Genomic DNA, 221877 nt, shown 5'->3' with positions numbered 1-221877 from the left:
GGGTCCGTTATCGACCGCCGCTCAGTCCGCCGGTCAGATGCCATCGAAACACCAGAAGGCCTGCCGACATGACCACGTCACCGTCGGTTGTCCAGCACTGACACTCATAGCGTTTGCCTCTGTCGATCGGCCGGTCTCACGGACCCCCACACCCCTCGTTCAGAGTGAAACGCGTCTCGAGCGAGGAGGGGGTCGCAGCACACAGTAGAAAATCGATAGTTCACGAAAAGGAATCGAGATCGAGCTCCCGGTTCGTTGCCGATGGGCTGGTTTCGTGGAGTTGGTCGTACGTCGGGAGTTCCTCGAGCGAGGAATCGCGCCGAACGGCCTTGACGATGTGTTTCGGATCGGTAACGAGCCGATGCAGGAGATAACTTCCCTGTGATCGGCCGCCACCGGTCTTCTCGGACTCGATGACGCCGAGAAACGCCTGTTCTTTGAGTTGGCGATAGAGTCCGTTTTCGGTGATCGGATCGTTTGCGACCAGTTCACAGATCCCGACGTATCGCTCATAGATCTCCCGTGTCTTGTATGTCTCTCGCCCGCCCGTAATGATGCGGCTCGCGAGCGCGTAGAGGGCGAGTTTCGCGTGGACGGTTGCCCCGCTTGTGAGTTCCTCGATCCGGTTGATCTCGGCGACCTCCTGTGCTTGCTTGATGTGGGCTTCGGAGACGGTCTCACTGCCAGTCCGGCGTGCGAGTTCGCCGGCCTCTTTGAGGATCTCGATCGCCTTCCGGGCGTCGCCGTGTTTCTTGGCCGCGAGGGCTGCACAGAGTTCGATCGTCCCACCTTCCAAGACCTCCGGCTGGAACGCGTCCTCGCGATTGCGCATGATTTCACGGAGTTGCGAGGCGTCGTAGGGATGGAAGAACAGTTCGCGATGGCCGAAGCTACTATCGATCCGTTCGTCGAGGGTCTCCCGATACTGGACCTTGTTACTGATCCCGATAACGCCGATGTAGGTGTCGGTCTTCTGTGCCTCACGCGCACGCGATAGTTGCATTAATATATTGCTGTTGTCCAGTTTGTCGATCTCGTCCAAAATGACGATGACAGCGTCGAAACAATCCTCGAGAATCTCCCAGATGTGCTGGTAATACTCCATCGTCCCGACGCCCCGAAGCGGGATGTTCTGTTGATACCCAGTCTGTTCTTTCAAATTGAGCGCCAACTGTCGCGTGGCGCGGGTCTCGGTGTTCGCTTCCGAACAGTCGACGTAGAGCACGGCACAGTCGATCTCGTTGCTTCGGGCGGCGTCCTGGGCTCGAGTCGCAACGTGCCGGGAGATGAGACTCTTTCCAGTACCGGTTTTGCCGTAGATCATGACGTTGTTCGGCGGATCACCGCGTGTGATCGCCCCGACCTCGGCGGCAACGGATTGGATCTCGTCGTCACGCCCGACGATCCGGTCCTCGTCGGGGACGTGGCCGACATGGAGGAGTTCCTTCCGATTAAAGATGGGATCGTGAGATCGGAAAAGTGGGTCCCCACTGGTCTGCTCAGCCATAGTTTCGTTCTGGAAGACAGTACGTATAAATCTATGGAAGGTAGTTCAGACTGATAGAATAGACGTAGAGGAGCTATATCTGTTGTTTGGTGGCTTGTATGAGGAGTATCCAACAGACCGGATGCAGACTGAACACCGAAACGCACAATCGGCTCTTTTCCGATCGCCAACTCGAGTGGAGACGTAACCGCAGTACAGCCTCATGCTGACCCACCCTCCCCTCGTTCAGACTGAAACCGACAGAGATGTAATGGGCAAACCTCCGTGATGAGAACGTCAGTTGCAAACGATTTCATAACACAAACGATTGGTTTGCAAAGAAACCACAATATTGACATAATACTGTCATAACATATTGTGTTTAATAACCATTTATATTATATTATTTTATACTGTCTATACTAGTCTATCTAGATTTGTTCTTGAATGTTATGGTAGGGGCAATATCTAGCCACTCGATTACGAGCTCCGGCCGAAATCCGAGAAGTCCGATTTCACCACAGTAAAACGGGATTTAACCGATCGAATCGGACCGATCGCGATACCTCTCCACCCCTTTGATCCGTTTTCACTCTGAATAGGGGGTGTGGGTCCCATCACTTCCCGTGTCCGATCGCCCCCGTACAGACCAGACGGACACCCGATTCAGAGTGAACGTCTGCTGCCACAACAGGACGCCGTTTCACTCTGAATGAAGGGCGTGAACGACCAACACTCTACCATCGATCCTCCAGTCACGCCGAATTCGCCTCCGCTTGCCCGCTCGATCGACCTTTCACTCTGAAAGAGGGGTGTCTCTCATCGAACCGGACCGTCGTCACTGCGCTCGGCCACTCTCGAAGACATAGATAGTCAACTACCTTCTAAAACCGATGTAATCGAACTGTACCATCCGATAGCTATTCGGGACGACTGCTTACCTCATCAGTCACGCCCTTGCCGATATATAATTCTCTTTCAATCCCTTATATTGTCTTTTATGCACTATGAGGTGCATTCGCCACGTTTATTTTGATTACTTCGGAAGCTACTGTCAATGTCAGACGAAGCCAACCCATTCGAAAGTCTGCAAGCGCAGATCGACGAGGCTGCAGCGTACCTCGATGTCGGTGACGACGTGATCGAGCGGCTCAAACACCCCGAGCGCGTTCTCGAGACGAACCTGACGATCGAGCGTGACGACGGCGACCTCGAGCGCTTCACGGCGTTCCGCTCGCAGTTCAACGGCGACCGTGGCCCGTACAAGGGCGGTATCCGCTATCACCCGGGCGTCTCCCGCGACGAGGTCAAAGCGCTGTCCGGCTGGATGACCTACAAGACGGCGATCGTCGACATCCCGCTCGGCGGCGGCAAGGGTGGCATCATCATCGACCCCGACGAGTACTCCGAAGCGGAACTCGAGCGACTCACCCGTGCGTTCGCGAAGGAACTGACGCCGATGATCGGCGAGGACCGCGACGTTCCCGCGCCTGACGTGAACACGGGCCAGCGGGAGATGAACTGGATCAAAGACACCTACGAGACTATCGAGAACACGACCGAGCCCGGCGTCATCACGGGGAAGGCGCTCGACTCGGGCGGCAGCGAGGGTCGCGTCGAAGCAACCGGTCGCTCGACGGTCATCGCCGCACGCGAAGCCTTCGATTACCTCGACAAGGACCTTGAGGGCGCGACCGTGGCCGTCCAGGGCTACGGGAACGCAGGCTGGATCGCAGCCAAGCTGATCGACGAGATGGGCGCAACCGTCGTCGCCGCCAGCGACTCGAGCGGTGGCATCTACAACCCCGACGGCTTCGATCCTGTCGCCGCCAAGGATCACAAGAACGAGACCGGCAGCGTCGTCGGCTTCGCGGGGAGCGAAGAAGAGATCACCAACGAGGACGTGCTCACGCTCGATGTCGACCTGCTGATCCCTGCTGCACTCGAGAACGCAGTCGACGCCGACCTCGCCGAAGACGTGAAGGCAGACGTCATCTCGGAGGCCGCAAACGGGCCGCTCACGCCTGCTGCCGACGAAGTGCTCGAAGACAAGGACGTCTTCATCATCCCGGACATCCTCGCGAACGCGGGCGGTGTCACCGTCTCGTACTTCGAGTGGGTCCAGAACCGACAGCGCTTCTCCTGGTCCGAAGAGCGCGTCAACGAGGAACTCGAGGGCGTCATCGTCGACGCATTCGATGCACTGGTCGAGACTTACGAGGAACACGACCTCGACAACCCACGGACGGCCACCTACGTCGTCGCGATCCAGCGCGTCGCCGACGCCTTCGAGGAAGCCGGCACCTGGCCCTGAATTCGGGCTTGCTGGTCGCTACACGGGGTAAATTTTTTCGGCTTGACAGACAGTCGTTGTTCCAACAAACACTTAGCGACTGCCGAGGGAGTGGCAGAACGATGAACCGACGAAGCGTTCTCGCAGGACTCGGTGTCACTGGACTCGCTAGTCTCTCGGGCTGTCTGGGACTGGTCGGACTGGACGAACACGAGTCGTCGCCCGCCGGTGTTATGACCACCGCTCGCGAGGAGACAGGCTACGAACAGACCGCCATCGAACCGCTCACCGTCGAACGGGAGGTCGGGCCGACGAACGAGACCGTAACCGTCACCAACTACATGACCACCCACGAGAAGGCAGTGGACATGGGACCACTGGGCAGGCAACGCGGTGCCATCTTCAACGTTCTGACGACCCCGCAGGTCTCGATTCTCGGTCGTGAACTCAATCCCATCGAGGAGATGTCGACACAGGAACTCGTCACGCTCGTCAGACAGAACTACGACGGGATTGGGAACATCGAGCATCAAGACGATACCGACGTTACGGTTCTCGAGCAGTCAACGACGCAGTCGCGGTTTACCGCCGACGCTGAATTTAACGGCCAAGATGTCTCGGTCAACGTCCACATCACCGAAGCCGTCGAAGCCAACGAGGACCTGCTCGTGACCATCGGCGTCTACCCCGAGTACGTCCAGCGATTTGAAGAGTCGAACATTACGGCCCTCACGGAGGCAGTGACGACCGATGTCGACGAGAACCCCTCGAGCGCCGGCTCCGATTCTGCCGCGAGCGATACCGAAAGCATCACCGATTCCACGAGCGTTGACAAACTCGATAACGCGACGAGTGTTAATGAAACTGTCAACGTGAGTATTAAAACCGGGAGCGGCGACGACTTCCTCGGCTAATCCTGCCGAGTGGTGGCCGTTCCCCTATCGCCAGCGATCATCGTCGTCGTCTCCGTCGTCCCAGCCGTTCGAGTCTCCCCAGCCGGTATCGTCGTCCCGATCGCTCGAGTCAGTGTCGTCCCGGTCTTGGGACTCATCGCGTCCCCATGGATCGGACGTGTCGCCTTGTCCGTAATCGCCCCCGTCAGGACCATCGCTTTCCGTGTTCCAGCCACCGCCTGGCTCGTCGGTTCGGTTGGGTCCGCCGCCCCGAACCGCCGCTCGCTGGTCGGGGATCAGATCGAGGTCTGCATCCGTGTCACCAAGCACCAACAGTGCGTAGTAACGGAGGTAGGTGACGATCGGGACCTGAATCAGCAGGACACCCAGGAGAATCACCGGGAGACCGAGCAGAAGCACGATGATGTTGAGAAGCGGGATAAACAGGAGGATCAGGAACGGGATCAGCAAAATGACAAAGAGGATGCCAGTCACGAAGGTAAGCACCAGTTGCAGGACCCAGACGAGCAGGAGATAGACGACGTACTCGGTCCAGTGTCCTCGCAGCGTCGGCCAGAACCGCTTCCAGGCGGCGACGACGCCGAGATCGTGCTCGAGCATTGTCGGCGCGACGAAGACGGTCGTGAGCCGATCGACGACGGCGAAGGCGATACCGACCGGAATCGCAAGGAGGACCAGCAGTCCGATCAGCCCTAGCGAGACGGTTTCAGACGTCGAGAAGACGATCGCAAGCACGGGGACACCGAACAAAACGAGACCAACGAGTCCGAGGGCGACGCGAAAGCCGAAGAGTCGGGTGCCATGGCCGACGTTGCGTTTCGTGTATCGGCGGACGTGGACCTCGCCCGAACGCAGCGACTCGAGGAGCGTAAACTCGAACAGCGAGCCGACGAAGAGAAAGGTGAGTCCGACGACGAGGACGACGAACACGACTGCGATCACTACCGGTAATACCTCTCCAACGTCGACGCTCGCCCCTGGGTCCGCCCCTGGTCCCGGTGTCGGCTCGCCACCGAAGCCACCGCCGCCGCCGAACGACATCGGTGAGCCGAAGCCAGCACCGCCGACAAAGAACACGAGAAGTGCCAGCTTGAGCCACATCCAGAGCCGAACCGGCGTTAGGAACTCTCGGGTTACGTCGATCGCGTCACTCAGGTCGTCGATCGCGAACATAGTTGTCAACTATGGGTTGCTCGAGTGATAGTATTGTTGCTCTGTTATGACTATAGTCACAGACTATCACGACATACTAGATGCCAGACCAGCTGTGCAATCGAGTAGCGTCGGTACAGGAACGATTCTCACCGTGATCCGGTCTCGGTCAATGCTTTCGTGATGGCCGCTGTCTCGATCTCGAGTCTTGTCAGCATGTGATTCCAAGACAATGGACACGTTTTGTTGGTAACAGGTCGAGACGCATTTAACGCCGACGGCCGTGATGAGTGATATGGACATCCGCCGGCTCGCGCGAGGAACCGTCGAGTGGAGCCGCATCGAGCGCGTCGTTCAGACGCTGGCGGACCGCTACGACCGCGAGTGTGTTCGCGTCGAGTTCCTCGAGGCAGACAACTGGCTCTCGACGCCGTGTGTGATCGACGACGAATGGTTCGTCAAGATCGTCTCCCGGCAAAACGCGCTGGTGCATGCGGTGTTGACGACCGGCCGGAACGTCGGTGCGTTCTCTTCGGGCACTGAGGGGTTTTTCGATCGGTTCGACACCCCTCGTGAGATGGTCGAACACGAGTACGAGGCGACCGAGCGGATGCGCGAGATCGGCGTCAACGCGCCACGACCGATCGACGCCTTCGAGGTCAACGGGCTGGGCGTGCTCGTCCTCGAGTACCTTCCCGAGTTCGAATCGCTCGATGACGTCTCCGACGCCGTGATCGCCGACCGGGCAGCGGAACTGTTCGAGATGCTATCGAGTCTGCACGAACACGGACTCGCCCACGGCGACCTGCGAGCCGAAAACATCCTCCTTAGCGATGGTGAGTTCTACTTCATCGACGCGACCAGCGTTCACGACGATCGCGCCGACGAGACGACGGCGTACGATCTGGCCTGTGCGCTGGCCGTCCTCGAGCCACGGATCGGCCCGCGTAAGGCCGTCGACGCGGCGACAACGGCGTATCCCCCCTCGACACTGCTCTCGGCGCGGGCGTTTCTCGATTTCGTCCGGCTGCGTCCCGACCACGAGTTCGACTCGACGACGCTGCGGAGCGAACTCGAGAAGGCGGCGGATCTCAGCGGTGGATAAGCGTCGTTTAGCCGAATACGGCCGTCGCGCTCGTGGCCAACCGACTGCTGATTGCCAGCGACCAGTGGGAACAGTCGTATTCACCCGATCTGTCTACCGAATCGAGTGCATGACTGCACGAATTGCTGCATACGACACCATGAATTCGGCATATAGTTCGTTATATGTGAACAACCATCAGGACTTTCACCGCACGCGCCGTTCCCTCTGGTATGAGCCAGCAAGCCACAGAACAGGCACACGGACACTACATCGGCGGCGAGTGGACTACCGGGGACGAATCGACGTTCGAGAGCGAAAACCCCGCGACCGGCGAGACGCTGGCAACCTTCCAGCGCGGAACCGAAGCCGACGTCGATGCGGCGCTCGAGGCCGCCGAGTCGGCCTTCGAGGAGTGGCGCGACCTCTCGTATATCGATCGCGCGGAGTACCTCTGGGACATCTACCACGAGTTGCGCGATCGCCACGAGGAACTCGGGGAGATCGTTAGCAAGGAGTGTGGCAAGGAGATCTCGGAGGGGAAAGCCGACGTGACCGAGGCCTGGCATATGGTCGAGTGGGCGGCCGGCAACGCACGTCACCCCCATGGCGACGTGGTCCCCTCCGAAGTAGCGGGCAAGGACTCCTACATGCGGCGCAAACCGCGGGGCGTCGTCGGCTGTATCACGCCGTGGAACTTCCCGGTCGCGATTCCCTTCTGGCACATGGCCATCGCCTTGGTCGAAGGTAACACGGTCGTCTGGAAACCCGCTGAGCAGACGCCGTGGTGTGGCCAGATCGTCGCCGAGATGTTCGAAGACGCGGGGATTCCCGACGGCGTCTTCAATATGGTTCAGGGTTTCGGCGACGCTGGTGCGGCCATCACCGACGACGAGCGCGTGGATACGGTCCTCTTTACCGGCTCGGCCGAGGTCGGCCACGAAATCGCCGACAAAGTCGGCGGCGAACCCGGCAAGCTCGCAGCCTGCGAGATGGGCGGCAAGAACGGGATCGTCATCACCGAACACGCCGACATGGACACTGCGATTCATGCGGCAATCATGTCCTCGTTCAAGACCACCGGCCAGCGCTGTGTCTCGAGCGAGCGCCTGATCGTCCACGAAGACGTCTACGACGAGTTCAAAGCTCGATTCGTCGATATCGCCGAAGATGTCTCGGTCGGCGATCCGCTCGCGGAAGACACGTTCATGGGACCGGCGATCGAGGCCGACCACGTCGAGAAGATCCGGAGCTACAACGACCTCGCACGCGAAGAGGGTGCAACCGTCCTCGTCGACCGCTTCGAACTCGCGGACAGCGAGATCCCCGACGGTCACGAGGGTGGGGCGGCTACTGCCGCCGATGGTGAGCGTAGCGGCAGCTACGCGAACGGCCACTGGGTCGGCCCGTTCGTCTACGAGATCGACTACGAGCCCGACCTGCGCTGTCTGAACGAGGAGTGTTTCGGCCCGCACGTCGCCTTGCTCGAGTACTCGGGCGACGTCGAACGCGCGGTCGAGATCCACAACGCCACCCCCTACGGACTGGCGGGCGCGATCATCTCGGAGGACTACCGCCAACTCAACTACTTCCGGGACCACGCCGAGGTGGGCCTCGCCTATGCGAACCTGCCGTGTATCGGCGCGGAGGTCCAATTGCCCTTCGGCGGCATCAAGAAGTCGGGCAACGGCTACCCGAGCGCCCGCGAGGCCATCGAAGCCGTCACCGAGCGTACCGCCTGGACGATGAACAACGCCGAGGAAATCGAAATGGCACAGGGGCTGTCGGCCGATATCAAGACCTCCGAGGACTGACGAGAGAGACCCCCTCGAGGCGAGACCGGTGGAATGGGGCGGGGCCGCGAGATCTATCCGTCGCTGACTCGCTGTGCAGTAGCGAGTGGACAGTGGGATACGTCGCGTCGTTTCCCTGCTGAGTGCCACGGGTAGCAGCCCCCGTCCTATCAACGGACCGGCTTCCTCTCAGTTCCCACCGGCAAACGAACCGCTTATCCGACGATTCATGGAAGGGGCCAGTACATGAAGGCAGTCGTCCTCGCTGCAGGCCAGGGTACGCGCATGCGACCGCTCTCCGAATCGATTCCAAAACCCATGCTGCCGGTCGCCGACCGCCCGCTTGCGGCCCACACCGTCGATGCGGCGATCGACGCCGGCGCCACCGAAGTCGTGCTGGTAATCGGCTACGAGGCAGAGACAGTCCGGGAGTACTTCGGTCCCGAATACCGTGGCGTGCCGATCTCGTATGCGATCCAGGAAGAACAGGCCGGCACGGCCGACGCCGTCAACGCCGCCCGCGACCATCTCGAGGGTCCCTTCGCCGTCCTCAACGGTGACAACCTCTACGATCCGGCCGCGATCGACCGATTGTTCGACGCCTGTCCGGCCATCTGTGCGATCGAAGTCGCTGACCCAAGCAACTACGGCGTTCTCAGTACCGAACCTGGGCGGGACGGCTCCGTGACGGGGATCGTCGAGAAACCAGCCGAGCCGCCGACGAACCTCGCCAATGCGGGGGCCTACGCCTTCCCCGCGGAGGCTCGCGAGTGGCTCGAGGTCCCCGAAAGCGAGCGCGGCGAACACGAAATCACCGACGTCGTCGCACAGGTGATCGACGAGTACGACGTGACACCCGTTACGCTCGAGCGGTGGCTCGATGTCGGCCGCCCGTGGGAACTGCTCGAAGCCAATGAGTGGAAGCTCGCGGACCTCGAACGGCGCATCGACGGCGACGTCAGCGAGGACGCACGACTCGAGGGCGCAGTCGTCGTCGAGGAGGGTGCGACGGTCGAACCCGGCGTCGTGATCGAGGGACCGGCGCTGATCCGCGAGGGTGCAGAGGTCGGACCGAACGCCTACGTCCGGGGTGCGACGCTCATCGAAGCCGACGCCGAAGTCGGCCACGCCGTCGAAATCAAAAACAGCGTCATCTCTCGGGGGACGTCGGTCAGTCATCTCTCCTACGTCGGTGACAGCGTCCTCGGCCGGCACGTCAACTTCGGCGCGGGGACGAACGTCGCGAACCTGCGCCACGACGACGACGACATCCGGTTTACCGTCAAAGGCGAGCGCGTCTCGACCGACCGGCGGAAGTTCGGCGTCGTCGCCGGCGACGGGGTCAAAACTGGGATTAACACCAGCCTTACGCCTGGCCTGAAGCTCACGACCGGTGCGACGACCATGCCCGGCGAAACCGTCGAGCGGGACCGATAGCTCCAGCCACTCGAGATCGAGTCTGTCCGCCGAATCCGGCTCTCGGGAGAGTCGATCTCCGCGACGGCGACTTTCCGTTTTAGCTGCCGCGTGTGAGCGAACCGAAGCGGCGAAACGTGGGATGTGGAGGCGAAAGGTGGACGCGGAAGACGAGGAGACGGGAGTGCGCTCGGTCCCGGGATCCGAGCGCATGCGACGGGCCGGAGCGACGCGCAGTGCCGGTTTCGACGTGAAAAGCGTCTGTGCCGGCGTCCGTACCGAAGGCGTGCCCAACCAAAAAGTCAGCGGTCGAGTTGCTACTCATCGCCAGCGACACGTGGTGGTGCTGTCGGCCTACAGCCGGCGATCCCGAAGCGCCGGAAACGCCGTGCGGACGTCCGCGACCGTTTTCGGGTCCACGGTGGCCGTCACCAGCGCTGGCTCGTCGCCGCTCGAGGCCAGCGTGACTCCCCACGGGTCGTAGACAGTCGAACGACCCAGCAACGTGGCCTCCTCGAATTCGCCGGCTCCGTTGATCGTCGCGACGTAACACTGGTTTTCGATCGCACGCGCCCGCGAAAGCGTCTGCCAGTGTTCGATGCGGGGATAGGGCCACGCACTCGGGACGAGTATCAGTTCGGCACCGGCATCGACCAGCCGCCGGTAGAGTTCCGGGAATCGGAGATCGTAACAGGTCGTCACGCCGACGGTCAGGCCGCCGATCGTCGCCGTCTCGAGGCGCTCGCCGGGAACGAGCAGTTCCGACTCCGCGGACTCGTAGCCAAACAGGTGGTGTTTCCGGTAGACGAGCTGGCGAGTACCGTCGGCGTCGAACAGCACTGCGGTGTTCGCCAGTCCCTCCTCGGCGGGTGTCTCGACTGCATCGGTTGCCGCCAGATCCTCGACGATGGTTCCCGCGAGGACGGCGATATCGTGGTCGGCCGCCGCCTTCTGTAGCCGGGTTTCCGTTTCGCCGGTGATCGGTTCGGCATCACGCGCGTAGCAATCGAACGCGAAGTACCCGACGTTGAACAGTTCCGGCAGGGCGACCAGATCCACACCGCGAGCGGCGGCCCGTTCGACCGCCTCGAGTGCGCGATCGACGTTTGCATCGACGTGGCCGGCCTCGATCTCGAGCTGTGCGAGCGCGATCGTGAGACCCTCTGCAGACACCTCGCTTGCAGCGTTCGGGGGAGTCATTGTCACACCATCTCTGTGCAATTGCCGTTACTGTGTCGTCTGCAGGTCTCGCTCGAGTGCGCGCCGGAGGTTCTCGAGTTCCGAATCGAGGTTGCGCTTGAAGAACTTCTCGACGCCGGGGAGTTTGCCGTCGACGACGAAGTGATTCTCGAGCCGAGTACCGTCATCGGTGGCGACGATCTCGTGTTCGCCAGTGACGCGCATCACTTTCGACTTGCCGACGAATTTGACGTACTCCGGCGGTCGGCGCGTGACGTCTTCGGTGTCGACCCTGACGGTTCTGCGAACGAGGGGAATCGGCAGCGAGACCTGCCAGGTCACGCGCCGTCCCTCCTGGTCTTCGACCGTGTACGTCTCGACGACGCTGATGGCTCGCGCTCGGTTTGCCGGATCAGCAATAAACTCCCAGACGCGCTCCGGCGACGCCGCCACGTCGAACGACCGATTGACCCGTACAGTCATGCCCGTACGTGTGGCGTAGACGGATAAAAATCCGTGGACCGGTGGACGACCGCCCCATCGATGATGGCAGCCGACATCGGGGCTGGTCTGCAAGCAGTGGCGAGACGCTTAGCTAATGGTGACTCGCCAGGTCGTCGAGCGGGCGCGACCCCATTTCTCGATATCGACGTCGTCCGTTTTCTCCGCGAGATGTGGCAGCCGAGCGCCTACTTGCTTCGACGAGAGTCCGATCGCGTCCGCGATGTTTTTGGCTCGGAAGTATTGCTCGCCGCGGGCGGCGCTCTCGCGGAGGTACGAGATGATTCGCCGCTCTTCATCGGAGTAGTCGTTCATCGTCCGTACGAGGTACTAGGTGTTCGTCGGTCTTAACTCTTAACGGCCGGAACAGCACGGGTCCAACGCTGAGCACCGTTCGACCCGCCAGCGTGACCTCTCGAGTCTTTAGGAGGAGAGGTGGATGCCGACGACTGCCAGCGAGCTAAAGAGAACGGCCCCAGCGAATCCCCAGGCCGCCGTCACGTCCGGTGCACCAACGAGCATGACTAGAGCGCCGATCACTGCGAGTGCACCCAGTGCAAGCCCCAGTCCGATACCCTTGTCCGTCTCGGTTTGCGTAGCCATGCTCGGGCGTTGTGTGTGGGGTCTCTTAACTTCACTCATTGCTGAGCGGTTCCGGGACCGCGCTCGGCTGATCGTCGGACGTACACTTCCGATCAGCTCACTTGATCGTGGTGTGTTCGGACTCCTCGTTGAGCGCGAGGTTCGCCGCGATTTCTGCGTTTCGCATCGCGTACTGGGCGGTTTGCTGGAGGCTGACGAGCACTTCACGGACGCGAAGCAGATCCTCGTTTGGCATCTCCGGGAGTTCGGCCAGGATTTCCTGTTCTTGATTGGCGATATCGTGGAATAGCTTCCGGACCTCGTTGGATTTGTTGTAATCGCGTTCGACGGCTGCCTCGACGGCCAGCGACGTGATTTCGTCGACCATCTCGTTCAGTTCGCGAATCTCACGCATCACCGAGCTGTCGACGTTTAACGTGTGGCCTTCGGTCTCCATGACGATATCGCCGATGTCCTCGGCGTTGTCCGCCGTGAGCTCTAAGTTCTTCGCGATCGAGCGGTAGCCAATCAGCGGGAAACCGCTGTTCAGGCCGACCGCTCGCGCGAGATTCGGGTTCTGGTAGGCCGTAAAGATCAGGCGCAACAGAAGGACGAAGATCTTGTTCGCCTGTCGTTCCCGGTTTAAGGCGCGCTGGGCCAGATCGGGGTTGCCGTGGGCCAGTGCCTTGATCGACTCGCCGCGCATCGTCTGGCCCGTTCGCTCGAGGCGCTCGAGCAGATTGTCGAGCGTGAAGTCTTCGGGATCGACCGAACAGCGGATCGAGATGCTCTCGGGCGTCTCTTCGATGACGCCAAGCCCCATGAGCTGTGTTTCGGCCTGATAGACCGCGTTGATGTGATCCGACTCGAGCGCGCCGTCTTCGCGCTCGATGCGGATGATACGCCGCCCGAGCACGTACTGGGCGACGATCGCACGCTCGACAGCGCTTGCGTCTAAGTTGTCGGTGTGGATGATCGCTTCCGTCTCCTCCGTGCTTGCGGATTCGGGCATCACGGTCAGGGTACCCTTGCCGCTGGTCCGCAACGACACCTCATCGCCCTTCTCGACGTCGTGTTCGGATGCCCACTCCGCGGGAAGGGTCATCGCGAGTGTCGACGGGCCGAGTCGTTGCACTTTCCGCGTTTCCATATCATACCGTAGGCCTGACCCGACCTTAATCTTGACTATATGGTCATTATCTCGAGTGTGATCGTTATATGGTTGTGATTGATGGCCGTTATGAATCGTCCCTTAAATCGTTCACACAGGAACCCTGCAAAACAGCCAGTAAGCAGCGCGACGCGTCAGGACACGGGCATCATTCGCGTTGTGAACCGCCCGGTCCGCACCTGTTGCCAACCTCGGAGGTCGTCGTCGAGTTCCTCGTCGTCGGTGTCGACGTGAAGCGAATCGATCCCGTCTAGCTTCTCATCCGAGGCGACGACGGCGATCTCGTCGGCCTGACGGATCACCGGCGGTGAGATCTGGTGGTTCCCACGGCCGAAAAGAAAGCCCTGTCCGCCGATCGGCGAGACGACGATCGTCACCGGCTCCGCGAGGACCTCGAGAAGATCCGTTTCCGCAGCGTCGCGTGCGAGTACCGTCCCCTCGCGCCCATCGGAGTCGCGTTCGGAGTCAGTTTTGTCCGGTTCGGTATCGGCTGCGGCCCGCCAGACATCGACGCCCAACGGCGAGGCATCGATGCCCAGTGCCGCCTCGATCGCACCGACGGTGCTGCCGGGGCCGAAGACGTAGGTCCGACCGGGTTCGACCTCGCGGGCGAACCCCGTTGCCAGCGAGTCGACGCTCCCGCTCGAGACCTGCTTGCTCGATTGGAGATCCGGCGCGACGGGGACTGGCACGATCGCCCGGAGCGCCGTCCTGACCTCCCCCTCGCGGTAGGCGTCCTCGTCGATGTCGTTGACTTCGCGGGGTTCGACGCGGTCGAACTCGGCGGCGATCCGGCCGGCATCGGCCGGCGTCACGCCGAAGACCGACGAGTAAATCTTGACCCCGGCCGGGACGCCGAGCATCGGCGTCTCGGCGGCGTCTCGCGGTGTCGCTGCGACTTGCTCTGTCTCCGCGGTGGTCGTGTCTTCGAGCACGTCGGCGACGTCGACAGCGGTGCCGTCGCCACCGACGAACAGGAGCAACTCGACGTCGTGCTCGAGTAACGCACGGACGGCGCGCCGGGTATCGGCTGCCGTCGTCTCGGCGTTTGCAGGGTCGCCGGGCCGTGCCGGATCGGTCGCGTCGTCCTCACGGACTGTTGCTGGATCGTAGACGACCGTCGGCTCGTAGCCAGCGTCCCGAGCTGCCCGTTCGCCCATCACGCCGGCGGCGGTGTAGACGGTGAGCTCGGGTGCCCGCCGATGGAGCGAGCGCAACGCTTCGCGTGCCCGCTCCGGCGCTCGCGGCTCGGCACCGCGACGGCGCGCCTCCTCGAGTTTCCCGTCGGTCCCCTTCAGCCCGACCCGACCACCCATCCCGGCGATCGGGTTGACGACGACGCCGATGGATTCCATACTCGAGCGTCGCACGCCAGCCGGAAAGCGATATCGTGTCGCCGACCGGAGATATCACCGTCGTCGCGGATCAGCGAGCAGGCGGCGACGGAGCGATCGATGCGCACGATTTCTGAAGGATTAAGAGGGATGCGGTCCGAGCGCCAACCATGACCACACTGACCGATGCCGCTGTTCTTGCGACGGAAACGCAGCTCCCGATGAACATCGTCGGCTGGGGCGCACTCGCGCTGGGCCTGTTCGTCGTCATCGTCTGGACGCTCTATCTGTACCGCTGACGGCACCGAGTTACGGTGATTCGACCCGCTCACGCAGCCACGCGGCCGCGTCGGCAACGGTCGTTTCGTCAGTCCCTTTGAGCTCGATCCGGACCGAATCGCCCGGATAGCTCCCGACGGAGACGTCGAACCGGTCCCGCAGTTCGGCAATCCGATCGAGGAGTGCGCTTTCTGGTTCGTCGGCGACGATCGCCTCGCGGTAGGTCGCCGTCCCGGCGAACTCGTCCGCAATCGTCTCGAACATCGCCTTCATTTCGGCGGGGACACCGGGAAGCACATAGACACCCTCGAGTGCGGCACCGGGGGCGACGCCCGCGTCGTTATGAAGCGCCCGCGCCCCCGCCGGCAGTTCGGCGGTCCCGGCGACGAGATCGTCGCGGCTGTACCCGTCCGCCTCGAGCCAGGCGAGGGCCTCGTCGTGGTCCTCGAGGTCGCGCCCGAGGGCGGCAGCGACGCCCTCCATCGTGAGGTCGTCGTGGGTCGGCCCGAGTCCGCCCGTGACGATGACGGCGTCGTACTCGGCGCGGTACTCGTTGATGACGCGAGCGATGTCGCTGACTCGATCCGGAACCGTCGTGACGCGCTCGACGTCGACGCCACGATCGTCGAGTTGCTCGCAGAGCCACGTAGCGTTTGTATCCGTCGTTCGTCCAGCAAGCAGTTCGTCTCCGACCGTCACGACCGCGACATTCATACCGGGGCGTTTGCACCCGTGGTTCAAATGCATCTCGCCCACCTCTTGTTCCGAATATTGTCATATTGCTATGATTTTTGATAAAGTGGTAGTAACCACAAGATTCAATTCTGATAATTAGTAACGAAAGGAGTATGTCTCGGAGTCAAATAAAACAAACCGAGGGGGACTCGGCTGCAGTGCTCTCCGCATTGGGGAGCAAATATAGCGTAGAAATACTCTGTGCAGCAGGGACACCGAAATCCGCACAAGCGCTCAGCGAAGATATCGAAATTCCGATCGCAACCTGTTATCGTCGGATCGAAGAACTCGTTAATGCGGGACTATTGACATGTGAGGGGCGGCGACTATCCGATGAAGGAAGACGAACGAACATCTATCGCCGAACGTTAGACGAGATCGAGATCGATTTCTCGGACGAGACACCCGAATTCTCACGCAAACGTCGTACCGAGGCGAAAAACAGGCTTCAAGACCAACTCGAGAGCTGAGACGGCCTCGCCGGTCAGCGATCGCGCGAGCACAGTTTCTCCCGGCGACACACGACGACCACGTCCGGGAGTGGGTCGGCCCCAAGCGACCATCCTTAAGTATTCTCGAAAGAATACCGAAGTATGACCACTCCCGCTGAGACACCCGACGCCGGACCGGCCACAACGACGGATGACAGTGTCGTCGGACACCGTCGTGTCCTCCATGTCGGCCGTGATCGGCCGATCAGAATCAGCACCGGCCACCGGATTCGACATCATGACGGCAAGTGTTCGCGGCCGCATGGCCACAACTACGAAATATCTGTCACCGTCGCGGGCCAGCTGACCGAGGAGGGCTGGATCGCCGACAAAGGTGATATTACCGACGTCATCGACGAGTGGGATCACATGTTCCTGCTCGAGGCCGGCGATCCCCTTATCGAGGCCTTCGAGGCGGCCGGCGACGACGACGCGGTCATCGTCCTCGAACACCCGCCGACGGCCGAGGTGATGAGCGTCGTCTTAGAGCGGAAACTCGCGGCAGCCTTACCCGAGACAGTGACCGACGTCGCGGTCCAGGTCAACGAGACGAACGAACTCTGTGGGGGGAGCACGCTCTGAGATGCCGGTTTCCGATTCCGTCGGCCGTGAGTCCGACCGTGAGACCAACGGCGAGCGCGGTGGTGACGAGTCAGCCGACGGCTTGCCGATCAACGAACTGTTCTACTCGCTGCAGGGGGAGGGAACCCTCGCCGGCGTCCCGTCGGTGTTCGTCCGCACGAGCGGCTGTAACCTGCGGTGTTGGTTCTGTGACTCCTATCACACCTCCTGGGAGCCGACCCACGCCTGGATGGGCCTCGAGGAGATCGTCGCCGAGATCGACTCGTATGACGCAGACCACGTCGTCCTCACCGGCGGCGAACCACTGCTCCACGAGGACAGCGTCGCCTTGCTCGAGGCCCTCGACGACCGGGGCTATCACACTACCGTCGAGACCAACGGGACGATCTACCGGGACGCGCCGATCGACCTCGCCTCGATCAGCCCGAAACTCGCAAGCAGTACGCCGACGCCCGAGCGCGATCCACGGGGCGAAGGCGAGTGGGCCGAGCGCCACGAAGCCGATCGGATCGACCTCGAGGTACTTGCACGGCTGGTCGCCGAGTACGACGTCCAGCTCAAATTCGTCGTGACCGACGCCGACGACATGCCGGAGATTCTCGAGGTGCTCGCGGACCTGCGAGCGGCTGCTGATGTCCCGATCCGAGACGACGACGTGCTCCTGATGCCCGAGGGAGCGACCCGCGAGCGACTCGCCGACACGCGTAGTCGGGTTGCCGACCTGGCGATGGAGTATGGCTTCCGGTACACGCCGCGGCTCCACGTCGACCTCTGGAACGACGCGCCCGAAACGTAATTATTTGCTATTCGACCTCACGATGACTGACACTCCCAGCGACTCCGCGACCGACGAATCGACCACTGACCGCGCCGTCGTCCTCCTCTCCGGCGGGATGGACAGCGCCACCGCCGCCTACGAGGCTCGCGAGCAGGGTTACGACATCTACGCGCTGCATACCTCCTACGGCCAGCGCACCGAGGATCGCGAACTCGAGTGCGCTCGCCGACTCGCCGACGACCTCGACGCGGCCGACTTCCTGCGGATCGAGACCGGCCATCTCGCGGCGATCGGGGCCTCGAGTCTCACCGATGACGACCTCACCGTCGAAGACGCCGACTTGGAGAGCGACGAAATCCCATCGTCGTACGTCCCGTTCCGAAACGCGAACTTGCTCGCGATGGCAGTCTCGTATGCAGAGGCAAACGACTGTGACGCGGTGTTCATGGGTGCTCACAGCGAGGACTTCTCGGGGTACCCCGACTGCCGGCCTGCGTTCTTCGAGGCCTTCGAGCAGGTGGTCGACGTCGGCACGAAACCCGAGACCGAGATCGCGATCGAAGTGCCGTTCGTCGAGCACTCGAAGACCGACATCGCCGCACGCGGCGTCGAACTCGAGGTCCCCTACGAACATACCTGGAGTTGCTACCGCGAGAACGAACCCGCCTGTGGGACCTGCGACGCGTGTGCGTTCCGCCTCCAAGCGTTCCAGCGAATCGGTGTTCGCGATCCGATCGAGTACGCCGAGCGACCATCGTACGTCAACGACTAACGATCAGAAAATCGGTACCGCGTCCGGTACCGAGTGCCCCCAAACGGCCACGCGAAATGGTGCTCAGATCCTCGTTCGTGCTTTTCTCTCTTCGTTCCTCGAGGACGCGTGGCCCGTCTCATCGATACCTGACACGCGAGACAGCCGTCAGATCACCGGACTTGCTATCGCCCAGTGACAGGGTTGACTCCGCGCTGCGCTATCATAAGCGACCTGCTTGTGAATGTCACGCATTGATATCTCGGCTCGAGGGAACCATCCATTGGACTCGCGGCGAAAACCGGCCGACTGCTACCTGTCGCCTTCGTATTCCCGAAGCACCGTCGACACGGTATTCGACACGTTCTCGAGCGCGACGGCGTTGGTCTTGCGCAAGTCTTCTTGCTGGCGGGCTGCCTCTAAGTGGCGAAGCGCCGCACGAAGATGCTCGCCGGTGTCGGTGTCTGTCGTGTCGGTCATGGTGTCTCGAGGGAGCGGGCATAACGGATTCGAGCGGTTAAACTCGTCGGTGGTGTCGGTCACTCGAGCGCGTCGCGAACCGCTGCCTTGCGTTCGGCGAAGGTCGGGTCGTCGAGGACGGGTGTGGCCGCTTCAGGATCGATCGCGACGTCCTCGGCTAGGTCGATCCAGGCACGACAGCCCCGGTAGCTACCGCGTTCCTCGATCAGCCGCGGTGACGCGAGCGTTGAGACACGGAGCAACAGCACCCGCAACTCGTCGTCCGGCCCGTACTTGTCGCGCAGGCCATCCGGCGTGTAGACGTAGTGGCGAGCCAGTGCCTCGAGCTCGTCGCTCGAGACGGTATACTCCTCGCGGACGTCGGCGATCGCGCGGATCGGCACGCCGGCATCTGGTTTGGCGCTCGCCCGATAGTAGTAGCTCTCGAAGTCGGACTGATAACGGTCCGGGTTCTGGTGGCTGTACGCCGGGTAGAGGACGAACGGCTCGTCGATCTCGCCGGGATCGAGCGTCGGGTGGCGAACGAGGACGGTCTGTGCGCCGTCGATCAGGGCGTTGACGACGCCGGCGCGCTCTTTCAACGCAGACATCGAGTCACTCGTGGATTCGATGGAACTCATATTTCCGGCCAATGCAAACGACGTACAAGTATCCTGTCGGTTGGCAGTGGGTGTCGACGGATTCAAGTCGACTTGTACTAACGCAAGTACAATGATGCTAGTGGGATCTGCCGCGCTCGCGCGGACACGGACCGCAACTGCAGGGATGGCTGTCGTCCCGGTGTGGAGCCGATGAAGGGGTTCGTCCTCGGCGGCGTCAGCTCCGGCATCGGGAAGACGGTCGCAACGCTGTCGATTATCCAGGCGCTCGAGGACGCCGGCCACGCGGTCCAGCCGGCCAAAGCGGGCCCGGATTTCATCGACCCGAGCCACCACGAGGCGATCGCGGGCCGACCCTCCCGCACGCTCGATCTGTGGCTCGAGGGTGCAGACGGCCTCCGCCGGAACCTCCAGCGCGGCGAGGGCGACATCTGCGTCGTCGAGGGCGTCATGGGCCTGTATGACGGCGACGGCTCGAGCACGGCCATGGTCGCCGAAGCGCTCGATCTCCCCGTCGTCCTCGTGGTCGACGCCAAAGCGGGGATGGAAAGCGTCGCGGCGACCGCCCTTGGCTTTCGCGAATACGCCGACGCGATCGGTCGTGAGATCGAGGTCGCCGGCGTCGTCGCCCAGCGCGCCCACGGCGGCCGCCACGAACAGGGGATTCGCGACGCCTTGCCCGACTCTCTCGAGTACTTCGGCCGGATTCCGCCCTCGAGCGACCTCGAGATTCCCGACCGGCATCTCGGACTCGAGATGGGCGACGAGGCCGCGCTGCCGCGCGAGGCGCTCGCGGACGCCGCGGAGTCGCTCCGGGACGACCGACTGGCGGCCGTCGCGAGCGAGCCACGTGCGCCGGAGACGCCGATCGCGCCTGCCGAGTTAATCGACACGACGATCGCCGTCGCCAGCGATGCGGCCTTCTGTTTCCGGTATCCAGCCACGATCGAACGGTTCCGCGAGCGGGCCGACCTGGTCACGTTCTCGCCGGTCGCGGGCGATCCCGTCCCCGAGTGTGACGCGGTCTACCTGCCCGGCGGCTACCCCGAACTCCACGCCGCCGAACTCGAGGACGCGGGCACCCTCGCCGACCTAGGTGACCGAGCCGCCGAGGGGCTGCCAGTGCTCGGCGAGTGCGGCGGCCTGATGGCTATGACTCAATCGCTGACGACGGCCGAGGGCGAGACGAGCGAGATGGCCGGTATCCTGCCCGCGGACGTGACCATGTGCGACCGCTATCAGGCGCTCGATCACGTCGAACTCGAGGCCATCGAAGGAACGCTGACGGCAGCCGCCGGTGAGACGATTCGGGGCCATGAGTTCCACTACTCGAGTGCCGATGTCGACGCCGACGCCCGATTCGCGTTCGAGACGGTCCGTGGTGATGGCATCGACGGCGACCACGACGGTCTGACCGAGTACGACTCGCTTGGCACGTACGTCCACGTTCATCCCGAGAGCGGGGCGTTCGATCGGTTCCTCGAGCGCGTCGGTCGATGACGACGTAACACTCACGCAGCCATTCACGGATTTTGAAACGAGGTCGAATAGTTAACACGTGGGAGCGCGTATCATATGTCATGGCTGAAACAGTCCAGCGCCTCGAGCCTCTCGAGCGCAAGCCGCTGACCGACCGCACCTGTCTCGTCACCGGCTCCTCGCGCGGGATCGGCCGCGAAATCGCGTTCGAACTTGCCCGTTGCGGTGCCGACGTGGCGGTCAACTATCGCTCCTCGGACGAACTGGCCCGCGAAGTCACGGAGACGATCGAAGAAAACGGCGAGACGGCCGTTCCCGTTCAGGCGGACGTCTCCGATCCAGCAGCGGTCGAGCGGATGGCCGCGGAAGTCCGGGCAGAACTCGGCGAAATCGACGTGCTCGTCAACAACGCGGGGATCACCATCGACCGGACGTTCGAGGAGATGACCTACGAGGACTGGCAGACGGTCATCGACGTCAACTTAAACGGGACGTTCAACTGTACGAAGGCGTTCTACGAGGACATCAAAACGTCCGACAACGGCCGGCTAATCAACATCTCGAGCGTCGTCGGCCAACAGGGCAACTACGGGCAGGCCAACTACGCGACCTCGAAAGGCGGCCTCTTTGCATTTACACGGACACTGGCGCTGGAACTCGCGAGCCACGGCTCGACGGCTAACTGCGTCGCACCCGGCTTCACGGAGACGGATATGCTCGAGAAGGTCCCCGAACGGGTTCGGGAAAAGATCCGCGAGGACATCCCGCTGGATCGGTTCGCCGAACCCGAAGACATCGTCGGCATGGTTCGGTTCCTCGCCGGCGATCAGGCCCAGTACATGACCGGCCAGGTGCTTGGCATCAACGGCGGTATGGAGTGGTAGTCGCGCGGCAGTCGGGTTTGCTCGGGCCGCTGTAGGTGACTCGAGTCTCGTTTTAAATTTCGGCTCGAACTCGTGCCGGTGACCTCTCAGCCGACCGTTCTCGGTGGGCAGACTGTCCGATCACATTCGACAACGGGAGTTGTGCTACTCCAAGTAGATCTGGGCAACCGTAGTTGGTCTACTCCAAACAAAATTGTTTTAGGGTCGGGCTTACTTCCATCGGATGATGCCACCCATCGCGCTTCCACACGACGCGAAGGCCGGCCCGACCAAGCCGGAGGTCCGGGCCGTCGTCGGCTCGAAGCTCGCACTCGAGCCCGACGACCACTTCGCGGAAGTCGGCTCCTGTACCGGAGCCATCACGATCGAAGCCGCACAGCGAGCCGGGCGGGTGACCGCCATCGAGCGCAAACCCGAACGGCTCGAGACGACGGAGCAGAACATCGCCGCCAACGAGGATACGATTCGAGCGGATATCGACCTGCGCAACGCGGAAGCGCCCGAGGGGCTGCCCGACGACGCCGACGCGCTCTTTCTGGGCGGCAGCCGCAACTTCGAAGCGGTGCTCGATCACGCCGTCGACACGGAAATCGACCGCGTTGTCATGAACGTCTCGCGACTCGAGGTCGCCGGGAGAGCGACCGAGGCCTTCCGCGAACGCGACCTGCTCGAGGAGGTCGTCCAGTTCCAGGTGAGCCACGGCTACGAACTCGCCGGCGCGACGAGTTTCGACTCGGACAACCCGGTCTACATGCTGGTCGGGAGCGCAACTGACGAGACGGGCGACGAGGTGAGCCGATGACGCTGTACGGCATCGGACTCGGCCCCGGCGAGGCCGATCTCGTGACGGTTCGCGGGAAAGACGTCCTCGAGTCCGCCGACGTGGTCTACTCGCCGGGCCGACTCTCGCGGACGGTCGCCCTGAACCACGTCGACGAGTCGAAGATCGGGGATCTGGACTTCCCGATGACGAAAGACGAGGAGAAGTTGCGAACGGCGTGGAAAGAGGCTGCGGCGGAGATCGCCCCGAACGCCCGCGACGGCGACGTCGCCTTCGTGACGCTGGGCGATCCGAACGTCTACTCGACGTTTGGCCACCTGCGCCGGACGATCGACGCGTTCCACCCCGACGTGGACCTCGAGATCGTCCCCGGCGTCAGTGCCGTCACCGCGTTTGCGACCGCGATGGGAGTCGAAATCGAAGCCGGCGCGGGGCTCTCGTTGCGAGAGGCCGCCGCCGGCGTGAGCCCGACGGGCCCGGACCGGATGATCCTGTTCAAAGTCACCGACGCACCCGCGACCCACGAGGGGCTCGTCGAGGCCGGCTACGACGTGACCTACGGTCGCCGGCTGTTCATGGAGCAGGGCGAGACCATCATCACCGACGATCCCGAGACGATCGACGAACGCGACTACTACACGCTCGCATACGCCGAGAAAGAAGACCTCGAGGTCGAACAGGCGACGGCCGCCTTCGAGACCGAGGCAAGCGACGCTGGAAGCCGTTCTGCGACAGCCGCGGAGGAAACCGATGACTGACGAGACACCCAACGACCCGCAGGACGCGATCGACTCACAGAGCGACCGCCGCCGCGAGGAACTGGACGACCGGATCTTCGAGCACAGCGCCGGCGACGACCAGGAGGGCGTTCCCTTCGTCGGGGCCGGCCCCGGCAACCCGCGACTGCTGACCGTCGCGGGCAAGGAACTGCTCGAGGAAGCCGACCTCGTCGTCCACGCCGGGTCGCTGGTCAACAGCGAACTCTTAGACGAGTACTGCGCTCACGCCGAACTGGTGAACTCCGTGGGGAAAGACCTCGAGGAACTGATCCCGCTGATGCGGGACGCCTACGAGGACGGCGACAACGTCGTCAGGCTTCATAGCGGTGATCCCGCGATTTACGGGGCTGCACTCGAGCAGATGGACGCGTTAGAACACGAGGGCGTCCCAACCTACTTCGTGCCGGGCGTCACGTCGGCCTTCGCAGCCAGCGCGACGCTGCGAACCCAACTGACGCTCAACGAGGTCTCGAATCACGTTGCCTTCACTCGGCCGCAGGGCAAGACCCTGACTGAAGAGGAAGACCACATCTCCGAGTTCGTGGAGATGGGCGACGTGACGACCTGCATCTATCTGGGAACCCACGCGGTTCGCGATACGATGGATCGGTTGCTCGCAGACGACCACGATCCAGAGACGCCGGTCGCGGTGATCTACCACGCCTCTTGGCCGGACGAGGACGTGATTATCGGCGACATCGGAACGATCGCCGACAAGGTCGAGGAAGCGGGCTATCGGGCCTCGGCGCTGGTTGTCATCGGCGACGCCGTGACCGGCGCGGGCTACGAGCGATCCTTCCTCTACGGTGACTGGGCGAATCGGGGCGCTGACTCGAGCGACGCGACCGAATCGGAAACACAGGCAGGAGACGACTAACCTATGAGTACGGACAACGCTGACGACGCGACCGACGATGCTGGATCGGATTCCGGCGGCCACTGTTCGACGCCGGATTCGGACGGTGAAGTCGCCGAGGAGATCGCGATCATCTCTTTCGGGCGGAAGATGGACACCGCCGAGGAGATCAAAGCTGAGATCGGCGATCGCTACGAGACGATCGACATCATCGAATACCACGGCGACGTCTTCGAGGAACACTGGGGCGAGTACGACTGCTTTATCGGCCTGATGGCGTCAGGCATCGCGATGCGCAAGACGGCCCACCTCCTCGACGACAAGTGGGAGGACCCCGCGATCTGTGTCGTCGACGAAGAACTGACGTGGGCCATCCCCATCACAGGCGGCCACCACGGCGCGAATCAGGTCGCACAGGACCTCGCGACGATGGGTGCCGTCCCGGCCATGACCACTGCAAGCGAGGCCGCCGGCAAGCAGGGCGTCGAGTCGAAGGCGAAGGCGATGGACGCCCACGTCGTCAACGGCGACTCGACGGTCAAAACGAACCTCGCTGTCCTCGACGACAACCTCGGCCCCGTGGCCCGGCTCGAGGGCCCGAAGGCCGTCCTCGTCGGCGACGACGTGACCGTCCTCAAGCGGAACAAAGACGACGGCGTCGTCATCGGCACCGGCAGCGTCTCCGGCGCGAGCAAGGAGGCGTTCCTCGCCGCGTGGAAAGAGGCGCTCGCACAGACCGACTACGACGTCAACGACGTCGAGTTCGTCGCGACGGCGACCCGGAAGGAAGACGAGGAGGGGCTGCTCGAAGCCGCCCAGGAACTCGATCTTGGCGTGGTTGCCTTCGACAAGGAGACGCTGCTCGACCACGAGGGGCCGACCCCCTCGAAATCGAAGGAGCTGATCGGCTGGCCCGGCGTTTCGGAAGCGTCGGCGATCGCCGGCGGCGCTGAACAGGAACTCGTCCTCGAGAAGCTCGGCTACGAAAACGAGGTCACGGTGGCGATCGGCCGATGAGCATGGAAGACGCGACCGCCGACGCCGAGGGGACACCGGACGACCATGGCACCCTCTATGTCGTCGGCATCGGCCCCGGGCTGCCCGAGCACATGACCCTCCGGGCCAAGGAAGTCATCGAATCGGCAGACGTCGTCATCGCCTCGAGCCTCTATCAGGAGTTCCTGCGTGACGACGGGACGCTCCCGCCGGAGGACGCCGTCGACGATGATGGCGTCGCGACCCGCGAGGACGGCTTCGAGCAAGAGATCGTCCGGTCGACGATGGGCCGCCAGATCGAACTCGCTCGCGCGGCGTTCGACCACGTCCGGGAGGGAAAGGACGTGGCCCACGTCTCCGGCGGCGATCCGTCGGTCTACGGCAAGTCCGACCTCATCTTCAAGATGGCCGAGGAAGACGACGCGACGGACGTGCCGATCGAAATCGTTCCCGGCCTCACCGCAGCGCTTGGCGGCTCGGCGAACGTCGGCGCGCCGCTGTGCAACGACTTCTGTACGATCTCGCTGTCCGATAAGTGGCGCGGCTGGGACGAGATCGAGGAGAAACTGCGCGCGGCCGCAATCAGCGACTTCGTGATCGTCCTCTACAACTGCTGGCGCAACTACGAGGAGGCCGTCGAGATCGTCCGCGAGGAGCGGACCGACGACGCCTACGTGGCGATCGTCAACGATGCCGGCCGGGAAGACGCCGGCCGCAACGGCGAGAGTCACTTCATCACGACACTCGGCGAGGCCGCCGACCACGACGACAAGGTTTCCGGAATGGGCACCTCGCTGATCATCGGCAACCACGAAACCGAAACCTGGCGCAACGACGACCGAACGTACCTCGTCACCCCCCGCGGCGGGCGTGACGTCGACGATTTCTAATCATCCATGAGCACTGACACCAACGCAGACGCTGACGACGAATCGACCTCCAAATGTGGCGCATCGAGCAGCAGCGAGTCGAACACCGAAAGCTCGAGCTCGAAATGCGGTGGATCGAGCAGCACCGATGACTCGAGCAGTTCGAAATGCGGCGGCTCCTCGAGTTCTTCCTCGTCCTCGAGCAAGTGTGGGGCCTCGAGCTCCGACGACGACTCCAACGAGCAGGAAGTCGGCGCGACGGTCGACGACTTTGATGCCGAACCCGGCCAGCTGATCGCCGTTGGCCTCGGCCCCGGCCACCCGGAGGGGATGACCGAGCGCGCGAAAGACGCCTTACTCGAGGCCGAGCACATCGTCGGTTACACGACCTACATCGAGCTGATTCCCGACGAGATCACGGAACAGGCCGACGACATCTACGACACGCCGATGTGTGGCGAGGTTTCCCGGACCGAGGAGTCGATCGACCGCGCGCTCGCGGGCAACGACGTGGCGATCGTCGGCAGCGGCGACCCCAACGTCTATGCGCTCGCGGGCCTGGCACTCGAGATCTTAGAGTCGAAGGGCGCGACGGCCTCGATGGTCGACTTCGAGGTTGTGCCCGGCGTCCCGGCGGCCCAGTCCTGTGCCGCCCGGCTTGGCGCGCCGCTGGTCAACGACACCGTCTCGGTCTCGCTGTCGGACCACCTCGTCCCGATGCCCGAGATCGAGTCCCGACTGCACTCGGTCGCGAGCGAGAACTTCACGATCACGATCTACAACCCCTGGAGCCGCAAGCGCCGCGAGAACTTCGAGAAGGCCTGTGAGATCCTGCTGACCCACCGCGAACCCGACACGCCGGTCGGCATCGTTCACGGCGCGGGCCGCGAGGACGAACAGGTGATGATCACCGAACTCGGCGAACTCGAGGACCTGGGTGAAAGCGAGATCATCGACATGACGACGACGATCGTCGTCGGCACCGAGGACACCTACGTCTGGGACGACCGGATGGTCACGCCGCGTGGCTACGAGACGAAATACGACTACTGACATGCCGCGATACGAAGTCACCATCGAGAAGGACGCCTGCGACGGCATCTTCGCCTGCCTGACCCGTGACCCGCGGTTCGTCGAAGGCGACGACGGCCTCGCGACAGTCGATCCGGACGCCGATCCGGTCTACGACTGCGAGGGCGAAGTCACCGACACCACAGAACGGGTCGTCGCGACGTTCGACGACGACCGTATCGAGGAAGCCAAGCAGGCCGCCGCGGCCTGCCCGACGGACGCGATCATCGTCGAGGAGGTGGGCGAATGAGCGACGCCGACCCGACGGCTAACGGTGACGCCTTAGAGATTGCGGTCCCCTCGGACCCGCTCGCGGGACACGCCGCCACGGCGTACTTCTGGGGCCATGTTGCCGGCAGCGGTGACGTGACCGACGACCGTATCGAGGTCGTCACCAACGACGAGGAATCCGCTCAGGTGCTCGCCGCGATCGCAGGCGGCAATCTCGAGCACGAGACGACGACCCGCGAGTATGCCCACGACACCTCGATCACGCGCACGGAAGACGAGTATACGCTGTCGATCGGCGAGGACGATGCTGGGGGGCTGTTGGGTCGCACCAGCACGCTCTCGCTCCCCGTCGACGGCCGCGGAAACTACCGCTTCGGTGCGTTCTCGGAATACGATCGGGAGCTCCTTCGGGGCCTGCTCGAGGGCTGTGGCACGATCTGCTTTAAGTCCTCGAGTGGCACCGTTGGCATCTCCTTCGTCCACGACGACCGCGAACTGCTCGAGGCAACGCAGGAGCTGATCGCCGACTGTCCGATCGACGCCCCCACGGGCGACCTTTCGGCGACCTCGTCGGGTGGCTACTGGTTCGGCGTCGACGACGACGCTGTGCCCGCGTTCGGCACCTGGCTCTACGAGAACTGCGAGGAAACTGGACTGTTCGCGCCGAGTCGCCGCCGCAAACTTGAACGCAGTCTCGAGCAAGCGTCGGCGTACGACGGCGACGAGACGTAACACGATCGACGATCGATGAGCACACCTGACGACTCCACGCCCGCGACGGTGGCTGGCTTCGACGACGAAGCCGTCCTCCTGATCGGCCACGGCTCCAGACGCGAGAAATCGAACGAACAGGTCCGCGAACTGGCCGCCGGCCTCGAGTCACGGCTCGGGATTCCGGTCGACGCCGCGTTCCTCGAACTCGCGGAGCCGTCGATCGACGAGGCCTTCGCGGGACTTGCACCCGTCACCGATCAGGTGACGGTCGTCCACTGCTCGCTTTTTGCCGCGAGCCACGTCAAAAACGACGTGCCGCTGGCGATCGAGCAGGCCCGCGCTGAACATGAGATCGCGATCAACAACGGCGCACATCTGGGGGTCCATCCTGCAATCCTCGATTTGCTCGACGACCGCGCCGCTGCCGTTGAACGCGAACTGGGCATCGATCGCACCGAAGATGACGTCGCTGTTGTCGTCTGTGGGCGGGGCTCGAGCGATCCGGACGCCAACGGCGACGTGCATAAGCTGGCTCGCTTGCTGTTCGAGGGTCGGGACTTCGACCGCGTGGAGGCGACGTTCATCGGCGTCACGGAACCGACGCTCGAGGACACCTTGCATGGGCTCTCGAAACACCGCCCCGACGCGGTCGTCGTCCTGCCGTACATGCTTGGCGACGGCGTCCTCACCCAGCGGGTTCGCGACTGGACCGCGGAGTTCGACGAGGACTACCCCTACGTCGATGCGCTGGCCGGCGACCCGCTCGGCACGGACTCGCGGCTGCTGGATGTCTTCGCCGACCGCTGGCAGGAGGCCCGATCGGGCAGCGTCGAGATGTCCTGTGACACCTGCAAGTACAAGGTCGACCTCGAGGGCTACGAGGAAGACGTCGGCGGCGCACGCGCCATGTTGCGTGCGCTGGCCCACCAGGAGGCCCACGCCGACCGCGAGGATATCGACGACGAGCCCCACAGCCACGACGCGCCCGCAAAGCACGTCGCGGTCTGTACCAACCAGACCTGCGCGAAGATGGGCTCGCCGGCGGTGCTCGAACGGCTCCGTCAGGAGGTCCGGGACTCCGAACACGCCGACGCCCGAATCACGCGCTCGTCCTGTCTCGGCCGCTGTGGCGACGGGCCGATGGTCGCGGTCTACCCCGATGGAATCTGGTACGGCGACGTTGCGGACGACGACGCCGAGCGGATCGTCGCCGACCACCTCGATCGAGACCGCATCGTCAGCGACCTCGTCGATCAGACGCTGTAGCGGAGTTGTATCGACCACTGAGACGACACACGATTTACCACTACCATTCACCCATGAGCTGCCACGAAATCGAAGCACTACGACTCGGATTGATGAACGTCCTCGGCGTCGGGGACGACAGCGCCCGCGAGCATGCGGAGAAAGAACTCGAGGGCCACCTTGAGGGCCCGATTCAGGGCCTCGTGGAGGCCGACAGCCTCACCGAGTTGCAGCGCCACCTCGACGCGGCGCTGGTCGACTTAGAGGAGGAGGTCGCCACGATGGACAGCGACGACCCGGAATACGATTACACGCGAGGGCGACTGCTGGCGGTTCGTGACGCCGAGCGAGCGGTCGGACGGCTGGCCACGCAGGGCGAGAGCATCGTCGAGGGGCTCGGCGATGCCCACGACACCCTCCACGAGACGTTTCCGGTAGAGGAGTGATGATGGCTGAACCTGCACCCGAACACGACAGCGGGATCGATCTCCGACGGAGACCGCTCGGCGAGATCGAGCCGGCGCGGAGTCGCCACATGTGGACCCGATCCGCGGTGGGCGTTGCCGAGTCGGGCGACCTCGTCGTCACCGGCGAGTGGGACGGCACCGTTACTGCCCGTGATTCCGATTCGCTCGAGACCCGCTGGACGGTCGACCATCCGGACCACGCGGTCGGCATCACGTCGCTCGAGACCGACGAGACGATCGTCGTCGCTGGCCGTGGCGACACCGGCGCGATCGTCGCCTACGACACCGAGACGGGCGAGCAGCGCTGGCGCTACGACACCGCTGACGACGTCGGCGAGGCAGTCAAGGACACCGTCTTCTACCTGCCCTACGTCGTCGCACTCGAGACCGGCACGGACGCCGACGGAAACGAGCGGCTCTATGCTGCTGCGCGACGCTACGAACGCGACGGAGAGACGCGACAGTGGCACAGCACGGTCTACGCGTTCGACACCGACGGCGAGGTCTGCTGGACCTACGAGACCGACGCCTCGCCGATCGCACTCGACCTCGACGCCGACGGCGAGCGCCTCGCGGTGGGCTACAACCGCTGTATGGGCGATCACGATACTGGGCTCGTCGTCCTCGAGGCCGAGTCGGGCGAACTCGCGTGGACCTGGGACCCCGGCACCGACGGCGATCGCCGTGTCGGCGACGTTTCTTTCGACGGCGAAGCGATCGCCGTCTCGAGTCACGGTGACAAACGCGGCTATCTGCTCGGCCCCGGCGGTGCCGAGCGCTGGCACGTCGACCTCGCGGTCGAAACCGAGATTGAGGGCGAGACGCTGTATGCCTATCCGAACCACGCCTACGCGAACGACGGCCGGGTGGCGTTCGTAACCGGCAACACCTACGCCGCGGAGAGTCGCGAAACCGAGAGCCGGCATCCGAACGAACACCGGGTCGCTGCGTTCGACGCCGACGGCGAGTTGCTCTGGGACGACGCGGTTCGTGGCTTCGTCCACGGGCTGGCGACCGACGGCGATCGGCTCGTCGCGCCCTGTGCTCAGAACTTCCGGGTTCGCGATCCCGATACCCACGCCGTCCGTTGGTTCGATCTCGAGTCCGGCCCGAACGGCTGTGAGCGCATCGATGGAATCGCCACGGCGGCTGCCGTCGCCGACGACACCGTCGCTGCGATCGAGGAACCCGTCGCGTATCACGACGAGGGCGAGACGCGTGGCGCGTACGCGCTTCGGATCGGCTCGCTCGAGTAGCGCCGATCAGGTCAGTCGGCCAAGCGTGTACAGTTATTTTTCGTTAGCGGGTGACTGATAGCCGCATACGCAAGGCCAACCGCCACAACTGACCTTGCCTTCTGCTTTTTTGGACAATGACCAATGAGTTCGCAGATGACGGACTCGAGGAACGCTTGGATTTCAGGCGGGACGAGCGGTCCTCGAGCCGTCCTGACAGCGCCGTACATGCGGCAGGGCCGCCACGTCGAGTGGTGACCGATGGCGGACAGGCGGAGGTGGAAGAACCGGAAGCCGAAACGACCGACAGTGATGCCGAGGGAGAAGTCGAAGACGCACCCGAAAGCGAACAAATCGAGGGCGAAGACGAGGACGAGATAGAAGAGCCGGAAGTCGAGGAAGAAGCAGCGGAACCGGAAGCGGAAGTGGAGACAGCAGAAGAAGCGGAAGAAGACGAATACCACATCGAAGACGCCGACGACGTCTATCAGGACGAGGCGGTTGCAGGCGTCCTCCATCTCGACCTCGACGGCCTGTTCCTCGATTTACTCGGCCTCGAGGTGAACCTGAATCCGGTCACGCTCGACGTCTCAGCGCGACCGGGCGAGAACAACTTACTCGGGACCCTCCTTGCAGCGGTCTCGGGGCTCTTCGACGGGTCGAGTGGCATGCTCGAGACGGAAGGTGAAGACGCAGAACCGGGTGACGACTCCCCCGGCCGCCTCTCCAGTGCAGTCGGCTGGTTCAAAGAGAAGCTGGCCGCGCTGGTTCCCAGCTTCCCCACCGAGGAGGTCGTGGCAGCGATCGTCAGTGAAGTGATCGAACAGGTAGTCGAACGACTCGAGCCCGAGCGAACTGATACGTCCGGCGAACGGGCGGACCCGTCACAAGCGGAGGTACCGTCATGAGCGACAGCACACTGACCCAGCGGATCGATACCGAGAAGATTAGCGACAACGTCGACGTCGACGAACTAGTCGAAGGAACCCAGTGGGAGGACGAAATCGACGGGGACAAGCCGCTCGGCGAAGCGCTGGGCGGACAGATCGGTGCGATCCTCGGACGAGCGATCGGTGAATCCCTCGGGCGGACGATCGGGGACATGGTCGTCGACGAACTGCTCAGTTCCAGCGCTGGAGAGCACGCCCAAGCGGACGAAGAGCCAGCCGATACGGTCGATGAAGCCACAGACGACGAACCCACCGCGGAGGAAGCGGAAGCAGCCGGGGACGGCGAGGGAGAAGCCGAGCGTGACGGAGACGAATCTGAAGCTGGCGCTGACACGGAACCCGAGTCGGAGGGCGATGCCGAGACGGACACGGAAGCCGAAGCATCGGCCGGCGAAGAACCGGACCAGACGTCCGAAGCGGAGGAGTAACCCCATGCGACTCGAATATCATGCGCTCCATCGCCGCGGACTAACTCGGGGTGAGAGACGTGAGTGACGGACCGGGACTGAAAGGCATGGTTGCCGAGGAAGTCTCGAATCAGGTCGATGTCACCGAGGTACTCGGTGATGGGGGCCTCGAGGACAGCATCGATGGCGGCGACGTCGGCGCAGCGGTCGGCCGCCAGTTCGGCGAGCGGTTCGGCCGCGATGTCGGCGCGTCGGTCAGCCGGACTATCCACGAGACGATCGCCGCGGATGTCGAGGACGGGAAGGAACTCGGCGAGATCCGGGCTGACCTCTCGGCGGCGATCCGAGACGTCCTCCAGGAGTCGTTCTCGGAGCTCGAGGGCCGCGACTCGCTTGCGTCGATGGCCAAAGGCGTCACTGACGGGAGCAGCGTCGAGGGACTCCTGGACGGTATCGGTGGCGACGAGAGTGAGGGACAGACTGAACCACAGGACGAGAAACCGGCGGACGAAGCGGAAGAACAGGAAGACGAAGGCAAAGACCGCGACGAACCGGACGCCAAAGCGGCGGTCAAAGAAGCTGCCGGCAAAGCAGGAGCGACAGTCGAGGGAACTGCTGACAATGCAAAAGAGACAGCCGAAGATGTCACGAGCGAATCCAAGGAGACGGCCGAGGAAGCCGACTCGTCCGGCGATGGCAAAGACGAGTCGTCGATGGAGCACCTCGAGGACCGCCGGAAGGACACGCTCGAGGGCTTCCTCGGCGTGCTGTCCGACAGCGATCTGCAGTCGATCGCGAAAGACGTCGGCGTGAAAGCGAACCGTAGTCGCGAGGAGATGACCGACGAAATCATCGAGACGGTGATGGACGATGAGCCGAACTCGGACTCGAGCGAGGAGTTGGAACCGGCGGCGGAAGCCGAATGATCGAGTGAAACACACTGCCCCAGCGTCGAACGAGGGGATAAACGACACAACGAGCAGCGCAGCGAGCTCTGGAATCACGCATGACCGACTCGAAACTCCAGGATCGAGTGCAGAAGGTACTGACCGAGGCCGACGCATCGAGTGGCTCGCTCGTCGCCGGCGATGGCGACGACGGGGCAGCCGAGACAGCGTTGCTCGAGACCGCAACCGAGGCGAGTGACCTCCTCGAGTCGGCCGATCCCGACGAGTTGCTTACAGCAGTCGGCTTCGACACACTCGAGGATGGAACTGAACCGGATTCGATTCCGGAGGCGATCGCCTGGGGCGAACAAGAGCACGTCGCGGACCTCCAGCGGTTGCTCCGACTCGCAACCCTCGCCGATCGTGCCGACGAGGACTGCCTTGAGGTGGCAGTCAGCGATCTCCGGGAGACGATCAGCGAACGGACAGCATCGGCTGCCGGAGACGAAAAACAGGGTGTCGGCGGGGCTCGATCGGACGAGTTAACAGCCGACGAAAGCGCCGGTGCAACGGAGACGACCGCCGATCTCGAGGATCGCCTTCGATCGTCGATACGGACCTCGTTCGAGCAGTTCGACGACGACATCCGGCAGCTCAAAGCGCGACTCGAGACGGCGAGTGCCGGCACACTCAGTCGTGAAGGTGCCAACGCCGACGCTGTGGACGATGCTGCAACCGAAGCAGACGACGCCGACACTGCGGATGACGGCGATCTCGTGGAAACCGGACGCGGCGACGATCGAACCCGCGGGACAGCGCCGGGTGGTCAAACGCGCCACTCCACGATGGCACCGTCGCCGTCCGAACGAGCGGACATGCGGGGAACTGTACGACACTCGACGATGCCGGACAAACACGGGTAGCTGGTGTGGGGACTCGAGACGAACGCCGTCGTGGCGGTCGCCCAGTCCGAGTAGCGCTCCACCGGCGGCTTCCGGCCGTGTCGATCAGCGTGCCGTAACCAGAAGCCGTTACCTTTCTCCTCAAATCGAGCGCTCGAGCGAACGATGTAACCATTTGTGCCCCCAATGTTTATACAACTGCGATCCATCGTTGTTTCCGATATGGAATATCGGCGCCGAGCGTTCTTAGGGGCAGGTGCGACTGGGATCGCTGCGGCCGTTGCGGGCTGTCTGAATAGCAGCAACGACGCCAGCGAGGGGTCGATCGCTGGAGCGGAACTCGCGCTTGCGACGACCACGAGCACGTACGACACGGGACTGCTCGACGAGATCAACGCCAAGTTTCAGGATCGATTCGGGGTGCAAGTCGCGCCAAACGCACAAGGGACGGGGCAAGCGATCCAGTCGGCTCGAGACGGACATGCCGACGTGATCCTCGTCCACGCACGCTCACAAGAAGACGAGTTCATGCGGGACGGCTACGGTGTCAACCGGCGGGATCTGATGTTCAACGACTTCGTGGTCGTCGGCCCGAGCGACGATCCGGCGGGCGTGGACGACACCGGACAGGCGACGGCCGCGCTCGAGGCCATCGCCGACGCGCAGGCGACGTTCGTCTCCCGCGGCGACGACTCCGGAACCCACACCAAGGAGATGGGTATCTGGGCCGAAGCCAGCAGCGAACCTGGCGGCGAGTGGTATCAGGAGACCGGTGACGGCATGGGCGACACGCTGATGATCGCGGACGAGTCGAGCGCGTACACACTCGCTGACCGGGGAACCTTCCTCTCGATGCGGGACAACTTCGACCTCGAGATCCTCCTTCAGGGTCCGATCGAGGGTGGGCCGGAACTGCTCGCGAATCCCTACGGGATCATGGCGGTCAACCCCGAGATCCACGACAACGTCAACTACCAACTCGCGATGGCCTACATCGGCTTCTTTACCAGCCCCGAGGGACAGGCGCTCATCGCGAACTACACTGCGAACGGCCAGCAGTTGTTCTTCCCGGAGGCGGAAGATCCGGATTTCCAACAGTACGTCCCCGAGGGATGGCAGCCGGATTCGGGCGGCGAGTGATCGCCGCGTTCACAGACCAGCCACACGGACGGGGTACCAACTGATGCCATTCGAACTGATCACCGAACCGAACTATCTTCGGAGTGTCATTCGCGTCTCGCTGACGGTGAGTCTGACCGCCATCTTCGTGAGTACGCTGGTGAGCCTGCCGATCGCGTTCCTCATCGGCTTCGCCGACTTCCCTGGCAAGCGCCTCGTAACGGCGATCATCAATACGGGAATGGGCTTTCCAAGCGTTGCCGTCGGACTGTTCGTCCTGCTATTTATTTCGACCGACGGCCCGCTCGGATCGCTGGACCTCGTCTATACGCCGGAGGCGATGATCATCTCGCAGTGTATCCTCGCCGCGCCGGTGATCACGGGCGTCGCGCTTTCGGCAGTCGAGAGTGTCGACGACGCGGTTCGCGATACCGCCTACGGGGTGGGTGGGACCCGTACTGATGTGGCGCTTATCACGCTCAAAGAGGCGCGTTACGGCGTTATAACTGGAATCCTCGCCGGCTTCGGACGGGCGATCAGCGAAGTCGGATCTGTCCTCATCGTCGGCGGGAACATTGCCTACGCCGACGGTACGTCGAAAACCCGCACCATCACGACCGCAATCACGTTCGAGACGCGCCGGGGCGAGTTCGAGACGGCGCTGGCACTCGGTGCCGTCTTGATCGTCCTCGTCTTGCTCGTCAACGGAATCGTCATGCGACTCGGTGGTCGATAACTATGAGACGGACGAACGACCGCTCCTCGAGACGACTGCGACCGATCGACACAGAGGTGACCAGCCGATGAACCTCGCACTCGAGGACGTCTCCTACGGCGTCGACGGCACCGAAATCCTGACGGAGATCTCGCTTGCGCTCGAGTCAGGCGAAATCATGACGATTATCGGCCCCTCGGGGGCCGGCAAGACGACGCTGTTGCGGCTGGCTGCCCTGTTCGAGCAGCCGACCGGCGGCACGATTCGCTACGACGGGACCGACCCCTGGGCGCTGTCACGGGACGACCGACTCGTGATCCGTCGCCGGATCGGCATGGTCTTCCAGCAGGCAAGCCTGTTCGACGCGCCGGTTGCGCGTAACGTCGATATCGGACGACGGGTTCGGTGGCCGTGGCCGCGGCGGATTCGAGGATTCCTCGAACGACTCCTCCCTCGCCGGTTTACTGGCTCGCCGGCCGTCGATGAACGGACACTCGAGGCCCTCGAACTGGTCGGGCTCCGTGACGCGTGGGATCGCGATCCGGCGTCGCTGTCCGGCGGCGAAGCACAGCGGGTGTCGTTTGCCCGCGCGCTCGCAGTGGAGCCCGAAGTGCTGGTGCTTGACGAACCGACGTCGGATCTCGACCCGCGAAACACGGCCATCCTCGAGCGGGCGATCGAGCGCTCCCGCGAGCGCGATCACGGCGTCTTGCTCGCGACCCACGACATGCATCAGGCCGAGCGGATTTCGGATCGCGTCGCCGTCCTGCTCGAAGGGGAACTGGTCGAGGTCGGCCCGCCGGGCCAGGTCTTTGAGAAGCCGCGAGACGAGCGAACCGCGCGGTTCGTCCGCGGCGATCTGTTGTACGATGATAACGAACTTCCCGCCTGACCGCGAACACCTCCGTGAGCGGAGCGCCGCCGACTGAGATCATGGAAAAAGCGTTCGACCCCTACCTACGGATCGACGACGTGACCGTCGATCGAAGCGACGTCGAGATGTTGCGCGCGATCGACGATTGTGGCTCGCTGTCGGGTGCGGCAGACGCCCTCGAGCGATCCTATCCGCGCCTCCAGCAGCGGGTGGTGGCGCTCGAGCAGTCGATCGGCCCGCTGGTCGAGCGGACTCGCGGGGGTGCCGACGGTGGTGGGAGTTCCCTGACGGAGACGGCACGAGAGCTGCTGGTGCGGTTCGATCGGCTGGTCGCGGCCTACGAGGGCGTCGCGCGCGTCGATGAAACGGCCCTGTCGGGACCGGTCGTCGATCGTGACGGCGAACTCGCAACCGTCGAGACGTCCGTCGGTGCGGTACTGGCGGTCGCCCCGGCCGACGCCGCACGCGTGGCCGTGACGATCCGTTCCGATGCGGTCAGTCTGCATGCGCCTAGTGAGGTGCCACGGCCCGAGGGAACCAGCGTCCGCAACCGGTTTTCGGGTACCATCACGTGGCTCGATACCGGTGCTGCCGTCGTGCGGGTGGGAATCGAACTCGAGCGTGACACAAACAGCGATGGAGCCGAACCGCCAGAACTCGTGGCGCTTGTCACCCGCCAGAGCGTCGAGACCCTAGAACTCGAGCCCGGCCGATCGATCGTCGCCTCGGTGAAGGCAACGGCGGCGCGGGGGATCGCCCGGGACGAGTTAGACGCCGTTTCGACCGACGCAAACTGATCGGACTGTCGGGACCGTTGGTTCGATATCGCCTCGAGCAGTCGTTCGATACCTGGTCGGAGCCACAGCCCTTTCTCGCGGGGGCACCTATCACCACGTATGTACGATTCGATTCTGGTCGCAACTGACGGCAGCGAGACGGCGACGACTGCGGTCGACTACGCGCTCGCGCTCGCAGCGCAGTTCGACTCGCCACTGTACGGTATCGCCGTCGCTGACGACCGGACCGACTACGACACGGGGATCGTCGATCCCGACGAGGCCCTGCAACACCTTCGCAAGCGGGCCGGGGACTGGCTCGAGACGGTCGAATCGAAAGCGGCTGACGCCGACGTGGCCGTCGAGACGGCGGTTCGGACCGGCGTCCCCCACGAAGAGATTCTCGCGTACGCAAGCGAGAACGACATCGACGTGATCGTCGTCGGTGCCCGGGGCCGCTCGTCGCTCAAGGGGGCACTGCTTGGCAGCACCATCGATAGGGTCGTCAGGGTCGCCGATCGGACGGTACTGGTCGTCGGTGACGACGATGCCCGGGACCAGTGATACGGGCGACTGGACGTCAGTTCCGGCACACCCGCATGACGGGCTGTGGGTGTGCCGGGACACAGTGACAGCAGGCCGTATGAGTGTCAGACAGTACTCGAAATCGAGTCCCCGTTTGCTGGAGGGAGAACATTTACGTCCGCTGTCGTATGACATACCCCTATGTCATTGCTCGTTCCCTTCGACGGGTCGGAGTTGGCCATGAACGCACTCGAGCGCGCCTCCACGTTCGGTGATCTTCTCGACGAGGAAGTCGTCGTCCTGACGGTCATTCCGGACGACGAGGAGTACGCACGGGATCGCGGCTGGATCACGCAGGGCGAACCGTTCGACCCGGAGACGATCGCCGCGGGTATGCAGACCCGCGCCAACGAGGTCGCACCGGAAGCGACCGTCCGCTCCGAGCGAGTCAGTTCCGACGAGCCGACCGCGACATCGACGACGAACGTCGTCCGCGAGATCCGACGGGTCGCCGGCGACCTCGAGGCGTCGGTCGTCTTTATCGGTTCCGAAAACGCGGGCTCGGTCATCGCTCCCCAGTCGAGCGTCGGCAGTCCGGTCGCAAGCGACCAGCGGTACGACGTCTACGTCGTCCGCGAACCCGGCGACGAAGCCGATGCAGATGACCGCTCGGATATCGATTCCACTCTGGACGGATTCTGAGCCCAACGGCACTCGGTCGCCCTGCCGTGGGCCGGACACGATTCACCCGACCGTTTCAGTGATTGCAACGGCGCGTCTCACTGTGCGGTGGTCCAGAGGAACGTTTATTCCTCTGACCGACCACGTTTCGAACGATACATGGTCGAACGAAACGGGCGGAGCCACGAGACCTCGACACCGTCAGGCTCCACCCTCAGTCCTCCCGACTCGTTCGTCGAGCAGGCGAACGTCGCTGATCCGGCGATTCACGAGCGCTTCGAGACGAACTGGCCGGACTGCTGGACGCGTGCGGCCGACCTCCTCTCATGGGACGACCCCTACGACACCGTCCTCGAGGACGACGACGCTCCCTTCTACCGCTGGTTTGCCGATGGCCGACTGAACGCCGCTTACAACTGTCTGGACCGCCATCTCGAGTCGGGTCGGAAAAATCACGCCGCGATACGCTGGGAGGGCAAGCAAGGCGAGCGCCGGACCTACACCTATCAGGACCTCTACGTCGAAGTCAACGAGTTCGCAGCAGCGCTGCGCGAGCTGGGTGTCGAAGAGGACGATGTCGTGACGATCTATCTGCCGATGATCCCCGAACTGCCGATCGCGATGTTGGCGTGTGCCCGGATCGGTGCCCCTCACAGCGTCGTCTTCGCCGGCCTCTCTGCGGACGCGCTCGCGACGCGGATGGACGCCGCAAACAGCGAGTTCCTGATCACCTGCGACGGCTATTATCGGCGCGGCGACGCCTTCAACCAGAAGAGCAAGGCCGACAACGCTCGCATCGGCCTCGAGCAGGACGTTCGGACAGTCGTCGTCGACCGCCTCGGCGACGATATGCCACACGTTCTCGGCGACGACGAGTGGGACTACCACGAGCTGTGTGACGAGTTTGCCGGCGAGACGGTCGAGCCGGTGTCACGCAACGCCGAAGATATGCTGTTTCTGATGTATACCTCGGGGACGACTGGCCAGCCGAAAGGCGTCGTTCACTCCACGGGCGGCTATCTCGCCCACGTCGCGTGGACGAGCCATGCGGTCCTCGATATCAAACCCGAGGATACCTACTGGTGTGCGGCCGACATCGGCTGGATTACGGGCCACTCCTACATCGTCTACGGGCCGCTTGCGCTCGGGACGACGACGGTCATGTACGAAGGGACGCCCGACTATCCCGACCGTGATCGACTCTGGGAGATCGTCGATCGCAACGCCGTCGACGTCTTCTACACCGCGCCGACGGCGGTCCGCGCGTTCATGAAATGGGGCTCTGATTATCCTGGCCGACACGATCTCTCCTCGCTGCGGTTGCTCGGTACCGTTGGCGAGCCGATCAGTCCACGCCCCTGGAACTGGTACCGCGAGCATATCGGCGGCGGCGATTGTCCCGTCGTCGATACGTGGTGGCAGACCGAAACCGGCGCAGTAGCGATCTCGACGCTGCCGGGCGTCGACGAGATGAAACCCGGCTCGGCCGGCCCGCCGCTGCCGGGAATCGACGCTCGCGTGATCGACTCCCAAGGAGAGGCGGTTGAACCCGGCGAAACCGGCTATCTCACGATCGCTCGTCCGTGGCCGGGGATGGCCCGGACACTGTACGACGGCGACGAGCGGTTCGTCACCGAGTACTGGCAGCGCTTTTCCGATCCCGATGCCGACGAGTGGCGCTACTTCAGCGGCGACACGGCCCGGATCGACGAGGACGGCTACATCACTGTCCTCGGCCGCGTCGACGACGTCATCAACGTCTCCGGCCATCGGCTCGGCACGATGGAGATCGAGGGCGCGATCGCCGACGTCGATGGCGTCGCCGAGGCCGCCGTCGTCGGTCGCTCGAACGAGACCGGCAACACCGAGATCTACGCCTATGTCAGCACCGAACGCGAGCGCGAGCCGGATGCGAGCATCCGGTCTGCCATCCTCGAGAGCATCGAGGCAGCGATCGGCCCGATCGCCCGTCCCGCCGAGGTGATCTTCACGCCGGAACTGCCAAAGACCCGCTCGGGCAAGATCATGCGCCGCCTGCTCGAGGACGTCGCCAACGGCGAGGAGCTCGGGGACACGAGCGCACTCCGGAATCCCGAGATCGTCGGTGAGATTCAGGCCGAGGTCGGGGACGGCAGCCACTCCGGCCAGTAACGTTTCGCAAACTCAGATAGTCCGAAATCAATTCGGGTCGGAATCTCTGACCGATCTCGATTACTCCTCACGAACGCCGGGAAGAGGCGATACAATTATGTTCGCGAAACTAAAAGGACCGAACTATGAGCCTCGAGCAGGGGATGGGGGCGGTACTCAGGAGCCAGGAGTACGAGTCGCTTCTCGACGCTGCCGAGACCTACCGCGAGGCGCTGGTGATCCGCCTCTGTGCCGACGTCGGCCTCCGGCCGGCGGAACTCACGCGGCTCACGATCGATGACATCGAGCAGGTACGAATCGATCCACCGCGGTATCTCGTCCGGGTTCCGACCGAGGACGGTGGGCGGGATCGAACCGCGTATCTGCCGACGCGTGTCGAACGCGAACTCCGGCGATACGCACGGAGCAACGGGCTCTCGACCGATGACCGTATTTTCTCGGTGACACCCCGCCGGCTGCAGATGTTGGTCTCTGACGTCGCCGAGCGGGCAAGCGAGCTGTTTAATGACCCTGGCCTCGCCGACCTCTCGACGAGCGATCTCCGGCAGTACTTCGCCCACACTGCCTTGGTCGAACACGACGTCAATCCCCGCGTCGTCAAGACAGCGGGCGGCTGGCGCAGTTTCGAGGCCCTCGAGTCCTATTTACCAGAGCCGACCGACACCGAAATCGTCGACGCCTTCGACGCCGTCGAGCGGCCGTCGGGCCCCGGACACGACCGATCCGGCGGCCAGTCGGGGCCAGTGATCGGCGACGACAGCGTCATTCGCCTCTTACTGGCGGCGAGCGATCGGTACGCGTTGCTTCGGCTCGATGCAGACGGCTACGTCGAGCGCTGGAATCGCAGCGCGGCAGCCATGTTCGGCTATCGGGCCGGCGAGATCGTCGGTACGCACGTCTCGACGTTCTATCCCGACGCCGCTGTCGAAGACGGCGCGCCCGAACGAACGCTGTCGACGGCTATCGAAGAGTCCGGTACCGAGACCGAGGGGTGGCGCGTCCACAAGGACGGCTCACAGTTCCGTGCGACCGAAGTTATCTCGCCGCTGCGGGACGATCAGGGCCGTCACCGGGGGTTTGCCGTCTTCGTCCGCGACGTCACGGTCGCTCACGAGGAACTCGCGACCGCTCGCGAAAAGCGAGACGAACTCGACCGACTGTACGCGGTCGCGCGCCGTCATCGAGACGTTACGCACGCGTTACTGGATTCAACTGATCACGAAGAGATCGAAACGTCGACTTGTACCGCCCTCACCGACGGCACGGCCTACGAGTTCGCGTGGATCGACCGCGCAACGATGTCGGACCACCGTCGGGAGTGGCGTGCATCCAGCGGGCTCGAGCCTGACGCGGTCGAGCGCGTCCTCCCTGAGGAATGGGACAACGAGCCAGCCACCGGTCCCGACGGCGCGGATTCGGCGACGGCGGCCCAGGCCGGCGACCGGACGGTCCTCGTCGCAACCGACGTGACGGCATCGCTCGAGGACGACACGTTCGAGGGAGCCGTCGCACGCGTGCCGCTTGCCTACGGCGATACCGTCTACGGGCTGCTCTCGGTCGCGACCGAGCGTCCAGGGGCGTTCGACGACGACGAGCGGGCCTGGCTCTCGACGATCGGTCGGCACGTCGGCTACGCGATCGCCGCCATCCGCCGGCGAAACCTCCTGTTGTCCGACCGCGTGACGGAACTCGAGGTTGTCTGTCGCGACGAACGGTCGTTTTTCGTCGACACGTCACAACAGCTCGACTGTCGCTTCGAACTCGATTCGCTGGTCCCGATCGACGAGTCGACTCAGCTCTACTACGTCCGTCTGGAGGGGGCGTCACCGGCCGACGTCTTCGAACTCGCCGAGGACGATCCCGGTATCGACGACTGTCGGCTGGTCGAAACCGACGAGGACGGCTGGCGCGTCGAGTTCGTCATCGACGGCTCCTGTCCGATCGTCACACTGACGGAGTACGGCGTTACCGTCCGCGAGGCGGTCTTCGAGGACGGCACGGGGACGATTACCGGCGACTGTGCAGTCGACGCTGATATTCGGACGATCCTCGACGGCCTTCGATCCGTGTTTCCGGACTCCGAACTGGTCGGGAAACGCGAGACCGAACGCACCGTCCAGACTGCCCGCGAGTTCAGGGAAGGCCTCGAGGACCGCTTGACTGATCGCCAGGAGGCAGCGCTTCGCGCGGCGTATTTCGGCGGCTACTACGACTGGCCCAGAGAGAGCACGGCCGAGGAGGTCGCGGACGCGATGGGTGTCTCCTCACCCACGCTGCACAATCACCTGCGAAAGGGCCAACACGAGTTGCTTCGAACGTTCTTGGACGATCCGGACGGTTAGACCGTCCGTTCACGAGACACTGCCGGCAGTTCGGGATCGCGCGACTGTGGTGGGAGGCGTTGGCGCGTACTGGTCGATTTGAGACTAAGTCTCTAGATCCGTCGTTCGATTCGGTATCGCTGACGCTCGGTCTGGTACCGACTGGCACGCACGAGATGGCAGCTTGACATCGAGTGACTCGTCGCACCACCGATTTCACCCCGTTTTTCGCGTGTGAGAGCTGCCTCTTTCCCCCTCAGATAGCCACGATTCCCCCTGATACCCCGCGAGTAGCGGGTCGATTTTGCACAACTAGAGGCCGCCTTTACTATGGTAGTCGATAATTGACTGGGTGTACCATGTCACAGGACAATGCCGATCTCGAGGCACGACTCGCGGAGCAGGACACGTTCGAGCCGCCCGAGTCGTTCGTCGAGCAGGCAAACATCACTGACCCTGGGATCTACGAGGAGTTCGAGGAGAACTGGCCGGGCTGCTGGGAGCGTGCGGCCGATCTCCTCTCGTGGGATGAAGAGTACGACGCTGTCCTCGACGACAGCGACGCACCGTTCTACGAGTGGTTTACCAACGGCGAGATCAACGCCTCGTACAACTGTCTCGACCGGCACGTAGAGGACGGCGCCGGCGACAACGTCGCGATCGAGTGGGAAGGCGAACTCGGCGAGACGCGCACCTACACCTACGAGGAACTGCTGGACGAAGTCGAAGACACCGCCGCGATGCTGCGCGGCCTCGGCGTCGAAGAGGACGACATCGTCACGCTGTACATGCCGATGATTCCGGAGCTGCCGATTGCGATGCTGGCGTGTGCCCGCATCGGCGCTCCCCACAGCGTCGTCTTCGCCGGCTTCTCGGCGGACGCGCTTGCGACCCGGATGAACTCGGCCGACAGCGAGTACCTCATCACCTGCGACGGCTACTACCGCCGCGGGGACGCGCTCGATCACATCTCGAAGACCAACGAGGGCCTCGAGGGCGTCGAGCACGAGGTCTCCGACGTCGTGGTCGTCGACCGACTGGGCGACGATCTCGACCACGAGCTCGCGGACAACCAGCACGACTACGACGACCTCGTCGCCGAGTACGAGGGATCGACGGTCGAACCGGTCGCGCGCGATTCCGAGGACATGCTGTTCCTGATGTACACCTCGGGCACGACCGGCCAGCCGAAGGGTGTCAAACACACCACCGGCGGCTATCTCGCCTATAGCGCCTGGACGAGCCACGCCGTCCTCGACATCGAGGCCGACGACACCTACTGGTGTTCGGCCGACATCGGCTGGATCACGGGCCACTCCTACATCGTCTACGGGCCACTCGCGCTGGGCACCACCAGCGTCATGTACGAGGGCACGCCGGACTACCCCGACAAGGACCGTATGTGGGAGATCGTCGAGAAAAACGAGGTCGACATCTTCTACACCGCACCGACCGCGATCCGCGCGTTCATGAAATGGGGCGAGGAGTACCCCGCCCAACACGACCTCTCGAGCCTACGCCTGCTCGGGACCGTCGGCGAGCCGATCAACCCACGCGCGTGGAAGTGGTACTACAAACACATCGGCAACGAGGAGTGTCCGATCGTCGACACCTGGTGGCAGACCGAGACCGGGGGCATGATGATCACGACGCTGCCGGGCGTCTGCGAGATGAAACCCGGCTCCGCCGGGCCGCCGCTGCCAGGCATCGACGCACAGGTCGTCGACGCCAACGGCGAGGAAGTCGACGCCGGGCAGGCCGGCTACGTCACGGTCAACAACCCGTGGCCCGGCATGCTCCGGACGCTGTACGACAACGACGAACGCTTCATCAACGAGTACTGGAATGAGTACTCCGATGCGGAGGCCGACGAGTGGGTCTACTTCCCCGAAGACGGCGCGAAGATCGACGAGGACGACTACATCACCATCCTCGGCCGGGTCGACGACGTGATCAACGTCTCCGGTCACCGGCTGGGCACGATGGAGATCGAGTCGGCCGTCGTCGGCGTCGAAGGCGTCGCCGAAGCCGCCGTCGTCGGCGGCGACCACGAGGTCAAAGGCGAGGCCGTCTACGTCTACGCCATCCCCGAAGACGGCTACGAGGGTAGCGCGGAACTCGAGGAACGAGCCGCCGAGGCCATCCTCGACTCCATCGGCCCGATCGCCAAGCCAGAGGAGATCGTCTTTACGCACGAACTGCCCAAGACGCGCTCGGGCAAAATCATGCGCCGCCTGCTCGAGGACATCGCGAGCGGTAACGAGCTCGGGAACACCTCGACGCTGCGTAACCCGGATGTCGTCGACGACATCGCGGAGCAGGTCTCGACCGACTAACTAACCCCTATCTTTTTAAGATAACAAACAAGTCAACAACACGATTCGTCATAATATGCCAGATAATAACAGCCACGATTCGACTGACAAACAGATCGAAACGGACGGGGGGGTGGCCGGACAACCAGGCCAGTCCCACCGAAATACCGACTACCTCAGTGCGGAGATCAACCTGCTGAACCCGAGTACGCCGTTCATGCGCGATCACCTGCGTGTGATCTGGACCGGCTTTATCGCCTGGTTGGTCCTCGTGTTCGGCCCTGTGTTCGCAACGATCGTGGCACCGGGCGTGATGACCTCGCCGATTCCGGTCATCGAGTTCCCACTGCATTACTTCCTGGTGGCCTTCTGTGCCCCATCCGGTGCGCTGGTCCTCTCGGCGTGGTACGCCCGCAAGCGCGATCAGCTGGACGCGAAGTACGGCATCGACCACTCGGAGCCGACGGGAACGGCCGGCAGCGCCGAAGACGCCGCGGCCACTGACGGAGGTGTCGACCAATGACGGGCACTGGAACCCTCCTGCAGTCGGGCCTGCTCCCGCAGGGAATGGACGTCTCGTTCAAACTTGCACCGGCTGTCCTCGTTTTGGGGATGCTTGCGGTCTTCCTCCTGATCGGCTTCGTGTTCCGCGTGGCCGACACGGAGGACATGTGGGTCGCGGGCCGGTCGATCGGGAACATCGAGAACGGGATGGCGATCGGGGCCAACTGGATGTCGGCCGCATCCTACCTCGGGATGGCAGCGCTGATCGCCCTCTCGGGCTTTTACGGACTTGCCTTCGTCGTCGGCTGGACGACGGGATACTTTATCCTGCTCATCTTCATGGCCGCACAGATGCGCCGGTTCGGGAAGTACACCGCACCGGACTTCGTCGGCGACCGATTCAACTCTGACACTGCACGTGGCATCGCAGCAGTCACGGCGTTCCTGATCGCGTTCGTCTACGCGATCGGGCAGGCCCGCGGGATGGCCCTTGTCGGTCTGTACATCTTCGGCGACATCGGCTTCGCCGGGCTCAGCGGCTACCAGGCGATGGTCATCGTCATGATGACCATTACGGTCCTCTACCTCACCCTCTCGGGCATGATGGGGGCGACCAAGAACATGGCCGTCCAGTACGTCATCCTTATCGGTGCCTTCCTGGCCGGCATGTACGTGGTCGGCTGGACGCAGGGCTACTCGACGGTGCTCCCGCAGATCGAATACGGGATGCTGATCAGTGAACTCGGCACCGAGTTCAGCGAACCGTTCGCAACCGCCAGCCCGTACCTCTGGATCGCGACGTGTTTCTCGCTGGTCGTCGGGACCTGCGGGCTCCCCCACGTCCTGGTCCGCTTCTACACGGTTGAAAACGAACGAACTGCCCGCTGGTCGACCGTGACCGGGCTGTTCTTCATCCTCCTGCTGTACCTCGGTGCGCCGGCGTACACGGCGTTCGGTGTGCGGCTGTTCGACGTGAACCCCAACACTGCCACGACGTACGCCGCAGAAGGCGGCATGTCCGCAGCAACTGCCGACGTTCTCGTCGTGGTCGCCGCACAGTTCGCGAACCTCCCACAGTGGTTCGTCGGCTTCGTGGCCGCCGGCGGGATCGCCGCTGCGATCGCGACGACTGCCGGGCTGTTCATCACCGGCTCCTCGGCGGTCTCCCACGACATCTACGTGAACCTCATCAATGAGGACGCGACGCAGCGCCAGCAGATTCTCGTCGGTCGGCTGGGCATCGTTGCCCTGGGCGTCCTGACCACGCTGGCTGCACTCGACCCCGCGGCACCGATCGGTGCACTGGTGTCCTACGCGTTCTCGCTGGCCGGCACGGTGCTGTTCCCGATGTTCTTCCTCGGTCTCTGGTGGGAGAACACGAACCGTCAGGGCGCACTCGCCGGGATGCTCACTGGCCTGACCATTTGGTTCATCCCGATGATCAACGAGGTCTTGCCCACGTACATCGGCAACGGTGAGCCGTACGTGGCCGCACTCGCACAGTGGCTGCCGGCGATCGGCTCGGCACTCGTCGGCGTTCCGGTCGTCTTCGCCGTCACCATCATCGTCTCCGTGATGACTGACGAACCGTCGCTCGAGACCAAGAAGATGGTCCGACAGTGTCACAGCCCCGAACCGATGGGCCAGCAGCAGTCTGCAGAAGACGTCGTGACCGACGGCGGCGAACCCCTCGACGACTAAGACAATGTACGAGAAAATACTCGTTCCGACAGACGGCAGCGAAACGTCCGAAGCGGCGGTCGAGCACGCAGTCGACCTCGCCGAAAAGTATGGGGCCGACGTACACGCCCTGTACGTGGTCGATACCGACTCGATGAGTCTCAGTCTCGGGGCTGAGCAGCTCGATCGTATCGAACAGGGTCACTTCGGCGAGATGACCGAGATCAAAGACCGTGCCGACAGCGCCACCGGCTTCGTCGCCGACCGCGCCGGTGAACACGGCCTCGAGACCGTCGAGCACGTCTCGGCGGGCAGACCTCACTCACTGATCGAGGACTACGTCGAGGACAACGACATCGACCTCGTCGTCATGGGAACGCACGGCCGTTCCGGTATCAAGCGCGCACTGCTCGGCAGCGTTGCTGAACGAACGCTTCGTAGCGTGACGGCACCAGTGATGGTCGTCGATAGCCGCGACTCGGCATAGACGCAGCGTTTTTCACGGTTTTATTCGACTGCAATTCTTCCAGTGGCGACCAAAACAGTTCTTTGGCTGTCAATTCGGACCCGGCCGAACTGAGCGGAGTGGGAGTCCGGTCACTGCCGATGTGAAACCTGTTCTGTCCAGTCGACTGAACCGGATGCCCTCAGCAATCAGTGGAGACAGCTCTTGATAGCCGACCCAAAATCGTAGTCGGAGGGGACTCCGCTCTGACAAAACCCGTCTGGTATTGCTACCGACTGCAACCGGGGGCGGTCATTACTGCTTTTGTTTCGCAGCTTCGACACTCCAGATGAGGCCGAAGTACGCGATGATGCCCGCGGCCATGAACATATAGCGGGCCCAGTCCGGTCCATCGAGGAGACGAACGATGAGATCCACCCCTGTCACCCAGAGGATCGCAAACACTAGATCCGTCAGCATTCCCCACCGCTCTTCGCGGGCAGTCTGTAGCCACTCACGAACGCCTGTCATCGACCCATCACCCTGCTCGTAACGTCATCCATCATGAGGGTGTTTCGCAGGGCCTCCGAAAAAGCCTATCGACGTCTCACGAGCCTGTCGGCTACTGCTCGTAGAACTCGTCGACTTCGGCCGCCGGAAACGCCGGCGTTGCAGCGGAGACGTACTCGAGCGTTCGATCGCCGGTGTTCTCGAGACCGTGTTCGGTGTTCGCCGGGATATGCACGAGATCGCCGGCCGTGACGGGCCGTTCCTCATCACCGACGGTCATGATGCCGGTTCCCGAAAGGATGACGTAGACCTGTTCCGGGTCGTGTTCGTGGGTCACTTGGCATGCTCCCGGTTCGACATCGACCCAGGTAATCGTCAGCTCGGTCTCCGAAACCTCGTGTTGTGAGTGGAGGATGTGAGAGACTAGTCCGTCGTTGCGAGTGAGTGCCGGTGCATCAGATTTGTTCACTACCCTCATGAAAACACAAAGTCATATGTGGGATATAATTCTTTGGAGAACCGACATCATCGTCACGCGTCCCAGTAGTCGGTCTTGTCGTCGATGTGGTAGTAGCCCTCGAGCGTCCGTTCACCGCGGCCGCCCGGCGGCGAGCCGATGAAGACGCCGAACTTGTCCATCTCCGGATAGACGGTGACGTCCGGTTCGTTCATCGTTGAAATCGCGAGATATCGAAGTGGTCTCTCGCTGTCGTTGAGGACTCGGTTCCCACCACTTTCGTTCGCCGGGAGCGTGACGTAATCGCCGGCCGTCAGCTCTACGAGGCCGGATTCGGTTTTGAGTTTTTCCGTCACCCGATAGGACGTAGAGCGCCTCCTCGTTGGCCGTGTGGTAGTGATCGGGCCACGAGTGCATGGCTGGCGGGAGTTCATACAGGCTACAGCCGAGGTCGGCTGCATCGACGGCGCTCGAGAGTTCTTTCCGCCGGAACGTCGTCTCGTCGGGGTCGTACGTCTTCCAGTTGACGGTCGATTCGTTCGTCTTCTCCATTCCGCGACTAGTTGTCCCTTCGGTCACATATTACTGCAGGTCAGTTCCGTCGCTTACTCATACTGTCAGACAGCAGTCAGTGAGAAGTCGCTCACGAAAACCGGCTGTTGCCGGCGGTGACGGCCGAGTCTGAGCGAGCGATCTTCAAATAGTTCTGTCCGACAGTATCAGGGACAGCCGATCGACGACGCGATCTCGAGTAGCGGTGTGTCGTCGGTGAGACTCGAGATCTCGTAGCTCACGTCATCACAGGTCCAGAACACGCTCTGAATCCGTCCATCGCGACGGTAGGCCGTGTGGCCGTCGATCTCGATCTCCTCGAGAGCGTCGGGGCTGAACCGCTGGACTTCCCGGACGGCCACGTAGAGTTCGCGTGCGACCACGTTCGGATCGTTGTACCACAGCGTCGTCGTCGTCCCGAACCGGTCGGCCTTCTCGACGACAGTGACCCGATCGAGGAGATACGACTCTGGGACTGCTGGCTCCGGCAAGTTATACGGAGCGACGGCTTCGGCAGCCGCTCGCGACTCGAAGACGCCCAACGGCTTGCGCCCGTCGGTGACGACGGTCGCGTCGTTCGGTGGGTGGTACGTGAACGTCCCCGGCTCGAGCCCCTCATTGATGGCGAGGTCCTCGTACGTGACGGTGAGTTCGTGGCGAATCTCGCCGTCAATCTCGACTGTATTTCGCTCCTTGATTGGATATCGATACTCCTTGTCGATCCAGACGGTCCGGGAGACATCCATCGCATCGGGATCGCCGGTCATCCGGAGTGGGACGACGAAGGTCGTCTCGCCGACGACGAGATCGACTGTCGGCCCGATGTCGTCGACCGGCGGCTTCGTCTCGATAACGTGTGCCTCGCGGCCGTCGACAGTTTCGACCCCTTCGTAGCCGAGACGGGACTTCTCGAGGAGGCTCTCGAGAACGAGCCGTGTCCGATCGGTATCGACCTTGTTCGGATGATGCTGTTTGTCGACGATCGCCGTCGACGGATTGTACTCCCACGTCGTGGCTCGGTTGGTTACGGTCACAGCGCCGGCTGGGATATCTGGATCGGTCGACTCGAGGACCTCGATGCGCTGTTTGGCCGGCGGTTTGCGTGCGATACGTTCCGTTCGCTCGACGGTCTCGGCGGGCGTTTCGACCGTCATGGTCCGACGGGCCTGCAGGTTGGTCATGTGGCGGCGCGTCTCGATAGCGTCGCGAACGAGGGTTTCGCTTTCGGGGGGCTCAGTTCCGGGCGGCTCGTCGTCACCCGGATAGCTCACACAGCCGGCAAGTGCAGCCGTGGCCCCCACAGCGAGGAGCCGCCGACGATTCATACGCGGGAGATTACCATCTCTAATGATAAGTGTGTGGGTTCGATCGGTCGACGATGGCCGTGACCCCCGGTGTTTTGTGCGCGGCTCTCACACGTTCAGTCATGAACGTCGATGCCGATCTCGCTGCACTTCGGGAGTTTCTCGCAGCCAACGGGCTTGATGGCTACCTGATCGACGATGACGCCTCGGATTCGGACCAGCGGTACGTCTCGGGGTTTACCGCGCCGGACCCATACCAGACGCTCGTCACGGACGATGGGGTTCACCTGCTCGTCTCCGGACTCGAGTACGGCCGCGCAAGCGCCGAAGCGAACGCGGACTCGGTCACTCGACGGGCCGCCTACGACTACCAGCAACTGGTCGCCGAACACGGCCAGTACGAGGGTCGGATTCGGACGATCGCGGCCTTTCTCGCGGATCACGACGTCGACGCGATCGCCGTGCCACGGACGTTTCCGACGGGAACCGCCGACGGCCTCCGCGAACACGACTTCACGGTGACGGTCGAATCCGAGGGGATCGTGACTGACATCCGCGCGACGAAAACCGACTGGGAGCTCGAGCAGATCCGGGCGAGCCAGCGGGCCAACGAGGCTGCGATGGCCCGCGCAGAGGAACTGATCGCCACCGCCGACATCGAGGACGGAATCCTCGTCCACGACGGCGACCCGCTCACCAGCGAACGCGTCACAGAGGAGATCGAAATCACCCTGTTGCGCCACGGCTGTTCGTTGGACGATACGATCGTCGCTTGCGGGGCTGACGCCGCGGATCCCCACGACCGGGGCAGCGGGCCGCTCGCGGCCGACGAGCTGATCGTGATCGATATCTTCCCCCGGGACAAGGAGACGGGCTACCACGCCGACATGACCCGCACGTTCGCCCGCGGCGATCCCGGCGCGGCGGCCCGTCGGCGCTACGAGGTCACACGCGAGGCCTACGATGCCGCCCTCGAGGCCGTCGAGGCTGGCGTCACTGGCGCTGACGTCCACGGCGCGGCCTGCGATGTGATCGAGGACGCAGGCTACGCGACGCTGCGGAGTGATCCAACCACCGAGACCGGCTTTATCCACAGCACCGGCCACGGCGTTGGCCTCGATGTCCACGAACAGCCAAGCGTCTCACCGGCCGGCGGTGAACTGCAGCCGGGCCACGTGATCTCGATCGAACCCGGCCTCTACGATCCGAACGTCGGCGGCGTCCGTATCGAAGACCTGATCGTCGTCACCGCGGACGGCTACGAGAACCTGACCGAGTATCGCGTGAGGCTCGAGCCGATGGCTGGCGATCCACGGTAGACGGGAGCAGCGGACCATGACTCAGGAACGGTTCTATAGTAGCCACTGAAACGATTTGCACACTGATCGCAACGCAGCCGTGCGATCAGGTGTACATTGACTTTCAGTGGCTACTATAATCGTCTCCGATCCGACGGCGATCGTTCCAGAGCTACTATCCGGTATCAGTCATTACTTCTAGTACGATCGAATGACGCTGGCGAACATCGCCCGATACGACGAGCGACGAGCGCCATCTCTCGGCCAGCGGGCGGTCGTCGTCGGTGGGAGCGTGGCGGGGCTCTGTGCGGCACGGGTTCTCTGCGATTCGTTCGTCGAGATCGTGGTACTCGAACGCGACGCGTTCCCCAGCACGCCGGCGGCTCGCGAGGGGGCGCCACAGACGAGCCAGCCACACGCGCTGCTCGAAGCCGGGCGGACGACGCTCGAGGACTTCTTTCCGGGGTTCGGGAACGCGGTTCAGTCCGCCGGCGGGCTACAGCTCGATATGACCAAAGACTTCGTGTGGTACGACCAGGGAGGGGCCGTCACGGAAGCGGCTGCCGACCTGCCCGCCCTCTATGCGAGCCGACCCCTCTTCGAGCACGTCATCCGCGAGCGACTCCGGGAGTTCAGCGAGGTACAGTTACGCGGGGGGTGTCACGTTCTCGGCTACGAGCACGACGCCGAGACGGAGCGAATGACGGGGGTGCGGTTCCGCGACGAGGATGGACAAGAGACCACACTCGAGGCAACGCTCGTGGTCGACGCGACTGGCCGACAGAGTCGGACCCCGACGTGGCTCGAGACACACGGGTATCCAGTACCCGACGTCGACACGGTCGAGATCGACGTCACCTACAGCACTGTCCGGATCGAGCGGCCGCCGGACGTTCGGGGTGGCGTCCTCATCGCACCGGAGCCCCACCGGCCACGAGGTGCAGCGATGCTTCCCATCGAGGACGGCCAGTGGGAGGTACTTCTTCAGGGGCTCCACGGTGAGCAAGCCCCTGCTGACCGCGAGACGTTTATCGAGTGGGCCGAGGCGTTACCGCGGGACGAAATCGGCCGTCGACTCCGCGAACAGGAGTGGGTCTCGGAGAGTACGCGCTATCCGTTCCCCGCTAGCGTTCGGCGATACTACAGTTCTCTCGACCGGTTCCCGAAGGGCTTGGTCGTCACGGGCGACGCAATCGCTAGCTTCAATCCCATCTACGGGCAGGGGATGTCGGTTGCGGCGCTGGACGCGCTTGCGCTTCATCACGAACTCGCCGCCGGACTTGCAGGCCTTGGACCGCGGTTCTTCCGCCGGACGGACGCGATCATCGACGAGGCGTGGAGAATCGCCGTCGGAAAGGATTTCGTGTTTGATCGGACGACGGGACCGAAACCGTTCGGCACTGACCTCTTCAACAAGTACGTCGCTCGCCTCCTCCGGCGAGCCCACGACGATGGCACCCTAACCGAGGCGTTCTTCCACGTGTTCCGACTGGAACGGTCGGCAACCAGTCTGCTCCACCCGAGCGTCGTCTGGCGCGTGTTCCGCCCGCGGTTCGGATCAGCGACGAGTTCGTCCGAGAACGAATCCACATCGTATTCGACGGGAGACTGATACGGTCTGCTGTACCGATTTACCGGTGCACCCGCAGGGCGGTCGCGGTCCCACCGGAACTGACTGACAGGAGTCCGTATGACACCGACATCTGGCCGTCGACAAACCGCCGATTCGACGCCAATCGACGAGATTCGTATGCCACTGGCGTCTCTCGTATTCACGTTCAGAACCGAATCTCGCGTGACGGGGTCGCAACGCTCGGCGAACTCAGCGATAGCCGTCGTCGTCCCCACCGCGAGCGTCGTCGATCCGGTCGAACTGCTCGTTGCTGAGCTCGAGGTCGACCGCGCCGACGTTTTCTTCGAGTTGGGCCGGCGTGCGTGCGCCGACGATCGGCACGCAGGTAAAGCGGTCCTGATCCATCAGCCATCGCAGGGAGACCTGCGCAGGGGTGGCATCGAGGTCGTCCGCAACCGACTCGACAGCCTCGAGGACCTCCCAGGCCGTCGCGCTCGTATAGCGATCCTCGAACAGGTCGGTGAGGCTGGCCCGCGAGCCGTCCGGCGCGACGACGGTGCCGTCCTCGGCGCGCTCGTATTTGCCGGTGAGGAAGCCACCGGCAAGCGGCGAGTACGGACAGACCGCGAGATCCTGGTCCGCACAGACGTCGAGGTAGTCGCCGACGTCGTCCGTATCGGCCGCGTTGAACATCGGCTGGGTCACGTCGAAGCGCTCGAGGCCCTCCACATCGCTTTCCCACAGGGCTTTGGTGAGTTTCCAGGCAGCCATGCTCGAGGCCCCCAGATGGTTGACTTTGCCCTCGCGGACGAGGTCGGTGAGCGTCCGCAGGGTCTCTTCGATGGGGGTGTCGTCGTCCCAGCGGTGGATGTAGTACAGATCGAGGTAGTCGGTTCCCAGTCGCTCTAAGGTTCCCTCGATCTGGGCGCGGATGTGCTTGCGTCCGAGCCCGGAGTCGTTCGGCCCGGGTTCACCCCAGCCGTCGAATGGGAAGTAGACCTTCGAGGCGATGACGAAGTCCTCGCGGTCGTGGTCTGCGAGCCACTCGCCGATCCACTCCTCGCTGGTCCCGTCGGGGTCGCCGTAGACGTTGGCCGTGTCGATGAAGTTGATTCCGTGGTCCCAGGCGGCATCGAGAAGCTCGTGGGCCTCGTCACGGTCTGTTTCGACGATGCCGCCGGTCTCGCGACCGAAGCGCCAAGTACCGAAACAGAGTTGTGAGACGGCCGTGCCCGTGTTGCCAAGCGTAGTGTACTCCATGGGGGCGGATTCGGTCGCAACTGCCAAAACGGGTTTGGAAGCGGTGATCGCCCGCTAGTGAACCGTCCGAAGACGCTCGAGGCGTTCTTTCCGAAGTTACAAATCGCTCGACGGTCACAACCCGGTGATGAATTACTGGTGGCGTCGGATCGCGCTCTCACTAGTGGCCGTTTTCGTCCTCGTGTTCGTCTATGCCGGCATCTATCAGGCCGGAATGGCCGCCTTCGAGGGGGTGAATATGTCGTACTTCGAGGCACTTCAGTTCGTGATTGAAGCGCTGACGACCGCCGGCTTCGGCGGCGATTCAGCCGACTGGCAGAGCACCCCGACGAACCTGATGGTGATCGCGATGAACCTCACTGGCGTCCTGCTCGTCTTCCTTGCACTGCCGCTGCTCGTCGTCCCGCTGTTCCAGCAGGCGCTCGAGGACCGGCCGCCCGAGTCCACCGACCTCACCAATCACGTCGTCATCTGCTCGCACACGCCGCGATCGGACGTGCTCGCAGCGGAACTCGAGGCGGCGAACGTGCCCTACGTCTTCATCGACGACGATCCCGAACTCGTCGTCGAACTCGATCGCGACGGCATCGACGCCATCTACGGCGAACTCGATCAGGCGGAGACGCTTCGTGCGGCAAACGCCACCGACGCCCGTGCGCTCGTTACCGACATCGACGACGAGACCAACGCGATGGTGATCCTCACCGCTCGGGAACTCTCGAGCGAGTTAACGATCGTCAGCGTCGTCGAGGACGCGGACGTCGCGAGCTACCACCGCTACGCCGGAGCCGACGAGATCGTCCGCCCGCGACGGGTGCTCGGCCAGAGCCTCGCGACGAAGGCGACGACGGCAGTCTCAACCGAGCTTCAAGACACGATCGAACTCAGCGAGGACTTTACGCTGACCGAGTTGCTCGTCCAGGCACACAGCGACCTCGTCGGCCAGACGATTCCCGAGTCGGGCATCCGCGATCGCATGGGAATCACTGTCATCGGCGCGTGGTTCAACGGCGAGTTCGTCCCCGTTCCCGGCCCCGACGACGTGATCGACGACAACACGATCTTGCTCGTCGCGGGCCGTCGTGACGACCTCACGGAACTGAAATCGCGAACGGTGTCGACCCTGCAGCGCCGCCCGGAACGCGTGGTCGTCGGCGGCTACGGCGTCGTCGGCCAAGCCGCGGTGGAAACGCTAGCCGATGAGGGAATCACCACGTTCACGATCGATACCGTCGACGCCGATGGGGTCGATATCGTTGGCAGCGTCACCGACGAACCGGTCCTCGAGACGGCGGGTGTCACCGACGGCCGCTCGGTCGTGCTGACCCTCGACGACGATGCAGCGTCGATCTATGCCACGCTGGTCATCAAACAGATCGCGCCCAGCATCGAGATCATCGTCCGAGCGAACGAAACCGAGAACATTCCGAAGTTCTACCGGGCCGGTGCGGAGTACGTCCTCTCGTTGTCGACGGTGACCGGCCGGATGCTCGCGTCAGTGCTGATCGAAGACGAAGAGGTCCTCACGCCGGAGACGCAGTTCGAGCTCGTCCGGACGGCCGCACCGGAACTCGTCGACCGAAGCCTCGGAGACGTCGATCTACGGGCGCGGACAGGGTGTACCGTCGTCGCGGCCGAACGCGGCGACGAGTTGCTGACCGATCTCGGGCCGGAGTTTATCATCCGAGAGGACGATACGCTGATCGTCGCAGGCAGCGACGAGGCGATCAACCAGTTCGTCGCGGTTGCAACCTAGAACGACGGCAACACCTCCTCCTCGTAGAACTCGAGTGCCCTCGCTTGCTCCGGGCCGATCTGGTGGTAGTACACGTGGTCGTAGCCGGCATCGATCGCCGCCTCGATGCTGTCGATATGGGCCTGCGGGTCCGGCTCGGTCGTCGTCCCGCTTTCGGCGATGTCTTCTCGCTCGACCAGCTGCGCTGCCTGCTCGAAGTGGGCCGGCGTCGACAACTCCTGGCCGAGTTCGCCCGGGAGCGATCCGTTGGGCCACCGCTCGTAGATCGTGTCGATCGCCTCGTTCTCGCTGTCAGCGTAGCAGCCGTGTAGCTGGGTGTATTTCGGTCCGTCGCCGTCGGCGTCTTCGTAGGCCTCGACTGGCCCCGATGTAGGGCCGGAACACCAGAGCCCGTCCGTGTTGTCGGCGACCCACCGGGCCGTCTGCGATCCGAACGCGCTCCCGATCACCGCCGGCTGATCGTCGGGGACGGTGTAGAGTCGGGCGTTCTCGACAGTGTAGTGGGTGCCGTGGTGGCTCGTCGTCTCGCCGGTCCAGAGGTTGCGCATGACATCTATCGCCTCGTCGAGTTTTGCGAGGCGGACGTCGTGTTCGGGCCAGCGTTCGCCGGTGACGTGTTCGTTCAGGTTCTCGCCGGTGCCGACGCCGAACGTAAAGCGATCGCCGAGCATCTCGTCGACGGTCGCGACGGCGTGGGCGACGTTGACCGGATGGATGCGGGTCGTCGGACAGGTGACGCCGACGCCGACCTCGATCTCGTCGGTTACCGTCGCGATCCCGCCGAGTGTCGACCAGACGAACGGCGACTCCCCCTGTGCCGAGACCCATGGGTGGAAGTGATCCGAGATCGAGACGAAATCGAAGCCAGCCTTCTCGGCGCGACGGGCGATATCGACCAGTTCCGTCGGGCCGAACTCTTCGCTCGAGAGGGTATATCCGAGCTGGGGCATTCTCGAGGCAGTACCACAGTCCGGCCAGTAACGGTTGAGCCTGCGACGGCAAGAGCGGGGTTCGTGCTCGCGTCGCTCGCGCCGACCCTCGCGGCCGGCCGAATCGAACCCCTTACCCGCGATGCGTGGGAACCGACCCCTATGGAAGCCGTAGTCGAAGCAACGGATCTCGAGAAGACCTACGGCGAGACCGTCGCCCTGTCACGGGCCTCGCTGTCGGTTGCACGCGGCGAGGTCTTCGCACTGATCGGGCCGAACGGGGCCGGGAAGACGACGCTCGTCCGCGCGCTGACGGGGACGACCGAACCCGACAGCGGCAGTGCGCGAATCCTCGGCGCATCACCAGCAGCCGTCAATCGCGACCGGCTCGGCGTGTTACCACAGGAGTTCTCACCGCCGGGCCGGCTCAGCGCTCGCGAACTGCTCGCGTACTACGCCGGCCTCTACGACGACGCGCGCGATCCCGACGACGTCCTCGCGGATGTCGGCCTCGTCGACGCCGGCGACACCTGGTACGAGGACCTTTCGGGCGGCCAGCAGCGCCGAGCCTGCGTCGGCTCTGCGCTGGTCAACGACCCCGATCTGCTCTTTCTCGACGAGCCGACGACCGGTATCGACCCCGCCGGTCGGCGCACCGTCTGGCGGCTTATCGAGGACCTCGCCGACGCCGGGACGACAGTCGTGTTGACGACCCACGACATGGCCGAAGCCGAGCGACTCGCCGACCGCGTCGGCCTGCTCGCCGACGGCTCGCTCGTCGCCCAGGGCACGCCTGCGGACCTCGTTCGGGATCACGGCGGCTCGAGTCGGCTCACCATCGAGACAGAAGCGGATCCTGACGCCTTTGCCGACCTCGAGCATCCGGTCGACCGACCGGAACACGGTCGGGGCCGAACCCCCGACAACGCGGTCGTCGTCCGCGATATCGACCCTGCTTCGATCGGGAGCGTCGTCGACTACCTCGAGACACACGACATTGCGTACACCGAGCTCTCGTGGGCTGAACCCGACCTCGAGGACGTTTATCTCGCGCTGGCCGACGCGACCGAACGCGAGCGAACGGATCGCCTCGAGAGCGAGAGCGGAGCCGCAGACCTCGCACAGGCGGGTGAGACCGCATGAGTCGGATGGGGCGCGTCGGAGCCGAGACGAGCGCCGGCTGGCGATCCTTTGTCCGTCGACGGACGGCGGTCTTCTTCACGTTCTTCTTCCCGGTGATCTTGATCGTTATCTTCGGCGCACTGATCCGCACCGATCCGACGGGAGAGGGACTGTTCACGGAGCCGGCGGCCTACTACGTTCCGGGCTATCTCGCGGTCGTCGTCCTCTTTACGCCGCTGTCGCGGATGGGCAGCGAGGTCGCACGCCACCGCGAGGGGAGCCGGTTCGAGAAACTCGCGACGACGCCGCTGACTCGAGGGGAGTGGCTGCTCGCCCAGACGGCGGTCAACGCCGCGATTATCGGATTGGCGAGCCTGCTCATCCTCGGGCTGGTGATCTTGCTGACCGGCGCACAAATCGCGTTCTCTCCGCTGTTGGTACCGTACATCCTGATCGGCGTCATCTGTTTCTGTGGCGTCGGCGCGATGCTCGGCAGCTACACCGATTCCCAGGACGGTGCGGTCGCCGCCAGCAACGCGATCGGGCTTCCCCTACTCTTCCTCTCGGAGACGTTCATCTCGCTGTCACAACTGCCCGGCTGGTTCGAACCGCTGGTGAACCTCTCGCCGCTGACCTACTTCGCACGCGGCGTGCGGGCCGCGACCTACACGGACGCGACGACGCCCGCGGTCGCCGGCATCGATCCGGCACTCGCGAACCTCGGAATCCTCACCGCACTCGCTGTCGTCGCCTTCGCGCTCGGCGCGCGGTCGATCCCGCGGACGGACTAGCCGTCGACCGCGAGAACGAACCGATTTAGGCCCCGCACGCCAAGCCCCGGCAACCAGCATGCGCCCAGCCCATCCCACCGAGCAGGCCGTCGGCATGGAACACTACGTCTCTGATACCGACGGCGTCGGCGGCCACCTTCGCGAGGACGACGAGCACTTCCGGGTGCGCGAACTCGAGCGCTTCGACACCGAACCGGTCGGCGCCTCGACGGACGCCTACCCACATCTCGTCTTCCGGGCGACGCTGCAGGGCTGGGATACCAACGACTTCGCATCGCGGCTCTCCGATGCGCTCGGGATCTCCCGCGAGCGGGTCAACTGGGCCGGGACGAAAGACAAGTACGCCGTGACGACACAGCTGTTTTCGGTCTACGGAGCCGACCCCGAGGACATCCCCGAGATCGACGGGGCCGAGATCGAGGTGTTGGGCCGGGCGGGGCGAAACCTCGAGTTCGGCGACCTCGCGGGCAACGCCTTCGAACTCGTCGTCAGCGAGCCCGACCGCCCCGACAACGCCGCAGCGATCACCGACGGACTGCACGACTTTGGCGGGCTCGAGGGCCAAAGAAGCGACAACTCGAGTGACACGACCTCGATCGGCGTCCCCAACTTCTTCGGCCAGCAACGGTTCGGCAGTCGCCGACCGGTCACCCACGAGGTCGGTCTCGCGATCGCTCGCGGCGACTGGGAAGGCGCAGTGATGGCCTACCTCGGGAACCCGACGGACGCGGAACCCGAATCGACCCAGGAGGCCAGGGCCTTCATCGAGGAAACCCGTGACTGGCAGGAAGCCTTAGAACGGGTGCCCAACCGCCTCCGGTACGAGCGCTCGATGATTCACGCGCTCGCAGAACACGACGGCGAGCCAGGTCCCGCGCAGTTCAGGGCGGCCCTCGAGCGCGTCCCCTCGAACCTCCAGCGGCTGTTCGTCCACGCGGCCCAGTCGTACGCGTTCAACCTGATGCTCTCCGAACGGCTCGAGCGCGACCTGCCGTTCGACCGCCCCGTCGACGGCGACGTGGTCTGCTTTTCTGACACCGACGCGCCTGACGGCCTCGAACTCCCCGATCCCGACCGACTCCAGCGCGTCGACGAGCGCCGCGTCGACTCGGTGACCCGTCACTGCGAGCGCGGCCGTGCGTTCGTCACCGCACCGCTGGTCGGCACCGAGACGGAACTGGCCGACGGCGAACAGGGCGAGATCGAACGTGCCGTCCTCGACGACCTCGGCCTCGAGAAGACGGATTTCGACCTCCCCGGTGAGTTCCACTCGACCGGCACTCGGCGGGCGATCCTCCTGCGGACGGATCTGACCCTCGAGACCGACCCGCTGACCCTCTCGTTTGCACTTCCCAAGGGATCGTACGCGACGGTCGTCTCCCGGGAGTACCTGAAAGTCGATCCGGTCCACCTCGGCTAACGCTGTTGTACCCGGCAGCGACGCATCTCGAGACGGTCGCCGAAGCGTTTAGACGGTGGTACGAGTAGGCTCGCACATGATCGGCACGGACGAGACTCGCGAGATCGTCGACTGGCGGAAGACGACAGAAGACGGGAAACCCACCTACGAAATCGAGTACAACGAGCCGGTTCCGGAGCCGACGGGGCGATCGAAGCCGCTGTTCGGTGCGAGCAGCGGCGGAACGGTGCCGGCCGGCGAGCAGTCGTTCCTGCTGCCGGATGGGGAACAGATTCCCGCGACGGAGGTAGTCTGCGAGGCCGACGGGACCACGCTACGCGTCCGCCACGAGCCGTCGACGCTGGCTCGTCTCCGGCGATACCTGCCGTGGTGAACTGGACTGGTCTTGATCGGGTGCAGAGTCGCTGACAACCTTTTGGCTGCTCGAGTTCAACGGACGCCCATGCGTAGCAAACGCGTCCAACGAGAGATCGACGACCTCGTCGCGCAGGGCTGGCGAATCGAGGAGGAGACGCCCGACCGCGTCGTGATGGTCGACCGGGAGTTCGGCTCGGTCGGCTCACACATTGTCGTCGCGCTGTTGACGTTCTGGTTCTCGCTGGGCGTTGGAAACGTCGTCTGGGCGGCGTACAACTACGTCTCGAACTCGCGGCGTCGCGTGCTCTGGGAGGACGGCGACGCTTGTCCGTCCTGTGGCGCAACCGTGCCGGCGACCGCCGACTACTGCCCGTCCTGTGGTGAGGCCCTCGAGAGCGGTCCCGACCCGACCAACGCGGTCACCTGCCCCGACTGTGAGGCTGTCGCCGCCGGCTCGCGATACTGTCCGGCTTGCGGGACGAAACTCGCGGATACGGCAGATTGATCCACGTAGCGGACCCCACCGTCACGAACCGAACTGATAGGTACGTCGGGCCCTAGACCGTGTATACGGCAATGGAACTGGATTCGGACCCCCACATTCTCCTGACGAACGACGACGGGATCGACGCACCCGGAATCCGGGCGCTGTACGACGCGCTTCAGGCGGTCGGCACGGTCACCGTCGTCGCGCCCGACCGGAACCGCAGCGCCGTCGGCCGCTCGCTCTCATATGGCCGCACACGCTCGTCGCCCGACGACCTTTCGCTGGATCTGGAAGCGGACTCCTTTACCTCACCAGTGCCCCACACCGACCACGAACTCGGCTACGCGGTCGATGGCACGCCCTGTGACTGTGCCATCGTCGGTGTCAACGCCTTGGATCCCAAACCCGACATCGTTGTCTCGGGCTGTAACTCGGGGGCAAACCTGGGTGCCTACGTCTTCTCCCGGTCGGGAACGGTCAGCGCCGCGATGGAGGCGGCGTTTCTCGAGACGCCGTCGATCGCTGTCTCGATGGACACGCTCGGCTATGACGGGGAACTCGAGCCGACCGATTTCGAGCGAGCCGCCGATATCACCGCCACGATCGTCGGTGGCGCACCCGGAACTGGCCTGTTCGACCGCGTCGACTACCTGAACGTCAACGTTCCCCGCCCGGGTCTCGAGCCGAACGGCTATGCGATTACGCGCCCGACTCGGGTCTACGAGATGGACGCGACAGTCGAGGATGGCAGCTTCCAGCTCACGAACAAACTCTGGCAGCAGATGTCCAATCGAGACATTCCCGATCCCGAAGACACCGACCGCCACGCCGTGCTCGAAGGTCAGGTCTCGATCTCGCCGCTTCGTATCCCCTACGACGTCGTCGATACCGAGGCCGTTCGGACGATCATCGAGGGCATCCTGTAGCGCCGCGACCGCCGGCGAGGAAACACGGCTGTTTTACACGATCAGTGTCAAGAGACGACTATGGAGTGTCGTCACTGTGCGTCGCCGCTCGAGAAACCTGGCGACTACTGTCTGGTCTGCCGGGATGCCAACACCGAGGCGATCGTCCTCGAGGCGGCACGCGACCGGGCGACCATCACGATGCTCGCGGGCGACGACGAGACACACGGAGATGAGCCGGCGGATCCCGACGAGCAGATCCTTGGCGAAACGACGATCACGACGACGCCGGAAGACGGCGAGAACGAGCCGATCGAACTCCGGAATTTTGCGGGCCTGATCGGCGACGAAATCCGCCGGAAGCGCCCCGAGGAGGTCTACGCCGGAGGCACACGGGACGTTATCCGGGCCGTCCGCGAGCGCATCCACTATCCGTTCTACCGCGTCGACGACGACGATCCCGTCGAAGCCGTCCTCGAGCGCCGTGGCAATCGCGCACTCGACGTCGTCGAGACGCCGCCGGCCGAGAAGATCGGCGGCAGCCACACGACACTCATCGGCGGCCGGACGGGGATGGAGGCAATCCACGCCGTTGCCGGCCATCCCCACGTCAAAAAGGTCATTCCGGGTCCCATCGATGCTGGCGGGAAGGGCTCTCAGTCCGGTATGCGCGCGAAGGTCACTCGCGCCGACGATGGCGGCAACGTTCGAATGTTGCTTCGGGATGGCTCGAGCGTCCAGGAAAACCGCGTCGTGACGACCGCTCGAGACCGAGAGATGGGCGAGCGGATCCGGGCCGATTTAAACGACGTGCTCGCGGAAGCCGAGTTTCAGTAATTCTCGGCCCCGAGTCCGATCGGCTGGCTTGGATTACGATACGTTCACTGACACTCTGTTGCTACCCGATGGAAGTGACAGGTGCTGCTGGTTCTCCTTGCCTTAATGAGGGATGGTGTAATTAGATATAATTAGTCATGCTCGAGCGACCGGACGCCGTCCTCACACTGATCCCGCTGCTGGCGGTCAGCGGCCTCGCCGTTCGGACACTGCTTGCGGTACCGGGTATCGGATCGGGACTGCTCACCGCGCCGCTTGCGGCGGCCGGCTATCTCGCTGCACTCGTGCTCATTCTGGTGGAACTGCTAGCGTGGCCGGTCGCCCAGCGGCTCAGTGGGTCGTGATCGGCATCGATCGCGTTCGCGAATCGACGCGACTCAACAGGTTTAAGAATCCGCTGGCGATAGAGAGCACTACTATGGCCAAGAAAGGACAGGTCGGTAGCGCTGGCCGCTTCGGTGCCCGCTACGGCCGCGTCGCACGACGTCGCGTCAGCGAGATCGAAGACGACATGCAGAACGCCGAAGTCGACGGCGACGACGTCACCCGCGTCGGCACTGGCATCTGGAAGAACGAAGAGACCGGCGAAGTCTTCACCGGCGGTGCCTACCGTCCGGAGACGCCCGCCGGCCGCACCGTTCAGCGCTCCATCCGCGCTGCCCTCGCTGAGGACGACGAGTAACACCCCCTTTAGTCCAGTATGAGTTACAAATGCTCTCGCTGTAAACGCGACGTCCAGCTCGATGAGTACGGTGGCGTCCGCTGTCCCTACTGCGGCCACCGCGTACTCCTGAAAGAACGCAGCCGCGACGTCAAGGAAGTCGACGTCCAGTAACGCGCCAGCGTGTCTTCTCACGACGCGACCCTCGAGTTCGACTACGAAAGCCCCTCGCGTGCCGAACTCGTCGCCGCAAGCGTCGCCCGCGAAATCGGCGAGATCGATGACGACCGCTCGCGGACGACCCTCGAGCGGGACGGCGCTCGCGTTTACATCGAGATCGATGCCGACGATGTGATCGCCCTGCGTGCCGCGTTGAACACCTGGTTTTCGCTGGTCGATGTCGCCGAACGGACTGCCGACGCTGGGTTCGTCGTTCTCGAGCCCGATCAGTAGACAGCGACTCGCTCGCGATCGATACTGGCAGACCTGCAGGCTTTCTCGTCACTTTCAACCCACCGGAGACGGACTCCTGTCAGTCAGTGCTGTGCAACTGCAGGCCCACCGGCACATCGGGACAGCAGTCCGTATGAATAGCTGCCCAGACCGTGACATGGCTCGGACTGGAGACCGGAGTGAGCCCGGTCGGAAATCAAAAACGGGGCGGACGTCGATCTGGACGAAGCACAAAGCTTGGCTTTATCAGTCCGGAGGGCGAGGGTCGAGGTATGCAAGGAAACCTGCCGCCGGAAGCACAGGAGAAAATCGAACAGCTACAGGATCTGCAGGAAACGGCACAGCAAGTCGCCGTCCAGAAACAGGAAGCGGAAACCGGTCTCACCGAGGCCCAGAACGCTCTCGACGAACTCGAGAACATCGACGAGGAGACGACCATGTACCGCAGCGTCGGCGAGCTCCTCGTCGAGACTGACTACGACCAGGCAGAGGAAGACTTAGAGGACAAGGTCGACTCGCTCGAGCTCCGCCTCGAGACTCTCGAGAAGCAGGAAGACCGCGTACAGGACCAGTTCGAGAGCCTGCAGGACGAGCTCGAAGAACTGCTCGGCGGCGGCATGGGCGGCGGTCCGAGCCCAGCTGGCGGTCCCGGCGCTGGCGGCGCATAAATGCCGACTGACGAGCCGACGGCCGACGACGTCGTCCAGACGGCGTCGGACGCTGCGGAAGGCTACGTCTTCTCGCAGTACAAACAGTCGGCCGTTCGCGATCTCGACGTCACCGTGACGTTCGAAGACGGCGTCCTCGAGGTCGACGTCTACCTCAACGTGCCCGAGGGCGACGGCGAGGCCGATCCCGAACAGGTCGCCGACGATGCCGCGCTCACGGCGCGGCAAGCTGTCGACGAGCTGTTCGAGGAGTAACGGACGCGTTTCCGTTTCGACCACTCTCTTTCGGTCTTTTTCAACGTGGCTAGCCAGCGCGCAGCCGGTGGTTCCCGTGGTAGTGGCGACTGTGGTCCGGTAAACGGCGAAGCGAAACGACGAGACGGCAAGGAGTGTCACGAGCTACCCAGCAAAGAATCGACGACCGCTACAGTCGAGAGCCGGGTGCCAGCACCTCGATGGGATGTGGCACGTCCCGCTCGAGCAGTCCCTCGAGTTGGTCGCCACACGAGGTGCCCGACGCGACGACCGTTTTGGCACCGGCGACCTGTTCGGCCAGTCGCTCGCCGACATCCACACTGAGTTCGTAGTACTCGCGTTTGTAGCCGAAGGAACCGGCCATCCCACAGCACTCGGCACTTGTCGTCTCGGGGGCGTAGCCACAGCGCTCGAGGACGGCGACCGTCGGTGCCTCGAGATCGAGCGTGCGCTGTTGGCAGTGGGAGTGATACGCCACCGGCTCTGCGCCGTTGCCGGTCGACAGCGCCGACGGGTCGGCCCCGTTCTCGAGCAGTCCGTAGACGTACTCACAGATCTCGTAACTATTGTCGCGTAGACGCTCGAACGACCGCTCGGGCAGCAGCCGCTCGTACTCGCGGTGCATGGCCGCCAGATCGGACGGTTCGACGACGACAATGTCTCGGCCGGCGTCGAGGTTCTCGGCCAGTGCGGCGTAGAGTCGGCTGGCCTGCCGGTCTGCGGTCGCGACCATCCCCTGGGAAAGCGCCGCGCGGCCGCTTTCGGGCAGGTCCGGTACCTGCACAGGGATGCCCAGCGCCTCGAGCGTGCGGACGGCGGCTTTTCCGCGATCGGTGTCGACGTAGTTCGTGTAGACGTCGGGATAGAGGACGACCTCGCGGTCGACATCTGCTTCATTGGCTCGAGCCGCCCGTCGACTCGAGGTAGCGTTCCCACCTCGCTTCTCGAACCAGTCGACGAGCGATTCGCGCTGGAACGCGGGCAGATCACGGCGATGGTCGATCCCGAGGGTGCGCTCGAGCAACCCGCGGACGGGGTCGGCGTCGGCGAGCCAGTTCGAGACGGGTGCCGTGGCGCTGGCCGCTTTCGCGACCGTGCCGATGTTGCCGAAGAAGCGTTTGCCGAGGTCGATCCCGCCATCTTCCATATCGGGCGTGAGACCGTCGACGAGGAAGTCGGTGGCCGCCGGGTCCTCGCTGCGGTTGATCCGATCACGGACGACGGTGTTGATCCACGGGATGTCGATCTTGACCGGACAGGCGTCGACACAGCGCGAGCAGCCGGTACAGAGGTCGTTGAATTCGGCGGCCGACTCCTGGCCGTGGACGCCGGCCTCCCAGCCGGTGGCGATCCCACCGGAGTAGGTCTCGCCGCCGAAGCCGTGGCCGCCGACGGACTGGAAGTTCACACACGAGTTCGAACAGGCCCCACACCGAATACAGTACAGCGTTTCTCGGAGCTGATCGTCCTCGCGCATGTCCATGCGGCCGTTGTCCAGTAAGACGAGGTGGAAGTCCCGGTCCGTCTTCGCTTCGTCGCCGGCCGTAATCGGCTCCTCGGGGTCGTCGAAGTCCAGCGTCGGCGAGTCGGTCGGCGGCGAGAGCATCGTCACGTACTGTGCGATCGACTGGCCCGTCGCGCTCTTGGCGATGAGGTCGACGAACGGCTCGAGGTCCGACAGCGTCGGAATTAGCTTCTCGATGCCCGCGATCGCGACGTGGGTGTCGGGTGTGACCGCACACTTGCGCGCGTTGCCCTCGTTCGTGACGAGGGTGATCGTCCCACTGTCGGCAACGACGAAGTTCGCGCCGGTGATTCCCACGTCGGCCTCCTGGATATGGTCGGCAAGATAGTCGCGGGCGAACTGGGTGAGTTCTTCGGCTGTTTCCAACGGCTCGTCGGGATCGAATCGCTCGTTGAACAACTCGGCGATCTCCACGCGCTCGAGGTGCATCGCCGGCCCGACGATGTGCGAGGGCGTGTCGTCCGCAACTTGCAGCACCCATTCGCCGAGGTCGGTCTCGGTGACTTCGATCCCCTCGGCCTCGAGCGCGTCGTTGAGATCGATCTCCTCGGTCGTCATCGACTTCGACTTGACAACTGACGGCGTGTCATCATCTCCGACGATCCCGTGTTCCTCGGTCTGGGTGTCGACGACATCGGCGACGTACGCGTTCGCATCCGCCGCGTCGTCGGCGACGTAGACGGTACCGCCGTTTGCTTCGACTGTGTCCTTGACGGTGTCGATCAGATCTGGAAGCCGATCAATGGCGTCTTCCTTGATCGCTCGCGCTTCGGTTCGCAGCGCCTCGAGGTCGTCAGCCGCATCGTACGCCTCTCCCCGCTGTGCGTGGAACGAACTCGCTTTCGCGTGGACGGCGTCGCCTTCGGTCTCGAGCAGGTGTCGAATCCGGTCGGCCTGCTGTGACCTGGTTCGCTGGGCCATCTTAGCGGTCCTCCACGACGATCACGTCGACATCACCGGGGCCGTGGACGCCGTGGACGAGATCGCCCATGTCGGCGGTCGCGCTCCGGCCGGTCGCGAAGACAACACTGTCCTGACCCGCCGCGAAGCTGTCGGCGAGGCGGTCGAAGCCGGCGCTCAGGTCCGGGACCACGTCGCTTTCTGCGACGACCGCGACATGGCAATCCGGATAGAGGCTGATCGCTTCTGCGCCGTCGGCCGTCGACTCGACGGCGACGGTACCATACTCCGCGATCGCAAAGCCGACTGGCGTCACGCCCGTCCGGGCGGCCTCGAGGTCGGCACTCGTCGGCTCCGTCGTCACCGATTCGGGGAGCGTAACGCCCTCGAACGGCAGCGGCGCGCCGACAGCTGGCTCCTCGACGATCATCTCGATCCGCTCGCTCGCATCGGCGGCCGGAACGCGCTCGAATCCGACTTCGAGTCCCTCGAGTGCGCGTTCGAACCGGCCGACAGTGTCGACTGTCATCAGTTCACATATCTAAGTGGACGGTGAAGACACTGACGGTCGAATTGGGATGGCGATCGGGCCGTCGACCGCGACGGACATAGCCGTGTGATGGAATTCGACAGGCCATCTGTCGACGTCTGATGTTGTATTTAGGGCGAAGATATCGGGTATTATTGTGTGAGCTACTTCGGGTCGTTCGGCGAACGTGCCGTGTGGTTTCGATGAACGAGACAGAACTCGGCACCCACGAGTGGTGGGAGTCGTACAAAGAGACCGTCAACAGCGATCCGGAAATGAACGTGCGAGGCCATGACAAGTTCTCCGAAAACTTCTACGTCGAGATCGGTGACGAGCGCGTTCTCCTCGAGATGGACGGCGGCGAGATCAAACACCTCGTCCCGAACCCGACGATGAACAACCAGTGGTCGTTCGGCGTCGAGGGCGACCGCGAGGCCTGGGAGGAGTTCGTCCAGGAGACACCACCCGCGTTCAACCACGAAATCATCGCGTCGCACTATCGAACCGCGGTTCGCAACGAGGATGGACACCTCCAGCTGACCGGCAACAACAAGAAAATCTTCCAACATCTCCGCGCGTTCCAGCGAACGCTCGATCTGATGCGGGTCGCACACAACGACGGAGGGAGCTAACATGTCGATGACCTACCAGCCAGGCGATGTCGAACCGATCAGTGGATCGTACGTCCACACCGAAGTCGAGGGCGTCAACCACCGGATCTATTTCGAGGAGAACGGCCCCGAAGACGGGATTCCGTTGCTCTGCCAGCACACAGCCGGCAACAACTGTCAGGAATGGCGTCATCTCTTGACCGACGAGCAGATCACCGAGGAATTCCGCGTCATCGCCCACGACCTCCCCTATCACGGGAAATCAGTGCCACCGACGACCCAGAAATGGTGGACCGACGACTACACGATGACCGCCGAGAAGTTTACCGAGACGCTCGTCAACCTTGCCGATGCCCTCGAGCTCGAGGAGCCCATCTACATGGGCTCGAGTATGGGCGGCAACATCGCGCTCGAGTTGGCCGACTGGTATCCCGAGCGATTCCGAGCGCTGATCGGCCTCGAGTGCGGTGCACACAGTCCAGGGTTCTACATCGATTGGCTCGATCATCCCGAAGTGAACACGACGGAGGTCAATGCCTACTCGTGTTGGGGGCTGATGGCTCCTCAGAGTCCCGAACAAACCAAGCGCGAGACGATGTACCTCTACGAACAGGGCGCGACGGGGGTGTTCAAGGGCGATCTCTACTACTACTCCGTCGATCACGACTACCGCGACAAACTCGATCAAGTCAACGCCGACGAGTGTCCGCTCTATATCGCCAACGGCGAGTACGACTACCTGACGACGCCGGAGGACGGCCGCCAGACTGCCGAGGGAGTTGGTGAGGGAGCAACAGCGATCGAACTCGCCGAAATCGGTCACTTCCCGATGAGCGAACATCCCGAACTGTTCAACGCCTACATCCGGGAGATTCTCGCCGATATCACCGGTGATCGAGACGAGGAACTGCCAGACGTCCTCGAGCCGGACGACGTCGGGATCGAACTTCACCAGCGGGGGCCTGCACGCGAGAAACCGGCTGAATAGTCATCGAATCGCCGCTGATCGCCGGTCGAGGCGCTTTCGGCTGACCGTGGCGTGATTTCAGTCAGTTTTTGTTCGACATCTGTTTCAATCAGTCTACGATTGTGTTCTCTGCTCGTGATACGCCGGCAAGACACAAGACCTATATCGTATGTGGCTAGTTCTCATCTGTCGCTACCATACTATGTCGGAAGCACCGTCCGAACCCGCCCGATGTGCCGCAACAGAGACAGACGACGGTACTGTTCGTATCTTCGATACAACGAACGATGCAGCCTGGATCGAATCCGATACGACACTCTCGCTCGCCTGGCAGACCTGATGCACTCTTACTGATCGTTCAAAGACGAGCCGATCACGATATCTCGTTTTCGTCCGAGCGCTGTGTCCGCAGCCACGAGAGCACCGAGTAGGAGCGGCCGCGAGATTATTGCGATTCGCAGATCGACAGGAAGTTCTCGAAGATTTCGTCACCTTCCTCGGTATGAGCGACCTCGGGGTGCCACTGCACACCGTAGAGATCCCGATCGGTGTCGCTCATCGCCTCGACGTCACAGACGTCGCTTTTCGCGGTCAGTTCAAATCCATCGGGCAGTTCTGTGACCTCGTCGGCGTGGCTTGCCCAGACGCGCGTTTCGGGGTGCAGTGATCCGGTCAGCGGATCGTCCTCGTCGACGATGTCGACCGACACGTCGGCGTACCCGCCGTATTCGCCGCTGCCGACCGTGCCACCAAGTTCCTCTGCGATCAGTTGCATCCCCAGACAGATACCGAGCACTGGCATGTCCGCCTCGAGGTACTCGGCCGATTTCCCGATACGGTCCATGTCGGGGCCACCGGAGAGGACGACGCCGTCGGCATCGACCTCCTCGGGTGGCGTGTCGTTATCGATCAGTTCCGTGTCGACGCCGAGGTCGCGAAGCGCCCGGCGCTCGAGGTGGGTGAACTGTCCGTGATTGTCCACCACGACGATTTTCGTCATTGGGTGTCCGTAGCGGGTCACCCGGTAAAAGCGGTCCGAAACGGACGCTTCTGATGGGCCAGGTTGCTGTCCACGACAGTTCCATGGGCGATCGTGTTTCGATCGACGAAGCGGCATAGCTATTTGACGATCCGTTCCGTTATGTCTACAGGAATTATGGTGGCTGTTAACGAGTTACAAGAGATGTACGAGAACATGGTGACGGCGCGCCAGTACGAAGAACGGTTACAGGAGGAGTACATGGCGGGCAAACAGCCCGCGTTCGATATCTCCGCCGGCCCCATTCCGGGCGAACTCCACCTCGCGGCGGGCCACGAAGCCGCCGGCGCGGGCGTCTGCCAGCACCTCCGGGACGACGATACGGTCACGGCACCGCATCGGCCCCACCACATCGCCATCGCGAAGGGCGTCGACCTGAAGCGAATGACCGCCGAGATCTTCGGCCGCGAAAGTGGCCTGAGCGGCGGGAAGGGGGGACACATGCACCTGTTCGATCCCGACGTCAACTTCGCGTGTAGCGGGATCATCGCCGAGGGCTGTCCGCCCGCGGTCGGCGCCGGGCTGGCCGCGAAAAAGCGCAACACCGACAGCGTCGCTGTCGCGTTCCTCGGCGAGGGCGCGATCGACCAGGGCGCGTTCTTGGAGTCGCTCAACCTTGCGAGCGTCCAGAACCTCCCCGTCGTCTTCGTCGTCGAGGACAACGACTGGGCGATCAGCATGCCCAAAGAGCGCGTCACCGACGTCGAGAACGGAGCCCAGCGCGCCGACGGGTTCGGCCTGCAGGGTATGCGCGTCGACGCCGACGATGCTGTCGCCGTCTCCGAGGCCGCCAGGGAGGCCGTCGGACGCGCCCGCGACGGGAACGGGCCGACGCTGCTCGAGGTACAGGTCCATCGGCGCATGGGCCACTTCATGGGCGATCCCGAGTCGTATCGCCCCGACGAGGACAAGGACGCCGCCGAGCAGCGCGATTCGATCGAGCGACTCGAGTCGGACCTCCAGGCACACGGCGTCGACGACGAGACGATCGACGACCTGCGGTCGCGGGCTCACGACCGCGTCGAGGAGGCGATCGAGTGGGCAAAAGACCAGCCCGAACCAGAGTCGGAGGATGCCTACGAGGACGTGTTCGTGAATCCACCCTCAGGCGTGACAGACAACGAGCCGTCGACCGCGGACACGGGAGGTGACGACTGATGGCACAACAGGAAAAAGACGACGCGAGCGGACAGCAGGCGGGCCGGTCGCTGACGATGAGTCGGGCGATGGTCGAGGCGATCGCCCACGAGATGCGCGCGGACGACGAGGTCTTCTACATGGGCGAAGACGTCGCGGACTACGGCGGCATCTTCGACAGCACCGAGGGCCTACTCGAGGAGTTCGGCCGTGACCGCATCATGGACGTGCCGATCAGCGAGACGGCGTACCTCGGCGCGGCCGTCGGTGCAGCCCAGGAGGGGATGCGCCCAATTGCCGAGCTGATGTTCGTCGACTTCTTCGGCGTCGCGATGGACCAAATCTACAACCAGATGGCTAAAAACACCTACATGAGCGGCGGGTCAGTGAACGTTCCGATGGTGCTTACCGCCGCCGTGGGTGGAACGTACAACGACGCCGCCCAGCACTCCCAGACGCTCTACGGGACGTTCGCACACCTCCCGGGGATGAAAGTCGTCGTGCCCTCGACCGCCTACGACGCGAAGGGACTGATGCACAACGCCATCCGCGACGACGACCCGGTCGTCTACATGTTCCACAAGCGGTTGATGGGAATCGGCTGGCTGCCGGCTCCCGACGGCCCGAAGACCGGGGTTCCCGAGGACGACTACACGATTCCGTTTGGCAGTGCCGACGTCAAACGCGAGGGTGCGGACGTGACCGTCGTCACCCTCGGGTTGCACGTCCACCGCGCGCTCGAGGCCGCTGCAGATCTCGCCGATGACGGAATCGACATCGAGGTCGTCGACCTCCGGACGCTCGTGCCACTCGACACGGACACCATCCGCGACTCGGTGGCCAAGACCGGCCATCTGGTCGTCGTCGACGAGGACTATCGCTCGTACGGCGTCACCGGCGAGATCATCGCGAGCGTCGCCGAGGCCGGACTCGACGACCTCGAGGCCGTCGAGCGCGTCGCCCTCCCGGACGTGCCGATCCCGTATGCGCGACCGATGGAAGACGAGGTCGTGCCGGGAACCGAGGACATCGCGGCTGCCGTTCGCGCCGCTCGAGGGGACGAATGAGCGGGACCGATGACTCCGTTGCCGTCGAGACGAGCGATCGCTGGCCCGACGACGTAGACGAGGATGTCGGTGTCGTCGTCAACTGGTTCGTAGCCGAGGGCGGTCAGGTCGAGGAGGGCGACTCGATCTGCGAGTTTCAGGTCGAAAAGGTGAGCGTCGACGTGCCGGCACCGGCCACCGGCACGCTCGCGGAAATCGCGATCGGTGAAGACGAGGAGTTCGAGCGGGGTGATCGACTCGCCTTGATTCGTCCGGCATAGCCGTCACCAGGCTCGAGCGAGCGCGAAGTTTGCTCAGTTCTGCTCGCCCCCACTTAAAGACGCAATCTGTCGAGGTGTCGGTTTTTATGTACTCACTCCCCCCTCCCCTCCAGCGTCGGTTCGGATGACCCGTCCGAGTGTGGACGCAGGTGAGTGGAGTGTAACGATGAAAACTGCGATGCCGCCGGCTTCGGGTTCACCTCATATTGCAGGGTACGACTCGTCCGCAGAGCACACTGCGACCGACAGCACATCGACTGTCGTTAGCACTCTGCCGGATACACGCCGATTCTCGAGTCATGCGTTCCGGTACGCTTATGCGGTCGTCACCGGATGAACGTGACATGGCAGTCGATCTCAGCGACTTCGAGCATCCAGCGTGGCGTACCGCGGCGGGGATGGGTATCGGGTATGTGCTGATTCTCGCAGTGCTGACTGTGGCGATGTTCGTCGTGCCGTGGCTCGTCTTCTCGGCGCTATAGTAGCAGACCGGACACACACTGGCCGCTTCGTTGATAGCGGCAGATCGGCCACGAAACTGAGACTGGTTCTCTCGCCGACAGAGCGCACGCTGTCTGGATAGCACACCGAACGTAATGGCTCGAGTCGAGAGAAAACGAAGAGACAGATCGCCGTCGACCTCGAGCGCGTTCAGGCGAAGGTCTTCGAGACGTCCTCGGTGTCCTCGGATTCGGCCTGGACCTTGTCCCAGGCGCTGCGGAAGTCTTCCATCCGGATCTCGGTGCGGTCGTCACGGATGGCGAACATGCCGGCTTCGGTACAGACGGCCTTGATGTCGGCACCGGAGGCTTCCTCGGCCTCTTCGGCCAGCTCGGCGAAGTCGACGTCGTCGGCGACGTTCATCCCGCGGGTGTGGATCTCGAAGATGATCTCGCGACCCTCCTGGTTGGGCTTTGGCACTTCGATGAGGCGGTCGAAGCGGCCGGGACGGAGGATGGCCCGATCCAGCATATCGAAGCGGTTAGTGGCAGCGATGATGCGGATCTCGCCGCGTTCCTCGAAGCCGTCCATCTCGGAGAGCAGTTGCATCATCGTCCGCTGGACTTCGGCGTCGCCGGAGGTCTTGGATTCCGTCCGTTTGGCGGCGATGGCGTCGATCTCGTCGATGAAGATGACAGCGGGCTCGTGCTCGCGGGCGACGTCGAAGAGGTCGCGCACGAGCTTGGCACCCTCGCCGATGAACTTGTGGACCAGCTCCGAGCCAGCCATCTTGATGAAGGTGGCATCGGTCTGGTTGGCCACGGCCTTGGCGAGCATCGTCTTCCCGGTGCCCGGTGGTCCATAGAGCAGGACGCCGCTTGGCGGGTCGATCCCGACGTCGTCGAACATCTCGGGCTTCTCCAAGGGCATCTCGACGGTCTCGCGGACCTCTTGCATCTGCTCTTCTAAGCCGCCGATGTCCTCGTAGCTGACGTTCGGGCTCTCGGTGACCTCCATCACGCGAGCGCGAACGTCGGTCTCGCTCGAGAGTGGCTTGACGATAGACAGCGAGTTGTTGACCGCCACTCGAGCGTCGGGCTCGAGATCGGCGCGCATCTCGTCGGTGACTTCGGTCAGCGCCTCCTGGTTGTTCCCGTGTTGTTTGATGATGACGCCCTCGTCCGTGATCTCCTGGACGGTGGCGACGAACAGCGGGGACTGCTTGAGTTTCTTGTTCTCGTGCGTGAGCCGCTCGAGTTTCTGCTGGTACTTGTTGTTCTCGGCGTTGGCATCGAGGAGTTTGTCGCGCATCTCCTCGTTTTGCGCCTCGAGGATCTCCAGCCGTTCCTCGAGCGCCTGGATTTTCTCCTGTTGGGACGCCTCGTCCTCATCATATGGGAGGTCGACGTCGTCCACAGTGTCGCTCATCACCCGTCCTTTGGGTGTTGGTTCTTAAGAGGCTTCGGGTAGGTTCACTCAACTACGCCGTATTACTGTTGAGCATTATATGGAATAGAAAATATTATCACTCCGTATTCGGAATGGTGGAGTAAGATGAGTGCTTCAGAGCCCCTCCAACAGGAGACCAGCGAGCGGGGAACGTGGGACGACGTCCGCGAGCTACCGCCGAGCGCGAAACTCGTCGCAAAAGTTCTCGAATACAACGACACGATGACCCAACAACAGATCGCCGACGAGACGCTGCTGCCGTCCCGGACGGTTCGGTACGCGCTCAACCGACTCGACGAAAAGAACGTCGTCGATTCGCGCTTTTCGTTCTCGGACGCACGCAAGCGTCTCTACAGTCTCGACATCGACGCCTGATCGGGCAGTCGCGGGTTCTCTCGACCGTTTTACTCGGTTTCGGCTCGAGTCGATAGGGTGGTATCGCCGACCGATCTCGTCTGATCGGTCGCGCGATGCGATCTGAATGCGCTTTGTCGCCATCTCCGCGCGTATCGCGGTTCCGATCGGCCGATCGCCTCGCGGCGGTCCCGGCCGGGACTGATAACGAGACAGAGCAATCGAGATTCCGTTGCCGCTTCACTTTCACTCCGGTCACGGAACCCCTTTAGTGCAGGCTCGTCAACCACTGGCCAATGACGCGGGTTATCCATACGGGCGATACCCACATCGGGTACCAGCAGTACAACTCGCCCGAGCGACGACGGGACTTCCTCGAGGCGTTCCGATCGGTCGTCGAGGACGCCGTTGCCGACGACGTCGACGCGGTAGTCCACGCCGGCGACCTCTTTCACGACCGCCGGCCGAGTCTGGTCGATCTGCAGGGAACAATCGACGTGCTCCGGACACTTTCCGACGCCGACATCCCCTTTCTCGCCGTCGTCGGCAACCACGAGTCGAAACGCGACGCCCAGTGGCTCGATCTCTTTGCAGATCTCGGGCTCGCAACGAGACTCGGTGCTGACCCGGTCGTCGTCGGTGACGCTGCGTTCTACGGTCTCGACTTCGTCCCCCGATCGCGCCGTGACGATCTCGAGTACGCGTTCGAGCCGGTTCCCGAGGAAGCCGACTACGCGACGCTGGTGAGCCACGGTCTCTTCGAACCCTTCGCTCACGCCGACTGGGACACCGAGGTCGTTCTCGAGGAATCGACGGTCGATTTCGATGCTGTCCTGTTGGGCGACAACCACGCGCCTGACACTGCCGAGGTCCACGACACGTGGGTCACGTACTGCGGCTCGACCGAACGAGCAAGCGCCAGCGAGCGCGCCGATCGTGGCTACAACATCGTCGACTTTGACGAGACGGTCGCGATCAGCCGCCGTGGGCTCACCGACACCCGCGAGTTCGTCTTCGTCGACGTCGACCTCGAGGAAGGCGAAGGTATCGACCGCGTCCAGGAACGCGTCCGCCAGCACGACCTCGCGGACGCCGTCGTCATCGTCACGATCGAGGGAGAAGGCCGCCCGATCACGCCCGCTGCGATCGAGGAACTCGCGATCGACCGTGGGGCGCTCGTCGCTCGCGTCAACGACCGCCGGGAACTTCCCGACGAGGACGACGAGGTGTCAGTGAGCTTTGCCAATCCGGACGATGCCGTCCGCGAGCGGGTGCGCGAATTGGGGCTCAGCGACGCCGCCCTCGAGATCGACGAGACCGTCCGGAGCAGCGATCTCGCCGATTCGAACGTCCGCGAGACCGTCGAGCGACGGGTTCGCGAGTTGCTCGAGGACGACAGATCGGCCTTCGAGCCCGCACCGGAGCGCGAACCGGGCGACGAAGACGTGACGACGGTCGCCGACCACCTCGCCGACGAGGCCGATCCCGAAGCCGATTCGACTGACACCAGCGCTGGTGGTACGGGCGAAGGCACCGAGCCGACAGCCGACACAGCCGAAGGCACGACCGACGACGCCGGCGAGGCCGACGACCCTGCCGACGCCGACACCGCTTCACTGGGTGATTTCGCATGAGAGTCGACCGCGTTCGCCTGCTGAACTTCAAATGCTACGGCGACGCCGACCTCGCCCTCGAGCGCGGCGTTACCGTCGTCCACGGCGTCAACGGCAGTGGGAAATCGACGCTGCTCGAGGCCGTCTTCTTCGCGCTCTATGGCTCGAAGGCCCTCGATGATCGCACGTTAGACGACGTCATCACGACCGGCGAGGAGGAAAGCGAGGTCGAACTGTGGTTCACCCACGACGGCCGCGAGTACCACGTCGAGCGCCGGCTCAAACTGCGCGGTGATCGCGCGACGACCGCGAAATGCGTCCTCGAGACGCCGACCGAGACGATCGAGGGGGCCCGCGACGTGCGCCGCGAAGTGACCGACCTCCTGCGGATGGACGCCGAGGCGTTCGTCAACTGCGCGTACGTCCGTCAGGGCGAGGTCAACAAGCTCATCCACGCCTCGCCGAGCGACCGCCAGGACATGATCGACGACCTCCTCCAGCTTGGCGCGCTCGAGGACTACCGCGAACGCGCCAGCGACGCGCGACTCGGCGTCAAAACGGTCCTCGATGGGCAGCGCGAGGTGCTCGAAGACCTCCAACAGCAGGTCGAACAAAAGGAAGCACAGGACCTCCACGCGCAACTCAACGACCTCGAGTCCCGCCGCGCCGAGATCAGTGACGAGATCGACCACTACGAAACACAGCGCGAGCAAGCCCGAGAGACCCTCGAGACCGCCCAAAAGGTCCTCGAGCGCCACGAGGAAACCCGCGCGGAAATTGAGACGCTCGAGGACGAAATCGCGGCGCTTCAGTCGAAAATCGAAGCCACCGAACGGGAGCGCGCGGACGCGAGCGACGAGATCAGCGAGATCAGAGCGCAACGTGAGGAGCTCGCCGACGAGCGTACCGACCTGCTCGAGACGGTCGACCTCGAGACTGCCGACCCCGATGAGGAGACGATTCAGTCCCGAATCGACGAACTCGAGGCCCGCGACGAGGAACTTGCCGACGAGTTACAGGACGTCACGGTAACGATAGAAACCGGCACCGAAGAGATCGAACGACTACGCACGGAGGCTGACGAGCTCGAGGCGCAGGCCGAAACCGCCCGAGACGAAGCCGACGACCTTACAGCACGAATCGAAGACGACGAGGAGACGATCGCCGAGCGTGAGGCGAAACTCGAGGAGCTCGAGGCGGAGATCGCGGACGTGCGGGCGTCGTTCGACGACACACCTGTCGACTTCGGGGCGGCCGAATCGCACCTCGAATCCCTCGAAGCCGACCGCGAGGAGTTGACCGCGGAACTCAACGACGTCACCGCGGACATCCGGACCACCGAGAACGCGATCGAGGAAGGTGAACGGCTGCTCGAGGAAGGGAAGTGCCCCGAGTGTGGCCAGCCGGTCGAGGACTCGCCACACGTCGACGTGCTGGACGATCGTCGCGCGGAGCGTGACGAGTTAGTGGCCGAACGCGAGGAACTCGAAGCCGAGCGCACCGAGCTAGACGAGCGGATCGACCGCGCCGAGGCGTTGCTCGAGGCCGAGCAGCGAGTCGACCGGCTCGAGGACAACCGCCAGAACGTCGAACAGTTGCTCGCCGAGAAACGCGAGGCCATCGCGGACCGACGCGACCAGCGCGATCAGTTGCGAGCAGATGCCGACGAGTACGAGTCCGAGGCCGACGCAAAGCGGGCCGCGGCCGACGAACGCGAAGCCGAAGTGGCCGACGCGCGGGCCGACCTCGGTGAGATCAATACCGAGCGCGGGGAGCTCACGGAGACGCTCAGGACGCTCGAGCGCCTCTCCGAGATCGCTGACGAGCGGACGACCCTCGAAAGCGAGATCGAACGACTTCGCGAACGCATGGCGGACTGGGAGGAGATCAACGAGGAACGTCGCGAGACCCTCTCGGCAAAACGAGAGCGCAAGCGCGACCTCGAGTCCGAATTCGACGACGAACGGGTCGAAACCGCCCGCGAGGACAAACGCAACGCCGAACAGTACATCGAGCAAGTCGACGAAAAACTCGAAGCCCTCGAGGCCAACCGTGCCGAGGTACAGGGGACGATCGGCGGCGTCGAGGAGAAACTCGAGGAACTCGAGCGGCTCCGTGAGCGCCTCGACCGCGTCGAGGCACAATGTGAGCATCTCGAATCGCTGTATGGCGAAGCCGAGACGCTCCAGACGACTTACGGGGAGTTGCGGGCAGAGTTGCGCCAGCGCAACGTCGAGACCTTGGAACGGCTGCTCAACGAGACGTTCGACCTGGTCTATCAGAACGACTCCTACGCGGCGATCGACCTCGACGGCGACTACCGACTGACGGTCTATCAGAAAGACGGCGAAGCCCTCGAGCCAGAACAGCTCTCGGGTGGTGAGCGGGCGCTGTTTAATCTCAGCCTGCGGTGTGCGATCTATCGGCTGCTGGCCGAAGGCGTCGAAGGAACCGCGCCGATGCCGCCGCTGATCCTCGACGAGCCGACGGTCTTCCTCGATTCAGGTCACGTCACACAACTCGTCTCGCTGATCGAATCGATGCGCAACGACTTCGGCGTCGAGCAGATCGTCGTCGTCAGCCACGATCAAGAACTCGTCGGGGCGGCCGATTCGCTCGTCAGCGTCGAGAAAGACGCCACGTCGAACCGCTCGCGACTCGAGCGGGGCGAGCCACCAGAGGCGGACCTACTCGCGTCGGACTGAGGACACTTGCGGCGTGAGCGTCTCCCCGTGTCAGTCAGAACCCGTGTTTTCGTCCGTCGATGCAACTGCTGGTCGAACTGCCTCGAGTGCCGTCTCACAGGTGTCCGTAACCTGATAGGCGCGTTCGCCAGCGGCCTCGGTTTCCTCGAGCAGTCCGGCCGCTGCGAGGACCGTTAGCCGGCCGTGCAGATCACTCTCGCATAAGTCGTAGGCATCGAGCAGCGTGCGAACGCCGAGCGGCCCGCTGTCGGCGAGTTCGATCAACAGCCCGAGCATTTTCTCGTCGTGAACGCTCGTGAGCAGCGTCAACACGGGATCGCCGACGCTTCGAGCGGCCGTCTCGAGGGGTGAGTCTCCGTCAACGTGCTCTAAGCGGTCGTTCTGGACGTAGCACTCGTTGCCGGTTTCGGGGTCGCGAACGAGACTCGCGCTGTCGGAGCGTTTGAGAAGCAGGTATCGTTTTCCGGTGTCGTCCTTGACGGTATTCATTTGCGATCGGATCGGGTTGGTGACTGTTGTTGGACACCGTCACGCGAAGCCGTTTCGATTGCATCGTCCGCGGACCGATTCTCATCAGTGGGGTCGTCGGCTGTACCATCGTCCCTGTCGGCGCGAAACGCACGGTATCGTCGCCCGGCGAGCCCGAACAGGACGGTGCCGGCCGCGACGAGGGTACCGCCACGAGTCACGTCGCCTTCGAACACGAGCAGTAAGGCTCCGAGCGAGACGACGAAGAGGGCAGCGTTGACGACCAACACCAGCGCCCAGAACGCCTCCAGGACGTCGCTTGGAACGTCCGTCTCGTCGGTGGGCACACTCGGTATATCGATCGCAGTCGTGGACTCGGCGTCGGCATCCGAGTCGTCGGTCGTCACCTGCGGAATCGTCAACCCGTCGCTGTCGGGGTCGTAGAACTCCTCCTCGGGATCCCACTCCTCGGGTTCGTTCTCGGTCCGGTCGAATACCACACCGAAGTCGATGATAAGCGGGCGGAAAAGCGTTCGCTTCGCGATCGATTTCGGCGAATCGGTCGAAACTCCGTCTCGACGGACACGTCGGTTGCAGTTGTGCGGAGACTGGGACCGCAGCCCGTCTCATACGGTCTCCTGTCAGTCAGTGCCGGTGGGACCGCGACCGCCCTGCGGGTGCACCGGTAAACAGTGACAATAATCCGTATCAGGCCAGATCCTCGAGCGTGAGCGTCCGGGAGGTCTCGACCCACGCGAGGGGATTCTCCGCGTCGTAGAAGACGACGCCGTCGTCGGTCTCGTAGGATTCGATCGTCGCAGTGCCTTCGGGGATGCTACTCAGCTCGCTCCGATCTGCCGCGTCGTCGTTTAGATGGGAAGACATATCCAGTATCCGATTATATGCTATGTGTTACCACGTTAAATGTCTTCTTGCTGCTGCAAGGCTTGTCAGCGGCGGGCACCTCGCCACCCACGCCGTGTCCCGACCCTCGAGCCCGGTTCCGAAGACGGTCTCGGCGAGCGGTGAATCTGGGGGTTTTTACCCGCCGCCTGCCAATCCCAGCACTATGACTGAGGCGGGCCAGACCGGACTCACGGATTTCGGCGGCGAGTCCGACGACAGTGACGACCGGCCGGCAGAAGAGGCGGTCGCCGTCGCCGGCAACGGCGGGACCGACGCCACGGAGGTGATCGACGTCCTCGAGGAGACGCTTCCCGAACCCGAGGGCGAGCTCGAACTCGCAGTGATGCAGGTCGATTACACCATCGCCGGCTACGGCGACGAGGAACGACCGATCATGCACGTCTTCGGGCGCACGCCCGACGGCGAGTTAGAGCACGTCCAGGTGGTCGGCTTCAAGCCGTACTTCTACGCGCCGACGGAGACGCTCGAGCGGCCACCCGAAGAACAGTACGACCGGCTGACTGGGAGTCGGGAGTACGATCACGACGGCGAGCCCTACGAGAGTATCCGTGGCGAGAAACTCACCAAAATCTTCGGCCAGACGCCACGGGACGTCGGGCAGGTCCGTGACGATTTCGAACACTACGAGGCTGACATCCTGTTTCCGAACCGATTCCTGATCGACAAGGACATCCGCAGCGGGGTTCGGGTACCCGAACGGCGTGCCGACGACGACTCGCTGGTCGTTCCCCACGACGAGGTCGAGGCTGCAGATGTCGACGCCGAGCCGCGTGTCAATACCTTCGACATCGAGGTCGACGACCGCTCGGGCTTTCCCGAGGACGGTGAAGAACCGATCGTCTGTCTCACCAGCCACGACTCCTATCGTGACGAGTACATTATGTGGCTCTACGAAGCCCCGATCGGCGACGGACCGATTCCCGACGAGATCGACGACTACGACCCGATCGAGGGCGCGATCGACCACGAGGTCCGGAGCTTCGCGGAAGAAGAAGCGATGCTCGAGGCCTTTATCGAGTACATCGAAGACACCGATCCGGACCTCCTGACCGGGTGGAACTTCGAAGATTTCGACGCGCCCTATTTCCTCGATCGGCTCGAGGAACTCGACGGCCCACACCACGACTACGATCTCTCGATCGACCGCCTCTCCCGGGTCGACGAGGTCTGGCGTAGCAACTGGGGTGGCCCCGACATCAAAGGCCGGATCGTCTTCGACCTGCTCTATGGCTACCAGCGGATGGTCTTCTCCGAACTCGACTCCTACCGACTCGACGCCGTCGGCGAAGTAGAACTCGGCGTCGGCAAGGAACGCTACGCCGGCGACATCGGCGACCTCTGGGAGGACGACCCCACCAGATTGCTCGAGTACAACCTCCGGGACGTTGAACTCTGTGTCGAACTCGACCGCCAGCAGGAGATCATCCCGTTCTGGGACGAAGTGCGGTCGTTCGTCGGCTGTAAACTCGAGGACGCCCCTACCCCCGGCGACGCGGTTGACATGTACGTCCTCCACGAGGCCCACGGCCGCTTTGCGCTGCCCTCGAAAGGCCAACAGGAGGCTGGCGATGAGTACGAGGGCGGCGCGGTCTTCGAGCCGATCACGGGCGTCAAGGAGAACGTGACCGTGCTCGACCTCAAATCGCTGTATCCGATGTGTATGACGACGATTAACGCCTCGCCGGAGACGAAAGTCGACCCCGACGAGTACGACGGCGAGACCTATGTCGCGCCCACGGGCACCCACTTCCGGAAGGAACCGGACGGTGTGAACCGCGAGATGATCACGGAACTGCTCGACGAGCGCGAGGAGAAGAAGGCGCTCCGGAACGAACACGAACCCGGGACGCCCGAGTACGAGCAGTACGACCGGCAGCAAGGAGCTGTCAAGGTTATTATGAATTCGTTGTACGGTGTGTCAGGGTGGGATAAATTCAGGCTCTATGATAAAGAGGCCGCAGCCGCAATTACCGCGACCGGTCGCGACGTCATCGAGTTTACGGACGAAGCGGCAAACGAACTGGATTATCAAGTTACGTATGGGGACACCGACTCGGTCATGCTCGAGTTGGGTCCCGACGTGTCCAAAGACGACGCGCTCGAGCAGTCCTTCGAAATCGAGGAGTACATCAACGAACGGTACGACGACTTCGCGATCGAGGAGCTAAACGCTGAGGAGCATCGGTTCCAAATCGAGTTCGAAAAACTCTACCGGCGCTTTTTCCAGGCGGGCAAAAAGAAACGCTACGCCGGCCACATCGTCTGGAAGGAAGGAAAAGACGTCGACGACATCGACATCGTCGGCTTCGAGTACCAGCGCTCCGACATCGCGCCGATCACCAAAGAAGTACAACACGAGGTCATCGAGATGATCGTCAGAGAAGGTGACATCGAGGGCGCAAAAGAGTACGTCAACGGCGTCATCGAGGACGTGCTCGCCGGCGACGTCTCACTCGAGGAGATCGCGATCCCCGGCGGGATCGGGAAGCGACTCGACAACTACGACACCGACACGGCACAGGTCCGCGGCGCGAAGTACGCCAACCTCCTGTTGGGCACGAACTTCCAGCGCGGGAGCAAGCCGAAGCGACTCTACCTCGAGCGCGTCGATCCATCGTTTTTCGAGCGCCTCGAAGACAACGAAGGATTCGACGCCCGAACTGACCCCCTCTACGGTGCGTTCAAACGCGATCCCGACGTGATCTGTTTCGAGTACGAAGATCAGATTCCGGATGCCTTCGAGGTCGATTACGACACGATGCTCGAGAAGACACTTCAGGGGCCGATCGAGCGCATTCTCGAGGCACTGGGTGTCTCGTGGGAGGAAGTGAAAAGCGGCCAGGAACAGAAAGGGCTCGATTCGTTCATGTGAGACGGCTGCCGGTACCGATTCGGGCCCCGCGAACTGGCGCATATTCGTCTCTCGAGTCTCAGTGGCCGTCATCGCGGCAATTGGTTCGTATGTCGGTCGTTCACGGGCAAACCGAACAGTAATTTCCGAATAGGGAACTTATTTTGCTAATACGAGATTGTATCCAATTGGATACGAAACCGTTATGGGCCATACGGCCCATCCATTAGACGACAGAATACTATGGCACGTCTCGAACTACGCAACCTGCACGCGGAAGTAGCGGAGGGCGACGAGAAAATCCTCGAGGGCGTCGATCTCGAAGTCGAGTCCGGCGAGATCCACGCCCTGATGGGGCCGAACGGCTCCGGGAAGTCGACGACTGCGAAGGTCATTGCCGGCCACCCTGCCTACGAGGTCACTGACGGTGAGGTTCTACTGCACCTCGAAGACGACGAGTTCGGCGCGGACATCGAAATCGACGAGGACCAGCGCACCTGGGACCTGCTCGATCTCGAGCCCAACGAGCGTGCCGCGCTCGGCATTTTCCTCGGCTTCCAGTACCCCGCAGAGATCGAGGGCGTCACGATGACCAACTTCCTCCGGACGGCGCTCAACGCCAAGATCGAAGAGCGCGAGGAGCTCTTCGAGGGCGAGGACGACGAAGACGACGAGGAGGACGACGGCTTCGAGACCTCGCCGATGGAAGGCCCCGCCGACGAGGGCGAAGTCGGCGTCGCCGAGTTCCAGGAGATCCTTCAGGAGAAGATGGAGCAACTGGACATGGACGAGAAGTTCGCCCAGCGCTATCTCAACGCTGGCTTCTCCGGCGGGGAGAAGAAACAGAACGAGGTGCTGCAGGCAGCCATCCTCGAGCCATCGGTCGCCGTCTTAGACGAGATCGACTCCGGGCTCGACATCGACCGGCTGCAGGACGTCTCCGCCGGCATCAACGCACTGCGCGACGAGCAGGGCACCGGCGTCCTCCAGATCACCCACTACCAGCGCATCCTCGACTACGTCGAGCCCGATCACGTCCACGTGATGCTCGACGGCCAGATCGCCAAAAGCGGCGGGCCAGAGCTCGCCGAGAAGCTCGAGGACAAGGGGTACGACTGGGTCCGCGAGGACGTCTACGGCACCGCGTAACCGGATTCAGCTAGAACAAGCGTAATACCCCTACAGCCGTAACCATAATACTGATCAACCAATGAGTTCCGATCAAGACCACCTACAAGAGACAGACACCGAGGCCCGGTTCGAGTTCAAGAAAGAACAGAACGCCGCGGTCAAATCCGACAAGGGCCTGACCGAGGAGGTCATCCGCATGATCTCCGAGGACAAAGACGAGCCCGACTGGATGCTCGAGCGCCGCCTGCGTGCGCTCAAGCAGTATCAGAATATGCCGATGCCGACGGATTGGCCCGGCCAGCCTGACCTCTCCGAACTGGACATCGAAGAGATCGTCCCCTACATCCGCCCGGACGTCGACAAGCGCGAAGGCGTCGACGACTGGACGGAGCTGCCCGACGAGATCAAAGACACCTTCGACAAGCTGGGTATTCCGGAAGCCGAGAAGAACGCCCTCTCGGGCGTCGGCGCCCAGTACGAATCGGAAGTCGTCTACCAGAGCATGCAAGAACAGTGGGAGGAGAAGGGGGTCATCTTCATGAACATGGACCGCGCGGTCCAGGAACACCCCGAGCTCGTCAAAGAGCACTTCATGACCTCCTGTGTGCCGCCAAGCGACAACAAGTTCGCGGCGCTGCACGGAGCCGTCTGGTCCGGCGGCTCGTTCGTCTACGTCCCCGAGGGCGTCACCGTCGAGATGCCCGTTCAGGCCTACTTCCGCATGAACTCGGAAGGGATGGGGCAGTTCGAGCATACGCTCATCATCGCCGAGGAAGGCTCCGAGGTGCACTACATCGAGGGCTGTTCCGCACCCCAGTACGGCACCCACAACCTCCACTCGGGCGGCGTCGAAGTCTTCGTCGGCGAAGACGCCCACGTCCAGTACTCGACGGTGCAGAACTGGTCGAAAAACACCTTCAACCTCAACACCAAGCGTGCCATCGTCGAAGCAAACGGCACGATGGAGTGGGTCTCGGGCAGCATGGGCTCGAAAGCCACCATGCTCTACCCGTGTTCGATCCTCAAGGGTCGCGGCGCGACCGACACCCACATCACCATCGCCTTCGCCGGCGAGGGCCAGGACATCGACACCGGCGCGAAGGTCTACCACAACGCGCCCGACACGAGTTCGACCATCGAATCCAAGTCGATCTCCAAGGACGGCGGCCGCACCAACTACCGCGGTCTCGTCCACATCGCAGACGGTGCGGAGAACTCTTCGACTGCCGTCGAGTGTGACGCGCTGATGTTCGACAACGAGTCGACGTCGGACACCATGCCGTACATGGAGATCGAGGAATCGAAAGTCGACGTCGCACACGAGGCGACCGTCGGCAAGATCGGCGACGAGGACATCTTCTACCTCCAGTCCCGTGGGCTGGACGACGACGACGCCAAGAAGATGATCGTCGCCGGCTTCATCGAGCCGATTACGGAAGAACTGCCGATCGAATACGCGGTCGAACTGAATCGCTTGATCGAACTCGAGATGGAGGGAAGCCTCGGATAATATGAGCACGCAGGTACACGCCAATCTGACGGAAGAACAGGTACGCCAAATTTCGGGCGCGTTAGACGAGCCCGAATGGCTCGTAGAGACACGTCTCGAGGCCCTCGACGCGCTCGAGGACCTCGAGATGCCCGATGTCATTCGGACGCCGGGTCGGGACTGGACGAACCTCCACGAACTCGACTTCGAGTCGCTCGTGGATCCGCTCAACGCAGCGGAGAACAAAGACCAGGTCGGTCCCGACGAGGTCGACGTGCTGTCGTGGGCCGACGCCGTCGACGAACATGAGGAGCTGCTGAAAGAACACTTCGGCTCTATCGTCGACCCACAGGAGAACTACCTGACGGCGCTTTCGACCGCCCTCTTTAGCACCGGGACCGTCATCTACGTCCCCGAGGGTGTCGATGCCGAAGACGTCACCGTCCGGACCGAACAGAACTCCCGCTCGCTGTTCAACTACACGCTCGTCGTCACCGAGGAATCGTCCTCGGTCACGATCTTAGAGCGCCAGTCTACCGGCCAAGAGGCCGACGAACAGTACTACAGCGGCGTCGTCGAAGTCGCTGCCGGCGAGAACAGCTACGTCCAGTACGGCAGCCTCCAGAACCTCTCTGAGGACGCCTACAACTTCACCGTCAAGCGCGGCGTCGCCGACACCTACGCCACGATCGACTGGATCGAGGGGAACCTCGGCACGCAGCTGACCAAGACGGAGGTCTCGACGACGCTCAGCGGCGATAGCTCCGAGACGCAGATCGTCGGTGCATTCTACGGCCACAACGACCAGCACTTCGACCTCGACGCGAAGGTCTGGCACCGTGCTGAGCACACGACCGCAGATCTCGTGACCCGCGGCGTCACCGACGACGTCGCCCGCTCGGTCTACGAGGGCGTTCAGGACGTCGGCACAGAGGCCTGGGACACCAGCTCCTACCAGCGTGAGAACACGCTGATGCTCTCCGACGAGAGCGAAGCCGACGCCTCCCCGAAGCTGATCATCAACAACCACGACACCGAGGCCAGCCACTCCGCGACGGTCGGTCAGATCGACCAAGAGGATCTCCTCTACATGACCTCCCGCGGTGTCGACCCGCGGTCGGCCCGGAATATGCTCGTCGACGGTTTCTTCGTGCCCGTCTTAGAGGAGATCGACGTCGACGAACTCCGCGACGACCTCGAAGCACTGATCGGCGCGCGTCTTCGCAAGCGAGAGTAAACGAGCGAGTGAACGGCTCGTGGGATCGAAGATCCCACGGCGACTCCGTCAGCGTGACTAACTGCGCTCATAGCGCGTTCGAATCGCGGGTGCCCTTTCTGCCGTTTCACTCATCTCGATAAGTCGTAACATCAATTTTCCTTACTCTCCAAGTGTCTTCCAAGATGGACGAGAAGTCTGCGCAAGTGTTCCTTCCACCACGTGAGCGGTGCTTTGAACGTCTCCGTCTCGCCCGCTTCGGCGAGACGGTGACGTGTGTCCATTGCGAGAGTGACGACGTTGTCAAGCGCGGAACAACCGGAAAAGACGCCCAGCAGTACTGGTGCAAGGGGTGTGAGACGTACTTCAACGACCTCACAAACACGATCTTCGGCCAACATCGCTTCGAACTGGAAGAGATGTTCTATATCGTCAAGGAGATGCGATCTGAGCCGACCGCTCAGATCGCTCGTGACCTTGGCCGAGACTACGAAGCTGTTCTCAACTTCGTTCACAAAGTCCAGGATGTGAGCGGGGAGATCGATGAATTTGAGCTGTACGATGTCTGTGAAGCTGACGAGATCTACGTAACAGCTGGTGAGAAAGGGATCGAAGACGAGGATCAGAGTCCGCGCAAGCGCGGACTCAAAAAAAGGGACGAGGACGATTCGAATCAGACAAACCACCGGTGTTGACACTCGTCCGTCGGGATGACGGACGAGTTCGGTTTCTCGTCTGCAAGGATCTCCAAGACGCCGACGAAGACATCGCTGAATACGGTGATGGAAGCGTCATCCTCTGTACCGATGATTACACAATCTACGACGAGATCGAGGAGAAGGAGGGGGTGGACGGCCATCTGGCCGTCACCCACTCCGACACCTACGTCATCGGCGATGCCCACACGAACACCTGTGAGAACCGCCACAGCTTCCTTCGCCAGTGGCTGGCGAAGTTCAGAGGTGTCTCAAAACATCATCTCCAACGATATCTCAATTTCCTTGAACTGAAACTCAACGAACCAGATAGCTGGTTCGAGAAACTCCTATGTTACAATGTATCGGGATGAGCGCTGCCGTTTTTCTCGATTCGTGCTCCGAGACGACTAAGTAACAGCGGCCCGCTTGTCGAGATATGAGTCTGGGACAGCGTGTCTCGAGCGACCATCAGCTGACCCGGTTGCTACAGATCGGGGTCGTGCTGGAAGAAGTCGTCGAGTCACGCGCCGCCCTCCATATCGACTCGCTCCCGCCGGAAGAGCGAGCGGAATTCGACGCGGAAGTGGAGGAGTTACTCGCGGAAGCCGCCGCAGAGTCGGCCGACCACCGCGAGCGACTCGAGGCGCTGATCGACGATCTCGAGGCTGACACGGTCGAATACGAGGAAATCAACGCACTGGTCGACGCCCAGTACGGGCCGCCGGAAGACACCGACGGCGTCCTCTACGACCAACTGGCCAACGAGGAGACTGCATACAAGTTCTACGACGACCTGATAACAGCGATCGAGGCCTCCGATACCGAGTTCGCAGTCGATCGCGATCGACTGCTCGAGACGCTCTCCGAGATCCGCGAGGAGGAAAAAGAGGGTGTCCAAGAAGTGACCGAAATCATGGAGCACAGAGCATGAGCGAGAGACGGGAACCCGCGTCGATCACCACCGGCGAGACGCCGTTCGACGCCTGTACCGGGACCCGGACGCGGTTACACCGGCGCAACACGGCCGGAGCAGACACCGGCACCGACGGAGGGATGGCATGAACACTGCAGATCAATATCTCAAGGCGATCTATCTGGCTCAGCGCATCGAAGACGGCCCCGCATCGACCGGTACGCTCGCGGATCTGCTCGACGTGAGCCCTGCGAGTGTCAACGAAATGGTCGGCAAGCTCCAGGATCGCGAGCTCGTCGAACACGAGAAGTACAAGGGCGCAAGCTTGACCGATGAGGGCCTCGAGCGTGCTCATGACGCCCTTCAGACCTACTGCATCATCGAACGCTTCCTCGCGAACGTCCTCGAAGTCGAGGAGTTCCGCGAGGAAGCACGCGCACTCGAGAGCGTCATCGACGACACCGTCGCAGAGCGTCTGGATACGATCATCGATCGCCCCGAGCAGTGTCCCGACTGTTTCGACCCCGAGGCCGATCACTGCGAACTCCTCGAGGTCAGCGGCCGCGCGGACTGATTTCCATACGGACTCCTGTCAGCCGTCAGTCAGTTCCGGCACACCCACATGACGGGCTGTGGGTACGCCGGGACACAGTGACAGCAGACCGCATTAGGTGTATTCGGATGGGGGACTTCCAAAGCGCACGTAGCGTCGGCCGACGATCGCTGCGACGACGAGGGCAGCGACGACGGTGGCGCTGAGCCCGATAGGGAACCGCCAGGCGTCGCTGGACCAATCCGCCTCGAATACGTCCGCGTAGTAGGTCGCGATCTCCGCGCCGTGGAGGGCGACGAGTACCTCGCGATTGTTCTCGAGCGAGTTTTCGTTCCAATTGGCGCTGCCGACGATCGCCACCTCCCGATCGATCACGATGCCCTTCGCGTGGATCTTCTCGAAGCGATCGGTGTCCGCGACGAGTTGGACCTCGAGGTCCAACTCGTCGCTGGCAGCGAGGCGCTCGAGGTCGGCTGCGAGTTGCTCGTTTTCCTCGGTGTTGTACCACGTCGATCCGAGCAGAATTCGCACGTCGACGCCGCGGCGAGCCGCCTCGAGCGTCGACTCGAGGAGCGAAACGTCGGTTGCGATACTGGGCTGGACGACGAGAATCTCGTCGTCGGCCCCACGGAGCAGCTCCTGAAGTCGGTACTCGGCGTTGTCCGGTGCGACTAACAGTTCGGCCGACTCGATAGGCACGGTTGCGGGTTCGTGAACCGTCGGAAACGCAGTATCGCGCGCGGTGACGACCGGATCATCGTCGTCGACGAACGAGGTGTTCGCGCGATAGGCTGCGCCAGCGGTCGTATCCCACCCCTCGAAATCGGCTCGGAAGACACCCGCGAGATCGGCCGCGAGGGCCTCGTCCTCGAGGCGGACGCCCCAGCCACGGCTGCTCTCGCCGCCGACGCCTGCGGGCTTCCAGTTTTCCGTGGTGACCAGCACGCGGTCGTCGGCGACGGCGTATTTGGGATGGTGATACCGGTAGCGTGCACCGTCGCCGCCGATGACCCGCACTTCGACACCACCGTCAGCGAGCGTCTCGAGGACGTCTGCGGTCGGTGCTGGTGTCCCGCCGACGGGACTTGCCTCGAGGAGGACTGCGACCTCGACGCCGCGTTCGGCCGCATCGACGAGGTCGGCGGCGACCGCCTCTGAGGTGACGGTGTAGCCGGCGAGGAACAGCCGTTCGTCGGCGGATCGGATCGTCTTCCGTGGCACGCCTGGCGCGTCGGGAAGGACGAACGCCGTCGCCTCGTCGACCGCAGCACTCGAGACGGGCAGACAGGTCGCGTCTCGTGGCCACCACTGGCCGTCGGTAACGGGGGTCGCCTCGTCAGGGGCCGCCGTTCGATACCACCGTTCGGCCGCCGGCGCGCTGTCGTATGACACTGTGTCGATCGTCGTCGTTGCGTTTCGAAGGCGGAGCCGATCGCCGCCGTTGGCGAGTTGGAGGTGTCCCTCGAGTGCGAGGACAGGGGTGTCTGTCAGCGTCTCGGTGACGTTCGGAGCCGTACTGAGGGCGACGCGCCCGGAGACCGTTTCGTTCGGGAGCGCGGCCGTCGTGTGGCCATCAGTGAGCGTCAGCTCCGCGAGCCGAGTGTCGGGTGGCGTTTCGAGGACGACGAACTCGCCGGTGTCGTCGTCGGTCGTGGGGTTCGGGGAGAGGCCGACGATCCGCGGGCGTGGTGGCGGCGCAGTTGGGGGGCGAGTAGTGGACGCTCGAGCGGGGCAGGCACGAGCAGTCGCGCTGTCGCTGCCACCCGATCCCGACGATGCTCGAGCGACGTGTCGATCGGTCGCTGCCGGTTCAGTGGCAAAGGCGAACCCGGCGAGTATCGTGGCGCTGGCGATCAGACAACAGCCGAACACAGCGACGAGGGCGGCCCGTCGGGCGGTCATTGCCCGGTTTGGGCGCGTCTCCGTACTTAAACGCTCGGAGCGGAGCCCCAATCACCGCTGTATGCGTCGAACGCGGATCGAAAAAGCCGTGTCGCGTCGTCAGGCTGCTGGCTCGAGGTCGACACGCTCGGCTTCGGCCTGCACCAGGTAGGCGCGGTCGTCGTCGTAGTCGGCGACGACTTCGAGGGCCTCTGTGGTGCCGATCTGGCGAAGTGCCCACGCAGCGCTGGCTCGGGCGCGGTCGGCGTCGTCGGTTTCGAGGACGTCCGCGAGCGGTTCGATGGCGCGGGTGTCGCCGATCAGACCGAGCGCGCGGGCGGCCCAGCTCCGGACGTCAGCCTCGTCGGCGACGAGTTGCTGGGCGATCGGCTCGACGGCGTCTTCAGTGCCGATCTCGCCGAGCGCGCGGAACGCGGGCTGTTGGAGGTTCGGGTTGGAGTCGACGTAATCGAGGAGCGCGTCGACGACCTTCTCGTCATCGACGCCGATTTTGCCGAGGACGGCCATTGCGGCCTCGTCGCGGCGGTTTGCCTTCTGAAGCATTGGCTCGATGGCCTCCTCGGGTCCCATCCGCTCTAAGGCCTCCATGCAGTGTTCCTCCATGAAGTCGGAGTCGAAGGTTTCGAGCGCGAGCAGGATCATGTCGACGTTGCCGCGTTTCTCGTGGACTTTGAGCGCGTGCCACTCCGGCGGGTAGTCTTTGACGTGCTCGAGCACGTCGTAGTAGCCCTCCCGGCGGAGCTGTTCGCGGACCTCGAGATCCGACCACTCGGTTGCGTCGTCGATGTCGCTTTGGAGGTCGTCAGTGGCCTCGAGTAAGCCGGCGATCGTCTCGGCATCGTCGTCTGCGTCGAGGTTCGCGTCCTCGACAGCGTCGACCGTGTCGTCGAGGGTCGCGTCGAGTTGGGCCGATACGTCCTCGCCTTTGTCAACCAGCGTGACCGAACTGTCGAGCAGGTCGTTGAGGTCGTCGCAGAAGGCGTTGACTGCCTCGATCAGTTCGGCGTTGCCCTCTTCGGTCCAGCGGGTGCCAGTGATCGTGCCGCTAGCGCTGTTGATCTCACTGACGACGTCTTCGCCGTAGGGCCCGCGCTGATCTTCGAGGTCGGACTCGAGATCGGAGAGATCGCTTTCGATCTCATCGTACGTCTCCTGCAGTTCCTCTTCTGGCGCGGGTTCGTCATCTTCCTCCTCGTCCTCGTCGGGTTCCGGTGGCTCCGGAACCTCGACGCTCTCGAGGTCCTCGCGAAACGAGTCGAGGTCAGCCTCGACGACGTCGAGGTCGTCTTCGGTTTCGGCTGCCTCGAGGTCTGCATCGAGGGCTTCGAGTTCATCAGCGAGCGTCGAGAGTTGCTCGTCGATGGCCTCGAGATCGACCGACTCCTCCTCGTCCGGCTTGGCAGCTCCGTCGTCACCGTTTGCCTCGTCCTCACTCATCGTACCACCCGGGGACGACGCCGACGCGTGACAGTGTGCATACCTTACAGTCGTGTCAGCACGGTCCTAAGCGTTTCCATGCACATCGACGTCCGTCTCCGACGATCGTTCCGTCTCTCCCCAGTAGAACCAGGGACTGAGCGTCATGTACGCTAGCCCGAGCGTCAGCAGCGCATACGGAAACGTCCGCCCGGCAACGGTCGGCACGAGGATCGCGAGCGCATGGACGACGCCCATAATCGCCGCGTCTCGAGCCAGCAGATCGGGATACTCGATCTGTGAGACCATCAGATAACAGAACGCAGCGGTGACTGCGAGAACGAGCCCGGGCTGGGTTTCGCCCGCGAGGATCGCCGCGCCGAGGATCGTCGCGGCCAGTGTCGTCTGGACGCCTTCGGTGTGGTTGCCGGTGACGTCGTAGGCGGTGTACATCCCCAGTCGCGTGACAGCCATCGCGACGAACAGCGCACAGATGCCAGTCACGACCAGAAGTTCGGCGGTGACCGCGTCGAACGCGATCTCGAGGCCGTCGGTGACGACAGTAAACGAGAGGACAGCAGGGGCGACGGCGAAGGAGGCGACGTCGGCAAGCGAGTCGAGATAGGGGCCTGCGTCGGTGCCACCATAGCGGCGTGCGAGGATGCCGTCGAGGCCGTCCGCGATCGCCGCCAGCAGGATCAGGCGGGCGGCCAGATCGATGTTGACGCCCGCGATGACGACTGCGACGAACCCCAGCGCGGCGTTGGCGATCGTCACCGCGTCAGCGACGCCCAGTCGACCGACGAACCGGGGGAGCATATAGCCCGATTCGACGGGGAGATACCTTACGTGTTTTCGTTTCCACGGGGCCGCTTTCGAGAACTGAACCGGGGCGGTTATACGGCAACTGTCCTAACGAGGGAATATGCACCGGCGTGTCTATCTCGCTGCTGTCGGGACTGCCGTTTCGGCTGGTCTAGCAGGGTGTTCGTCCGCGATCAGTACCGGCGGGAGCGATCCCTGTTCCGGCGAGGACTGTCACATCGGTATGAATCGAACCGAGTTCCTCCCTGATGTCTACGAGATCTCCGTCGGCGAGACTGTCGTCTGGAAGAACACGAGCGAAGCCGACCACACCGTTACCGCCTACGACAACGGGATCCCGGCGGCAGCCGACTTTTTCGCTACCGGTGGCTTCGAGAATCAAGCGTCGGCACGCCATGCCTGGCAAGGCCAACGCGGTGGCCGCCTCGGTCCACGCGAGACGTTCGAACACACCTTCGAGGTGCCGGGCACCTACGAGTACTTCTGTATCCCACACGAACGCGCGGAAATGGACGGGAAGATCGTCGTCTCCGAGTGACGACTGCGAGCCGCGTCAGTTCGCTTCTTCTATCGATGCTCTCACTGTCAGTTCCGCTCGAGCCGTCGGCTCCCGGCTCGAGAGACAGCATCAAAAAGTGGCAGTGAAATCGCGTAGCGACCGTCTCATACGGTCTGCTGTAACGATTTCCCGGTGCAACCGCAGTGCGGGTCGCGGTTGCACTGGAACTGACTGACAGTAGTCCGTATCAGTCGTCCGTCGCGACGTCGTCTTCGTCGACGTCGACGGCGGCCGCTTCCTCTTCGGCGACTTCCTCGGGGTGGGCCTCGAGGGTGGTCTTCTGGATCTCGACGCGGCGCAGCGGGTAGATCGTCTTGGCCTCGCCGTAGATGGCAGAGGAGAGTCGGCCTTCGACGACGCTGTCGATGAGTTCCTCGAAGGAGCGCTCCTCGGCAGCCTCTTCGATCATCTGGACCATCTGCTCGCGGATGGCCTTCTCCTGGCTCGCGTCTGCCTTCTTGGTCGTGAAGGCGACGGGCTGGATCTGGACGCGGTAGTCGTCCGTCGTGAGGACGGTGACGTAAGCCTCGATCTTCGAGGCACCGCGACGGACCAGCGAGCGCAGGTAGTCACGGGTCAGGGAGTGTTCCTTGAACTCCGTGTATGCGCTGTCGCTGCCGACGTCGGTGACCTGGAAGGTCAGCTTCGTGTTGTTCTCGCTGGCGTTGTTCGTGAGTTCGCCGAGCGTCGTTTCGATGGTTCGGTCGTAGACTTTCTCCGGCTCGTCAGCGGGGGTCTCGCCGAGTTCCTGGCGATCGAACTGCTCGGGTGCCAGGACGGTGTACCACCGCTTCTCCTGTTTCGCACGTGAAACTGATCGTTCACTCATTGTGTATCGTGTGTTGAGTCGCTATCGGGGTCGGACACAGGTCCCGTGTCCGTCGGTTCTGTGTGCTGTTCGGTTCGTGCCTGTGAAGCGACATCGATCGCGACCTCGAGGTTGACGACGTAGTCGTCGACCGTCGACTGCAGGCCGCTGGTCGTCTCGCGTTCGATGTGCGTGACGACCGTCGCGGTCTCACCGTCGCGGTCGACGGTCGTCTCCATCTCGTCGGTGTTGTCCGGGCGAAGTGCCCGTGCGACAAGCGTCGCGTCGTCGTGGGCCGTCCGAATCGTCGCTCGCCGACTCATAGGAGTTCCCTCACTGCCGCGATGATCATCGTCTCGCCCACGTCGGGGTCGAACTGCAGGTAGCCACGCCGCTGGCCGCCGTCGTAGCCGACGTCAGCCTCGGGTGCTTGCTCCGTGAGCTCGCGGGCGACTGCCTCGACGGTCGCGCCGAGAGAGCCAGCCTCGCGGGTCGCGATTGCCGCCTCACCGTCTCCGACGGCAAGGACGGCCGGCTCGGGCGACCGGTAGGCCGCCCCAACCCGTGCGACGGCTTCCACAGGGCCGTCATCGATGCCGACGACGAACAGCCCGTCGTAGCGGCCGGTCGAGCCGTCCCTGAGCGCCACATGGGTTCGGCGTCCATACTCGCGCCAGCCCTCGAGTGCTCGCTCGCGGACGGCATGGCCCATCGCCAACGCGACGCCTGTTCCGGGGGCTACGCTGGCCGTCGCCTCGAGTACGTCGGCGAAGCCGCCGAGCGTCTCGAAGGGTCCGTCGGGCGTCACGTACGGCTGTAACGCTCTGCCGATCGTCTTTGCGGCGGCGTCAGTCACCCTGTCGGCACCGACGACGTCGAGTGCGACCAGCGAGGCGATTGCCCGGTGGTCGTCCGCGTCGAAATCGGCAAGATCGCCATCGACAACGTCAGCGAGCGCCTCGCGGGTCGCGTCTCGGTCGCCCGACCACGGCGCGTGCAGCCGTGTCGAGTGAGCGAGCCCGTCGACTGGATCGGCGGTCGGAATCGCGACGCCCGGGCGCTGCTCGAGCAGGCCCTGCTCGCGTGCAGCTGTTTCGAGCCATTCGCTTTCGCCTGCGCCGGGGTCGCCGCCGCTTGCGACGATGCCGGCGAGTGCGATGACTGGATCCGGCGTCACATCGAGGTCACGGACGAGATCGACAGCCTCGAGTGTCGCCGGCCGATCGGGAGTCGCAAGCTGGATGACGTCGTCCGCGTCGGCGACCACGTCAGCGGTGCCGACGACGACGGTCACGTCGTCCTCGTTCGCCGGTGTGTGCACCCGTTTGGATCGTGCCGCAACTGTGGGCGCGACGGTCACCTGAAACGGTGTTTCGCTGTCGTCGAGCGCGCTCGCGAGCAGCCCGCTCGCGGCGAGGGCGTCGCCGTCGGCGCGGGTGATCAGCCGAACGAAGCCGGCGCTCTCGAGTGCGTTCGTGGCGGACGCCGGCTCGGCGGATCGACCCTCGGTGGACATGTGGTGTTACTCGTTCTCGAGGAGCTCGACTGCGACGTCGTAGGAGTACGTGAAGTCGGGCTCGAGTTCGTCGCCGCGGTAGTAGTCGACCAGGCGGCGCACCTTCGACTCGGTGTTTTGCAGGGCGCGTTTGTTCTGGTAGTCCTGGGGGTTGGCCTGGACGTGCTCGCGCAGTCGCACGGCACGATCCATCAGGTTCCGGAGGTCCTCGGGAATGTCGGACGTGGCGTCGTTCTCCTCGAGGATCTCGGTGACTTTCTTCCCAGTTGCCAGCTTGACGTCCGGGACGGGCGTGCCGGTGACGCCTTCGTCACGCAGCTTCATCCCGATCTGACTGGGATCGTAGCCCTGCTCTGCCAGTTCGACGACCCGAGATTCGATGTCTTCGGGGTCGACGTCGCTCCACTCCGGCGGTTCGTCTGCCGACGGCTTGTCCGAACCGGACGAGCCGCGACGGCGGGTGTGCATTCGTGCCATTGTTTGAGGATAGGAATCGCACTGACCGCTCGTGTTCGCTGTCGAGCGCGCACGCGCACCGATGGCAGCGTGTCCGCCGACAGCAGCCGGCTCTCGCCGTGCACTTCCGCAATCCCAAGCCACCCGGAAAAGGGGGGTGACACAGTCGGATTTGCGGCCGTGCGCTTCCCACCGTCGGTACCGTCGTTGCAGACTAAAGGGTTTCTACTCGCTGCGACGCCGACACGGTCGGGCCCGCACTCGCCGGTCGCTCGGCCGAGCCGACGACCTCGATGTGTCACCGGAGACGTGTTCTCCGTGCGTTACGTTCATACTGCGCGAGGCCGAAAGGTCATATACGGAATGAGGCGCGAGCACTTCACGTTAGATGTCACCAATATCGACTGGGCCGAAACCGACGGCGAGCCGAAAAAGCCCTCGGTAGCGATCGACTTCACCGGCCCGGAAGCGATGCTTTGCGAGCGCCTGACTGGTCCCGACGGCGACGTTCTCGAGGCGAGCGAGACGGACACAGCCCTCCGGCTACAGGGACCGCTCGAGGACGATACTGCGGGGGTAGTGAGCGTGACCAACCGCATCACTGGCGAGTTCATCCTCGAACTCAACGAAGACGCCACCGACGTCTTGCAGTTCATCCGCGCTGCACGGCGCTACGGCGAGACCGCGGGCGACGAGGGCCAGTATCGCGTCGAGATTACGCTCGATGGCGAGCCGTTCGTTAGCTACGACAAACGAACGTTTCTGGTCTACGACGACGAGGGTAGCTTGCTTCGACAGCATAGCCTGATCCCGAGCGGCGTCGAACTCTGATCACAGCGGGCTTACCCGCTGTTCTCCCGAGCGAGCCGTTATCTCCGCCGTCTGGAGCCGAACCGGCAATTATAAGTGATTTAGGCACGCCTAAAGGGAATGTGTGCCGGCAGCTGCCGGAGGGTCGAAATATGGCCAAAGGAGAACTGCTTACGACGGCGGTCGAGAACCGATCCAACGAGCCGACAACGAGCGAGACGGTTCTCGAACTCGACGGTATCGCGAAACGCTACGGGACCCAGGAGGTCATCGGCGACCTCTCGATCGCCGTCCGTGACGGTGAAATCCTGACCCTGCTCGGCCCATCCGGCTGCGGAAAGACCACGACGCTTCGGCTGATCGCCGGCCTCGAGGAACCCAACGCCGGACGGATTCGATTGCAAGGTGAGACGGTCTCGGGCGACGGCCAGTTCGTTCCGCCGGAAGACCGTGACGTCGGCGTCGTCTTTCAGGACTTCGCACTGTTCCCACATCTCACCGCCCGCGAGAACGTCGCCTTCGGCTTGCAAGATCGACCCGAGGGCGAGCGTGCAAGCCGCGTCGACGAACTGCTCGAGCTCGTCGGCCTCGAAGCCCACGGCGACCACTATCCGAACGAACTCTCCGGTGGCCAACAACAGCGCATCGCGCTTGCCCGCTCGCTTGCTCCCGAACCCGAGATGCTGTTGCTCGACGAACCATTCTCGAGTCTGGACGTGGATCTGCGCGTCGAGATGCGGGAGGAGGTTCGCCGGATCATCAAGCAGACGGGCGTCACCGCGATCTCCGTGACCCACGACCAGGAGGAGGCGCTGTCTATTTCCGACCGCGTCGCCGTGATGAACGACGGCGACATCGAACAGATCGATACCCCCCAGGAAGTCTTCCAGCAGCCTGAATCGCGGTTTGTCGCTGGCTTTCTGGGCCACGCAAGTTTCCTCCCAGGAGAGGTCCACGGCGACAGCGTCGACACCGCACTCGGTCGCGTCCTCCGCGATGACGTTCACGGGCTGGCCCACCAATACGACGGCTCTACTGTCGACCTCCTTATTCGACCCGACGACGTCACGGCCTACCCTGCCGACGGCGCGGAGGCCGACGGCCACGTCGTCTATCGGCGCTATCTCGGCCCGACCGTCCTCTATCGCGTCGAACTCGACGGCGGTGAAACGATCGAGTGTATGCACAACCACTCCGATCATATCGACTTAGACGAGCGCGTCGCCGTCCGCGTCACCGCCGACCACGAACTCGCATGGTTCCCCGCGGACCACCGTGAGGAAGCCGAGGATGCAGACATTACGTCTGCTAGCGCCGACTGATCACGACACGCCACGACTCCACGTTCCGGCGTTTACTCCGTTCTCGACAGGACTCCGCCAGACCACCCGCTGAGCGATCGCGTTCGATTTTGCGACACGGGGCCACACAACGCTTAAATCGAAACCCTTCCTAACGGCGCGTATGCATAAGGACGAACTCCTCGAGCTCCACGAAGAACTCGTCGTCATCATGGAGTACTTTTCTGATCGCGAGGGAGTTGATGAAACGCTGTTCGACCCCTACCGCCAGCTCGACGTCGACCCTTCGCACGTCCACAAGTCGAAAAGCGAACACAAACACGCGGTCTTCGTCCTCGGGAACGCACTCGCCAACGCGATGAGCGACGACGAGTTCTCGAGTGCCGGCCGGATCGGCAAGCGGATGAAAGAACTCGCCGAGGACGCGGAATCCAAGATCTAGTGACTGTCTAGACGAAACGTATTTGGTGCGGTTCCCGCTTGTTGACGTATGGATCCGCGCACGCAAGAGCGCGTCGAGGAGTGGGACTCCCGCCCGTTTAACGGGGGGTTCGACGGTCTCTCCGATCTCGCCCACGCTGATTTCTCCGGTGCTGTATCGGCGGCTGGCACGTGGCTTTGTATGCTCAACGGCCGCGTTGTCGGCGTCATCGATGGCGATATCGACGACTTCGAAACCGCCTCGGGCACGTGTTATGAGGCACCCGATCCGTCGTTGCCCCTGCTCTGTACGATGGAAGAACAGGGCGGCGAGACACGGGCGAAGTACTATACGAACGAGACGCCGCTTCGAGAAGTCGACGAGACACTCCAGAGCGGATCGTTTACCGGGTACATCGAACTGAGCGAGAACGTTCTCAGCGGTGACTACTACGCTGTCTACTACGGCGGTCGTCGGATGGCCGCAGCGTACATCGGGAACGCCGAACGGCTGCTCACCGGCGAGGAAGCGTTCGAACGCGCGGCCGACGAGGTCGGCATCTACGAAGTCACCGATGTCGAAATCGACGTCATCGACGTTCCGGGGACGGCCGACTCGTCGTCGGAGACGGACTCAGCGACCGAGTCTACGACCCCTGACGCCACGACCGATACCGGCACTTCCGACGCGCCGACCGATGGCGCGTCGGAGTCCGACCCCATGGGATCGTCGTCGCTCGAGCCGATCGACATCTCGAGTACCGAGACCGTTGACGCTGCCCACGCGGCTGGGACGGAGTCGACCGAAGACGTCGGCGACGACGAGTCGCCGCTGTCGTCGGAAACGGATCTCACGGACGATCCGACGGGCATCACGGCGACCGATAACAGCGAGGTCGAACCTGAGCCACCGTCGGCCGGGATTACCGAATCACCGTCCGTCGGTGACGCCGAACCGGCGTCCGCATCCGAGACGGCCGCTGTCGATGACTCGCCGCAGACCGCGACACACGACGCCGAGACTGAGGCTGACCCGGTTGCCGCCGAGTCGGAGTCAGAAGAATTAGCGTCGGCCGACGAGGCGTCGACAGTGGACGACGTCGACGTCGCGACGGACCCTGAGCTTGCAGAAATCGAAGCGGCCGCGGAGGAACTCGATCGCAACGACATCTCCTGGGTTGACGACGATGCCGAGTCAGCGCCTGACTCGGCCAGCGACGGCCCTAACACGGAGTCCGAGACGACGGCCGCGGACGACGGACTCGAAGAGGAGTTCGAACGCGAAGCGGAGTGGCGCGAGACGCGGCGTATTCCCTCGATCGATCCCGACAACAGCGATTCGGACACTGACTCGAGCTCGAGCACGGGTGGCCGCGAACTGCGCATGGACCAACCGTCGACGGCGTCCGATACGAACACGGACGCCTCCGCGTCCGCTGTCCAGTCACCGACTCAGTCGTCGGACCAGGCCGCGGCGTCGGCCAGCACGTCCAGCTCCCGGACGGACCGATCACGCACACAGGCTGACAGCCAACCACAGGGTGCTGCCGCCGCGACCGATGCACACAGTGACCGAGTTGCGACGCTGACCGAGAAAGTCGAGACACTGCAGGAACAACGTGACTCACTTGCAACGAAGGCCGAGGAACTCGAGGCCGAACGCGATCGGCTGCGCGCGGAAAACGACGACCTTTCTGCGACGGTCGATCGGCTGCAGTCCCGGATCGACGACCTCGAGACGGAACTCGAACACGCTCAAACGCAAGACACCGGTAGCGCGTCGGCCGCCGTCAGCGCCGGGACACAGCTATCGCCCCAGCAGGCGCTTTCGCAGACGAACCTCTTCGTCAGATACGCCTCGAAAAGCCGGCCGACCCTCGAGACGGCCCACGACGGCGACGCCGACCGGAGCGAAGTCGCCTCGAACCTGCGACTGGAACATCACACCGGCTTCGACTCGAACGACGCAGCCGTCGACGGACAACCGTACGACGACTTTCTCGAGACGACGATGGAGTATCGGTTCGTCGACTGGCTCACCGAGATGCTCCTGTATGAGATCCGCGATACCGGGAACGCCGACGGACTGGGCGACCTCTACGATGCGATCCCGCGAATCGACCGGGCCGAACTCGGCGCGACCATCTCGCTTGCCGACGACGACACCGACGACGTCCCCGAGGAGTTGACGTTCGATATCGTCGCGTTCGACAAGATGGGCAATCCGTTACTGCTCGTCACGCTCAACGACTCGCGCGAGCCCGCGACGAAAGACTTACTCGCGGAACTCGAGGAGGCAGCCTCCGCCGTCAAGGCGAACTATCCGGATCTGGCGGCCGCGATCGCCGTCACCTCGAGTTACTTCGAGCCCGGTGCGCTCGAGGTTGCCGAACAGGCGACGAGCAGTGGCTTCCTCAGCCGTAGCTCGAAGCTGAGTTACGTCAACCTCTCGCGGAAATCCGGCTACCACCTCTGTCTCGTCGAGTCGCGCTCGGAAGGCTTCCACATGAACGTGCCGGAGCTGTAGTCCGTCGCGCTCGATCCCGTCCCCGTCGGTTCGTTCTGTGTCGTTTTCGAGTGCAGTCTCGTCAGTGACTGACAGATAGCACGGCCGACGGCTCGAGTCTGGCTGAAATACGGCTGCAAAAAGTGTACGCTGTCCGTGTCGTACCGGCGTCGATCGCGGGGACGGGCGACGACGTCCGACGTGGACGAGAGACTAGCCTTCGATCTCTGCGACGTCTTCGATCTTCATGCCGTCGAGTTTGTCGACGATGTCGTCGAGCTTGTCGTCGAGTTCGTCGACGAACTCGGCGGTGCGCTCGGTCTTGATCGCACCCTGGCTCGAGGGCTCGATGAGGTTCTCTTCCTCGAGAACGCGAAGCGAGTAGCGAACCTTGTGGTGTGGGTAGCCCGTCTCGTTCGACATCTTGACGATCCCGATCGGCTCGTTCTCGATGACCATCTTCAGGACCTGCAGATGTCGTTCCAACATATCGACTTCCTTCTCAAGTCGGTCTATCATGGCATTTGTTAACTTGTCTTTGGGCCTTTTAAAAGTTACTCTCGAGCGCTGAAACGACCATGCCCAACCTGCCAATCGCTCCTGTCAGTAGTTAACGCTTCCGATGTGGCCAGTTTCCTGTCGCTGGACGTGTCTCTCCCAGCGAGTTATACGACTGGCACGAGCGGTCCGGGGTTCGGTCGTCCGCATGCTGGTTAGACACCGTGAGAGGAGCGTCGATCGATCAGTGGTCAACGTTGTGGAGTTCGGTGTCGGCACCCGTATACCGTAATCTGTTTATCGGCCCGGCAAGAACCCGTCGCTGTTATGACCGTCACTATCGTCGGGTCGCAACTCGGCGACGAAGGCAAGGGTGGCGTCGTCGACCTCTACGGCGACGCTGCCGATGTCGTTGCCCGCTATCAGGGCGGCGACAACGCTGGCCATACCGTCGTTCACGACGGAAAGAAGTACAAACTGTCGCTCGTGCCGTCAGGAGCCGTCCGAGGAAAGGTCGGCGTCCTCGGTAACGGCTGTGTCGTCAACCCCGAGACGCTGTTCGACGAGATCGACACGCTCCGCGACCGCGGCCTCGAGCCGGACGTCCGTGTCGCCGAGCGCGCACACGTCATCCTCCCCTATCACCGCGCGCTCGACGGCATCGAAGAGGAAGAAAAGGACGATCTCGCCGCCGGCACGACCAAACGCGGCATCGGCCCGACCTACGAGGACAAGGCCGGCCGCCGCGGCGTCCGTATCGGCGACCTGCTTGATCCCGACGTGCTCCGCGAGCGCCTCGAGTACGTCGTTCCCCAGAAGAAGGCCCTCGCCGAGGAGGTCTTCGAGAAGGAGACCGGCGAGGAGTTCGACATCGACCATCTCTACGAGACCTACCGCGAGTACGGCGAACGCCTCGCTGAGGAGGACATGACCGTCGACTGCGGGGACTTCCTGCAGGAACGGATCGACGCCGGCGACAACGTCATGCTCGAGGGGGCACAGGGAACGTCACTCGACATCGACCACGGCGTCTACCCCTACGTCACCTCCTCGAACCCGAGTTCTGGTGGCGCAAGCGTCGGCACCGGCCTCGGTCCGACCGTCATCGGACAGGGTGACGTCATCGGGATCGTCAAAGCCTATCTCTCGCGGGTCGGTACAGGCCCGCTCCCGACCGAACTCGGCGGCGTCGAAGATCAGACACCCGACTACGACGCAAGCGAGGGTGCTGGTGAAGACGAAGAGGAACTCGCGACCCGGATCCGCGACGAGGGTGGCGAGTATGGGACCGTCACCGGCCGCCCGCGCCGTGTCGGGTGGCTCGACATGCCCATGCTGCGGCATGCGACCCGCGCGAACGGCTTTACAGGCCTCGCGATCAACCACATCGACGTCCTGGCCGGTCTCGACGAGGTGAAAGTCGGCCACAGCTACGAGTTCGACGGCGAGGAAATCTTCACGATGCCCCCCACGACCGAAGCCTGGGGCCGCTGTGAAGCGACGTTCAAATCCTTCGACGGCTGGCCAGAGGTCGACTGGGCCGACGTCGCCGCCGAGGGCTACGAGGCGATCCCCGAGAACGCACGGACCTACCTCGAGTACATCAGCGACGAACTCGACACGCCGATCTACGCGGTCGGCGTCGGTCCCGGCCGCGAGGAGACCGTCGTCGTCGAGAACCCCTACGAGTAGTCATCGCACTCACACGGTCGCGTGTGATGCGGTCGGGACGTTCCCGAAACCTTTTGCTGGAGGCGACGAGCCTACGTAGTATGAAGGAGTCGTTGCTGGACATTCTCTGCTGTCCGCTCGATAAACACGATCTGGAACTCGAGAACGCCGAGTACGACGGCGACGAAGTCGTCGGCGGCGAACTCGTCTGTACGGAGTGTGGCGAGGCCTACCCGATCGAAGACGGGATCCCGAACCTGCTGCCGCCGGACATGCGCGACGAAACGCCGGCCTGACGGACACAAACCGTGTCACCAACCGAGGTCACCGTCCACGTCAACCGCGGGTCCGCAGACGCGCTCGAGCCAGCCAGCACCGCGCTCGAGACCGACGGCTCGTTTCGGCTCTCGCTTGCAGGACACGAGTCGCCTGCCCACGTCCATTGTCGTCTCCACGGTGATCTCGAGCGGATCGCATCGCTCGACGGCACGAACTACTACGTCGAGCCAGACAGCGTCACGGCCGTTCCGATCGCCGTCGACGCCGACGCGATCGAGCAGCCAGTCGACGGTCGGCTCGAGGTCCTGACGGGCTATGGCTCCGAATCGGTCACGATCGACGTCACCGTCGTCCCGGGGCCGCCGGACGTCGACATCGACGAATCGCTCGCGGAACCCGTCCGCTCGGAACCCGAGCCGACGCCGCTCGAGCGCGCGATCGACCAGGTGACCGCCGTCAGCGGACTCGGTTCGGGAACGCTTGCGGTACTGGCGCTTGGCGTGGTCGCACTCGGGATCGGAGCGGTAACTGCGGCGTCGATCGGCGGTCCGGTCGCGACGGCCGGTCTGGCGATCGTCGTCGCCGGGGTCGTCGTGGCGCTGTTTCTGTTACTGCAGTAGAATCGGACGCTGGCGTTCGAACTGTCCGGTTCGAGTGCGACTCAGGAGACCTATTCGTCGACCTGCGTCGCCTCGAGTCCGTCCTCGCCGACTCGCTTCGCCCGGAGGTATCGCGCCCGATAGCGGTTCGCACCGTCGTAGACGTCCGCCTCGCGGATCTCATCAGTACGACCCTCTGCGACCGCGTCGATCAACTCCGCGAGCTGGTTGAGTTCGCTGGTCGTGAGCTCGAGTTCGTAGGTATGTTCCTCCTCGGACTCGAGGATGGCCCACTTGCGAGCGGCGGCGATTACGAGCGAACAGGGTTCCCGGCAGGGGAACGGGCCGTCGCCGCCGTCGACGTCCACGTCGTCGTCTTCGTCGTATTCCCATTTCCGACGACGCAGACACTGCGAGTCGACACAGCAGGCCTCGGCCATCCAGTCGACGGCCTCGCGCGGAAGTTCGTCGATCACGTCGTAGATGCCGGTCTGGCGCTCGGCGGTCTCAGTCCAGTGATCGACGTCCAGATTACCACGCAGTTCGCGGTGCCAGTTGGCGATCGTCGCGGGGTAGAGAAAACCGACAGTCTCGACGAGTTCCGCACCCGAGAGCCCGGTAAACGCCCAGCCCGAAACGAGCGTTGGTGCGGTCTTCAGCGGCCGGTAGCGGCCGTCTTCATCGTAAGTCGCGATCTCGCGAGCGTCACGCGGGTCGTCGTAGACCTCGAGGTCGGCCAGATCGCTGTCGGCATCGTCGACGTGCCAGAGATCGTAGACGCGCTCGCCGTCGGGGTCGTCGACGTCGACGAAACGGGCCGTGATCGACAGTTGACCCCACTGCCGGTCGATGCCGTCGCGAAGCGCGTCGTACCGTGCTGGTACCGCGAGGCCATCGGTCGTGGTCGTCTGTTCGTCGGCGTCCGGAATGGGTGCGTGCTCGCACCACCGGAGGAACGCACGCCGGGCGGTTCCCTCGCCACCGACAGTCTCCTGCCAGTAGCGCCAGTTGGTCACGTACTCCTCGCAGGCCTCGAGGGCCTCCCGAAGGGCGGCCTCGTCGAGGTCGTGCCACTCGTTGTCCGGGGTCTCGAGGACGTAGTTGCCGTCTTCCTCGTCGATACGGAGGCCGTCGAACGCGACGCCGGCCGATGCGCGATCGGTCAGTGTCTCGAGGTCGTCCGTCGCTATCGTCACGCGTCAGTCCCCCGCACCCGTTCCCGCGCTCGGTTCGTGGTCGGCGTCGGCGACCGAGCCGGCGATGTCGCGGACCGTCTCGCGGGCGTCGCCGATGTCCGCACCAGCATCAGCCGCACGCTCGAGGACGACGTCGGCCATGAGGTCCTCGGTGCCGACGGCTCCGGTGTACCAGATCCGGTGGCCGTCGACCTCACCTGGCACGTCCCACCCCAGCCGGTAGTCCTCGGTCAGTCCCATGTCTTCGGGGATGTCCTCTTGGGTGTGGTAGCCGTCGGCGATAAACAGTGGGACGACGACGATGTCGTCGCTCTCGAAGAAGTCCGTGACGTCGTCGACTTCCGGTTCCTCGTCCATGAACAGCGCCTTGACCTCGTCGAAGCGCTCGCGCTCGCGGATGCGCTCGCTGTGGTACTCGATGGCCTTCGCGGAGTTCTCGTTGCGTTCGGTCCCGTGGCCGACGACGGCCAGCCCGACGCCCTCGCCGACGTCTGGATCGCCAGTAGCGGTCTCGGCCCGCTGGACGATCACGTCCGTCATCGCGTCGTGGGTCCCGACCGGCCCACAGTAATGGATGGTCTTGCCGACGTCGTCGGCCTCGAGCGTAGCCTGTGAGGCGCTGGTCCCATCGGAGTCCCACTTCTCGGGGTCCCAGTCATCCAGCCGCAGTTCCCGCGGGATTACCTCTTCGGTGAAATAGCCCTCGCTGATAAAGAGGGGAACGACGAACACCTCGTCTGCCTCGAGCGTGCGGATCACCTCGCGGAAGTGGGGTTCTTCCTTCCAGAACGCCTCGCGGACCTCGTCGAACGCGCCCGTCTCGCGGATCGTATCCGCGTGGGCGTAGGTCGGATCCGAGGCGTCCGGATTCAGATGCGATCCGTGTGCCGCGATGACCAGCGCTTGCATGGACGGCGCTTAGGATAGTACCGGTATAGGGTCTTCGCTGCCGGCCCTCGTCGCCGGGTCCGACGGCCTGACACGCGTCACTCGAGTCCGGAGAGCGGTACGGCTATTTGTGCCCGGTGACAACTCGCGTGCGTGCAACTGGTGGGCTACGAACCGAGTGGACGGGGCTCGGCGCTGCTGATCAGCGACGGCAGCGGCGAGATCGATCACCGCTCGCTCGCTGCTGGCGACGACCTCGCATATACGCTCGGCGAGCGACACTGCGCCGGGACGATCGACGAAACCGGCACCCACGTCGCCTGCGACCGGCCGTCTGCGCCTTACTGTGAGTATCACACGAGCACGTGGGTCTGTGCCCGCTGTACCGGAACCTGTCTGAAAGACGAGATGGACTGTTACGACGACCACGCCGTCTACATTGCCGCGTTCGCCCCCGAGACGTTCAAGGTCGGCGTCACCAAGCTGTGGCGCCTCGAGACCCGACTGCGCGAACAGGGGGCCGATCGCGCGGCCCACGTCCACACCGTTTCCAACGGCCGTATCGCCCGCGAGCTCGAGGCCGGAATCGCCCAGCGGCTGGTCGACCGCGTCCGAACCGGTCCCAAAGTGGCTGCACTCGCCGCCGACATCGACGAGGACGCCTGGGAGGCCGTTCTCACCGAGTTCGACGTCATCGAGCGATTCGACTTCGACTACGGGCTCGACCTCGAGACGCGACCGGTCCGCGAGACGCTTGCGTCGGGAACCATCGTGGGCGTTAAAGGGCGGCTGTTAGTCCTCGTCAACGGTGGGACGACCTATGCCGTAGATCTGCGCGATCTCGTGGGATACGACCTCGAGGCGGGCCGGTCGGATCGAAACCTCCAGTCCTCGCTTGGCTCGTTCGGGTAGACAACCGACTGAGACGGGCTGCTCGTTTGTCGTAACTCCTCCCGTGCTCGCAGGTCGATTCTGCTCCGCTGAGCGATTCGTCACTGGACTCGAGGATCATCACTGCTGTAGGGGGCGTGACGATCCGAGACATGGCAATCCTTTTCCCCGACGCAGGAGAATCCGATGGTATGACAGACGAACCCGATTCCGACGGCGACGCAGGCGACGACAGCGAGGAGAAATCGTTCCGCGAGCGGGTCGAAGAGATTCGCGAAAAGCGCGCCGAAGAGGGCGAAGGCGAGGGCGAGGCCCCTGAAAGCCCGTTCGGCGGCGGTGGCGGTCCCGGCGGCATGGGCGGCGGCAACCCCTTTGCCCAGATGATGGGTGGCATGATGGGCGGCGGCCCCGGCGCTGGCCCCGGTGGTCGCGGCGGACAAGACGAGAGCAACGAGGAACTCGTCCGCGAAGTCCGACAGCTGCGTGACGAAATGCGCGATCAGACCCGCGCGCTCAAGCGCATCGCCGACGCGCTCGAAGAACAGTAACGGACCCGTTTCATCGCATCCCGTTTTCGCCGGTCAGCCGTTCCGCTGAGCGATGTCCGTCTTGTGTGGGAGGCGACGCGAGCGTGCGTCCAGAACCGTTTCCGTGCTCCTGTCTCGAGCGTGATCGAGGTGCGATCGCGTTGTCTGGCAGTCTTATTGTCTGACACGGAGCCGGTCCCGATCGTCGTACCGAAAGCCGGCATCTTCGAACGCCGCTCGTGCTGCATCGACGTCGACCTCACCGCTCGCTCCCAGAAATGGCGTTTCGGGGTCCTGGCCGTCCCACGCGAGGCTGTCGGGGACCCACTCCTCGGTGACCGGCGTCGCAATCGGTCGTGCGTGCCCATAAAAGACGTTCTCGACCAGCCACTCCTTGTCGATCAACCGTGCGATGACCCGCCTGAACCGAGGATTACCAAACGGTGCCTTCCGCGTGTTGAACCCAAGGAAGTAATACGTCCATGACGGCGACTCGAGCAACTGCTGCCCGTCTTTTTCCGCGACGCTTCCGACGTGATTCGTATCGATAGCTGCGCTCGTGACATCGGCAGTGTCGTTTTCGACCGCCTGAATCGCCGTTTCCGAGTTCGGTGAGATATCGATCGAAAACGCAGCAACCATCGGGGCCGGCCGCTCGACGCCGGAGCGGAGCGTAAAGTGATCGTCGAACCGCTCGAGTGTGAGTTGGTCGCCTTCAGTCCGGTTCACGAACTGATAGGGACCGCTCCCGACCGGCGGCATATTGTTCGTGGCGACCGCCGTCGGGGTGCCCTGAGCGAGGGCACCGCTACCCAGTCCCACCGCACTGTCAGACTGATCGCGCCAGATGTGGGCGGGCAGTATCGGGACGAGGAGGGCGCGTTCGCCGACCGCCTGCCCCGCATCGACCGTGAGCTCGAGGCGATCGCGATCCCGAACGTCGATCGCCTCGACGGCGTCGATCCGGCCGCGAAAGCGAGGTGCAGGAGCGACTCGGTCGTCATCGTCGTCGGACATGTCCGCGAGAAACTGGTACGTAAACTCGACATCGGCGGCGGTCACCGGCTCGCCATCGTGAAACGTACAGCCGTTCCGAAGGTGAACGTCAAGCGTCGCCCCGCGCCACTCCCACGACGCCGCGAGCCACGGCTGGATCTCTCCAGTCGCGTCGTCGGCCGCCAGCGAGTCGTAGAGTAACTGGGTAATCGTTCCGCGACCGCGATAGTCAGCGGCGAGCGGGTTGAGGTTTTTCGTCGGTCGACTATCCGTGTGGACGGCGCGCAGGGTCTCGACGTCCGCTGTGGGCTCGAGCCCGAGATAGCCGTGCCGGGTCGCGAGATGACCGTCAGCCCAGCCGGTAAACCGATCCGTGTTGACGACGCGGTGTTCCTCGGGAACGCAAATGGGAACGAACGGCTGTTCGGTCGCGATCGCCTCGAGTGCGTTCGTGACGGCGTCACGTCGTTCCGCCCCGTCGGCGTGGCGTTGCTTCTCGAGGAGGTCATCGACAGCCAGGTTCGCGTAGCCAAAGGGGTTCTGCCAGCCCGATTCGTCGATATACAGCGAGTGCAACGCTTCATAGAGGAAGTCGGGATCGGTCCCGCCCGGATGATGGCCGATACAGATGTCGAAGTCGTGATCGTACAACACCGCTCGGTTGAACTCGATCCCGGAGCGGACGTCGAACGAGACGTCGACCCCAGCCGTCGTGAGGGCCTGCTCGAGCTCGTTTGCGATCCGGATGCTTTCTCTGTCGCTGTCGGCAGGGAGGGTGGTGATCGTCAGCGAGAGCTGTCTGATGTTGCGCTGCGTAAAGAGATCGCGGAGTCGGCCGACACAGCCGCTTACCGAGGCCGTCAGGCCGGCCGTCGTTGCCAGCGCGGCTCGACGGCTGAGACGCGTGCCGTCAGCGCCAGCACGGTCTGGTTCTTGGGCGGCCTGTCCTCCGTTCATGTTGTTACTCTACCCAAATTCGGCACCACGATATAACAGTATTATGTTCGCGGGGTCGGATGCTGATTGAGACCGAGACGCTTGCCACAAGCCGTACCGATACACTGACCGGGAACGTCGGTGTCACTCCTGGTTCTGGGGCCAGGGTAGCCGATCGGCGAACTGCTCCGAAAGCTCCGCGACTGACCAGCGGTCGACGAGTCGATCAGAGAGGGAGACACAGGCTGCCGCGAGCATCGTGCCTGCAACGACGTCGAGTGCCCAGTGGATTCCGAGATACATCGTCGAGATTGCAACGCTTGCCGCCAGTACGACTGCGATAGGGAACCATTTCGGAAACTCCGACCGCGTCTTCCATGCAAACGTTGCGACAGTCGCTGACAGCGAGGTATGAAGCGATGGAAACACGTTGGTGTTGGTGTTGACCTCGCTCGTGAGATATTGGTACTGTGGATTGGTATTGTACAGCATTCGTTCCATGAGCTCGCCGGGCATCAGGTTCCGGGGACCGTACGCGACTACGAGGATATAGAGGACCAAACCGATCGCGTAATTGAGCGCGTAGGCTGTCAACAGTCGCCGAAAGATCCGGGTATCGGAGAGCGTAAAGTATGCAATAACCGGGAAGATCAGCAGAAACGTGTATCCGTAGACGTAAATCGTCGAGAAATACGCCGTCGTCTCCGGCGTCTGGATCGACTGGAAGATCAGGATGAACTCCCCCTCGAGTTCGTAAAACGCCCCGGAGAGGTGAAACCCGACCTGCCGCGAGAGTTCCGGTGCGGTCTGTCTGGCGACGCGGTTTATCAGTAACACACCGATCAACACGGCAATCACCGGGCCAGCGGTTCTGAGTCGGCTTCGCCACTCCGACCGCGTCCGAGCGAGGCGCTCACGGCCGATGAAAACGATGACCGACACCGGCACCAGGATCGAAATGACGAGAGCGAGCTGCGTCAACACCTCGGCGAGCATCGCTTCTAGTAGCCTCCAAGCAAGCGACCGTTATCATCATATCGGAAGCCGGCAGTCTCGAACGCCGCTTTCGCCGCCGCAACGTTGAGTTCGCCGTTGGACCCGAGAAACGGTGTCACTGGATCCTCGCCGTCCCACGTGAGCCGTTCGGGGACCCATTCGTCCGTCACCGGCGTCGCGGTCGGGGTTGCATAGCCATAAAAGATGTCGTCGACGATCGCTTGCTTAGGGAGCAACTGCGCGACTGCGCGGCGGAAGTGGGTGTTGCTAAAGGGTGCGTTTCGGACGTTGAACCCGATGTGGTAGAAGGTCCGCGATGGGTGGTGTAGCTGCTCGATATCCGATGAGTCTGGGATCGCATCCAGCGTATAGGCGTCGAGCATCGAGGCCGTCACGTCCGCATTGCCATCTGCGATCCGCTTGACTGCTGATGCACTACTAGGGTCGATATCGAAGCGGAGTTCGTCGATGGGCGGGCCGGGCAATTCGACATCGTCTCGGCGCGTGAAGTGATCGTCAAAGCGTGTCAGAACGAGTTGATCCTCTTCGGTCCGACTTTCGAACTGGTAGGGCCCACTGCCGATCGGCGGAACGTGATCGCCCGTCGCGGCGGTCCACCGTCCCTGTGGTGCGGTAAACTCGCCGTCGGCCGCCCGCCGGTCGACCAGCCCACGCCAGAACTGTTTTGGCAGGATCGGCACGGTAAGCGCCCGTTTGGCGACCGGCTGACTCGCGTTCATCGAGAACGTCAGTTCGTACTCGCTGTCGGCGGTGACGCGATCGACCGCGCTGACGTGACTCTGATACCGCGGTGCCGGCGAGGGGGCTGGCGCTCGTCCGAGCGACGTATCCTCGAGGAACCGGTAGGTGAAGGCGACGTCCTCTGCGGTCAGGTGTCTGTCTTCGTCGGATAGCTGTTCGTCTTCGCCGGCTAGTCGTTCGTCAGCATGGAACTGACACCCTTCGCGAAGGGTAACTGTCGCAGTCAGGGTCGGCCCCTGCTCGCCGTCGACTGGTTCGACGTCCGTCCATGTGATGTCATCGGCGAGCCATGGCTGGACCTCGCCCTCGTGGACGGTTGCCAGCGAATCGAAGAGCAGCCGGATTATCGTATCCCGCTCTCGCATCGTCGCCGACAGCGGATTGAGATTACTCGTTGGACGGGAATCCGTTTTGAGCGCGAGTAACTCGTTGACGCCGTCGGTTGGCTCGAGTTCGAGGTAGCCGTGGCGGGTCGTGAGATTAGCCTCGCCCCAGCCCTCGAATCGATCCGTACTGGCGACGCGATACTCGTCGGGCCGACAGATCGGCTCGAAGGGTTTGGACTTTGCCAGTGCCGTCAGGACCGACTGAACGAGCTGTTTCCGTTGCGCTCCCTCGACTCGCCGTTGGTCCTCGAGTAGCGTATCGAAGACCATATTGGTGAACCCGAAGGGGTTCTGCCAGCCGGCTTCGGAGGCGAACGAGGAGTGGAGCATCTCATAGAGGAAATCGGGGTCGTATCCGGCGGGATGATGGCCGACGTAGAGATCGAAATCGTGTTCGATCAGCACCGCTTTCAGTAGCTCCGACGGCGACCGCATATCGATCGAGACATCGATCCCGACTTGCTGGAGGTTCGACTCGAGTTGTCGGGCAATCTGAATGCCCTGCCTGTCTGCGTCTGCTGGTAGCGTGGTAATGGACAGCGACAGCTGTCCGTTGGCGGCCGTCCCGACGACGTTCTGCACGCTATTGACACAGCCGCTTGTGGCAAGTGTCGCTCCCGCTGCACCGGCCGCCAGAAACGAACGGCGACTGACGCCGGTATCAGGGGAAGTGGGGTCCCAATTCATATCGTTGTGTAACACCACCTCTCAGTTGATATATAACAATATTGCGTACTCTAAACCAATACCTGTCACACTAAAGAATCTTTTCAATCAGGAGAACATTATATTCGAGGTGTTTGGTTCGATGATAATAAACTTAGTTCGTGGTACCATTTAACGAGCCTCTCTCATGCTGGAGCGCAACATCAATAGGGACACCGACGAAACGAACGCCATGGACATCGCTGCCGAACGGATCGAGCGACTTCACGAGCTTGCTCGAGCGGCAGCGGCGGAGGGTGAGCCCGACCGGGCTCGCTACTACGTTCGGCTCGCGCGGCGGGTCGCAGAGCGAAACCGGCTCACGCTGCCGCGATCGTTTCGCCGGTTTACGTGCGACGAGTGTGATGCGTATCTTCGACCGGGAGACAACGCTCGCGTCAGACTGCAGGACGGACACGTCGTCATCACCTGTGAATGCGGTGCGCAGGCGAGATATCCCTACGACTAATACTGCCGGACAGAACGACGTGACGATCGGTCGCGCTGCTGCGGCCGTCACCGGTGGAGACGGCCGCGAATCCGCGACCGACTTCGTATNCTGCCGGACAGAACGACGTGACGATCGGTCGCGCTGCTGCGGCCGTCACCGGTGGAGACGGCCGCGAATCCGCGACCGACTTCGTATTGGCTGCTGTCCGACAGTATAACCAGGAGTCGACGTGGCCGATCCAGTTTCCTTGTGCCGTTCGGGAAGATTGAAACCGCTCGGCTCTCTTAGAAGCGGATATGGACACACAGGAACGAAAGCGCCGCGCACATGATCTCGACGTCACTGTCTGGGTCGGGAAAAGCGGCGTCGATGCCGTCGTCGACGAACTCGACGATCAGCTAACCGACAGAGACCTCGTGAAAGTAAAATTCCTGCGGGCAGCCCGCGCCGGCAGCTCGACTGACGAAAAAGCGGCCGACCTCGCCGAACGTGTCAACGCCGAGCTCGTCGATACACGCGGGCACACCGCAGTATTGTATCGATGAGCGGTTCCGTGGTCCCGCTCCAGAACGCTGTCAATCTCGGTCCGATCGGCAACGCCCTCGAGGACGTGGGTCTGACCACAGCACAGGCCAGCATGGCAGAAGGTGCGATTAAATTCGTCGTCGCACTCGCCGTGATTTGGGTCGTCGGCCGACTGCTCCTCGTGCCGTTGGTCGAGCGAGCCCTCGACAGGCGTGACCTCGATGAGCACGCGAAGAACCCGCTGTTGTTGCTCACGCGCTTTGGCCTCGCCTTTCTTGCGCTTTCGGTCGCCTTCGGCTTCGCCGGGTTCGGGAACTTCCTCGTCTCGATGGCTGGCATCGCAGCGGCTGGCGCGCTCGCGATCGGGCTGGCGATGCAGAACGTGATCTCGAACTTCGTCGCCGGCGTTTTCATCTACACGGACAAACCGTTCCGCATCGGCGACTGGATCGAGTGGGACGATGGGACGTATTCGGGCGTCGTCGAGGACATTAGCCTTCGCGTGACCCGCGTGCGCACGTTCGACAACGAACTGTTGACGGTGCCGAACTCGGCGCTTACCGACAACGTTCTCAAAAATCCCGTCGACGCCGACAAGCTCCGGCTGAAGTTCGTCTTCGGAATCGGCTACGACGACGACATCCAGCAGGCGACCGATATCATCGTCGCGGAGGCCGAACGCCACCCCAACATCATGGACGATCCCGCACCCTCCGTTCGACTGACGGAACTCGGCTCGTCCGACGTCGGCCTCCAGTCGCGCTTCTGGATCGCAGACCCGTCTCGAGCCGACTTCGTCCGCATCCGCGGCGAGTACGTCACCGCCGTCAAACAGCGCTTCGACGAGGAGGGCATCGACATCCCCTACCCCGTCCGCACGCTCGAGGGTGGCCTTCACCTCGAGAGCGGCAGCGGCCAAAGCGTCGTGCAGCCGGCCGAATAACGCGGTTCGGTTGCTTCGTTTTCGGAGCAGTACGGGCCTCTCGAGTCTCGAACTCGCCGGCCGGGAGCGCGCCTCGAACGACAGTGAGAGCCGCGGGACCCAACGGAAGAGCACGCTCTTCCGAGCATCGCGGACGCTCCGCGTCCGCTCAACGGCGGAGGGCAGGCCGTTACCGATACAACCGCGAGCGAGGCCGCAGGCCGAGCGAGCGGGCTGACGACTGATGTGAGTGTAACGAGCGGAAGGAGGAATGCTTTTGATCGACCTTTTACCGAGCGACGCGACGGCGTGCGGCAGCAACGCTGCCGTCGCCGTCGCTGAGTGCAGTGTAAAAGGTCGTTGTGTATGAATGCGGAAGGCCGCCCTTGCCCGGCGTTCCGTCCGGGGGAATCTCGGTTGCCTTCTCCACCCCGCGACCCGTCGAGCGACAGGTGTCCGGCGGTCCACTGCTCGCTTCCGCGCCTGATGGGCTGTCGCCGACTAACTGCGATGGGACGTCCCTGCGGACGGCCATCGCAGACCGCTGTCCCCGACGGACGAGGCTTCTATGTTGGCTCCCGAGGCCCCGGCCGGTCTGACCGGACGCCTGCGGTGTTCGGTCCCCGCTAAAGACCATAGCGCGGGTAGTGAGCAGGGCCTAACTGCCCGACCTATCCAGATCAATGTAGGCGATCAGTACTTAAGGGCCTTTCGCCTCGAAAATCGACCGACTGCGGTGGGGCGGTGGGCGGTGAGCCAAGACGTGATCGACCGGACCGACCCGATGGTCCGGTGGGAACAGACGATCGATCGGTCGGCCCTCCGAGCCTCCCCTATCGAAGCGGGAGAGGGAAAAGGCCCATTAGCGCCACGACATATCTATCTGCTATGGGACTCGGCAGCACTGCAAAGAAGATTCAGAGCCTCTCGGATCGGGCCGAGGCGATGTACAAGCAGGTCCAGAAACTCCAGCAGCGAATTACGGGGCTCGAAGAGAAAGCAGAGGAAACTCACGAAACGGTCACACGCATGGACCACCAGCTTACCGAACAGCGCGCGCTCTTGCTCGCGCTCGCAGAAGAACAGGGCATCGACGGCGAGGAAATCCTCGCGGAGGCAGCGATCGACGACGCCGAACTCGAGGCAGATACCGACGCTGATGCTGATTCAGCAACGAACGCGGATGCAACGCCCGATACACCCTCCGGGGATGCGACCGCCGAATAACGCCTCGAGAATGTCTCGCTTGGCTTCGCTGTAGGACGGATGATTCATACGGTCTGCTGTCCCGATGTCCCGGTGGGCCCGCAGTGCGGGCTGCGGTTGCACCGGCACTGACTGACAGTAGTCCGTATCAATCGAGATAGCGCTCGAGCCGTCGTTTCGTAATCGACCGTCCGTCTCAGGCGACGAGCCGGCGGTGCTCGACCTTCAGACATCGATCTTGGACGACGGTTCTACCGTCGGCTTCTGCGCGGGCCGCCGCGTCGTCGTCGCGAATACCTGATTGCATCCAGATGGCGTCCACGTCATCGCGCTCGAGGGCCGCATCGACGATGTCGCTGACCTCCTCACTGGGCCGGAACACGCAGACGACATCGATCGTCTCCGCGACGTCTGCGAGGGTGTCGGCGGCCTCGCGGCCGAAGATCTCGTCTGCGAACGGGTTGACCGGAATGATATCGTAGCCGTGCTCGAGCATGTACTTCGGGACGTTGTGGGCTGCCTTTCCGGGCGTGCTCGAACAGCCAACGACTGCGATCGTCTCGTATCCGAGCACGGCCTCGAGGTCGTCCGTAGAGTCGACTGCCATGCCGCGGTGTAGGGACGCGAGCGGGAAACGTCTCCGGGTCGCGGTGACGGTCACAATAAATGAGTGGCGCTCCTCGCGTGCAGCGATCAGAGGTCGACCGCGAACTCGAACTCGTGGGCTGCGGCCGCGAACGCCCCGAGGAGCGTCGCCGTCGCCTCGAGATCGGCGAGATCGAGGACTTCGACGGGCGTATGCATGTAGCGGTTCGGCACGCCGAGGTTGAGCGACGGAATCCCGCCACGTGAGGTGTAGAAGGCGTCGGCGTCCGTCCCGGTCCGACTCCCTGCGGCCTGTAACTGCACGTCGATGTCGGCGTCGGCTGCGACCTCGCGGACGGCCTCGACGACCCGCGGATGGTTCGCGCTGCCGCGGGTGACGACCGGGCCGTCGCCGAGTTCGATCCCGTTTTTCTCGCCCGAGGGTGTCCCCGGCGCGTCCGTCGCGTGGGTGACGTCCGTCGCGACGACAACGTCGGGCTCGAGATCAAAGCCGACCATTTTCGCACCCTGAAGGCCGACCTCTTCTTGCACCGTCGAGACAGCATAAACCGTCGCGTCGGGATCTGCGTTCGCTGCCCGACGAAGGCCTTCAGCCGCAGCCCACACCCCAATGCGGTTGTCCAGTCCTCGCGCTGTGATACGGTCGTTTTCTAAGTCGTTGATCGTCTGCTCGAACGTGATCGGATCACCACGCTCGACTAGCTCTGCAGCCTCGTCCGCGTCGGCGACGCCGATGTCGATGTGCTGTTCGTCAATGTCATCGATCGATTCATCCTCGCGGTCGCGCATGTGAATCGCCGTTTGGCCGATGACACCCGGCACCGGCCCGTCATCCGTATGAATGCGGACGTGTTGCCCCTTCGAAATCGTCCGATCTGCGCCCCCGATCGCCGTCATTCGAATCGCACCGCTGTCCTCAATATCCCGCACCATAAATCCGATTTCGTCGCTGTGTCCGGCCAGTGCGACGGCCGGCTCGCCACCCTCGAGAACGGCGACGGCGTTTCCGTACGCGTCAGTCCGCACCTCGTCGGCGAATTCCTCGACGTACTCGATCCAGTGACGTTGGCCGGCCGCCTCGAAGCCAGACGGTGTCGCGGTCGTGAGCAACGTCTCGAGGAACGCTCGTCGTGGTTGGTCCATACACGACCTTCGTGGGCCCTGTGTGTGAACATACCGGTCTCTCAGCGCTGGTGGGAAAACTGGGTGGCCGTCTGATACGGACGCCTGTCAGTCAGTGTCGGCGGGACCGCGACCCGCACTGCGGGCCCATCGGGACATCGGGACAGCAGCCCGTCTGAGCCCGTGACGACCGCGCGATCTTACGGCGAGAGCCCAGCCGTCCGAATCGTGGGCTCGTCGCCGTTGGCCGACTCCTCGAGTTCGATGACGGCGTCGAACAGCTGTTTGAGCGTGTTCATGGCCTGATCGTCGTGTGCTGTCGAGTCGATCACGTAGAGACCCAGCGCGTCGGCGCTTTGAATGCGACCCGTGAACACGTGGAGAAATCGAAACACGGTCCGAAGATCGGAGTACATCAAGAGTGTCGAAACGGAGTGGAAAAGCACGCGGTTCTCGGTGTGTCCCCGCGTTTCATAGAAGTCCTGGAGGAACTCGGAGAGTTTGATTCCGATGCCCGTCATATCGACGGGCGACGAGGCATATTTGATCCGCGGATCGTCGTCGATGGTCCTGATACCGCGCTGTTTCGTCACACAATCGACGACGCCGATATCAGGCTCGAGCCCGTCGTCGAGACGGGTGTCGAACCCCTCGAGAACCTTGTCAGCGCTGTCTTTCGTCGTAACGATGATAGACCCATCACCGCGGTTTGCACCACTTGCAAGGATGTCGTAGGCGATTTGTCGTTTGCCCGTCAATGGTGGGCCTGCGACGAGTACGTTCGTCCCCGGATCGAGCTCAACGTCCGGAAGGACATCTGCAAGGTCATACATACGGGATACTCACATCCATCGCCGTGGCGACGAGCTGGGACCACAGCACCCAGTAGCCGGCGTGTTATGTTGAACTATGCGAAGCGGCTTATAGAACTTTTGATTAGAACGTTCACTGATCGATTACGGATCGAAACGGACTCCCAAGTGACTGCTCACACGCTTGCTGTGTCCTATATCGAGACCGAAAGCTCGAGGGCGACGCGCCCGACGATAAACGCCAGTGCGGCGAGAAACATCCCGTATTTGAGATGTGATTGGCCGGCGGTCGGGTTCTCGAAGCTCTCGTAGGCTGCAACCAGCATGATGGCATCAGCAGGTGCGACGACGAGTAGATATGCGACGCCGAACTCCGCGCGCAGATACGGAATCGGACTGGCGACGACGGCCGCCACGAGCAAGCCGGCTGCGATAGCGAGTGCGCGTCGTTCCCCGATCGCGATCGGAAGCGTCTGCAGTCCCTCCTCGCGGTCCCCCTCGATGTCTTCGACGTCCTTGATGATCTCACGGGTCAGCGTCGCGACCGCCGCGAGCACGAAGAGAACGACTGCCGGCCCGACGCCGCTGCCGTCGATCGCTGCAGCCCCAAAGAGAAACGTGCTGCCGACCAGATAGGCGACGAGCGCGTTGCCCACGCCAGGCAGTCCCTTGAAAAACTCAGTGTACGCGACGAGCGCGAGGAGATTGATGGTCGCGATCCCGATCGCCAACCGCGGCAGTGTCAGCGCGAAGGCAACCGCCCCGGCAAAGAGAACGACGCTAAATGCCAGCGCACCGCGTGGACTCACAGCTCCGCGGGGAATCGCCCGCTCGGGCTGGTTGATCCGGTCGATCTCCCGATCGAAGTAGTCGTTGATCGCGTTTCCCGCACCGACTGCAAGCCCCGTCGCCGCGACCGCAGCGACGACCGCCATCGGCTCTTCAGACACGCCGCCAGCGACGAACGATCCAATAAACGTCAACACGCTCGCCGCGATGACGTTTATCGGCCGCGTCAACTCGAGCAACCCACGACCCGTCTCGCCGACTGTCATACGCGAGCATGGTCATGGACACTGGTTAAACGGTGCGATCCACCGTCGTCGACAGCAGTATCGATGCCGACTCTCAGAACAGACCGCTATCCGCTCGACCGCTGAGACCGTGTTTGGATCCCGTCTCGGCGCAGCGTTTTAGCGCCACTCCTCGAGGTCACAGAGCAAGTCGCCCTCGACGGCGAGCCATTTGCTCACTCGTTCGTCGCCAGTTGCGTCCGCGGGAACGGCGGTCCAGACGTCCTCCTCGTCGGCCAGCAACTCGAGTGGCGTGGTGCCGGACTGATCCGCGTCCAGCAGCGGGGCCTCGGTGTCAGTCATGGTCTCTGTTGGTACTGAGGTCTCGTCCCAAAGGCGTCCATCGGTGATTGTCAGCGGATGAAAATCACCGATAATGGGTGTGTCGATCCCTGTCGGGACCGGTGAAAATCGAGTGACTTATACGGATCCGTCGGAAACGAACCGATGAGGGCGCTTAGCTCAGTCTGGACAGAGTACTTGGCTTCGGACCAAGCTGTCACGGGTTCAAATCCTGTAGCGCCCACTCACAAACGGCCCGGTTCTCAACTAATTCTAGTTCCTCGGTAGAGTCGGCTGTACCCTCGCTTTCATCGGATTCTACAGTCTGTCTGAGGGGACCGAAAGCTGATCCCAACAGGGAACGGGTTGCGGCCCCGCCGCATCAGGCGATTCTCTTCGCAAGCGCGGGGTTGTCGGCGTGACGATCGCACCGTGGCCATCGGTCGACCACTCGACGTGCGAGCACATGTGAGCGCTACGGTGACCGGATCACCGGAATTCGCCAGCCGTGTGCTGACTGTACGCGCGCGGTTCACAGCGCGCGGGAGGTGCCATTATGAGGTCTCGAGCGTTCGAAAGCGAGCGGCGATGTGCTCGAGGGCGAGATCGACGGTAACCACCACATCCACAGTCGCCACGCCAATGACGGGCAGCGGAAACTCGATCTCGTCGAACGTATCGACACGTAATTGAAACAGGTTGTCGCGTTGAACACTCCATCCACTGAACAGCTACACAAGACACTTATATTTCTCCTAACACTCGACGGTATGCACCGCCGAACGCTTCTCGCAAGTCTCCCAGCCGGAGTAATATCCATAGTTGCCGGTTGTTCTGACTGGACAACGTCCTATCACTCAGTTTCCCTCGAGCCCGTAAATCACGCCGAAATTACGGACAACACAACGAAAACAGCAGCCGACCTCGTCCCATCTCTGCTCATTGACGATCTTATTGCGACGATCCTTGAGGGAGATGCAGTCGAACTCGAGACCATAACAGAACTCAGAATCCTCACTGACCCTTCATCTCGTGACGAGTCGTTTTATTACCAAGATGAGAGTGCAGTCTATGAGATTTCCAGAGAGAGACTCACGGCGGGAGGAATCACTGGGCCTAAATACAGCGCCTCTCGGGGGGCGAAGCTTCCAGACGACGTGTCGCCAACAGACGAAGACGAGGTACTTCCATTTACGGACCTTCCAGCACACGACCAATGGCGACTTCACGAGACGTTCGAATTTTACGAGGGGAGATTAATCGTCTTTGATAATACGACTACTGTTGGATACCTTGAGCCAGATCGTGAGACGGATTCACGTCTCTTCGATGGTATTCGACAACGGTTCCTCGAGTACAACGGCAAATATATCGAGCTCGCCAAACTGGAGGAGGGAACAGCAGTTGCCGAACGCATTCGTGTCTCAGCAGCGCAGATTGCATCGAATGCGACGGCATTCGCAGAACACCTCCTCGACCAGTACGCCGTTGATGCGACATCACTGAGCGAAGAGACACAGGAACTGCTCAACGAAGTGCAAGAAAACGGCGGTTCAATCTCCGCTTCGGACGAAGATGACGGATTCGAGCAACGCGAAGTCGTTCTTGCGCAACTCCAAGCAGAACGGAGAGAGATGGATATGCCAATTGCAGATGGGACTGAGATGTATATTTCAGACGAGAACGAATACAATCGTTTCCATTGGACATCCCATACAGCTCCGTAACCCGATTTCGTTCGTTACTGTTCGCCGATGTTCAAGCGCGCGAACGCGATCGTGGCTGAAAATGAATACGACGACCCGCCGATGACCGTGGTGATCGACGCCGCGCTCACTCGCCTGATCAAGAGTGGACAGAACATCGACGATGCTCGAGGCGAGTTCGATCCCGAGACGATTCAGGCGATCGCGAATACTTCGGTGATCGGACGTCGATATCGAACATCGATCGAAAGTAAGTAGCGGTAGCGTCTACCTGTTTTCGTATCCCCGAAGCGCGTGTGCAATTGCCGCAAGCGAGCTATCCTTCGAGACAAACTCGAACGTTGAATTAGAGGTATGGAGAGTGAGCATAGCACGCTTGAGAAACAAACCGGTTACCAGCGTAGCTATACCAGCAAACACCGCCATGAAGCCCACGACACCCGAGAATTGAGCAACAGGATCAATGACGATGCCGAGGATGTGAAACAGAGCAGCAAACGCGAAACAGCCAACGGCCCAGTACAGATACCAGTAGGGGTAACTCGGTGCCCGATACTCTATCGAGTCGACACCGTTGAGTGAAATATCGGAGACGACCTTGTTTCGGACGAACACCACTCGATTGGGGGTAACTGCCAGCTCGCCTTTCCGGTGATTGGTCATCGCGTCTTTGTCGTCGTAAGCTTCGACACGCGCTACGACGGACTCCTTTTCCTGCAGATAGTCATCCAACTTCATCTGTGCTGACATCTGTTCCTATCAATCACGCAATTTGACCTTTTCCTTTAGCTATTAGAAAGAGCAACTACTCACTGTACTCGAGCTTGTGCATCGTAATTTGCACACCTCTCGAGATCATCGGTATTTCCGATCACTCAAATCTCGAGTCGATAACACCACTGTGCGGCGGCGCTGGAGGGAGTACCAGTCGCCGGCCGACGGTGACCGTGATGCTGGTCACGAGCACGTAGACGAGCGACCGGAACGAGCCAGAGACAGCGAGCTTACTCGTTGAGATGTGACCGGTATCCTTTGGGTTCGAAGCCGCGGCGACAGACCACGCGCTTGCGACCGACGGTGATAGCGCTGATCTGGTCGTCAGCTTCCATTCGGTCGATGACGTCCTCGAGGTGATCCTGTGACCAGTCAGTTTCGTCTAGAATGGTGGATTGATCGACGCGGCCGCCGCGTTTGACGAGCAGTCTGAGAATTTTGTCTTCGTCCGGGAGGTCGCGTTCGTCGACACCGTACTCGAGTTGTTCGGCATAACTCAACGTCTCGTCGTCGGCTGCTGGACTCGAGTCTGTGTCCGGTGTCGGCCCGGACTCGTCGGCGTCGGACTCGTCGGTCGAACTGCGCCGGAGAGATGAGAGACGGGCCCGGAGTGCATCGAATACCATCTATTGATCACCGTCCATTGGGTCTGTCACAACTTGTACGCCCACCTACCTTGATTTTATGTTTTGTGGATGGCATGGGTAGTGTCCGTCGGAGATGTCGTAGCTATCGTGACGGTGTGGGTATCAAATAGCGACCGCCTTGCGACCCGCAAGTCAGTTATCATTTTCGGCGACCGACTGGTTCATCGACACCGCGAACGGCGACTCACTCGAGTCGAAAGCCGTCGTAGTCGTCGGCGAGCGCGTCGAGGGCCTCGTGGTGGTTGGTCGAGTGGGGTGCGGTCAGCGGCGAGACGCTTACGTTCCCCTCGACGACGGCCCGGCGGTCCGTCCCCGGCGGATCGGGGAGGGCGTCGGGAGTCATCTCGTCCCAGACGCGGTCGTGAAGCGTGACGTGTGCGCCGTCGCGTTCGGCGTCCATCTCGTAGCGTTTCGAGGGCCGGGTGATCTCGAGCGGTGCGGGCTCGCCGTCGGGCAGCGGGACGTTGACGTTGAGATAGGCGGCGTGCTCGAAGACGCCAGCCTCGAGCGCGCGGTCGGCGAGGTAGGTCGTGACGCGGGTCGCTTCGGCGTAGTCCTCTGCCGTCACCTCGACGTCCTCGAATGGGGTGTCGTCGACGGGGACGTACAGCGACGTCGCGATCGCGGGGACGTCGAAGAAGGCGGCCTCGACGGCTGCGCTGATCGTCCCCGAGCGCCCGAGGACGTACTCGCCGAGGTTCGCACCCTTGTTACAGCCCGCGACGACGAGGTCGGGAAACGGGCCGAGTTCCGCGAGGCCGGCGACGACGCAGTCGGCTGGCGTCCCGTGGACGGCGTAGCCGAGTTCGTGGTCGTCGACCTCGACTTCGTGGGAGATCGATCGCCCGCACGCGCTCCGATCGCCGGCGGGCGCGACGACAGTCACGTTGGCGTGTTCGGAGAGGGCGTCGTACAGCGCCCGGATGCCGGTGCTGTCGATCCCGTCGTCGTTAGTCAGCAGAATCTCGAGGTCGTCGCTCATGTCAGTGCCGTCGGGCAGCGGTGCGAAAAGGTCACCGCTTCCGGCACTCGAGTTATACGGACTCTTATACGGCCTGCTGTCAGTCATTTCCGGAGGGACCGCGACCCGTCCTGCAGTCCCACCGGTCACTCGGGACAGCAGACCGTCTTAGGCGAGCCGATCGACGATCGTCTCCTCGTCGACGACAAGATTGTAGGCTTCCTCGTCGTCGTTCCAGAGCGCGAGGATCCGCTCGAACGAACAGACCTCACCGTAGTCGGCCTCGAGCAGCGGCCGGTTGAGCGACGTCTCGTTTGTCACCACAGCGTAGTGGTCGATCTCCTCGCTGCCATCGCTGATCTTGAACAGCGGGTTCGAGCGGCCCCCGCCATGACCGTCGTGGTCGTCGCCACCGCTCAGCGATCGGCTGAGCTTTGCCGCGACGAGGTCGATCCGGTTGGTGACGTGGCGTTCCATCTCGGCCATCTTCGCCCACTCGCTGGTCTCGAGGGCCATATCGATCCGGCGACGGCCGTCCAGACGCAGCTGGGAGTAGGAAAACTGGACGTCGACGTTGACGAACTCGCCGGGATCGTGGTCAGCATCGTCGGCTGGCGTCGCCTCGTCGAGATGGCGCTGGAATCCCGGCACGGCCAGATCCGGTCGCACGTCGAACGACCAGCCACGATCCGAGGGCGTGTCACCGGGCCAAAGCCGAACCGTTGGACCGTAGACGGTCACTGTACCGCGTCGGCGGTCGGCTGCCGTCGCTTCGTCATCGCTGTCGGCAGGCGCAACCGCATCCCGGTCCCACAGCCGCTGGCCCTCGAGTTCGCGTTCGACCTCGCGCAGGCCCACGCTGGTGTTTTTATCTGCAGGTGCCATCGCGAGGAACGTCCCCTCGGGTGCGAGCGTCTCGAGGAACGACCGTGCCATTGTGGCAGGCTCGTCGAGTTCGCTCAGCACGTTACAGGCGAGCACGAGATCGAAGCCGTCGTCGGGTGCGGTCGGCTCAAAGTCGTCGCTGGCGGTTTCGCTCGGGTCGAACGCCTCCGCGGTCGTCCGGTGGATCGTCGTGTGGACGTTCCGTCCCGTCTCCGCGAGCAGGTCCTCGAGGACGTCCGCGGCCGCGCTGGGTTCGATCGCGTGGTAGTCGACCAGCGCGTCATCGGGGAGATAGTCACAGAGCCCGAGCGCGGGCCCGCCGACGCCAGCGCCGATGTCGAGAACTCGAAGGGTGCGTCCCAGCAGCCCTCGATCAGCGAGGTCGTCGAGCGCGTACTGGACGGCGGCGTAGTAGGCCGGCAGGTGGTAGATCGCATAGCCCGCCGCCACGTCGTCGTCGTACTCGACCGAGCGGCCATCGAGGTAGTCGGCTTTGAACCGCCGGATCGTCGATCGAAGCAAGTCGCCAGAGACCCCGTCGTACCAGTTGGGGCCATAGCGGTCGGCGAGCAGGTCCTCGAGCCGCTGTTCGTACTCGGCCGGGAACGCCTCGACCGGTCCCCGGCGGGGCCGCACCGGGTCGTCGTCGACGGGGACGAACGTCCCATCGTCTCGCTCGAGCAAGCCGAGATCGACGGCCTCCTCGCGGAGAAGCTGTTTGACGACCGCCGGATGCGGTGTTCCTTCGATGTAGTCTGCGATCTCGTCGGGGTCGATCGGTCGAACGTTACGCAGATACTTCGCGTTCGAGCGAACGGCCTCGCGATGGTCGCTCACGTCGTCTCACCTCCGCTGTCCTCGCGGTCGTCGTGCCAGTTCGCGGCTGCCTCTTCGTACAGTGTCTCGAGTTCGTCCGAGTCGGCGGCAGCGATCTCGGCAGCGGCGTCGGCGACGGCGTCGGCACCGTCGAACGTCGCCTGAATGTCGGCGTACACCCGCGGCGTCCCCGCCGTCACCTGTCTCGCGAGTCGTCCCATCGCGTCGTAAATCGGCGTCTCGAATCCCTCGGGAACCGACTCCGCTGCGAGAGCAAAGGAAAGCACCGCGGCGTGGGTCGCCGCCTGCACGGTCTCCATCGCTTCGTCGTGCTCTGCGGCCGTCGTCTCGAGTAACTCGTTGCCACGAGCCTCGAGCGTTGCGAGCAACTCGTCAGTTACCGGTCCCGACCGATTGCAGACGACGGCGATCGAGCCGGGGGCCCGTTCGGGGGCAAACAACGGATGGAGGCTAACCCGTTCGACGTCAGGCGCGTGGCGTTCCATCGCTGCAAGCGCGGGTTCCATTACGCCCGAGACGTCGACGATCGCCCGCTCGGCCCGCGGGGCTTGGGCGGCGATCGCATCGGTGACGTGAGTCATCGGCACCGCGAGACAGACGACATCGTAGCTCGTCTCCCCCTCGAGAGCCGCGACATCGCCCCCGACGGCATCCGCCGCAGCCGCTGCGGCGTCGCCGTCGATATCGGCGAACGCGACTCGAGCATCGACGGCGTCGCCGAACCACGTCCCCATCGACCCTGCGCCGACGATCAGTACGTCCATTGCTCGCTCCTACCTGCCGGCATCGCAAAAGCCGTTCGATCGATACGCACGCAGTCGCACCGACACCCGCCACAGGTGTACTCGTCGTCAGTTCCGTCGTGCGACGGCACGTCAGAATATACAAGTTATTTGAAACGGGACTGGGTGTATGGATTCCGGCCAATTGCTATCCGTATTGCTTATTGCAGGGGCCGGTCTCATCGTCCTCACAACCTACCCGTACCTTGCGACCGGGATCGCGTACCGCGACCGCGATAACGGCCTATCGTATATCCTCTTTCTCATGGGCGTCGCGGTTTGGAACGGGCTGTTCGCCGCACAGGCGCTCGATCCACGGCCGATCGTGAAGGGGTTTTTCTTCAGCATCGCAACGTTGGGTGCTGTTCTAGCCGGCCTGGGCTGGCTGCTGTTTGCCAGTACGGCGAGTAGCACGCCGTTCCTCGATCGTCGCCGACTGGTCTATCGCGTCGTTGCCCTGCTTGCTGGGATCGACATCACGCTGGCGATTACCACGCCGACACACTCACTGTACTGGACCGTGACGGCCACTCCGTCCGTCTCGCTTGCCTTCACCGATATCGTCCCAAACGTCGGCTACTGGCTGCATACAGTGTTCCTCACGGCCCTATTCGGTGCTGGTGCGACCCTGTTCGGCCGCGCATGGCAGAACGGAACCGACGTTGCATACACGCGATTATATACCCTTGCCGGGTTCACGACGGCTGCGGCGATCCTCGGGAGCAGTGTGCTGCTTTCGGGCACGACATCCATCGCACCGCTTGCTGCCGGGAGTCTGACGACGATCGGCTGGATACAGGCCCAACAGAAACGGTATCTCCGACTCCCGCGGCCATACCGGTGGCTAAACAACTTGCTTCGGTGATGGCTCGCCATTGAACCCTAACAGTGTCGGCCAACAGTCTCCTGTAGGGCCGGGTCCAAATTGCGCCCATGACACATGTTGGGATCGTTGGGGCTGGCGTCGGCGCAGCAGCCGCGACGTACACTCTCGAGGAACCACGCGACGACGTGACCGTGACGGTCCTCGAGAAATCCGGCGGACTCTGTGGCCGGGCGGCGACCAGACGCCGCGACGGGATCGTCTACGACTACGGCGCAAACTACGTCAAATCCGACGACGAACGAATCGTCGAGTTACTGACGGAGACGCTCGACACCGAGGGGTTAGTCGACGTGACCGATCCCGTGTGGACGTTCGACCACACGGGCGAGGTGTCGCCGGGCGACGGCCGCGACGAGCACAAGTGGACCTACCGCCAGGGATTGACTCAGATCGCAAAGCGGCTCTTTGCACGTACCGACGCGACCGTCCACCGCAAGACACGCATCGAGACGATTATCCGGACCGCAGACGAGACGTGGGAACTCGAGGACGCCTCCGGAACCCGTTGGGGCCCCTTCGACGCCCTGCTTCTGAATCCCCCGGCCCCCCAGACCGCCGAGTTGCTGCGGACGGCCGACTGGGAGAGCGACGCCCGCGAGTCGCTCCTGTCGGCCGTCGACGCCGTTCCCTACCGGACAGTCTGGACCGGGATCTTCCACTACCCGTTCGCACTCGAGCGTCCCTACTACGCGCTCGTGAATTCGGACAAGGCTCACGCGGTGGGCTGGGTCGGCCGCGAGGAGTGCAAACCCGGCCACGTTCCCGACGGCGAGTCGCTGCTGATCGTTCAGGCCACCCACGAGTGGTCGGTCGACCACTACGACGAGCCACCGGCCGAGACGCTTGCGGAACTCGCGGCGCTGACCGCCAACCTCGTTGGCGACGAGCGCCTGCGCGATCCAGACTGGACGGACCACCAGGGCTGGCGGTATGCGCTCCCGGAGGGCGGCGTCTCCCGCGAGCCACTCGCGCGCGCCGAACGCGCGGGCCTGTACTGTCTCGGCGACTGGGTCGCCGGCGAGGGACGCATCCACGCCGCGCTCCGAAACGGCCTCACGGTCGGCGAGCGAGTCGCCGACGCCGACCTATAGCGCGGCGGTCGCTTTGTCGACCACTCTCGTATCGACGAAGACCACCACGTGATCGTCGCCCTCGACGACGGTCTCCCCGCGTGGCGTGATCAGCTCCCCATCGCGGGTGATCGCCCCGATGACGATTCCATCCGGAAGGTCAGCTATCGCCTCCTCGATCGGCGTCTCGAAGAGCACGCTGTTCGAACCGACCTCGATCTCGAGGACCTCGGCACGGTCTGACTCGAGCATGGCGACGTTTTCGGTTCGCCGGGCGCGGGTAAAGCGGGTGATCTCCTCGGCAGTGACGAGACGGGGGTTGACGCCGACGTCGAGCCCGACCGTCTCGAAGAGGTCAACGTATTCGCTGGCCTCGACGACGCCGATGGTTCGCTCGACGCCGACCCGCTTTGCGAGCAGCGAGACCAGCAGGTTCTTTTCGTCGCTGTCGAGGGCGGCGACGACGAGGTCGGACTCGTCGACGTGTTCGCGGACGAGAAAGTCGATGTCGGTCGCGTCGCTTTGCAAGACCAGCGTCTCCGGCAGGGTCTCTGCCAGTTCTCGCGCCCGCGCGGGATCTTGCTCGATGAGTCGCGTGTCGATCCCCTCGGCTTCGAAGAGTCTGGCCGTCTGTGCGGCGATCTCGTCACCGCCGACGATGACGATCTCGCGGACGTCCTCGAGCGATGGGGGTGGCGTCACGAAATCGGCAAACGAACGGACGCTCTCTACGGACCCGATGACGACGATGGCATCGCCGGCCCTGATGACCGTCTCACCGGCCGGAATGATGATGTCGTCGCCACGCAAGAGTGCGGCGAACGTCAGCGACTCGTAGCGGTCGGCGTCGGACACCGTCTCGCCGGCGAGCGGACTGTCGGCCATCACTTCGAACTCGGCCATCTGAACGAGCCCGCCGGCGAACGTCTCAGCGTCGTGTGCGCCGGGCAGGCCGGCGATCCGAACGATCGATTGGGCGGTCTGGAGGTTCGTCCCGACCATGAAATCGACGCCGAACGCTCCCTTGGATCGCTCCCAGGTCCGCAACAGGCCGGTCTGTTTGACGCGAGCGATCGTGAACGGATCGCCGACGGCCTTCGCCGCCCCGCAGATGACGATGTTCGTCTCGTCGATATCGGTGCTTGCGATGACTAGCTCCGCGTTCTCGATGCCGGCTTCCTCGAGCGTCTCGATGGCGGTCCCGTCGCCCTGGACGGTCAGCACGTCGTGGGAGTAGGTGATCGCCTCGATTCGGCTGGGGTCGGTGTCGACGACGACGACGTGGTGGTCGTGCTCGAGGCTAGCAGCGATGTTCGACCCGACCTGCCCTGCGCCGACGACGATCACGCGCACCGGCGGCTCACCCGCGACGATCGCAGACGCGAAACGGCGTAGCTCCGGCTCATGGTCTCGCTATCGGGTCCCGCCAGTAAGTCGGTTGGCCCTGCACTCGACTCGTGAACTGACCGGCCGGGCTAGCCGTCGGCAAGCAGTCTCCGACGGAGGATCAGGGCATCTCGTGGACCGTCAACTCGACGTTACGCCGCTGGCCCTCGATATCGGCGACCAGTCGCTCGACGACGGTTTCCGCCTCCGCGAGCAGTTTGGGCTCGACCTTGTCGATGACCCAGTCTAACGAGACGAACCGCGGCAGCGCGATCGCGTTCGTGTTCGCCGAATAGGGGTTATAGATGGCATCGAAGTAGATCCGACTCGCCGTCGGAGCGTCCGCTGGTGCCGACTCCGGTTCCGGTTCGACGCGCCACTCGCCACGGGCGTCGATGTCGTTGACCAGCCGCCACTCGAGCGAGTGTGGCGGCGTAATGTCGATCACCTTCGAGCGGGCGGTGTAGCTGAGCTTCCACCACGTCAGCGTGAGGTCGTAGACCGAGCCGACGTCGCCGTCGCCGTTGATCCGGACCTCCTTCAGATGGTCCGTATATCGCGGATAGTCGGCGAACGAGCGCACGTGCGGAAACACCTCCTCGGGTGACCGGTGGGCGAGCGTACTGAGGAGAATCCTGTCCACATCGCTCATATGGTGCCGTTCAAACGTAAGGATTGCTGTGAAGTACCTCGGGGACAAGCCCCGAGGCACTCGCCCTACTCAGCCTGTAGAACTGGCCGGAGGCGGCACAGACTGCAGGGCCAGGGCAGGTTCAGTCGCTCGAGGGCGTTCGCGACCGTTCTCCATCGACGCCGTTGCGGAGCGCAGCGATGCGGTCTGCGATCGGCGGATGATGGGTCGCGAGACTGTAGAGGAATCCCGCCTCGAGTCGAACGTCGTTTGCGTCGGCCAGCGTCTCGAGGGCGGCAATCGTCGCCTCGCGACCGACCGTTCGAGCTGCGTAGGCGTCCGCCTGAAACTCCTGCCAGCGCGCGAGTGCGCCAAGCAAGACGACGCGATACAGGACGTACAGTCCCATAAGCAAGCCGACAACGCTGAACGTCGACTCGAACCAGCCGCTCCCGAACTGCGGAGCAATGAGCGCCCAGACGCCGACGACGGCACCGGTAAGCGCCCCGCGTTGCCACAGGTGACGGCCCGCGACGTGGCCGAATTCGTGGGCGAGGATCGCCTGCAGCTCATCGTCGTCACACGCCGCGAGCAGGTGATCGGTCAGGAAGACGTATCGCCGTCCGGGAAGCGAACCCGCGACGAGCGCGTTCGCTGTCTTGGTCGACTCACCCTCGAGCAGGGAGATCCCCTGGGGGCTGTAGCCCGCTTTTGCACAGAGGCGCTCGATCCGCTCGCGGCGCTGGCCCTCGAGTGGGACGTGATCCCGGGTGAGGACGAGCAGATACGGCGAGAGACCGAAGCCGGCGACGACGAGTATGCAGAGCGTGACGACCAGGCCGAGCCGCGACACGCTGACGGCCGAGCCAAGTGCGAGGAACGCACCGATCCCGACCACTGCAATGGCAATAGCGATCGTCAACACAGTGAGTACCCGCCTGACGCGTCGCCACGCCGATGCGCCCGTCTCTCGGAGCGCGCGGACCGTGGGATACGTGCCGAGTGCCATCGAGACCAGCGGGACAGCGACGATGGCAAACGTAAGCAGGACGCGGACTGCGAACTCGAGGACGGCGACGCCGAACAGGTCCGGGCCTGCCGTCTCGACGGGGGCTGTCGCTCGATCCAGCAGCCCGAACGCATACACGCCAAGCAGTGCGAGGGCCGGCAGTCCGAACCCGGCTGCCTGCTGGACGCGATTGAGACGGTGCAGGCGGTCTTCGATCGGGGAGTTCATCGCTTCGACGCGCCGAGCGTACGCTCGAAGCCCGAAGAACGGTCCGATCGCGAGGACGAAGACGAACGCAGCGACGCCGAGCATGGCCTGCGGCTCGATACCACTACCCAAAGTTATGCATCGCATTCGGCGCGAAACAGTGGCCGGTCCGACACGCAGTGTCTCGTTACGGCGGTGGGTCCGATGCGACGCCCATCGACCTCGAGACGCCGCTGTACCGGAGGATCTCGATGAAAACCCTTCTATACGTGTCGTGACCAACCGATGGCCATGCGAGACGTCTGTATCGTCGGCGGCGGCACTGCTGGTCTCGCCGCGTCGATCTTTACCGCCCGCGCAGGACTCGACACCCTCGTCATCAGCGAGGGACCAAGTCCCTCGAGCAGCCGGACGCAATCCGGTGACGACGGGGGCGAATCGATCCTCGCACGCAACGCCAGCCTCGAGAACTACCCCGGCTTCCCGGACGGCGTCGACGCCCGCCGGTATCTACAACTCACCCGCGAGCAGGCCCGAAACGCAGGTGCAGAATTCGAACTCGGGCGTGTGACGCGTGCCGAGCCGATCGATGAGGACGATCTCGAGGCCGGCTTCGTCCTCGAGACGGAAGGTGGCGACCCGATCGAAACACGTCGCATGATCGCGGCTTCGTGGTCTGACAGCGAGTACCTCGTCCCGTTAGACGTCGGCCGCATCCAGCGCGGGAGCAAACACTTCGTCGACACCGACGACGCCGGTCGGACGGCCGTCGACGGCGTCTACGCCGCGGGCCGCCTCGCAGACGAGCCCCATCAGGCGATCGTGGCGGCCGGCCACGGCGCGAAAGTCGGCCTCGCCGTGATCCACGACTCGGACACGAACTTCTATCACGACTGGGTCGCCCCCGAGGGTTACTTCACGGGCCGGGGCCGCGAGGTGCCGCCGGGCTGTGAGGAGATCGACGACCAAGAGCGCCGCGCGCGTGACGAACGGGCGCGAGGGCGTCTGCTCGAGGCCTTCGCGGAACCGCTTGATGAGGTGCCGACGATGCACCCGAGCGTCGAGCAGGACTAAGTCGACCAAGCGACGCGACCGTATTCTTTTGCCCGACGCGCGCGTCGATTCGATCGATGGAGGTCGCCATCCTCACCATCGGCGACGAAGTACTCGCCGGGGACATCGCGAACACGAACGCACAGTGGCTCGCGGCCCGGCTGACCGACAGCGGCGCGACCGTCGACCGAATCCTGACGATCCCGGACGATCGCGACCGCATCGCGGCGACGATCGACGAGTGGACGGCCGACGTCGACGCCGTGATCGTGACCGGTGGCCTCGGCGGCACCCACGACGACGTCACTGCCGACGCGCTCGCGGACGCGTTCGACTGCGAGTTGGTCGTCGACGAGACCGTCCGGCAGGACGTCGTCGAGACCGTCGCAAACTACCGGGATCGCGACCCCGAGACGGTCACGGCCGCCGACCTCGAGTTCGACGTCGACGCCTGGGCAGCGCTGCCCGCTGGGAGCCGCCCCCTCTGCAATCCCGAAGGGCTCTGTCCGGGTTGTGTACTCGAGAACGTCTACGCGTTCCCGGGCGTGCCCGCGGAGATGCAGGCGTTGTTCGAGCAGGTCGCCGCGGAGTTCGATGGCGAGACGATCTCACGGGTCGCATACACGCCCCAGCCGGAGGGGACGATGGCCGAGGCCATCGACGGCGTTCGCGAGCACTTCGACGTGACGATCGGCAGCTATCCGGCCACGGAGCGACAAAATCGCCTGAAGGTGACTGGCACCGATCCCGCAACCGTCGACGCAGCCCTCGAGTGGCTCGCCGAGCGGGTCGATCTCGTGGCCGAAGAGTAGAACGGGTGCCGGCGTGCAGTCGGCGACGCCTCGCTACGCTTAACACACCCCGAGAGTGACTAGCAGACGAATGCTCGAGGGAGTCAACGTCGCGCTCGGGGTGACAGGGTCGATCGCGGCCGTCAAGACGGTCGAACTGGCCCACGAGTTGCGACGCCAGGGTGCCACAGTTCGCGGGGTGATGACCGGCAGTGCACAGGGGATCATCCACCCCTGGGCGGTCGAGTTCGCCACCGACAACGACGTGGTCACGGAGATCACGGGCAGCGTCGAGCACGTCGACCTCTGTGGGTACGACGGCTGGGCCGACGTCTTGCTCATCGCACCGGCGACGGCCAACACTGTCGGCAAGATCGCCGGCGCTGTCGACGATACGCCCGTGACGACGTGTGCGACGACCGCACTCGGTGCCGACACGCCGGTCGTGATCGCCCCCGCGATGCACGAACCGATGTACGACCATCCCGGCGTGCTCGAGGCCATCGACACCGTCGCCGAGTGGGGCGTCGACTTCGTCGACCCGCGCATCGAAGAAGGCAAGGCCAAGATCGCCAGCGAGGAGGCGATCGTCTCCGACGTGGCTCGCGCGGCCGGCGACCGGCCGCTTGCAGGCCAGCACGTCGTCGTGACCAGCGGGGCGACAAGCGAGGCGATCGATCCCGTCCGCGTCATCACGAACCGCTCGTCGGGGAAGATGGGCCGCGCCGTCGCACAGGCCTGCTACGTCCGCGGCGCGGACGTGACACTCGTCCACGACGGCCCCGACGTGCCCTACGCCACAGTTCGGCCGGTCGAGAGCGCTGCGGAGATGCTCGCGGCCACCCGCGAGGCCTGTGCGGATGCCGACACGCTCGTCTCCGTGGCCGCGATCAGCGACTACACCGTCGAGGCGAGCGACGAGAAGTTGCGTTCGGGCCAGGAGCTGACGCTCGCGCTCGAGCCGACGCCGAAGCTCATCGACGAGATTCGCGCCGAGTACCCCGAGTTGCCGATCGTCGGCTTCAAAACCGAGACCTCCGGCGACGAGGGGGCGATGATCGAACAGGCCAGACGGACCTTGGAGCGGGCCGGCCTCGCCTTTGTCATCGCCAACGACGCGAGCGTGATGGGATCGGAGACGACGTGTGCCCTGTTGGTCCACGCGGACGATGCTGCTCGCTACGAGGGGACGAAAGCTGGATTAGGTGGCGAAATCGCCGACTCGATCGCGGCGATGCTCGGCATCGGGTCGACGGACAGCTAAGGTCGGAAGGAAGTGTTGTGTCTATAGGTCAACAGATGTAACTCGCCGTGTGGCTGGGCCGTAACCTCGTGACACCACCGCTCTCGACAAGCCCGTCAAGACAATTATATGGATGGAATTCATTCGTTCGAACTAATGAGTATTCGAGCTGATCAAAGGGGAGTGCAAGGTCGGGTCGGTCCGGCACTGGGAGGTGACTGAGGTGGCACAACAGCTACGGACTGAAGACGCTTCGACGGCCGACAGTGACGAGCACGAGGTGACCGACGAACCGCTCTCGAAAGGCGAGATCTTCGAAGTCCTGCGGAACCAGCGACGGCGCTACGTCGTACAGTATCTCAAACAGGACGACCGGCCGGTCGAACTCGGCGACCTCGCCCAGCAAGTCGCCGCCTGGGAGTACGACACGACACTCGAGGGAGTCACACCCGAGCAGCGAAAGCGGGTCTATACGACGCTCCAGCAGACCCATCTCCCGAAGATGGACTCGACCGGCATTCTCCGCTTTGACTCCGATCGGGGCCTCATCGAGTCGACCGACCGAACCCGAGACATCAGCGTCTATCTCGAAATCGTCCCCGGCCGAGAGTTCGCATGGCGGGAGCTGTATCTCTCCATGGGAGCGATCAGTTGTGCACTGGCTGCGTCGCTCTGGCTGGAGATCTATCCGCTGAGCCAGTTCTCGGATCTGACCTGGCTGTCCGTCATCGCAGGCATGTTCACGCTCACAGCGGCTGCACACATCTACTACGAGCGAAACATGCGTCTCGGACACGGCGACCAGCCGCCGGAACTCAGCTACAGCGAGTGACGACTGGCGATGAACACCTCGACCAGCCCGAACTCGTGATCGTGTGGGCAGCAAACACATCCCGCCGCTTGGCGGCTCACTCGGCCGGATCGTCAACTTTTACTCTCCGACCGTCCGACCGACGACATGGATAAACTCAAGCAGTCCCTCCTCGACGCGCCGATCATCGAGAAGAACGGCTATCATTACTTCGTGCACCCGATCAGCGACGGCCTCCCCAAACTCGAGCCGGGTCTGTTGCGCGAGATCGTCATCCGAATCATCCGCAAGGCCGAACTCGAGGACGTCGATCGGATCGTCACGCCCGCGGCAATGGGCATTCACATCTCGACGGCAGTCTCCCTGATGACCGACATCCCGTTGACCGTGATCCGAAAGCGCAAGTACGGGCTCGAAGACGAGGTCGCGATCTCTCAACAGACCGGCTACTCGGAAAACGAGATGTACATCAACGACGTCCGCGAGGGCGAGCGCGTGCTCGTCATCGACGACGTGCTCTCGACGGGCGGGACGCTCGCGGCGGTGCTCACTGCACTAGACGATATCGGTGCGGAGGTCATCGACACGGTCGCCGTCATCAAGAAGGTCGGCGGCGAAAACAAGGTCGACGACGCCGGCTACGACGTCAAGACGCTGATCAACGTCGACGTCGTCGATGGCGAGGTCGTCATCGTCGACGAGGAAGGCGATTCGTAAGCGAGCGTCGACGCCTGTTCCAGCACCCGCCGCTGAATCGACCGCAGACGAGCGGCTGGATTGTCACCGGTGGCTGTGGAGTTCGGACGACGAGTAGCGACAGGACTCGCCGTCGGCGGTCGAATCGGTCCATCTCGGCCCAACACAAGGAATATGGTCGCAGAATCGGAATCTCACGCGTATGGCTGGGAATAGTGTCGGGTCAGGTGAACGCACTCGGCTGCGACGGCGTTCATTTCTGACGCGTGCGGGGGCCCTTGGGGGTGCAGGACTGGCGGGCTGTCTCAGCTTCGACAGCGCCACGACCGACGGTCCGGCCGCGGAACTGATCGAGGAGGGGTTCGCGGCAGCGGACATCGAGCCGCCGTTCGAAACGACGATCGCCATCACGCAGGACGAAGAGCGAAACCGGTTCGCACAGCTCTTCCAGAGCGAACTCGACGGAACCGGCTTGTTCGATGTCGAAATCGAATCGCGGGATTTCGGCTCGCACGTCGAGGCGATGCTTTCTGCGGCAGATACGGAAGAAAACGCCATCTTCGTTTCGAGTTTGACCGGCGGCTGGGATCCCAGCAACTACGTCACCATGCTCTTTCACTCGGAGAACCGGACGCCAAACGGGCTCAACGTCGGCCACTACGAAAACGAAACCGTCGACGAGTGCATCGACGCTGGGCTCACCGAGACCGACCCCGACGAACGTGTCGAGATATATCGGACCCTGCAAAAAGAACTGGTCGCGGACTCGCCGGCATCGTTCGTCCGGTTTCGCGAGGCCACGCACGTCTGGGATGGCGATGTCGTCAACGACTGGCAGACGTACCCGCTGCAGCCGGGCTCATACTACGCGGTGTACGCCCCCTGGGCCGGTGTCTACACCGACCTCGAGGACGAAACCGAGTTCATCGGCGACCTCGGCAGCGACGTCACGAACTACGATCCCGTCGAAATAAACGGGGTCGTCTCGAGTCAGGCGACGGCGCTCGTCTACGAGCAACTCGTCGGCGTCGACTTCGACGGCGAGGTCCAGCCGATGCTCGCGACCGACTGGGAGCAACGCAACGCGACGACGTATCGGTTCTCTCTCCGCGAGGGTGTCCAGTTTCACAACGGCGAGGAACTCGCTGCCGACCACGTCAAGCACTCGTTCGAGCGCTATGAGGGAACCACACGGGAGAGCGACGTCTACGACTGGTACGAAAGCAGCACGATCATCGACGAGCACACGATCGAGATCAATTGCTGGCGGGAGTACGGCCCGTTCGAGACGGCACTGTTCAACGTCTCGATCGTCCCGCTGGCCGCGATCGACGGCGAAGGCGAAGACGACCACGACCACGACCTCCAGACGAAACCGATCGGGACCGGCCCATATCGGTTCGTCGAACACGAGTCCGGAAGCCACTGGCGACTGCGCCGGTTCGACGACCACTGGTTTGCGGGCGACGAGACGGTCCCCGCGACCCCACCGATCGAAACCGTCACGCTCGAGATTATCACCGAACAATCGTCCCGGCAGGCAGCCCTCGAGCGCGGTGATCTCCACTTCAGTTACAACCTGCCGTCGGCGAGTCTCAGCGATTTCGAGGAAAACGACGACTATGGCGTCGGCCGGCGTGTCAGTGGCGGCTTCGATATGATTTTTTACCCCTGCTATCTGCCCCCGTTTTCCGAGCCGTCGGTTCGCCGCGGCTGTAACATGTTGGTCCCGCGCGAGCGCACCCTCGAGACCGTCTATCACGGGATCGGACAGCTGGCGTATACTCCGATCTCACCGCTGCTCGAGGACTACGCGGGCGAATCGTTTCAGGAATCGATCGCAAACGAGTACGTCCGCCCGAACTGACATCGATGTCTCTCGGTCGATACGTGGGTCGACGGCTGGCGGTCACGGTGCCGGTCCTGTTCGGCGTCACTGCACTGACGTTCTCGTTCGTCCACCTGCTGCCGGGTGATGCGGTCGACGCAATCGTCGGCTTTCGAGCCGTCAGCCCCGCGACCGAGGCGGCGACCCGGGCCGAATATCACCTCGACCAGCCGGTATGGGACCAGTACCTGTTGTGGCTGCGTGATGCGATCACCCTCGAGTTCGGCGAGTCGCCGGTCACCGGCCGCGACGTGTCGGCGACGATCGGCCGCCGGCTTCCGGCGACGCTCGCACTCGGTGGGGCGGCGTGGCTGCTCGCGCTTGCGATCGGGATTCCCGCGGGGATCGTCGCCGCCGTCAGAGCGGGCGAGCCAGCCGACGAGGTTGGGCGGCTCGCGGCGCTTGCCGGGATCGCGACGCCGAACTTCTGGCTCGGCCTCATCCTGTTGTTCGTCTTCAGCGTCCGGCTCGGCTGGTTTCGGGTTCTCCCACCGGACGCACCGCTCGTGAGCCTCGCGACCGCGAAATTTCTCGTGTTACCGACGATCACGCTGGGAACGGCTTCGGCCGCGCTCGTCATGCGCCTGCTCCGGTCGTCGATGCGACGGGAACTCGACGCAACGTATGTCACAGCCGCGCGCGCGAAGGGGCTCCCGGAACGGACGGTGATCCTGAAACACGTCTTGCGAAACGCCGTACTGCCGGTCGTCACCGTCGCTGGCCTCCAGCTCGCGTTCCTGGTCGACGGGGCCGTCGTCGTCGAGGGGATCTTCTCCTGGCCGGGTATGGGCCGGCTGCTCGTACAGTCGGTTCTTCAGCGGGATTACCCCGTTATTCAGGCGATCGTCCTCGTCATTGGCATCGCGATCGTCCTTGCAAATCTGCTCGTCGACATCGTCTACGCGATCCTCGATCCACGCATTCGATACTAACAGATGAGCGACCGACAGCCCACCACCGACCGCGGCCGCATTCGCATCGTCGGCTTCGACGAGGCCACCGAACAGAAGCGGGACAGCGATGCGAGTAGCGACGCCGCCGACGCTGATGGCGCGGCGGCTGACCAAAGCATCGCCTCGAGGGCAGCCACAGGCATCGAGTCGACGACAGCGTCGACGTCGGCGCTCGCTCAGCCGGGGCGTCGTCTCGAGAACGCGTGGCGGCGGTTCCGCCGAAACCGGTCGGCGATGGCCGGGCTGGCAGTCCTCATCGTCATGACGGTGCTCGCAGTCTTCGCCCGGCCGATCACGGTGGCGACGGCTGAGGTGACGGTCACGCTGCAGCCGTTCTCGCTGGCTCCCTCCGATCCAGCTGCGATGTTCGTCGGGCCGCCGAACGCCTCGCCCTCGCCGGCACATCCGTTCGGAACCGACTGGGCGGGCCGCGACCAGTTCTCACGGGTGCTCGTCGGCGGCCGGTACACGCTGAGCATCGGCCTCGTCGCCGTCGGGCTGGCGCTCTGTGTCGGTGTCCCACTGGGCGCGATCGCCGGCTATTTTGGCGGCTGGATCGACGAGGCGATCATGCGGGTCGTCGACGTGCTCTATGCGTTCCCGTTTCTGGTGTTGGCGATCGCCATCGTTCCGATCCTCGAGCCGGTGCCGATCCTCGGGAGCGGCTACTGGACGGTGGTGGTCGCACTCGCCGTCACCGGCTGGGTTGGCTACGCCAGGCTGATACGCGGCGAAGTCCTCTCGGTGCGCGAACGCGAGTACGTCACGGCCGCGCGGGCGCTCGGCGTTCCCGATCGGACGATCATCCGACGGCACGTCGTGCCAAACGCCATCGCACCCGTCGTCGTCCAGGCGACGCTCAATATCGGGACGGTCGTTCTCACTGCGGCGGCGCTTGGCTTTCTCGGCCTCGGTCTCGAGCCCGGCAGCGCCGAGTGGGGCGCGATGCTTGCACAGGGCCGCAGTTCGCTGCTCCGGGGCGACTGGCACGTGACCGTCTTCCCCGGGCTCGCGATCTTCCTGTTCGTGCTGGCGATCAACCTCGTCGGCGACGGCATCAACGACGCACTCGAGCCCAACCGGGACGTCGACGACGACCGGAGGCGGATGCGCTGATGGCGCTACTCGAGGTCGAAGATCTGGTCGTCCAGTACTACACCGACGACGGCGTGGTCCGGGCAGTCGACGGTCTCAGCTACGAGATCCGCGCCGGCGAGACGGTCGGGCTGGTCGGCGAGAGCGGGGCCGGGAAAAGCGCCGCCAGCCGCGCGGTGCTCCGCCTGCTCGACGGAACCGGCGAGATCGTCGGCGGCGAGATCCGCTTTCGCGGCCGCGACATTCGCGAGTTGTCGGCCGACGACCTCCAGGCGATCCGTGGCAACGAGATCGCGATGGTCTTTCAGGACGCCGGCGCGGCACTCAACCCCGTCTACACCGTCGGCGAACAGATCGCCGAGACGATCCGTGTCCACGAGGACGCCAGCGACGGCGAGGCCCGCAACCGGACGATCGCCCTCCTCGATCGGGTCGGAATTCCGAACCCGGCTGCCCGATACGCCGACTACCCCCACGAGTTCTCCGGCGGGATGCAACAGCGGGCCGTCATCGCAATGGCGCTGTCCTGTGATCCCGCCGTGCTCATCTGCGACGAGCCGACGACCGGCCTCGACGTGACGGTCCAGGCCGGCATCCTCGAGTTGCTCGCGGAGCTCGCAGCCAAGTCGGAGACGGCGATCCAGCTGGTCACTCACGACCTCGGCGTCGTCGCGGAGCTGTGCGATCGGGTGCTGGTCCAGTACGCTGGCGAGATCGTCGAGCGCGCGCCAGTCGACGAACTGTACTACGACCCCAAACACCCCTACACCGTCGGGCTGTTAGCCGCGACGCCACGGCTCGATGACGACCGCGAGCGTCTGCCGACGATTCCGAGGCCGGCCCCCGATCTCGTGGATCCGCCGACGGGCTGTCGGTTCCACCCGCGCTGTCCGTACGCGGAGGACTGCTGTGCCAGCCGTCGCCCGTCGCTTGTCGATCCAGTGTCAGGTCGGCCAGTCGACGGCGATCCCGAGACCCACGTCGCCGCCTGCCTCGAGTACACTGGCGACCTCGAGGCCGGGCTGGACTACGAGGTGCAGATACGAGACGACGCGGACAGTAACTGCCGTGAACGGAAACAGCAAGGTGAGCCGCGATGACCGGCAGCGATGACGAGCCGCTGTTACGCGCCGAAGGGCTTGCGACACACTACACAACCGCCGACGGCATCCTCGATCGACTGCTCGGCCGCGGCGAGACGGTTCGGGCGGTCGACGGCGTCGACCTCGAGCTTTACGCCGGTGAGACCGTCGGCCTCGTCGGCGAGAGCGGCTGTGGCAAGACCACGCTCGGCCGCACGCTCGTTGGACTGCTCGAGCCGGCCGCTGGCTCGGTCACCTACCGCGGGACCGACCTCACCGCGTGCTCTCGAGCCGAGCTGCGGGAGCTGCGAAGCGAGATCCAGTACGTCTTTCAGGACCCCCTCTCGAGTCTGAATCCGCAGTTGACCGTCGCCGAGATCGTCGGCGAAGCGCTCGCGGTTCACGACGTCGTCCCGCCGGCGCGCCGCGACGAACGGGTTCGAGAGTTGCTCGAGACGGTCGGATTACGGGCCGATCATGCGACTCGATATCCCCACGAGTTCTCCGGTGGGCAGCGCCAGCGGATCGGCATCGCCCGCGCGCTCGCCGTCGAGCCCGAGGTGCTCGTCTGCGACGAGCCGGTGTCCGCGCTCGACGTTTCAGTTCAGGCTGGGATTCTCAACCTGCTGGCCGACTTACAAGACCAGGTTGGACTCTCCTATCTGCTGATCACTCACGATCTCTCGGTCGTCGAGCACCTCGCTGACCGGGTGGCCGTGATGTATCTGGGTCAGTTCGTCGAAACGGGATCGACCGCCGAGGTCTTCGCCGAGCCATCCCATCCCTATACCGAGGCACTGCTGTCTGCGATTCCCGAACCCGACCCCCGCTGGGACGGCGACCGGATCGTCCTCGAGGGAGCCACCCCTTCGCCGACCGACATCCCGCCGGGCTGTCCGTTCCACACGCGCTGTCCGCGGGTACTCCCACCCGCGGCATCCGATCTCGGCGACGATGAGTTCCGCGCCGTGATGGCGCTGCGAACCAGACTGAGCGACGCTGACGCCGACGCCGGACTCGCGGCGCTGCTCCCGCGAGTTGACGACCACACAGCCGGTCCGGCTGCGCTCCGAGATGCCTACGACATCCCCCGACAGCTCTCCGATCCGGACGCCGACGACGCGCTCACGGATGCGCTCGAGGCTGCCATAAACGGGAATCTCGAGGCCGCGCGGACCCGGCTCGCGTCGGCGTTCGAGACGCCCTGTGAAACGACCGACCCGGTGCTAACGTCGGGGTCGGAAACCCATCCGATCGCCTGCCATCGGTTCGACGACCGGTTTACAGGTGATACCGACGCCACCCAATCTGGGACGCGATCGACCGACAAATGACTCGAGACGCCCGCCTACACGAGCGCGCGACCGACGAGCGCACGCGGACGATCGACTGGGCGGCGCTCAGCCACGCGGTGACACCGCGGGCGCTGCGCTATCGGGCGATCGACGTCGGCGTGTCGACGGACAAACGGCGGTACGACCCCGGCGAGCCGGTCGAGATCACGATCACGTTTCGCAACCGGCTCCCGATCCCGATCCGGATTCGGACGGACTCGCCGAACTACTGGTACTGGACCGTCGACGGGCTCCGAGCGGCGTCACAGGTGCCTCGAGCGGTGCCCGACCGGCCCGCCGCGTTTTCGTTCACGCGGCGTGAACGCAAACGCTTCCAGCGGCAGTGGCACCAGCGAATGCAAGTCAGCGAAGACGAATGGCAGCCGGTCGATCCCGGTACGTACACGCTTGCAGTGTCTCTCACTCGCTCGGACGCTGCTGCTCGCGGGCTCATCGATCACACCACTATCGAAATCGTCGACTGACCTGCTGGATTTCCGACGGTGGATTCGTGGCCAGCGGCTCGAGAGGGGGTGCTCAAGCGCGGCGCTGAACGGTTGTCAGCGGCGTGTTCACGGTCAGAAAGCGCGAGACGGCGTTGAATTGTGAGTCACTCCTCGTTCTGTGCTGTCCGATTCGAGATCCGACCGTGCTCGAGATGAGACTCACGGGTTTGGTCACGCTAAAACGTCGCGGGAGGGAGATTTGAACCACGCCGACTTCGGTCGCTTCGCTCCCTCGTCGTCTAGTTCAAATCTACTCATCGTCTTTCGACGAATTCCGGACTCACTCCTCGCTCCACTCGTCGTTCGTCGGTGAATTCGTCAAAAGTAGCGGGAGGTAGATTTGAACTACCGATCTGCGGGTTATGAGCCCGCCGGAATCTCCTGGCTATCCCATCCCGCTACCTGTTCATACCCGAGTCGCCTAGTTAAGGGTTGTGATTCGGATGCCGTATGCGGGTTTCTCCCGTTAGCGGTGGCGTTGAGGGTGCCAAGCCCCCGCCCCCAAGAAGCGATCGGAGAGAGCGAGTAGGGCGGGGTAGTTCACTTCTGATGGACCTGCCACGTATAGAGGCTCTCACAGGTGTAATTAACGAAGAAGCCAACGCCGATCCCGACGACGTTCGCCAGCACATACCAGACCGCAAACCGACGAACCAGAACAGCTAGTACCGCCAGCGTCACGAGAAACCCACCGAGTCGGACCACGTTTGAACGCAGGAATCGCTTCCCCAGGGGTCGAAGTCCACTCTTTCCGTAGTCAGCGAACGTCCATCGTTCGTTGATCGCAAAGATTACCGCGATGCCGAGCTCCCAAGAGAGCACTTTCGCGATGACCGGACCGAGAACTGTCGCCTCGACTACCAACACGAGAACCACATTGTCGACGGCCGCTCCGACGGCACCGACGCCGACGAACTGCCCGAATCGCGTCGTCGAACACAGCGCACGAACCCGCATCCGGACGACCTCTGACAGGGAATTACTCATCGTCGTATTCGGCCTCGAGCGTACCGGTCACTGTCGACGGCTTGGATTTCCATCTTCCGGTCGCCATGTAAAAATAGCAACTAAGAGATAGATCTGTGAACTCGAGCACGCTGTCTGAGTTGCCAATGGAAGCCGGTCATGAACGGACTGGTTGGACAGGACTCGGGACGGGAGTTGTACCGATAGCGATCAGATCGCGAGATCGGCTTTCGGCCGGATAACTTCGACATCCTCGGCCTCGACATGGTCGACCTCGAGGAAGTGTGGCACGTAGTTTCGCTTCTCGTAATCCTCGTACTCGTCTTCCTCGCCGACGGTACACCAGAGCTGGACCCGGTCAGGACCGTGGTACTCGCCGTTTCTGTTGATCCCAAAACAGACCACTTCCGACTCCCCGTATCGAATGATGGCTCCATTTCGAATGCCGGGATCGCCGTGGATGATGAGCTGCTTCATGCCTTCAGCTTCACAGGAGAGCGGATTAAACGCTTCGGAGGCTGCTGTCGCCTCGCAAACCGGACGACGGAGAGCAGTCCCGTTTGCAAGTCAACAGCGAGCGTGGCCGGCAGCCCACCGTCGCCCGTGGGCGGTGGTCCGGCGGCTATCAAACGGTTTTTAAACAGCGCTGCCATAGGCCACAGCAAGTGAGATAACCATGCAGATGCCACGCCGATTCAATACGTACTGCCCGCACTGCAACGAACACCACGAACACGAAGTCGAAAAGTCCCGAACCGGCCGCTCCTCGGGTATGAAATGGGACGCTCGCCGTACCCGGCGCAACAGCGCGTCGATCGGGAACTCCGGTCGCTTCTCGAAAGTGCCCGGTGGCGAGAAGCCGACCAAGAAGACCGACCTCAAGTACCGCTGCAGCGAATGTGGCAAGGCCCACCTCCGCGAGGGATGGCGCGCTGGCCGACTCGAGTTCCAGGAGTGATTTCAATGGCAGGAAACTTCTACAGCGTCCGATGCGGTGACTGCGAGAACGAACAGACCGTCTTCGGCAAGGCCTCCACGGAGGTCGCCTGTGCCGTCTGTGGCACGACGCTTGCGCGACCGACCGGCGGCAAAGCCGAGATCGAACACGAGATCATCGACACAGTCGAGTCACGATGAAATACAGCGGCTGGCCCGACCCCGGCGAACTCGTCGTCGGCAAGATCGACGAAATCGAGGACTTCGGTGTCTTCGTCGATCTCGAGGAGTACGAGGACAAGCGCGGACTGATCCACATCTCCGAAGTCGCAAGCGGCTGGATCAAAAACGTCCGCGACCACGTCCGCGAGGGCCAGATCGTCGTCTGTAAGGTCCTGGATGTCGACGAGAGCTCCCAGCAGATCGACCTCTCGCTGAAAGACGTCAACGACCACCAGCGCTCCGACAAGATTCAGGAGTGGAAAAACGAGCAGAAGGCCGACAACTGGATGGAACTGGCCTTCGGCGACGACATCGACGACGAGGCCTATACCGCGATCGCCAACGAACTGATCGGGGCCCACGGAAGCCTCTACGACGGCTTCAAGCAGGCCGCGATCCACGGTGAGGAAGCCCTCGCTGACACTGATCTCGACGACAACGAGATCGACTCGCTCGTCGAGACCGCCCGCGAGAACGTCTCGGTACCCTACGTCAACGTCACTGGCTACGTCGACTTAGAGAACCCCTCGCCAAGCGGTGTCGACGGTATCCGCGAGGCCCTCGAGGCCGCCGAAGGCAACGGCGAAGTGCCCGAGGAAGTCGACCTCGAAGTGAGCTACGTCGGCGCACCTGAGTACCGCATCGAGGTGCAGGCACCGAACTACAAGACCGCCGAATCTCACCTCGAGGACAGCGCTGATCGCGCGATCGCCGCGATCGAAGACCACGACGGCAGCGGCGAGTATCACCGCGAGCGACGGACCGACGACGAGTAATGAAATCGGATATCCGGGTGTGTTCGGCGTGGCGAGCGGTCCACGACCGCCCGGTATATACCCTTTCTGACACCTGTCCCGAGTGCGGTGCTGACGCCGAAAACAGCGCGCCGGCACCCTTTGACCCCAACGACCCCCACGGCGAGTACCGACGCGCTCTTAAACGTCGCCATCGCTGATACGGTATGGACGAACTCGAGATCGACGCAGTCGCCGAGGTCGAACTGGACGACCCCGTCCTCGTCGAGGGGTTGCCGGGGGTCGGACACGTCGGCACCCTCGCCGTCGAACACCTGCTCGAGGAACTCGAAGGCGAGAGCACGCTCGTCCGACGGGTCTACTCCCGCGAGTTCCCGCCGCAGGTGAGCATCGAGAACGGTGTCTCGGAACTGACCTGTGCTGAGGTCTACGCCGTCGACGTTCCCGACGGCAGAGATCTCCTGCTTTTGACCGGCGACCATCAGGCCCAGAGCAACGCCGGTCACTACACGCTGACCGACGCCTTCCTCGACATCGCCGCGGAGTTCGGCGCGACCGAGGTGTATGCACTCGGTGGCGTCCCGACCGGTGAACTCATCGACGAGTACGCCGTCGTCGGGGCCGTCAGCGACGAGTCGTTGCTCGAGGGCCTCGAGGATGCTGGCGTCGAGTTCCGCGAGGACGAACCCGCCGGCGGCATCGTCGGTGTCTCCGGGCTCTTGCTGGGACTCGGCGAGCGCCGCGGCTTCGATGCGGCTTGCCTGATGGGCGAGACCAGTGGCTATCTCGTCGATCCCAAAAGCGCCCGATCGGTGCTCGAGGTGCTTGCGGATGTCCTCGGTTTCGACCTCGATTATGAATCCCTCGACGAGCGGGCCGACGAGATGGAAGACGTCATCGGCAAGATCCAGGAGATGGAACAACAACAGAGCATGGACGTGCCGACCGACGACGACCTGCGCTACATCGGATAACGACTCGATTTGCTTCGTTTCTGCAGCCAGTTGTGTCGCTGAGTGAGCCGCGCAGTCTTCCCGTATCAGAACCGGGAGACGGGACGTCGGCCGGGCCGCTTATATTCGTCACTGTGTCCCGGCACACCCGCGGCGGGGTACGGGGACGCCAGAAATGACTGACAGCTGTCCGTATCAGCCCTCGAGGACTTCGTAGGACACGTCGGCATCACGCAGTGCGTCGGTGACGCGGCCAACGGCGTCGGTCGTGGCGACGGCGGTGACCGCAAGGCCGTGACTTGCGGCGTCAGCCGCGACATCACCGACGGCGAAGGTGACCGCAGGCTCGGTACCGGCCTGCCGGCAGGCGACGACGGCCTCGACACCGGTGGCGACGACGAGATCGGCGTCGGCACACGCGTCGGTGAGCGTCACATCGTCGATCGCACGGCTGCCGCCGGTACGGATCGATGGCACCTGGAGAACGGTGACGGAGCCGGGCTCGAGTTCCATGACGCCCTCGAAACTGGTGACACCGACATCGGTCCCGGCTTCAGCGTCGCTAGTCGCGATCCCGGTCGCGGGACCCTCATTCCCCGGCGTGGCATGAAGCAGGCCGTCCTTAACGGTCAGCGAGACCGTTTCGCCCTCCTCGATGTCGTCGGTGGCGATGTACGCATCCTCGCTCATCGCGCCGAGGACGTCGCCGGTGACGTGATCGGCGAACCGACGAACGTCGTCGGCCGCACGGAAGAGCCAGTCGACGCCTTCGCGAGTGACGCGATAGCGAGAGCGGCCTTCCTTTTCGACGAATCCTTCCTCGACGAGTTCGCGAATGTATTCGCTGACGGCCTGACTCGTCACGCCGACTTCCTCGGCGATCTCACCCTGGCTGACCGCGGGCTGGCGCTCGGCGATCTGGACGAGAATCCGGAACCGCGTCGCGGCCCGCTTGTTGTCGAGGACGTCGACCATACCGCTATATTTCGGTGCGCGGCAAAAAGGGACGCGGTCGGCCCGCTGTGTCGCTCGGTCGTACCGAGGCGTCAAGTTGATAGCCGGAGAGACCATCGGAGTGAGATGAACATGCCGACCCTACCCGCGTCGACAGCGGTAACTATCGGTTCGATTCCGCTCGGAGACGTCCTCGCCTGGACCGCGATCGGCGCGTTCGTCGCAGCGATGGTCCTCGAATGGCGCGATTTCGTCGACCCTGCACGCTACCTCGCAGCAGGTGCCTGGGTCGTCTTCGGCCTCTTCTGGCTGACGATGGTCCCACACTACTATCTCGAGGTCAAAAGCCCGATTCAAACGCTGCTGACACTGGCTGCATTGCCGCTGTCCGTCTATGCCGGGTATCTGCTCGTGCAGGGACGAGAGTCACTGCTCGTGCTGTCGAACGCCGTCGCGTTCATGGGTCTCTTCTATCTGCCTGCGGAGACGATCCCCGTCGTTCGTACGTGGCTGATCGAGACGACGGCCGCCCAGACGCATTTCGGGATGGAGCTGTTCGGCTACAGTCCCGGCATCGTCGAAGGAAGCAACGGCTATATGAGCAAGTTCGGGTTCGATCCCAACGAGACCGTGACCGGCCGGACGACCTACATCATCATGTCCTGTACCGGCATCGGCAGCATGGCCATCTTCGGCGGTCTCATCGCAGCGGTCGACGCACCGCTCAAGCGAAAAGTTACGCCCTTCGTGCTCTCGATCGGCGTCATCTGGTTTCTGAATCTCGTCCGGAACGTCTTCATCGGGCTGGCCTCGCCGTGGGGCTGGTTCCAGCAGGACGTCTTCGTCTACTTCGTCACGGAGTTCATGGGCGCACCCGCCGACCGAACCTCCTATCTCGTCGCCCACAACTTCATCGCCCAGTCGCTGTCGATCGTCGCCCTGCTTGGCATTACGTACCTCGTCGTCCGCCTGCTCCCCGAAGTGCTCGAGCCCCTCGAGGAAGTCCTCTACATCCTGACCGGCACGGAGTACGACCTCGCGGACGCCCTCGGCGCGGACGTTCAGGGCGAGACCGATGCAGCGGCACGCACGGCCCGCTCCGAAACGGGCGATGACTGACACCGGCGTCGCGATCGACGTTCCGTTTGCCGTCCACGACCGCGCTGTCTTCGTTCCCGCTGCCGAGACGCTCGTCATCGCGGACGTTCACCTCGGGAAAGCGGCTGCTTCGAGCGTCGACGCTCCGATCGACGACGGTACCGACGTCCGCGAGCGACTCGAGAGCGTACTCGCGGCGACCGAGCCGAGCACGGTCGTCATCGCTGGCGACCTGTTACACTCGTTTTCGCGCCTTCCACGCGGCGTCGAGCGCGATCTCGATCGACTGATCGATGTCGTCAACGCGGCTGAAGCCGAGTTGGTCGTCACGCCGGGCAACCACGACACGATGCTCGAGACGGTCTTTGACGTCGAGACTACCCTCGAGTACGAACTGGCCGACGGCGAGACGGTGGTCTGTCACGGCCATGAGCGACCGAAGACGACAGCCGACCGGTACATCGTTGGCCACGATCATCCCGCGCTGTCGATCGAGGGTTGCAAACGGCCGTGTGTTCTCTACGGCCCCGACGCCTACGAGGGTGCGGACGTGCTCGTCCTTCCTGCGTTTACCCGGCTCGCTGCCGGCGCGACCGTCAATAGAATGGCTGGCCGCGACTTTCAGACGCCGCTCGTCCGGAACGCAGACGAGTTCTATCCCGCGGTTCGGGACGACTCGAGCGGCGAGACGCTGTGGTTTCCGCCGCTGGGAGAACTCCGAAAACTGCTGTGAAGCCGCCTGAGTCGGCATCGTCGGCTGCGTTCCGATGCGCTTACTCGATCGGTGGTTCGGCGTCGGTGATCGAGACGTCGCCGTTCTCGAGGGTCACGTCGTAGGCACTCCGGTAGCCAGCGTTGAGACAGGGCGTGCCGGCGATGTTTCGACGCCCTCGGCCTCGTGGATGTGTCCGCACGCGACGAACGAAATGTCGTGATCGGTCAGCAGGTTCGTGAGTGCGATCGATCCCCAGTGGCGACCGCCGATACGGGGGACGGACTCGGCGACCCGATCGAGCGTGGTGTTGAACGGTGGGACGTGTGTGATCCCGATCGTCCCATGGCTGTCTTCGCTAGCCGTCGCGAGCGACGTCAGCGTCTCGTATCCGTCACTGTAGGTAGAAAACTGCTGGTCGACCCCCTCGAGTCGGTCGCACAACGCGACGGCAGCTTCCGTGTCGTCGCCTGCAGCACGGTCGAGCGTTCGCGCGAGCCATGCGTCGGGGTCGTCGATCTCAGTCATCGCTTCGGGATCGTATCGGACTTCCGGACCGTCGTCGAGCAGCTCGCTCCCGAAGCCGAACGCGTGATACGCTCCGAGGTCGGTCGCCGCTCGGTGCAGGTTCCGTACCCCTGTCGCGCCGTCAATACACTCCTCGTGCCGATGATGATCGTGGTTTCCGGGGACCGTTAGAACTGGGACACCGAGGTCGTCTAAGTGCTCGAAGAAGGCCGTCGCTTCCTCGAGTCCGACTAGTTCCTCTTGCTGCAACGTCCCGTTTGCGACGCTCACGCGAGAGTGAGCGACGTCGCCGACGGTGAGGACGGCGTCGAACCGCTCCCACGACGGGTGCGGGCGACCAGCGTACCCGTCTTCGCCGAGGTGGAGGTCCCCGAGTACGAGTAGTTTCATTCGAGAAATCAGACCGAAACGTCAGCGACCATCGACTTAACGATTGCGTCGTGACTGGTCCGTCACCGGCCCCGAGACCTCGACAGATCGTCGATGACGGCCTTCGCAGCCTGTCGGCCGCTCTCCATCGCGCCCTGAATCGACGACCACTGCATGTAGTCACCCGCCAGATAGACCGGCCCCGCCGGATCGCGAACGTCGGGCAGCCGCTCGCGAAAGCCCGGTGGCTGGACGAACTGGGCGAACGGCACCCGTTCAGTGTGGATAGCTTCGAGCCCGTCGAACCGGTGGTCGGGATACCACGACCCGAGCGTTCGTCGCGTCAGTTCGGATAGTTCCCCGTCGCGTTCCGCCGCTCCGCGGCTCGCGCCGCTTCGCCTCGAGGGTCTATAGCTCTCGCCGCCGAGATACGTCGCACTGATGAGCGTCGTGCCGTCAGGGGCGTACGTCGGCGCGACCGCGCTATGCGGGACGACGTGGTTCGGCCCCGTTTCGGTCGCGTTCAACAGCAGCCGCCGGTCGGTCTCGAGGTCGACGCCGGGTGGCAGCGCGTAATACTGGGTGACACAGCCGCGTGCCTCCGTGGGGATCGCGTCGACGCCGGTCAGGTCGCGGGCGGTCGGTGGGTCGGTCGCGACGACGACCGCGTCAGCTTCGACGGTCCCGGTATCGGTCTCGACCCTGACGGGACCGTCCGATCCGCTCGAGTCGCCCCCGGTCGCTGTAACCGACTCGGCCCTGACCCCGGTTTCGATGGTGCCGCCGACCTGGCGGACGCGGTCTGCGAGTTGGGCCGTGATCGCCCCCATTCCCGCAGCGGGGACGGCGATCTCGCCCGCCGCAAGGGTTCGGAACGTGTACTCGAAGACACGGCTCGAGGTCGACAGCGAGCGATCGAGCGTGATCCCACCGTAAAACGGGGCGACGAATTCGTCGATGAACCGGTCTGAGAACCCGCGTTTATCGAGATATGCCCGGATCGTCTCGTCGATACCCTCCTCGAGCACCGTCTCGGGATCGGTTCGACGGAGGTTCCACCAGAGTCGAGCGATTCGGAGCGCGTCACCGACGGAGACGACGGGATTTGATAGCGTCGCTGGGATCGTGCTGGGTTCACGAAGCGGGTCCGCGAGTACCGTTCGGCCGTCGGGGCCCGCGATGGTGGCACCCGGCGCGAACCGTCGTAGGTCGAGCGCCTCGAGATCGAGTTCCCGCTGGACTGCGGGATAGGCCGTAAACAATACCTGAAAGCCGCGATCAAACCGGTAACCGTCGCGCTCGACGGTTCGGACGCGGCCACCGACCGTGTCGTGGCGCTCGAGCAAGGTGACGTCGACGCCGCCGGCGGCGAGGTGCCGGGCGGCGACGAGTCCGGCGAGACCGCCGCCGGCAACGAGAACGTGCGGGGATGAAGCCATACGTACTGATTGAACGACAGTCAATAAAACCGTGGACCTAACGATGCAACGCGTGCAAACCGATCAAACCGAAATCAAACGGCGATCGTGGACAAGTCAGTGATCAGTCAAGATTCTAAGCGCTGCCCCGACGAGAATGACGACCGCACCGAGGACCGTCGACACGGGTGGAATCGGGACGAACAGCAACCCGACACCGACGACGAGCACGATCGTCGAAGCTCTGACCATGTGGACACGACGCCCTGACGACAGGAAGAATCACAGCAGACAGTGACAACGAGATCGGAGCGAGAGACAGGACAGGATCGCTCCGAGTAGCCAACCGCGCCGAGATTGTAGCGATTCCACACCCATAAGCGCGCGCCGCGCGTGCTGAGAGTATGGTCGACGCGACACTCACACCGATCGATCGCGGGACGATCACCGCCGACCGCAACAACATCATCGAGGGGGCCGTCCTCGGAACGACCGACGAACCGAATCCCGAGACGGTCATGGAGGACGCGCCGGTCTACAACGTCGTTATCGACCACCCCGAGGCGACGATCCTCTGGGATACCGGTTCCCATCCCGACGCCGCAGACGGCCACTGGCCTGCCGACCTCTATACGGCCTTCGAACACACCGGCCTCCGGCCGCTCGAGGACGATCTGGCCGACGCTGGCTACGCAATCGCCGACATCGACATGGTGATCCAGAGCCATCTGCACCTCGACCACGCCGGCGGCCTCTACGCGTTCGAGGGCACCGACACGCCGATCGTCGTCCACGAACGAGAGCTCAAGTACGCCTACTACAGCGCCAAAACCGATGCGGGCGACGTGGCCTATCTTGCCGGCGACTTCGACCGCGACCTGCACTGGGAGATCATCCACCGCGACCGCAGACAGCTCGTCGACGGTCTCGAGCTCGTTCACTTGCCCGGCCACACGCCCGGCTTGCTTGGCGTGCACCTCGAACTCGACGACGCCGGCACGGTGATCCTTGCGGGCGATCAGGCCTACACCCGCGAGAACTACGACCAGGGACTCCCAATGGGTGGCGGACTACTCTGGAGCAAACGCGACTGGCACGAGAGCCTACGAACGGTCAGGGACCTCGAGCGCCGCCACGACGCGCGGGTCCTCTGTGGACACGCCAGGGAGGATCTCGAGGCGCTGCAGAACGGATTCGAGTGACTACCCCTCGAGTTCGGCCCGCAGCAGCTGGTTGACGTCGCCGGGGTCGGCGCTACCACCGGTCTTTTGCATGACCTGACCCACGAGGAAGTTGATCGCGCCGTCGTCGCCCGACTCGTAGTCGTCGACGGCACCGGGATTCTCGTCGATCGCTTCGACGACAGCCTGCTGGACCTCGTCTTCGCCGGTCTTGCCTAAGCCTTCCTCGGCGACGACCTCGTCCGGCGTGCGGCCGTCATCAAGCATCGCGCGCAGCACCGTTTCACGGGCGTTTTTCGCCGTGATCTCGTCCTCGGCGACGAGTTCGACCAGCCGGGTGACTTCCTCGAGCCGGCCCTCGATCTCGGTGATCTCGATGTCGCGGTAGTTGAGTTCGCCAAGCAGGTTGTCCGCGACCCACGTGGCGGCGAGATCGGGATCGAACTCGCCGGCGACGTTCTCGTAGAAGTCGGCGACTTGCTTGGTGGAGGTAAGCTTCGAGGCAGCCTCCTCGTTCAGGCCGTACTCCGCCTGGAACCGCTCGCGGCGGGCCGAGGGCAGTTCCGGGATGGCGATCTCGTCTTTCCAGCCGGAGACGCGAAGCGGCGGTAGGTCGGCCTCCTCGAAGTAGCGGTAGTCTTTCTCCTCTTCTTTCGAGCGCATCGAGACCGTGATACCCCGACTCTCGTCCCAGTGGCGGGTCTCCTGTTCGACCGCGCGGCCGCGCTGGATGGCGTTCTTCTGGCGGGTCTCCTCGTAGGCCAGGGCCTTCTCTGCGCCCTTGTGACTCGAGATGTTCTTGACCTCCGTGCGGTTGGCCGCCGCCAGCGCTTCCTCGCCGATCTCGTCGACGCCGTCGCCGTCGATTTCGTCCTCGGGGATGATCGAGAGGTTGGCGTCGATCCGCAGGCTGCCGTCGCGCTCGGCGTCGAAGACACCCAGGTACTCGAGCACTTCCTCGAGTTCCGCGAGGAAGGCCCGGACCTCGCTCGGACTGCGGAAGTCCGGTGCGGTGACGATCTCCATCAGCGGTGTGCCCGCACGGTTGTAGTCGACGAGGGTGTACTCGGCCGAGTCGATGCCGCCACCGCCGCCGACGTGCTGGAGACTACCCGGGTCCTCCTCTAGGTGAGCGCGCTCGATCGTGATCGTGCGACGCTGGCCTTCGACGGCAACCTCGAGTTCGCCGTCGGCACAGATCGGCTCGTCGTACTGGGTGATCTGGAAGTTCTTGGGCAGGTCGGGGTAATAGTAGTTCTTCCGGTGGAAGCGGGTCTCCTCGGGGATGTCGGCGTCGATCGCCTTCCCGATCTTGACGGCGGCCTCGACGGCGGCCTCGTTTAACACCGGTAGCGCCCCCGGCAGGCCGAGACAGACCGGACAGACGTTCTCGTTTGGCTCGTCGGTCTGGTCGGTCGAACACCCACAGAAGATCTTCGTGTCGGTCTCCAGCTGAACGTGGACCTCGAGCCCGATGACGGTCACGAGGTCGCCCTGCTGGACGGTCTGGGCAGTCATTGGACATCGATTCGGCCCCACGGGGGTAAAACGTAACGGGACGAAGCCGCCGCGCTCGTTGTGATGCCCTCGAGCATCCCGGATCACTTGCACGCTTGCGGTTTCGGGGAACAGTCATGTCGTCGCAGTACGGTATATAAGATAGCTTATATTCGTCTGACGTACGTTTATGTGGCCGGACGGCCCCCTAGCAGATATGTCGAACAACCGTGTCGAGCAGCTCGAATCGACGGTTTCGGAACTCGAGTCGACGGTAACGGGCCTGACGGAGGAATTGATCGAGGCGAAAGAGCGGATCCGTGTTCTCGAGGCCGAACTCGATGCCGACACGCCGACGCGCGTTCCCGAGCGACGGGCGGAGTCAACCGATGGGGACGAGACCCCCGAAGCCGAACCCGACGACGTCGCCGAAGCGGCGGCCGACGCCGACGGTGAGGCGGACACGAGCAGTGACGAAACGGAAGACTCAGGTAGCGACGACATTATCGTAGCATAACTGCAGGCGACGCCGTGGGGCGGGGAACGGAGCCGTGACGAGTACCCACGACCGACGGCGCTCGACGACACGGAGGCCGCGCAAGGAGAATGTATATCAAGGCGATCATCCTCGACGATTTCAAGAGTTTTGGGAGGAAGACCAAGATCCCGTTTTACGAGGATTTCACGGTGGTAACGGGCCCGAACGGCTCCGGAAAGTCGAACATCATCGACGCCGTCCTCTTTGCGCTCGGACTCGCCCGAACCCGCGGGATCCGCGCCGAGAAGCTGACCGACCTGATTTACAACCCCGGTCACGATGACGGGAACACGTCCAGTGGCCCCCGCGAGGCCACCGTCGAGGTCGTCCTCGACAACTCGGACGGCACCTTGGAGCGCTCGCAGGTCGTCAACGCTGCGGGCAGTGAGGACGTCGGCGATGTCGATGAGATCCGCATCCGTCGGCGCGTCAAAGAGACTGAGGACAACTACTACTCTTACTACTATCTCAACGATCGCTCGGTCAATCTCTCGGACATTCAGGACCTGCTGGCGCAAGCCGGCATCACCCCGGAGGGGTACAACGTCGTCATGCAAGGCGACGTCACCGAGATCATCAACATGACGCCCCACGCCCGCCGGGAGATCATCGACGAGATCGCTGGCGTCGCGGAGTTCGACGCCAAAAAAGAGGACGCCTTCGGCGAACTCGAGACGGTCCAGGAACGGATCGACGAGGCCGAACTCCGCATCGAAGAGAAACGCGACCGCCTCGACCAGCTCGCGGACGAACGCCGAGAGGCCATGCGCTACCGCCGGCTCCGCCGCGAGAAAGAGGAGTACGAGGGCTACAAGAAGGCCAGCGAACTCGAGGAGAAACGCGACGAACTCGCGTCGGTCGAAGCCGAGGTCGACGACCTCGCGGACGACCTCCGCGATCTGCAGTGCGAACTCGACGAACGCGAAGGCAAAGTCGTTCGCCTGGAGGAGGACCTCGAGGATCTCAATGCCGAAATCGAGCGCAAAGGCGAAGACGAGCAGCTCCGTATCAAAAGCGAAATCGAAGAGCTCAAAGGCGAGATCTCACGGTTCGAGGACAAGATCGAAGCCAGCGAAGAACAGATCGAGGACGCCGAATCCACACGCCGCGAGGCGTTCGTCCAGATCGACCGGAAACAGGAGACGATCGACGACCTCGAGACGGAGATCCGCGAGCAGAAACTCGAGAAAGCCTCGATCAAAAGCGAGATCCAAGAACGAGAGGCCGAACGCGACGAACTCGAGGCCGAGATCGAGGCCGTCGACACCGAGTTCGACGAACTCAAGGCCGACCTCGCCGAGCGCAAAGACGACCTCGAGGCAGCCAAAACCGAGAAAAACGACCTGCAGCGCGAACAGGATCGCTTACTCGACGAGGCCCGGCGACGCTCGAACGCCATTAGTGAGAAAGAGAACACGATCGAGGAGAAACGCCAGGAGATCCCTGAGATCGAAAGCGAGCGAAGCGACCTCGAACGGGAACTCGAAAAGGCCGAGCGCAACCGGGAAAACATCGCCGAGGTCGTCGACGACCTGAAAGCCGAGAAGCGCCGGTTGCAGTCCGACCTCGATGACCTCGACGACGAGATCCAGGCCAAACAACAGGAGTACGCCGAACTCGAGGCCAACGCCGGCCAGAGCGGCGACTCCTCCTTTGGCCGCGCGGTAACGACGATCCTCAATTCGGGGATCAACGGCGTCCACGGCGCGGTCGCCCAGCTGGGGACCGTTCCCAGCGAGTACGCGACCGCCTGCGAAACCGCTGCTGGCGGCCGGCTGGCGAACGTCGTCGTCGACAACGACGTCATCGGCCAGCAGTGTATCGAACACCTCAAGTCACGCAACGCGGGTCGGGCAACGTTCCTGCCGCTGACGGATATGAGTCAGCGCCGGCTTCCGTCGGCACCGAGCGATCCGGGCGTCGTCGACTTCGCGTACAACCTGGTCGATTTCGACAGCGAATACGCGGGCGTCTTCTCCTATGTTCTCGGGGATACGCTGGTCGTCGAGGATATCGAGACCGCCCGCTCGTACATGGGCGACTACCGGATGGTCACGCTCGACGGCGATCTGGTCGAAAAAAGCGGCGCGATGACCGGCGGCTCCGGCGGCGGCTCCCGGTACTCGTTTACCGGTGGCGGCGAGGGCCAACTCGAGCGCGTCGCCAAACAGATCACGGAACTACAGGACGAGCGCGACTCCCTCCGCGAGGAACTACGTGGCGTCGAAGAGCGGCTCGACGACGCCCGCGATCGCAAGAGCGACGCGGCAGACGAGGTCCGCTCGATCGAAGCCGAACTCGAGGGGCTCGACGAGAAACGCGAGCGTATCGAGACAGAAATCGAGGGGCTGAAGGCCGACCTCGAGGAACTCCGCGAGGAGCGCGAATCCGTCGACGAGCGGATGAACGAGATCGCCGACGAGATCGAGGTGAAGACGACAACAGTCGAGGATCTCGAGGCCGAGATCGACGAGCTCGAGACCGAGCTCGCCGATTCGAAGATTCCCGAGTTGACCGACCAGATCGAGGCGCTCGAGGCCGAGATCGACGAGCGCGAAGACCGGATTCAGGAGCTCGACAGCGACCTCAACGAACTGAGCCTCGAGAAGGAGTACGCTGAGGACGCCATCGAGGACCTCCACGACGACATCGAAGACGCACAGAATCGCAAAGCGGAGCACGAAGACCGGATCGACGAGTACGAGGCCGAAATCGACGCGAAACGCGACGAACTCGACGAGAAACGCGAGGCCGTCGCGGAACTCGAGGACGAACTCACGGAGCTGAAAGCCGAGCGCAGCGATCTCAAAGAGGAGGTATCGACGGCCCGGACGAACCGCGACCAGCAACAAGACCGGGTCAACGCCGTCGAGAGCAAACTCGAGGACGCCCGCGAGCGTGCAAGCGACCTCGAGTGGGAGATCGAATCCCTCGAGTCGGAGGTCGGCAACTACGATCCCGAAGACGTGCCCGACCACGACACCGTCCTCGAGATGATCGAGCTCCTGACCGCGGACATGGAGGCGATGGAGCCGGTCAACATGCTCGCGATCGACGAGTACGACGAGGTTCGCGAGGATCTCGACGAACTCGAGGACGGCAAGGCGACGTTAGTCGAGGAAGCGGAGGGCATTCGCGATCGGATCGAGCAGTACGAGACCCAGAAGAAACAGACGTTCATGGACGCCTACGACGCGATCGCCGCCCACTTCACGGAGATCTTCGAGAAGCTTTCGGAAGGGACAGGGACGTTGCACCTCGAGAACGAGGACGATCCGTTCGACGGCGGCCTGACGATGAAGGCCCAGCCGGGCGACAAGCCGATTCAACGACTGGATGCCATGTCGGGCGGCGAGAAGTCGCTGACGGCGCTGGCCTTTATCTTTGCGATCCAGCGACACAACCCGGCCCCGTTCTACGCGTTAGACGAGGTCGACGCCTTCCTCGACGCCGTCAACGCCGAGCGGATCGGCGAGATGGTCGACGAACTCTCAGAGAAGGCCCAGTTCGTCGTCGTCTCTCATCGCTCTGCGATGCTCGATCGCTCCGAGCGAGCGATCGGTGTGACGATGCAACAGGACAACGTCAGTGCAGTCACCGGCATCGACCTGAGCAGCGGCGAGGTGCCGGCCGATGACTGACGACGAGATTCCGCTGAATATCACGGGCCACGAGGAGCGCGACCGACCCGGCGAGTCGCCGCAATCTGACGCAGACGGCGCGGACGAGACGGACGACGCAGTCCTCGAGTTCACCGACGGCGAGTCCGAGGAGGGCGACGAGCGGGACGAAAACGAGGACGAAGAGACTGTCGAGCCGGTCGAACTACTCGTTCAACTCGCAGAAGACGGCGAGATCGACCCGTGGGACATCGACGTCGTTCGCGTCACGGACAAGTTCCTCGAGGCGATCGACGAGGTCGACCTGCGGACCTCGGGACGAGCACTGTTCTACGCGAGCGTCCTCCTGCGGATGAAAAGCGACGAACTGTTCGCGACCGACGAGCCCGACGAGGAGGAGCTCCCGCCGTGGGAAGCGCCCTTCGCCGACGATGGGAGAAGGGATGCTGAGAGTGACGAGCAGAGCCACCCGCCGGGGTTCGATCCCGTCGAGAGCCTCGAAGAAGAGATGGAACGCCGCCTCGAGCGCAAGCACGCCCGCGGCAAACCGGAGACGCTGGACGAACTCGTGCGCGAACTCCGGACTGCGGAACGCGACAGCTGGTGGAAGGAATCCCGCAGTTACGACACGAGCGACTCGCCCAGCGGCTACGATCGCGGCGTCCAGGAGTTGAACTACCACTCAGGCGATGACTTCCGAGTCGACGACGAGCCGACCAGCGACGACGTCACCCACACGACCCACGAGGAGGACATCGAAGCGGTCATCGACGACGTCGAGGCCGAACTCGAGGCCCACTACGAGCAGGGCCGCGACGAAGTGCTATACGCCGAAATCGACGCGGTCGGCGGTTCGCGCGTGATGACGTATCTCGCATTGCTCTTTTTGGCCCATCGGGGTCGGGTGACCCTCGAGCAGGACGATCTATTCGGCGACCTTTGGGTGAAGGAGGCGACGGTGGAGTCGGACGCGAGCGAAGCGATCGCTGACTGATACGGTCTGCTATCACTGGGTACCGGCGCACTCGCAGGATGGGTCGCGGGTGCGCCAGCACTGACTGAGCGGAGTCCGTATGAGAGGGGAGTCGCCGCCTCGTTCTGTGCTGTTAGTCGACGTCGGACTCGAGGACGGCACCCGTTCCGGGGCGCTCGAGGCCGGCCAGATCGATCCGGCCGTCGGGCATCGGAACGCCGTCGGCGGGATCGTCGGCTAATAGCAGCGGGCCGTCGAGGTCAGCATAGTCTAGCAGCGGCGCGAGGTGACAGGCCGCCGCGATCGAGGCGTTCGATTCGGTCATACAGCCACACATCACCTCGAGGCCGTGGGCACGGGCGGCGTGGATCATCCGCTTGGCTTCCAGCAGCCCGCCACATTTCATCAGTTTCAGGTTCGCGATGTCACAGCGATCTGCGATCTGTGGGATGTCCGCGAGCGTGACACAGGATTCGTCGGCAGCGATCGGCAGCGCCGATCGTTCGTAAACGAACTGCAGGCCCTCCGGATTCTCGGCAGGAACGGGCTGCTCGACGAACGCCAGGTCGTAGTCCACTAACCGCTCGATCTTGGCGACGGCTTCGCGAGGCGTCCATGCCTCGTTCGCGTCGACGAACAGCCGAACGTCAGGGGCGACCGACCGGATCGTCTCGACGATCTCGAGGTCGCGGTCGGTCCCCAGTTTGACTTTCAGCGTGGTGTACCCGCGCTCTATGGCCGTTTCCGTCTTCTCGCGCATCGTCGCCGTGTCGTCGAGCCCGATGGTGTAGGAGGTCTCGAGCGTCTCGCCGGGATCGAGTCCCCAGTACCGATAGAGTGGGATCTCGAGCCGCTTGGCGACGAGATCATGGAGCGCGATACTCACCGCGGTCCGGGCGGCCGGATTCTTGCGGACCGTCTCGCGCATCCGGCGTTCGATCCGCTCGAGCTGGTGGGGATCACCGACGTCCTCGACGACTGCCAGCAGGTCGGGCAGGACGGCCGCGACGGTTGCTGTGGTCTCGCCGTAGTGTGCCGACGGTGTGCCAGCGCCGATCCCGACCCGACCCTCGTCGTCCTCGATTCGGACGAACACGGCCTCGGATTCGGTCGTCGTGCCGCGAGCGATGCCGAACGGGTACTCGAGCGGCAGCGAGCGCCGTTCGAACGCGGTCTCGAGGCTCATAGCAGTTCGTCGAGTACCGCGTCGGTCCCGAAACGGATCACGTCGGTCGCGGGCGCATCGAGCGTGTCGGCGTACGCGTCGACAGCGTCGCGGGCTGCCTCGTCGTCCTCGAGGGCGGACGTGTTCAGCGCGCCGGCGACGATTTCGCTGTCCGCGACCGGAGCGGCGACGTTCTCGTAGAGATCGACGTACGTCGGAATCGACGGCAGCGCGAACGACTCGTAGCCGTGGATCGCCTCTTGGCCGGCGTTGTGACAGAGGACGAGGTTGTCGGCCATCGACCCATGGAGGATACCGAGCGTGACCGCCGAGTACGCCGGGTGGACGATGCTGCCCTGTCCCTCGACGAACAGATAGTCGTGCTCGTCACCTTTCTCGAGGATCATCTCTTCGACCGCCCCTGCAGTGAAGTCGCTGACGACGCGATCGATCGGATTGCCCCAGCCCTCGATCATGATACCCGTCTGGCCCGTCGGGATCACGGCGGCGTCGTGGCCTGCCGCGCGAGCGTCGCGGGCGAGTTCCATCGTCGTCGTCATCTTACCGGCAGAGCAGTCGGTACCGACGGTGAGGATTACCTCAGCGTCGACCTCATCGGCTCTGCCCTCGGCGACTGTGAGGTCTTCGGGCGGGTTCCGCACGTCCCAGAGGTCGCAGTCGTTCTCGGCAGCCAGTTGGGCGAACTCCTCGTCGTCTTCGAGGAAGTAGTGCAGTCCCGAGATCACGTCACAGCCGTACTCGAGTGCCGTTCGAACGTCGTCGCGCCAGCTCTCGTCGAAGCCGCCGCCGATCGGTGCGATGCCGATCACCAAGGCATCGATGTCGTCGGGCTCTATGGCGTCCATCCCGGCGACGATCGGTGCATCCTGTACGTCGGGGACGAAATCGGAGACACGGTGTCCGTCGGCCGTTCGATCGAGAACTGAGACGACATCGTGGTCGGCATAGCGGAGGATACCGAGGGCGGTTTTGGCGTTGTCGGGGAATTTCTCGTGGGCGAGAATTGCAACACGCATACGTGTGGGATAGACGAGGGAGTACTTGAACTACCTGAACCGTCGGGTGGCAGTGAGAAGCAAACACGTATCGAACTCGGGTCAACTACTCCCCCTAAGCGCCTTCGGCGCTTTGGGGGTGGGGCTTGCCCGTGGACTCGGCTTGAAACGAAACGGATGGAACTATTTGTTAAGTAGTGGCGTACTACCGCGGCCATCGTCGGACGCTGCTATGACGGGCGCTGGTGTCAACTGAGCGTTTCATGGCGACGTCTCGAACACGGACGGACCCGATGGAAGCCGGCTACCGTCCATCGCGGATGCAACGGTCGGTGCGCTTATTATCGTGTGAAGTGGTGGCACTGAACATGGATGGCGTCCTGAACGAAACGACAAACAAGATACACAGACACGAGACCGGCAGTTCTGACTTCCGGACGACCTGTGGTGCAACCATCCACGTCGCTCACGACAATCTCCGTCTGATCGCTATCGAGCGAGCGGTCACCGATGCGGACGTAACCAAATGCGGTCGCTGTTTTGCCGACGGCAGCGGCTACTGACGTCCCACAGACGGAGTCAGACTGTCGGACACGGATCCATGACGTCTCGAGCGCATCTCGAGAGCCGTCACCGATGGCGACATCGACCGTATCGGTCGCTGGCATCCTCGTGTGCTTCGGGTCTCACAGTACTTGCAACTCCGTCGTCCAGAACGAGCGGACGGCGTCTGCAAGCGCTGGCTCCGGATCGCCGGTCGCGTCGACGGCGGCCGTCGCGGTTGGCTCGAGGTCCGATTCGTCGACCAGAGTGTCGACGATCCCGCGCTGGCCTACGATAACGAGCGGCGTTTCGGCGCGTTCGCCGCCAGTTTCGTACGCCGCAAGCGCCTCGCGACAGCGCTCGAGGTGGGTGTCGATCTGGTCGTCACGGATCCGCTCGAACCGGGCCTGTGAGAAGCCGCCTTTCGAGTGGCTGCCTTTGACGTCGCTTTCGAAACCGCGGTAGTCGACGCGCTCGTTGCCCTCGTAGACACCGCAGGCGAACAGGTCGGTCCGGACCAGCGCGACCGCGTGGCGGCCGGTCGGCAGGAACCACTCGCGCTCGAGTTCGAATCGATCGCTCCACGTCGCGTCGACGTCGGGGGAGATCGGCGGCTCGAGCGTCACTGCCAGTAGGCCGGCATCGTCGATACAGCAGAGACACGGTGCGGTCTCGTCGATGAGGGCGACCCGTTCGCCGAGGACGTCCGCGAGGTCGTCGCGGACCGTGTCAGGAACCTCGTCGTCGATAACGGCAGTCAGCGCCCCCTCGCGCCCCGTTCGAAACGACGCGAGTCGATCGAGGACCTCCTCGAGTCGGGCCCCACGGAGCTGTTCACGGCGACGGACCTCGAGTGCCGTCTCGTCGTCTTCGAACTGCTCGAGTTCGCCCTCGAGCTGGGCGATCCGGTCCTCGAGCCGATTGTTACGCTCTTCGACCTCCTGTCGGGCGGTGGCAGCCTCGGCCCGGCGTTCGGCTTCGGCCTCGTAGCGCTTTCGCAACCGCTCGGTTTCCGCCTCGAGCTCGTCGATACGCTGTTTGAGCGACGCGCGGCCGAGCAACTCGTCGAGCATGCGGCCGAAATCGGGAAGCGAGACTACTTCTAGGTTCCGGCAGTCGACGGCCAGTCGTCGGACGACGTTGCGTCGTCGGTCTGCCACCCGCCAGCAATCGAGAGCAGTTGGCGAGCGCGTTCCCGACGGGCCAGAAACACTTCCTGAAGCGAGGGCGGATTCCGAACGCTGGTTCCCTCGAGCATCGGTTCCGGCAGCGCAAGCGTATTCGTCGGAACGTCGGCGGCCCCGTGAACCGGGAAATGACGCGTCTCGAGTTTCATCACCAGCGGCGTGTCGAGCCGCTCGAGGCCGTCGCCGGTCGCGTACACCTCCTCGTTGATTCGCTCGTGTTGCTCGTTGTGCATGAGCGCGTGATCCCCGTCGGTTGGGGTCACGTAGAGCCGTCCGAGATAGTAGCCTCGAGAGAAGAGCTCGAACATGCTAGCTAGTGCCAAGGACTGGAGCGGGATAACTGTTTTCGGACAGGGTTACAACGACGCGCTATCAAAGATGTTTCCGGCCGACAGCGACTGCCAAATCACAGTATAGATATGATTGATTTCGTGAACCGTGTAATGAAACCGCGTGTACTCTCGGTCAGCCACTGTGACAGCTGGGCCACACGGTCGGCAGCCGAACGAGAATATTACGGAATGTCAGCCCGTTGTGAACGCTCAAAACGGATTTCAACGGTCGAACGATCCGAGTAAACGATTCGAACGAAGGTCTGTCTTTTTAGGATATTCTGAACGACAATACGATCGATGAGAACCACGCGGTCCGTCGCCCTCCTGGTGACCCTCGCTATCGTCGGCCTCACAGTCGCGCCAGTTACGAGCGGTGTCGTCGCGAGCACGTTCACCGCGGCCGACTCCGATGAAACCCAGTCGGCCTCGACGAACGCGTCCGTCGGCACGATGATGCAAGCCAGCGCAGCCGACACGAGTAACGCGATCGAAACCGAACTGTTCGAGACGGCCTACGAACGTACCGATACCGAGCGCAAGGCAACACTCGTCAGCGACCGCACAGCCGAACTCGAGGAAAAAGTCGCCGCCCTCGAGGCCGAACGCAAACAACTGAAAGCGAACCGCGACCAGCTCTCGCAGGGTGCCTACCAGTCGCAGCTGTCCCGACTGACGGTACAACTCGCCGCTCTCGAGCAGTCGATCGAACGGACCGAGCGCCATGCCGCGGAGGTCGGCGTCGCGCAAGATCGACTTGTAGACCTCCAGCGAGACGTGGCTGCAGTCCGGCAGAACACCTCAAAGCAAGCCCGTCCAGGCGTTGCGGCAGTCGCCCAGGGTATTGCTAGCAACGATCCATCTAACGTGTCCACCGGACCGCCAAGCGAGCGTGGCCCCGACACCGAGCAGTCGTCGGCAGGCGGGCCGGATGACCGCCCGTCGAAGGCCAGTCCAGCTGATCAGCCATCGGAGGGCAATTCGGCTACTCAGCCATCGGAAAGCAGTTCTGCTGATCAGCCATCAGAGGGTAATTCGGCTACTCAGCCATCGGAGAGCAATTCGACCGACCGGTCGTCAGCTCGTCCCACGGAGACACCAACCAGCCCATCGACAGACAAATCGAACGGTGGCGGTGACTCACCGACCGAGTCCGGCGGTTCGCGCGGCGCTGCTGACAGCTAAAGTGTGATACCGTGTGACGAGACACCGCGTCTCCGGTCGTATTTCGAGCAGACACGCTTTTCAGCGACAGTCACTAACGCTCGCGTAATGGACTCCGCCGCGCTGTTGGATCTACTCGGGAACGAAAACCGAAGACGAATCCTTCGGTTGCTCGCCCGCAAACCGTGCTATGTCACCGAAATATCGGATTACCTCGGCGTGAGTCCCAAGGCAGTCATCGAACACCTACGCAAACTCGAGGAAGCGGGGTTGATCGAGAGCCGCGTCGACGACCAGCGACGGAAGTACTTTCACATCGCCCGCAACGTCAGGCTCGAGGTGACCGTCTCCCCATACGGATTCGCGAGTAAGAGCGCCTATCCGGCCAACAACAGCTTCGATATCACGGCTTGTCGGCACCTCTCGCTCGACGTCGCCTGGGACGAGACGGACGACCTCGACGACTTGCTGGCCGTCCTCGAGGAGTTAGAGCAACTCGAAAACGAACTCTCGCTGGCCCAGCGCTGGGTGCAGGGACGCCTCTCTGACGTGCTCGATCATATCTCCGAGGCCGTCGGGGCCGGTTCGGAAAGTCGGATCTACGCCGATCTGCTCGCAAGCGTCCGTTCGGAGCCCAAATCCGTCGGCGAACTCAGTGAGGACCTCGGCGCGCCACGCGAGGTCGTCACCGAGTTACTCGAGGTGATGGCGGATAACGGCGTTGTTCGCCGAACCGAACACGGCTGGGAGCTGACGACGAACGGGTACAACAGCGAGTAACGCGCGGGATCGGTTTCCGGCTCTACTCACTCGAGATCGCGGCCCAGCCCGTCACGCAGGTCGCGACCGAAGTAGTAGCCGCCGACCGCGGCGAGGACCCCTACGGTCGCGCCGACGGCGACGAGCGTCTGGCCGGAGCCGGCCACGGTGAGGATCATATTGTTGAGCACCGACGCAACAGCGCCGACCGAGACGCCGGCCGCCGTCATCTCGAGATAGCGTCGCTTCGACGCGACCAGCCCGATGAGAAAGGCAGTGACGAACATGCCGATCATGCGTCCGGCGATCGGCAGTACGGTCGCGCCAACCAGTAACCCGACACCGAGCAGCGCCACGAGCGCGGCGTACCCTTTTGGCGAGAAATAGCGCCCGAGCGAGAGCCGTGACGTAAGCGGCGAGTACCACGATCGCGTCTCTCCACCCGCCACACTCGAGGGGTCACCTGCTGACGCGACCGACTCGTCGCCGCCAGCGACGTCGGATTCTGAACGCAGGCGGTCCGTCTCCTCGAGTAGGTCGTCAGTCGCGGGCACGTCCCGGTTCCGACGCTCGGTCAGTTCGTCCGAGCGATCGCTCATGCTCGAGCGAAGGGGAGCCGACAGCATGGGCCTTTCCCCGTTCGAGACGTGTCGCACTCGAGCGACCACAACAACAGCGACGGTCGAAAATCAGTGCCGGAACCCGTTAGCGGACCGAGTCGAGCAGCAGCTTCTGTTCGACGCGTTTGACCTCGTGTTGGACGTCACGGACGGCGTCGATGTTCGCGGAGATGGAGCTGATCCCCTCGTTGACGAGGTACTGGACCATCTCGGGTTTGGAGCCGGCCTGGCCACAGATGCTCGTGTCGATGTCGTGTTCGCGGCAGGTCTCGATGACGTTGCCGATCAGGCGCAACACGGCTGGGTGGAGTTCGTCGAAGCGGTCGGCGACGTTCTCGTTGTTCCGATCGACTGCGAGCGTATACTGGGTCAGGTCGTTGGTCCCGAAGGAGGCAAAGTCGATCCCCGCCTCGGCCATCTCCTCGACCGACAGCGCGGCGGCTGGCGTCTCGATCATGGCACCCCAGCGGCGCTTCTCGGGGTCGATGCCGGCCTCTTTCATGCACGCTTTGGCGCGATAGACGTCTTCGGCGTCGTTGACCAGCGGGAACATGATCTCGACGTTGTCGTAGCCCATCTCGTAGAGCCGGCAAAAGGCCTCGAGTTCGTGGGCGAAGACGTCAGTCCGGTCGAGCGAGCGGCGGATACCGCGGTAGCCGAGCATGGGGTTGTGCTCTTCGGGTTCGTCGTCGCCGCCCTCGAGCTGGCGGAACTCGTCGGTCGGTGCGTCGAGTGTGCGCACGCGGACGGGACGCGGGTAGAACTCGTCGGCGACGCCGCGGATGCCGTCGACGAGTTCCGAGATGTAGGCGTCCGTGCCGTTTTCTTCGATATATTTCTCGGGGGTCTGGTTCAGCGAGAGGATCATGTGCTCGGTCCGCAGCAGGCCAACGCCGTCGGCACCCGTCGCGGCCGCGCGTTCGGCGGCTTCGGGAATGGAGACGTTGACTTTGACTTCCGTCGCGGTCATCGGCTTGACCGGCGACTGCGGACGGACCTCCTCGACCGGTTCGGTCTCCTCGTCGGGTTCGACCGTCGAGCCCTCGAGGACGGCACCCTTGTCGCCGTCGAGCGTGACGACCTGCCCGTCCTCTAACGTCGTCGTCGCGTTGGTCGTTCCGACGATCGCAGGGACGCCCAGTTCACGGGAGACGATGGCGGCGTGGCTGGTCATGCCACCCTCGTCAGTGATAATCCCCGAGGCGCGTTTCATCGCGGGCACCATATCGGGCATCGTCATCTCGGTGACGATGACGTCGCCTTCGCCGACCTTCGCGAGGTCGTCGAGTTTGGTGACGATCCGGGCGGGACCGCTGACGGTGCCGGGACTCGAGCCGAGTCCGTCGACGAGCACGTCGCCGGAGCCGCTCTCGTCACCGACATCGGTGTCGTCGGCCGTGGCGGCCTGGACGCTCCCGCTGCCGTCGGTCACGCCTTTCGAGGCGTCGACGTCGGTCGTCGCGGCGTCAGTGTCGCTCTCGTCGATCGTCGTGATCGGCCGCGATTGCAGCATGTAGACCTCGCCATCGACGATCGCCCACTCGACGTCCTGTGGCTCGCCGTAGTGCTCCTCGACGCGCTCGCCGAGATTCATGAGCTCGTCGATCTCGTCGGCGTCGAGGACCCGTGCCGTTCGCTTGTCCTCTGTGACCTCGCGCTCGACGGTTTGGCCGGTCTCCTCGTCTTTTTCGTGCATCACCTTCTTCTCGGCGACGGTGACGTCCATCGATCGGTCAGCGCGGTCGATGATGTAGTTGTCCGGTGAGACGGCACCGGAGACGACGGCTTCGCCGAGGCCCCACGCGGCCTCGATGATCATCGTTGGATCGCCGGTCGAGGGGTGACTCGTGAACATCACGCCAGACTTCTCGGCGTCGACCATCTGCTGGACGACGACCGCGATGTTGACGACGGAGTGGTCGAAGCCCTGCTCCTGACGGTAGTAGATCGCCCGCTGGGTAAACAGCGACGCCCAGCACTCGCGAACGCGTTTTAGCAACTCGTCTTCGGTGACGTTGAGGAACGTCTCCTGTTGGCCGGCAAAGGACGCATCGGGCAGGTCCTCTGCAGTCGCCGACGAGCGGACGGCGACGAACGCCTCGCCGTCGCCGACCTCGCGGTAGCTCTCGAGGATCTCCTCGCGAAGCTCGTCGGGGAACGGCGTCTCGAGGATGAGTTCCTGTGCGCGGTCTGCAGCGTCAGCCAGCGCGGCCGAGTCATCGACGTCGACGTCGACGGCTGCGAACAGTTCTTCGTCGATCTCGGCTTCTTCGATAAACGAACGATAAGTCCCGGCGGTTACGACGAATCCCGGTGGGACGGGTAGCCCCGCACCCGTAAGTTCGCCCAGGGAGGCACCTTTACCGCCGACCTTCTCGAGGTCGTCGGCACCGATCTCGTCCAGCCAGAGTACAGCCATCTCTATTGGGAGAGACAGTGGACCGAATAAAGAAGGTTGCGAACGGCCGCTCGGAGTTAGAATACTCACCAAATAGGGGTTTCCCGTCTAGCCGTCGATCGATGCCAGCGTGGTTATTCCCAACACACTAATCAAAAACCAACCACATGACAGTATTAGTAACTCACGTTGACGCCATCGGTATGTGATGTCGGCACTGGCTCACGCGGGCGAGCAGCCACCGAGCGATCACGGTCGGATCGCTGGCTGCGGACTGGTGGGATCACGGTCGGCGTTCTGTCGGCTACAGCACGACCATCCCTGACCGTCCGCTCGGATTCGGACTCATACTACCCGACAACAGTCGGTGAATACTCGATCGCGTCTCGACGGCCGTCGCCGTCGGCGACAGCGTTGTGGGTGCGATCGAGGGATGAACCGTTTTGTCCGGCAGTATCAGGCCTCGAGGATGTCGTCCTCCTCGTCGTCGGGAACGGCCAGCGACCCATCGAGGACGGTCACCCCGCGGCCGCCGACCTGCACTCCGTCGCCGAGGCGAACGCGGACCGTGCCCGGCCGGTCGACGTAGTGGCCCTGCTCGAGGCGGAGTTCCTCTGGCAGATCGTCGTCGAACGCGCCAAAGCGGTCGAGATACGCGCTGGCGGCCCCGCTTGCGGTGCCGGTGACGGGATCTTCCGACACGCCAGCACCCGGCGCGAACATCCGGCCGTGCAGCGTCGAGGCGCGCTCGAGCGCGTCGAACGTGAAGAGATAGATCCCGGTCGCGTCGACCGCGTCAGTCACCGCCTCGATCGCAGCCATATCCGGCTCGGCGCTGCCGACGTCCGAGAGGTACGTGATCGGGACGATCAGGAAGGGGAGGCCAGTCGAGGCCACCGCCAGCGGGAGGTCAGCACTCGCCCCCTCGAGTGCAGCCTGATCGACCCCCAGCGCGTCGGCGACGCGGTCGTAGCCGATGTCGACCTCGCGGATCGTCGGCTCGTCCTGGGTCATCCAGACCGTTCCGTCGGGGTCGACCTCGATCTCGAGGACGCCGACGTTCGTCTCGAGGGTCGTCGTCCCGGGCTCGAGTCCCTCATCGCGGAGGTGAGCGAAGGTTCCGATCGTCGCGTGCCCGCAGAGATCGACTTCCTGTGTGGGGGTGAAATAGCGGATTCGATGGTCGGCGCGCTCGCTCGAGCGGAGAAACGCCGTCTCGCTGACCGCCAGTTCGGCGGCGATCGCCTGCATTTGCGCTGCCGAGAGCCTGTCAGCGTCCGGCACGACGCCCGCGGGGTTCCCGGTGAGCGGTTCGTCCGTAAACGCATCGACCTGCACGACTCGAGTCGTCTCCATACGACGTGGCTCGGTCGACTGGCGTATGATACTGTCGGCCCGACCCGCCGATCAGTCGTCGCCAGCCTCCTCGAGCGCGTCGACACCCTCGTGGTCGGCCATCGGCGGCAGGTCGCCGGCGGCGTGGGTGCCGACTGGCGGCCGGTTGACCTCGGCTGCAGGCGAGGCCTCGAGATCGGTTCCCTCGCCTTCGCCCTCGAGTGAGTCCATGTCCCCGGTTTCGCGCGCATCCTGGTCGATCCGCATCGAGCAGAACTCCGCGCCACACATCGAACAGAAGCGGGCCTCCTTGTAGTTGTCACCGGGCAGCGTCTGGTCGTGGAACGACCGGGCGCGGTCGGGATCGAGCGCGAGGGCGAACTGTTCGCGCCAGTCGAACGCGTAGCGGGCTTCCGAGAGGGCGTCGTCCCAGTCGCGTGCGCCAGGGCGTTCGGTGCCCACGTCGGCGGCGTGGGCGGCGATCCGGTAGGCCGCGAGGCCGTCGCGGACGTCTTCTTCCTCGGGAAGCCCGAGGTGTTCTTTCGGCGTCACGTAACACAACATCGCGGCACCCGCTTGTGCTGCCATCGCGGCCCCGATGGCGCTGGTAATGTGGTCGTAGCCCGGCGCGATGTCCGTCACCAGCGGGCCAAGCACGTAGAAGGGCGCACCATCACAGACCTCCTGCTGGCGCTCGACGTTCTCGGCGACCTTGTGCATCGGGACGTGGCCCGGTCCTTCCACCATCACCTGCACGCCGTGGTCCCAGCCGACCCGTGTGAGTTCGCCCAGCGTGTCGAGTTCGGCGTACTGGGCCTCGTCGCAGGCGTCAGCCAGACAGCCCGGTCGGAGGCTATCCCCCAGGCTGAACGTCACGTCGTGTTCGGCGAAGATCTCACAGATTTCGGGGAAGTCCTGATACAGCGGGTTCTGTTCGCCGTGTGCCTCCATCCACGAGGCCATGATCGAGCCGCCCCGTGAGACGATCCCCGTCTTCCGGCCGTCGGTCAGCGGCAGGTGTTCCGCGAGGATGCCGGCGTGGATCGTCATGTAGTCGACGCCCTGCTCGGCCTGCTTTTCGATGATCTCGAGCAGCAGGTCCTTGGTGATCGCTTCGGGGCTGCCAGCCTGCTTGACCGCTTCGTACAGCGGCACCGTGCCGATCGGCACCGGCGAGTGTGCGATGTGGGCCTCGCGGATCTCGTCTAAGTCGCTACCCGTTCCGAGGTCCATCACCGTGTCCGCGCCGTAGTGGACCGCGGTGTGGAGTTTCTCGAGTTCCGTCTCGAGGTCGCTCGTGGTCTCGCTGTTGCCGATATTGGCGTTGACTTTCGTCGCGAACTCGCGGCCGATGATCATCGGATCGAGCGACTCGTGGTGGCGGTTGGCCGGAATGACGGCCTGTCCGTCGGCGACCTGCTCGCGAACGGAATCGGGATCGCGGTTCTCTCGCTCGGCGACGCGTTCCATTGCAGGTGTTATCGTCCCCTCACGGGCGGCCTGTAGCTGTGTCTGCGTCATCGATAACTAGGTTGTATCATCTAGTTATAAATAGCTGTCTACGGCAGTGAATGACCCGGTCAAACGAGGCCAGTGATTGACGGGCGTTTCAGCCAACTTAAGGGGGCCGCGCTCGAGACACCGGATAGGTGGCCATCAGATGTCCGATCTACCGGACGATTTCGACTGTACCATAACCAACTGGGAGTACATTTACGGCCTGTGTCGTGACGTGGCCGACGACGTCCGCGACGACGAGTTCGAACCGGATGTCGTCGTCGCGCTGGCCCGCGGTGGCTGGTTCGCGGGTCGGTGTCTCTGTGACTTCCTCGGTTTGGACGACCTGACGAGTCTGAAAATGGAACACTACGTCGGCACCGCCGAGAAGGCCGACGAACCGACCGTCCGCTATCCGATGCCGGAAGGCAGCGTCGAAGACAAAGACGTACTCATCATCGACGACATCGCCGACACCGGCGGCTCGATCAGCCGTGCCTACGAGTACGTCGCTGACCGCGACGCCGGCGAGGTCCGCACCGCGACGCTGCAACTGCTCGGCACCAGCGAGTTCCAACCCGACTACGTCGGCGAACGACTCGAGGCGTGGACCTGGGTCGTCTACCCGTGGAACTTCATCGAGGACATGATCGACTTGACCTCGAGTGCCATGGAAAAGGCCGACCAAGAGACGTTCACGGACGATGAGATCCGTCACTTCCTCACCGAACACCACGGCATCGAGCGCATCGAGATGGAGATCGCCCAGCCCGACCGGCTCCCCGAAGTCCTCGCCGAGATGAAGCGACGCGAAGTGCTCGAGTCAGTTAGCGACAGCGAGTGGGCACTCCTCGACTGAGACGGACTCCCGCCAGTCAGTGCCGACGGGCCGTGCCCCATCCATGTGGGACCCGGAACTTTAGGAGGGTGGTCCGCCCACGTCTCTGCATGACCATCGGCGTCATCGGTGGCAGCGGCATTTATGACGCACTGCCACTCGAGAACGTACGAACCGAATCGGTTTCGACGCCCTACGGCGAGCCAAGCGATGCGATCACGATCGGCGACCTCGCCGGTCGGGAGGTTGCATTTCTGCCGCGCCACGGCGAAGACCACCGGCATCCGCCGACCGACGCGTCCTATCAGGCGAACATCTACGCGCTCAAATCGGTCGGCGTCGATCGGGTGATCTCCACGAACGCGGTGGGGAGCTTACGCGAGGACTTGCCGCCCCGGACGCTGGTCGTCCCCGACCAGATCTTCGACCGGACCAAACACCGCTCGCCGACGTTCTTCGGTGACGGAATGGTCGTTCACATGGGGTTTGCCGAACCCTACTGTCCGACACTGGCCGCCCATCTGGCCGACTCGGCCCGCGAGGCGACCGACGCCGACACCAAAGTTGCAGCAGACGGTACCTACGTCTGCATCGAAGGCCCGCAGTTCTCGACGAAAGCCGAAAGCGAGTTCTACCGCGAGCAGGGCTGGGACATCATCGGCATGACCGCCATCCCAGAGGCCAAACTCGCCCGCGAAGCGGAACTGAGCTACGCCACCATTGCCGGCGTCACCGACTACGACGTCTGGAAATCGGATAGCGAGGTCTCCCTCGAGGAGGTCCGCGAAAACGCCACGGCGAACCGGGAGTCGATCAACGCGGTCGTCGAACACGCGATCCGAACGATGCCCGACGACTTCGAAAGCGAGGCCTGGACTGCACTCGAGGGGGCGATCAACACGCCGCCGGAGACGATTCCCGAGGAAACCAGAGAACGCGTCGAGCTGCTGGCTGGCGAGTACCTCGAGTAAGCAATTCACAATCGGGACGCGACGGCGACGAACATCGACGCGGCATGTTGCCGTCTGTCATATGTCTCGATCGAACAGACACTACAGGAATAGTACAGAGAGAACTAAGAGAAACAATAGTGTGCATTGGCGCGTGAACGCGCAAGAACTCGTCCATCTACACGCATTACTGTTCGAACTACGGGCGGCGCTCGAGCGAGAAGGGATGGTAGCCGATGACGCATTCGACGCGTACGAGGCGCAGCCGGTTCGGCCACAGCACATCCACCGCTCGAAGGAGGCACACGAAACTGCGATCGGCCTGCTACTGGACGGGCTCGGGCAGTCCGTCCGAATCCATCCGCCGCCGGAACATGTGTCGGCTTCGTGATGTTAGACGGCGGCTGCGGGTTCGATCGGGCTCACGAATTCCCGGGGTACCCGCAGGGACGTCGCAGCTATCCAGAAAATTGACTGACAGCAGACCGTCTGAACGGGTGGGCAAGGATTACCCATTTCGGCGTCGTGTGGGACGTATGGACGAGCCACACGACTTCGACGACATTCTCGTGCCGACTGACGGCAGCAAAGCCGCTCGCAACGGGGTAAACCAGGCGATCAAGTTCGCACAGCGAAACGACGCGACGCTGCACGTCCTGTACGCGATGGATATGGGTGATGCCGACTACGTCGCGGTGCCAAGCGATATCAGTCAGACGCGACGCCGACTCGAGAAGAAAGGCCAGACGTTCGTCTCGGAGATCGAAGACCTCGCTGCCGATGCCGATGTCTCTTGTGTCACGGCTGTCAAGGCGAACACGCCAGTCGAGGCCATCACCGACTACGTCGACGAACACGATATCGACCTCGTTGTCATGGGAAAGCGCGGGCGCTCCGATCCGGACAAGCCACTGTTGGGCTCGATCACGAACCGAGTCATCGGCTCACTCGACGTCCCCGTGTTCACCGCCTGACCCGGCGTCGGTCAGGAGAGACGGTTATCGACCGGTAGCTCCACGTTGTACTCGCCCCACGTTTCGACCGCCGTCACGATCCGATCGACAGCGATAGCGGGCTCACACCGGTCGGTATCGATCTCGAGGTCGGCGTCGGGGGCCTCGAACTCCCGGTAGACGACGTGGACGCCCTGTTCTGAGATCGAATCGTCCCGACGCCGATTGCGCTCGAGGCAGGTCTCGAGGCTCGCAGTCACGTGGACGAACCGTACGTCGCCGAGGGCGCGAAACTGCGTCTGCCATTTCCGGCGGTAAAACGTCCCGTCGACGAGCGTCACGCCGGCTGCAGGGGCCGAACCGGCCTGTTCGGCCAGTTGCTCGTAGGTCCGACTCGAGAAGTCGTCGGAGTGGTAGAGTCGCACTGGAACGTCCCGCTCCGCGAGTCGGTCACGGACGCGGGTCGCGATGGTGGTTTTTCCGACACCCGGCGGCCCGCAGATGACGATCACAGCCGTCGATAGAAGCCGAGGCTATACGAATGAGTCGGTCCGTCGGCTCGTGGACTGCCACGGCACCGAGAGAGAAGCCGTGCTCACCGATCCCGGTCGTGGCCATACCCCACGTCGAACGGGCCCGCGTCGGGAGCCTTTTGTGGGACCATCGGGCCGACCGACGCGGTTCGCCGTGTGATGGTCGCGGTCCGGAGAATGTAGGACGCGAGCAGGGCAAGCGGCAAGAGGACGACGAGAAAGAGCACGCTCACGACGTACGGAAGCACGGCGGCGCTGACGCTTGGCCCAGTGACGTCGGCGTACAGCAACCCGATGAGGATTGCGGACAGGATCGATGGCACGCCACAGTAGACCGTGAGCTGAGAAAAGCGCGTGAGTTCCTGCTGTAGGTACGTCGTCTTGAACTGCTCTCGAGCCACGTGAAACAGTTTCAGAGAACGGATCAGGTCGTCGAGTCGCTCGGCAGCGGTCGGCGACAGCGAGTCGGCGTACTCGCCGCGCAGATGGGTGCCGACGTACAAGTACCATGACTCGTCGTACGTAATCGCCGCCGAAACGGCAGTGAACGCATCCGAGTCGGCACTGCTGATTCGGTCGTCGATTCGGTTCGTCCGCGCTTGGATACCGTTCGTGTACTGGCTGACCGTCTCGGAGAACTCGTTGTCGTGATCCCCGACCGCATCGGCGAATGCCGTCGCGTCGTGATGAATCGATTCGAGCAGCAGTCCGAGGACCCGCGTGGGGGCTGCCGGGCTCGCGGGGACGGCCGCGTCGTCCGCGACGGTCCGGCGGAACTCGATGACGTTCTCGAGTCGGTCGCGAGCGCGGCCCGCTGCGCTGAACTCCTGGGAGAGGATGAGCTGGTTGACCGAGACGACCAGCGTCACGAGCGAGAACGTCCCCGCGATCATGCCGCTTGCCACGCGCGTCACGGCGTTCGGGTTGACGAAGGTGATGACGCCGAGTTCGTACAAGACGGTGACCACCGCAAAGACAGCTAGCAAGACGATAGCGGCGACGGATAACCGATTTCCGTCGACCAGCATCCACTCCCGGAACCGCGTCAACACTCCCCCACGGGCACCGATATCGGCCCCGTACGACTCGAGCGTCTCGTCGGTTTCGGCAGATCCCATAGCCATACGTCCCACCGACCCGGCAATAAGGGCCTGCGTTGCACATCGCTACACGCCGGTGCTAAACGGACCGGCGGCGCTCGACGAGCTTGCCGGCAGTCCGTCCACCCACGGACGAGCACAGCCGCTTCAAGGCCCACACTGAAATGGGTCCGTGGCGTCGCTCTGACACATGTACCGTGACGGAACTCCCTCGCAGACGAACGCGCGACGGCAATGAGCCGCCCGGAGTCGACGAGCCGACGGCGGGTACTCGCGACAGTAGGGACCGGGGTCGCGGCCGCAGCCGCCGGCTGTCTCGGGAGCGGCAACCTCGGCGGCCAGCCGACCTACCAGGAAGGCACCGTCAGCGGCATCAACGCGAGCAACGTCTCCAATCGATCGGCAACACAGCTGTCGGCGGCAGCGGCACTCGCCCAGCAACAACCCAGCGACTCGGTGACGCCGCTCGAGCCGCTCTCGCTGCGCGACCACGAGTTCGTCGTCGAGAGTGGCTATCTCGGATCGACCATTCAGGGGACCGTCGAGAACACGGGCTCCAGCCGGATTCAGACCGTCGAAGTACGGACGCGTGTCTACGACGACGACGAGAGAATGCTCGGCCGCTATCTCGCCAGCACCGGCGACCTCACCGGCGGCGCGAGCTGGGCCTTCCAAGTGATCGTCCTCGAGTCACCGGTGGCCGTCGCCAGCTACGATATCGCCGTTCTCGGAACCCCCTCGTGACGGCGAGATCGGCGACGTCGGACAGCCAGCCGGGCTACTCGACGAGAGTCTCGTGTAGTTTCTCGTCGATCTTGTCGTAGACCCTCGCCTCGGAGACAGCGAGAGTATACGCTGGTCGGCCCTTGCCCGTCGGCGACGTCGCCGATTGGTGAATCTCGTTGACGAGGTCTTCGTCCTCGAGTTGGTACAGCGAGCGGATGATGTCGGCCTCTGAGATCGTGCCGATGACTTCCGTCTCGACATCGGCGAGTCGCTCCTGACAGTGTTTCCGAAGATCATGTGTCTGAACTGGCGTTTCGTTCTGGCGGGCGAGTTCGGCGACGGTAAGCAGGACTGCCTGATTCGTCAGCGTGATTGACTCGAACGGTGACTCGTCACTCATAGACGACAGTTCTACACGGACATTGGTAACAGTTACCCCAAATCACAGCAAGCGGTTCGCATACTGATCGTCACTGCACACCCGATTGCGCGGACTGTCCTGTGATCGGTGTGGACATCGTTGCAATAGATGGTACGCCGATTTCACTGGATCCCGGCAGGGACTGCGGCGAGTCGCTGCCGTGCCGGTATTGCGTGACAGTCGTCTATGTCAGGCTTGGTCGTCGTCCTGCAGCTCCGCAAGCTCCGCTTCGACGTCTTCCTGGTCTTCGCTCTCGAGATCCGTCCGATCCGCCTCGTCGCCCTCGCTTGCGGTGTCGGTTGCCGGTTCGGCCTCACTCTCCCCGACCTCGGATTTGAGCGTCTCGAGTTCGGCTTCGACGCCGCTGTCGGTCGACAGTTGCTCGAGTTCGCGGTCGATCGTGTCCTTATCGGACATGACATCCTCGAACGCACCCGACTCGTGGAGTTCGTCCATGGCAGCGGCACGGGCTTCCATATCCTCGGTCTGTTCCTCGGCGCGTTCGATGGCGCGTCCGACGTCCTCGAACTCCTCGCCCGTCGCGGTCATCGCCTCCGAGACCGTCGAACTGGCTTTTGCAGCCTCGTGACGGGCTTTCATCGTCTCTTTTTTGGTGCGGAACTCCTCGATGCGGCGCTGGAGTTCGTTTTTCTGCTCGACCAGCCGGTCTTGCTGGTTTTGCAGGTCCGAGATTTGGCCCTCTAAGTCCTCGATCTGGTTCATCTTCGTCTTCTTTTTCTCTAGGGCGCGTCGTGCCAGATCCTCCCGGTCCTGCTGGACCGCCGTGCGTGCCTGCTGGTTGTGTTTCTCGACGTTTTCCTCGAGCCGGCGTTTTTGCATCTCGAGGCGCTTTTTCTGCGTGGTGAGATCGGCGATGCCGCGTTTGACCTGCTGGAGTTGGTCACGCATCTGCTCATACGAATAGTCCAGCGTTTCGGTCGGATCCTCGGCCCGGTTGAGTACCGAGTTGAGTTTCGACCGGATGACGTAGGAAGCCCGAGAGAGGATGCCCATATTCGCTACGTATTGCTCGCTGGCCTTAAAAATGTCACTTCAAGAATATCCAATGTCGACGATCGAATTCGAGCGTAATATCCCGGTCATCGATCGACATCGACCGAGCGAACCGACAGCGACCCGTCAACGACGATCGTGGCTGTGCCTCCGTCGCCAGCGACCGTCAGCGCGACTCGTATCGGTTCCGTGGACTCGACTCGCGTCGTCGGCGTCGGGACCTCCCAGTCGGGACGCTCGAGGCCGACATCGATGTCGGCCAGAGCCGCGGCGACGCGGCCGTCCTGACGGAGCGCCACCAGCGGCTCCACGCCGACGAGGAACGTACAGGTGTCACACGAAATCTCGACGATGTCGGTCTCGTCCTCGAGGCGGAGGTCGACGGTCGTCGTCCCCGCACAGAACGGACACTGCCCCGTTCGAGCGAGTCCGACGTGGTGTCTGGCGCGGCGGGCGGTCGCCTCGGCGACCGCGTCCACGTTCCGCTCCGCGAACCCGTGTTTCGGAAACGGATACGTAAACCCGGGCCACTCCTCACACGCCGAACACGCGACGGTGACGAACCCCCGTTCGTACCGCAGGACTGCCCGGTCGCCACAGCGGGGACACGCCGAGTCGATCGGCGTCGACTCGGAGGGAAAGCCCTCGGTCGGACGGTGTGCCAGCACGGCCCGGTACAGCGCCGTCGCGCTCCTGCTGGCCGTCGGGGCCACGGCGGCAGTCGGCTGGTGGCTCTGGCTCGAGGGCGGACGCGGGGCGACGTACGTGTCGCGACCGGGCGGCCCCGGTGTCGTTGCCGGCCTCGCGCTCGTCGCCGCAGCCGTCTGGTCTGTGGGACTCGGCATCCAGTCGCTCGGCATGGCAGCTTTCGTGGTTGGCTTTGTCGGCTATGCCCTCCTCGGCGAGTACGACCGGCTCCGTTTGCGCGAGTCGGTTCCCGATCCGTCGGGTCGCGTTTGAGACGGATGCCTGTCCGTCTGAACCCGTCTCGAACCAATCCTCCTCGGGCCGCGGGCTCGATGGGGATTGATTACCACTGGCTCACAACGATCGGCCATGAGCGACGTTCTGCTTCCCGGCGGTCGCGACGTTCGCGGGACGCTCGTCGAACCCGACAGCGACCCACGGGCGATCGTCGTCGCCTGTCCGCCACATCCCCAACACGGTGGCACGCGAAGCGACCGCCGCCTCGTCGCCGTTAGCGACGTCCTGCGTGACGCCGGCATCGCCTGTTTGCGCTTCGATTACGGGCCATGGGACGAGGGATATGGCGAGCGTGAAGACGTCCGGAATGCCGTTCGGTGGGCGCGCGACGAGGTCGACGGCTGCCCGGTCGGCGTCTTCGGCTACAGTTTCGGCGCGACGCTGACAATACTCGCCGCGACCGACGTCGACCCCGACGCGGTCGCCGTCCTCGCGCCGACGGCACGCCTGGCCGACGATCTCGACGCCGTCGAGGCCATCGACTCGCTCGAGACCCCCGTCCACGTTCTGTATGGCACACGAGATACGACCGCCGACTGGGAGCCGATCGTCGAGCGCGCGCGAGGTCGTGGCGACAAAATAACCGCCTTCTCGGCCGATCATTTCTTCCTCGGCGCGGCTGCCGACATCGCGAGTGCGGTTCGGGCGTTTTTCGAGGAGAGATTGCTCGAGTCGGCGTAGCACGACCGAGACAGTCACAGACAACCGCTACGCGTCTCGATCGGTCTCGAGACGACGCGTCGGGAACAGGAAAAAGATGTCAGACAAAAATTACAGTAATTGGTACGCATCAAATTGCTGTACTGAAACACGGGATGACTCCATAAAGAATATTATAATCAATGTTCGATGACGGGGTATATGGAAGTCCCACTGTTGGTGACCGATTTCCTCGACCGGGCGCGCAAGTACTACGGCGACGAAGAAGCGATCGTCGCGACGACGGGTGAACGGTTCACGTACGAGGAGTTCGGCGACCGAGCCGACCGCCTCTCGACGGTGCTACAAGAGCGTGGCATCGAGAAGGGCGACCGCGTGGCCGTTCTCGACCCCAACACCCACTACCAGCTCGAGTCTGCCTACGGGATCATGCAACTCGGCGCTATCCACACGCCGCTGAACTACCGGCTGACTCCCGAGGACTACGAGTACCTGCTCAACGACTCTGACACGAAAGCGATCATCGCTGACTACGAGTACGCCGACAAGATCGAAGCGATCCGCGACGACGTCCCGACGGAGATCTTCATCACGAACGACGCTGACGAAGTCGAGGGTGACTGGGAGGACTTCGACGACCTCATCGCGGACGTCGAGCCCGACTACGAGCGCCCCGAGATGAGCGAAGACGACGTCATCACGATCAATTACACCTCTGGGACGACCGGCGACCCGAAAGGCGTCATGCGGACCCACCGCACCGAGTCGCTGCACGCCCAGCTCGTGACGATCCACCACGAGATCAGCGACGACGACGTCTACCTCTGGACCCTGCCGATGTTCCACGTCAACGGCTGGGGCCACATCTACGCTATCACGGGCATCGGTGCGAAACACGTCTGTACCCGCGGCGTCGACGCCGAGGAGATCTTCCAGCAGATCAACGACGAAGACGTCTCGTTCCTCTGCTGTGCGCCGACGGTCCTCAGCATGCTCGACGAGTACTACGAGGAGAACGACGTCTCCACCGAGGGCGACAACCCGATGCGCGTCACCGCTGCCGGTGCCGCGCCGCCAGAAAGCGTCATCCGCACCGTCGAAGAGACGTTCGGCTGGCACTTCCGCCAGCTCTACGGGGCGACCGAGACCGGCCCGCTCATCGGCACCTCCGCGACCCGTCGCCTGATCGACGAGGACAGCGAGGAGCGCTTCGGGCTCAAAAAGCGCCAGGGCATCGCCCCGCTGGCCACCGAGATCGAAGTCGTCGACGACGACGGCAACGAGGTCCCGTGGGACGACGAGTCGATCGGCGAGATCCTCGTCCGCGGCAACCAGGTCATGGAAGGTTACTGGGAGAAACCCGAGGAGACCGAGGAAGCGTTCAACGACAAGCGCGAGGGCTGGTTCCACACTGGTGACCTCGCCGTCGTCAACGAGAAGGGAATGCTCTCGATCCAGGACCGCGAGAAAGACATCATCATCTCCGGCGGGGAGAACATCTCGAGCATCGAACTCGAGGACACGCTGTTCGACCACGAGGCAGTCGCCGACGTGGCCGTGATCCCCTCGCCCAGTGAGAAGTGGGGCGAGACGCCGAAGGCGTTCGTCGTGCCGTCGAACGACGACCCACAGAACCCGCCAGTCTCCGAAGACGAACTGACGGAGTTCACGCGCGAGCGACTCGCCGGCTACAAGGTCGTCCACCGCGTCGAGTTCGTCAACTCCCTCCCGAAGACGGCGACGGGCAAGATCCAGAAATACGAGCTGCAGGAACAGGAGTGGGACGAAGAAGAGTCGATGGTCGGGCAGGGATAACGCACGCGAGCACCCTCTGACGACGCGGACGGCCACCGAGTGCGGTCGCGACGATGTCACGGACACTGTGGCCGTTCCTGACGATTTCCTCTCCTCTCAGCAGGCTCGAGCCATAACGCCGGCGAGCCGACGGCACGTCACGACGACTGACCGGCTGCGAGATCGACCAGCGCGCTCGAGCACGCCGGAACTGCCCCTCGCCTCAATCCGCCGTCGTCAGGTCAGTCCCGCCCGTGCCGAGTCAGACACGTCGGCAGGCCGATCAGTTCGACCGGCTCCGAATTGTCGGGCGAGTAGACGACCATCTGGCCTTTCTCCATGTAGGGGACCTTCGACTCGAGGTTGCTCGGAATATTCACGCTCTTGATGGCGTCCTCGTCGCCGAGATTCAACACGATGGTCGTGTTGATCTGTTTGAAGACGGCATCGTGGATGTCTTGGGGGTCCTGCGTAATGAGAAAGAGGCCAAGTCGCTCCTTGCGGCCCTGTTTGGCGGCCTCGGTGAACTTGGTGATGACTTTTCCCGCCTGCACGCTGTCGGCGTCAGTCAGGAAGTTGTGTGCCTCGTCCATTCCCAGCACGAGCGGCGTTTCCTTGATCCGGTCGTAGGTCGGATCGTTCGAGAGTTTCTGATCGATCAGCAGCGACGAGACCGCGAGGACGATGGTTTCGGTTGCCCGCGTATCATTGATGTGGTAGGTCGGGACGACGGTGAGCCCGCCGGGCCGGACGAACTCGTGGACCAACTCCGTAATTGGCCGGGCATCCTGGTCGAAGACGTGGCCGAAGCCGAGCACACGCCGGCGCACGGCGTCGAACGTCGCCTCGTGGACGCGGCCGGACTCGTCGAGTTCCTCACGCAGTGCGGGATCGTCGAGGAACGTGGTGAACTCCTCGTAGGTGCCAGCCTCGCCGTACTGGTTCCGGAACCGCGGCAGGAGCACGCTGACGAGCGCGCCGTACTGGTTGTCGTTCAATCCGCTGCCCGCGACCAGCCACGGGTTGTCGTGGACCATCGAGAAGGGGATCGTGAATTCGACCTGCTTCGCGCGGTGGTGGCCCGCCGCGTACGACGCCGAGCCGACTTTCGGGACGAACGCCGTCGTATCGGAGACGCCGCCGTAAGCGATCCCCTCGCGCTCGAGGCGGCGCGCGAAGTCGCTGTCCAGGTCGGGGTTGTCGTCGTGCATCTGGGCGTACTCATCCTGTGGGTCGAACTGGACGACCGCGGGTTGCACCGTACGACCGTCGGCCATCGGATATGTGCGCTCGTCGGCGAGATATTGCCGCAGGATGTTCTTCGCCCCGTGGGTCTTCCCTGAGCCAGTCCCACCGGCGATCAGCGTGTGTCGGAAGACGAGCGGATCACCCGCTTCGTAGTCGTCTTTCAGCCGGTAATCGATCGTCGGTGGGGACGCTGCCGTCCGGACCTTTTCGCCGCCGACGGAAAGATGGCCCAGAAAGACGCCGTCCTCTGGCATCTTCAGCCCGGTCTTGATCGCCTCGGTGTCGTCGGCCTGTCGGATCACGGTCTGCGGTTTCGGCACGCGATCGGTCATCCGGCGCTTCAATTCGCCTCCCTCTTGCGGGCTCCGCCCGCTCGAGTCGTCCGCGGAACGTGGTTCCGCGCGATCCTCGTAAAGGACGGCGACGGGCTCGAGGGTCGCGACGAACTTGTAGTCGGATTCGTCGATGCCATCGGAGCGCATCGCCCGCCGGGCATGAATCTCCGTCGCGTCGTCGGCGTGGTACTGCTGGGCGTACTCGAGTCCCGTAATCCGACAGAACAGCGTCTCACCGTCGGGATAGGGCGCGAGCAGGTAGCTCCCGATGCGGATCGATGATCGATTGCCGCGGGTGATGTAGGCCTGCAGGGTCGTATCGTCGCCGTCCTCGGCGATACGCAGTCCCTGGGAGACACAGAGCGCACCGATGCCGACATCGTCGCCACTGGGTTCGACCGGCGTCGACTCGAACGCGTCGCTCGAGCCGTCGGTCGTCGAACTCGCAGTCGACGGCTCGTCAGTTCCTGCCGATGCCGTCGACGAGTCGGTTGCATTGGCCGCCGATCCCTCGTCAGCATCGGCGTCGGCGTCGAAATCGCCGAAGTCTCCCAGATCAGTCATATGAGGTTCATCCGTCCCAGCCCTAAAACGCGTTTCCCTCCAGTCGGACGGACTCTCTCAACGCAGACTGGTTCGACTGATCCACAGCGCCCCCGCGGCAACAGACACAGCCACCAGCGCGAGTCCGGCCGTAAAGCCTGGAATCGGCACTCCACCGGCACCCGCCCCGTCGTCGCTCGAGTCATTCGTCGTCCCCGTCTCATCGAACTCGAGCGTCAGGTCGTCGGGGTCGGTGTGATTGTACGACTCGAGGGGTTCGTTGCCGCCGGCGATGGTAATCGTCGCGGACTCGTCGACGAGCGCGCTCATATAGTCACCGGTGAGGTCGACCGTACTCTCGGCAAACGAAATCGTCGTCGTTCCGGCAGGTGCATCCGCAGTAACGGTGACTGTCAGTGTCGCGATTGTGCCACTCCCGGCTGTCCCCCCAGCGACCGGCTCGTGGCGCTGTTCGATGACCGTCGTCCCCTGCTCGTTGGCGATCGCCGTTTCCGTGTGGACCGCAGCTTTCTCACCCTCGAGCCACGGGCCTCGTTCGATATCAGTCACCTCGAGGTAGTCCGGGTGATACTGTGCGATCACGGTCACTGCGCTGACGCCTTCGCCACCGTGACCGCCCTGACTCCAGAGGGAGAGCTCGATCGTGATCGTCTCGCCGGGTGTGGCGTTGACTGTCATCGGCTCCGGGGAGAGGATCGCGACCTGATCGATCGCGACGGCCGTCCCCGCGACGCCGGCTATCGAAAGCGCGAGCAAAACGGCGGCTCCAATAACGACGACAGCTCTGCGACCGTCGCTTGCCATGCCATCGCGGCCGGTGTCTGCGCGTGGCACCGTCATTCCTGTATCGTGCGTACGATGCTCACCGCGAACACGCTTGTCGTTTCCGGCGCGGCGACCAACAGGCGGCGACCGATGGGACGGACGACCGCGCAGTATCGACGTGAAAACGGGGAACAGGTGGGACGCTGCCGGCGACTACTGGACGATCGAGACGCTGTCGTCGTACCGCGTTATTAGCTTCGAGTCGTGATCGTAGCTGATAACGCCGACGTCGGCCATCGCGGGAAGGTGAGAATGGTGCAGTGCGATCGCCGCGCGGTCGCCGTCGCAAAACGGTCCGCCGGTGCATGCGCTGAGCTGCGTCGCGAGTTGCTCGAGCGAGAGCGGTCGGTCGGTCGCTTCGAGCACGGAGAGAATCCGCATCCGGACTGGATCGACGAGTGTTTCGAGCAGTTTTTCGGCGTCCTCGTCCGCACAGGCCTCGAGAAAGATCGAGAGGTCCGTGGGACGTACCGGCGGTTCGTCGACGAGTGCGATACCAGTGTCAGTCCGGTCGATGATCCCGGCGTCCTCGAGTCGTGGCAGGTGATTGTGAACGAGACTGATCCGCACGTCGTGTCGTGCCTGCCCGGTCGGAATCTCCGAGTTCATTCGGTCGATCAGTGCCGTCGTCAGGTCCGATAGGGACAGTCGTGTTTGCCGGCTGCCGAGAATCTCGAGAACGCGAAGCCGGCGTGGATGACGAAGGATTTCGTAACACTCCGCCGGGACGTTAACGAGCGGCCCAGGGGTGATATCGTCGCCGATGTGAGCGTCCGAAGTCATTGTCCTTAGCAATCCATGCAAGGGGCATAAGACCAGTTCCAAAAGAATTTGGGTCGTGAATGCGCCAGTACTCCGGTATCCGCTCCGTAACATGCTGAACTCCTTGTGAATACCCAACAATGGGAATTACCATTGGAGCTCGCTCAGTGGTTTCAGATCGCGCGAGTCGACACGGGAGTCGGTCCGCGTGCGTCTCGCTGATGCAGACGGGTCAACAGAATCATGCCGTAACCGAGACGAGAGCCGTCGGTCGTCGCCACGACTGTCATACCGCCTCGCACTGGCCGAACGGCGCGTCTGGACGGAATGAGCGCTGTATTTTTGCGTCCGCGAGGCGTATCATCACTCATGCTTCAGGTACGCGGTCGTGCTGGCGGGACGGAACTCACCGGCACACTGTACGAGCGAGGTGAACGAGCCCCCTCGTTCCGCGGCGCACCGGACGAAGACGCCGCGTACGTCTGGGTTTGTGATGAGTTCTACGAGGTCGATAGCGGGGGGACGACCCAGCTCGTCGACGGCCGCGAGGTCAATCTCGCCTTCGAGTCGCCGATGCCGCGTGGGTTCGACACCCGCGAACAGGCCCTCGAGGGAGCGAAAGAACACGTCCGAACCCAGTTCGCCCGTATCGGGGTCGATCCCGAAGACGTCGATCTCGAGGTCGAAAAAAACGACGCCGAGTGACCGGATCGGTGCGACCCGGTCAGTACGGCTGTTCGTCCCAGCGGTGGTCGTCGTAGGTCCGGTCCTGCACGGTGTCGAACTGTGCCTCGAGCGTCTCGCGAAGCGATGCCTTCTCCGCGTTGCTGATCCGAGCGAGTTCGTCGGCTTTTTCGACGATCGTCGGCGGCCCGTGCGCGACGGCAACGTCCTGTAACAGCTGCATCGTCAGTCGCTCGCGCGTCTCCGGGTCCTTCGTAAACGCATAGGGGGCCTCGATTCGATACAACAGGTCGTCGCGCGGATCGTAGACGACGAAAAACGTGACCTCGTAGGCCGGCCGCTCGAGCCGTCGGTCGACGCCGAGTGCATCACCCTCGGCCGACAGCGGTCGATCGACGCCACCGCGCGAGCGGAACCAATTCGTATAGGTCAGCGCCGAGGTATCACGGTCCCAGCGCTCGCCATCGACGTCGTCGACGTACTCGCCGCGCTCGAGCAGCCGGGTAAACAGCGCCGAATCGTCCGCCCACGGCACGCTGACGTCGATCTCTCGCTTGTCCTTTAGCGTCCGCGTGATGACGCGCGTCGCGGGATTTTTCACGAAGCCGACGAGCGGCACGTCCCGGTCGACGAACGCCTCGACCAGTCGAACGTAGTTCTCGAGGACGGTCGTCGGCCGGGGGTCGTCGAGCAGGAAGTCGGCCAGATCGGGGTGCTGGTCGGCCCAGCGTAGCAGGCCACGGGGATACAGCGGCCCGTCGAGAACGAGCAGATCCGACACCGCCTCAGCGTGGTCACGGGCATGAGTACTCTCCGCGAGGTACAGCGCCAGCGCGTGGACAACGCCCTCCGCGAACCGCGGTAGCGGCGGGATCTTGACCGCGCGGCTCCGGCTGTAGCCTTCGTCGAACGTGCCCCACGTCTCGTCGACGGTCATCGTCTCGTCGTTCGAGTGAACCGTCATCACGGTCGTCCGCGACCGGTGGAGGTCGAGCTCGCTCGGGGTCGCGCTCATCGCCGCCTGCGCGATGTCGATGACGAGCCCGTTTTTGAACGTCGTCGGGTTGATCGTCCCCGCGTCGAGGCCGTGTTCGGTCGGAAACTCGCGGTCGCGCAACGCGACCGCCTCGCAGTCGACCAGTCGCCGCGCCTGTTCGTCGACCGGCTCGAGAACCCGCCGGCCGTCATCGAGCAAGGGATCGAGGAACTCCTCCCAGACGGTCTCGGCGAAGGCGCGACGGTCGCGCTCGTCGGTCCCGGGGTCGATCCGCCTCGCGAGCCGTGCGATACCGTCGAAGTGGACCGGATCGAGCGTCATGAGAAGGTGCTCCCGCCCGACCCGCAAAAAGCCAGTGGTCGTGAACGACAACGATGTTGACTCAGGTCCGTGTAAATTACTATCAGAAAGCGTATGTATGGACGGCTCGAGGCTGGAGATATCTGGATGTCCGAGCGAGAATCGGCGACCGTTCCCTCCGACGAGCGTGCGATCAACTGGCGACAGAACGGATCCGGGATCACCATCTACGAAGCGGGGAATCCCGACGCCTGGATCCGGGCCGACTTCGAGGCCGGCGTCCCGCCGGAACACCGGCTCTTTATGATCTGTGACGAGTGCGGGGCTGTCTTCGCACAGCGGAGCACGCCCGGCAATGCGACCGTCTGTGGCGACTGCGGGACGACGTTCGACCACTGTCACGACGACTGACCACACGACATTAGCTGGCTCGAGTCGACTCATCTACGCGACACAGTCAGGCAGAGCCCGGTCGCTCGAGCCGAACGACAGAGATAACTCAATACTGATACGTTGGGGACGAGCGGTCCCTGTAGCCGGCCGCCGCTGACGACGACAACGACAGGTAGTTAGGACATGCTGGTTTCCGATCTGGTATGGAAGCTGCGCTGATCGTTCTCGACGGCTGGGGACTCGGTGACGGCGGCAGGGACGCGGTCGACGCGGCCGAAACGCCTGTCTTCGACCGCCTCGCGGAGTCGGGCGCGTACGGCCGGCTCGAGGTCGCCGGTCGACGCGTCGGCCTCCCCGAGGGACAGATGGGCAACAGCGAGGTCGGCCACCTGAACATCGGTGCCGGCCGCGTCGTCTATCAGGAGTACACTCGCATCTCGGATTCCATCGCGGACGGCTCCTTCCGGGAGAACGACGCGATCAACGGGGCGTTCGATCGGGCGCGTGACAACGATGGCCGCGTTCACTTCGTTGGCCTCGTCAGCGACGGCGGCGTCCATTCCGATCAGGAACACCTCCACGCGCTGATCGAGCTGGCGGCCGACCGCGACGTCGAGGCCGTTACCCACGCGATCACCGACGGGCGAGACACCTCGCCGACCGGGGGCCGGGAGTACCTCGGGACGCTCGAGGACGTGATCGCCGAGCACGGTACCGGCGACGTTGCGACGGTCTCGGGCCGCTACTACGCGATGGACCGCGACCAGAACTGGGAGCGGACGAAGCGGGCCTACGACGCCATCGTCAACCGCGACGCTGAGTGGACCGCCGACTCGGCCGTCGACGCAGTCGAAGAATCGTACGACCGCGGCGAGACTGACGAGTTCGTCGAGCCGACGGTGATCGAAGGACAGCCCGCGCTACAAGATGGCGACGCAGTTGTCTGGTTCAACTTCCGCTCCGACCGAGCACGACAGCTCACGCGGATGCTCGCGGACATCCGACCCGATGACTGGGCCGACGAGTGTGCGACCAGTCCACCGGACGCCGAGGTCGTGATGATGACCCAGTACGACAAGACCTTCGACCTCCCCGTGGCCTACCCGCCGAACCAACCCGAGCAGGTCCTCGGTGAGGTACTGGCAGGCGCCGGGAAGACACAGTTACGGATCGCCGAATCCGAGAAGTACGCCCACGTCACCTACTTCTTGAATGGCGGCCGCGAGGTCGAGTTCGACGGCGAGATCCGGAAGATCGTCGAGAGTCCCGACGTGCCGACCTACGACCAGCAACCCGAGATGAGCGCCCCCGAGGTGACCGACACCGCGATCGACACTATCGACGCCGACGATCCGGATGTCCTCGTTTTAAACTACGCCAACCCGGACATGGTCGGCCACACCGGCGACTACGAAGCCGCGATCGAGGCCGTCGAAGCCGTCGACGAACAGTTGGGACGGCTCGTCGAGACGCTCGAGGACGCCGGCGCACACGTCCTCGTCACCGCTGATCACGGTAACGCCGACGACATGGGAACCGAAGCCGACCCCCACACGGCACACACGTACAACGAGGTGCCGCTGGTCTATCTCGCACCCGACGGGACCGACGGCGGCCGAACCGTCCGCGAAGGAGGCACGCTCGCAGACATCGCGCCGACGATGCTCGAGGCCATCGACCTCGACCAGCCACCCGAGATGACCGGCGAGTCGCTGCTCGAGTGAACGCGTTGTGGGTCGACCGCGGTGTGATGCCGAACTGACAGAAGAGACGCTTGCGCTTCCGGCAGTCCGTGGCGACATTCAGCAGTTGCGTTCCTCAAAACGGACGGCGGATGGCACATTTGTCACCGTCCGTTGGTCCATCGTCGAATCGACAGCAACCGTGTTCAGCCGACAGACGGCGCTCCGTCAGTCGTCGCCGTTTCGTCCACGACCACGGCCCGGGTGCTCGGCGGGACGACCCGGGACATCGTCGGTATCACCGGTTTCGCCGCGGCCACGCCCCGGATGCTCGGTCGGACGCCCAGGGAAGTCGTTTTCCGCCGGTTCGTACACGTAGAGACAATCGTTACTGTAGGAGCGACCGAACTGATCGGCGTCTTCACAGCAGAGCACGCGGCCGTCATCCATCACCAGCACGTTGTCGACGTTAATGAGCGCGTCGTCTGCGACAGCCGCGGGATCGCTCGCGTCCGGCCCGACAATGACCGGCTCGAGTGTCGAGACGTTGAAATCCGCCTCGAGTGCCGCCCGGTAGACGACACCGCCGTCGACTCGCTCGAGTTGAATATCGCCGACGCCTTCGTAGGCCTCCTCGTTGGACATATCGTCGTTGAGTTCGGAGATGGCGAAGTAGACGTAATCGCCCGGTTCGGCACCGTCGACGCTGTCGACGCCTTCGGCCTTGTTGAACTCGATGGACGCGCCGATCTCTTTGGCGGCCGCACGGGTCTCGAGGAACGGTACGCGACGGAGATCCGGCGAGACGCCGTCGGGACCCTCGTCTGCCCACTGTTCGGCCCACAGCGCGATTTCCTCGTCGGTGATGTAGTCCTGATTCCCGTTGTCGACGACCTCGCGATCGGCCTCCTCGAGCGCAGCCTCGAGGTCTTTCTCCCAGTCGGTTTCGGCGTGAGTCTCGAGATAGTCGGTCTGAGTAATATCGTCGTACTCGGCGATCCACGCCTCGACCTCGCGGTTCGTGGCGTGGCCCAGCTCGAGCCACTCGAGCTCGAGGTCGACTTCCGCCGGCGGAAGTTCGCGGGCGGCTTCCGCGTTGGTCACCTTCGGAGCGTAGAGGGTGCCGGCGATGGCCATCGGGTCGTCGTAGCTGTCGATCGGCTCGTCGGCGACGAACTTGTAGATCCCCTTGCTGTCGCCGTCCGAACAGCCATAAACCGTCTTCCGGTCGGACTGGATGTCGGGGGACTCCCAGGCGGCTCGCCCCATCACGTAGTACTTGACCGGCTGTGGCGTGTCGGCTGCCGGCTCGCGGATGTCGACGTGATAGCCGTAGCGGTAGGGGTTGGGGTAGACATCGCCGATCGGCTGGGTCGTGTTTTCGTCGGCATCTTGATCGACGGGGTCCGCGCCGAGGTAGTACGCGAGGAACTCCACGCCGGTCATCGCCCAGTAGCCCTGGATGCCCCAGGCCTCATCGCCGTAGTAGTCGTCGACGGCGCTTTGAATGTCCGAGGGGTTCGGTCGGTTCCAGAACTCGTGAGCGCCGCGGCGTCCCTTGCCCGTTCCTGCCTCCAAAATGTCGCCGACCGTCGCGGCCAGCGAGACCCGCGGGTGTGCGTAGTTCTCCTCGGAGGAAATCATCGTATTCCACGGGCTCAGATCACCGTAACAGTTGATGCGCGTCCCGCCGAGGTCGCGCATCGGCTCGGTGTTCGCGATGTTGATGGCGTTCTCGAGGTCAGCCTCCCACTCGCCGTCGTCGGTTCGGCTGATCGGAATTCGGGAGACGTTACCAGGGCTGTTCTCCCAGTTGGTAAAGAGATAGCCCTCGGTGCCGTCGTCGGTCGTGGGGACGAACTGATTACAGTCGGGGTTGTACGCGGCGTCCCCGTACTGCGTGCCGGCAAACGCGTCGGTCGTAATATTCTCGCCGTCGGGCGTCTGGACGACGCCGAGTTCTTCGGTTCCCCCGTTGATCGTCTCGTGGGCCTGTGCGAGGAACGTGAACTCGCCGTCAGCGCCGCGGACTGTCTGTCGTTCCGCGTTCGTCTGGGGCGTCGACAGCTCGTCGAAGTCGTCGTTACTGCCCTCGAGTTCGAACTGGAAGCCGCTGAAGTAGCCGATTCCAGCCTCGTCGTACGGTGCAGGATTGTCGCGGCTCGGGTGCTGGAGGCTGTAGAGCAGCGCCCCCTCATCGAACACGAACGGGCCGGTGACTTCCGCGCCGAGTGCGGTCGAGGAGAACCGCTTTAATTCCCCGTCGACGTGCGGTGCCAGCGGCGTATCGGGATCGTCAGGGTCGGCGCTCGCGACGCCAGTGACGCTCGCACCGAGCGCTGCGGCGACTGAGGCTTCCATCAGGTTGCGTCGAGTTAAATCAACCATCAGTTCCGTAACGGGTCAGCGTATTATAGGAGTTTTATATTTCTAATATTTATTCATCAATTCCTAAACGAAGCGTACGGAATCCTATGTAGCTCTCCGTTCGGCTTCCGAGCCAGTCATCGTCGACCTGACGCCAGCACCGTCTCGACTACCGCGATGTGATTCGATCGAAAAGAGCGTCTCGATCACCCCACTCAGACGGTCTGCTGTCCCGCTGTCCCGGTTGGACCGCAGTGTGGGTTGCGGCCGGCACTGACTGACAAGAGTTCGTCTCAGCGAGGGAATTCGCTATCAGCTACTCGAGTCCCTGTTCGGCCGCGTTCGCGCGGATCTCCTGGGCGCGCTGGCGGACGGACGCGATGTACCGTTCGATCTTCGGCGGCGTCTTCCCGTAAAACGACGCCACCCAGTTTACGTCCGTACCGGGCATCGTGAGGAAGTACGCCGCAAGCGTGTCTCGGCCCGCCTGAATGACCTCCGGTGGAACGCCCCGGTCGCCGGTTCCCGCCTCCTGAAAGCCGTTCGTGTCGAAGTAGACGTCGGCGTACAGCGTCGCGGTCTCCGGATCGTCGAACGTCATCGGCGTATGCTGGGGGGCCTCGAACCGGTACTGTGGTGTCTCGGCGTCCGGCGGCATGACCTCGAGGATTCGGACGTCCAGTATGTAGTCGTTGTAGACCGATTCTGTGTCGTCTCGCGGTGACCGTGGCGTTGATTCGGACATGGGTAGTCGATGTCGCTTGGCAGCGGTTCGGACGGCGGTCCGTCGCACGTACCGTCGTGACCCAAGTGCCGGGTGCCGTACGTATGAGCGTTGCTAGTAGCAGTACCAACGCTCACGAAGCGCTCACGAGCGATATAGAGTGCTCCATTGCTTGCCTCCGCATATAAACAGCGCTTGGCTCGACGGCCGCGAGCACCCCGCAGTGTGGCGATCGTACCACCATCGCCGCGAGGTTCTGCTATCTTTACACGTCTGCGCAATAAGGGCGAGACATGGAATCGGAAGCCACCGAGGAACCGAAGACACGAAAGCCACCCGTCCGACGAGGCGCGCGCAACCGAACGTGTCGGCACGGATCGACAGTCGGTCGCCGACCAGCGACCTGGTCATGATCGAAATCGCGGTCCTGCTCGCCCTCGCTGCCGTTGGAACGGGCGTGCTCTGGTACGGCAGCGCCAGGCTCGAGGAGGCAGCCAACGACCTCGCAGCCGCGTATGGATTGCCGGCTGTCGTCCAGGGTGCCGTCATCGCCGCTGTCGGCTCGAGCATGCCCGAACTGGTGAGCGTGTTGCTCGCGACGCTGCTCCACGGTGAGTTCGAACTCGGCGTGGGGTCGATCGTCGGCTCGGCAGTATTCAATCTGCTGGCGATTCCCGGCCTCGCCGTGGTGGTCGGCGGCGGCATCGATACGTCACGCGAACTGGTCTACAAGGAGTCGCTGTTCTATATGCTCGCAGTAGCGTCGCTGCTGTTGACGTTCTCGCTGGCAGTCATCTACAACCCGGTTGCCGGCAGTGGCCGGCTCATCCAAGGAAACGTCTCGCGGCCGCTCGCGCTGTTTCCCGTCGCGCTGTACGGCCTCTACATCTTCACCCAGTATCTCGATGCCGCAGATGAGGGAGCGACGACGGACACGTCGGTCGACATGCTTCCGACCTGGCTCCAGTTCGGCGTCGGGCTGGTGGCGATCGTCGTCGGCGTCGAGGCCCTCGTCCGGTCGGCGGTCGGCCTCGGCGACGTGTTCGGGACCCCCTCGTTCCTCTGGGGGATGACCGTTGTCGCCGCCGGCTCGAGCCTGCCCGATACGTTCGTCAGTCTCGCGGCCGCACAGGCGGACCGGCCGACGGTGACGCTGGCGAACGTCCTCGGGAGCAACACCTTCGACCTGCTCGTCGCCATCCCGGTCGGCGTCCTCGTCGCGGGCTCGCTGACGGTCAATTTCGCCCACATCGTCCCGATGATGGCCTTTCTAGTGCTTGCGACGATCGTCTTCTTCGCGATTTCCCGAACCGAAATGCGCCTCTCGACACGCGAGGCGTGGCTGCTGTTGGGGCTCTATGGCGCGTTCGTCTGCTGGCTGCTCCTCGAGAGCCTTCGTATCGTCACCGTACTCGAGGTCTGAGTGCCATGCGGTACTCGGTAATATCTGCCCGCATCTCGGTCGTATTCCGGTGTCAAGGGAAACGCGAGGGGTTTTACGTGACGTGGCTGCAAGGACGCTGGTATGAGCGACGATTCCGATTTGGATGGCCATCATTTCGCAACGAACAGTATCCACGCTGGTCAGGAGCCGGACCCAACGACGGGTGCCCGCGCCCCGCCACTGTACCAGACCACCTCCTACGAGTTCGAGGACACCGACCACGCCGCCGCGCTGTTCGGCTTAGAAGAACTGGGCAACATCTACTCGCGGATCATGAACCCGACGAACGCGATGCTCGAGGAACGCATCGCGACGCTGGAAGGCGGCGTCGGCGCGCTCGCGACCGCCTCCGGGATGGCCGCGTTCGACCTCGCGACGTTCATCCTCGCGGACGTCGGCGACAACATCGTCTCCTCGTCGTCGCTCTACGGCGGAACCTACACCTACCTCACCCACACCGTCTCGAAACGCGGCGTCGAAACGAAGTTCGTCGACACCCTCGATTACGAGGCCTACGCCGAGGCCATCGACGACGACACCGCCTTCGTCCACTTGGAGACGATCGGCAACCCCGCGCTCGTCACACCCGACATCGAGCGCATCGCAGACATCGCCCACGACCACAATGTGCCGCTGTTCGTCGACAACACGTTTGCGACGCCGTATCTGTGCCGGCCCCTCGAGCACGGCGCGGACCTCGTCTGGAACTCGACGACCAAGTGGATCCACGGCGCGGGCTCAACCGTTGGTGGGATCCTCGTCGACGGCGGCTCGTTCCCCTGGGAAGACGGCGACTACCCCGAACTCACCGAGCCGAACCCGGCTTACCACGGCGTCAACTTCCGCGAGACGTTCGGCGACGCGGCCTTCGCGTTCGCCGCTCGGACCCGCGGCCTGCGAGACCTGGGGAATCAGCAGTCACCGTTCGACGCCTGGGTCACGCTCCAGAAACTCGAGTCGCTGCCGCTGCGAATGGAAAAACACTGCGAGAACGCGATGGCCGTCGCGGAGTACTTAGAAGACCACTCCGACGTGGCATGGGTCAACTACCCCGGCCTCGAGAGCCACGAGACCCACGAAAACGCCGCGAAGTACCTCGAGGGCGGTTACGGCGGTATGATCACCTTCGGGCTCGAGGGTGGCTACGACGCCGCCGAAACGGTCTGTAACGAGGTCGACCTGACGAGCCTGCTGGCGAACGTCGGCGACGCGAAGACGCTGATCATCCACCCCGCGAGTACGACGCACCAGCAACTCACCAAGGAGGAGAAGTTGGCCGGCGGCGTCACCGACGACCTCGTGCGCCTCTCGGTCGGCATCGAGGACGTCGACGACGTGATCGCGGATCTGGATCAGGCCATCGAACAGGCGTAGACGTCAGCGGGCACGGGTCGATGCGCCGTCGGCCTCACCGTCGCCGTCACGGTCGTCGTCCGCTTGTCGCGTGGGTTCGTCCCGGTCGGTCCCCCCGCTGTTGGTGTCGGTCCCGACGGGCAAGCCGGAGCCGCGGTCGCCGTCGGTTCCGAGAAGACGAGCGAATCGACGACGTTCCGCAGTTTTCCGATCGAGGGTCATGCCGTCGAGCGATGCTGAAGCTCCGGGTAGTACCGTCGGTTCGTTTCGGGCACAACGCGAGGTTTCTCGCTGAAACGGTCCGGAATCGGCGGCCGATCGCCGGGCGGTCTGCCGTCGCCGACGCGGCGAGCCAGCGACCCAAAACATCCTTTTCCGCCACGCCCCTCTGGACGACCGATGACCGATCTTCCGGCCTCCGTCGACCGCGCACTCGAGGCCCACGACGCGTTCGCCCGAACCGACGACGGCTACACACTCACGACGACCGTTTTCGAGACGACCGTCACGGCCGACGACGCCGACGGCAAGCGCGATGGCCGCTTCCACGTCACCGTCTTTCTCCCGACGCTCGACGCTGCCGTCGCCGGTGAGCACGTCGCCGACGTCGTCGAAGACGGCTGGTTCGAAACACTCGAGCGCCGCCTCGACGACGTCTTCGGCGTCGCCCACACGAGCACACACGACGATCCAGTCGTCGAACGCGACGGCGACGAGGTTCGAGTCTGTCTCGAGTACACCGCCTGGGACGCCACCGAAGGCGTCGAAGACGCCAAGGCACTCATCGAGTTCGTCGAAGGCACCTACGCACAGGGGATCATCCCCGGCTACGACTACCGCGGGCCGACGGCGACGCTGCTCGAAAACGCCCAGCAACAGGGTCAGCAGGCCGCAGACGACAACGGGAGCAGCGGCGGCATGCCGTTATAATAGGTCGACGATCGTTTCCAGATAAGACCTCTTTGGCCGGGAGCGTGGCTCGAGCAGACGCGAGAGCCACGCGACCCGGGGAAGGGCAGGTACTCTCCCTGTTACTGACCGCGAGCGAACCCGTGCGCGGCGCTACGCGCCGCGAGTAGTCGAACGGCCGACGGCCGTGAGACAGGGGGAGCGAGCGGGCCGACGACTGACCCAGAAGCCGCGCTTTGCGCGGCTGGCGGGCAAGGAGGAGTGTCCTCGTGAACAGAGTGAACGAGGGCTCGGAAGACGCGACGCGTCTTCCGGTGCTTTTGGTCCAGCTTTTACCGAGGGACGCCGCGCTGTGTGGCACCGCCACCAGCGCGGCAGATCGCAGCGTAAAAGCTGGGTCTTAGTCCATCGCGATGTACGTCTGCGTATCCTCGACCCCTTCGATACCCTGGATGTGGGTCGCGGCGATTTCCTTGACTTCGGCCGGCGTCTCAACCGTCGCTTTCGCGATGAGGTCGACATCGCCGGCGACGATGTGTGCCGATTGCACGCCCTCGATCGATTCGATACTATTTCTGAGTCGATCCGCCTCGCCCGTGTTCGCCTTGATCATGACGAATGCCGTAACCATTAGTTCACACCTCCAGTGTCACTGTTCGTATCACGATCCGTCGAGACCGAACTCGAGCCCGAGCCGGCGTTTGCGGCCGCTTGCATCGGGGTCTCGCCGACCAGCAGCTGGCGAACCTCGCTTAAGACGTCGAAGTCAGCGAGGACGACGAGCCGGTCGCCGTCCTCGAGCGAGCTATCTTCGGTCGGGATCTCGAGAGGGCTGTTGTTCTTGCCAAACGCGAGGACGGTCGCGTTGGCGGGCAACTGCAGTTCGCTGAGCGTATAGCCGTTGACGGGTGCCGCCTCGGTGATCGTGAGCTCGACGACCTGCAGGCTTGGGGCGATGTCGGCGATCGCCCGGATCGTCCCGCCGAGCAGGGCGTTTTTGGCACCGATCGCGCCAAGTCGCTCGGGATAGATGATCTCGTCGACCTGATCGGCGTACTTGCGATAGATCCCCTCGCGATAGGCCTCGTCGATCCGCATGACGGTTCGACAGCCGTAATGGTTCCCGATCATGCAGGCGGTGAAGTTGACGTTGAGGTCGCTGGTCAGTGCGCCGACGGCGTCGGCGTCCATCACGCCGGCTTCCTCAAGGACGGGTTCGCGGGAGCCGTCGCCCTCGATGACGGGAAAGTCCTGGTGCTGGGCGCGTTTGATCCGTTGTTCGTCGCGTTCGACCAGCGTTATCTCGTGGCCTTCGTCTCGCAGGACGCGTGCCGTCCGCAGCCCGACCCGTCCGGCCCCGATAATGACGAACTGCATAGACAGGCGTACGCTCGCCCCTGTGAATAAGTTTGCCCCCGACTAGCACGGTCGGTGATCGAACGGTGACTGTAATTGTGAGAAGAAAAGCACTCACTGACGCCGACACGACGTTGCTGTCACGACGGCGATCGAGCCGTCACCCCATCGCGATGTAGGTCTTCGTCTCGGTGACGCCGTTGAGTTGCTGCATCTGCGACGACGCTGCCTGAAGCACGTCGTAGACATCGGGGGCGTCGATCTCCGCGATGATGTCGTAGTTGCCCGCGACGATGTGGGCGTCGGCGACCGACTCGAGCCCGTTGATCTCTGCGAGGAGGCCCTCCGATTTCCCGGCAGCGGTCTTCACCATAATGAACGCATGGACCATCGGCAATGTGGTACGCTATGACACGACTAAAGCCTTTGCCCGAGTCTCGATCGCGACCAACGACGACGGTGTCGAACCGAGCTTAGCGCGATTCACCGAGCGCATCGGCCAGCACATCGGCCGTCGCCTCGAGGACCGCCTCGGGTGGTTGGGTCGCGTCGACGCGGACGAACCGGTCGGGATCGCGCTCGAGGAGGCGTTCGTAGTTGTCTCGAACCGACGCGAGGTACTCGGCGCGCTCGAATTTGTTCGTCGTCCCCGCGCGGGCCGCCGCGGTTTCGGGGTCGAGATCGAGGTAGATCGTCAGGTCAGGTTCAATCGAAAAGGGGCGGTGAACGTCGACGACGTACTCGAGAGGGTCCGCAAGGCCGTGGCCGTCGGCTGCCTCGAGGGTCGCGCCCTGATAGGCAAAGCGCGAGTCGGAGTAGCGATCGGAGATTACGAGGTCGTCGCGCTCGAGGGCAGGCTCGATCACCCGCGAGAGGTGGTCGGCGTGGTCGGCGGTGTAGAGAAACAGTTCCGCCAGCGGATCGGCGTCGTCATCTTCGATCGACCGGTAGACGGCGTCGCCGTACCAGGAGTTCGTCGGCTCGCGTGTGAACACGGCATCGGGATAGCGCTCGTGTAATGCCTCCCAGACCGTCGTCTTGCCGCTGCCATCCAACCCCTCGAGCGTGACGAGCATGGTCGCACCTCGTCGTGAGGGATACTACAATCTGTCGAGAGGCGCGCTCGGGTGCGTCGACGGCTGCCGATTACAGTACGAGGCCGTCGTCGACGCGCACGACTTCGCCGTTGACGTACGAGGCGGTGTCGCTGGCCAGGAACGTGATCACGTCAGCGACTTCCGCGGGCGTCGCGGTGCGGCCGCTCGCGGTGTTCGTCTCGACAGCCGACTCGTGGCCCTGCGATTTCGCAAGCAGGTCGGTGTCGGTGTAGCCGGGTGCGACGGCGTTGACGCGGATACCCTTGCCACCGAGCTCGCGGGCCGCCGCACGCGTGAGACCGAGGACGCCGGCCTTGCTTGCGGCGTAGTTGGCCTGCCCGGCCCCGCCGTGCTGGGCGGCGATGCTGGCAACGTTGACGATTCGGCCGCTCCGGTCGTCGCGTCGCAGCATTCGTCTGGCTGCTTCCCGCGTGCAGTAGAACGTGCCCGTGAGGTTGACGTCGATGACCCGTTGCCACTGCTCGGGCGTCATCCGAACCAGCAGCCCGTCGGCCACCGTTCCGGCGTTGTTCACCAGCACCGTCGGGGGGCCATACCGCTCGGCGATGGTCTCGAACGTCGCCGCCACCGCGTCGAAGTCGGCGACGTCGAACTGTTCGACTGTAGTCTCAGTAGGGAACGACGCTAGCGCCGCTGTCGTCTCGTCTGCGGCCGCGTCGTCCTCGTGGTAGGTGGCGACGACAGTCGCTCCCAGCTCGGCCAGTCGCGTCGCCACTGCGCGGCCGATGCCGCGTGTCCCACCGGTGACGACCGCGACCTCGCCCTCGAAGTCGATCACGCGAACACCTCCCGGGCGTCCGCGGGCGTCTCGAGCGCCCAGCACTCGGCCTCGGGCGCGATGCGTTCGACGAGTCCCGCTAGCACGCCGGCCGGAGGAAATGCGACGAACCGCTCGATCCCCTGTGCGAGAAGCGTCTCGATGACAGCCACCCAGTCGACCGGCGACGTGATCTGTGCCGTCAGATCCCGCTGCGCGACGGCCGGATCGGTATAGCACTCGCCGGTCACATCAGAGACGACAGGCAGTTCGGCCTCGCACAGTTCCACGTCGGCCATCGCCGTTTCGACGCAGTCGACGGCCGACGCCATCACCGGTGAATGGAACGCCGCCCCGACATCGAGTTCGCGAAACCGGGCGGTCGTCTGCTCCTCGAGACGTTCCCGAACCGCCGCTACGCCCTCGGTCGTGCCGCTGATCACGGTCTGTTTCGGCGCGTTGTATAGGGCGACGCCGACGTCCTCGCGGGTGGCACAGACCTCGGCGACCGCGTCCGGATCGGCCAGCAACACCGCCACCATCGTCCCTGGGCCGTCGGCGGCTGCCGCCCGTTCCATGCACTCGCCTCGTCGGTGGGTGAGGGCGGCCGTGGTCGCGGGCTCGATCGCGCCGGCGGCCGCCAGCGCGGTGAAGTGACCGAGGCTGTGGCCGGCGACGGCCGCCGGCTCGACGCCGAATTGGGCCGTCACACCCTCGTAGACCGCGATCCCCGTCGCCAGCAGTAGCGGCTGGGTATTGCTCGGGCGTTGGATTGCCTCGGCGGTTCCATCGAAGCACAGTCCCGGAAGGTCGATCTCGAGGGCGTCGTCGAGGTGATCGAAGGCCGCACGCGTCTCGGGCCAGTCGTCGTAGAACGCCCGTCCCATCCCGACGGTCTGGCTCCCCTGGCCGGGGAAGAGAAACGCCGTTCCGTCGAGCGTCGTGGCGGACTCGGCAGTGGTCATGTTGATGCTGTGAGTCAGACCATCCGCTTAGTGGTGTCGGGTCGCTACAACGGTAACCGAGCCGACGGCATAGCCTACGGTCTGATCGTGGCTCAAGCTGACGTCGATATCGGCTGTCGCGAGGGAACTGCCGCGTTCCTCGAGCGTCACAGCGAGCGCGTCGGCAGCGACGGGAGCAAGCGAGAGGTGGGGGCCGTCGGCCCGGCGATCGATTTCGATGGCGGCGGTCGGCACGCCGGGGGACGCACCGGCGAGTGTCTTCAGGAACGCCTCTTTAGCCGCCCAGCGGGCGGCGTAGTGCTGTGGCGGATCGGCCTGTGCCTCGCAGTAGGCCTGTTCGGCCGGCGTGAACGCGCGGTCACGGAACGAGTCACCGAACTCCGCGAGGAGGTCAGCGATGCGGGAGATGGAGACGATGTCGACGCCGTCGAAGACGATGGGATCGGAGCCGAAAGTGGGTGCGTCGTCGGCCATCGTTACGGGCGCTCGAACACGAGTACCCCGTTGGTTCCGCCGAAACCGGCCGACGTACTCACGGCGACGTCGACGACCGTCTCGCACGGCTCAGTGACGACCGGCAAATCACAGGCCGGATCGGGCGTCTCGTAGTTCAGTGTCGGCGGAATCGTCCCTTCGGCGATGGTCCGAGCGACGACGGCGGCCTCGATCGCGCCGGCAGCGCCGAGCGCGTGTCCGAGATGGCCCTTGATACTCGTCGTCGGCGGGACGCCGCTCTCGTCGAATACCGCTGTGAGCGCGTCAGCTTCACGAGCGTCGCCGACTGGGGTGCTCGTGGCATGGGCGTTGACGTGATCGACGGCGGCCGACTCTCTGTCGGCATCGGACAGCGCCTGCTCGAGACAGCGCCGAAGGCCGTCACCCGCTTCGGCCGGCCGCGTGGGATGGTGGGCGTCGGCGGTCCGGCCGGCTCCGGTGATCGCGGCGTACGGCGTCGCGCCGCGCTCGCGGGCGTGCTCGCGTGCCTCGAGGATGACGATGCCACAGCCCTCGGATAGTACGAGTCCGTCCCGATCGTCGTCGAAGGGACGACTCGCTGCTGCGGGATCATCAGTGGTGCTGAGCGCCCGCATCGCATCGAAGCTGCCGACGCCCAGCGGCGAGATCGCGGCGTCGGTGCCACCGGCGACGACGACATCGGCCCGGCCGCGCCGAACGTCGTCGGCTGCGGCCGCGATGGCGTGGGTACCCGCCGAACATGCCGTGCCCGGCGCGCGGTTCGGTCCCTTCGCGCCGATCGTCATGCTGACGTGTCCGGCTGCGAGGTTCGTCAGTGCACTCACGAGAAACGATGGCGAGGGGCGCTCGCCCGCCGCGGCTTCGATTTCGGACAGGCCGGCTAGTCCGGAGCCGATGCTGGTCCCCACTCGTTCGGCGTTCCAGTCGGGGCTGGCGGCGTCGAACCCGGCGTCCGCAAGCGCCTCGGCGGTTGCGGCAACGGCGAACTGGGCGTACCGGCCCATCGTCCGGTCGTCGACGCGGTCGTCGGGCGCGACGGCTGCCGGGTCTTCCCCTACTTGGCAGGCGATCGACGCCCGCAGCCCCGCCTCGTCGGGGTCGAAGCGCGTGATCGGCCCCGCGCCGCTCGTCCCCTCGAGCAGCCCGTCCCAGGTCCGCTCGACGCTCTCGCCCAGCGGCGTCACCAGGCCGAGGCCGGTCACGACCACCTCGCGGCTCATCTCAGGCGCGCTCGTCGACGTACGCCGTCAGGTCGCCGACCGTCTCGAGGTCCTCGAGATCATCATCAGGAACGTGGACGCCGACCTCTGCCTCGATGGCCTCTGCGATTTCGACCAGATCGAGCGAATCGGCATCAAGCGTCTCCCCGTCGAACGGTGTGCCATCGTCGAATGCGTCCGCGTCGACGCGCAATCGGTCGGCAACGATCCCTTCAACACGATCGGGTACACCCTCCGTAGCTGTCATGTGCTGTCGTTCCGCGAGCGCCGTCAAAACCGTCCCGGTTCTCGTCGGCCCCTATGGCTCGAGGACGACCGTGCCAACGGTCTCGCGGTCAGCAAGTGCGTCGTGGGCCTGCCCGGCGTCCGCCAGCGCCAGTGTCCGGTCGACGACGACGTCGACCTGTCCCGTCGCGATGTGGTCGAGCAGCGACGGCACCGCACCGAGGACGCGCTCGGGAACGTGTTCGATGGCGTGCTCGAGGTGGTAGCCGCGAACGGACTGATTCGCGAAGAACAGTCGCGGGGTCGCGACGGTTGGCACGGACCCGCTTGCCATCCCGAACGAGACGATGCGACCGACCGGTGCGAGCGCGTCCACGCTGGCGGCGAATGCGTCGCCGCCGACCCCATCAACGACGAGGTCGACGCCACGGTCGTCCGTCCGTTCGTTGACGGCGTCTGCGACGTCGGTGTCTGTGTAGTCGATGGTGTGGTCGGCCCCGAGGTCGCGTGCCAACTCGCGTTTCGCCGCGGTGCTTGCAGTCGCGAAGACGGTCGCCCCGGCTGTGGCGGCCAACTGAACGGCGAGCGAGCCGACGCCGCCGGCCCCGGCGTGGATCAGGACCCGGTCGTCGGCCGACAGCTCGCCCCACTCGTGGAGGACGTTGTGGGCGGTCAGTCCTTGGACCGGCAGGGCCGTCGCGTCGGCCCACGGGATCGAGTTTGGTATCCGGAAAGTACGGTCGACGGGTGCCGTCGCGACCGCCGCGTAGCCGCCGGTCGACGACAGCGCGGCGACGCGGTCGCCGACCGCGAGGTCGCTCGCCTCCGGCGCAGCCGTGACGGTCCCGGCGACGGCCAGCCCCGGCACGAACGGCGGTGACGGACTATCTGGATAGGCCCCACGGCGTTGCTCGATATCGGCGAAGTTGACGCCGGCGGCCGCGACGTCAATTGCGACCTCGTCTGCGCTCGGCGTGGGCGCGTCCCGGTCGGTGACTGTCAACACGTCGCTGTCGCCGTATTCGGATACTTCGACGGCTCGCATGGTCAGTCCTCGGCCGCCGGGTCGGAAGCGGCTTCGCCAGGCAGTTGCTGGAGTCGGTTTCGACGCTGCTGGGCGACGAACGCGACGAGGTCGTCGCTGTCGGGGCCGGGCAGGCGATGCCACCCCATCCGTTCGACGACGGCATCGACCGGCTCTGCAAGGCCCATGACCGTCTCCTCGACGAGCGAGCGCTCGACCGCCCCGCTCTCGAGGAGGGCCGCAAGTCGGTCCATCCCGTAGCCGACGTGGCGGCCCTCGTCTCGACGGATGCCGCTAAACCCCTCGACCAGCCCGGGAAGCGACGGGCCATCGGTCTCCGGGCCGAACGTCGACTCGACGGCGTGAAAGCCGGTCTGGCCGAAGACGCCCTCGACCGTCAGGTGGTAGTGACAGTACGCTCGCGCCCGGTTTGCAGGCGTATCTGCCTCGAGCAGGCGGTTCATCGCTGCTTCGGTTCGGCCGAAGACCTCCTCGTAGGAGTCGGTGAACCAGCGGTCGGCCGTCGGTGCGGTCGGCTCAAGGCCTCGAGCCTCCGCTGCAGGCCTGACAGCGTCGTTCCAGTAGCGCTCGAAGAAGGCAGCGTGTTTGGCCTCGTCGTAGAGGTGGCTCGCGACGAATCGCTGATCGCTGTCGTCGTCGACGACCGCGGCAACCGGCACCAGATCCTCGGTGACGTGTTCCTCGCCCGCGCCGAACATGGCGAGCGTCGCACGCAGCTGCGTAAACGCACTCCGGCTGAGGCCGGTAAGCGTCTCCCGGTCAGCCGCCAAGTCGATCGCGTACGGATCCCAGTGGCGCTCGACTGCCTGCCTGAAGTATCGCTCCGTCGTCTCTCGCGTGTCCGGCGGCATGTCAGCCCTGTTTGATGAAGCCGAAAATAAGGCTGCTCATCCCGACCGATAGTGACCTAGCGACCGGCCCGATTCGCTGCTGGCTGCATACGTAGCCGTTCATCTATTTATCTGTGCAGGATCATCTTTCACGTATGAAGATCCTCGTCGCCGGCGGCACCGGCTTTATCGGCACGAACCTGTGTGCGGAACTGGCCGAGCGGGGCCACGAGGTAACGGCACTGTCACGATCGCCGGACAGGGACGGACTTCCCGACGGCGTCGAGACGGCGATCGGCGACGTCAGCGCCTCCGACTCGATCGCCACAACCGTCGCGGACCACGATGCCGTCGTCAACCTCGTCTCGCTCTCGCCGCTGTTCGAGCCCCCTCGCGGGACGAGCCACGAGGAGGTCCACCTCGGCGGCACCGAGAACCTCGTTCGCGCTGCCGAAGACGGCGACGTCGACCGGTTCCTCCAGTTGAGCGCGCTCGGTGCCGATCCGAACGGCGACACCGCCTACATCCGAACCAAGGGACAGGCAGAGCGGGTCGTCCGGGACTCGAGTCTCGCGTGGACGATCGTCCGCCCGTCGGTCGTCTTCGGCGACGGCGGCGAGTTCGTCGACTTCACGAAGACCCTGACGACGCCGTACGTGACGGGGTTGCCCGGTGGCGGGAAAACCCGGTTCCAACCCATCTGGGTCGGCGACCTCGTGCCGATACTGGCCGACGCGCTCGAAGACGATACCCACGTCAGCGAGACCTACGAGATCGGCGGCCCACAGGTCCTCACGCTCGCAGATGTGACGGAATTGGCCTACGAAGCCGAGGGCAAAGACGTCACGATCGTCCCGATCCCGATGGGGCTCGCCAGAGTCGGGCTCTCGGCGGCCGGTCCACTGCCGTTCGTGCCCTTCGGCCCAGATCAGGCCCGCTCGCTCGCGTTCGACAACACCGTCGTTGACAACGACGTAACTGCCTTCGGCCGCGATCCGTCGGAGCTGACAACGCTGGGTTCGTATCTCGGCCTCGAGCGGGCACCACGAGGGGCGAAACCGGCTGGCACGGCCTAATTGCGACGCCGGCAGTAGTATTGACATCCTCCTCCGCGTAAACGCGGAGGAATCCCGAGCGGTAGGAGTTTCAGGTTCGCAGTCCAGTCACCGGACTACCAGTCCTTTCGGGCACGGGTAGTCCCACACATCGAACTGGTGGACTGTTGGCGGTGCCAAACCGCCGTTACCCNTACCAGTCCTTTCGGGCACGGGTAGTCCCACACATCGAACTGGTGGACTGTTGGCGGTGCCAAACCGCCGTTACCCCTATCCTCGACCGTATTTGGCGTCCCGGTGTTGTTTTTGCCAGCGAGACGCCGGCAGGTGTCAGCAGAGTCGGGGGTATCGTGGTGCCCGCTTTGAACAGTCAGCACAGACACACTCTTCTGGAATGTGCGTTCACCNGTTCACCGACTGCCTTTTCGGATACTGCCTCGTTTCGTGGGCGGACAGGCCGTGGTTCGAAAATCTTCGATTTTCGTCATCAAGCGAAACCGAAGGTTTCGCGGACATCGCGAATCTCCGATTCGCTCAGTCACGAGAGAGCAAAGCTCTCTCGAACGACCTCCGAAGGACAGTTCGGAATCCGATCCGTTCCGACCGATTCCTACTCTACAGTAGGTCGCCTGTCACTTAAACATCACCATGGGAAACTCGGGGGTGGCGTTTGAACGGTGGGTTGTTACCACAAGTGACGGCGCGTATCCACGCCGTGAACGGCGTGGTATTGTGCCTGTTCAGCCTATAAACACCCATCAACTGATATACATAACCAGTGGTAGTTAGACCCGCATTTCGCGGGTAGATCCGGTTCGTTCTTTCTATTTAGCGTGATGGTACAGTATTCGAGAAAGTCAGCTTAGCGCAAGGTTTATATCCTCCATTGCACTGGTACCAATCCAACGGAGCCCCCTGACAAACAATGAAGCTGGCGATGATCGGATTCGGACAGGCCGGTGGCAAGATCGTCGATCGATTCCTCGAGTACGACGATCGGACGAACAGCGGAATCGTCCGCGCGGCGATTGCCGTCAACTCCGCGAAGGCGGACCTCATCGGTCTCGACAATATTCCCCAGGAGAATCGCGTACTCATCGGCCAGGCCCGTGTCAAGGGCCATGGCGTGGGTGCTGACAACGAACTCGGCGCGGAAGTCGCCGAGGAGGACATCGACGAGGTGCAAAACGCCATCGACCAGATCCCGACCCACGAGGTCGACGCGTTCCTGATCGTCGCTGGCATGGGTGGCGGCACCGGTTCGGGTGGCGCACCCGTCCTCGCCAAACACCTCAAACGGATCTACACGATCCCTGTCTACGGGCTCGGCGTCCTGCCGGGCACGGACGAGGGTGGCATCTACACGCTCAACGCGGCCCGTTCGTTCCAGACGTTCGTCCGCGAGGTCGACAACCTGCTCGTCTTCGACAACGACTCCTGGCGACAGACCGGCGAATCCATGGAGGGCGGCTACGAGCAGATCAACGAGGAGATCGTCCGCCGCTTTGGCATCCTCTTCGGTGCCGGCGAAGTCGGCGATGGCGAAGACGTCGCCGAGAGCGTCGTCGACTCCTCCGAGATCATCAATACACTCTCGGGCGGCGGGGTGTCGACCGTCGGCTACGCAAGCGAGGAGGNATCAGAGATGTGTATAAGAGACAGCCTCTCGCGGTTTACCGGCGACGATGGTGGCGACGACGGGTTAGACGCCGCCAACACCACGAACCGCATCACGAGCCTCGTCCGCAAGGCCGCGCTCGGCCGACTCACGCTGCCCTGTGAAATCGAAGGCACCGAACGTGCCCTGCTCGTCCTCTCCGGTCCCTCGGAGTACCTCAATCGGAAAGGCATCGAACGCGGGCGCAAATGGCTCGAGGAGGAAACCGGCAGCATGGAAGTTCGCGGTGGCGACTTCCCACGAGAGGAACCCGAAGTCTCCGCGGCGATCCTGCTTTCGGGCGTGACGAACGTCCCGCGGATCAAGCGCCTCCAGCAGGTCGCTATCGAGGCTCAGGACAACATCGAGGACATCCAGCAAGAGAGCGAGGAGAACCTGGAGGAACTCGTCGAGGACGACGAGGACGAACTCGAACCGCTGTTCTAGACCACCATTCCGTTTTGCGGTCGACGGCCCGAGCGGCCGCACTCGTGTCGGGGGGCACGAGGCTCGAGCCGCTCAGAGTCCGTATCTGACTCCGACGTGCTTTTGAGCGCGCCCGGAGTACGGCACCCACATTCAGATGCGCGTTCTGGTCCCGTTCGCCGCCGAGACGCCGAAGACTCGCCTCGAGTCCGTGCTGTCCCCGGCCGAGCGGGCGGCCTTCGCTCGCGCCATGCTCACGGACGTCCTGCGGGCGGTCGTCGAGGCGGGCCACGAGCCGACGATCGTCGCGACTGCCCCGCTTGAGCTTGCCGCGCCCGGCCTCGAGATCCCGGACGACGTCGCCACAGCAGTGTCGGTCACGGTCGACGACCGACCGCTGACGGACGCGGTCAACGCGCGATTGCCGGACGGCAACGCAACGACCGCAGACGCCGTCGCGGTCGTCATGGCCGATCTCGCACTGGCGACCCCCGATGCACTCGAGCGACTCCTGACAGCCACGGCCGATGTCGCGATCGCACCAGGACGCGCAGGCGGGACGAACGCACTCGTCGTTCGCGACCCCGCGTTTACCGTCGACTATCACGGGGCTTCGTATCTCGACCACTGTGCGATCGCTCGTAAGGTCGGGGCCACCCTCGAGACGATCGACTCGTTCCGGCTGGGAACGGATATCGACGAACCCGAGGATCTCGTCGAAGTGCTCGTCCACGGACGTGAAACCGACCGTGCACTCGCCTATCTCCGGAAGGTGGGGTTCGAACTCGACGATCGTGACGGGCGGGTCGGCGTCAGACGTGACGAGGCGTCGATGACGGAAACGCGATAGCCATCGGCCCATACACCGCGAAGCCAAGCGCTTATACGCCGAGCGACGACACAGAGAGGTAATGATCCCCGGGGCGAACGAGTATGGCGTCGAAATCACGATCGACGAGCGGGCCGTCGAGGAGCTGCGTGCGGTCAGCCCGACCGACGTCGACGCGCCGTCGGCACTGACCTTCGCACGGAACGTCTTCGTGCCGCTGACGACGGCCTGTCGCTACACCTGTACCTACTGTACGTACTTCGACCCGCCGGGACAGGCCTCCCTGCTCTCGCTCGAGGACGTCCGCGAGATCTGTCGGCGTGGCGCGGACGCGGGCTGTACCGAGGCACTGTTTACGTTTGGCGACGACCCCGACGACCGCTACACTGAGATTCATGCCCAACTCGACGCGTGGGGCTATGACTCGATCCACGACTACCTACGTGCGGCCTGTGAAGTCGCCCTCGAAGAGGGGCTGCTCCCCCATGCCAATCCGGGCGATCAGACGCGCACACAAATGGAAACTGTCGCGGACGTCAACGCCAGCATGGGCGTCATGCTCGAGACGACCGCCGACGTCGATGCGCATGCCGGCCCGCGCCGAAAAGAACCAGGACAGCGCCTGCGGACTATCAAGAACGCGGGCGAACTCGACGTCGCGTTCACGACCGGGATTCTGGTGGGGATCGGCGAGACGTGGCGCGATCGGGCCGAAAGCCTGCTTGCGATCCGCGAGCTACACGGCCGCTACGACCACATCCAAGAGGTAATCGTCCAGCCGGTCGTGAACAACGAGCGCTGGGCCGGCGGTTCGCCCGACCTCGCGACGATGCGTCGCGTGACAGCCATGGCCCGCGCCGCGCTCCCCGACGAAATCTCGATCCAGGTCCCGCCGAATCTCGCGCCCGCGAAAGACCTGATCGACTGTGGCGTCGACGATCTGGGCGGTGTCTCGCCGGTCACCGACGACCACATCAATCCAGAGTACGCATGGCCCGCGCTGCGCGAGCTCGAGGAAATCGCCGCGTACGCAGACGTCCCGCTCGGCGAGCGATTGCCCGTCTACGAGCGATTTCTGCCAGCAGATATGCGACTGGACCGGTTCGATGGCACCGTCGCCGAGGGTGCGGACGGCGATCGCGACTGGCTCTCGCCGACCGTCCGAGATGCGCTCGCAGCCGACGATCCGGCGGGCGAGCGCTATCGGGCGGTGCTTCGCGATCGGACGACGACGCTCGCGGATTAGAAGAAGTCCTCGTGGACTGCGAGCCCCTCGTCCTCGAGCATCGGTCCCTCCACGATCGTCGCTCCGTCAGCCCGGTCGACGACTTCTGCGCAGGGAATCTCGATCACGTCGTCGGCTCGTACGTCAGCGAGCGAGTCGACGGGCACGCTGTAAACGACCCGGTCGAGCCCCGCGTAGACGATCGCGCTCGCACACATCGGACACGGCTCCGTGCTGGTGTACATCGTACACGCCGCGCGATCGGCTGGCTCGAGTTCCATCGCGGCCCATCTGGCTAATTTGAACTCCGGGTGGGCAGCGATGTCGTCGTCGGTCAGCGTCGTGTTCTCGGCCGTTCTGACGATCTCGTCGTCGACGACGAGCAGGGAACCGAAGGGTGTGTTGCCGCTTTCGACTGCCGATTCCGCGAGACCGATCGCCCGCCGCACGTACGACTCGTCGCTTGTCATACCGGTTTGTCGGCTGCCATCACTGATACGGCTTGCTGTACTCTCGACCGCGCCGTTTCCGCTGTCAGGACCACCGACTCTCGTGCGCGTCCGATCTGAGAGAGTACTGATAACATGGACTGGCAGCGATCGAGACCGCTTCGCTCACTCGAGTCGTCGAAAAAAGCGGCGATGGAGCGGTCTCGGCTACGTGCTCGGCAGTTGAGGTGGACTGGATTCCGCGGATTCCGCCTTCATGCCAGTGTCACGCTCAGCACTCGTCTCCTCGGGAACGCCGGGCACTTTCTCACCGGTCACGAGGAACTCGAGGATGTTGCCGATCAGGACATCGTTGTCAGCACGGTTGTAGTTCGTACTGGACATGAAGCCGGGATCGCCGACTGCGATCGCGTTCCCGCTCCGTGCAAGGACACTGTACGCTCCCGTCTCTCGGGTTTCGGAGTGTTCCGTTCCCTCGAGCGTCGTGAGGAGGGTCTGCCCGTCTGTGACGACCGGCGTCGGGCCGTCGAAGACGACGCGGTCGACGCCGTCGGTCAGTCCGGAGTCGGTCGACGGGGTCGCATAGATCGACTGGAAGTTGTTCTCATACTCCTCCATGTTGTAGAGGTAGCCAGTGTCGTAGGCGATGCCCACAGGCGAGGTGACGGCAGCGAACTCGTCGCCGGTCGGCTGGGTGCCCCCGAGCAGTCCGAGCAGTCCACCGAGGCCACCCGAGTCAGGACCGGCAGCGAACAGGACGCGGCCGCCGGCATCGGCAAACGCGCTCACGCCAGCTGCTTCTTCGGCGGTGTATCGCGTTTCGGGTTCGACGACGATCAGCGCGTCGGCACCACGGAGCGTCTCGTTCAAGTCTGCAGCAGGATCACTGTCGAACTCGTCCGACGCTTCGTGATACTGCACGGTGTGGCCGCCCGCGGTTAGCGCGGAGACGACTGGCTCGAGGGCTTCCTCGGAGACGTCGTTCGAGTGGGCGACGTCGATCACGATGGTCTTTGACTCGCCGTCGTCATCGTAGGCGATCGTCCCGTTGCGGTCGACTGTCGGCGCGTCGATCGCGCTCGGCTGGAACTGTTGTTGATCAACCGTCGGTTGTGCTGTCATCCCATGGTTGGTAACGAGTCCGGCTGCACCCACGCTGGCGACAGTGACGAGCACGACGGTAGCGAAGACGACGAGCCGAGAGCGGACGTTCATGGGCGATCACCTCCAGTCTCGTTGGCCACGGGGCGCTCGAGCTCGGTCGCGTCGATGACCCGTTCGTTATCGACCGACCCCCACAGCGCGAGGAACGTCGGTGTATTGACGGCACCGTACCGTCCGTAGGTCTGCGGATGAACGGTGGACGCCTCCGGGCGGTCACCGTTCTCACTGCCGATGATCAACGAAGTGCCGGAGAGCGGTTCACTCTCCATTTCGATGGTGTCGTAGTCTTTGAGGCCGGCCATGTCTGCAGCCGTCCCGATTGCGACCTCGGTGTCACCGATATCATCTGCGAGGCCGTTCTCGACGCTTTTGGTGCCGGTGTAGACCTTGGCGTACGCCAGTTCCGTCTCTGAAAGGGTCAACTCGTCGCCACGATGCTCGATGACGGTGCCGACAAACGCCTGCCGCATCATCTCAACCTGTGCCTTGTACTCGGTTTCGGTGCCGCCGGTGTTCTTGTCGGGACCAGTCGTGATTTGCTCGTCCGTCGGCGGCACGTCGAAGTACGTCGCCCGAACGCCGATGCTACCGACGATCGAGCCCGGCTTGACGTAGATTTCGTCGCTCGGCGCAATCATGTAATACCCGCCCGAGGCGGCCGTCGAGTCGACGCTCGTAACGACGGGCATCTGTTCAGCGGTGCGTTCGACAGCGAGGTATAACCCCTCGCTCACACTGACACCACCACCGGGGCTGTCGACATCCAACACGACCGCACTGATCGAGTCGTTCTGTCGTGCCTCTTGGAGGTCGTCCGTGATTCGCTCGGCAGACGATTCAGTGAGTGTTGAATCGACTTCGATTACGGCAACTGTTCCGTCGGGATTGCTCGTCGACCCCCAGACGATCGGTGCCAGACTGGCACTGACGAGGAGGGCAACGATGACGACCGTCACGTAGGACTTCGCGACGGTCCCCAGCAGGTTTCGCAGGGACGCAAATGTTGGAGTCATATCACAACGCCACATACTTTTCAAATTACATTATATAATATATTCCATTTCTAATCAGTTCAAGGAGTGTATGATACCACTGGCCATAGATCGCCGTTCAAACGGCGGTTTCTGTATGGAACATCGGCCAGTCATCCACGAGGAGCGGCCGCTCATCGGACTTGAATTCTTGCGGCCCACTGGGCCAACTCCCGATTGGCGGTGATGTCGTCGTCAGTCAGCGTCGTGTTCTTGGCCGTCCGGATAAATCGTCATCCGGACTACTGTCAGTCAGTACCGGCCAACCGCGACCCGCACTGCGGTCTCACCCGGGCTCTCGGTACAGTAGACCGTATCACAGCGCCTCTACGAACCTCACTTGGCGGATCGGCTCGCCCGCGTTTCGCGTTCCTCGCGAGTCAGCAACGGCGTTCCATCCGCGTTCGGTCCGAGTTGCGGGCCAAAGGGCGGCTCGTCCGGATCGATGACCCGCCGCGTCTCGTAGTCGGTCGAGCGCTCGACAGGAACCCGGCCGATCGAGGTGATCATTTCAACGTAGTCTGCAAACGATCGGAACTCGCCGTAGCCGCCGCCGGCGCGCTTGGTGATCTCTTCGGAGAGGATCGTTCCCATGTAGTCGTCGGCACCGCAGTTGAGCAGCTTCAGCCCGTGCTCGTCGCCATACTTGACCCACGAGGACTGAATGTGCTCGATGTTATCCAGAAAGAGCCGCGAGACGGCGATCATCAGTTCGTCCTCGTCGGTGCTCGCGCCACCGGCGACCACGTCGTGTTCGAACAGCGGCGTGTTCTGATGGATAAAGGACAGTGGGACGAACTCCGTGATCGCACCGGTCCGGTCCTGCAGGTCCCGAACGCGTTGCAGGTGCATCGCGCGGTGGGCCTCGTTCTCGACGTGACCGTACATGATCGTCGCCGTCATGTCGAAGCCGACGGACGCGGCGGCTTCCATGGCCTCGAGCCAGCCGTCGGTGCTGATCTTGCCGGGACAGATCACCTCGCGGACCTCCTCGACGAGGATTTCCGCGGCGGTGCCGGGAACCGTATCGAGTCCCGCGTCTTTCAACCGGCTGTAAACCTCCTCGTAGTCCCAGTCGGTGCCCCGCCGGGCGTGATAGACCTCCTCGGGAGTCATCGAGTGAACGTGGACGTCGTCGACGCTCATCGCAGCGATCTGGTCCGTATAGGTTCCAGGGCTGGTCTCGTACGCTTCAGGTGGCTTGTAGTTGATTTCCTTCGGGTTCGGATGGGTCTCGAGGAGTTCCCGGTGGTCGTCGTCGAGCGCGAACGCAGGGTGGAGTCCAGACACTGACGTCACCTCGTAGATGCCGCGCTCGACGGCGTCGGCGACGATTTCGCGTGACTCCGCTGGCGTTTTCGTAAAGCCCGCGGTCTCGATCTCGGTTTCGCGTTCGAACGTGTGGGCGGCGTCTTTGAAGTTACAGAACAGACAGCCCACGTTACAGGCCGTCGTGACGTTGTTATTCAGGTTCGCGATGAAGGTGACCTCCTCGCCGACTTCTTCGGCGCGGCGTCGATCGGCTGCCTCGAGGACGCGTTCCTTGCGCCGGCGGACGATCCCCTCGCTGTCGGTCCCCGTGGTGAGCAATTCGATGGCGTCGTCAACTGTGAGTCGATCGCCGTTGCGTGCCTTCGCCAGCGCGTTCTCGAATGACTGGTCAGTTTCGGGAACGTGTTCGAACGTGAGGTCGGCCTCGGTCACCGGTCGCTCCATCGGCATAGCAATGCCTGCACAGCGAGAAAAGGGTGATGGATCCGGTAGTGTGCCTGTTCGCGGGGGTCCCCGTGTCGGGTTCCGGCGATAGCATCGCCGGTGGGCAACACGATACTGAAACCTTCTTACCGTCCGGCCACCCCAACTTGGATATGAACTGCGGCGACGGACACGTGCTGGGGTGTCTCGCATGACGAGCGTCAAAGAGTTCCGCATCGAGGAGAACGCGACCGCCGAGGAGCTTGGCCGGGGATCCTTTGTTTTCACCGACGACTACTCGGTGTTCGACTGGGGGAAAATGCCCGACCAGATCCCACAGAAGGGCGCAACCCTCTGTACGATGGGCGCGTTCAACTTCGAACTGCTCGAGTCCGAGGGCGTCCCGACCCACTACCGCGGTGTCGTCGAGAACGGCGACGTCGTCCCGCTCGAGGAGGCGTCCCATCCACCCTGGGAGATGGCCATCGATCTCACGCAGGTGCCGGATCTGCCCCACGAGGGCCGTGAATACGACTACGACCACTACCACGAGGCAGCCGGCGAGAACTACCTGATTCCGCTCGAGATCGTCTTCCGCAACCGGGTTCCCGTCGGCTCGAGTCTGCGCCGTCGGACCGATCCCACAGACCACGACCTCGAGTTCGAACGCTGGCCCGACGAAGCCGTCGACCTCGATGAGCCGATCGTCGAGTTTTCCACGAAATACGAGGAAAGCGACCGCTACCTCGAGCGTGACGAGGCCGACGCCATCGCCGGCGTCGCCGCGATCGACGACCTCGAGGCGGTCGCCCGCGAGGTCAACCGAATCATCACCGAGCAGGCCGAGTCGGCGGGTCTGGTCCACGAGGACGGCAAGATCGAGTGTCTCTACTATCAGGGCGAGATCCGCGTCGCCGACGTCGTCGGCACGTTCGACGAGAACCGCTTTAGCTACGAGGGCACCCAACTCTCGAAGGAGGTTCTGCGCCAGTACCACAAGCGCACCCAGCCCGACTGGGTCGAAGCCGTCGACGCCGCGAAAGCCGAGGCAAAACAGGAAGACATCGCTGACTGGAAGTCGCTCTGCGACGAGGCTCCCGACCCGCTCACAGAGGAAGTCCTCGAGACCGCCCGCGACATGTACTGTGCAGGCGCGAACGCCTACACCGACAACGCGTTCTTCGACGCGCCGCCACTCTCGAGTGCGGTCGGGGCGGTCCAGCGACTCTAAACCGCGTCCCGGTCGCCGCCACGGGCAACCGTGATCTCGAGCCGATTCGAGAGTGTCTCGTTTTCTCCGACGGCAACGGACAGCAACCCTCATATGGAAGGCTCGAGAACAGCCGTCCGAGTACAGATGATACCCGCTAGTGGAATCGCTGCGAGTATCGTCTCGTTCAGTCTCACCACCGGTATTGCCACTGCCGCTGGCGCTATGGTGGCGCTGTTCGTCCTCGCGATGATCGCGTTCGCCGCCATGTCGGCGTTCTCGTCGACGTGGGTCGGTCGGCCGGACATGGCGTCAGCCACTGATGCTGACACTGCACCGGGCGACGAGTGACATCCTCCTCGCAGAAAGATAGGGGCGGCCACCACCCCTCGGGCGTCGCCGACGGGGGCGTGGACACGCTCTTGTCCGTCCACGGCCACTCTCCCCCATGGAGACCACAATCACCGTATACGGTCCCCTGCGCAGCGCGACCGGCGCGAAGACGGTCACGCTCGAGTGGGCCGGCGGGACGGTCGCAGACGCGATCGCGGCGCTCGTCGACGCGTATCCGCGCGCTGAGCAGTACCTCTACGACGGCGACCAACTCCGACCGAGCGTCAGGGTCTCGCTCGATGGCGAGCGCATCGACCTCGTCACGCGGGTGCCGGAGGGTGCATCGCTGACAGTTGTTCCTGCGGTTCAGGGCGGCGCTCGAGAATAACGGCGAACCGGCGAGCCTAGAGCCCGTACTGGTCGCGGACCAGGTGGTCGATACCGCGCTCCTCGAGCACGGCCAGCGGCGCAAGCATGTCGAGTTGCACGACGCCGGGGAGCCGTCCGATCTGGACGCCGCCGGTGAACGTACACCGCGAGCGGACCTCGCCCTCGCTCATGTCGAGCAGGTCGGTCGCCCGGTCGAAGGCGTTCTGCGTGGCGTCGTTGACCGTCGCGCCGGAGCCGACCACCTGGATCGGTCCCATGTCTTCTTCCACGTCGACGCCGTGTTCCGCGCCGAGATCGCGGCCGGCGTCGCGTTCGTCGTCGCTGTAGGGTTTGCTGATGAAGGGCAGGTCCTCCTCGGGAGGGAGCAGGATCGGCCCGTCGAGCTCGAGGCCCTCGATGACTTCGACGTCCATTCGCACCGTGCCGCTGATGTCGGTCGTGTGCAAGGAGAGTTCGCCGTCGCCCTGGTTTGCGTGGAGGTCGCCGACGTAGATCCCCGCGCCGTCGACCTTGACGGGACAGATGAGTGTCGCGCCTGGCCGGACCTGCGGGATGTCCATGTGGCCGTCGGTGCGTGCCTCGAGGTCGGCCTCGTCTGCGAGGCCGTAGTCGTGGTCGGCTCCGATGAGGAACTGGCCGAAGTCGCCGGCGTTGTGTGAGTCGGGCATCGTGACCGGTGGTGTGGTCCCGATGTTTCCGATAAAGGGGCGCAGCCGTCCCAGCGTGCCGGGCATTTCGCCAGGTTCGTACAGCAGGATGGGGTGCTGGCGGGAGTTCTCGGGGATGTCCATCACTTCGGCGGCGTCTTCGGCGAGGTCGTGTGCGCCGTCCTCGTCGAGGGTGATTCCGACGGTGTGGTCGTCGTCGAAGGCAACAGTGTAGCCGTACTCGAAGCCGAAGGAAGACGCGTTTGCGCCGCATTCAGCGCACCTGATCGCGTCCTCACCGGTGCCCTCGACGATCGAGTCGGGCCACTCGGTGCCACACTCGGGACAGCGGTGGTCGACGAACGGATCGTCGCCGAAGGCGTCCTCGCGTTCGGCCATCGAGCCCGTACTCGTGGCCATGCTCGTGACCGTCATGTCCCGGATGTGGATCGCGACGGCGTCACCGACCGATGCCCCCTCAACGCGTACCGGACGAGTGACTTCGTGGCCCCCGTGAAACTCGGGTGTAATCATCGGCCCCCAGCAGCCCGGTGGCGTATACGTCTCGATCGTCCCGCCGTCCGCGACGGTACCCGCCCACTCCTGATCCGGCCCAACGAGGCCGAGCGTGTACTGATCGACGGATAGTTCCTCTTGAACTTCTTGTTGTGCCATACCAACCCATAGTTCGACATTGACGGCGATAAGGCTGCTGCCCACTTTCCACACGCCTCGAGTCACGACCGAGTGTCCGATAAATAGGGTCGTTCAAGTGGGGATCATCCCATCTGTCAGCCGATGATCGACTCGCTCGAGGAGGAGCCACCCGAGTGTCGACAGTGTGGGTGGTCAGTGGAGCCGTCGTCCGAACGGCGCGTCGTGACGACCATCGAAGACGGGGCTGTCGTATATCGTCACTTCTGTAGCGACGAGTGTCTCGAGTGCTGGGAATCGGCGGCGTCGGACTGAGACCGGTTGCTGTCACTGTGCCATAGCAGCAAACCGAACACCAAAACGTGGTACAGCAATCAGTGGTCCTCAGCAACCGCACTGCCGATGCCGTCAATCGGCCGGTCAGGCGTGAACTCCTCGAGTTCGTCGGGGAGACCGAGCTGATACTCGGTGCCGTTCTCTCGAACCGAGGTTCGGCCGCGGTGGACCGACACATCGCCGTTCAAGTGTAGTTGGACGGCCTCGAGTAAGGCGTCGGCCTCGAGTGGCTGGCCGCGGCGTTTCATCTCATCTACGTCGGCGTCGTCGGGGACGTCGAACGCGCGCTGGGTGATGATCGGCCCCTGATCTAAGTCAGTCGTGACGTAGTGGGCAGTGACGCCGGCGACTCGAACGCCTTCCTCGATCGCCTGTCGATAGGCCTCCGCACCCGGGAACGCCGGCAGCAGGGAGGGGTGGATGTTGATGATGCGATCCTCGTAGCGAAAGACCACGTTGGGGCTGAGAATGCGCATGTACCGCGCGAGGACGATCAGGTCGACGTCGTACTCCTCGAGGAGCGCGAGGAGTTCGTCCTCGTTTTGTTGGCCGTTCTCGTTGCCGATGTCGTGGAACGGCACGTCGTAGTGTTCGGCAAGCGGCTGGAGATCGTCGTGGTTGCCGATGACCACGCCGATGTCCGCACCGAGTTCGTCGTTAGCCCAGGCCTCGAACAGCGCCTCGAGACCGTGACTCTCTTTCGTCACGAGGACGGCGATCTGCTGATGCTCGCGATCGGAAGGGAACCGAACCTGTACGTCGAGGCCGAGGTCGTCCCCGAGGTCGTGGAGGTCCGACCGAAGCGTCCCTTCGGTACAGACCATCTCTGAAGTGTCGACGGCCAGATACATCCGGAAGACGCCGTCGCGAACCGCCTGATCGAGGTCTTCGATGTTGACCCCGCGCTCGAACAGGAGGCTCGTCACACGGGCGATGAGCCCGGTATCATCGTCTCCGATCACCGTGATTTCGGTTACGTCGGTCGTCAACGCTGCCACCTCCGCTCGAGCGAATGTCGGGTCATCACGACGGATCAAGTCCACGAACGGCTAAAAGTCCTGCTTTCCGTGGAGACGAGTGAGAAACGCCCGCATTCTCACGTCAGCTGATCGATTATGACCTGAATCGAGGCACCGAGGCAGCCTTTCGGCGGTCAGCTTGCGGTCAAACGCCGTCGCGCAGGCGTCGCCGATCGGCGCGAGCCGGTGGCCGACCGTCGATTGGATCACGAGACAGAGACAGGCCTTCCACCGGTGTCCGAGCACCAGTATCCACGAACGTGCATTACGGAGCCAAGGCGAAAGCGTTTTTGAGCACGGTTACGGGGTATCAGGTAATGACCGCCTACACCGCGACGGTGACGGTTCGACTCAAACATGGCGTGCTGGACCCCGAGGCCGAGACGACGAAGCGAGCCTTAGAACGGCTCGGCTTCGAACTCGAGGCGCTGCGATCGGCCGACCGCTTCGAGGTCGACCTCGAGGCCGACTCCGCGGACGACGCGCGCGAGCGTGCCGACGAGATGGCCGAACGGCTGCTGGCGAACCCGACCATTCACGACTACGACGTGGAGGTCGCTGAACGGTAGATGACCGTCGCAATCATTCGCTTTGGCGGCTCGAACTGCGACCGCGACGCCGAACGCGCCCTCGAGTACCTCGACATCGACGCTGAAATCGTCTGGCACGAAGACGGCCTCCCCGAGGAGACGACGGGAATCGTGCTTCCCGGCGGGTTCTCCTACGGCGACTACCTCCGCGGCGGGGCGATGGCGGCCCGCTCGCCGATCATGGCGGAGGTCCGCGAGGCCGCGGCCGACGGCGTGCCCGTCCTCGGCGTCTGCAACGGTGCCCAGATCGGCTGCGAGTCCGATCTCACCGAGGGCGCGTTTACGACCAACGAAAGCGCGCGCTTCCAGTGTGAGCACGTCTACCTGCGTGTCGAACGCGACGACACGCCCTGGACCGAAGCGTACGACGAGGGGGACGTCATCGAGGTTCCGATCGCCCACGGGGAAGGCCGCTACGAGATCAGCGACGACCGACTGGCCGAACTCGAGGACGACGACCGCGTGCTCTTTCGCTACTGTGACGAGAACGGCGAGACGAGTCCCGAGGCGAACCCGAACGGTTCGAAACACGACATCGCCGGCATCCTCGGCGACCGCGACTCCGTCGCCGTGTTGATGCCCCACCCAGAACGTGTGACCTTGCCCGATGTCGGCTCGACCGACGGCCAGGGCGTACTCCGCGGCTTCGAGTCGGCGTAACGGAACAGCGACCGCTGTAACAGCGCTTTTCCTACCGCTCTCGAGCGAGACGACCACCGGTGAGTCTGCTCACAGCGACGCTACCGACCCCCCACTCGTAGACCCACCAGCTCGCACCGAGGAGCATGAGCCCCGCGCCGAACGCGGAGGTTGCGGGTTCGGGGAAAACGAACAGGACGAACCCGACGAGGACCAACAGCGTAGGCTCGAGTTCGTTGAGATAGTTCCACAGCGACGGGC

At 63.5% G+C, this 221877-nt stretch carries 235 protein-coding genes, 2 tRNA genes, 1 other RNA gene and 1 pseudogene (2 of these 239 running past the window's edge); 142 read left to right on the top strand and 97 right to left on the bottom strand.

Annotated elements, in window-relative coordinates:
* Positions 1–72 carry the end of a hypothetical protein gene (locus C476_RS03205; protein WP_008009796.1) on the top strand. It extends 156 nt beyond the left edge of the window, so 72 of the gene's 228 nt are visible here — the last part of the coding sequence; its start codon lies beyond the left edge, outside the window; its stop codon occupies positions 70–72.
* A 148-nt stretch (positions 73–220) separates the two neighbouring features.
* Here C476_RS03205 and C476_RS03200 read toward each other — a convergent pair whose 3' ends face one another.
* Positions 221–1507: a Cdc6/Cdc18 family protein gene (locus C476_RS03200; protein ID WP_008009794.1), complete on the bottom strand. Its 1287-nt coding sequence runs from the start codon at positions 1505–1507 to the stop codon at positions 221–223.
* 1036 nt (positions 1508–2543) lie between these two features.
* On the opposite strand from C476_RS03200, the gene C476_RS03195 reads away from it, so the two are divergent.
* Entirely contained in the window at positions 2544–3800 is a 1257-nt protein-coding gene (locus C476_RS03195) for a Glu/Leu/Phe/Val family dehydrogenase (RefSeq protein WP_008009793.1), read from the top strand.
* Positions 3801–3901: 101 nt separating this feature from the next.
* A complete protein-coding gene (locus tag C476_RS03190) occupies positions 3902–4693 on the top strand; it encodes a DUF6517 family protein (protein WP_008009791.1) in 792 nt (263 codons plus the stop codon).
* Between the two features lie 24 nt (positions 4694–4717).
* Here C476_RS03190 and C476_RS03185 read toward each other — a convergent pair whose 3' ends face one another.
* A complete protein-coding gene (locus C476_RS03185; RefSeq protein ID WP_008009788.1) occupies positions 4718–5866 on the bottom strand; it encodes a DUF7544 domain-containing protein in 1149 nt (382 codons plus the stop codon).
* Positions 5867–6140: 274 nt separating this feature from the next.
* Here C476_RS03185 and C476_RS03180 point away from each other — a divergent pair, with 274 nt between their 5' ends.
* From C476_RS03180 to glmU, 3 genes are all read left to right on the top strand, one after another.
* Positions 6141–6950, top strand: coding sequence for an RIO1 family regulatory kinase/ATPase domain-containing protein (locus C476_RS03180; RefSeq protein WP_008009786.1), 810 nt, complete (start codon positions 6141–6143; stop codon positions 6948–6950).
* 212 nt (positions 6951–7162) lie between these two features.
* On the top strand, positions 7163–8743 hold the full coding sequence (locus C476_RS03175; protein WP_008009784.1) for an aldehyde dehydrogenase family protein: 1581 nt from the start codon (positions 7163–7165) through the stop codon (positions 8741–8743).
* A 225-nt stretch (positions 8744–8968) separates the two neighbouring features.
* On the top strand, positions 8969–10159 hold the full coding sequence (glmU, locus tag C476_RS03170) for a bifunctional sugar-1-phosphate nucleotidylyltransferase/acetyltransferase (RefSeq protein WP_008009782.1): 1191 nt from the start codon (positions 8969–8971) through the stop codon (positions 10157–10159).
* A 333-nt stretch (positions 10160–10492) separates the two neighbouring features.
* Here glmU and C476_RS03165 read toward each other — a convergent pair whose 3' ends face one another.
* The 6 genes from C476_RS03165 to C476_RS03140 form a co-directional block, all read right to left on the bottom strand.
* Positions 10493–11338: a carbon-nitrogen family hydrolase gene (locus C476_RS03165; RefSeq protein ID WP_008009779.1), complete on the bottom strand. Its 846-nt coding sequence runs from the start codon at positions 11336–11338 to the stop codon at positions 10493–10495.
* A gap of 27 nt (positions 11339–11365) precedes the next feature.
* Positions 11366–11800 (bottom strand): SRPBCC family protein, encoded by a 435-nt coding sequence (locus tag C476_RS03160; RefSeq protein ID WP_008009777.1) that lies wholly within the window; start codon positions 11798–11800, stop codon positions 11366–11368.
* A 108-nt stretch (positions 11801–11908) separates the two neighbouring features.
* Positions 11909–12133, bottom strand: coding sequence for a DUF7123 family protein (locus C476_RS03155; RefSeq protein WP_008009774.1), 225 nt, complete (start codon positions 12131–12133; stop codon positions 11909–11911).
* A 108-nt stretch (positions 12134–12241) separates the two neighbouring features.
* On the bottom strand, positions 12242–12421 hold the full coding sequence (locus C476_RS03150; protein WP_008009772.1) for a DUF7525 family protein: 180 nt from the start codon (positions 12419–12421) through the stop codon (positions 12242–12244).
* A 97-nt stretch (positions 12422–12518) separates the two neighbouring features.
* Complete coding sequence (locus C476_RS03145) at positions 12519–13550, bottom strand: phosphate signaling complex PhoU family protein (protein WP_008009770.1); 1032 nt, start codon at positions 13548–13550, stop codon at positions 12519–12521.
* A 155-nt stretch (positions 13551–13705) separates the two neighbouring features.
* The gene (locus C476_RS03140; protein WP_008009769.1) at positions 13706–14926 is read right to left on the bottom strand and encodes an ATP-NAD kinase family protein; all 1221 of its coding nucleotides are present in this window, start codon (positions 14924–14926) and stop codon (positions 13706–13708) included.
* 149 nt (positions 14927–15075) lie between these two features.
* Between C476_RS03140 and C476_RS19625 the strand changes: the two genes are divergently transcribed.
* Positions 15076–15204 (top strand): hypothetical protein, encoded by a 129-nt coding sequence (locus tag C476_RS19625; protein WP_008009767.1) that lies wholly within the window; start codon positions 15076–15078, stop codon positions 15202–15204.
* A 10-nt stretch (positions 15205–15214) separates the two neighbouring features.
* On the opposite strand, the gene C476_RS03135 is transcribed toward C476_RS19625, so the two are convergent.
* Positions 15215–15898 (bottom strand): competence/damage-inducible protein A, encoded by a 684-nt coding sequence (locus C476_RS03135; RefSeq protein WP_008009764.1) that lies wholly within the window; start codon positions 15896–15898, stop codon positions 15215–15217.
* Between the two features lie 134 nt (positions 15899–16032).
* Here C476_RS03135 and C476_RS19300 point away from each other — a divergent pair, with 134 nt between their 5' ends.
* The 4 genes from C476_RS19300 to queC all read left to right on the top strand — a co-directional run bounded on the left by C476_RS19300 (position 16033) and on the right by queC (position 18542).
* Positions 16033–16389 carry a winged helix-turn-helix domain-containing protein gene (locus C476_RS19300; RefSeq protein ID WP_049911554.1) on the top strand — a complete coding sequence of 119 codons (357 nt, stop codon included), beginning with the start codon at positions 16033–16035 and terminating at the stop codon, positions 16387–16389.
* Positions 16390–16512: 123 nt separating this feature from the next.
* The gene (locus C476_RS03125; protein WP_008009758.1) at positions 16513–16992 is read left to right on the top strand and encodes a 6-pyruvoyl trahydropterin synthase family protein; all 480 of its coding nucleotides are present in this window, start codon (positions 16513–16515) and stop codon (positions 16990–16992) included.
* A 1-nt stretch (position 16993) separates the two neighbouring features.
* Entirely contained in the window at positions 16994–17788 is a 795-nt protein-coding gene (locus tag C476_RS03120) for a 7-carboxy-7-deazaguanine synthase QueE (RefSeq protein ID WP_008009756.1), read from the top strand.
* 22 nt (positions 17789–17810) lie between these two features.
* Positions 17811–18542 (top strand): 7-cyano-7-deazaguanine synthase QueC, encoded by a 732-nt coding sequence (gene queC, locus C476_RS03115; protein ID WP_008009754.1) that lies wholly within the window; start codon positions 17811–17813, stop codon positions 18540–18542.
* A 291-nt stretch (positions 18543–18833) separates the two neighbouring features.
* On the opposite strand, the gene C476_RS18840 is transcribed toward queC, so the two are convergent.
* Both C476_RS18840 and C476_RS03110 read right to left on the bottom strand, forming a co-directional pair.
* On the bottom strand, positions 18834–19001 hold the full coding sequence (locus C476_RS18840) for a hypothetical protein (protein WP_008009753.1): 168 nt from the start codon (positions 18999–19001) through the stop codon (positions 18834–18836).
* 59 nt (positions 19002–19060) lie between these two features.
* Entirely contained in the window at positions 19061–19621 is a 561-nt protein-coding gene (locus tag C476_RS03110; protein ID WP_008009751.1) for a DUF1802 family protein, read from the bottom strand.
* A 171-nt stretch (positions 19622–19792) separates the two neighbouring features.
* Here C476_RS03110 and C476_RS03105 point away from each other — a divergent pair, with 171 nt between their 5' ends.
* The 29 genes from C476_RS03105 to C476_RS02965 all read left to right on the top strand — a co-directional run bounded on the left by C476_RS03105 (position 19793) and on the right by C476_RS02965 (position 48501).
* Complete coding sequence (locus C476_RS03105; RefSeq protein WP_008009750.1) at positions 19793–21100, top strand: cobyrinic acid a,c-diamide synthase; 1308 nt, start codon at positions 19793–19795, stop codon at positions 21098–21100.
* An 80-nt stretch (positions 21101–21180) separates the two neighbouring features.
* Entirely contained in the window at positions 21181–21963 is a 783-nt protein-coding gene (locus C476_RS03100) for a 3-oxoacyl-ACP reductase family protein (RefSeq protein ID WP_008009748.1), read from the top strand.
* Between the two features lie 226 nt (positions 21964–22189).
* On the top strand, positions 22190–22765 hold the full coding sequence (gene cbiT / locus C476_RS03095; RefSeq protein WP_049911553.1) for a precorrin-6Y C5,15-methyltransferase (decarboxylating) subunit CbiT: 576 nt from the start codon (positions 22190–22192) through the stop codon (positions 22763–22765).
* Complete coding sequence (locus C476_RS03090) at positions 22762–23502, top strand: cobalt-factor II C(20)-methyltransferase (protein WP_008009744.1); 741 nt, start codon at positions 22762–22764, stop codon at positions 23500–23502. The genes cbiT and C476_RS03090 overlap by 4 nt, the downstream gene beginning before the upstream one ends.
* A complete protein-coding gene (locus C476_RS03085) occupies positions 23495–24400 on the top strand; it encodes a cobalt-precorrin-4/precorrin-4 C(11)-methyltransferase (RefSeq protein ID WP_008009742.1) in 906 nt (301 codons plus the stop codon). Before C476_RS03090 ends, C476_RS03085 begins: the two co-directional genes overlap by 8 nt.
* A gap of 3 nt (positions 24401–24403) precedes the next feature.
* A complete protein-coding gene (gene cbiG, locus C476_RS03080; RefSeq protein WP_008009741.1) occupies positions 24404–25396 on the top strand; it encodes a cobalt-precorrin 5A hydrolase in 993 nt (330 codons plus the stop codon).
* Positions 25393–26265, top strand: a complete 873-nt coding sequence (locus C476_RS03075) for a precorrin-3B C(17)-methyltransferase (protein ID WP_049911552.1) — start codon at positions 25393–25395, stop codon at positions 26263–26265. The genes cbiG and C476_RS03075 overlap by 4 nt, the downstream gene beginning before the upstream one ends.
* A 6-nt stretch (positions 26266–26271) precedes the next feature.
* A complete protein-coding gene (gene cobJ, locus C476_RS03070) occupies positions 26272–27297 on the top strand; it encodes a precorrin-3B C(17)-methyltransferase (RefSeq protein WP_008009739.1) in 1026 nt (341 codons plus the stop codon).
* Position 27298: 1 nt separating this feature from the next.
* Complete coding sequence (locus tag C476_RS03065; protein WP_008009738.1) at positions 27299–27565, top strand: ferredoxin; 267 nt, start codon at positions 27299–27301, stop codon at positions 27563–27565.
* The gene (locus C476_RS03060) at positions 27562–28278 is read left to right on the top strand and encodes a hypothetical protein (protein ID WP_008009737.1); all 717 of its coding nucleotides are present in this window, start codon (positions 27562–27564) and stop codon (positions 28276–28278) included. Before C476_RS03065 ends, C476_RS03060 begins: the two co-directional genes overlap by 4 nt.
* A 15-nt stretch (positions 28279–28293) precedes the next feature.
* A complete protein-coding gene (locus C476_RS03055) occupies positions 28294–29526 on the top strand; it encodes a CbiX/SirB N-terminal domain-containing protein (RefSeq protein ID WP_008009736.1) in 1233 nt (410 codons plus the stop codon).
* A gap of 53 nt (positions 29527–29579) precedes the next feature.
* Positions 29580–29951, top strand: coding sequence for a DUF3209 family protein (locus C476_RS03050; RefSeq protein WP_008009735.1), 372 nt, complete (start codon positions 29580–29582; stop codon positions 29949–29951).
* Positions 29951–31228, top strand: a complete 1278-nt coding sequence (locus tag C476_RS03045; RefSeq protein WP_008009734.1) for an outer membrane protein assembly factor BamB family protein — start codon at positions 29951–29953, stop codon at positions 31226–31228. Before C476_RS03050 ends, C476_RS03045 begins: the two co-directional genes overlap by 1 nt.
* 116 nt (positions 31229–31344) lie before the next feature.
* Complete coding sequence (locus C476_RS03040; protein WP_083857019.1) at positions 31345–32115, top strand: hypothetical protein; 771 nt, start codon at positions 31345–31347, stop codon at positions 32113–32115.
* Positions 32112–32585: a hypothetical protein gene (locus C476_RS03035; protein WP_008009730.1), complete on the top strand. Its 474-nt coding sequence runs from the start codon at positions 32112–32114 to the stop codon at positions 32583–32585. Before C476_RS03040 ends, C476_RS03035 begins: the two co-directional genes overlap by 4 nt.
* A 59-nt stretch (positions 32586–32644) precedes the next feature.
* The gene (locus C476_RS03030; RefSeq protein WP_049911569.1) at positions 32645–33490 is read left to right on the top strand and encodes a hypothetical protein; all 846 of its coding nucleotides are present in this window, start codon (positions 32645–32647) and stop codon (positions 33488–33490) included.
* 80 nt (positions 33491–33570) lie between these two features.
* Positions 33571–34374: a hypothetical protein gene (locus C476_RS03025; protein WP_008009725.1), complete on the top strand. Its 804-nt coding sequence runs from the start codon at positions 33571–33573 to the stop codon at positions 34372–34374.
* Positions 34375–34575: 201 nt separating this feature from the next.
* Positions 34576–35493, top strand: coding sequence for a substrate-binding domain-containing protein (locus C476_RS03020; protein ID WP_008009723.1), 918 nt, complete (start codon positions 34576–34578; stop codon positions 35491–35493).
* A gap of 43 nt (positions 35494–35536) precedes the next feature.
* Positions 35537–36208 (top strand): ABC transporter permease, encoded by a 672-nt coding sequence (locus C476_RS03015; protein WP_008009721.1) that lies wholly within the window; start codon positions 35537–35539, stop codon positions 36206–36208.
* Between the two features lie 67 nt (positions 36209–36275).
* A complete protein-coding gene (locus tag C476_RS03010) occupies positions 36276–37079 on the top strand; it encodes an ATP-binding cassette domain-containing protein (protein WP_049911568.1) in 804 nt (267 codons plus the stop codon).
* 41 nt (positions 37080–37120) lie between these two features.
* A complete protein-coding gene (locus C476_RS03005; RefSeq protein WP_008009715.1) occupies positions 37121–37858 on the top strand; it encodes a TOBE domain-containing protein in 738 nt (245 codons plus the stop codon).
* A gap of 99 nt (positions 37859–37957) precedes the next feature.
* Positions 37958–38401, top strand: a complete 444-nt coding sequence (locus C476_RS03000) for a universal stress protein (RefSeq protein WP_008009713.1) — start codon at positions 37958–37960, stop codon at positions 38399–38401.
* 162 nt (positions 38402–38563) lie between these two features.
* Complete coding sequence (locus tag C476_RS02995) at positions 38564–39064, top strand: universal stress protein (RefSeq protein ID WP_049911551.1); 501 nt, start codon at positions 38564–38566, stop codon at positions 39062–39064.
* 138 nt (positions 39065–39202) lie between these two features.
* Positions 39203–41194: an acetate--CoA ligase gene (gene acs, locus C476_RS02990; protein WP_008009709.1), complete on the top strand. Its 1992-nt coding sequence runs from the start codon at positions 39203–39205 to the stop codon at positions 41192–41194.
* A 125-nt stretch (positions 41195–41319) separates the two neighbouring features.
* Complete coding sequence (locus tag C476_RS02985; RefSeq protein WP_008009708.1) at positions 41320–43536, top strand: bacterio-opsin activator domain-containing protein; 2217 nt, start codon at positions 41320–41322, stop codon at positions 43534–43536.
* Positions 43537–43874: 338 nt separating this feature from the next.
* Positions 43875–45851: an acetate--CoA ligase gene (gene acs, locus C476_RS02980; protein WP_008009706.1), complete on the top strand. Its 1977-nt coding sequence runs from the start codon at positions 43875–43877 to the stop codon at positions 45849–45851.
* Between the two features lie 55 nt (positions 45852–45906).
* Positions 45907–46353, top strand: coding sequence for a DUF4212 domain-containing protein (locus C476_RS02975; RefSeq protein WP_008009705.1), 447 nt, complete (start codon positions 45907–45909; stop codon positions 46351–46353).
* Positions 46350–48035: a sodium:solute symporter family transporter gene (locus C476_RS02970; RefSeq protein ID WP_008009703.1), complete on the top strand. Its 1686-nt coding sequence runs from the start codon at positions 46350–46352 to the stop codon at positions 48033–48035. Before C476_RS02975 ends, C476_RS02970 begins: the two co-directional genes overlap by 4 nt.
* 4 nt (positions 48036–48039) lie before the next feature.
* Entirely contained in the window at positions 48040–48501 is a 462-nt protein-coding gene (locus C476_RS02965; RefSeq protein WP_008009701.1) for a universal stress protein, read from the top strand.
* A gap of 273 nt (positions 48502–48774) precedes the next feature.
* Here C476_RS02965 and C476_RS02960 read toward each other — a convergent pair whose 3' ends face one another.
* The 4 genes and pseudogenes from C476_RS02960 to C476_RS02945 form a co-directional block, all read right to left on the bottom strand.
* Entirely contained in the window at positions 48775–48990 is a 216-nt protein-coding gene (locus C476_RS02960) for a hypothetical protein (protein ID WP_008009700.1), read from the bottom strand.
* Positions 48991–49081: 91 nt separating this feature from the next.
* Positions 49082–49447 (bottom strand): cupin domain-containing protein, encoded by a 366-nt coding sequence (locus C476_RS02955; RefSeq protein WP_083857018.1) that lies wholly within the window; start codon positions 49445–49447, stop codon positions 49082–49084.
* Between the two features lie 53 nt (positions 49448–49500).
* A pseudogene (locus tag C476_RS02950) lies at positions 49501–49978 on the bottom strand (cupin domain-containing protein).
* A gap of 167 nt (positions 49979–50145) precedes the next feature.
* Positions 50146–51303 (bottom strand): LolA family protein, encoded by a 1158-nt coding sequence (locus C476_RS02945; RefSeq protein WP_008009695.1) that lies wholly within the window; start codon positions 51301–51303, stop codon positions 50146–50148.
* Positions 51304–51404: 101 nt separating this feature from the next.
* On the opposite strand from C476_RS02945, the gene C476_RS02940 reads away from it, so the two are divergent.
* Both C476_RS02940 and C476_RS02935 read left to right on the top strand, forming a co-directional pair.
* Positions 51405–52601: a M24 family metallopeptidase gene (locus C476_RS02940; RefSeq protein ID WP_008009693.1), complete on the top strand. Its 1197-nt coding sequence runs from the start codon at positions 51405–51407 to the stop codon at positions 52599–52601.
* A 190-nt stretch (positions 52602–52791) separates the two neighbouring features.
* Entirely contained in the window at positions 52792–54192 is a 1401-nt protein-coding gene (locus C476_RS02935; RefSeq protein WP_008009690.1) for an FAD-dependent oxidoreductase, read from the top strand.
* 210 nt (positions 54193–54402) lie between these two features.
* Here C476_RS02935 and C476_RS02930 read toward each other — a convergent pair whose 3' ends face one another.
* Positions 54403–55413 carry an aldo/keto reductase gene (locus C476_RS02930; protein WP_008009688.1) on the bottom strand — a complete coding sequence of 337 codons (1011 nt, stop codon included), beginning with the start codon at positions 55411–55413 and terminating at the stop codon, positions 54403–54405.
* 127 nt (positions 55414–55540) lie between these two features.
* On the opposite strand from C476_RS02930, the gene C476_RS02925 reads away from it, so the two are divergent.
* Positions 55541–57169, top strand: coding sequence for a potassium channel family protein (locus C476_RS02925; RefSeq protein WP_008009687.1), 1629 nt, complete (start codon positions 55541–55543; stop codon positions 57167–57169).
* Here the strand turns inward: C476_RS02925 and C476_RS02920 are convergent.
* The gene (locus C476_RS02920) at positions 57166–58119 is read right to left on the bottom strand and encodes a TIGR03557 family F420-dependent LLM class oxidoreductase (RefSeq protein WP_008009684.1); all 954 of its coding nucleotides are present in this window, start codon (positions 58117–58119) and stop codon (positions 57166–57168) included. The genes C476_RS02925 and C476_RS02920 overlap by 4 nt on opposite strands.
* 141 nt (positions 58120–58260) lie before the next feature.
* On the opposite strand from C476_RS02920, the gene C476_RS02915 reads away from it, so the two are divergent.
* The 13 genes from C476_RS02915 (at position 58261) to C476_RS02855 (ending at position 66054) form a co-directional block, all read left to right on the top strand.
* On the top strand, positions 58261–59241 hold the full coding sequence (locus C476_RS02915) for an ABC transporter ATP-binding protein (protein ID WP_008009683.1): 981 nt from the start codon (positions 58261–58263) through the stop codon (positions 59239–59241).
* Entirely contained in the window at positions 59238–60011 is a 774-nt protein-coding gene (locus C476_RS02910; protein WP_008009681.1) for an ABC transporter permease, read from the top strand. Before C476_RS02915 ends, C476_RS02910 begins: the two co-directional genes overlap by 4 nt.
* A gap of 58 nt (positions 60012–60069) precedes the next feature.
* A complete protein-coding gene (gene truD / locus C476_RS02905) occupies positions 60070–61431 on the top strand; it encodes a tRNA pseudouridine(13) synthase TruD (protein ID WP_008009678.1) in 1362 nt (453 codons plus the stop codon).
* 76 nt (positions 61432–61507) lie between these two features.
* Positions 61508–61804, top strand: a complete 297-nt coding sequence (locus tag C476_RS02900; protein ID WP_008009676.1) for a hypothetical protein — start codon at positions 61508–61510, stop codon at positions 61802–61804.
* Between the two features lie 69 nt (positions 61805–61873).
* Positions 61874–62293: a double zinc ribbon domain-containing protein gene (locus tag C476_RS02895; RefSeq protein ID WP_008009673.1), complete on the top strand. Its 420-nt coding sequence runs from the start codon at positions 61874–61876 to the stop codon at positions 62291–62293.
* A 71-nt stretch (positions 62294–62364) separates the two neighbouring features.
* The gene (gene surE, locus C476_RS02890) at positions 62365–63201 is read left to right on the top strand and encodes a 5'/3'-nucleotidase SurE (protein WP_008009670.1); all 837 of its coding nucleotides are present in this window, start codon (positions 62365–62367) and stop codon (positions 63199–63201) included.
* A gap of 60 nt (positions 63202–63261) precedes the next feature.
* Positions 63262–64017 (top strand): DUF2103 domain-containing protein, encoded by a 756-nt coding sequence (locus C476_RS02885; RefSeq protein ID WP_008009669.1) that lies wholly within the window; start codon positions 63262–63264, stop codon positions 64015–64017.
* Positions 64018–64154: 137 nt separating this feature from the next.
* Positions 64155–64361 carry a hypothetical protein gene (locus C476_RS02880; protein WP_008009667.1) on the top strand — a complete coding sequence of 69 codons (207 nt, stop codon included), beginning with the start codon at positions 64155–64157 and terminating at the stop codon, positions 64359–64361.
* A 74-nt stretch (positions 64362–64435) separates the two neighbouring features.
* Entirely contained in the window at positions 64436–64699 is a 264-nt protein-coding gene (locus tag C476_RS02875) for an eL43 family ribosomal protein (RefSeq protein WP_008009665.1), read from the top strand.
* A gap of 18 nt (positions 64700–64717) precedes the next feature.
* Positions 64718–64852: a DNA-directed RNA polymerase subunit P gene (locus C476_RS02870; protein WP_006181151.1), complete on the top strand. Its 135-nt coding sequence runs from the start codon at positions 64718–64720 to the stop codon at positions 64850–64852.
* 9 nt (positions 64853–64861) lie between these two features.
* Positions 64862–65131, top strand: a complete 270-nt coding sequence (locus C476_RS02865; protein WP_008009633.1) for a KEOPS complex subunit Pcc1 — start codon at positions 64862–64864, stop codon at positions 65129–65131.
* A 272-nt stretch (positions 65132–65403) separates the two neighbouring features.
* Positions 65404–65799 (top strand): prefoldin subunit beta, encoded by a 396-nt coding sequence (locus C476_RS02860; protein ID WP_008009632.1) that lies wholly within the window; start codon positions 65404–65406, stop codon positions 65797–65799.
* Positions 65800–66054 (top strand): DUF3194 domain-containing protein, encoded by a 255-nt coding sequence (locus tag C476_RS02855; RefSeq protein WP_008009631.1) that lies wholly within the window; start codon positions 65800–65802, stop codon positions 66052–66054.
* Positions 66055–66223: 169 nt separating this feature from the next.
* Here the strand turns inward: C476_RS02855 and C476_RS02850 are convergent, their stop codons facing one another.
* Both C476_RS02850 and C476_RS02845 read right to left on the bottom strand, forming a co-directional pair.
* On the bottom strand, positions 66224–68500 hold the full coding sequence (locus C476_RS02850) for an LUD domain-containing protein (RefSeq protein ID WP_008009630.1): 2277 nt from the start codon (positions 68498–68500) through the stop codon (positions 66224–66226).
* 1 nt (position 68501) lies between these two features.
* Complete coding sequence (locus tag C476_RS02845) at positions 68502–69008, bottom strand: LUD domain-containing protein (protein WP_008009629.1); 507 nt, start codon at positions 69006–69008, stop codon at positions 68502–68504.
* A 203-nt stretch (positions 69009–69211) separates the two neighbouring features.
* Between C476_RS02845 and C476_RS19295 the strand changes: the two genes are divergently transcribed.
* From C476_RS19295 to C476_RS19905, 3 genes are all read left to right on the top strand, one after another.
* Positions 69212–69640, top strand: coding sequence for a hypothetical protein (locus C476_RS19295; protein WP_008009628.1), 429 nt, complete (start codon positions 69212–69214; stop codon positions 69638–69640).
* A 7-nt stretch (positions 69641–69647) separates the two neighbouring features.
* A complete protein-coding gene (locus C476_RS02835) occupies positions 69648–70607 on the top strand; it encodes an alpha/beta fold hydrolase (protein WP_049911567.1) in 960 nt (319 codons plus the stop codon).
* A gap of 148 nt (positions 70608–70755) precedes the next feature.
* The gene (locus tag C476_RS19905; protein WP_449289255.1) at positions 70756–70926 is read left to right on the top strand and encodes a DUF7331 family protein; all 171 of its coding nucleotides are present in this window, start codon (positions 70756–70758) and stop codon (positions 70924–70926) included.
* Between the two features lie 105 nt (positions 70927–71031).
* Here C476_RS19905 and C476_RS02830 read toward each other — a convergent pair whose 3' ends face one another.
* On the bottom strand, positions 71032–71586 hold the full coding sequence (locus tag C476_RS02830) for a GMP synthase subunit A (RefSeq protein ID WP_008009626.1): 555 nt from the start codon (positions 71584–71586) through the stop codon (positions 71032–71034).
* Between the two features lie 183 nt (positions 71587–71769).
* Here C476_RS02830 and C476_RS02825 point away from each other — a divergent pair, with 183 nt between their 5' ends.
* The 4 genes from C476_RS02825 to C476_RS18835 all read left to right on the top strand — a co-directional run bounded on the left by C476_RS02825 (position 71770) and on the right by C476_RS18835 (position 74571).
* The gene (locus C476_RS02825) at positions 71770–72783 is read left to right on the top strand and encodes a thiamine pyrophosphate-dependent dehydrogenase E1 component subunit alpha (RefSeq protein ID WP_008009624.1); all 1014 of its coding nucleotides are present in this window, start codon (positions 71770–71772) and stop codon (positions 72781–72783) included.
* On the top strand, positions 72783–73829 hold the full coding sequence (locus tag C476_RS02820) for an alpha-ketoacid dehydrogenase subunit beta (RefSeq protein WP_008009622.1): 1047 nt from the start codon (positions 72783–72785) through the stop codon (positions 73827–73829). The genes C476_RS02825 and C476_RS02820 overlap by 1 nt, the downstream gene beginning before the upstream one ends.
* Positions 73826–74089: a lipoyl domain-containing protein gene (locus tag C476_RS02815; protein ID WP_008009620.1), complete on the top strand. Its 264-nt coding sequence runs from the start codon at positions 73826–73828 to the stop codon at positions 74087–74089. The genes C476_RS02820 and C476_RS02815 overlap by 4 nt, the downstream gene beginning before the upstream one ends.
* 344 nt (positions 74090–74433) lie before the next feature.
* Positions 74434–74571, top strand: a complete 138-nt coding sequence (locus C476_RS18835) for a hypothetical protein (RefSeq protein WP_008009618.1) — start codon at positions 74434–74436, stop codon at positions 74569–74571.
* A gap of 169 nt (positions 74572–74740) precedes the next feature.
* On the opposite strand, the gene pan1 is transcribed toward C476_RS18835, so the two are convergent.
* A complete protein-coding gene (gene pan1, locus C476_RS02810) occupies positions 74741–75958 on the bottom strand; it encodes a proteasome-activating nucleotidase Pan1 (RefSeq protein ID WP_008009616.1) in 1218 nt (405 codons plus the stop codon).
* A 126-nt stretch (positions 75959–76084) separates the two neighbouring features.
* Between pan1 and C476_RS02805 the strand changes: the two genes are divergently transcribed.
* The 3 genes from C476_RS02805 (at position 76085) to rad50 (ending at position 80651) form a co-directional block, all read left to right on the top strand.
* Complete coding sequence (locus tag C476_RS02805) at positions 76085–76354, top strand: MarR family transcriptional regulator (RefSeq protein ID WP_008009614.1); 270 nt, start codon at positions 76085–76087, stop codon at positions 76352–76354.
* 275 nt (positions 76355–76629) lie between these two features.
* Positions 76630–77967, top strand: coding sequence for a DNA double-strand break repair protein Mre11 (gene mre11 / locus C476_RS02800; RefSeq protein ID WP_008009612.1), 1338 nt, complete (start codon positions 76630–76632; stop codon positions 77965–77967).
* Entirely contained in the window at positions 77964–80651 is a 2688-nt protein-coding gene (gene rad50, locus C476_RS02795; protein WP_008009611.1) for a DNA double-strand break repair ATPase Rad50, read from the top strand. The genes mre11 and rad50 overlap by 4 nt, the downstream gene beginning before the upstream one ends.
* 30 nt (positions 80652–80681) lie before the next feature.
* Here the strand turns inward: rad50 and C476_RS02790 are convergent, their stop codons facing one another.
* From C476_RS02790 to C476_RS02780, 3 genes are all read right to left on the bottom strand, one after another.
* Positions 80682–81140 carry a DUF7346 family protein gene (locus C476_RS02790; RefSeq protein ID WP_008009609.1) on the bottom strand — a complete coding sequence of 153 codons (459 nt, stop codon included), beginning with the start codon at positions 81138–81140 and terminating at the stop codon, positions 80682–80684.
* Positions 81137–81619: a DUF7322 domain-containing protein gene (locus tag C476_RS02785; protein WP_008009607.1), complete on the bottom strand. Its 483-nt coding sequence runs from the start codon at positions 81617–81619 to the stop codon at positions 81137–81139. Before C476_RS02785 ends, C476_RS02790 begins: the two co-directional genes overlap by 4 nt.
* 208 nt (positions 81620–81827) lie before the next feature.
* Positions 81828–82004: a DUF7331 family protein gene (locus tag C476_RS02780; RefSeq protein ID WP_008009606.1), complete on the bottom strand. Its 177-nt coding sequence runs from the start codon at positions 82002–82004 to the stop codon at positions 81828–81830.
* A 184-nt stretch (positions 82005–82188) separates the two neighbouring features.
* Between C476_RS02780 and C476_RS02775 the strand changes: the two genes are divergently transcribed.
* The 8 genes from C476_RS02775 (at position 82189) to C476_RS02740 (ending at position 90918) form a co-directional block, all read left to right on the top strand.
* Positions 82189–84918, top strand: coding sequence for a DNA-directed DNA polymerase (locus C476_RS02775; RefSeq protein WP_008009604.1), 2730 nt, complete (start codon positions 82189–82191; stop codon positions 84916–84918).
* 222 nt (positions 84919–85140) lie between these two features.
* Positions 85141–86046, top strand: coding sequence for an ABC transporter ATP-binding protein (locus tag C476_RS02770; RefSeq protein ID WP_008009602.1), 906 nt, complete (start codon positions 85141–85143; stop codon positions 86044–86046).
* 61 nt (positions 86047–86107) lie between these two features.
* The gene (gene sufB / locus C476_RS02765; RefSeq protein ID WP_008009600.1) at positions 86108–87538 is read left to right on the top strand and encodes a Fe-S cluster assembly protein SufB; all 1431 of its coding nucleotides are present in this window, start codon (positions 86108–86110) and stop codon (positions 87536–87538) included.
* 1 nt (position 87539) lies between these two features.
* Positions 87540–88754, top strand: coding sequence for a Fe-S cluster assembly protein SufD (gene sufD / locus C476_RS02760; RefSeq protein ID WP_008009599.1), 1215 nt, complete (start codon positions 87540–87542; stop codon positions 88752–88754).
* Positions 88755–88918: 164 nt separating this feature from the next.
* Positions 88919–89802, top strand: a protein-coding gene (locus C476_RS17690) for an IS1595-like element ISNpe28 family transposase (RefSeq protein ID WP_015310310.1) whose coding sequence is annotated in 2 segments (ribosomal slippage) — positions 88919–89381 and positions 89381–89802 — 885 coding nt in all. Because the reading frame shifts where the segments join, the coding sequence is not laid out codon by codon here.
* Positions 89803–89867: 65 nt separating this feature from the next.
* The gene (locus tag C476_RS02745) at positions 89868–90362 is read left to right on the top strand and encodes a hypothetical protein (RefSeq protein WP_008009597.1); all 495 of its coding nucleotides are present in this window, start codon (positions 89868–89870) and stop codon (positions 90360–90362) included.
* A complete protein-coding gene (locus C476_RS19620; RefSeq protein ID WP_275039670.1) occupies positions 90359–90493 on the top strand; it encodes a hypothetical protein in 135 nt (44 codons plus the stop codon). The genes C476_RS02745 and C476_RS19620 overlap by 4 nt, the downstream gene beginning before the upstream one ends.
* Positions 90490–90918 (top strand): metal-dependent transcriptional regulator, encoded by a 429-nt coding sequence (locus C476_RS02740; protein ID WP_008009594.1) that lies wholly within the window; start codon positions 90490–90492, stop codon positions 90916–90918. Before C476_RS19620 ends, C476_RS02740 begins: the two co-directional genes overlap by 4 nt.
* Before the next feature lie 93 nt (positions 90919–91011).
* Here the strand turns inward: C476_RS02740 and C476_RS02735 are convergent, their stop codons facing one another.
* From C476_RS02735 to C476_RS02725, 3 genes are all read right to left on the bottom strand, one after another.
* On the bottom strand, positions 91012–92799 hold the full coding sequence (locus tag C476_RS02735) for a phospholipase D-like domain-containing protein (RefSeq protein ID WP_008009593.1): 1788 nt from the start codon (positions 92797–92799) through the stop codon (positions 91012–91014).
* 99 nt (positions 92800–92898) lie between these two features.
* Positions 92899–94236, bottom strand: a complete 1338-nt coding sequence (locus tag C476_RS02730) for a HEAT repeat domain-containing protein (protein WP_008009592.1) — start codon at positions 94234–94236, stop codon at positions 92899–92901.
* A 66-nt stretch (positions 94237–94302) separates the two neighbouring features.
* Complete coding sequence (locus tag C476_RS02725) at positions 94303–95034, bottom strand: protein sorting system archaetidylserine synthase (RefSeq protein WP_008009590.1); 732 nt, start codon at positions 95032–95034, stop codon at positions 94303–94305.
* A 106-nt stretch (positions 95035–95140) separates the two neighbouring features.
* Between C476_RS02725 and C476_RS02720 the strand changes: the two genes are divergently transcribed.
* On the top strand, positions 95141–95578 hold the full coding sequence (locus tag C476_RS02720; RefSeq protein WP_008009588.1) for a cupredoxin domain-containing protein: 438 nt from the start codon (positions 95141–95143) through the stop codon (positions 95576–95578).
* A 208-nt stretch (positions 95579–95786) separates the two neighbouring features.
* Here C476_RS02720 and C476_RS02715 read toward each other — a convergent pair whose 3' ends face one another.
* The 4 genes from C476_RS02715 to C476_RS02700 are packed head-to-tail and all read right to left on the bottom strand — an operon-like array spanning position 95787 to position 98400.
* Entirely contained in the window at positions 95787–96428 is a 642-nt protein-coding gene (locus tag C476_RS02715) for a 30S ribosomal protein S3ae (protein ID WP_008009587.1), read from the bottom strand.
* Complete coding sequence (locus tag C476_RS02710) at positions 96425–96730, bottom strand: KEOPS complex subunit Pcc1 (RefSeq protein ID WP_008009585.1); 306 nt, start codon at positions 96728–96730, stop codon at positions 96425–96427. Before C476_RS02710 ends, C476_RS02715 begins: the two co-directional genes overlap by 4 nt.
* Positions 96727–97923: a hypothetical protein gene (locus C476_RS02705; RefSeq protein ID WP_008009584.1), complete on the bottom strand. Its 1197-nt coding sequence runs from the start codon at positions 97921–97923 to the stop codon at positions 96727–96729. Before C476_RS02705 ends, C476_RS02710 begins: the two co-directional genes overlap by 4 nt.
* Before the next feature lie 6 nt (positions 97924–97929).
* On the bottom strand, positions 97930–98400 hold the full coding sequence (locus tag C476_RS02700) for a 30S ribosomal protein S15 (RefSeq protein ID WP_008009583.1): 471 nt from the start codon (positions 98398–98400) through the stop codon (positions 97930–97932).
* A gap of 342 nt (positions 98401–98742) precedes the next feature.
* On the opposite strand from C476_RS02700, the gene C476_RS02695 reads away from it, so the two are divergent.
* The 4 genes from C476_RS02695 (at position 98743) to C476_RS02680 (ending at position 103437) form a co-directional block, all read left to right on the top strand.
* Entirely contained in the window at positions 98743–99210 is a 468-nt protein-coding gene (locus C476_RS02695) for a DUF5793 family protein (protein ID WP_008009581.1), read from the top strand.
* A 131-nt stretch (positions 99211–99341) separates the two neighbouring features.
* Complete coding sequence (locus C476_RS02690) at positions 99342–100511, top strand: ABC transporter ATP-binding protein (protein ID WP_008009580.1); 1170 nt, start codon at positions 99342–99344, stop codon at positions 100509–100511.
* A 142-nt stretch (positions 100512–100653) separates the two neighbouring features.
* A complete protein-coding gene (locus C476_RS02685; protein ID WP_008009579.1) occupies positions 100654–100932 on the top strand; it encodes a UPF0058 family protein in 279 nt (92 codons plus the stop codon).
* A gap of 48 nt (positions 100933–100980) precedes the next feature.
* A complete protein-coding gene (locus tag C476_RS02680) occupies positions 100981–103437 on the top strand; it encodes a cell division protein ZapB (protein ID WP_008009578.1) in 2457 nt (818 codons plus the stop codon).
* A 192-nt stretch (positions 103438–103629) separates the two neighbouring features.
* On the opposite strand, the gene C476_RS02675 is transcribed toward C476_RS02680, so the two are convergent.
* A complete protein-coding gene (locus tag C476_RS02675; protein ID WP_008009576.1) occupies positions 103630–103935 on the bottom strand; it encodes a hypothetical protein in 306 nt (101 codons plus the stop codon).
* 306 nt (positions 103936–104241) lie between these two features.
* On the opposite strand from C476_RS02675, the gene C476_RS02670 reads away from it, so the two are divergent.
* From C476_RS02670 to C476_RS02660, 3 genes are all read left to right on the top strand, one after another.
* Positions 104242–105606 carry an adenylosuccinate synthase gene (locus tag C476_RS02670; RefSeq protein ID WP_008009575.1) on the top strand — a complete coding sequence of 455 codons (1365 nt, stop codon included), beginning with the start codon at positions 104242–104244 and terminating at the stop codon, positions 105604–105606.
* An 80-nt stretch (positions 105607–105686) separates the two neighbouring features.
* Positions 105687–105881 (top strand): methytransferase partner Trm112, encoded by a 195-nt coding sequence (locus C476_RS02665; RefSeq protein ID WP_008009572.1) that lies wholly within the window; start codon positions 105687–105689, stop codon positions 105879–105881.
* Between the two features lie 12 nt (positions 105882–105893).
* Positions 105894–106484 carry a DUF7524 family protein gene (locus tag C476_RS02660; protein WP_008009571.1) on the top strand — a complete coding sequence of 197 codons (591 nt, stop codon included), beginning with the start codon at positions 105894–105896 and terminating at the stop codon, positions 106482–106484.
* 50 nt (positions 106485–106534) lie between these two features.
* Here the strand turns inward: C476_RS02660 and C476_RS02655 are convergent, their stop codons facing one another.
* On the bottom strand, positions 106535–107659 hold the full coding sequence (locus tag C476_RS02655) for a DR2241 family protein (RefSeq protein ID WP_008009569.1): 1125 nt from the start codon (positions 107657–107659) through the stop codon (positions 106535–106537).
* 3 nt (positions 107660–107662) lie between these two features.
* Positions 107663–108568 carry a CbiX/SirB N-terminal domain-containing protein gene (locus C476_RS02650; protein ID WP_008009567.1) on the bottom strand — a complete coding sequence of 302 codons (906 nt, stop codon included), beginning with the start codon at positions 108566–108568 and terminating at the stop codon, positions 107663–107665.
* A 132-nt stretch (positions 108569–108700) separates the two neighbouring features.
* On the opposite strand from C476_RS02650, the gene C476_RS02645 reads away from it, so the two are divergent.
* Positions 108701–109459, top strand: a complete 759-nt coding sequence (locus C476_RS02645) for a DUF2797 domain-containing protein (RefSeq protein ID WP_008009565.1) — start codon at positions 108701–108703, stop codon at positions 109457–109459.
* A gap of 170 nt (positions 109460–109629) precedes the next feature.
* A complete protein-coding gene (locus C476_RS02640; RefSeq protein ID WP_049911566.1) occupies positions 109630–109986 on the top strand; it encodes a hypothetical protein in 357 nt (118 codons plus the stop codon).
* 153 nt (positions 109987–110139) lie between these two features.
* Here C476_RS02640 and C476_RS02635 read toward each other — a convergent pair whose 3' ends face one another.
* The 3 genes from C476_RS02635 to C476_RS02625 all read right to left on the bottom strand — a co-directional run bounded on the left by C476_RS02635 (position 110140) and on the right by C476_RS02625 (position 114728).
* On the bottom strand, positions 110140–111918 hold the full coding sequence (locus C476_RS02635) for an ABC transporter substrate-binding protein (protein WP_008009562.1): 1779 nt from the start codon (positions 111916–111918) through the stop codon (positions 110140–110142).
* 123 nt (positions 111919–112041) lie between these two features.
* Positions 112042–112893 carry a phosphatase PAP2 family protein gene (locus C476_RS02630; protein ID WP_008009560.1) on the bottom strand — a complete coding sequence of 284 codons (852 nt, stop codon included), beginning with the start codon at positions 112891–112893 and terminating at the stop codon, positions 112042–112044.
* A gap of 5 nt (positions 112894–112898) precedes the next feature.
* Positions 112899–114728, bottom strand: a complete 1830-nt coding sequence (locus tag C476_RS02625) for an ABC transporter substrate-binding protein (RefSeq protein ID WP_049911549.1) — start codon at positions 114726–114728, stop codon at positions 112899–112901.
* A gap of 211 nt (positions 114729–114939) precedes the next feature.
* Between C476_RS02625 and C476_RS02620 the strand changes: the two genes are divergently transcribed.
* The 3 genes from C476_RS02620 (at position 114940) to C476_RS02605 (ending at position 116665) form a co-directional block, all read left to right on the top strand.
* The gene (locus C476_RS02620; protein ID WP_008009557.1) at positions 114940–115215 is read left to right on the top strand and encodes a ribonuclease P protein component 4; all 276 of its coding nucleotides are present in this window, start codon (positions 114940–114942) and stop codon (positions 115213–115215) included.
* 278 nt (positions 115216–115493) lie between these two features.
* The gene (locus tag C476_RS02610; RefSeq protein ID WP_008009553.1) at positions 115494–115742 is read left to right on the top strand and encodes a YhbY family RNA-binding protein; all 249 of its coding nucleotides are present in this window, start codon (positions 115494–115496) and stop codon (positions 115740–115742) included.
* A complete protein-coding gene (locus C476_RS02605; protein WP_049911548.1) occupies positions 115739–116665 on the top strand; it encodes a mechanosensitive ion channel family protein in 927 nt (308 codons plus the stop codon). The genes C476_RS02610 and C476_RS02605 overlap by 4 nt, the downstream gene beginning before the upstream one ends.
* A 348-nt stretch (positions 116666–117013) precedes the next feature.
* On the opposite strand, the gene ffs is transcribed toward C476_RS02605, so the two are convergent.
* An RNA gene (gene ffs / locus C476_RS17685) (signal recognition particle sRNA) lies at positions 117014–117326 on the bottom strand.
* A gap of 206 nt (positions 117327–117532) precedes the next feature.
* Between ffs and C476_RS02600 the strand changes: the two genes are divergently transcribed.
* Positions 117533–117871 carry a DUF5798 family protein gene (locus C476_RS02600; RefSeq protein ID WP_008009549.1) on the top strand — a complete coding sequence of 113 codons (339 nt, stop codon included), beginning with the start codon at positions 117533–117535 and terminating at the stop codon, positions 117869–117871.
* Positions 117872–118046: 175 nt separating this feature from the next.
* Here the strand turns inward: C476_RS02600 and C476_RS02595 are convergent, their stop codons facing one another.
* The 5 genes from C476_RS02595 to C476_RS02575 form a co-directional block, all read right to left on the bottom strand.
* Entirely contained in the window at positions 118047–118457 is a 411-nt protein-coding gene (locus tag C476_RS02595) for a CoA-binding protein (protein ID WP_008009547.1), read from the bottom strand.
* An 86-nt stretch (positions 118458–118543) separates the two neighbouring features.
* The gene (locus C476_RS02590; RefSeq protein WP_008009545.1) at positions 118544–119599 is read right to left on the bottom strand and encodes a M20/M25/M40 family metallo-hydrolase; all 1056 of its coding nucleotides are present in this window, start codon (positions 119597–119599) and stop codon (positions 118544–118546) included.
* Positions 119600–119778: 179 nt separating this feature from the next.
* Entirely contained in the window at positions 119779–120411 is a 633-nt protein-coding gene (locus C476_RS02585; protein ID WP_008009543.1) for an RAD55 family ATPase, read from the bottom strand.
* A gap of 173 nt (positions 120412–120584) precedes the next feature.
* A complete protein-coding gene (locus tag C476_RS02580) occupies positions 120585–121445 on the bottom strand; it encodes a geranylgeranylglycerol-phosphate geranylgeranyltransferase (RefSeq protein WP_008009541.1) in 861 nt (286 codons plus the stop codon).
* A 138-nt stretch (positions 121446–121583) separates the two neighbouring features.
* A complete protein-coding gene (locus C476_RS02575) occupies positions 121584–121766 on the bottom strand; it encodes a DUF7511 domain-containing protein (protein ID WP_008009540.1) in 183 nt (60 codons plus the stop codon).
* 148 nt (positions 121767–121914) lie between these two features.
* On the opposite strand from C476_RS02575, the gene C476_RS02570 reads away from it, so the two are divergent.
* From C476_RS02570 to C476_RS02560, 3 genes are all read left to right on the top strand, one after another.
* Positions 121915–121989, top strand: a tRNA-Arg gene (locus tag C476_RS02570).
* A 526-nt stretch (positions 121990–122515) separates the two neighbouring features.
* Complete coding sequence (locus C476_RS18265; protein ID WP_152418168.1) at positions 122516–123472, top strand: hypothetical protein; 957 nt, start codon at positions 122516–122518, stop codon at positions 123470–123472.
* A gap of 27 nt (positions 123473–123499) precedes the next feature.
* Entirely contained in the window at positions 123500–123709 is a 210-nt protein-coding gene (locus C476_RS02560; protein ID WP_008009537.1) for a DUF7386 family protein, read from the top strand.
* Positions 123710–123718: 9 nt separating this feature from the next.
* Here the strand turns inward: C476_RS02560 and C476_RS02555 are convergent, their stop codons facing one another.
* From C476_RS02555 to C476_RS02535, 5 genes are all read right to left on the bottom strand, one after another.
* Entirely contained in the window at positions 123719–124189 is a 471-nt protein-coding gene (locus C476_RS02555) for a hypothetical protein (protein WP_008009535.1), read from the bottom strand.
* Positions 124190–124455: 266 nt separating this feature from the next.
* Complete coding sequence (locus C476_RS02550) at positions 124456–124851, bottom strand: helix-turn-helix transcriptional regulator (protein WP_008009533.1); 396 nt, start codon at positions 124849–124851, stop codon at positions 124456–124458.
* A gap of 205 nt (positions 124852–125056) precedes the next feature.
* Positions 125057–125854 carry a 5'/3'-nucleotidase SurE gene (gene surE / locus C476_RS02545; RefSeq protein ID WP_008009531.1) on the bottom strand — a complete coding sequence of 266 codons (798 nt, stop codon included), beginning with the start codon at positions 125852–125854 and terminating at the stop codon, positions 125057–125059.
* Between the two features lie 147 nt (positions 125855–126001).
* A complete protein-coding gene (locus tag C476_RS02540; protein WP_008009529.1) occupies positions 126002–127555 on the bottom strand; it encodes a class I SAM-dependent methyltransferase in 1554 nt (517 codons plus the stop codon).
* On the bottom strand, positions 127552–128319 hold the full coding sequence (locus tag C476_RS02535) for a prephenate dehydrogenase/arogenate dehydrogenase family protein (protein ID WP_008009527.1): 768 nt from the start codon (positions 128317–128319) through the stop codon (positions 127552–127554). Before C476_RS02535 ends, C476_RS02540 begins: the two co-directional genes overlap by 4 nt.
* A gap of 148 nt (positions 128320–128467) precedes the next feature.
* On the opposite strand from C476_RS02535, the gene C476_RS02530 reads away from it, so the two are divergent.
* The gene (locus tag C476_RS02530) at positions 128468–129202 is read left to right on the top strand and encodes a histidine kinase N-terminal 7TM domain-containing protein (protein WP_049911547.1); all 735 of its coding nucleotides are present in this window, start codon (positions 128468–128470) and stop codon (positions 129200–129202) included.
* A gap of 68 nt (positions 129203–129270) precedes the next feature.
* Positions 129271–130314 carry an NAD(P)/FAD-dependent oxidoreductase gene (locus C476_RS02525; RefSeq protein ID WP_008009524.1) on the top strand — a complete coding sequence of 348 codons (1044 nt, stop codon included), beginning with the start codon at positions 129271–129273 and terminating at the stop codon, positions 130312–130314.
* Here C476_RS02525 and trkA read toward each other — a convergent pair.
* The 3 genes from trkA to C476_RS02510 all read right to left on the bottom strand — a co-directional run bounded on the left by trkA (position 130309) and on the right by C476_RS02510 (position 133631).
* Positions 130309–131646 carry a Trk system potassium transporter TrkA gene (trkA, locus tag C476_RS02520; protein ID WP_008009521.1) on the bottom strand — a complete coding sequence of 446 codons (1338 nt, stop codon included), beginning with the start codon at positions 131644–131646 and terminating at the stop codon, positions 130309–130311. The genes C476_RS02525 and trkA overlap by 6 nt on opposite strands.
* A 154-nt stretch (positions 131647–131800) precedes the next feature.
* A complete protein-coding gene (locus C476_RS02515; RefSeq protein ID WP_049911565.1) occupies positions 131801–132322 on the bottom strand; it encodes an SRPBCC family protein in 522 nt (173 codons plus the stop codon).
* A 130-nt stretch (positions 132323–132452) separates the two neighbouring features.
* Positions 132453–133631 (bottom strand): M48 family metalloprotease, encoded by a 1179-nt coding sequence (locus tag C476_RS02510; RefSeq protein ID WP_008009518.1) that lies wholly within the window; start codon positions 133629–133631, stop codon positions 132453–132455.
* Positions 133632–133817: 186 nt separating this feature from the next.
* Between C476_RS02510 and C476_RS02505 the strand changes: the two genes are divergently transcribed.
* From C476_RS02505 to C476_RS02455, 11 genes are all read left to right on the top strand, one after another.
* Positions 133818–134600 carry an NAD(P)/FAD-dependent oxidoreductase gene (locus tag C476_RS02505; protein ID WP_008009516.1) on the top strand — a complete coding sequence of 261 codons (783 nt, stop codon included), beginning with the start codon at positions 133818–133820 and terminating at the stop codon, positions 134598–134600.
* A gap of 56 nt (positions 134601–134656) precedes the next feature.
* Entirely contained in the window at positions 134657–135391 is a 735-nt protein-coding gene (locus C476_RS02500; RefSeq protein ID WP_008009515.1) for a competence/damage-inducible protein A, read from the top strand.
* 70 nt (positions 135392–135461) lie between these two features.
* A complete protein-coding gene (coaBC, locus tag C476_RS02495; RefSeq protein WP_008009513.1) occupies positions 135462–136634 on the top strand; it encodes a bifunctional phosphopantothenoylcysteine decarboxylase/phosphopantothenate--cysteine ligase CoaBC in 1173 nt (390 codons plus the stop codon).
* Between the two features lie 193 nt (positions 136635–136827).
* Entirely contained in the window at positions 136828–137445 is a 618-nt protein-coding gene (locus C476_RS02490; RefSeq protein ID WP_008009511.1) for a DUF7344 domain-containing protein, read from the top strand.
* Between the two features lie 126 nt (positions 137446–137571).
* Positions 137572–138141, top strand: a complete 570-nt coding sequence (hpt, locus tag C476_RS02485; RefSeq protein ID WP_008009509.1) for a hypoxanthine/guanine phosphoribosyltransferase — start codon at positions 137572–137574, stop codon at positions 138139–138141.
* Positions 138142–138322: 181 nt separating this feature from the next.
* Entirely contained in the window at positions 138323–139987 is a 1665-nt protein-coding gene (locus tag C476_RS02480) for an ABC transporter substrate-binding protein (protein WP_008009508.1), read from the top strand.
* A 5-nt stretch (positions 139988–139992) separates the two neighbouring features.
* On the top strand, positions 139993–140940 hold the full coding sequence (locus C476_RS02475; RefSeq protein ID WP_049911546.1) for an ABC transporter permease: 948 nt from the start codon (positions 139993–139995) through the stop codon (positions 140938–140940).
* Between the two features lie 3 nt (positions 140941–140943).
* A complete protein-coding gene (locus tag C476_RS02470) occupies positions 140944–142077 on the top strand; it encodes an ABC transporter permease (protein ID WP_008009504.1) in 1134 nt (377 codons plus the stop codon).
* Positions 142077–143156: an ABC transporter ATP-binding protein gene (locus C476_RS02465; protein WP_008009502.1), complete on the top strand. Its 1080-nt coding sequence runs from the start codon at positions 142077–142079 to the stop codon at positions 143154–143156. The genes C476_RS02470 and C476_RS02465 overlap by 1 nt, the downstream gene beginning before the upstream one ends.
* Positions 143153–144472: an ABC transporter ATP-binding protein gene (locus C476_RS02460; protein WP_008009500.1), complete on the top strand. Its 1320-nt coding sequence runs from the start codon at positions 143153–143155 to the stop codon at positions 144470–144472. The genes C476_RS02465 and C476_RS02460 overlap by 4 nt, the downstream gene beginning before the upstream one ends.
* Positions 144469–144957, top strand: a complete 489-nt coding sequence (locus tag C476_RS02455) for a hypothetical protein (RefSeq protein ID WP_008009498.1) — start codon at positions 144469–144471, stop codon at positions 144955–144957. The genes C476_RS02460 and C476_RS02455 overlap by 4 nt, the downstream gene beginning before the upstream one ends.
* 346 nt (positions 144958–145303) lie before the next feature.
* Here C476_RS02455 and C476_RS02450 read toward each other — a convergent pair.
* The 3 genes from C476_RS02450 to C476_RS02440 all read right to left on the bottom strand — a co-directional run bounded on the left by C476_RS02450 (position 145304) and on the right by C476_RS02440 (position 146421).
* A tRNA-Met gene (locus tag C476_RS02450) sits at positions 145304–145378 on the bottom strand.
* 140 nt (positions 145379–145518) lie between these two features.
* A complete protein-coding gene (locus C476_RS02445) occupies positions 145519–145965 on the bottom strand; it encodes a GtrA family protein (RefSeq protein WP_049911545.1) in 447 nt (148 codons plus the stop codon).
* 189 nt (positions 145966–146154) lie between these two features.
* Positions 146155–146421 carry an HAH_0734 family protein gene (locus C476_RS02440; RefSeq protein ID WP_008009493.1) on the bottom strand — a complete coding sequence of 89 codons (267 nt, stop codon included), beginning with the start codon at positions 146419–146421 and terminating at the stop codon, positions 146155–146157.
* Positions 146422–146620: 199 nt separating this feature from the next.
* Between C476_RS02440 and C476_RS02435 the strand changes: the two genes are divergently transcribed.
* Genes C476_RS02435 through C476_RS02420 form a run of 5 tightly spaced genes read left to right on the top strand, consistent with a single transcriptional unit; the run spans position 146621 to position 148831 of the window.
* Positions 146621–146902, top strand: coding sequence for a 50S ribosomal protein L44e (locus C476_RS02435; protein WP_008009492.1), 282 nt, complete (start codon positions 146621–146623; stop codon positions 146900–146902).
* A gap of 5 nt (positions 146903–146907) precedes the next feature.
* Positions 146908–147081, top strand: a complete 174-nt coding sequence (locus C476_RS02430; protein ID WP_008009490.1) for a 30S ribosomal protein S27e — start codon at positions 146908–146910, stop codon at positions 147079–147081.
* Complete coding sequence (locus C476_RS02425) at positions 147078–147878, top strand: translation initiation factor IF-2 subunit alpha (protein WP_008009488.1); 801 nt, start codon at positions 147078–147080, stop codon at positions 147876–147878. The genes C476_RS02430 and C476_RS02425 overlap by 4 nt, the downstream gene beginning before the upstream one ends.
* A complete protein-coding gene (locus C476_RS17680) occupies positions 147878–148057 on the top strand; it encodes an RNA-protein complex protein Nop10 (protein WP_008009486.1) in 180 nt (59 codons plus the stop codon). The genes C476_RS02425 and C476_RS17680 overlap by 1 nt, the downstream gene beginning before the upstream one ends.
* 6 nt (positions 148058–148063) lie before the next feature.
* Positions 148064–148831 (top strand): proteasome assembly chaperone family protein, encoded by a 768-nt coding sequence (locus C476_RS02420; RefSeq protein WP_008009485.1) that lies wholly within the window; start codon positions 148064–148066, stop codon positions 148829–148831.
* 174 nt (positions 148832–149005) lie between these two features.
* On the opposite strand, the gene C476_RS02415 is transcribed toward C476_RS02420, so the two are convergent.
* Positions 149006–149785, bottom strand: coding sequence for a DUF7839 domain-containing protein (locus C476_RS02415; RefSeq protein ID WP_008009483.1), 780 nt, complete (start codon positions 149783–149785; stop codon positions 149006–149008).
* Positions 149786–149890: 105 nt separating this feature from the next.
* Between C476_RS02415 and artA the strand changes: the two genes are divergently transcribed.
* Complete coding sequence (artA, locus tag C476_RS02410) at positions 149891–150883, top strand: archaeosortase A (RefSeq protein WP_008009482.1); 993 nt, start codon at positions 149891–149893, stop codon at positions 150881–150883.
* Positions 150876–151595: a metallophosphoesterase gene (locus C476_RS02405; RefSeq protein ID WP_008009480.1), complete on the top strand. Its 720-nt coding sequence runs from the start codon at positions 150876–150878 to the stop codon at positions 151593–151595. Before artA ends, C476_RS02405 begins: the two co-directional genes overlap by 8 nt.
* Before the next feature lie 93 nt (positions 151596–151688).
* Here the strand turns inward: C476_RS02405 and C476_RS02400 are convergent, their stop codons facing one another.
* From C476_RS02400 to C476_RS02390, 3 genes are all read right to left on the bottom strand, one after another.
* Positions 151689–152492 (bottom strand): metallophosphoesterase family protein, encoded by an 804-nt coding sequence (locus tag C476_RS02400; RefSeq protein WP_008009479.1) that lies wholly within the window; start codon positions 152490–152492, stop codon positions 151689–151691.
* 62 nt (positions 152493–152554) lie between these two features.
* Positions 152555–153910, bottom strand: coding sequence for an NAD(P)/FAD-dependent oxidoreductase (locus C476_RS02395; protein ID WP_008009477.1), 1356 nt, complete (start codon positions 153908–153910; stop codon positions 152555–152557).
* Between the two features lie 96 nt (positions 153911–154006).
* Positions 154007–154141, bottom strand: a complete 135-nt coding sequence (locus C476_RS02390; protein ID WP_008009476.1) for a hypothetical protein — start codon at positions 154139–154141, stop codon at positions 154007–154009.
* A gap of 152 nt (positions 154142–154293) precedes the next feature.
* Between C476_RS02390 and C476_RS02385 the strand changes: the two genes are divergently transcribed.
* A complete protein-coding gene (locus tag C476_RS02385; protein ID WP_008009474.1) occupies positions 154294–155091 on the top strand; it encodes an N-acyl homoserine lactonase family protein in 798 nt (265 codons plus the stop codon).
* Here the strand turns inward: C476_RS02385 and gatB are convergent, their stop codons facing one another.
* Positions 155092–156588 (bottom strand): Asp-tRNA(Asn)/Glu-tRNA(Gln) amidotransferase subunit GatB, encoded by a 1497-nt coding sequence (gatB, locus tag C476_RS02380; RefSeq protein ID WP_008009473.1) that lies wholly within the window; start codon positions 156586–156588, stop codon positions 155092–155094. It abuts the gene before it with no gap.
* A 196-nt stretch (positions 156589–156784) separates the two neighbouring features.
* Between gatB and C476_RS02375 the strand changes: the two genes are divergently transcribed.
* The 3 genes from C476_RS02375 (at position 156785) to C476_RS02365 (ending at position 161719) form a co-directional block, all read left to right on the top strand.
* A complete protein-coding gene (locus C476_RS02375; RefSeq protein WP_008009471.1) occupies positions 156785–157084 on the top strand; it encodes a DUF7518 family protein in 300 nt (99 codons plus the stop codon).
* 89 nt (positions 157085–157173) lie between these two features.
* Positions 157174–160746 (top strand): chromosome segregation protein SMC, encoded by a 3573-nt coding sequence (smc, locus tag C476_RS02370; RefSeq protein WP_008009469.1) that lies wholly within the window; start codon positions 157174–157176, stop codon positions 160744–160746.
* Positions 160739–161719: a segregation and condensation protein A gene (locus C476_RS02365; RefSeq protein WP_008009467.1), complete on the top strand. Its 981-nt coding sequence runs from the start codon at positions 160739–160741 to the stop codon at positions 161717–161719. The genes smc and C476_RS02365 overlap by 8 nt, the downstream gene beginning before the upstream one ends.
* A gap of 112 nt (positions 161720–161831) precedes the next feature.
* On the opposite strand, the gene C476_RS02360 is transcribed toward C476_RS02365, so the two are convergent.
* Positions 161832–162884, bottom strand: coding sequence for a dipeptide epimerase (locus C476_RS02360; protein ID WP_008009465.1), 1053 nt, complete (start codon positions 162882–162884; stop codon positions 161832–161834).
* On the bottom strand, positions 162881–163900 hold the full coding sequence (locus C476_RS02355; RefSeq protein ID WP_008009463.1) for a DUF1611 domain-containing protein: 1020 nt from the start codon (positions 163898–163900) through the stop codon (positions 162881–162883). Before C476_RS02355 ends, C476_RS02360 begins: the two co-directional genes overlap by 4 nt.
* 347 nt (positions 163901–164247) lie before the next feature.
* Between C476_RS02355 and C476_RS02350 the strand changes: the two genes are divergently transcribed.
* Positions 164248–164442 (top strand): hypothetical protein, encoded by a 195-nt coding sequence (locus C476_RS02350; RefSeq protein WP_008009462.1) that lies wholly within the window; start codon positions 164248–164250, stop codon positions 164440–164442.
* Positions 164443–164565: 123 nt separating this feature from the next.
* On the opposite strand, the gene C476_RS02345 is transcribed toward C476_RS02350, so the two are convergent.
* Both C476_RS02345 and C476_RS02340 read right to left on the bottom strand, forming a co-directional pair.
* On the bottom strand, positions 164566–165495 hold the full coding sequence (locus C476_RS02345; RefSeq protein ID WP_008009460.1) for a Vms1/Ankzf1 family peptidyl-tRNA hydrolase: 930 nt from the start codon (positions 165493–165495) through the stop codon (positions 164566–164568).
* Between the two features lie 29 nt (positions 165496–165524).
* Positions 165525–165917: a DUF5802 family protein gene (locus tag C476_RS02340; RefSeq protein WP_008009459.1), complete on the bottom strand. Its 393-nt coding sequence runs from the start codon at positions 165915–165917 to the stop codon at positions 165525–165527.
* A gap of 324 nt (positions 165918–166241) precedes the next feature.
* Between C476_RS02340 and C476_RS02335 the strand changes: the two genes are divergently transcribed.
* Together C476_RS02335 and C476_RS02330 are read left to right on the top strand one after the other, a co-directional pair.
* On the top strand, positions 166242–167126 hold the full coding sequence (locus C476_RS02335) for a hypothetical protein (RefSeq protein WP_008009457.1): 885 nt from the start codon (positions 166242–166244) through the stop codon (positions 167124–167126).
* Positions 167127–167213: 87 nt separating this feature from the next.
* The gene (locus C476_RS02330) at positions 167214–167885 is read left to right on the top strand and encodes a metalloregulator ArsR/SmtB family transcription factor (RefSeq protein ID WP_008009455.1); all 672 of its coding nucleotides are present in this window, start codon (positions 167214–167216) and stop codon (positions 167883–167885) included.
* Between the two features lie 26 nt (positions 167886–167911).
* On the opposite strand, the gene C476_RS02325 is transcribed toward C476_RS02330, so the two are convergent.
* The 4 genes from C476_RS02325 to thiC all read right to left on the bottom strand — a co-directional run bounded on the left by C476_RS02325 (position 167912) and on the right by thiC (position 173738).
* Complete coding sequence (locus C476_RS02325; protein WP_008009454.1) at positions 167912–168463, bottom strand: hypothetical protein; 552 nt, start codon at positions 168461–168463, stop codon at positions 167912–167914.
* Between the two features lie 106 nt (positions 168464–168569).
* On the bottom strand, positions 168570–170903 hold the full coding sequence (ppsA, locus tag C476_RS02320; RefSeq protein WP_008009452.1) for a phosphoenolpyruvate synthase: 2334 nt from the start codon (positions 170901–170903) through the stop codon (positions 168570–168572).
* A gap of 435 nt (positions 170904–171338) precedes the next feature.
* Entirely contained in the window at positions 171339–172238 is a 900-nt protein-coding gene (locus C476_RS02315; RefSeq protein WP_008009451.1) for a PhzF family phenazine biosynthesis protein, read from the bottom strand.
* A 51-nt stretch (positions 172239–172289) separates the two neighbouring features.
* Positions 172290–173738 carry a phosphomethylpyrimidine synthase ThiC gene (gene thiC / locus C476_RS02310; RefSeq protein ID WP_049911544.1) on the bottom strand — a complete coding sequence of 483 codons (1449 nt, stop codon included), beginning with the start codon at positions 173736–173738 and terminating at the stop codon, positions 172290–172292.
* A 139-nt stretch (positions 173739–173877) separates the two neighbouring features.
* Between thiC and C476_RS02305 the strand changes: the two genes are divergently transcribed.
* The 4 genes from C476_RS02305 to C476_RS02290 all read left to right on the top strand — a co-directional run bounded on the left by C476_RS02305 (position 173878) and on the right by C476_RS02290 (position 176476).
* A complete protein-coding gene (locus tag C476_RS02305) occupies positions 173878–174573 on the top strand; it encodes a phosphoribosyltransferase (RefSeq protein ID WP_008009449.1) in 696 nt (231 codons plus the stop codon).
* Between the two features lie 89 nt (positions 174574–174662).
* Positions 174663–175523, top strand: a complete 861-nt coding sequence (mtnP, locus tag C476_RS02300; protein WP_008009448.1) for an S-methyl-5'-thioadenosine phosphorylase — start codon at positions 174663–174665, stop codon at positions 175521–175523.
* 133 nt (positions 175524–175656) lie between these two features.
* Positions 175657–175893, top strand: coding sequence for a UPF0058 family protein (locus C476_RS02295; protein WP_008009447.1), 237 nt, complete (start codon positions 175657–175659; stop codon positions 175891–175893).
* A 145-nt stretch (positions 175894–176038) separates the two neighbouring features.
* Positions 176039–176476 (top strand): universal stress protein, encoded by a 438-nt coding sequence (locus tag C476_RS02290; protein WP_008009446.1) that lies wholly within the window; start codon positions 176039–176041, stop codon positions 176474–176476.
* A gap of 11 nt (positions 176477–176487) precedes the next feature.
* Here the strand turns inward: C476_RS02290 and C476_RS02285 are convergent, their stop codons facing one another.
* Together C476_RS02285 and C476_RS02280 are read right to left on the bottom strand one after the other, a co-directional pair.
* Positions 176488–176967, bottom strand: a complete 480-nt coding sequence (locus C476_RS02285; RefSeq protein ID WP_008009445.1) for an AAA family ATPase — start codon at positions 176965–176967, stop codon at positions 176488–176490.
* A gap of 83 nt (positions 176968–177050) precedes the next feature.
* Positions 177051–178106 carry a hypothetical protein gene (locus C476_RS02280; RefSeq protein ID WP_008009444.1) on the bottom strand — a complete coding sequence of 352 codons (1056 nt, stop codon included), beginning with the start codon at positions 178104–178106 and terminating at the stop codon, positions 177051–177053.
* Between the two features lie 216 nt (positions 178107–178322).
* Here C476_RS02280 and C476_RS02275 point away from each other — a divergent pair, with 216 nt between their 5' ends.
* Positions 178323–178832: an FxLYD domain-containing protein gene (locus C476_RS02275; protein ID WP_008009443.1), complete on the top strand. Its 510-nt coding sequence runs from the start codon at positions 178323–178325 to the stop codon at positions 178830–178832.
* Positions 178833–178866: 34 nt separating this feature from the next.
* On the opposite strand, the gene C476_RS02270 is transcribed toward C476_RS02275, so the two are convergent.
* The 3 genes from C476_RS02270 to C476_RS02260 all read right to left on the bottom strand — a co-directional run bounded on the left by C476_RS02270 (position 178867) and on the right by C476_RS02260 (position 180962).
* Positions 178867–179214 carry a hypothetical protein gene (locus C476_RS02270; protein ID WP_008009442.1) on the bottom strand — a complete coding sequence of 116 codons (348 nt, stop codon included), beginning with the start codon at positions 179212–179214 and terminating at the stop codon, positions 178867–178869.
* A 210-nt stretch (positions 179215–179424) separates the two neighbouring features.
* Positions 179425–180249 (bottom strand): PspA/IM30 family protein, encoded by an 825-nt coding sequence (locus C476_RS02265; RefSeq protein ID WP_008009441.1) that lies wholly within the window; start codon positions 180247–180249, stop codon positions 179425–179427.
* Between the two features lie 86 nt (positions 180250–180335).
* The gene (locus C476_RS02260; protein WP_008009440.1) at positions 180336–180962 is read right to left on the bottom strand and encodes a DUF7351 domain-containing protein; all 627 of its coding nucleotides are present in this window, start codon (positions 180960–180962) and stop codon (positions 180336–180338) included.
* A gap of 52 nt (positions 180963–181014) precedes the next feature.
* On the opposite strand from C476_RS02260, the gene C476_RS02255 reads away from it, so the two are divergent.
* The 3 genes from C476_RS02255 to C476_RS02245 all read left to right on the top strand — a co-directional run bounded on the left by C476_RS02255 (position 181015) and on the right by C476_RS02245 (position 183708).
* Positions 181015–181209, top strand: coding sequence for a hypothetical protein (locus tag C476_RS02255; protein ID WP_008009439.1), 195 nt, complete (start codon positions 181015–181017; stop codon positions 181207–181209).
* 96 nt (positions 181210–181305) lie between these two features.
* Positions 181306–181914 carry an alpha/beta hydrolase gene (locus tag C476_RS02250; RefSeq protein WP_008009437.1) on the top strand — a complete coding sequence of 203 codons (609 nt, stop codon included), beginning with the start codon at positions 181306–181308 and terminating at the stop codon, positions 181912–181914.
* A gap of 180 nt (positions 181915–182094) precedes the next feature.
* Positions 182095–183708: a long-chain-fatty-acid--CoA ligase gene (locus C476_RS02245; RefSeq protein WP_008009436.1), complete on the top strand. Its 1614-nt coding sequence runs from the start codon at positions 182095–182097 to the stop codon at positions 183706–183708.
* 221 nt (positions 183709–183929) lie between these two features.
* Here the strand turns inward: C476_RS02245 and C476_RS02240 are convergent, their stop codons facing one another.
* From C476_RS02240 to C476_RS02230, 3 genes are all read right to left on the bottom strand, one after another.
* Complete coding sequence (locus tag C476_RS02240) at positions 183930–185834, bottom strand: ATP-binding protein (protein WP_008009434.1); 1905 nt, start codon at positions 185832–185834, stop codon at positions 183930–183932.
* A 57-nt stretch (positions 185835–185891) separates the two neighbouring features.
* Positions 185892–186674 (bottom strand): cohesin domain-containing protein, encoded by a 783-nt coding sequence (locus tag C476_RS02235; RefSeq protein WP_008009432.1) that lies wholly within the window; start codon positions 186672–186674, stop codon positions 185892–185894.
* A 138-nt stretch (positions 186675–186812) separates the two neighbouring features.
* Positions 186813–187442, bottom strand: a complete 630-nt coding sequence (locus C476_RS02230; protein WP_008009429.1) for a DUF7344 domain-containing protein — start codon at positions 187440–187442, stop codon at positions 186813–186815.
* 348 nt (positions 187443–187790) lie between these two features.
* Here C476_RS02230 and C476_RS02225 point away from each other — a divergent pair, with 348 nt between their 5' ends.
* Entirely contained in the window at positions 187791–188126 is a 336-nt protein-coding gene (locus C476_RS02225; RefSeq protein WP_008009428.1) for a DUF7113 family protein, read from the top strand.
* A gap of 19 nt (positions 188127–188145) precedes the next feature.
* On the opposite strand, the gene C476_RS02220 is transcribed toward C476_RS02225, so the two are convergent.
* On the bottom strand, positions 188146–189423 hold the full coding sequence (locus C476_RS02220) for a DNA double-strand break repair nuclease NurA (protein ID WP_008009426.1): 1278 nt from the start codon (positions 189421–189423) through the stop codon (positions 188146–188148).
* A gap of 126 nt (positions 189424–189549) precedes the next feature.
* Between C476_RS02220 and C476_RS02215 the strand changes: the two genes are divergently transcribed.
* Together C476_RS02215 and gpmI are read left to right on the top strand one after the other, a co-directional pair.
* Positions 189550–189813: a hypothetical protein gene (locus C476_RS02215; protein ID WP_193788154.1), complete on the top strand. Its 264-nt coding sequence runs from the start codon at positions 189550–189552 to the stop codon at positions 189811–189813.
* A 185-nt stretch (positions 189814–189998) separates the two neighbouring features.
* Positions 189999–191519: a 2,3-bisphosphoglycerate-independent phosphoglycerate mutase gene (gene gpmI / locus C476_RS02210; protein WP_008009423.1), complete on the top strand. Its 1521-nt coding sequence runs from the start codon at positions 189999–190001 to the stop codon at positions 191517–191519.
* A 186-nt stretch (positions 191520–191705) separates the two neighbouring features.
* Here gpmI and C476_RS02205 read toward each other — a convergent pair whose 3' ends face one another.
* Both C476_RS02205 and C476_RS02200 read right to left on the bottom strand, forming a co-directional pair.
* A complete protein-coding gene (locus C476_RS02205) occupies positions 191706–193865 on the bottom strand; it encodes an alkaline phosphatase PhoX (protein WP_049911543.1) in 2160 nt (719 codons plus the stop codon).
* Between the two features lie 295 nt (positions 193866–194160).
* Complete coding sequence (locus tag C476_RS02200) at positions 194161–194589, bottom strand: hypothetical protein (protein ID WP_008009419.1); 429 nt, start codon at positions 194587–194589, stop codon at positions 194161–194163.
* Positions 194590–194977: 388 nt separating this feature from the next.
* Here C476_RS02200 and C476_RS02195 point away from each other — a divergent pair, with 388 nt between their 5' ends.
* Together C476_RS02195 and C476_RS02190 are read left to right on the top strand one after the other, a co-directional pair.
* Positions 194978–195991 carry a sodium:calcium antiporter gene (locus tag C476_RS02195; RefSeq protein ID WP_049911561.1) on the top strand — a complete coding sequence of 338 codons (1014 nt, stop codon included), beginning with the start codon at positions 194978–194980 and terminating at the stop codon, positions 195989–195991.
* A gap of 102 nt (positions 195992–196093) precedes the next feature.
* Positions 196094–197386, top strand: coding sequence for an O-acetylhomoserine aminocarboxypropyltransferase/cysteine synthase family protein (locus tag C476_RS02190; protein ID WP_008009415.1), 1293 nt, complete (start codon positions 196094–196096; stop codon positions 197384–197386).
* Positions 197387–197389: 3 nt separating this feature from the next.
* On the opposite strand, the gene C476_RS02185 is transcribed toward C476_RS02190, so the two are convergent.
* Positions 197390–197587 (bottom strand): hypothetical protein, encoded by a 198-nt coding sequence (locus tag C476_RS02185; protein WP_008009413.1) that lies wholly within the window; start codon positions 197585–197587, stop codon positions 197390–197392.
* A 177-nt stretch (positions 197588–197764) separates the two neighbouring features.
* On the opposite strand from C476_RS02185, the gene C476_RS02180 reads away from it, so the two are divergent.
* Positions 197765–198295 carry a DUF5813 family protein gene (locus C476_RS02180; protein ID WP_008009410.1) on the top strand — a complete coding sequence of 177 codons (531 nt, stop codon included), beginning with the start codon at positions 197765–197767 and terminating at the stop codon, positions 198293–198295.
* A 379-nt stretch (positions 198296–198674) separates the two neighbouring features.
* Here C476_RS02180 and C476_RS02175 read toward each other — a convergent pair whose 3' ends face one another.
* The 11 genes from C476_RS02175 to C476_RS02125 form a co-directional block, all read right to left on the bottom strand.
* Positions 198675–198905 (bottom strand): Lrp/AsnC family transcriptional regulator, encoded by a 231-nt coding sequence (locus C476_RS02175; RefSeq protein WP_008009409.1) that lies wholly within the window; start codon positions 198903–198905, stop codon positions 198675–198677.
* Complete coding sequence (locus tag C476_RS02170; RefSeq protein ID WP_008009407.1) at positions 198905–199651, bottom strand: potassium channel family protein; 747 nt, start codon at positions 199649–199651, stop codon at positions 198905–198907. The genes C476_RS02175 and C476_RS02170 overlap by 1 nt, the downstream gene beginning before the upstream one ends.
* Before the next feature lie 139 nt (positions 199652–199790).
* Positions 199791–200021, bottom strand: a complete 231-nt coding sequence (locus tag C476_RS02165; RefSeq protein ID WP_049911542.1) for an Lrp/AsnC family transcriptional regulator — start codon at positions 200019–200021, stop codon at positions 199791–199793.
* An 82-nt stretch (positions 200022–200103) separates the two neighbouring features.
* Positions 200104–200706, bottom strand: coding sequence for a dTMP kinase (tmk, locus tag C476_RS02160; protein WP_008009403.1), 603 nt, complete (start codon positions 200704–200706; stop codon positions 200104–200106).
* A gap of 70 nt (positions 200707–200776) precedes the next feature.
* Positions 200777–201526 (bottom strand): 3-oxoacyl-ACP reductase FabG, encoded by a 750-nt coding sequence (gene fabG / locus C476_RS02155; protein ID WP_008009401.1) that lies wholly within the window; start codon positions 201524–201526, stop codon positions 200777–200779.
* Positions 201523–202470 carry an ACP S-malonyltransferase gene (locus C476_RS02150; RefSeq protein WP_008009398.1) on the bottom strand — a complete coding sequence of 316 codons (948 nt, stop codon included), beginning with the start codon at positions 202468–202470 and terminating at the stop codon, positions 201523–201525. Before C476_RS02150 ends, fabG begins: the two co-directional genes overlap by 4 nt.
* Positions 202471–202497: 27 nt before the next feature.
* Positions 202498–202944 (bottom strand): holo-ACP synthase, encoded by a 447-nt coding sequence (locus C476_RS02145; RefSeq protein WP_008009396.1) that lies wholly within the window; start codon positions 202942–202944, stop codon positions 202498–202500.
* Positions 202945–202946: 2 nt separating this feature from the next.
* Positions 202947–204167, bottom strand: coding sequence for a beta-ketoacyl-[acyl-carrier-protein] synthase family protein (locus C476_RS02140; RefSeq protein WP_008009395.1), 1221 nt, complete (start codon positions 204165–204167; stop codon positions 202947–202949).
* 1 nt (position 204168) lies between these two features.
* Positions 204169–204414, bottom strand: a complete 246-nt coding sequence (locus C476_RS02135; protein WP_008009394.1) for an acyl carrier protein — start codon at positions 204412–204414, stop codon at positions 204169–204171.
* A gap of 51 nt (positions 204415–204465) precedes the next feature.
* Positions 204466–205437, bottom strand: coding sequence for a quinone oxidoreductase family protein (locus C476_RS02130; protein WP_008009391.1), 972 nt, complete (start codon positions 205435–205437; stop codon positions 204466–204468).
* A 2-nt stretch (positions 205438–205439) separates the two neighbouring features.
* Positions 205440–206288 (bottom strand): ferritin family protein, encoded by an 849-nt coding sequence (locus C476_RS02125; protein ID WP_008009389.1) that lies wholly within the window; start codon positions 206286–206288, stop codon positions 205440–205442.
* Between the two features lie 134 nt (positions 206289–206422).
* On the opposite strand from C476_RS02125, the gene C476_RS02120 reads away from it, so the two are divergent.
* From C476_RS02120 to cofG, 4 genes are all read left to right on the top strand, one after another.
* Positions 206423–207343, top strand: coding sequence for a complex I NDUFA9 subunit family protein (locus tag C476_RS02120; protein ID WP_008009388.1), 921 nt, complete (start codon positions 206423–206425; stop codon positions 207341–207343).
* Between the two features lie 904 nt (positions 207344–208247).
* Entirely contained in the window at positions 208248–209426 is a 1179-nt protein-coding gene (locus C476_RS02115) for a tubulin/FtsZ family protein (RefSeq protein WP_008009386.1), read from the top strand.
* Between the two features lie 136 nt (positions 209427–209562).
* A complete protein-coding gene (cofC, locus tag C476_RS02110) occupies positions 209563–210255 on the top strand; it encodes a 2-phospho-L-lactate guanylyltransferase (RefSeq protein ID WP_008009385.1) in 693 nt (230 codons plus the stop codon).
* A gap of 61 nt (positions 210256–210316) precedes the next feature.
* A complete protein-coding gene (gene cofG / locus C476_RS02105; protein ID WP_008009383.1) occupies positions 210317–211480 on the top strand; it encodes a 7,8-didemethyl-8-hydroxy-5-deazariboflavin synthase subunit CofG in 1164 nt (387 codons plus the stop codon).
* Here cofG and C476_RS02100 read toward each other — a convergent pair.
* From C476_RS02100 to cofH, 4 genes are all read right to left on the bottom strand, one after another.
* Positions 211477–211929 (bottom strand): nucleoside deaminase, encoded by a 453-nt coding sequence (locus tag C476_RS02100; protein ID WP_008009381.1) that lies wholly within the window; start codon positions 211927–211929, stop codon positions 211477–211479. The genes cofG and C476_RS02100 overlap by 4 nt on opposite strands.
* Before the next feature lie 186 nt (positions 211930–212115).
* Positions 212116–213123, bottom strand: a complete 1008-nt coding sequence (locus tag C476_RS02095; protein WP_008009380.1) for a DUF4350 domain-containing protein — start codon at positions 213121–213123, stop codon at positions 212116–212118.
* Positions 213120–214085: a S49 family peptidase gene (locus C476_RS02090; protein WP_008009378.1), complete on the bottom strand. Its 966-nt coding sequence runs from the start codon at positions 214083–214085 to the stop codon at positions 213120–213122. Before C476_RS02090 ends, C476_RS02095 begins: the two co-directional genes overlap by 4 nt.
* A gap of 354 nt (positions 214086–214439) precedes the next feature.
* The gene (gene cofH / locus C476_RS02085) at positions 214440–215819 is read right to left on the bottom strand and encodes a 7,8-didemethyl-8-hydroxy-5-deazariboflavin synthase subunit CofH (RefSeq protein WP_008009377.1); all 1380 of its coding nucleotides are present in this window, start codon (positions 215817–215819) and stop codon (positions 214440–214442) included.
* 190 nt (positions 215820–216009) lie between these two features.
* On the opposite strand from cofH, the gene C476_RS02080 reads away from it, so the two are divergent.
* The 3 genes from C476_RS02080 (at position 216010) to C476_RS02070 (ending at position 217729) form a co-directional block, all read left to right on the top strand.
* Complete coding sequence (locus tag C476_RS02080; RefSeq protein WP_008009375.1) at positions 216010–217029, top strand: phosphoribosylaminoimidazolesuccinocarboxamide synthase; 1020 nt, start codon at positions 216010–216012, stop codon at positions 217027–217029.
* Positions 217030–217155: 126 nt separating this feature from the next.
* Positions 217156–217359, top strand: coding sequence for a hypothetical protein (locus C476_RS02075; protein ID WP_049911541.1), 204 nt, complete (start codon positions 217156–217158; stop codon positions 217357–217359).
* A 97-nt stretch (positions 217360–217456) separates the two neighbouring features.
* On the top strand, positions 217457–217729 hold the full coding sequence (locus C476_RS02070) for a MoaD/ThiS family protein (RefSeq protein WP_008009372.1): 273 nt from the start codon (positions 217457–217459) through the stop codon (positions 217727–217729).
* A gap of 16 nt (positions 217730–217745) precedes the next feature.
* Here C476_RS02070 and C476_RS02065 read toward each other — a convergent pair whose 3' ends face one another.
* Positions 217746–219053: an acetamidase/formamidase family protein gene (locus C476_RS02065; protein ID WP_008009370.1), complete on the bottom strand. Its 1308-nt coding sequence runs from the start codon at positions 219051–219053 to the stop codon at positions 217746–217748.
* Positions 219054–219176: 123 nt separating this feature from the next.
* Here C476_RS02065 and C476_RS18825 point away from each other — a divergent pair, with 123 nt between their 5' ends.
* On the top strand, positions 219177–219347 hold the full coding sequence (locus C476_RS18825) for a DUF7576 family protein (RefSeq protein WP_008009368.1): 171 nt from the start codon (positions 219177–219179) through the stop codon (positions 219345–219347).
* Between the two features lie 59 nt (positions 219348–219406).
* On the opposite strand, the gene C476_RS02060 is transcribed toward C476_RS18825, so the two are convergent.
* Positions 219407–220366 carry a formyltetrahydrofolate deformylase gene (locus C476_RS02060; RefSeq protein ID WP_008009366.1) on the bottom strand — a complete coding sequence of 320 codons (960 nt, stop codon included), beginning with the start codon at positions 220364–220366 and terminating at the stop codon, positions 219407–219409.
* A gap of 338 nt (positions 220367–220704) precedes the next feature.
* Here C476_RS02060 and purS point away from each other — a divergent pair, with 338 nt between their 5' ends.
* Both purS and purQ read left to right on the top strand, forming a co-directional pair.
* Positions 220705–220956, top strand: a complete 252-nt coding sequence (gene purS / locus C476_RS02055) for a phosphoribosylformylglycinamidine synthase subunit PurS (RefSeq protein ID WP_008009364.1) — start codon at positions 220705–220707, stop codon at positions 220954–220956.
* Entirely contained in the window at positions 220957–221637 is a 681-nt protein-coding gene (purQ, locus tag C476_RS02050; protein ID WP_008009363.1) for a phosphoribosylformylglycinamidine synthase I, read from the top strand.
* A gap of 31 nt (positions 221638–221668) precedes the next feature.
* On the opposite strand, the gene C476_RS02045 is transcribed toward purQ, so the two are convergent.
* Positions 221669–221877: the 3' portion of a hypothetical protein gene (locus C476_RS02045; RefSeq protein WP_008009360.1), read on the bottom strand. Its footprint extends 7 nt past the window's final position; the window shows 209 of its 216 coding nt (coding positions 8–216); the start codon falls outside the window, past its right edge; its stop codon occupies positions 221669–221671.

Source organism: Natrinema limicola JCM 13563 (genome assembly GCF_000337475.1).
Classification (GTDB): Archaea; Halobacteriota; Halobacteria; order Halobacteriales; family Natrialbaceae; genus Natrinema; species Natrinema limicola.
This window is presented reverse-complemented; position numbering and strand designations above follow the sequence as displayed.

What these genes read in the sequence shown, in the direction of transcription:
- C476_RS03040 (WP_083857019.1), top strand. Translation starts at nt 31,345, where the DNA reads ATGACCAATGAGTTCGCAGATGACGGACTCGAGGAACGCTTGGATTTC.
- C476_RS02335 (WP_008009457.1), top strand. Translation starts at nt 166,242, where the DNA reads ATGAGAACCACGCGGTCCGTCGCCCTCCTGGTGACCCTCGCTATCGTC.
- C476_RS02740 (WP_008009594.1), top strand. Translation starts at nt 90,490, where the DNA reads ATGAACACTGCAGATCAATATCTCAAGGCGATCTATCTGGCTCAGCGC.
- C476_RS02215 (WP_193788154.1), top strand. Translation starts at nt 189,550, where the DNA reads ATGTCCGAGCGAGAATCGGCGACCGTTCCCTCCGACGAGCGTGCGATC.
- mtnP (WP_008009448.1), top strand. Translation starts at nt 174,663, where the DNA reads ATGACCATCGGCGTCATCGGTGGCAGCGGCATTTATGACGCACTGCCA.
- truD (WP_008009678.1), top strand. Translation starts at nt 60,070, where the DNA reads ATGCGCCCAGCCCATCCCACCGAGCAGGCCGTCGGCATGGAACACTAC.
- C476_RS02910 (WP_008009681.1), top strand. Translation starts at nt 59,238, where the DNA reads ATGAGTCGGATGGGGCGCGTCGGAGCCGAGACGAGCGCCGGCTGGCGA.
- C476_RS02715 (WP_008009587.1), bottom strand. Translation starts at nt 96,428, where the DNA reads ATGAGTGAACGATCAGTTTCACGTGCGAAACAGGAGAAGCGGTGGTAC.
- C476_RS02575 (WP_008009540.1), bottom strand. Translation starts at nt 121,766, where the DNA reads ATGACTGACACCGAGGCCCCGCTGCTGGACGCGGATCAGTCCGGCACC.
- C476_RS02845 (WP_008009629.1), bottom strand. Translation starts at nt 69,008, where the DNA reads ATGACAGTCGACACTGTCGGCCGGTTCGAACGCGCACTCGAGGGACTC.
- C476_RS03155 (WP_008009774.1), bottom strand. Translation starts at nt 12,133, where the DNA reads ATGAACGACTACTCCGATGAAGAGCGGCGAATCATCTCGTACCTCCGC.
- C476_RS02075 (WP_049911541.1), top strand. Translation starts at nt 217,156, where the DNA reads ATGATACCCGCTAGTGGAATCGCTGCGAGTATCGTCTCGTTCAGTCTC.
- C476_RS03035 (WP_008009730.1), top strand. Translation starts at nt 32,112, where the DNA reads ATGAGCGACAGCACACTGACCCAGCGGATCGATACCGAGAAGATTAGC.
- C476_RS02270 (WP_008009442.1), bottom strand. Translation starts at nt 179,214, where the DNA reads ATGAGTGACGAGTCACCGTTCGAGTCAATCACGCTGACGAATCAGGCA.
- cbiT (WP_049911553.1), top strand. Translation starts at nt 22,190, where the DNA reads ATGCCACCCATCGCGCTTCCACACGACGCGAAGGCCGGCCCGACCAAG.
- purQ (WP_008009363.1), top strand. Translation starts at nt 220,957, where the DNA reads ATGACCGTCGCAATCATTCGCTTTGGCGGCTCGAACTGCGACCGCGAC.
- C476_RS02180 (WP_008009410.1), top strand. Translation starts at nt 197,765, where the DNA reads ATGACCGATCTTCCGGCCTCCGTCGACCGCGCACTCGAGGCCCACGAC.
- C476_RS02935 (WP_008009690.1), top strand. Translation starts at nt 52,792, where the DNA reads ATGACGCTGGCGAACATCGCCCGATACGACGAGCGACGAGCGCCATCT.
- C476_RS03110 (WP_008009751.1), bottom strand. Translation starts at nt 19,621, where the DNA reads ATGAGTTCCATCGAATCCACGAGTGACTCGATGTCTGCGTTGAAAGAG.
- gatB (WP_008009473.1), bottom strand. Translation starts at nt 156,588, where the DNA reads ATGACTGCCCAGACCGTCCAGCAGGGCGACCTCGTGACCGTCATCGGG.
- C476_RS02735 (WP_008009593.1), bottom strand. Translation starts at nt 92,799, where the DNA reads ATGACCGCCCGACGGGCCGCCCTCGTCGCTGTGTTCGGCTGTTGTCTG.
- C476_RS18825 (WP_008009368.1), top strand. Translation starts at nt 219,177, where the DNA reads ATGATCGACTCGCTCGAGGAGGAGCCACCCGAGTGTCGACAGTGTGGG.
- C476_RS03125 (WP_008009758.1), top strand. Translation starts at nt 16,513, where the DNA reads ATGACCACTCCCGCTGAGACACCCGACGCCGGACCGGCCACAACGACG.
- C476_RS03015 (WP_008009721.1), top strand. Translation starts at nt 35,537, where the DNA reads ATGCCATTCGAACTGATCACCGAACCGAACTATCTTCGGAGTGTCATT.
- cbiG (WP_008009741.1), top strand. Translation starts at nt 24,404, where the DNA reads ATGAGTACGGACAACGCTGACGACGCGACCGACGATGCTGGATCGGAT.
- C476_RS02170 (WP_008009407.1), bottom strand. Translation starts at nt 199,651, where the DNA reads ATGCAGTTCGTCATTATCGGGGCCGGACGGGTCGGGCTGCGGACGGCA.
- thiC (WP_049911544.1), bottom strand. Translation starts at nt 173,738, where the DNA reads ATGACGCAGACACAGCTACAGGCCGCCCGTGAGGGGACGATAACACCT.
- C476_RS02730 (WP_008009592.1), bottom strand. Translation starts at nt 94,236, where the DNA reads ATGAGTGAGGACGAGGCAAACGGTGACGACGGAGCTGCCAAGCCGGAC.
- C476_RS02460 (WP_008009500.1), top strand. Translation starts at nt 143,153, where the DNA reads ATGACCGGCAGCGATGACGAGCCGCTGTTACGCGCCGAAGGGCTTGCG.
- C476_RS02145 (WP_008009396.1), bottom strand. Translation starts at nt 202,944, where the DNA reads ATGGCCGACGACGCACCCACTTTCGGCTCCGATCCCATCGTCTTCGAC.
- cofC (WP_008009385.1), top strand. Translation starts at nt 209,563, where the DNA reads ATGCGCGTTCTGGTCCCGTTCGCCGCCGAGACGCCGAAGACTCGCCTC.
- C476_RS03200 (WP_008009794.1), bottom strand. Translation starts at nt 1,507, where the DNA reads ATGGCTGAGCAGACCAGTGGGGACCCACTTTTCCGATCTCACGATCCC.
- C476_RS02895 (WP_008009673.1), top strand. Translation starts at nt 61,874, where the DNA reads ATGCGTAGCAAACGCGTCCAACGAGAGATCGACGACCTCGTCGCGCAG.
- C476_RS03140 (WP_008009769.1), bottom strand. Translation starts at nt 14,926, where the DNA reads ATGGAATCCATCGGCGTCGTCGTCAACCCGATCGCCGGGATGGGTGGT.
- C476_RS02405 (WP_008009480.1), top strand. Translation starts at nt 150,876, where the DNA reads ATGACTGACACCGGCGTCGCGATCGACGTTCCGTTTGCCGTCCACGAC.
- C476_RS02960 (WP_008009700.1), bottom strand. Translation starts at nt 48,990, where the DNA reads ATGACAGGCGTTCGTGAGTGGCTACAGACTGCCCGCGAAGAGCGGTGG.
- C476_RS02670 (WP_008009575.1), top strand. Translation starts at nt 104,242, where the DNA reads ATGACCGTCACTATCGTCGGGTCGCAACTCGGCGACGAAGGCAAGGGT.
- C476_RS02650 (WP_008009567.1), bottom strand. Translation starts at nt 108,568, where the DNA reads ATGCAAGCGCTGGTCATCGCGGCACACGGATCGCATCTGAATCCGGAC.
- C476_RS19295 (WP_008009628.1), top strand. Translation starts at nt 69,212, where the DNA reads ATGAACGAGACAGAACTCGGCACCCACGAGTGGTGGGAGTCGTACAAA.
- C476_RS02815 (WP_008009620.1), top strand. Translation starts at nt 73,826, where the DNA reads ATGAGCGGGACCGATGACTCCGTTGCCGTCGAGACGAGCGATCGCTGG.
- C476_RS02790 (WP_008009609.1), bottom strand. Translation starts at nt 81,140, where the DNA reads ATGAATACCGTCAAGGACGACACCGGAAAACGATACCTGCTTCTCAAA.
- rad50 (WP_008009611.1), top strand. Translation starts at nt 77,964, where the DNA reads ATGAGAGTCGACCGCGTTCGCCTGCTGAACTTCAAATGCTACGGCGAC.
- C476_RS02780 (WP_008009606.1), bottom strand. Translation starts at nt 82,004, where the DNA reads ATGTCTTCCCATCTAAACGACGACGCGGCAGATCGGAGCGAGCTGAGT.
- C476_RS02685 (WP_008009579.1), top strand. Translation starts at nt 100,654, where the DNA reads ATGCATAAGGACGAACTCCTCGAGCTCCACGAAGAACTCGTCGTCATC.
- C476_RS03090 (WP_008009744.1), top strand. Translation starts at nt 22,762, where the DNA reads ATGACGCTGTACGGCATCGGACTCGGCCCCGGCGAGGCCGATCTCGTG.
- C476_RS02710 (WP_008009585.1), bottom strand. Translation starts at nt 96,730, where the DNA reads ATGAGTCGGCGAGCGACGATTCGGACGGCCCACGACGACGCGACGCTT.
- C476_RS02930 (WP_008009688.1), bottom strand. Translation starts at nt 55,413, where the DNA reads ATGGAGTACACTACGCTTGGCAACACGGGCACGGCCGTCTCACAACTC.
- C476_RS19620 (WP_275039670.1), top strand. Translation starts at nt 90,359, where the DNA reads ATGAGCGAGAGACGGGAACCCGCGTCGATCACCACCGGCGAGACGCCG.
- C476_RS02635 (WP_008009562.1), bottom strand. Translation starts at nt 111,918, where the DNA reads ATGAACGGAGGACAGGCCGCCCAAGAACCAGACCGTGCTGGCGCTGAC.
- cofG (WP_008009383.1), top strand. Translation starts at nt 210,317, where the DNA reads ATGATCCCCGGGGCGAACGAGTATGGCGTCGAAATCACGATCGACGAG.
- glmU (WP_008009782.1), top strand. Translation starts at nt 8,969, where the DNA reads ATGAAGGCAGTCGTCCTCGCTGCAGGCCAGGGTACGCGCATGCGACCG.
- tmk (WP_008009403.1), bottom strand. Translation starts at nt 200,706, where the DNA reads ATGCTCGTCACGCTCGAGGGGTTGGATGGCAGCGGCAAGACGACGGTC.
- coaBC (WP_008009513.1), top strand. Translation starts at nt 135,462, where the DNA reads ATGCTCGAGGGAGTCAACGTCGCGCTCGGGGTGACAGGGTCGATCGCG.
- C476_RS03175 (WP_008009784.1), top strand. Translation starts at nt 7,163, where the DNA reads ATGAGCCAGCAAGCCACAGAACAGGCACACGGACACTACATCGGCGGC.
- cobJ (WP_008009739.1), top strand. Translation starts at nt 26,272, where the DNA reads ATGAGCACTGACACCAACGCAGACGCTGACGACGAATCGACCTCCAAA.
- C476_RS02435 (WP_008009492.1), top strand. Translation starts at nt 146,621, where the DNA reads ATGCAGATGCCACGCCGATTCAATACGTACTGCCCGCACTGCAACGAA.
- C476_RS02120 (WP_008009388.1), top strand. Translation starts at nt 206,423, where the DNA reads ATGAAGATCCTCGTCGCCGGCGGCACCGGCTTTATCGGCACGAACCTG.
- C476_RS02925 (WP_008009687.1), top strand. Translation starts at nt 55,541, where the DNA reads ATGAATTACTGGTGGCGTCGGATCGCGCTCTCACTAGTGGCCGTTTTC.
- C476_RS03075 (WP_049911552.1), top strand. Translation starts at nt 25,393, where the DNA reads ATGAGCATGGAAGACGCGACCGCCGACGCCGAGGGGACACCGGACGAC.
- C476_RS02220 (WP_008009426.1), bottom strand. Translation starts at nt 189,423, where the DNA reads ATGACGCTCGATCCGGTCCACTTCGACGGTATCGCACGGCTCGCGAGG.
- sufD (WP_008009599.1), top strand. Translation starts at nt 87,540, where the DNA reads ATGAGCACGCAGGTACACGCCAATCTGACGGAAGAACAGGTACGCCAA.
- C476_RS02585 (WP_008009543.1), bottom strand. Translation starts at nt 120,411, where the DNA reads ATGTATGACCTTGCAGATGTCCTTCCGGACGTTGAGCTCGATCCGGGG.
- surE (WP_008009670.1), top strand. Translation starts at nt 62,365, where the DNA reads ATGGAACTGGATTCGGACCCCCACATTCTCCTGACGAACGACGACGGG.
- C476_RS02775 (WP_008009604.1), top strand. Translation starts at nt 82,189, where the DNA reads ATGACTGAGGCGGGCCAGACCGGACTCACGGATTTCGGCGGCGAGTCC.
- C476_RS02200 (WP_008009419.1), bottom strand. Translation starts at nt 194,589, where the DNA reads ATGTCCGAATCAACGCCACGGTCACCGCGAGACGACACAGAATCGGTC.
- C476_RS02390 (WP_008009476.1), bottom strand. Translation starts at nt 154,141, where the DNA reads ATGGTCAGAGCTTCGACGATCGTGCTCGTCGTCGGTGTCGGGTTGCTG.
- C476_RS02225 (WP_008009428.1), top strand. Translation starts at nt 187,791, where the DNA reads ATGCTTCAGGTACGCGGTCGTGCTGGCGGGACGGAACTCACCGGCACA.
- cofH (WP_008009377.1), bottom strand. Translation starts at nt 215,819, where the DNA reads ATGGAGCGACCGGTGACCGAGGCCGACCTCACGTTCGAACACGTTCCC.
- C476_RS02830 (WP_008009626.1), bottom strand. Translation starts at nt 71,586, where the DNA reads ATGACGAAAATCGTCGTGGTGGACAATCACGGACAGTTCACCCACCTC.
- C476_RS02705 (WP_008009584.1), bottom strand. Translation starts at nt 97,923, where the DNA reads ATGTCCACCGAGGGTCGATCCGCCGAGCCGGCGTCCGCCACGAACGCA.
- C476_RS18840 (WP_008009753.1), bottom strand. Translation starts at nt 19,001, where the DNA reads ATGACCGACACGACAGACACCGACACCGGCGAGCATCTTCGTGCGGCG.
- C476_RS02550 (WP_008009533.1), bottom strand. Translation starts at nt 124,851, where the DNA reads ATGGTATTCGATGCACTCCGGGCCCGTCTCTCATCTCTCCGGCGCAGT.
- C476_RS02185 (WP_008009413.1), bottom strand. Translation starts at nt 197,587, where the DNA reads ATGACCCTCGATCGGAAAACTGCGGAACGTCGTCGATTCGCTCGTCTT.
- C476_RS02430 (WP_008009490.1), top strand. Translation starts at nt 146,908, where the DNA reads ATGGCAGGAAACTTCTACAGCGTCCGATGCGGTGACTGCGAGAACGAA.
- C476_RS02250 (WP_008009437.1), top strand. Translation starts at nt 181,306, where the DNA reads ATGAGCGACGTTCTGCTTCCCGGCGGTCGCGACGTTCGCGGGACGCTC.
- C476_RS03000 (WP_008009713.1), top strand. Translation starts at nt 37,958, where the DNA reads ATGTACGATTCGATTCTGGTCGCAACTGACGGCAGCGAGACGGCGACG.
- C476_RS02100 (WP_008009381.1), bottom strand. Translation starts at nt 211,929, where the DNA reads ATGACAAGCGACGAGTCGTACGTGCGGCGGGCGATCGGTCTCGCGGAA.
- C476_RS03045 (WP_008009734.1), top strand. Translation starts at nt 29,951, where the DNA reads ATGATGGCTGAACCTGCACCCGAACACGACAGCGGGATCGATCTCCGA.
- queC (WP_008009754.1), top strand. Translation starts at nt 17,811, where the DNA reads ATGACTGACACTCCCAGCGACTCCGCGACCGACGAATCGACCACTGAC.
- C476_RS02610 (WP_008009553.1), top strand. Translation starts at nt 115,494, where the DNA reads ATGGACACACAGGAACGAAAGCGCCGCGCACATGATCTCGACGTCACT.
- C476_RS03180 (WP_008009786.1), top strand. Translation starts at nt 6,141, where the DNA reads ATGGACATCCGCCGGCTCGCGCGAGGAACCGTCGAGTGGAGCCGCATC.
- C476_RS02070 (WP_008009372.1), top strand. Translation starts at nt 217,457, where the DNA reads ATGGAGACCACAATCACCGTATACGGTCCCCTGCGCAGCGCGACCGGC.
- C476_RS17680 (WP_008009486.1), top strand. Translation starts at nt 147,878, where the DNA reads ATGAAATCGGATATCCGGGTGTGTTCGGCGTGGCGAGCGGTCCACGAC.
- C476_RS02445 (WP_049911545.1), bottom strand. Translation starts at nt 145,965, where the DNA reads ATGAGTAATTCCCTGTCAGAGGTCGTCCGGATGCGGGTTCGTGCGCTG.
- C476_RS02510 (WP_008009518.1), bottom strand. Translation starts at nt 133,631, where the DNA reads ATGCTCGGCGTCGCTGCGTTCGTCTTCGTCCTCGCGATCGGACCGTTC.
- C476_RS03135 (WP_008009764.1), bottom strand. Translation starts at nt 15,898, where the DNA reads ATGAATGTCGCGGTCGTGACGGTCGGAGACGAACTGCTTGCTGGACGA.
- C476_RS02940 (WP_008009693.1), top strand. Translation starts at nt 51,405, where the DNA reads ATGAACGTCGATGCCGATCTCGCTGCACTTCGGGAGTTTCTCGCAGCC.
- acs (WP_008009709.1), top strand. Translation starts at nt 39,203, where the DNA reads ATGGTCGAACGAAACGGGCGGAGCCACGAGACCTCGACACCGTCAGGC.
- C476_RS02700 (WP_008009583.1), bottom strand. Translation starts at nt 98,400, where the DNA reads ATGGCACGAATGCACACCCGCCGTCGCGGCTCGTCCGGTTCGGACAAG.
- C476_RS02240 (WP_008009434.1), bottom strand. Translation starts at nt 185,834, where the DNA reads ATGACTGATCTGGGAGACTTCGGCGATTTCGACGCCGACGCCGATGCT.
- C476_RS03085 (WP_008009742.1), top strand. Translation starts at nt 23,495, where the DNA reads ATGACTGACGAGACACCCAACGACCCGCAGGACGCGATCGACTCACAG.
- C476_RS02455 (WP_008009498.1), top strand. Translation starts at nt 144,469, where the DNA reads ATGACTCGAGACGCCCGCCTACACGAGCGCGCGACCGACGAGCGCACG.
- C476_RS02385 (WP_008009474.1), top strand. Translation starts at nt 154,294, where the DNA reads ATGGTCGACGCGACACTCACACCGATCGATCGCGGGACGATCACCGCC.
- C476_RS03050 (WP_008009735.1), top strand. Translation starts at nt 29,580, where the DNA reads ATGAGCTGCCACGAAATCGAAGCACTACGACTCGGATTGATGAACGTC.
- smc (WP_008009469.1), top strand. Translation starts at nt 157,174, where the DNA reads ATGTATATCAAGGCGATCATCCTCGACGATTTCAAGAGTTTTGGGAGG.
- C476_RS02090 (WP_008009378.1), bottom strand. Translation starts at nt 214,085, where the DNA reads ATGACTCCAACATTTGCGTCCCTGCGAAACCTGCTGGGGACCGTCGCG.
- sufB (WP_008009600.1), top strand. Translation starts at nt 86,108, where the DNA reads ATGAGTTCCGATCAAGACCACCTACAAGAGACAGACACCGAGGCCCGG.
- C476_RS02355 (WP_008009463.1), bottom strand. Translation starts at nt 163,900, where the DNA reads ATGCGTGTTGCAATTCTCGCCCACGAGAAATTCCCCGACAACGCCAAA.
- C476_RS03160 (WP_008009777.1), bottom strand. Translation starts at nt 11,800, where the DNA reads ATGACTGTACGGGTCAATCGGTCGTTCGACGTGGCGGCGTCGCCGGAG.
- C476_RS02555 (WP_008009535.1), bottom strand. Translation starts at nt 124,189, where the DNA reads ATGAAGTTGGATGACTATCTGCAGGAAAAGGAGTCCGTCGTAGCGCGT.
- C476_RS02995 (WP_049911551.1), top strand. Translation starts at nt 38,564, where the DNA reads ATGTCATTGCTCGTTCCCTTCGACGGGTCGGAGTTGGCCATGAACGCA.
- C476_RS02135 (WP_008009394.1), bottom strand. Translation starts at nt 204,414, where the DNA reads ATGACAGCTACGGAGGGTGTACCCGATCGTGTTGAAGGGATCGTTGCC.
- C476_RS03185 (WP_008009788.1), bottom strand. Translation starts at nt 5,866, where the DNA reads ATGTTCGCGATCGACGACCTGAGTGACGCGATCGACGTAACCCGAGAG.
- C476_RS03055 (WP_008009736.1), top strand. Translation starts at nt 28,294, where the DNA reads ATGAGCACACCTGACGACTCCACGCCCGCGACGGTGGCTGGCTTCGAC.
- C476_RS02375 (WP_008009471.1), top strand. Translation starts at nt 156,785, where the DNA reads ATGTCGAACAACCGTGTCGAGCAGCTCGAATCGACGGTTTCGGAACTC.
- C476_RS02130 (WP_008009391.1), bottom strand. Translation starts at nt 205,437, where the DNA reads ATGCGAGCCGTCGAAGTATCCGAATACGGCGACAGCGACGTGTTGACA.
- C476_RS02345 (WP_008009460.1), bottom strand. Translation starts at nt 165,495, where the DNA reads ATGCTCGACGAGTTGCTCGGCCGCGCGTCGCTCAAACAGCGTATCGAC.
- C476_RS02150 (WP_008009398.1), bottom strand. Translation starts at nt 202,470, where the DNA reads ATGACCACTGCCGAGTCCGCCACGACGCTCGACGGAACGGCGTTTCTC.
- C476_RS02915 (WP_008009683.1), top strand. Translation starts at nt 58,261, where the DNA reads ATGGAAGCCGTAGTCGAAGCAACGGATCTCGAGAAGACCTACGGCGAG.
- C476_RS02970 (WP_008009703.1), top strand. Translation starts at nt 46,350, where the DNA reads ATGACGGGCACTGGAACCCTCCTGCAGTCGGGCCTGCTCCCGCAGGGA.
- C476_RS02590 (WP_008009545.1), bottom strand. Translation starts at nt 119,599, where the DNA reads ATGGACCAACCACGACGAGCGTTCCTCGAGACGTTGCTCACGACCGCG.
- C476_RS03020 (WP_008009723.1), top strand. Translation starts at nt 34,576, where the DNA reads ATGGAATATCGGCGCCGAGCGTTCTTAGGGGCAGGTGCGACTGGGATC.
- C476_RS02805 (WP_008009614.1), top strand. Translation starts at nt 76,085, where the DNA reads ATGAGTGCTTCAGAGCCCCTCCAACAGGAGACCAGCGAGCGGGGAACG.
- C476_RS03145 (WP_008009770.1), bottom strand. Translation starts at nt 13,550, where the DNA reads ATGGAAACGCGGAAAGTGCAACGACTCGGCCCGTCGACACTCGCGATG.
- C476_RS02440 (WP_008009493.1), bottom strand. Translation starts at nt 146,421, where the DNA reads ATGAAGCAGCTCATCATCCACGGCGATCCCGGCATTCGAAATGGAGCC.
- C476_RS02745 (WP_008009597.1), top strand. Translation starts at nt 89,868, where the DNA reads ATGAGTCTGGGACAGCGTGTCTCGAGCGACCATCAGCTGACCCGGTTG.
- C476_RS03150 (WP_008009772.1), bottom strand. Translation starts at nt 12,421, where the DNA reads ATGGCTACGCAAACCGAGACGGACAAGGGTATCGGACTGGGGCTTGCA.
- C476_RS02470 (WP_008009504.1), top strand. Translation starts at nt 140,944, where the DNA reads ATGAGCGACCGACAGCCCACCACCGACCGCGGCCGCATTCGCATCGTC.
- C476_RS02770 (WP_008009602.1), top strand. Translation starts at nt 85,141, where the DNA reads ATGGCACGTCTCGAACTACGCAACCTGCACGCGGAAGTAGCGGAGGGC.
- C476_RS02900 (WP_008009676.1), top strand. Translation starts at nt 61,508, where the DNA reads ATGATCGGCACGGACGAGACTCGCGAGATCGTCGACTGGCGGAAGACG.
- C476_RS03105 (WP_008009750.1), top strand. Translation starts at nt 19,793, where the DNA reads ATGAAGGGGTTCGTCCTCGGCGGCGTCAGCTCCGGCATCGGGAAGACG.
- C476_RS02505 (WP_008009516.1), top strand. Translation starts at nt 133,818, where the DNA reads ATGCGAGACGTCTGTATCGTCGGCGGCGGCACTGCTGGTCTCGCCGCG.
- C476_RS02620 (WP_008009557.1), top strand. Translation starts at nt 114,940, where the DNA reads ATGGACATCGCTGCCGAACGGATCGAGCGACTTCACGAGCTTGCTCGA.
- gpmI (WP_008009423.1), top strand. Translation starts at nt 189,999, where the DNA reads ATGGAAGCTGCGCTGATCGTTCTCGACGGCTGGGGACTCGGTGACGGC.
- C476_RS19905 (WP_449289255.1), top strand. Translation starts at nt 70,756, where the DNA reads ATGTGGCTAGTTCTCATCTGTCGCTACCATACTATGTCGGAAGCACCG.
- C476_RS02325 (WP_008009454.1), bottom strand. Translation starts at nt 168,463, where the DNA reads ATGAGCGATCGCTCGGACGAACTGACCGAGCGTCGGAACCGGGACGTG.
- ppsA (WP_008009452.1), bottom strand. Translation starts at nt 170,903, where the DNA reads ATGGCTGTACTCTGGCTGGACGAGATCGGTGCCGACGACCTCGAGAAG.
- C476_RS02400 (WP_008009479.1), bottom strand. Translation starts at nt 152,492, where the DNA reads ATGAAACTACTCGTACTCGGGGACCTCCACCTCGGCGAAGACGGGTAC.
- C476_RS02125 (WP_008009389.1), bottom strand. Translation starts at nt 206,288, where the DNA reads ATGCCGCCGGACACGCGAGAGACGACGGAGCGATACTTCAGGCAGGCA.
- C476_RS02955 (WP_083857018.1), bottom strand. Translation starts at nt 49,447, where the DNA reads ATGAGGGTAGTGAACAAATCTGATGCACCGGCACTCACTCGCAACGAC.
- C476_RS02365 (WP_008009467.1), top strand. Translation starts at nt 160,739, where the DNA reads ATGACTGACGACGAGATTCCGCTGAATATCACGGGCCACGAGGAGCGC.
- C476_RS02525 (WP_008009524.1), top strand. Translation starts at nt 129,271, where the DNA reads ATGACACATGTTGGGATCGTTGGGGCTGGCGTCGGCGCAGCAGCCGCG.
- C476_RS18265 (WP_152418168.1), top strand. Translation starts at nt 122,516, where the DNA reads ATGCACCGCCGAACGCTTCTCGCAAGTCTCCCAGCCGGAGTAATATCC.
- C476_RS02420 (WP_008009485.1), top strand. Translation starts at nt 148,064, where the DNA reads ATGGACGAACTCGAGATCGACGCAGTCGCCGAGGTCGAACTGGACGAC.
- C476_RS02065 (WP_008009370.1), bottom strand. Translation starts at nt 219,053, where the DNA reads ATGGCACAACAAGAAGTTCAAGAGGAACTATCCGTCGATCAGTACACG.
- C476_RS02245 (WP_008009436.1), top strand. Translation starts at nt 182,095, where the DNA reads ATGGAAGTCCCACTGTTGGTGACCGATTTCCTCGACCGGGCGCGCAAG.
- hpt (WP_008009509.1), top strand. Translation starts at nt 137,572, where the DNA reads ATGGATAAACTCAAGCAGTCCCTCCTCGACGCGCCGATCATCGAGAAG.
- C476_RS02560 (WP_008009537.1), top strand. Translation starts at nt 123,500, where the DNA reads ATGTTCAAGCGCGCGAACGCGATCGTGGCTGAAAATGAATACGACGAC.
- C476_RS03065 (WP_008009738.1), top strand. Translation starts at nt 27,299, where the DNA reads ATGCCGCGATACGAAGTCACCATCGAGAAGGACGCCTGCGACGGCATC.
- C476_RS19300 (WP_049911554.1), top strand. Translation starts at nt 16,033, where the DNA reads ATGTCTCGGAGTCAAATAAAACAAACCGAGGGGGACTCGGCTGCAGTG.
- C476_RS03165 (WP_008009779.1), bottom strand. Translation starts at nt 11,338, where the DNA reads ATGACTCCCCCGAACGCTGCAAGCGAGGTGTCTGCAGAGGGTCTCACG.
- C476_RS02595 (WP_008009547.1), bottom strand. Translation starts at nt 118,457, where the DNA reads ATGGCAGTCGACTCTACGGACGACCTCGAGGCCGTGCTCGGATACGAG.
- C476_RS02535 (WP_008009527.1), bottom strand. Translation starts at nt 128,319, where the DNA reads ATGGACGTACTGATCGTCGGCGCAGGGTCGATGGGGACGTGGTTCGGC.
- C476_RS02190 (WP_008009415.1), top strand. Translation starts at nt 196,094, where the DNA reads ATGAGCGACGATTCCGATTTGGATGGCCATCATTTCGCAACGAACAGT.
- C476_RS02475 (WP_049911546.1), top strand. Translation starts at nt 139,993, where the DNA reads ATGTCTCTCGGTCGATACGTGGGTCGACGGCTGGCGGTCACGGTGCCG.
- C476_RS02695 (WP_008009581.1), top strand. Translation starts at nt 98,743, where the DNA reads ATGAGGCGCGAGCACTTCACGTTAGATGTCACCAATATCGACTGGGCC.
- C476_RS02280 (WP_008009444.1), bottom strand. Translation starts at nt 178,106, where the DNA reads ATGGGATCTGCCGAAACCGACGAGACGCTCGAGTCGTACGGGGCCGAT.
- C476_RS02360 (WP_008009465.1), bottom strand. Translation starts at nt 162,884, where the DNA reads ATGAGCCTCGAGACCGCGTTCGAACGGCGCTCGCTGCCGCTCGAGTAC.
- C476_RS02580 (WP_008009541.1), bottom strand. Translation starts at nt 121,445, where the DNA reads ATGACAGTCGGCGAGACGGGTCGTGGGTTGCTCGAGTTGACGCGGCCG.
- C476_RS02140 (WP_008009395.1), bottom strand. Translation starts at nt 204,167, where the DNA reads ATGAGCCGCGAGGTGGTCGTGACCGGCCTCGGCCTGGTGACGCCGCTG.
- C476_RS02305 (WP_008009449.1), top strand. Translation starts at nt 173,878, where the DNA reads ATGTCCGATCTACCGGACGATTTCGACTGTACCATAACCAACTGGGAG.
- C476_RS02315 (WP_008009451.1), bottom strand. Translation starts at nt 172,238, where the DNA reads ATGGAGACGACTCGAGTCGTGCAGGTCGATGCGTTTACGGACGAACCG.
- C476_RS02850 (WP_008009630.1), bottom strand. Translation starts at nt 68,500, where the DNA reads ATGGCCCAGCGAACCAGGTCACAGCAGGCCGACCGGATTCGACACCTG.
- C476_RS03010 (WP_049911568.1), top strand. Translation starts at nt 36,276, where the DNA reads ATGAACCTCGCACTCGAGGACGTCTCCTACGGCGTCGACGGCACCGAA.
- C476_RS02415 (WP_008009483.1), bottom strand. Translation starts at nt 149,785, where the DNA reads ATGGTCGACGTCCTCGACAACAAGCGGGCCGCGACGCGGTTCCGGATT.
- C476_RS02860 (WP_008009632.1), top strand. Translation starts at nt 65,404, where the DNA reads ATGCAAGGAAACCTGCCGCCGGAAGCACAGGAGAAAATCGAACAGCTA.
- mre11 (WP_008009612.1), top strand. Translation starts at nt 76,630, where the DNA reads ATGACGCGGGTTATCCATACGGGCGATACCCACATCGGGTACCAGCAG.
- C476_RS02945 (WP_008009695.1), bottom strand. Translation starts at nt 51,303, where the DNA reads ATGAATCGTCGGCGGCTCCTCGCTGTGGGGGCCACGGCTGCACTTGCC.
- C476_RS02625 (WP_049911549.1), bottom strand. Translation starts at nt 114,728, where the DNA reads ATGAATTGGGACCCCACTTCCCCTGATACCGGCGTCAGTCGCCGTTCG.
- C476_RS02855 (WP_008009631.1), top strand. Translation starts at nt 65,800, where the DNA reads ATGCCGACTGACGAGCCGACGGCCGACGACGTCGTCCAGACGGCGTCG.
- C476_RS02885 (WP_008009669.1), top strand. Translation starts at nt 63,262, where the DNA reads ATGGAGTGTCGTCACTGTGCGTCGCCGCTCGAGAAACCTGGCGACTAC.
- C476_RS02605 (WP_049911548.1), top strand. Translation starts at nt 115,739, where the DNA reads ATGAGCGGTTCCGTGGTCCCGCTCCAGAACGCTGTCAATCTCGGTCCG.
- C476_RS02265 (WP_008009441.1), bottom strand. Translation starts at nt 180,249, where the DNA reads ATGGGCATCCTCTCTCGGGCTTCCTACGTCATCCGGTCGAAACTCAAC.
- C476_RS02425 (WP_008009488.1), top strand. Translation starts at nt 147,078, where the DNA reads ATGAAATACAGCGGCTGGCCCGACCCCGGCGAACTCGTCGTCGGCAAG.
- C476_RS02725 (WP_008009590.1), bottom strand. Translation starts at nt 95,034, where the DNA reads ATGCTCCCCCGGTTCGTCGGTCGACTGGGCGTCGCTGACGCGGTGACG.
- C476_RS02080 (WP_008009375.1), top strand. Translation starts at nt 216,010, where the DNA reads ATGACGAGCGTCAAAGAGTTCCGCATCGAGGAGAACGCGACCGCCGAG.
- C476_RS18835 (WP_008009618.1), top strand. Translation starts at nt 74,434, where the DNA reads ATGGCAGTCGATCTCAGCGACTTCGAGCATCCAGCGTGGCGTACCGCG.
- C476_RS03190 (WP_008009791.1), top strand. Translation starts at nt 3,902, where the DNA reads ATGAACCGACGAAGCGTTCTCGCAGGACTCGGTGTCACTGGACTCGCT.
- purS (WP_008009364.1), top strand. Translation starts at nt 220,705, where the DNA reads ATGACCGCCTACACCGCGACGGTGACGGTTCGACTCAAACATGGCGTG.
- C476_RS02350 (WP_008009462.1), top strand. Translation starts at nt 164,248, where the DNA reads ATGGATGGCGTCCTGAACGAAACGACAAACAAGATACACAGACACGAG.
- pan1 (WP_008009616.1), bottom strand. Translation starts at nt 75,958, where the DNA reads ATGAGCGACACTGTGGACGACGTCGACCTCCCATATGATGAGGACGAG.
- C476_RS02835 (WP_049911567.1), top strand. Translation starts at nt 69,648, where the DNA reads ATGACCTACCAGCCAGGCGATGTCGAACCGATCAGTGGATCGTACGTC.
- C476_RS19625 (WP_008009767.1), top strand. Translation starts at nt 15,076, where the DNA reads ATGACCACACTGACCGATGCCGCTGTTCTTGCGACGGAAACGCAGCTC.
- C476_RS02820 (WP_008009622.1), top strand. Translation starts at nt 72,783, where the DNA reads ATGGCACAACAGGAAAAAGACGACGCGAGCGGACAGCAGGCGGGCCGG.
- C476_RS02680 (WP_008009578.1), top strand. Translation starts at nt 100,981, where the DNA reads ATGGATCCGCGCACGCAAGAGCGCGTCGAGGAGTGGGACTCCCGCCCG.
- C476_RS03005 (WP_008009715.1), top strand. Translation starts at nt 37,121, where the DNA reads ATGGAAAAAGCGTTCGACCCCTACCTACGGATCGACGACGTGACCGTC.
- C476_RS02640 (WP_049911566.1), top strand. Translation starts at nt 109,630, where the DNA reads ATGACAGACGAACCCGATTCCGACGGCGACGCAGGCGACGACAGCGAG.
- C476_RS02880 (WP_008009667.1), top strand. Translation starts at nt 64,155, where the DNA reads ATGCTCGAGCGACCGGACGCCGTCCTCACACTGATCCCGCTGCTGGCG.
- C476_RS02875 (WP_008009665.1), top strand. Translation starts at nt 64,436, where the DNA reads ATGGCCAAGAAAGGACAGGTCGGTAGCGCTGGCCGCTTCGGTGCCCGC.
- acs (WP_008009706.1), top strand. Translation starts at nt 43,875, where the DNA reads ATGTCACAGGACAATGCCGATCTCGAGGCACGACTCGCGGAGCAGGAC.
- C476_RS02600 (WP_008009549.1), top strand. Translation starts at nt 117,533, where the DNA reads ATGGGACTCGGCAGCACTGCAAAGAAGATTCAGAGCCTCTCGGATCGG.
- C476_RS03100 (WP_008009748.1), top strand. Translation starts at nt 21,181, where the DNA reads ATGGCTGAAACAGTCCAGCGCCTCGAGCCTCTCGAGCGCAAGCCGCTG.
- C476_RS02870 (WP_006181151.1), top strand. Translation starts at nt 64,718, where the DNA reads ATGAGTTACAAATGCTCTCGCTGTAAACGCGACGTCCAGCTCGATGAG.
- C476_RS02465 (WP_008009502.1), top strand. Translation starts at nt 142,077, where the DNA reads ATGGCGCTACTCGAGGTCGAAGATCTGGTCGTCCAGTACTACACCGAC.
- C476_RS02275 (WP_008009443.1), top strand. Translation starts at nt 178,323, where the DNA reads ATGAGCCGCCCGGAGTCGACGAGCCGACGGCGGGTACTCGCGACAGTA.
- C476_RS02500 (WP_008009515.1), top strand. Translation starts at nt 134,657, where the DNA reads ATGGAGGTCGCCATCCTCACCATCGGCGACGAAGTACTCGCCGGGGAC.
- C476_RS02205 (WP_049911543.1), bottom strand. Translation starts at nt 193,865, where the DNA reads ATGGTTGATTTAACTCGACGCAACCTGATGGAAGCCTCAGTCGCCGCA.
- C476_RS02985 (WP_008009708.1), top strand. Translation starts at nt 41,320, where the DNA reads ATGAGCCTCGAGCAGGGGATGGGGGCGGTACTCAGGAGCCAGGAGTAC.
- C476_RS02675 (WP_008009576.1), bottom strand. Translation starts at nt 103,935, where the DNA reads ATGATAGACCGACTTGAGAAGGAAGTCGATATGTTGGAACGACATCTG.
- artA (WP_008009482.1), top strand. Translation starts at nt 149,891, where the DNA reads ATGAACATGCCGACCCTACCCGCGTCGACAGCGGTAACTATCGGTTCG.
- C476_RS02235 (WP_008009432.1), bottom strand. Translation starts at nt 186,674, where the DNA reads ATGACGGTGCCACGCGCAGACACCGGCCGCGATGGCATGGCAAGCGAC.
- C476_RS02665 (WP_008009572.1), top strand. Translation starts at nt 105,687, where the DNA reads ATGAAGGAGTCGTTGCTGGACATTCTCTGCTGTCCGCTCGATAAACAC.
- C476_RS02825 (WP_008009624.1), top strand. Translation starts at nt 71,770, where the DNA reads ATGTACGAGAACATGGTGACGGCGCGCCAGTACGAAGAACGGTTACAG.
- C476_RS02690 (WP_008009580.1), top strand. Translation starts at nt 99,342, where the DNA reads ATGGCCAAAGGAGAACTGCTTACGACGGCGGTCGAGAACCGATCCAAC.
- C476_RS02340 (WP_008009459.1), bottom strand. Translation starts at nt 165,917, where the DNA reads ATGTTCGAGCTCTTCTCTCGAGGCTACTATCTCGGACGGCTCTACGTG.
- surE (WP_008009531.1), bottom strand. Translation starts at nt 125,854, where the DNA reads ATGAGCGACGACCTCGAGATTCTGCTGACTAACGACGACGGGATCGAC.
- C476_RS02330 (WP_008009455.1), top strand. Translation starts at nt 167,214, where the DNA reads ATGGACTCCGCCGCGCTGTTGGATCTACTCGGGAACGAAAACCGAAGA.
- C476_RS02720 (WP_008009588.1), top strand. Translation starts at nt 95,141, where the DNA reads ATGCACCGGCGTGTCTATCTCGCTGCTGTCGGGACTGCCGTTTCGGCT.
- C476_RS02165 (WP_049911542.1), bottom strand. Translation starts at nt 200,021, where the DNA reads ATGGTCCATGCGTTCATTATGGTGAAGACCGCTGCCGGGAAATCGGAG.
- C476_RS02920 (WP_008009684.1), bottom strand. Translation starts at nt 58,119, where the DNA reads ATGCCCCAGCTCGGATATACCCTCTCGAGCGAAGAGTTCGGCCCGACG.
- C476_RS03195 (WP_008009793.1), top strand. Translation starts at nt 2,544, where the DNA reads ATGTCAGACGAAGCCAACCCATTCGAAAGTCTGCAAGCGCAGATCGAC.
- C476_RS02290 (WP_008009446.1), top strand. Translation starts at nt 176,039, where the DNA reads ATGGACGAGCCACACGACTTCGACGACATTCTCGTGCCGACTGACGGC.
- C476_RS03025 (WP_008009725.1), top strand. Translation starts at nt 33,571, where the DNA reads ATGACCGACTCGAAACTCCAGGATCGAGTGCAGAAGGTACTGACCGAG.
- C476_RS02630 (WP_008009560.1), bottom strand. Translation starts at nt 112,893, where the DNA reads ATGCTCGCCGAGGTGTTGACGCAGCTCGCTCTCGTCATTTCGATCCTG.
- C476_RS02395 (WP_008009477.1), bottom strand. Translation starts at nt 153,910, where the DNA reads ATGGCTTCATCCCCGCACGTTCTCGTTGCCGGCGGCGGTCTCGCCGGA.
- C476_RS02965 (WP_008009701.1), top strand. Translation starts at nt 48,040, where the DNA reads ATGTACGAGAAAATACTCGTTCCGACAGACGGCAGCGAAACGTCCGAA.
- C476_RS02530 (WP_049911547.1), top strand. Translation starts at nt 128,468, where the DNA reads ATGGATTCCGGCCAATTGCTATCCGTATTGCTTATTGCAGGGGCCGGT.
- C476_RS03060 (WP_008009737.1), top strand. Translation starts at nt 27,562, where the DNA reads ATGAGCGACGCCGACCCGACGGCTAACGGTGACGCCTTAGAGATTGCG.
- C476_RS02480 (WP_008009508.1), top strand. Translation starts at nt 138,323, where the DNA reads ATGGCTGGGAATAGTGTCGGGTCAGGTGAACGCACTCGGCTGCGACGG.
- C476_RS02095 (WP_008009380.1), bottom strand. Translation starts at nt 213,123, where the DNA reads ATGAACGTCCGCTCTCGGCTCGTCGTCTTCGCTACCGTCGTGCTCGTC.
- C476_RS02195 (WP_049911561.1), top strand. Translation starts at nt 194,978, where the DNA reads ATGATCGAAATCGCGGTCCTGCTCGCCCTCGCTGCCGTTGGAACGGGC.
- C476_RS02175 (WP_008009409.1), bottom strand. Translation starts at nt 198,905, where the DNA reads ATGGTTACGGCATTCGTCATGATCAAGGCGAACACGGGCGAGGCGGAT.
- C476_RS03120 (WP_008009756.1), top strand. Translation starts at nt 16,994, where the DNA reads ATGCCGGTTTCCGATTCCGTCGGCCGTGAGTCCGACCGTGAGACCAAC.
- C476_RS02230 (WP_008009429.1), bottom strand. Translation starts at nt 187,442, where the DNA reads ATGACTTCGGACGCTCACATCGGCGACGATATCACCCCTGGGCCGCTC.
- C476_RS02975 (WP_008009705.1), top strand. Translation starts at nt 45,907, where the DNA reads ATGCCAGATAATAACAGCCACGATTCGACTGACAAACAGATCGAAACG.